At 70.9% G+C, this 230686-nt stretch carries 202 protein-coding genes, 4 tRNA genes and 3 pseudogenes (1 of these 209 cut by a window edge); 88 read left to right on the top strand and 121 right to left on the bottom strand.

The window, feature by feature from the left end:
• The 4 genes from ACTWPV_RS32670 to ACTWPV_RS32685 all read right to left on the bottom strand — a co-directional run.
• Window positions 1-11276: SDR family NAD(P)-dependent oxidoreductase (locus tag ACTWPV_RS32670; RefSeq protein WP_443154725.1), on the bottom strand; the 11276-nt coding region annotated here is incomplete at its 3' end.
• Between the two features lie 37 nt (window positions 11277-11313).
• Window positions 11314-12072: a thioesterase II family protein gene (locus tag ACTWPV_RS32675; RefSeq protein ID WP_347645182.1), complete on the bottom strand. Its 759-nt coding sequence runs from the start codon at window positions 12070-12072 to the stop codon at window positions 11314-11316.
• Window positions 12073-12100: 28 nt separating this feature from the next.
• On the bottom strand, window positions 12101-12343 hold the full coding sequence (locus tag ACTWPV_RS32680) for an acyl-CoA carboxylase subunit epsilon (protein ID WP_443154884.1): 243 nt from the start codon (window positions 12341-12343) through the stop codon (window positions 12101-12103).
• A complete protein-coding gene (locus tag ACTWPV_RS32685; protein ID WP_443154885.1) occupies window positions 12343-13860 on the bottom strand; it encodes an acyl-CoA carboxylase subunit beta in 1518 nt (505 codons plus the stop codon). Before ACTWPV_RS32685 ends, ACTWPV_RS32680 begins: the two co-directional genes overlap by 1 nt.
• Window positions 13861-14354: 494 nt before the next feature.
• Between ACTWPV_RS32685 and ACTWPV_RS32690 the strand changes: the two genes are divergently transcribed.
• Both ACTWPV_RS32690 and ACTWPV_RS32695 read left to right on the top strand, forming a co-directional pair.
• The gene (locus tag ACTWPV_RS32690) at window positions 14355-15395 is read left to right on the top strand and encodes a MupA/Atu3671 family FMN-dependent luciferase-like monooxygenase (RefSeq protein ID WP_347645186.1); all 1041 of its coding nucleotides are present in this window, start codon (window positions 14355-14357) and stop codon (window positions 15393-15395) included.
• Window positions 15392-15898, top strand: coding sequence for a flavin reductase family protein (locus tag ACTWPV_RS32695; RefSeq protein ID WP_443154726.1), 507 nt, complete (start codon window positions 15392-15394; stop codon window positions 15896-15898). The genes ACTWPV_RS32690 and ACTWPV_RS32695 overlap by 4 nt, the downstream gene beginning before the upstream one ends.
• A 153-nt stretch (window positions 15899-16051) precedes the next feature.
• Here the strand turns inward: ACTWPV_RS32695 and ACTWPV_RS32700 are convergent, their stop codons facing one another.
• On the bottom strand, window positions 16052-18904 hold the full coding sequence (locus ACTWPV_RS32700) for an FAD-binding and (Fe-S)-binding domain-containing protein (RefSeq protein WP_443154727.1): 2853 nt from the start codon (window positions 18902-18904) through the stop codon (window positions 16052-16054).
• Between the two features lie 92 nt (window positions 18905-18996).
• On the opposite strand from ACTWPV_RS32700, the gene ACTWPV_RS32705 reads away from it, so the two are divergent.
• Window positions 18997-19662 carry a GntR family transcriptional regulator gene (locus tag ACTWPV_RS32705; RefSeq protein ID WP_443154728.1) on the top strand — a complete coding sequence of 222 codons (666 nt, stop codon included), beginning with the start codon at window positions 18997-18999 and terminating at the stop codon, window positions 19660-19662.
• Here ACTWPV_RS32705 and ACTWPV_RS32710 read toward each other — a convergent pair.
• Both ACTWPV_RS32710 and hglS read right to left on the bottom strand, forming a co-directional pair.
• Window positions 19643-20827 carry a diaminopropionate ammonia-lyase gene (locus ACTWPV_RS32710; protein WP_443154729.1) on the bottom strand — a complete coding sequence of 395 codons (1185 nt, stop codon included), beginning with the start codon at window positions 20825-20827 and terminating at the stop codon, window positions 19643-19645. The genes ACTWPV_RS32705 and ACTWPV_RS32710 overlap by 20 nt on opposite strands.
• 71 nt (window positions 20828-20898) lie before the next feature.
• Window positions 20899-22305 (bottom strand): 2-oxoadipate dioxygenase/decarboxylase, encoded by a 1407-nt coding sequence (gene hglS, locus ACTWPV_RS32715; RefSeq protein WP_443154730.1) that lies wholly within the window; start codon window positions 22303-22305, stop codon window positions 20899-20901.
• 176 nt (window positions 22306-22481) lie between these two features.
• Between hglS and ACTWPV_RS32720 the strand changes: the two genes are divergently transcribed.
• The 5 genes from ACTWPV_RS32720 (at window position 22482) to ACTWPV_RS32740 (ending at window position 26446) form a co-directional block, all read left to right on the top strand.
• A complete protein-coding gene (locus ACTWPV_RS32720; protein WP_443154731.1) occupies window positions 22482-23090 on the top strand; it encodes a TetR/AcrR family transcriptional regulator in 609 nt (202 codons plus the stop codon).
• 178 nt (window positions 23091-23268) lie between these two features.
• Window positions 23269-23997 (top strand): amino acid ABC transporter ATP-binding protein, encoded by a 729-nt coding sequence (locus ACTWPV_RS32725; protein WP_443154732.1) that lies wholly within the window; start codon window positions 23269-23271, stop codon window positions 23995-23997.
• 115 nt (window positions 23998-24112) lie between these two features.
• Window positions 24113-24919, top strand: a complete 807-nt coding sequence (locus ACTWPV_RS32730) for a glutamate ABC transporter substrate-binding protein (RefSeq protein WP_443154733.1) — start codon at window positions 24113-24115, stop codon at window positions 24917-24919.
• 16 nt (window positions 24920-24935) lie between these two features.
• A complete protein-coding gene (locus ACTWPV_RS32735) occupies window positions 24936-25622 on the top strand; it encodes an amino acid ABC transporter permease (RefSeq protein ID WP_443154734.1) in 687 nt (228 codons plus the stop codon).
• 11 nt (window positions 25623-25633) lie between these two features.
• Complete coding sequence (locus ACTWPV_RS32740) at window positions 25634-26446, top strand: amino acid ABC transporter permease (RefSeq protein WP_443154735.1); 813 nt, start codon at window positions 25634-25636, stop codon at window positions 26444-26446.
• Window positions 26447-26851: 405 nt separating this feature from the next.
• On the opposite strand, the gene ACTWPV_RS32745 is transcribed toward ACTWPV_RS32740, so the two are convergent.
• On the bottom strand, window positions 26852-28195 hold the full coding sequence (locus ACTWPV_RS32745) for an SLC13 family permease (RefSeq protein WP_443154736.1): 1344 nt from the start codon (window positions 28193-28195) through the stop codon (window positions 26852-26854).
• Window positions 28185-29411, bottom strand: coding sequence for a CaiB/BaiF CoA transferase family protein (locus tag ACTWPV_RS32750; RefSeq protein WP_443154737.1), 1227 nt, complete (start codon window positions 29409-29411; stop codon window positions 28185-28187). The genes ACTWPV_RS32745 and ACTWPV_RS32750 overlap by 11 nt, the downstream gene beginning before the upstream one ends.
• A 250-nt stretch (window positions 29412-29661) precedes the next feature.
• On the opposite strand from ACTWPV_RS32750, the gene ACTWPV_RS32755 reads away from it, so the two are divergent.
• Window positions 29662-31215, top strand: coding sequence for a PucR family transcriptional regulator (locus ACTWPV_RS32755; protein ID WP_443154738.1), 1554 nt, complete (start codon window positions 29662-29664; stop codon window positions 31213-31215).
• A 207-nt stretch (window positions 31216-31422) separates the two neighbouring features.
• Here ACTWPV_RS32755 and ACTWPV_RS32760 read toward each other — a convergent pair whose 3' ends face one another.
• Window positions 31423-32112: a haloacid dehalogenase type II gene (locus ACTWPV_RS32760; protein WP_443154739.1), complete on the bottom strand. Its 690-nt coding sequence runs from the start codon at window positions 32110-32112 to the stop codon at window positions 31423-31425.
• Between the two features lie 183 nt (window positions 32113-32295).
• Here ACTWPV_RS32760 and ACTWPV_RS32765 point away from each other — a divergent pair, with 183 nt between their 5' ends.
• Complete coding sequence (locus ACTWPV_RS32765) at window positions 32296-33246, top strand: PaaI family thioesterase (RefSeq protein WP_443154740.1); 951 nt, start codon at window positions 32296-32298, stop codon at window positions 33244-33246.
• A gap of 75 nt (window positions 33247-33321) precedes the next feature.
• Here ACTWPV_RS32765 and ACTWPV_RS32770 read toward each other — a convergent pair.
• The 3 genes from ACTWPV_RS32770 to ACTWPV_RS32780 all read right to left on the bottom strand — a co-directional run bounded on the left by ACTWPV_RS32770 (window position 33322) and on the right by ACTWPV_RS32780 (window position 34996).
• Window positions 33322-33395: transfer RNA gene (locus ACTWPV_RS32770), tRNA-Lys, on the bottom strand.
• A 41-nt stretch (window positions 33396-33436) separates the two neighbouring features.
• Window positions 33437-34363, bottom strand: a complete 927-nt coding sequence (locus ACTWPV_RS32775; RefSeq protein WP_443154741.1) for a nucleoside hydrolase — start codon at window positions 34361-34363, stop codon at window positions 33437-33439.
• 240 nt (window positions 34364-34603) lie between these two features.
• A complete protein-coding gene (locus ACTWPV_RS32780; protein WP_443154742.1) occupies window positions 34604-34996 on the bottom strand; it encodes an OsmC family protein in 393 nt (130 codons plus the stop codon).
• Window positions 34997-35115: 119 nt separating this feature from the next.
• Here ACTWPV_RS32780 and ACTWPV_RS32785 point away from each other — a divergent pair, with 119 nt between their 5' ends.
• Both ACTWPV_RS32785 and ACTWPV_RS32790 read left to right on the top strand, forming a co-directional pair.
• The gene (locus ACTWPV_RS32785; protein WP_443154743.1) at window positions 35116-35817 is read left to right on the top strand and encodes a hypothetical protein; all 702 of its coding nucleotides are present in this window, start codon (window positions 35116-35118) and stop codon (window positions 35815-35817) included.
• 50 nt (window positions 35818-35867) lie between these two features.
• Complete coding sequence (locus ACTWPV_RS32790; protein ID WP_443154744.1) at window positions 35868-36644, top strand: FAD:protein FMN transferase; 777 nt, start codon at window positions 35868-35870, stop codon at window positions 36642-36644.
• A gap of 28 nt (window positions 36645-36672) precedes the next feature.
• Here the strand turns inward: ACTWPV_RS32790 and ACTWPV_RS32795 are convergent, their stop codons facing one another.
• The gene (locus tag ACTWPV_RS32795) at window positions 36673-36948 is read right to left on the bottom strand and encodes a hypothetical protein (RefSeq protein ID WP_132503624.1); all 276 of its coding nucleotides are present in this window, start codon (window positions 36946-36948) and stop codon (window positions 36673-36675) included.
• A gap of 132 nt (window positions 36949-37080) precedes the next feature.
• Between ACTWPV_RS32795 and ACTWPV_RS32800 the strand changes: the two genes are divergently transcribed.
• On the top strand, window positions 37081-37461 hold the full coding sequence (locus tag ACTWPV_RS32800; protein WP_347645206.1) for a phage holin family protein: 381 nt from the start codon (window positions 37081-37083) through the stop codon (window positions 37459-37461).
• A 7-nt stretch (window positions 37462-37468) separates the two neighbouring features.
• Window positions 37469-38797, top strand: a complete 1329-nt coding sequence (locus tag ACTWPV_RS32805) for an aromatic amino acid ammonia-lyase (RefSeq protein ID WP_443154745.1) — start codon at window positions 37469-37471, stop codon at window positions 38795-38797.
• 30 nt (window positions 38798-38827) lie between these two features.
• Here the strand turns inward: ACTWPV_RS32805 and ACTWPV_RS32810 are convergent, their stop codons facing one another.
• The gene (locus tag ACTWPV_RS32810) at window positions 38828-39835 is read right to left on the bottom strand and encodes a LacI family DNA-binding transcriptional regulator (protein ID WP_347645209.1); all 1008 of its coding nucleotides are present in this window, start codon (window positions 39833-39835) and stop codon (window positions 38828-38830) included.
• A 289-nt stretch (window positions 39836-40124) separates the two neighbouring features.
• Here ACTWPV_RS32810 and ACTWPV_RS32815 point away from each other — a divergent pair, with 289 nt between their 5' ends.
• Together ACTWPV_RS32815 and ACTWPV_RS32820 are read left to right on the top strand one after the other, a co-directional pair.
• Window positions 40125-40985, top strand: coding sequence for an amidohydrolase family protein (locus tag ACTWPV_RS32815; RefSeq protein ID WP_443154746.1), 861 nt, complete (start codon window positions 40125-40127; stop codon window positions 40983-40985).
• Complete coding sequence (locus ACTWPV_RS32820; protein ID WP_347645212.1) at window positions 40982-41533, top strand: cysteine dioxygenase; 552 nt, start codon at window positions 40982-40984, stop codon at window positions 41531-41533. Before ACTWPV_RS32815 ends, ACTWPV_RS32820 begins: the two co-directional genes overlap by 4 nt.
• Here ACTWPV_RS32820 and ACTWPV_RS32825 read toward each other — a convergent pair.
• Complete coding sequence (locus ACTWPV_RS32825; RefSeq protein WP_443154747.1) at window positions 41484-42185, bottom strand: hypothetical protein; 702 nt, start codon at window positions 42183-42185, stop codon at window positions 41484-41486. The two genes, ACTWPV_RS32820 and ACTWPV_RS32825, sit on opposite strands and share 50 nt — an antisense overlap.
• A 15-nt stretch (window positions 42186-42200) precedes the next feature.
• The gene (locus tag ACTWPV_RS32830) at window positions 42201-43361 is read right to left on the bottom strand and encodes a CynX/NimT family MFS transporter (RefSeq protein WP_443154748.1); all 1161 of its coding nucleotides are present in this window, start codon (window positions 43359-43361) and stop codon (window positions 42201-42203) included.
• Window positions 43362-43430: 69 nt separating this feature from the next.
• Here ACTWPV_RS32830 and ACTWPV_RS32835 point away from each other — a divergent pair, with 69 nt between their 5' ends.
• The 9 genes from ACTWPV_RS32835 (at window position 43431) to ACTWPV_RS32875 (ending at window position 53475) form a co-directional block, all read left to right on the top strand.
• Window positions 43431-44420 carry a LacI family DNA-binding transcriptional regulator gene (locus ACTWPV_RS32835; RefSeq protein ID WP_443154749.1) on the top strand — a complete coding sequence of 330 codons (990 nt, stop codon included), beginning with the start codon at window positions 43431-43433 and terminating at the stop codon, window positions 44418-44420.
• A gap of 105 nt (window positions 44421-44525) precedes the next feature.
• Window positions 44526-45491 carry a sugar-binding transcriptional regulator gene (locus ACTWPV_RS32840; protein ID WP_347645217.1) on the top strand — a complete coding sequence of 322 codons (966 nt, stop codon included), beginning with the start codon at window positions 44526-44528 and terminating at the stop codon, window positions 45489-45491.
• Window positions 45492-45638: 147 nt separating this feature from the next.
• The gene (locus tag ACTWPV_RS32845; RefSeq protein ID WP_443154750.1) at window positions 45639-46721 is read left to right on the top strand and encodes an ABC transporter substrate-binding protein; all 1083 of its coding nucleotides are present in this window, start codon (window positions 45639-45641) and stop codon (window positions 46719-46721) included.
• A gap of 10 nt (window positions 46722-46731) precedes the next feature.
• A complete protein-coding gene (locus tag ACTWPV_RS32850; RefSeq protein ID WP_347645219.1) occupies window positions 46732-47493 on the top strand; it encodes an ATP-binding cassette domain-containing protein in 762 nt (253 codons plus the stop codon).
• A 157-nt stretch (window positions 47494-47650) separates the two neighbouring features.
• Window positions 47651-48883, top strand: a complete 1233-nt coding sequence (locus tag ACTWPV_RS32855; RefSeq protein ID WP_443154751.1) for a sugar ABC transporter permease — start codon at window positions 47651-47653, stop codon at window positions 48881-48883.
• Complete coding sequence (locus ACTWPV_RS32860) at window positions 48883-50385, top strand: FGGY family carbohydrate kinase (protein WP_443154752.1); 1503 nt, start codon at window positions 48883-48885, stop codon at window positions 50383-50385. The genes ACTWPV_RS32855 and ACTWPV_RS32860 overlap by 1 nt, the downstream gene beginning before the upstream one ends.
• Window positions 50382-51863 (top strand): FGGY-family carbohydrate kinase, encoded by a 1482-nt coding sequence (locus ACTWPV_RS32865; protein WP_443154753.1) that lies wholly within the window; start codon window positions 50382-50384, stop codon window positions 51861-51863. Before ACTWPV_RS32860 ends, ACTWPV_RS32865 begins: the two co-directional genes overlap by 4 nt.
• Window positions 51860-52474 carry a histidine phosphatase family protein gene (locus ACTWPV_RS32870; RefSeq protein WP_443154754.1) on the top strand — a complete coding sequence of 205 codons (615 nt, stop codon included), beginning with the start codon at window positions 51860-51862 and terminating at the stop codon, window positions 52472-52474. The genes ACTWPV_RS32865 and ACTWPV_RS32870 overlap by 4 nt, the downstream gene beginning before the upstream one ends.
• Complete coding sequence (locus ACTWPV_RS32875) at window positions 52471-53475, top strand: 2-hydroxyacid dehydrogenase (protein WP_443154755.1); 1005 nt, start codon at window positions 52471-52473, stop codon at window positions 53473-53475. Before ACTWPV_RS32870 ends, ACTWPV_RS32875 begins: the two co-directional genes overlap by 4 nt.
• Window positions 53476-53534: 59 nt before the next feature.
• Here the strand turns inward: ACTWPV_RS32875 and ACTWPV_RS32880 are convergent, their stop codons facing one another.
• The 5 genes from ACTWPV_RS32880 to ACTWPV_RS32900 form a co-directional block, all read right to left on the bottom strand.
• A complete protein-coding gene (locus tag ACTWPV_RS32880) occupies window positions 53535-54398 on the bottom strand; it encodes a carbohydrate ABC transporter permease (protein WP_347645227.1) in 864 nt (287 codons plus the stop codon).
• Complete coding sequence (locus ACTWPV_RS32885) at window positions 54395-55276, bottom strand: carbohydrate ABC transporter permease (RefSeq protein WP_443154756.1); 882 nt, start codon at window positions 55274-55276, stop codon at window positions 54395-54397. Before ACTWPV_RS32885 ends, ACTWPV_RS32880 begins: the two co-directional genes overlap by 4 nt.
• A 130-nt stretch (window positions 55277-55406) precedes the next feature.
• Window positions 55407-56702: an ABC transporter substrate-binding protein gene (locus ACTWPV_RS32890; protein WP_443154757.1), complete on the bottom strand. Its 1296-nt coding sequence runs from the start codon at window positions 56700-56702 to the stop codon at window positions 55407-55409.
• Between the two features lie 126 nt (window positions 56703-56828).
• Window positions 56829-57596, bottom strand: a complete 768-nt coding sequence (locus ACTWPV_RS32895) for an AMP-binding protein (RefSeq protein ID WP_347645232.1) — start codon at window positions 57594-57596, stop codon at window positions 56829-56831.
• 283 nt (window positions 57597-57879) lie between these two features.
• Entirely contained in the window at window positions 57880-60234 is a 2355-nt protein-coding gene (locus ACTWPV_RS32900) for an ATP-binding protein (protein ID WP_443154758.1), read from the bottom strand.
• A gap of 84 nt (window positions 60235-60318) precedes the next feature.
• Between ACTWPV_RS32900 and ACTWPV_RS32905 the strand changes: the two genes are divergently transcribed.
• The gene (locus tag ACTWPV_RS32905; RefSeq protein WP_443154759.1) at window positions 60319-62181 is read left to right on the top strand and encodes an ABC transporter ATP-binding protein; all 1863 of its coding nucleotides are present in this window, start codon (window positions 60319-60321) and stop codon (window positions 62179-62181) included.
• 219 nt (window positions 62182-62400) lie between these two features.
• On the opposite strand, the gene ACTWPV_RS32910 is transcribed toward ACTWPV_RS32905, so the two are convergent.
• Together ACTWPV_RS32910 and ACTWPV_RS32915 are read right to left on the bottom strand one after the other, a co-directional pair.
• Window positions 62401-63840: a peptidoglycan D,D-transpeptidase FtsI family protein gene (locus tag ACTWPV_RS32910; RefSeq protein ID WP_443154760.1), complete on the bottom strand. Its 1440-nt coding sequence runs from the start codon at window positions 63838-63840 to the stop codon at window positions 62401-62403.
• A gap of 36 nt (window positions 63841-63876) precedes the next feature.
• Window positions 63877-64236 (bottom strand): MerR family transcriptional regulator, encoded by a 360-nt coding sequence (locus ACTWPV_RS32915; protein ID WP_347645237.1) that lies wholly within the window; start codon window positions 64234-64236, stop codon window positions 63877-63879.
• 136 nt (window positions 64237-64372) lie between these two features.
• Here ACTWPV_RS32915 and ACTWPV_RS32920 point away from each other — a divergent pair, with 136 nt between their 5' ends.
• A complete protein-coding gene (locus ACTWPV_RS32920) occupies window positions 64373-65296 on the top strand; it encodes an aldo/keto reductase (protein WP_443154761.1) in 924 nt (307 codons plus the stop codon).
• A 41-nt stretch (window positions 65297-65337) separates the two neighbouring features.
• On the opposite strand, the gene ACTWPV_RS32925 is transcribed toward ACTWPV_RS32920, so the two are convergent.
• Complete coding sequence (locus tag ACTWPV_RS32925) at window positions 65338-65973, bottom strand: TetR family transcriptional regulator (protein ID WP_347645240.1); 636 nt, start codon at window positions 65971-65973, stop codon at window positions 65338-65340.
• A 76-nt stretch (window positions 65974-66049) separates the two neighbouring features.
• Between ACTWPV_RS32925 and ACTWPV_RS32930 the strand changes: the two genes are divergently transcribed.
• Window positions 66050-67363, top strand: a complete 1314-nt coding sequence (locus ACTWPV_RS32930) for a GH1 family beta-glucosidase (RefSeq protein ID WP_443154762.1) — start codon at window positions 66050-66052, stop codon at window positions 67361-67363.
• On the opposite strand, the gene ACTWPV_RS32935 is transcribed toward ACTWPV_RS32930, so the two are convergent.
• A complete protein-coding gene (locus ACTWPV_RS32935; protein ID WP_347645242.1) occupies window positions 67345-68241 on the bottom strand; it encodes a hypothetical protein in 897 nt (298 codons plus the stop codon). The two genes, ACTWPV_RS32930 and ACTWPV_RS32935, sit on opposite strands and share 19 nt — an antisense overlap.
• 105 nt (window positions 68242-68346) lie before the next feature.
• On the opposite strand from ACTWPV_RS32935, the gene ACTWPV_RS32940 reads away from it, so the two are divergent.
• The 4 genes and pseudogenes from ACTWPV_RS32940 (at window position 68347) to ACTWPV_RS32955 (ending at window position 72725) form a co-directional block, all read left to right on the top strand.
• A complete protein-coding gene (locus tag ACTWPV_RS32940; RefSeq protein WP_443154763.1) occupies window positions 68347-70815 on the top strand; it encodes a M14 family zinc carboxypeptidase in 2469 nt (822 codons plus the stop codon).
• A pseudogene (locus ACTWPV_RS32945) lies at window positions 70812-70871 on the top strand (hypothetical protein); the annotation flags it as partial. The gene ACTWPV_RS32940 and the pseudogene ACTWPV_RS32945, both read left to right, overlap by 4 nt.
• A gap of 84 nt (window positions 70872-70955) precedes the next feature.
• Window positions 70956-71168 (top strand): hypothetical protein, encoded by a 213-nt coding sequence (locus ACTWPV_RS32950; protein ID WP_347645245.1) that lies wholly within the window; start codon window positions 70956-70958, stop codon window positions 71166-71168.
• A gap of 123 nt (window positions 71169-71291) precedes the next feature.
• Window positions 71292-72725 (top strand): aldehyde dehydrogenase, encoded by a 1434-nt coding sequence (locus ACTWPV_RS32955; RefSeq protein WP_347645246.1) that lies wholly within the window; start codon window positions 71292-71294, stop codon window positions 72723-72725.
• 313 nt (window positions 72726-73038) lie between these two features.
• On the opposite strand, the gene ACTWPV_RS32960 is transcribed toward ACTWPV_RS32955, so the two are convergent.
• The 5 genes from ACTWPV_RS32960 to ACTWPV_RS32980 form a co-directional block, all read right to left on the bottom strand.
• The gene (locus ACTWPV_RS32960) at window positions 73039-73827 is read right to left on the bottom strand and encodes an alpha/beta hydrolase (RefSeq protein WP_347645247.1); all 789 of its coding nucleotides are present in this window, start codon (window positions 73825-73827) and stop codon (window positions 73039-73041) included.
• Window positions 73794-75863: an ATP-binding protein gene (locus ACTWPV_RS32965; RefSeq protein WP_443154764.1), complete on the bottom strand. Its 2070-nt coding sequence runs from the start codon at window positions 75861-75863 to the stop codon at window positions 73794-73796. The genes ACTWPV_RS32960 and ACTWPV_RS32965 overlap by 34 nt, the downstream gene beginning before the upstream one ends.
• A gap of 39 nt (window positions 75864-75902) precedes the next feature.
• Window positions 75903-76331, bottom strand: a complete 429-nt coding sequence (locus tag ACTWPV_RS32970) for an AMP-binding protein (RefSeq protein ID WP_443154765.1) — start codon at window positions 76329-76331, stop codon at window positions 75903-75905.
• Window positions 76332-76387: 56 nt separating this feature from the next.
• On the bottom strand, window positions 76388-78805 hold the full coding sequence (locus ACTWPV_RS32975; protein WP_443154766.1) for a LuxR C-terminal-related transcriptional regulator: 2418 nt from the start codon (window positions 78803-78805) through the stop codon (window positions 76388-76390).
• Window positions 78806-78938: 133 nt separating this feature from the next.
• Window positions 78939-79682, bottom strand: coding sequence for an AMP-binding protein (locus ACTWPV_RS32980; protein WP_347645255.1), 744 nt, complete (start codon window positions 79680-79682; stop codon window positions 78939-78941).
• A gap of 173 nt (window positions 79683-79855) precedes the next feature.
• On the opposite strand from ACTWPV_RS32980, the gene typA reads away from it, so the two are divergent.
• Window positions 79856-81706: a translational GTPase TypA gene (typA, locus tag ACTWPV_RS32985; protein ID WP_443154767.1), complete on the top strand. Its 1851-nt coding sequence runs from the start codon at window positions 79856-79858 to the stop codon at window positions 81704-81706.
• Between the two features lie 89 nt (window positions 81707-81795).
• On the opposite strand, the gene ACTWPV_RS32990 is transcribed toward typA, so the two are convergent.
• From ACTWPV_RS32990 to ACTWPV_RS33005, 4 genes are all read right to left on the bottom strand, one after another.
• A complete protein-coding gene (locus tag ACTWPV_RS32990; RefSeq protein WP_443154768.1) occupies window positions 81796-82446 on the bottom strand; it encodes a DUF2461 domain-containing protein in 651 nt (216 codons plus the stop codon).
• A 36-nt stretch (window positions 82447-82482) separates the two neighbouring features.
• Window positions 82483-83268 (bottom strand): polysaccharide deacetylase family protein, encoded by a 786-nt coding sequence (locus tag ACTWPV_RS32995; RefSeq protein ID WP_347645261.1) that lies wholly within the window; start codon window positions 83266-83268, stop codon window positions 82483-82485.
• Window positions 83269-83298: 30 nt separating this feature from the next.
• Window positions 83299-83604, bottom strand: a complete 306-nt coding sequence (locus tag ACTWPV_RS33000; RefSeq protein WP_347645263.1) for a hypothetical protein — start codon at window positions 83602-83604, stop codon at window positions 83299-83301.
• Window positions 83605-83686: 82 nt separating this feature from the next.
• A complete protein-coding gene (locus tag ACTWPV_RS33005; RefSeq protein ID WP_347645264.1) occupies window positions 83687-84262 on the bottom strand; it encodes a helix-turn-helix domain-containing protein in 576 nt (191 codons plus the stop codon).
• A 90-nt stretch (window positions 84263-84352) separates the two neighbouring features.
• Between ACTWPV_RS33005 and ACTWPV_RS33010 the strand changes: the two genes are divergently transcribed.
• Entirely contained in the window at window positions 84353-85192 is an 840-nt protein-coding gene (locus tag ACTWPV_RS33010) for an EamA family transporter (protein WP_443154769.1), read from the top strand.
• An 18-nt stretch (window positions 85193-85210) separates the two neighbouring features.
• Window positions 85211-86155 (top strand): anti-sigma factor RsbA family regulatory protein, encoded by a 945-nt coding sequence (locus ACTWPV_RS33015; RefSeq protein WP_443154770.1) that lies wholly within the window; start codon window positions 85211-85213, stop codon window positions 86153-86155.
• A 26-nt stretch (window positions 86156-86181) separates the two neighbouring features.
• On the opposite strand, the gene ACTWPV_RS33020 is transcribed toward ACTWPV_RS33015, so the two are convergent.
• Both ACTWPV_RS33020 and ACTWPV_RS33025 read right to left on the bottom strand, forming a co-directional pair.
• Entirely contained in the window at window positions 86182-86766 is a 585-nt protein-coding gene (locus ACTWPV_RS33020) for a sigma-70 family RNA polymerase sigma factor (protein ID WP_347645269.1), read from the bottom strand.
• Window positions 86767-87336: 570 nt separating this feature from the next.
• Complete coding sequence (locus ACTWPV_RS33025) at window positions 87337-88305, bottom strand: ABC transporter substrate-binding protein (RefSeq protein WP_443154771.1); 969 nt, start codon at window positions 88303-88305, stop codon at window positions 87337-87339.
• A 100-nt stretch (window positions 88306-88405) separates the two neighbouring features.
• Here ACTWPV_RS33025 and ACTWPV_RS33030 point away from each other — a divergent pair, with 100 nt between their 5' ends.
• Genes ACTWPV_RS33030 through ACTWPV_RS33040 form a run of 3 tightly spaced genes read left to right on the top strand, consistent with a single transcriptional unit; the run spans window position 88406 to window position 91280 of the window.
• A complete protein-coding gene (locus ACTWPV_RS33030; RefSeq protein ID WP_443154772.1) occupies window positions 88406-89440 on the top strand; it encodes a FecCD family ABC transporter permease in 1035 nt (344 codons plus the stop codon).
• Window positions 89437-90480 (top strand): FecCD family ABC transporter permease, encoded by a 1044-nt coding sequence (locus ACTWPV_RS33035; RefSeq protein WP_443154773.1) that lies wholly within the window; start codon window positions 89437-89439, stop codon window positions 90478-90480. Before ACTWPV_RS33030 ends, ACTWPV_RS33035 begins: the two co-directional genes overlap by 4 nt.
• Window positions 90477-91280, top strand: coding sequence for an ABC transporter ATP-binding protein (locus ACTWPV_RS33040; protein ID WP_443154774.1), 804 nt, complete (start codon window positions 90477-90479; stop codon window positions 91278-91280). The genes ACTWPV_RS33035 and ACTWPV_RS33040 overlap by 4 nt, the downstream gene beginning before the upstream one ends.
• On the opposite strand, the gene ACTWPV_RS33045 is transcribed toward ACTWPV_RS33040, so the two are convergent.
• The 7 genes from ACTWPV_RS33045 to ACTWPV_RS33075 form a co-directional block, all read right to left on the bottom strand.
• The gene (locus ACTWPV_RS33045) at window positions 91201-92457 is read right to left on the bottom strand and encodes an MFS transporter (RefSeq protein ID WP_347645277.1); all 1257 of its coding nucleotides are present in this window, start codon (window positions 92455-92457) and stop codon (window positions 91201-91203) included. The two genes, ACTWPV_RS33040 and ACTWPV_RS33045, sit on opposite strands and share 80 nt — an antisense overlap.
• Window positions 92458-92461: 4 nt before the next feature.
• A complete protein-coding gene (locus ACTWPV_RS33050; RefSeq protein ID WP_347645278.1) occupies window positions 92462-94150 on the bottom strand; it encodes a tetratricopeptide repeat protein in 1689 nt (562 codons plus the stop codon).
• A gap of 274 nt (window positions 94151-94424) precedes the next feature.
• Window positions 94425-95597: a signal recognition particle-docking protein FtsY gene (gene ftsY / locus ACTWPV_RS33055; RefSeq protein ID WP_347645280.1), complete on the bottom strand. Its 1173-nt coding sequence runs from the start codon at window positions 95595-95597 to the stop codon at window positions 94425-94427.
• Window positions 95598-95650: 53 nt separating this feature from the next.
• Window positions 95651-99397: a chromosome segregation protein SMC gene (gene smc / locus ACTWPV_RS33060; protein ID WP_443154775.1), complete on the bottom strand. Its 3747-nt coding sequence runs from the start codon at window positions 99395-99397 to the stop codon at window positions 95651-95653.
• A 174-nt stretch (window positions 99398-99571) separates the two neighbouring features.
• Window positions 99572-99766, bottom strand: coding sequence for a hypothetical protein (locus ACTWPV_RS33065; protein WP_090938435.1), 195 nt, complete (start codon window positions 99764-99766; stop codon window positions 99572-99574).
• A gap of 191 nt (window positions 99767-99957) precedes the next feature.
• The gene (locus ACTWPV_RS33070) at window positions 99958-100263 is read right to left on the bottom strand and encodes an acylphosphatase (protein WP_347645282.1); all 306 of its coding nucleotides are present in this window, start codon (window positions 100261-100263) and stop codon (window positions 99958-99960) included.
• Window positions 100264-100281: 18 nt separating this feature from the next.
• Window positions 100282-101184: a LysR family transcriptional regulator gene (locus ACTWPV_RS33075; protein WP_347645284.1), complete on the bottom strand. Its 903-nt coding sequence runs from the start codon at window positions 101182-101184 to the stop codon at window positions 100282-100284.
• A 90-nt stretch (window positions 101185-101274) separates the two neighbouring features.
• Between ACTWPV_RS33075 and ACTWPV_RS33080 the strand changes: the two genes are divergently transcribed.
• Complete coding sequence (locus tag ACTWPV_RS33080; protein WP_443154776.1) at window positions 101275-102525, top strand: MFS transporter; 1251 nt, start codon at window positions 101275-101277, stop codon at window positions 102523-102525.
• On the opposite strand, the gene mutM is transcribed toward ACTWPV_RS33080, so the two are convergent.
• The 8 genes from mutM to ACTWPV_RS33120 all read right to left on the bottom strand — a co-directional run bounded on the left by mutM (window position 102434) and on the right by ACTWPV_RS33120 (window position 110363).
• Window positions 102434-103318, bottom strand: coding sequence for a bifunctional DNA-formamidopyrimidine glycosylase/DNA-(apurinic or apyrimidinic site) lyase (gene mutM / locus ACTWPV_RS33085; protein ID WP_443154886.1), 885 nt, complete (start codon window positions 103316-103318; stop codon window positions 102434-102436). The two genes, ACTWPV_RS33080 and mutM, sit on opposite strands and share 92 nt — an antisense overlap.
• 60 nt (window positions 103319-103378) lie before the next feature.
• Window positions 103379-104098 carry a ribonuclease III gene (rnc, locus tag ACTWPV_RS33090; protein WP_132628102.1) on the bottom strand — a complete coding sequence of 240 codons (720 nt, stop codon included), beginning with the start codon at window positions 104096-104098 and terminating at the stop codon, window positions 103379-103381.
• A gap of 204 nt (window positions 104099-104302) precedes the next feature.
• Entirely contained in the window at window positions 104303-104482 is a 180-nt protein-coding gene (gene rpmF / locus ACTWPV_RS33095; RefSeq protein WP_033409409.1) for a 50S ribosomal protein L32, read from the bottom strand.
• A 1-nt stretch (window position 104483) separates the two neighbouring features.
• Window positions 104484-105053: a YceD family protein gene (locus ACTWPV_RS33100; RefSeq protein WP_443154777.1), complete on the bottom strand. Its 570-nt coding sequence runs from the start codon at window positions 105051-105053 to the stop codon at window positions 104484-104486.
• A gap of 120 nt (window positions 105054-105173) precedes the next feature.
• Entirely contained in the window at window positions 105174-105650 is a 477-nt protein-coding gene (coaD, locus tag ACTWPV_RS33105; protein WP_347618539.1) for a pantetheine-phosphate adenylyltransferase, read from the bottom strand.
• Between the two features lie 26 nt (window positions 105651-105676).
• A complete protein-coding gene (gene rsmD, locus ACTWPV_RS33110; RefSeq protein ID WP_347645289.1) occupies window positions 105677-106243 on the bottom strand; it encodes a 16S rRNA (guanine(966)-N(2))-methyltransferase RsmD in 567 nt (188 codons plus the stop codon).
• A 287-nt stretch (window positions 106244-106530) separates the two neighbouring features.
• On the bottom strand, window positions 106531-108705 hold the full coding sequence (gene recG / locus ACTWPV_RS33115; RefSeq protein ID WP_443154778.1) for an ATP-dependent DNA helicase RecG: 2175 nt from the start codon (window positions 108703-108705) through the stop codon (window positions 106531-106533).
• Between the two features lie 116 nt (window positions 108706-108821).
• Window positions 108822-110363 (bottom strand): DAK2 domain-containing protein, encoded by a 1542-nt coding sequence (locus tag ACTWPV_RS33120; RefSeq protein ID WP_443154779.1) that lies wholly within the window; start codon window positions 110361-110363, stop codon window positions 108822-108824.
• Between the two features lie 198 nt (window positions 110364-110561).
• On the opposite strand from ACTWPV_RS33120, the gene rpmB reads away from it, so the two are divergent.
• A complete protein-coding gene (gene rpmB / locus ACTWPV_RS33125) occupies window positions 110562-110747 on the top strand; it encodes a 50S ribosomal protein L28 (protein ID WP_043618345.1) in 186 nt (61 codons plus the stop codon).
• Window positions 110748-111071: 324 nt separating this feature from the next.
• Here rpmB and thiD read toward each other — a convergent pair whose 3' ends face one another.
• The 3 genes from thiD to ACTWPV_RS33140 all read right to left on the bottom strand — a co-directional run bounded on the left by thiD (window position 111072) and on the right by ACTWPV_RS33140 (window position 114762).
• Window positions 111072-111899 carry a bifunctional hydroxymethylpyrimidine kinase/phosphomethylpyrimidine kinase gene (gene thiD, locus ACTWPV_RS33130; protein WP_347645294.1) on the bottom strand — a complete coding sequence of 276 codons (828 nt, stop codon included), beginning with the start codon at window positions 111897-111899 and terminating at the stop codon, window positions 111072-111074.
• Between the two features lie 17 nt (window positions 111900-111916).
• Window positions 111917-113545 (bottom strand): hypothetical protein, encoded by a 1629-nt coding sequence (locus tag ACTWPV_RS33135; RefSeq protein ID WP_443154780.1) that lies wholly within the window; start codon window positions 113543-113545, stop codon window positions 111917-111919.
• 269 nt (window positions 113546-113814) lie between these two features.
• Window positions 113815-114762 carry a thiamine-phosphate kinase gene (locus ACTWPV_RS33140; protein ID WP_443154887.1) on the bottom strand — a complete coding sequence of 316 codons (948 nt, stop codon included), beginning with the start codon at window positions 114760-114762 and terminating at the stop codon, window positions 113815-113817.
• Between the two features lie 68 nt (window positions 114763-114830).
• Between ACTWPV_RS33140 and ACTWPV_RS33145 the strand changes: the two genes are divergently transcribed.
• Entirely contained in the window at window positions 114831-115064 is a 234-nt protein-coding gene (locus ACTWPV_RS33145; RefSeq protein WP_132503568.1) for an Lrp/AsnC family transcriptional regulator, read from the top strand.
• A 13-nt stretch (window positions 115065-115077) separates the two neighbouring features.
• Window positions 115078-115500, top strand: a complete 423-nt coding sequence (locus ACTWPV_RS33150) for a DUF3515 family protein (RefSeq protein WP_443154781.1) — start codon at window positions 115078-115080, stop codon at window positions 115498-115500.
• Window positions 115501-115512: 12 nt separating this feature from the next.
• Here ACTWPV_RS33150 and ACTWPV_RS33155 read toward each other — a convergent pair whose 3' ends face one another.
• From ACTWPV_RS33155 to ACTWPV_RS33170, 4 genes and pseudogenes are all read right to left on the bottom strand, one after another.
• Window positions 115513-116607 carry a D-alanine--D-alanine ligase family protein gene (locus ACTWPV_RS33155; protein ID WP_443154782.1) on the bottom strand — a complete coding sequence of 365 codons (1095 nt, stop codon included), beginning with the start codon at window positions 116605-116607 and terminating at the stop codon, window positions 115513-115515.
• A 66-nt stretch (window positions 116608-116673) separates the two neighbouring features.
• Window positions 116674-117684, bottom strand: a complete 1011-nt coding sequence (locus ACTWPV_RS33160; protein ID WP_347645302.1) for an NAD(P)H-dependent glycerol-3-phosphate dehydrogenase — start codon at window positions 117682-117684, stop codon at window positions 116674-116676.
• A gap of 4 nt (window positions 117685-117688) precedes the next feature.
• Window positions 117689-118399 (bottom strand): lysophospholipid acyltransferase family protein, encoded by a 711-nt coding sequence (locus ACTWPV_RS33165; RefSeq protein WP_443154783.1) that lies wholly within the window; start codon window positions 118397-118399, stop codon window positions 117689-117691.
• Window positions 118400-118673: 274 nt separating this feature from the next.
• A pseudogene (locus ACTWPV_RS33170) lies at window positions 118674-118787 on the bottom strand (helix-turn-helix domain-containing protein); the annotation flags it as partial.
• Between the two features lie 142 nt (window positions 118788-118929).
• Between ACTWPV_RS33170 and cofC the strand changes: the two are divergent.
• Window positions 118930-119568 carry a 2-phospho-L-lactate guanylyltransferase gene (cofC, locus tag ACTWPV_RS33175; protein WP_443154784.1) on the top strand — a complete coding sequence of 213 codons (639 nt, stop codon included), beginning with the start codon at window positions 118930-118932 and terminating at the stop codon, window positions 119566-119568.
• 48 nt (window positions 119569-119616) lie between these two features.
• Here cofC and ACTWPV_RS33180 read toward each other — a convergent pair whose 3' ends face one another.
• Complete coding sequence (locus tag ACTWPV_RS33180; RefSeq protein ID WP_443154785.1) at window positions 119617-120822, bottom strand: MFS transporter; 1206 nt, start codon at window positions 120820-120822, stop codon at window positions 119617-119619.
• 81 nt (window positions 120823-120903) lie between these two features.
• Between ACTWPV_RS33180 and ACTWPV_RS33185 the strand changes: the two genes are divergently transcribed.
• Entirely contained in the window at window positions 120904-121110 is a 207-nt protein-coding gene (locus ACTWPV_RS33185) for a hypothetical protein (protein ID WP_347645309.1), read from the top strand.
• 44 nt (window positions 121111-121154) lie between these two features.
• On the opposite strand, the gene ACTWPV_RS33190 is transcribed toward ACTWPV_RS33185, so the two are convergent.
• The 4 genes from ACTWPV_RS33190 to leuC form a co-directional block, all read right to left on the bottom strand.
• Window positions 121155-121454 (bottom strand): HU family DNA-binding protein, encoded by a 300-nt coding sequence (locus ACTWPV_RS33190; RefSeq protein WP_132334500.1) that lies wholly within the window; start codon window positions 121452-121454, stop codon window positions 121155-121157.
• A gap of 99 nt (window positions 121455-121553) precedes the next feature.
• The gene (locus ACTWPV_RS33195) at window positions 121554-121793 is read right to left on the bottom strand and encodes a hypothetical protein (RefSeq protein ID WP_347645311.1); all 240 of its coding nucleotides are present in this window, start codon (window positions 121791-121793) and stop codon (window positions 121554-121556) included.
• Window positions 121772-122359, bottom strand: coding sequence for a 3-isopropylmalate dehydratase small subunit (gene leuD, locus ACTWPV_RS33200; RefSeq protein ID WP_347645312.1), 588 nt, complete (start codon window positions 122357-122359; stop codon window positions 121772-121774). The genes ACTWPV_RS33195 and leuD overlap by 22 nt, the downstream gene beginning before the upstream one ends.
• 79 nt (window positions 122360-122438) lie before the next feature.
• Window positions 122439-123824: a 3-isopropylmalate dehydratase large subunit gene (gene leuC / locus ACTWPV_RS33205; protein WP_347645313.1), complete on the bottom strand. Its 1386-nt coding sequence runs from the start codon at window positions 123822-123824 to the stop codon at window positions 122439-122441.
• Between the two features lie 180 nt (window positions 123825-124004).
• On the opposite strand from leuC, the gene ACTWPV_RS33210 reads away from it, so the two are divergent.
• Window positions 124005-124721: an IclR family transcriptional regulator gene (locus tag ACTWPV_RS33210; RefSeq protein ID WP_347645314.1), complete on the top strand. Its 717-nt coding sequence runs from the start codon at window positions 124005-124007 to the stop codon at window positions 124719-124721.
• A gap of 71 nt (window positions 124722-124792) precedes the next feature.
• On the top strand, window positions 124793-126499 hold the full coding sequence (locus ACTWPV_RS33215; RefSeq protein ID WP_443154786.1) for a hypothetical protein: 1707 nt from the start codon (window positions 124793-124795) through the stop codon (window positions 126497-126499).
• A gap of 491 nt (window positions 126500-126990) precedes the next feature.
• On the opposite strand, the gene ACTWPV_RS33220 is transcribed toward ACTWPV_RS33215, so the two are convergent.
• The 5 genes from ACTWPV_RS33220 to ACTWPV_RS33240 form a co-directional block, all read right to left on the bottom strand.
• Window positions 126991-127063: transfer RNA gene (locus ACTWPV_RS33220), tRNA-Glu, on the bottom strand.
• A gap of 18 nt (window positions 127064-127081) precedes the next feature.
• Window positions 127082-127157 (bottom strand) — tRNA-Glu (locus ACTWPV_RS33225).
• A 79-nt stretch (window positions 127158-127236) separates the two neighbouring features.
• Window positions 127237-127818, bottom strand: a complete 582-nt coding sequence (locus tag ACTWPV_RS33230) for a hypothetical protein (RefSeq protein ID WP_443154787.1) — start codon at window positions 127816-127818, stop codon at window positions 127237-127239.
• Window positions 127819-127917: 99 nt separating this feature from the next.
• Window positions 127918-128532, bottom strand: a complete 615-nt coding sequence (locus ACTWPV_RS33235) for a response regulator transcription factor (RefSeq protein WP_347645319.1) — start codon at window positions 128530-128532, stop codon at window positions 127918-127920.
• A gap of 31 nt (window positions 128533-128563) precedes the next feature.
• The gene (locus ACTWPV_RS33240; RefSeq protein WP_443154788.1) at window positions 128564-129754 is read right to left on the bottom strand and encodes a sensor histidine kinase; all 1191 of its coding nucleotides are present in this window, start codon (window positions 129752-129754) and stop codon (window positions 128564-128566) included.
• A gap of 108 nt (window positions 129755-129862) precedes the next feature.
• Between ACTWPV_RS33240 and ACTWPV_RS33245 the strand changes: the two genes are divergently transcribed.
• Window positions 129863-130801, top strand: coding sequence for an alpha/beta fold hydrolase (locus ACTWPV_RS33245; RefSeq protein WP_443154789.1), 939 nt, complete (start codon window positions 129863-129865; stop codon window positions 130799-130801).
• Window positions 130802-130838: 37 nt separating this feature from the next.
• Here the strand turns inward: ACTWPV_RS33245 and ACTWPV_RS33250 are convergent.
• Window positions 130839-130910, bottom strand: a tRNA-Gln gene (locus ACTWPV_RS33250).
• Window positions 130911-131074: 164 nt separating this feature from the next.
• Here ACTWPV_RS33250 and ACTWPV_RS33255 point away from each other — a divergent pair.
• On the top strand, window positions 131075-133045 hold the full coding sequence (locus tag ACTWPV_RS33255; protein WP_443154790.1) for a M3 family metallopeptidase: 1971 nt from the start codon (window positions 131075-131077) through the stop codon (window positions 133043-133045).
• A gap of 147 nt (window positions 133046-133192) precedes the next feature.
• On the opposite strand, the gene gltX is transcribed toward ACTWPV_RS33255, so the two are convergent.
• Window positions 133193-134566, bottom strand: a complete 1374-nt coding sequence (gene gltX, locus ACTWPV_RS33260) for a glutamate--tRNA ligase (protein ID WP_443154791.1) — start codon at window positions 134564-134566, stop codon at window positions 133193-133195.
• A complete protein-coding gene (locus ACTWPV_RS33265; protein ID WP_443154792.1) occupies window positions 134559-135335 on the bottom strand; it encodes a fumarylacetoacetate hydrolase family protein in 777 nt (258 codons plus the stop codon). The genes gltX and ACTWPV_RS33265 overlap by 8 nt, the downstream gene beginning before the upstream one ends.
• Window positions 135336-135500: 165 nt before the next feature.
• Between ACTWPV_RS33265 and ACTWPV_RS33270 the strand changes: the two genes are divergently transcribed.
• The 7 genes from ACTWPV_RS33270 to ACTWPV_RS33300 all read left to right on the top strand — a co-directional run bounded on the left by ACTWPV_RS33270 (window position 135501) and on the right by ACTWPV_RS33300 (window position 138724).
• Window positions 135501-135995, top strand: a complete 495-nt coding sequence (locus tag ACTWPV_RS33270) for an Asp23/Gls24 family envelope stress response protein (protein WP_443154793.1) — start codon at window positions 135501-135503, stop codon at window positions 135993-135995.
• Window positions 135996-136240: 245 nt separating this feature from the next.
• Window positions 136241-136498 (top strand): hypothetical protein, encoded by a 258-nt coding sequence (locus ACTWPV_RS33275; RefSeq protein WP_347645332.1) that lies wholly within the window; start codon window positions 136241-136243, stop codon window positions 136496-136498.
• Window positions 136495-136683: a DUF2273 domain-containing protein gene (locus tag ACTWPV_RS33280; RefSeq protein WP_347645334.1), complete on the top strand. Its 189-nt coding sequence runs from the start codon at window positions 136495-136497 to the stop codon at window positions 136681-136683. The genes ACTWPV_RS33275 and ACTWPV_RS33280 overlap by 4 nt, the downstream gene beginning before the upstream one ends.
• Window positions 136680-137135: an Asp23/Gls24 family envelope stress response protein gene (locus ACTWPV_RS33285; RefSeq protein ID WP_443154794.1), complete on the top strand. Its 456-nt coding sequence runs from the start codon at window positions 136680-136682 to the stop codon at window positions 137133-137135. Before ACTWPV_RS33280 ends, ACTWPV_RS33285 begins: the two co-directional genes overlap by 4 nt.
• The gene (locus ACTWPV_RS33290) at window positions 137132-137776 is read left to right on the top strand and encodes a DUF6286 domain-containing protein (protein WP_443154795.1); all 645 of its coding nucleotides are present in this window, start codon (window positions 137132-137134) and stop codon (window positions 137774-137776) included. Before ACTWPV_RS33285 ends, ACTWPV_RS33290 begins: the two co-directional genes overlap by 4 nt.
• On the top strand, window positions 137773-138348 hold the full coding sequence (locus tag ACTWPV_RS33295) for a hypothetical protein (RefSeq protein ID WP_443154796.1): 576 nt from the start codon (window positions 137773-137775) through the stop codon (window positions 138346-138348). The genes ACTWPV_RS33290 and ACTWPV_RS33295 overlap by 4 nt, the downstream gene beginning before the upstream one ends.
• Before the next feature lie 16 nt (window positions 138349-138364).
• Window positions 138365-138724, top strand: coding sequence for an antibiotic biosynthesis monooxygenase family protein (locus ACTWPV_RS33300; RefSeq protein ID WP_443154797.1), 360 nt, complete (start codon window positions 138365-138367; stop codon window positions 138722-138724).
• A 6-nt stretch (window positions 138725-138730) separates the two neighbouring features.
• On the opposite strand, the gene ACTWPV_RS33305 is transcribed toward ACTWPV_RS33300, so the two are convergent.
• Complete coding sequence (locus ACTWPV_RS33305) at window positions 138731-139327, bottom strand: HD domain-containing protein (protein WP_443154798.1); 597 nt, start codon at window positions 139325-139327, stop codon at window positions 138731-138733.
• 152 nt (window positions 139328-139479) lie between these two features.
• Between ACTWPV_RS33305 and ACTWPV_RS33310 the strand changes: the two genes are divergently transcribed.
• Window positions 139480-141120 carry a heparinase II/III family protein gene (locus tag ACTWPV_RS33310; protein ID WP_443154799.1) on the top strand — a complete coding sequence of 547 codons (1641 nt, stop codon included), beginning with the start codon at window positions 139480-139482 and terminating at the stop codon, window positions 141118-141120.
• Window positions 141121-141166: 46 nt separating this feature from the next.
• Here the strand turns inward: ACTWPV_RS33310 and cimA are convergent, their stop codons facing one another.
• Window positions 141167-142744 carry a citramalate synthase gene (cimA, locus tag ACTWPV_RS33315; protein WP_443154800.1) on the bottom strand — a complete coding sequence of 526 codons (1578 nt, stop codon included), beginning with the start codon at window positions 142742-142744 and terminating at the stop codon, window positions 141167-141169.
• Window positions 142745-142971: 227 nt separating this feature from the next.
• Entirely contained in the window at window positions 142972-143616 is a 645-nt protein-coding gene (locus ACTWPV_RS33320; protein WP_443154801.1) for a DsbA family protein, read from the bottom strand.
• Between the two features lie 235 nt (window positions 143617-143851).
• Between ACTWPV_RS33320 and ACTWPV_RS33325 the strand changes: the two genes are divergently transcribed.
• The gene (locus ACTWPV_RS33325) at window positions 143852-144391 is read left to right on the top strand and encodes a Uma2 family endonuclease (RefSeq protein WP_347645349.1); all 540 of its coding nucleotides are present in this window, start codon (window positions 143852-143854) and stop codon (window positions 144389-144391) included.
• Between the two features lie 37 nt (window positions 144392-144428).
• Here ACTWPV_RS33325 and ACTWPV_RS33330 read toward each other — a convergent pair whose 3' ends face one another.
• From ACTWPV_RS33330 to serA, 3 genes are all read right to left on the bottom strand, one after another.
• Window positions 144429-145526, bottom strand: coding sequence for a branched-chain amino acid aminotransferase (locus ACTWPV_RS33330; protein ID WP_347645350.1), 1098 nt, complete (start codon window positions 145524-145526; stop codon window positions 144429-144431).
• A 209-nt stretch (window positions 145527-145735) separates the two neighbouring features.
• Window positions 145736-146773, bottom strand: a complete 1038-nt coding sequence (locus ACTWPV_RS33335; RefSeq protein WP_347645351.1) for a 3-isopropylmalate dehydrogenase — start codon at window positions 146771-146773, stop codon at window positions 145736-145738.
• A 537-nt stretch (window positions 146774-147310) separates the two neighbouring features.
• Window positions 147311-148900, bottom strand: a complete 1590-nt coding sequence (gene serA / locus ACTWPV_RS33340; RefSeq protein ID WP_443154802.1) for a phosphoglycerate dehydrogenase — start codon at window positions 148898-148900, stop codon at window positions 147311-147313.
• Between the two features lie 243 nt (window positions 148901-149143).
• On the opposite strand from serA, the gene ACTWPV_RS33345 reads away from it, so the two are divergent.
• The 5 genes from ACTWPV_RS33345 (at window position 149144) to ACTWPV_RS33365 (ending at window position 154724) form a co-directional block, all read left to right on the top strand.
• Window positions 149144-149998, top strand: coding sequence for a hypothetical protein (locus ACTWPV_RS33345; RefSeq protein ID WP_443154803.1), 855 nt, complete (start codon window positions 149144-149146; stop codon window positions 149996-149998).
• 90 nt (window positions 149999-150088) lie between these two features.
• The gene (locus tag ACTWPV_RS33350) at window positions 150089-151450 is read left to right on the top strand and encodes an MFS transporter (RefSeq protein ID WP_347645357.1); all 1362 of its coding nucleotides are present in this window, start codon (window positions 150089-150091) and stop codon (window positions 151448-151450) included.
• A gap of 130 nt (window positions 151451-151580) precedes the next feature.
• Window positions 151581-152129 (top strand): DUF1707 and FHA domain-containing protein, encoded by a 549-nt coding sequence (locus ACTWPV_RS33355; protein WP_347645359.1) that lies wholly within the window; start codon window positions 151581-151583, stop codon window positions 152127-152129.
• 114 nt (window positions 152130-152243) lie between these two features.
• Window positions 152244-153788: a D-alanyl-D-alanine carboxypeptidase/D-alanyl-D-alanine endopeptidase gene (gene dacB / locus ACTWPV_RS33360; protein ID WP_443154804.1), complete on the top strand. Its 1545-nt coding sequence runs from the start codon at window positions 152244-152246 to the stop codon at window positions 153786-153788.
• A gap of 183 nt (window positions 153789-153971) precedes the next feature.
• Window positions 153972-154724 (top strand): CAP domain-containing protein, encoded by a 753-nt coding sequence (locus tag ACTWPV_RS33365; protein ID WP_347645363.1) that lies wholly within the window; start codon window positions 153972-153974, stop codon window positions 154722-154724.
• 159 nt (window positions 154725-154883) lie between these two features.
• On the opposite strand, the gene ACTWPV_RS33370 is transcribed toward ACTWPV_RS33365, so the two are convergent.
• The 4 genes from ACTWPV_RS33370 to ACTWPV_RS33385 are packed head-to-tail and all read right to left on the bottom strand — an operon-like array spanning window position 154884 to window position 158201.
• On the bottom strand, window positions 154884-155657 hold the full coding sequence (locus tag ACTWPV_RS33370) for an ABC transporter permease (RefSeq protein WP_347645364.1): 774 nt from the start codon (window positions 155655-155657) through the stop codon (window positions 154884-154886).
• Entirely contained in the window at window positions 155654-156403 is a 750-nt protein-coding gene (locus ACTWPV_RS33375; RefSeq protein WP_347645366.1) for an ABC transporter permease, read from the bottom strand. Before ACTWPV_RS33375 ends, ACTWPV_RS33370 begins: the two co-directional genes overlap by 4 nt.
• Window positions 156400-157155: an ABC transporter ATP-binding protein gene (locus ACTWPV_RS33380; RefSeq protein ID WP_443154805.1), complete on the bottom strand. Its 756-nt coding sequence runs from the start codon at window positions 157153-157155 to the stop codon at window positions 156400-156402. Before ACTWPV_RS33380 ends, ACTWPV_RS33375 begins: the two co-directional genes overlap by 4 nt.
• Window positions 157152-158201 (bottom strand): ABC transporter substrate-binding protein, encoded by a 1050-nt coding sequence (locus ACTWPV_RS33385; RefSeq protein ID WP_347645370.1) that lies wholly within the window; start codon window positions 158199-158201, stop codon window positions 157152-157154. Before ACTWPV_RS33385 ends, ACTWPV_RS33380 begins: the two co-directional genes overlap by 4 nt.
• A gap of 217 nt (window positions 158202-158418) precedes the next feature.
• Here ACTWPV_RS33385 and ACTWPV_RS33390 point away from each other — a divergent pair, with 217 nt between their 5' ends.
• Window positions 158419-159600 (top strand): metal-dependent hydrolase family protein, encoded by a 1182-nt coding sequence (locus ACTWPV_RS33390; RefSeq protein ID WP_443154806.1) that lies wholly within the window; start codon window positions 158419-158421, stop codon window positions 159598-159600.
• Here ACTWPV_RS33390 and ACTWPV_RS33395 read toward each other — a convergent pair.
• Entirely contained in the window at window positions 159565-160731 is a 1167-nt protein-coding gene (locus ACTWPV_RS33395; RefSeq protein WP_443154807.1) for a PucR family transcriptional regulator, read from the bottom strand. The two genes, ACTWPV_RS33390 and ACTWPV_RS33395, sit on opposite strands and share 36 nt — an antisense overlap.
• A 165-nt stretch (window positions 160732-160896) precedes the next feature.
• Between ACTWPV_RS33395 and ACTWPV_RS33400 the strand changes: the two genes are divergently transcribed.
• The gene (locus tag ACTWPV_RS33400; protein WP_443154808.1) at window positions 160897-161886 is read left to right on the top strand and encodes an adenosine deaminase; all 990 of its coding nucleotides are present in this window, start codon (window positions 160897-160899) and stop codon (window positions 161884-161886) included.
• A 1-nt stretch (window position 161887) separates the two neighbouring features.
• On the opposite strand, the gene ACTWPV_RS33405 is transcribed toward ACTWPV_RS33400, so the two are convergent.
• Together ACTWPV_RS33405 and ACTWPV_RS33410 are read right to left on the bottom strand one after the other, a co-directional pair.
• Window positions 161888-162145 (bottom strand): hypothetical protein, encoded by a 258-nt coding sequence (locus ACTWPV_RS33405; protein WP_443154809.1) that lies wholly within the window; start codon window positions 162143-162145, stop codon window positions 161888-161890.
• 314 nt (window positions 162146-162459) lie between these two features.
• Window positions 162460-162711, bottom strand: a complete 252-nt coding sequence (locus tag ACTWPV_RS33410; RefSeq protein WP_443154810.1) for a hypothetical protein — start codon at window positions 162709-162711, stop codon at window positions 162460-162462.
• A 259-nt stretch (window positions 162712-162970) separates the two neighbouring features.
• Between ACTWPV_RS33410 and ACTWPV_RS33415 the strand changes: the two genes are divergently transcribed.
• Entirely contained in the window at window positions 162971-164194 is a 1224-nt protein-coding gene (locus tag ACTWPV_RS33415; RefSeq protein WP_443154811.1) for an acyltransferase family protein, read from the top strand.
• Here the strand turns inward: ACTWPV_RS33415 and map are convergent.
• Both map and ACTWPV_RS33425 read right to left on the bottom strand, forming a co-directional pair.
• Complete coding sequence (map, locus tag ACTWPV_RS33420; RefSeq protein ID WP_443154812.1) at window positions 164181-164948, bottom strand: type I methionyl aminopeptidase; 768 nt, start codon at window positions 164946-164948, stop codon at window positions 164181-164183. The two genes, ACTWPV_RS33415 and map, sit on opposite strands and share 14 nt — an antisense overlap.
• 271 nt (window positions 164949-165219) lie before the next feature.
• A complete protein-coding gene (locus ACTWPV_RS33425; RefSeq protein ID WP_443154813.1) occupies window positions 165220-165885 on the bottom strand; it encodes a TetR/AcrR family transcriptional regulator in 666 nt (221 codons plus the stop codon).
• A gap of 77 nt (window positions 165886-165962) precedes the next feature.
• On the opposite strand from ACTWPV_RS33425, the gene ACTWPV_RS33430 reads away from it, so the two are divergent.
• Window positions 165963-166919 carry an NAD(P)-dependent alcohol dehydrogenase gene (locus ACTWPV_RS33430; RefSeq protein ID WP_443154888.1) on the top strand — a complete coding sequence of 319 codons (957 nt, stop codon included), beginning with the start codon at window positions 165963-165965 and terminating at the stop codon, window positions 166917-166919.
• Window positions 166920-167006: 87 nt separating this feature from the next.
• On the opposite strand, the gene ilvC is transcribed toward ACTWPV_RS33430, so the two are convergent.
• The 5 genes from ilvC to ACTWPV_RS33455 form a co-directional block, all read right to left on the bottom strand.
• Window positions 167007-167990 (bottom strand): ketol-acid reductoisomerase, encoded by a 984-nt coding sequence (gene ilvC / locus ACTWPV_RS33435; RefSeq protein ID WP_347645544.1) that lies wholly within the window; start codon window positions 167988-167990, stop codon window positions 167007-167009.
• Window positions 167991-168013: 23 nt separating this feature from the next.
• Window positions 168014-168538, bottom strand: coding sequence for an acetolactate synthase small subunit (ilvN, locus tag ACTWPV_RS33440; protein ID WP_347645385.1), 525 nt, complete (start codon window positions 168536-168538; stop codon window positions 168014-168016).
• Window positions 168531-170270 carry an acetolactate synthase large subunit gene (locus ACTWPV_RS33445; protein WP_347645386.1) on the bottom strand — a complete coding sequence of 580 codons (1740 nt, stop codon included), beginning with the start codon at window positions 170268-170270 and terminating at the stop codon, window positions 168531-168533. Before ACTWPV_RS33445 ends, ilvN begins: the two co-directional genes overlap by 8 nt.
• Window positions 170271-170475: 205 nt before the next feature.
• Window positions 170476-173103, bottom strand: a complete 2628-nt coding sequence (locus ACTWPV_RS33450; RefSeq protein WP_443154814.1) for a putative bifunctional diguanylate cyclase/phosphodiesterase — start codon at window positions 173101-173103, stop codon at window positions 170476-170478.
• Between the two features lie 237 nt (window positions 173104-173340).
• The gene (locus tag ACTWPV_RS33455; RefSeq protein ID WP_443154815.1) at window positions 173341-174249 is read right to left on the bottom strand and encodes a 2-hydroxyacid dehydrogenase; all 909 of its coding nucleotides are present in this window, start codon (window positions 174247-174249) and stop codon (window positions 173341-173343) included.
• Between the two features lie 50 nt (window positions 174250-174299).
• Between ACTWPV_RS33455 and ACTWPV_RS33460 the strand changes: the two genes are divergently transcribed.
• On the top strand, window positions 174300-175376 hold the full coding sequence (locus ACTWPV_RS33460; protein ID WP_443154816.1) for a PQQ-dependent sugar dehydrogenase: 1077 nt from the start codon (window positions 174300-174302) through the stop codon (window positions 175374-175376).
• A 16-nt stretch (window positions 175377-175392) separates the two neighbouring features.
• Here the strand turns inward: ACTWPV_RS33460 and ACTWPV_RS33465 are convergent, their stop codons facing one another.
• The 3 genes from ACTWPV_RS33465 to ACTWPV_RS33475 form a co-directional block, all read right to left on the bottom strand.
• Window positions 175393-177381 carry a VanW family protein gene (locus ACTWPV_RS33465; RefSeq protein ID WP_443154817.1) on the bottom strand — a complete coding sequence of 663 codons (1989 nt, stop codon included), beginning with the start codon at window positions 177379-177381 and terminating at the stop codon, window positions 175393-175395.
• A 92-nt stretch (window positions 177382-177473) separates the two neighbouring features.
• A complete protein-coding gene (locus tag ACTWPV_RS33470; RefSeq protein ID WP_347645395.1) occupies window positions 177474-178136 on the bottom strand; it encodes a response regulator in 663 nt (220 codons plus the stop codon).
• Entirely contained in the window at window positions 178133-179710 is a 1578-nt protein-coding gene (locus tag ACTWPV_RS33475; RefSeq protein WP_443154818.1) for an ATP-binding protein, read from the bottom strand. Before ACTWPV_RS33475 ends, ACTWPV_RS33470 begins: the two co-directional genes overlap by 4 nt.
• Window positions 179711-179876: 166 nt before the next feature.
• Here ACTWPV_RS33475 and ACTWPV_RS33480 point away from each other — a divergent pair, with 166 nt between their 5' ends.
• The 3 genes from ACTWPV_RS33480 to ACTWPV_RS33490 are packed head-to-tail and all read left to right on the top strand — an operon-like array spanning window position 179877 to window position 182851.
• Window positions 179877-180845, top strand: a complete 969-nt coding sequence (locus ACTWPV_RS33480) for a Bug family tripartite tricarboxylate transporter substrate binding protein (RefSeq protein ID WP_443154819.1) — start codon at window positions 179877-179879, stop codon at window positions 180843-180845.
• A complete protein-coding gene (locus ACTWPV_RS33485) occupies window positions 180845-181330 on the top strand; it encodes a tripartite tricarboxylate transporter TctB family protein (RefSeq protein ID WP_443154820.1) in 486 nt (161 codons plus the stop codon). The genes ACTWPV_RS33480 and ACTWPV_RS33485 overlap by 1 nt, the downstream gene beginning before the upstream one ends.
• A complete protein-coding gene (locus ACTWPV_RS33490; RefSeq protein ID WP_443154821.1) occupies window positions 181331-182851 on the top strand; it encodes a tripartite tricarboxylate transporter permease in 1521 nt (506 codons plus the stop codon).
• 268 nt (window positions 182852-183119) lie between these two features.
• Here ACTWPV_RS33490 and gatB read toward each other — a convergent pair whose 3' ends face one another.
• From gatB to ACTWPV_RS33520, 6 genes are all read right to left on the bottom strand, one after another.
• Complete coding sequence (gene gatB / locus ACTWPV_RS33495; RefSeq protein WP_443154889.1) at window positions 183120-184607, bottom strand: Asp-tRNA(Asn)/Glu-tRNA(Gln) amidotransferase subunit GatB; 1488 nt, start codon at window positions 184605-184607, stop codon at window positions 183120-183122.
• A gap of 2 nt (window positions 184608-184609) precedes the next feature.
• The gene (gene gatA / locus ACTWPV_RS33500) at window positions 184610-186100 is read right to left on the bottom strand and encodes an Asp-tRNA(Asn)/Glu-tRNA(Gln) amidotransferase subunit GatA (protein WP_347774827.1); all 1491 of its coding nucleotides are present in this window, start codon (window positions 186098-186100) and stop codon (window positions 184610-184612) included.
• Entirely contained in the window at window positions 186097-186396 is a 300-nt protein-coding gene (gatC, locus tag ACTWPV_RS33505) for an Asp-tRNA(Asn)/Glu-tRNA(Gln) amidotransferase subunit GatC (RefSeq protein ID WP_132595391.1), read from the bottom strand. Before gatC ends, gatA begins: the two co-directional genes overlap by 4 nt.
• A gap of 245 nt (window positions 186397-186641) precedes the next feature.
• Entirely contained in the window at window positions 186642-188714 is a 2073-nt protein-coding gene (locus ACTWPV_RS33510) for a putative bifunctional diguanylate cyclase/phosphodiesterase (protein WP_443154822.1), read from the bottom strand.
• Window positions 188715-189312: 598 nt separating this feature from the next.
• Window positions 189313-191502 carry an NAD-dependent DNA ligase LigA gene (gene ligA / locus ACTWPV_RS33515; RefSeq protein WP_443154823.1) on the bottom strand — a complete coding sequence of 730 codons (2190 nt, stop codon included), beginning with the start codon at window positions 191500-191502 and terminating at the stop codon, window positions 189313-189315.
• Between the two features lie 195 nt (window positions 191503-191697).
• On the bottom strand, window positions 191698-192696 hold the full coding sequence (locus ACTWPV_RS33520) for a methionine synthase (protein WP_443154824.1): 999 nt from the start codon (window positions 192694-192696) through the stop codon (window positions 191698-191700).
• A gap of 24 nt (window positions 192697-192720) precedes the next feature.
• On the opposite strand from ACTWPV_RS33520, the gene ACTWPV_RS33525 reads away from it, so the two are divergent.
• Entirely contained in the window at window positions 192721-193353 is a 633-nt protein-coding gene (locus ACTWPV_RS33525; protein WP_443154825.1) for an MBL fold metallo-hydrolase, read from the top strand.
• Here ACTWPV_RS33525 and mnmA read toward each other — a convergent pair.
• Window positions 193346-194404 (bottom strand): tRNA 2-thiouridine(34) synthase MnmA, encoded by a 1059-nt coding sequence (gene mnmA, locus ACTWPV_RS33530; RefSeq protein WP_443154826.1) that lies wholly within the window; start codon window positions 194402-194404, stop codon window positions 193346-193348. The genes ACTWPV_RS33525 and mnmA overlap by 8 nt on opposite strands.
• Window positions 194405-194483: 79 nt before the next feature.
• On the opposite strand from mnmA, the gene ACTWPV_RS33535 reads away from it, so the two are divergent.
• Window positions 194484-195536, top strand: a complete 1053-nt coding sequence (locus ACTWPV_RS33535; RefSeq protein ID WP_443154827.1) for a DUF695 domain-containing protein — start codon at window positions 194484-194486, stop codon at window positions 195534-195536.
• Between the two features lie 15 nt (window positions 195537-195551).
• On the opposite strand, the gene ACTWPV_RS33540 is transcribed toward ACTWPV_RS33535, so the two are convergent.
• Entirely contained in the window at window positions 195552-196736 is a 1185-nt protein-coding gene (locus ACTWPV_RS33540) for a cysteine desulfurase family protein (RefSeq protein ID WP_443154890.1), read from the bottom strand.
• 99 nt (window positions 196737-196835) lie between these two features.
• Between ACTWPV_RS33540 and ACTWPV_RS33545 the strand changes: the two genes are divergently transcribed.
• The 7 genes from ACTWPV_RS33545 to ACTWPV_RS33575 all read left to right on the top strand — a co-directional run bounded on the left by ACTWPV_RS33545 (window position 196836) and on the right by ACTWPV_RS33575 (window position 203431).
• Window positions 196836-197348, top strand: coding sequence for a TetR/AcrR family transcriptional regulator (locus tag ACTWPV_RS33545; protein ID WP_443154828.1), 513 nt, complete (start codon window positions 196836-196838; stop codon window positions 197346-197348).
• A 350-nt stretch (window positions 197349-197698) separates the two neighbouring features.
• The gene (locus ACTWPV_RS33550) at window positions 197699-198886 is read left to right on the top strand and encodes an MFS transporter (RefSeq protein ID WP_347645418.1); all 1188 of its coding nucleotides are present in this window, start codon (window positions 197699-197701) and stop codon (window positions 198884-198886) included.
• A 16-nt stretch (window positions 198887-198902) separates the two neighbouring features.
• Complete coding sequence (locus tag ACTWPV_RS33555) at window positions 198903-199400, top strand: HIT family protein (protein ID WP_347645419.1); 498 nt, start codon at window positions 198903-198905, stop codon at window positions 199398-199400.
• Window positions 199401-199523: 123 nt separating this feature from the next.
• A complete protein-coding gene (locus tag ACTWPV_RS33560) occupies window positions 199524-200423 on the top strand; it encodes an ATP-binding cassette domain-containing protein (RefSeq protein WP_443154829.1) in 900 nt (299 codons plus the stop codon).
• Window positions 200420-201184, top strand: a complete 765-nt coding sequence (locus tag ACTWPV_RS33565) for a hypothetical protein (RefSeq protein ID WP_443154830.1) — start codon at window positions 200420-200422, stop codon at window positions 201182-201184. The genes ACTWPV_RS33560 and ACTWPV_RS33565 overlap by 4 nt, the downstream gene beginning before the upstream one ends.
• Window positions 201185-201209: 25 nt before the next feature.
• The gene (locus ACTWPV_RS33570) at window positions 201210-201911 is read left to right on the top strand and encodes a response regulator transcription factor (protein ID WP_443154831.1); all 702 of its coding nucleotides are present in this window, start codon (window positions 201210-201212) and stop codon (window positions 201909-201911) included.
• A gap of 584 nt (window positions 201912-202495) precedes the next feature.
• On the top strand, window positions 202496-203431 hold the full coding sequence (locus ACTWPV_RS33575) for a sensor histidine kinase (protein ID WP_443154891.1): 936 nt from the start codon (window positions 202496-202498) through the stop codon (window positions 203429-203431).
• 58 nt (window positions 203432-203489) lie between these two features.
• Here the strand turns inward: ACTWPV_RS33575 and ACTWPV_RS33580 are convergent, their stop codons facing one another.
• From ACTWPV_RS33580 to ACTWPV_RS33635, 12 genes are all read right to left on the bottom strand, one after another.
• Window positions 203490-204443, bottom strand: a complete 954-nt coding sequence (locus tag ACTWPV_RS33580; RefSeq protein WP_443154832.1) for an electron transfer flavoprotein subunit alpha/FixB family protein — start codon at window positions 204441-204443, stop codon at window positions 203490-203492.
• A gap of 21 nt (window positions 204444-204464) precedes the next feature.
• Window positions 204465-205244, bottom strand: coding sequence for an electron transfer flavoprotein subunit beta/FixA family protein (locus ACTWPV_RS33585; RefSeq protein WP_347645425.1), 780 nt, complete (start codon window positions 205242-205244; stop codon window positions 204465-204467).
• A gap of 250 nt (window positions 205245-205494) precedes the next feature.
• Window positions 205495-206709: a serine/threonine-protein kinase gene (locus tag ACTWPV_RS33590; RefSeq protein ID WP_443154833.1), complete on the bottom strand. Its 1215-nt coding sequence runs from the start codon at window positions 206707-206709 to the stop codon at window positions 205495-205497.
• 35 nt (window positions 206710-206744) lie between these two features.
• A complete protein-coding gene (locus ACTWPV_RS33595; protein WP_347645427.1) occupies window positions 206745-208535 on the bottom strand; it encodes a serine/threonine-protein kinase in 1791 nt (596 codons plus the stop codon).
• A gap of 16 nt (window positions 208536-208551) precedes the next feature.
• Window positions 208552-210558: a protein kinase domain-containing protein gene (locus ACTWPV_RS33600; RefSeq protein WP_443154834.1), complete on the bottom strand. Its 2007-nt coding sequence runs from the start codon at window positions 210556-210558 to the stop codon at window positions 208552-208554.
• Between the two features lie 131 nt (window positions 210559-210689).
• Window positions 210690-211202 carry a YbaK/EbsC family protein gene (locus tag ACTWPV_RS33605; protein ID WP_443154835.1) on the bottom strand — a complete coding sequence of 171 codons (513 nt, stop codon included), beginning with the start codon at window positions 211200-211202 and terminating at the stop codon, window positions 210690-210692.
• A 60-nt stretch (window positions 211203-211262) separates the two neighbouring features.
• Window positions 211263-212813, bottom strand: a complete 1551-nt coding sequence (locus tag ACTWPV_RS33610) for a flavin monoamine oxidase family protein (RefSeq protein ID WP_443154836.1) — start codon at window positions 212811-212813, stop codon at window positions 211263-211265.
• Between the two features lie 54 nt (window positions 212814-212867).
• Window positions 212868-213710 (bottom strand): M55 family metallopeptidase, encoded by an 843-nt coding sequence (locus ACTWPV_RS33615; protein WP_443154837.1) that lies wholly within the window; start codon window positions 213708-213710, stop codon window positions 212868-212870.
• A gap of 38 nt (window positions 213711-213748) precedes the next feature.
• On the bottom strand, window positions 213749-214954 hold the full coding sequence (locus tag ACTWPV_RS33620; protein WP_443154838.1) for a DUF6395 domain-containing protein: 1206 nt from the start codon (window positions 214952-214954) through the stop codon (window positions 213749-213751).
• Window positions 214945-215367, bottom strand: a complete 423-nt coding sequence (locus tag ACTWPV_RS33625) for a hypothetical protein (RefSeq protein WP_443154839.1) — start codon at window positions 215365-215367, stop codon at window positions 214945-214947. Before ACTWPV_RS33625 ends, ACTWPV_RS33620 begins: the two co-directional genes overlap by 10 nt.
• Before the next feature lie 110 nt (window positions 215368-215477).
• Entirely contained in the window at window positions 215478-216251 is a 774-nt protein-coding gene (locus tag ACTWPV_RS33630; RefSeq protein ID WP_443154840.1) for an enoyl-CoA hydratase/isomerase family protein, read from the bottom strand.
• 83 nt (window positions 216252-216334) lie between these two features.
• Complete coding sequence (locus ACTWPV_RS33635; RefSeq protein WP_443154841.1) at window positions 216335-216991, bottom strand: endonuclease; 657 nt, start codon at window positions 216989-216991, stop codon at window positions 216335-216337.
• 126 nt (window positions 216992-217117) lie between these two features.
• On the opposite strand from ACTWPV_RS33635, the gene ACTWPV_RS33640 reads away from it, so the two are divergent.
• Together ACTWPV_RS33640 and ACTWPV_RS33645 are read left to right on the top strand one after the other, a co-directional pair.
• Window positions 217118-217402, top strand: a complete 285-nt coding sequence (locus tag ACTWPV_RS33640) for a HesB/YadR/YfhF-family protein (RefSeq protein WP_132595371.1) — start codon at window positions 217118-217120, stop codon at window positions 217400-217402.
• Between the two features lie 71 nt (window positions 217403-217473).
• On the top strand, window positions 217474-219489 hold the full coding sequence (locus ACTWPV_RS33645; protein WP_443154842.1) for a CehA/McbA family metallohydrolase: 2016 nt from the start codon (window positions 217474-217476) through the stop codon (window positions 219487-219489).
• Here ACTWPV_RS33645 and ACTWPV_RS33650 read toward each other — a convergent pair.
• The gene (locus tag ACTWPV_RS33650; protein ID WP_443154892.1) at window positions 219468-219623 is read right to left on the bottom strand and encodes an alcohol dehydrogenase catalytic domain-containing protein; all 156 of its coding nucleotides are present in this window, start codon (window positions 219621-219623) and stop codon (window positions 219468-219470) included. The genes ACTWPV_RS33645 and ACTWPV_RS33650 overlap by 22 nt on opposite strands.
• A gap of 80 nt (window positions 219624-219703) precedes the next feature.
• Here ACTWPV_RS33650 and ACTWPV_RS33655 point away from each other — a divergent pair, with 80 nt between their 5' ends.
• Entirely contained in the window at window positions 219704-220354 is a 651-nt protein-coding gene (locus tag ACTWPV_RS33655) for a TetR/AcrR family transcriptional regulator (protein WP_443154843.1), read from the top strand.
• Window positions 220355-220376: 22 nt separating this feature from the next.
• Here ACTWPV_RS33655 and ACTWPV_RS33660 read toward each other — a convergent pair whose 3' ends face one another.
• The 4 genes and pseudogenes from ACTWPV_RS33660 to ACTWPV_RS33675 form a co-directional block, all read right to left on the bottom strand.
• Complete coding sequence (locus tag ACTWPV_RS33660; RefSeq protein WP_443154893.1) at window positions 220377-221489, bottom strand: 2-hydroxy-3-oxopropionate reductase; 1113 nt, start codon at window positions 221487-221489, stop codon at window positions 220377-220379.
• Between the two features lie 123 nt (window positions 221490-221612).
• Window positions 221613-222191: pseudogene (locus tag ACTWPV_RS33665) on the bottom strand (TIM barrel protein); the annotation flags it as partial.
• A gap of 8 nt (window positions 222192-222199) precedes the next feature.
• On the bottom strand, window positions 222200-222886 hold the full coding sequence (locus ACTWPV_RS33670) for a GntR family transcriptional regulator (RefSeq protein ID WP_443154844.1): 687 nt from the start codon (window positions 222884-222886) through the stop codon (window positions 222200-222202).
• 39 nt (window positions 222887-222925) lie between these two features.
• Complete coding sequence (locus tag ACTWPV_RS33675) at window positions 222926-223324, bottom strand: NAD(P)-dependent oxidoreductase (protein ID WP_443154845.1); 399 nt, start codon at window positions 223322-223324, stop codon at window positions 222926-222928.
• A 53-nt stretch (window positions 223325-223377) separates the two neighbouring features.
• On the opposite strand from ACTWPV_RS33675, the gene ACTWPV_RS33680 reads away from it, so the two are divergent.
• The 3 genes from ACTWPV_RS33680 to ACTWPV_RS33690 all read left to right on the top strand — a co-directional run bounded on the left by ACTWPV_RS33680 (window position 223378) and on the right by ACTWPV_RS33690 (window position 227964).
• Complete coding sequence (locus ACTWPV_RS33680) at window positions 223378-224349, top strand: zinc-binding dehydrogenase (RefSeq protein WP_443154846.1); 972 nt, start codon at window positions 223378-223380, stop codon at window positions 224347-224349.
• Window positions 224350-224450: 101 nt separating this feature from the next.
• Window positions 224451-226172 (top strand): ABC transporter transmembrane domain-containing protein, encoded by a 1722-nt coding sequence (locus ACTWPV_RS33685; protein WP_443154847.1) that lies wholly within the window; start codon window positions 224451-224453, stop codon window positions 226170-226172.
• Window positions 226173-226176: 4 nt separating this feature from the next.
• Entirely contained in the window at window positions 226177-227964 is a 1788-nt protein-coding gene (locus ACTWPV_RS33690; protein WP_443154848.1) for an ABC transporter ATP-binding protein, read from the top strand.
• Between the two features lie 9 nt (window positions 227965-227973).
• Here ACTWPV_RS33690 and ACTWPV_RS33695 read toward each other — a convergent pair whose 3' ends face one another.
• Window positions 227974-228468 (bottom strand): helix-turn-helix domain-containing protein, encoded by a 495-nt coding sequence (locus ACTWPV_RS33695; RefSeq protein ID WP_443154849.1) that lies wholly within the window; start codon window positions 228466-228468, stop codon window positions 227974-227976.
• Window positions 228469-228533: 65 nt separating this feature from the next.
• Here ACTWPV_RS33695 and ACTWPV_RS33700 point away from each other — a divergent pair, with 65 nt between their 5' ends.
• The 3 genes from ACTWPV_RS33700 to ACTWPV_RS33710 all read left to right on the top strand — a co-directional run.
• The gene (locus ACTWPV_RS33700) at window positions 228534-229757 is read left to right on the top strand and encodes an MFS transporter (protein WP_443154850.1); all 1224 of its coding nucleotides are present in this window, start codon (window positions 228534-228536) and stop codon (window positions 229755-229757) included.
• A 74-nt stretch (window positions 229758-229831) separates the two neighbouring features.
• On the top strand, window positions 229832-230275 hold the full coding sequence (locus tag ACTWPV_RS33705) for a hypothetical protein (RefSeq protein ID WP_443154851.1): 444 nt from the start codon (window positions 229832-229834) through the stop codon (window positions 230273-230275).
• 110 nt (window positions 230276-230385) lie between these two features.
• Window positions 230386-230686: the 5' end (the start) of an N-acetylmuramoyl-L-alanine amidase gene (locus ACTWPV_RS33710; protein ID WP_443154852.1), read on the top strand. The gene runs 1613 nt beyond the window's last position; only the first 301 of its 1914 coding nucleotides appear in the window; the start codon lies at window positions 230386-230388; its stop codon lies beyond the right edge, outside the window.

Raw genomic sequence — 230686 nt, forward strand, 5'->3', positions numbered from 1 at the left:
GGCTCATCACGATCCTGCCCATACGTCGCGATAACCGCCTGAGCCTCGATCGGATCACCCAACGTCGTCCCCGTGCCATGCGCCTCCACCACATCCACCTCAGCCGCCGACAGACCGGAATTCGCCAGCGCCTGCCGAATCACCCGCTGCTGAGACGGACCATTAGGCGCCGTCAGACCATTACTCGCACCGTCCTGGTTCACCGCACTGCCCCGCACCACGGCGAGCACCTGGTGCCCGTTACGTTCCGCGTCGGACAGTCGCTCCACCAGCAGTACGCCGACGCCCTCGCCCCAGCCGGTGCCGTCGGCGTCGGCGGAGAACGCCCTGCACCGGCCGTCGGGGGACAGGCCGCGCTGGCGCGAGAACTCCACGAAGGTGCCGGGCGTGGCCATCACGGTCACGCCGCCGGCCAGTGCCATGTCGCACTCGCCCGACCGCAACGCCTGCGCCGCCCAGTGCAGGGCGACGAGAGAGGAGGAGCAGGCGGTGTCCACGGTCACCGCAGGGCCTTCGAGCCCGAAGGTGTACGACAGGCGACCGGACACGACGCTGCCGGAGTTCCCGGTGGCGATGAGCCCTTCCAGCTCCGTGGGCACGGTGGTGAGGTGGGCCGCGTAGTCGTGGTACATGACGCCCGCGAACACGCCGGTCCTGCTGCCGCGCAGCGCCGCGGGGTCGATGCCGGCCCGCTCGATCGCCTCCCACGACGTCTCCAGCAGCAGCCGCTGCTGCGGGTCCATGGCCAGGGCCTCACGCTGCGAGATCCCGAAGAACGCCGGGTCGAACTCGGCCGCGTCGTGCAGGAAACCGCCCTGCTTCGTGTACGTGGTGCCGGAATTGTCGGGGTCCGGGTGGTACAGCCGGTCCAGGTCCCACCCGCGGTCCCCGGGGAACTCGCCGATCGCATCCGTACCGGCGCTCACCAGCTGCCAGAGGTCCTCCGGCGAGAGCACGCCGCCCGGGTACCGGCAGGCCATGCCGACGATCGCGATGGGCTCGTCGTTCAGCGGCGTCGTGGCCGCGGTGACGACCGTCGCCTCGGCCCCGGCTCCCGTGAGCTCCGTCTCCAGGTAGTCGGCGACGGCTCGCGCGTTGGGGTAGTCGAAGACGAGCGTGGCGGGGAGCCGCAGCCCGGTGCCCGAGTTGAGCTGGTTACGGAGTTCGACGGCCGTGAGGGAGTCGAAGCCGAGCTCCTGGAAGGCGCGGTCGGGCTCCACGGCGTCCATGGAGGCGTGACCGAGAACCCTGGCCACCTCCTGGCGGACCAGCTCCAGCAGCACCTTGCCGCGCTCGGCCGCCTCCAGCCCGGCGAGCCGGCGGGCCAGCCCGGACCCGGCCGCGCGGGCCACCTGGCGTGCCGATCCGCGCACCAGGCCGCGGAGCAGCGCGGGAAGCTCCGTACCCCGGCCGCGCAGCGCCGCGGCATCGACCCGCAGCGGCACCAGCGCCGCCGCGTCCGAACCCGACCCCGCATCGAACGACGCCAGCGCCTCGTCCACCGTCAGCGCCGGCAGGCCCTGGCGCCGCATCCGCTCGAAGTCGGCCTCGCGCAGCCAGGCGCTCAGCCCGGTGTCGGTGTCCCACAGCCCGAACGCCAGCGACGTCGCCACCAACCCCGACGACCGCCGGTGCACCGCGAGGGCGTCGAGGAACACGTTCGCCGCCGCATAGTAGGCCTGTCCTGCCGCCAGGACGGAACCGCCCGCGGACGAGAACAGCACGAACGCCGACAGGTCCAGGTCACGGGTCAGCTCGTGCAGGTGCCACGCCGCGTCCACCTTCGGCCCCAGCACCCCGTCAAGGCGCTCCACCGACAGCGACCCCACCAGCCCGTTGTCGCCCACGCCTGCGGCGTGCACCACGCCGCGCAGCGCGCGCTCCTCGGGGATGGAGGCGATCAGCGCGGCGAGCGCGTCACGGTCGACCACGTCGCACGCGGCCACGTCCACCTCGGCGCCCAGCTCCGAGAGCTCGGTCACCAATTCGGCCGCGCCGGGCGCCTCGGGGCCGCGCCGGCTGACCAGCAGCAGGTGCCGTACGTCGTGCTCGGTGACCAGGTGGCGGGCCACCAACGCGCCCAGCCCACCGGTCCCGCCGGTCACCAGCACGGTGCCGTCGGGGCCGAACACCGGCTCGCGCTGCTCCAGGCCCCTGACCCGGCTCAGTCTCGGCACCAGCACCCGGCCGTCCCGGACCGCGGACTCCGGCTCACGCGAAGCGACCACCGATCCGACGGCGGCCCACGACTCGGCGCTGCCGTCCACGTCCACCAGCACGAACCGGCCCGGGTTCTCCGCCTCGGCCGCCCGTACCAGCCCCCACACCGGGGCCGCCGACACGTCAACCCGATCGCCGTCGCCAACGGCCACCCCACCCCGCGTCACCACCACCAGCCGCGACGACGCGAACCGCTCGTCGGCCAGCCATTCCTGGACGGAAGTCAGCGCGTGCGCGGTGGCACGCCGTACCGCGGCGGGGATGTCGTCGCCGGGCTCGGTGACGGGACATTCCACGAACGCCCACTCGGGCATCGCATCCGTGTCCCTGAGCGACGCCAGGCTCGGATACTCCTCGTCTCCGGCGGCGGGGAGCTCGGCAGGCTCCGTCCAGGTCACCTGGTAGAGAGTGTCCAGGGCGCCGGCGGTGAGTTCGGTGGACAGGGCGCGCAGGGTGAGGGCGTCGATCTCGGCCACCGGGGCGCCGGTCTCGTCCGCGATGCTCAACCTGATGCTGGTCTCGGAGGAGCCGCGGGTGACCTTGACCCGCAGGCCGGTCGCGCCCGCCGCGTGCAACGACACGCCGCTCCAGGCGAACGGCAGATACGGCCGCCCTTCCGCTCTCGGCACCAGATCACCCAACGCCGCGGCGTGCAGCGACGCGTCCAGCAACGCCGGGTGCAACCCGAACCGTCCCGCATCGGCGTGCCCCTGCTCGGGCAGGGCGATCTCGGCGAACACCGCGTCCCCGTCCTGCCAGGCAGCCACCAAACCCTGGAACAGCGGCCCGTACTCCAGACCGATCGCCGCCATGTCGTCATACAGGTGCTCGACATCGATCGGCCGGGCACCGGCCGGCGGCCACTGCCCCGCAACCCCGACCGGCTGCTCGCCCTCCTCGGCCAGCAACCCCTGCGCGTGCAGCGTCCACTCCGCCTGACCCTCACGCGAGTACAACCCCACCGGGCGGCCACCAGCGTCATCACACGGACCGGCCACCAGCTGGACATCCACCCCGGCTCCGGCCGCCACCACCAACGGCGCCTGCATCGTCAACTCGACCAGCCGCGCACACCCCAGCTCCAGACCCGCACGCAACGCCAGCTCCACCAGCGCCGCCCCCGGCACCACCACCCGGCCATCCACCTGATGATCAACCAGCCACGACTGCCCATCGAGCGACAACCGGCCCGTGAAGGTATGGGTGTCGGAGTCCGGTGCGGAAATGGCGGCACGAAGCATGGGATGGTCGATGGCGCCCAATCCGGCCGCGCCCACATCCTGCGACTCCAGAGCCGCCGGCACCCAGAACCGCTCATGCTGGAACGCGTACGTCGGCAGATCGACCAGCCGGCCCGGCCTCAACACCGCCGTCCAGTCCACAGGGACGCCCTCGACGTGCAGCCGCCCCAAAGCCTCGACCAGCGCCCGGACCTCATCCCGGTCCTTACGCACAGCCGGCACGAACACCGCATCCACGCTCTGCTGCGCCAACCCCGTCAGCACCCCATCCGGACCCACCTCCAAGAAATGGGCCGCCCCGCAAGCCGTCACCCCATCCGCGAACCGCACCGCACCACGTACGTGCTCGACCCAGTACGAGGGGTCGGTCAGCTGGCCGGGCTCGGCCAGGCGACCCGTCACGTTCGAAACGACCGCAATCGCCGGCTCGTGGAAGCCGATCCCGCTGATCGCCTCCGCGAACTCGGCCAGCATCGGCTCCATCAACGGCGAATGGAACGCATGCGACACCCGCAACCGGCGGGTGCGGACCTGCGCGCGGCTCTCGATCTCCGCGATCGCGGATTCGTCACCGGACACCACCACCGCAGCCGGACCGTTCACCGCCGCGATCCCCACCCGGTCCTCACGACCAGCCAGCAACGGCAGGACATCGACCTCCGGGGCAGCCACCGCCAGCATCGCCCCACCAGAAGGCAACGCCTGCATCAACCGCGCACGAGCAGCCACCAACGTGCAGGCATCCTCCAACGAGAACACCCCCGCCACATGAGCAGCAGCAATCTCCCCGATCGAATGCCCCACCAACACATCCGCCCGCACACCCAACGAAGCCAGCAACCTGTACAGCGCCACCTCAAAGGCGAACAACGCAGGCTGCGTCATCCCGGTTTCGTTGAGCACACCGTCCGGGTCGGCGAACATCACCTCACGCAGCGAATGCGGCAACAACGGCTCAAACCGGGCGCAGATCTCCTCCAGCGCCTCCGCGAACACCGGGAACGCCTCGATGAGGGAAGCCCCCATCCCGACCCGCTGGCTACCCTGACCCGCGAACAACAACGCCAGCTTCCCGCCAGAACCGCTACCCGAGATCGCAGCAGAGGGATCGTCAGCCAGCGCCCGCAACCCCGCCACCAACTCATCCCGATCGCCACCCACCACCACCGCACGCTGCTCCAGCACCGCCCGGCCCGTCGCCAACGACCACGCCACATCCGACACCGCCACCGACGACCGCGACTCCACCCACGACGCGAGCCGACCGGCCTGCGCCCGCAACGCCCGCACATCCTTCGCCGACACCAGCCACGGCACCACCGGCGCCTGTTCCACCGGCTCAGGCTCCGGCTCCGCGACCGGGCCCTGCTCGATGATCACGTGAGCGTTCGTGCCACTGATCCCGAACGACGACACCGCGGCCCGGCGAGCATGCCCGTTCTCCTGCCACGGCTGCGGCTCCGTCAACAGCTTCACCGCACCCGCCGACCAGTCCACATGCGGAGAAGGCTCGTCGGCGTGCAAGGTCTGGGGCAGCATGCCGTTGCGCAGCGCCATCACCATCTTGATCACACCGCCCACGCCTGAGGCGGCCTGCGTGTGACCGATATTGGACTTCAGCGACCCGAGCCACACGGGCCGGTCATCGGGCCGTTCCTGGCCATAGGTCGCCAGCAGTGCCTGGGCCTCGATCGGGTCGCCCAGGGTCGTGCCGGTGCCGTGCGCCTCCACCGCGTCCACGTCGGCGACCGACAGACCCGCATTCGCCAAAGCCTGCCGGATCACCCGCTGCTGCGACGGACCATTCGGAGCCGTGATCCCGTTACTCGCACCATCCTGATTGACCGCACTCCCCCGCACCACCGCCAGCACCCGATGACCGTTACGGCGAGCATCCGACAACCGCTCCACCAGCAACACACCAACGCCCTCACCCCACCCCGTGCCATCAGCACCAGCCGAAAACGCCTTACACCGCCCATCCGCAGCCAACCCCCGCTGCCGCGAAAACTCGATGAACATCCCCGGCGTCGACATCACCGTCACACCACCGGCCAACGCCAGATCACACTCACCCGACCGCAACGCCTGCGCCGCCCAATGCAACGCCACCAACGACGACGAACACGCCGTATCCACCGTCACCGCCGGGCCCTCCAACCCCAACGTGTACGACACCCGGCCCGACACCAAACTCCCACCACTGGTATTCGCCGGCGTCCCCAACCCATAGTCGTGATACATCACCCCCGCGAACACACCCGTCCGACTCCCCCGCAACCCCACCGGATCAATCCCCGCCCGCTCAACCGCCTCCCACGACGCCTCCAGCAACAACCGCTGCTGCGGATCCATGGCGAGCGCCTCACGCGGCGAGATCCCGAAAAACCCCGGATCGAACTGGGCGGCGTCGTAGAGGAACCCGCCGTGCCGCGCGTACGAGGTGCCGCGGCTGTCGGGGTCGGGGTCGTAGAGCTTGTCCAGGTCCCAGCCACGGTCGGAGGGGAACTCCCCCACCCCGTCGCGGGCCTGCGCCACCAGCTCCCACAGATCCTCCGGCGACAGCACACCACCCGGATAGCGGCACGCCATCCCCACGATCGCGATCGGCTCGTCGACCACCTTCGTGGCGGTCACGGCGGCCTGGGCGGCCTGCCCGCCAGCCATCTGGTTGGCCAGGTGGTCGGCGATGGCCTCAGCGGTCGGGTAGTCGAAGATGAGCGTGGCCGGGAGCGGCACGCCGATGGCGGCCGTGAGCTGGTTGCGGAACTCGACGGCCGTCAGGGAGTCGAAGCCGAGCTCCTGGAAGGCGCGGTCGGGCTGCACCGCGTCCGCCGAGGCGTGGCCCAGCACCTTGGCCGCTTCCTTGCGGACGAGTTCCAGCAGCAACATCCTGCCGCGTTCCGCGCCCTCCAGCCCGGCGAGCCGGCGGGCCAGCTTCGATCCGGTCGAGCGGGCCACCTGCCGTACCGACCCGCGTACCAGGCCGCGCAGCAGCGCGGGAAGGCGGGAGCCGCGGCCAGCCAGCGCGCTCGTGTCGATGCGCAGCGGAACCAGCGCCGCCGCATCCGAGCCCGCTCCGGCGTCGAACAGCGCCAGCCCTTCGTCCACGGTCAACGCCGGCAGGCCCTGGCGCCGCATCCGTCCGAAGTCGGCCTCGCTCAGCGAGCCGCTCATGCCCGCGTCGGTCTCCCACAGCCCGTACGCCAGTGACGTGGCGACCAGCCCCGACGACCGCCGGTGCGCCGCGAGGGCGTCGAGGAACACGTTCGCGGCGGCGTAGTTGGCCTGTCCTGCCGCCAGGACGGAACCGCCCGCGGACGAGAACAGCACGAACGCCGACAGGTCCAGGTCACGGGTGAGCTCGTGCAGGTGCCAGGCCGCGTCGGCCTTCGGTCCCAGCACCCGGTGCAGCCGTTCGGCCGACAGCGACCCCACCAGCCCGTTGTCACTGACGCCCGCCGCGTGGACCACGCCGCGCAGCGCGCGCTCCTCGGGGATGGACGCGATCACCGTGGCGAGCGCGTCACGGTCGGCCACGTCGCAGGCCGCCACGTCCACCTCGGCGCCCAGCTCCGACAGCTCCGCCACCAGCTCGGTGGCGCCGGGCGCCTCGGGGCCGCGCCGGCTGACCAGCAGCAGGTTCCGAACGCCGTGCTCGGCCACCAGGTGGCGGGCCACCAGCGCGCCCAGCCCACCGGTCCCGCCGGTCACCAGGACGGTCCCCTCGGGCCCGAACACCGGCTCGCCGGCCGACGTTCCGGCCCTCACCAGCCGCGGAGCCCTGATCTGGCCACCGCGGACCGCGGCCTCCGGCTCTCCGGAGGCCGCCACCCCGGCCAGCGTGTCCCACGACTCGGCGCTGCCGTCCACGTCCACCAGCACGAACCGGCCCGGGTTCTCCGCCTCGGCCGCCCGTACCAGCCCCCACACCGGGGCCGCCAACACGTCAACCCGATCGCCGTCGCCAACGGCCACCCCACCCCGCGTCACCACCACCAGCCGCGACGACGCGAACCGCTCGTCGGCCAGCCATTCCTGCACCGCGCTCAGCACGTCGGCGAGGGTCTCGTGGACGGCGTCGAGGACCTCCGCCTCCGGCGGGGTCACCACGTACGTGACCGCGTCCGGCACGGCGGCGTCCTCGGCGACCGACGCCAGCTCGGGCAGCTCGGGCAGCTCGGCGGTGTCGGGGGCGGAGACGGGCGTCCACTCCACCCGGAACAGCGACTCGGCGTGGTCGTTGCCCGCGGCGGTGAGCTGTTCCGCCGAGACCGGGCGGACGGCGAGCGACTCGACCGACAACACCGGCGCGCCGTCGGCGTCGGCGATGGTCAGGGCGATGGAGGTTTCGCGGAGGCGGGAGATCCGCACCCGTACGCTGCTCGCGCCGGCCGCGTGCAGCCGCGCTCCGGCCCAGGAGAACGGGAGCACGGTCTGCCCGTCCCCGGCGATCAGCTGGGCGTGCATCGCGGCGTCGAGGAGTGCGGGGTGCAGCCCCGACCTGGCCGCGTCGGCGTGCGCCTGCTCGGGCAGCTCGACCTCGGCGAACACGTCCTGGTCCCGCCGCCAGGCGGCCTGCAGCCCCTGGAAGACGGGCCCGTACTCGTACCCCATGCCGAGCAGCAGCTCGTAGGCGCCGGACACGTCGACCGCGTCGGCGCCGGCCGGCGGCCACTGCTCGAGGCCGTCGGCGGGCGCGGTCGCGGCGGCGGACAGCGCGCCGTCGGCGTGCCGGGTCCACGTGCCGGCGGTGTCGCCGTCGGCACGGGAGTGGATGGCGATCGACCGCGCGCCGGAGGCGTCGGTGGCGCCGACGACCACCTGCACCTGGCGCCCGCCGCCGGGGGGCAGCAGCAGCGGCGCCTGCAGGGTGAGCTCCTTGACGAGCGGGCTGCCCACTTCCTGGCCGGCCTGCAGCGCCAGCTCCAGGAACGCCGTCCCAGGGAGCAGGATCGTGCCGTTGACGGCGTGGTCGGCCAGCCACGGCTGGGTGGCCACGGACAGGCGGCCGCTGAAGATGACCGACTCGCCGCCGGCCACTTCGGTCACCGCGCTCAGCAGGGGATGGTCGAAGGCCGCGAGCCCCGCCCCGGCCATGTCGCCGGCGCCGGCGCGCGCGGAGATCCAGTACCGCTGGTGCTGGAAGGCGTAGGTGGGCAGGTCCACGAGCGACGGGCGGGCGGGGGCGAAGAACGCCTCCCAGTCGACGGCCACGCCGCGCACGTGCAGATGGCCCAGGGCCTGCACGAACGCGAGCGGCTCTGCGCGGTCCTTGCGCGTGCTCGGGACGAAGACGCCGTCCTCGGCGCTCTGCTGGGCCAGCGCGGTCAGCGTGGTGTCGGGGCCGACCTCGATCCAGACCTTGGCGCCTGCCGTACGGGCGGCGGCGACGCCGTCGGCGAACCGCACCGCACCACGTACGTGCTCGACCCAGTACGAGGGGTCGGTCAGCTGGCCGGGCTCGGCCAGACGACCCGTCACGTTCGAGACGACCGGAATCACCGGCTCGTGGAAGCCGATCCCGCTGATCGCCTCCGCGAACTCGGCCAGCATCGGCTCCATCAACGGCGAATGGAACGCATGCGACACCCGCAACCGGCGCGTCCGCACCAGCGCCTGGCCCTCGATCTCCGCGATCGCCGCCTCGTCACCGGACACCACCACCGCAGCCGGACCGTTCACCGCCGCGATCCCCACCCGGTCCTCACGACCAGCCAGCAACGGCAGGACATCGACCTCCGGGGCAGCAACCGCCAGCATCGCCCCACCAGAAGGCAACGCCTGCATCAACCGCGCACGAGCAGCCACCAACGTGCAGGCATCCTCCAACGAGAACACCCCCGCCACATGAGCAGCAGCAATCTCCCCGATCGAATGCCCCACCAACACATCCGCCCGCACACCCAGAGAAGCCAGCAACCGATACAGCGCCACCTCAAAGGCGAACAACGCAGGCTGCGTCATCCCCGTCTCGTTCAACACACCCTCGGGATCGGAGAACATCACCTCACGTACGGGATGCGGCAACAGCGGATCGAGCACCCGGCAGATCTCGTCCAGTTCGGCGCCGAACACGGGAAACGCCTCGGCGAGCTCGCGGCCCATGCCGAGCCGCTGGCTGCCCTGGCCGGCGAACAGCAGCGCCACCTTCCCGCCGGAACCGCTTCCGGAGATCGCGCCGGAGGGGTCCTCGGCCAGCGCCTCCAGCCCGGCGAGCAGTTCGGAGCGGTCGGCGCCCACGACGACCGCGCGGTGCTCCAGCACGCTGCGGCCGCCGGCCAGCGTCCAGGCGATCCCGGCCGGGTCGGTCCCGGGGCGCTCGGTGACCCACGAGGCGAGCCGCCGGGCCTGCCCGGCCAGCGCCTCGGGGCTCCTGGCCGAGATGAGCCAGGGCAGCACCGGCAGAGCCCCGTCGTCGCCCGTGGTGATCTCGCTCTCGTCGCACTGCTCGATGATCACGTGGGCGTTGGTGCCGCTGATCCCGAAGGAGGAGACGGCGGCGCGGCGCGGGCGGTCGAGCTCGTCCCACGGGCGGGCCTCGGTCAGCAACTCCACCGCACCCGCCGACCAGTCCACATGCGGCGACGGCTCGTCCACATGCAGCGTCTTCGGCAACATACCGTGCCGCAGCGCCATCACCATCTTGATCACACCGCCCACACCCGCAGCCGCCTGCGCATGACCGATGTTCGACTTCAACGACCCCAACCACAACGGCCGATCCCGATCCTGACCGTAAGCAGCGATCAGCGCCTGAGCCTCGATCGGATCACCCAGCGACGTCCCCGTCCCATGCGCCTCCACCACATCCACCTCAGCCGCCGACAACCCCGCATTCGCCAACGCCTGCCGGATCACCCGCTGCTGCGACGGACCGTTCGGCGCCGTCAACCCGTTACTCGCACCGTCCTGATTGATCGCCGAACCACGCACCACCGCCAGCACACGATGACCGAGCCGCCGCGCATCCGACAACCGCTCCACCAGCAACATCCCGACACCCTCAGCCCACCCCGTGCCATCAGCACCAGCCGAGAACGCCTTACAACGACCATCAGGCGACAGACCCCGCTGCCGCGAGAACTCCACGAACGTCCCGGGCGTCGCCATGATCGTCACGCCGCCGGCCAGCGCCAGCTCGCACTCGCCCGACCGCAGCGCCTGCACCGCGAGGTGCAGCGACACCAGCGACGACGAGCACGCGGTGTCCACGGTCACCGCTGGGCCCTCGAACCCGAACGTGTACGACACGCGCCCGGACGCGATGCTGCCCGAGTTGCCGGTGCCGACCAGCCCTTCCAGCTCCTGGGGCACGGTGGCGGGGGCGTAGTCGTGGTACATCACGCCCGCGAACACGCCGGTCCTGCTGCCCCGCAACCCCGCCGGATCGATCCCGGCCCGCTCCATCGCCTCCCACGAAGCCTCCAGCAACAACCGCTGCTGCGGATCCATCGCCAACGCCTCACGCGGCGAGATCCCGAAGAACGCCGGATCGAACTCCCCCGCCTCGTACAGGAACCCGCCATGCCGCGCATACGTGGTCCCGTGACTGTCCGGATCGGGGTCGTAGAGCTTGTCCAGGTCCCAGCCGCGGTCGGAGGGGAACTCCCCGATCGCGTCCTGGCCGGAGGCCACCAGGTTCCACAGGTCCTCGGGTGAGAGCACCCCGCCGGGGAAACGGCAGGCCATTCCCACGATCGCGATCGGCTCGCGCGCCGCCTCGGCGAGAGAACGGTTCTGCGCACGCAGCCGTTCCGTCTCCTTCAAGGAGGAACGCAGGGCCTCGATGAGCTTGGTGTCGTTCGCAGCCATTCTCGCCTCGTACTCTTCGTGCTACCGAAAGGGGGATCTACGCCTGGGCGGCGGGGATGTTCTCGGTGATCGTCCGCATGACCGCGGCGGCGTGGTCGTTCAGGTAGAAGTGACCGCCGCGGAAGACGTGCAGGTCGAACGCGCCGCTGGTGTGCTCTTTCCAGCGGGCCGCCTCGTCCGTGGTGACATGGGGGTCACGGTCGCCGGTCAGGACGACGATCGGGGCGTCGATTCTGGCGCCGGGCGTACAGCGGTAGGTCATGATGGCCGTGTAGTCGCCGCGCAGCGACGGCAGGATCATGCTCTGCAGCTCGGGGTCGGCCAGCATGCGCACGTCGGTGCCGCCGAGCCGCCGCACCTCGGCGAGGAGGGCCTGGTCGCCCTCCTTGTGCACGGTCTCGACGCGCACGCACGAGGGGGCGCGCCGGCCGGAGGCGAAGAGCACCCGCGGCGCGAGGTTCCGCTCCATCAACCTTCTGGCCACCTCGAACGCGACCACGGCGCCCATGCTGTGCCCGAAGAAGGCCATCGGCCGGTCCGCCAGCGGCACGATCTCCGCCGTGACGCGGTCCGCGAGCTCGCCGATGTCGTCGATGCACGGCTCGTGGCGGCGTTCCTGCCGGCCCGGATACTGGATCGCCAGGACGTCGAACCGCGGCGTGAGCTGCTTGGCGACCGGGTGGAAATAGGAGGCCGAGCCGCCCGCGTGCGGGAAACAGATCAGGCGCGTGGCGCTCTCGCGGCTGTCCGGCGCGGAGAAGAAGCGCCGCACCCACGTTCCGGTTTCGGTGATCACTGGGTTTTCCTTCCGTTGATGTCCGCACTCACCCTGGCGACCAGGAGTTCGGCGCCTGGAATGTGTGCGGCTCGTCCCAGGCGGGCGGGCGGGAGGAGGCGCCCCCGGTCCAGCGCGGGCCGTCCGCCCGCGTCGCCGGCCTGGGCGGCGGGGTGTTCCCCTGCTCCGCGCCCGGCGCGAGGCGGTGCAGCAGTGCCGTCACCACCGCGGCCAGCTCCTCCTGGTCCAGCTCGCCGCGTACGAACCTGAACACCGCCCCGTCGCCGCCCATCACATCGGCAGGTTTCCGTGCTTGCGGTACGGGACCTTCGCGGTCTTCGCGCGGAGCATGGCCAGCGACCGCGCCAGCACCGCCCTGGTCTCGGCCGGGTCGATCACGTCGTCGACCAGTCCGCGCTCCGCGGCGTAGTAGGGGTGCATCAGCTCCTGCCGGTACTCCCTGATCAGCCGGGCGCGGGCCGTGTCGGGGTCGTCGGCCGCGGCGATCTCCTTGCGGAACACGACGTTCGCGGCGCCCTCGGCGCCCATGACGGCGATCTCGTTCGTGGGCCAGGCGAAGGACAGGTCCGCTCCGATGGAGCGGGAGTCCATCACGATGTACGCCCCCCCGTACGCCTTGCGCAGGATGACCTGGATGCGCGGGACGGTGGCGTTGCAGTACGCGTACAGCAGCTTGGCCCCGTGCCGGATGATGCCGGCGTGCTCCTGGTCGCGGCCGGGCAGGAAGCCGGGGACGTCGACCAGGGTGACCAGGGGGATGCTGAACCCATCGCAGAACTGCACGAACCGGGCCGCCTTCTCCGAGGCGTTGATGTCCAGCACGCCCGCCAGCGAGGCCGGCTGGTTGGCCACGATGCCGACGACCTGGCCGTCGATCCTGGCCAGGGCGCAGACGACGTTGGTGGCCCACGTGCTGTGCACCTCGAAGAAGTCGCCGTCGTCGGTGACTTCGTGGATGACCTCGCGCATGTCGTACGAGCGGGTCAGCTCGGAGGGCACGATGTCGAGCAGCGCCTCGCACCGCCGGTCCGCCGGGTCGGCGGTGGCCAGGGCGGGCGGCGACTCGCGGTTGTTGGCGGGCAGGAGGGAGAGGAGGTAGCGGACCTCCTCCAGGCAGTCGGCCTCGTTGTCGTAGACGAAGCCCGCCGCGCCCGAGACGGTGCCGTGCACCTGGGCCCCGCCGAGCTCGTCATGGCTGATCTTCTCGCCGGTGACCGCTTCGACCACGTTGGGGCCGGTGATGTACATCTGCGAGATGCCGCTGACCATGAAGGTGAAGTCGGTGAGCGCCGGGGAGTAGGTGGCGCCGCCCGCGCAGGGGCCGAGGATCACGCTGATCTGCGGGATGACCCCGGAGGCCTGCACGTTGCGCTGGAAGATCCCGCCGTAGCCGGCGAGCGCGGTCACGCCCTCCTGGATGCGGGCGCCGGCGCCGTCGCTGAGGCTGACGAGCGGCGCGCCGGTCGTCGTGGCGAGATCCATGAGTTTGTGGATCTTCTGGGCGTGCGCCTCGCCCAGCGAGCCGCCGAAGATGCGGAAGTCGTGCGCGTAGACGAAGACGGTGCGGCCGTGCACCTTGCCCCAGCCGATGATCACGCCGTCGGTGTAGGGCCGCCGGTCCTCCATGCCGAAGCCGCTGGCGCGGTGCCGGCGCAGCGGCTCGATCTCGGTGAAGGTGCCCGGGTCGAAGAGCAGGTCGAGCCGCTCGTCGACGGTGAGCTTGCCCCTCGCCCGCTGCGGGTCCTTGGCCGGCCGAGCTTCCCCGCCGCGCGCCTGATCCTTGATCATGCCGAGTTCGGCCACCCGCTCCCGCAGGGAGAGAGGCGGTTCCAAGCCGCGTTCTGTGGTCAGAGTCACGTTGCGTATATCCTCTCGGCCTTTGAGCGGGATATCAGCGGACACGCCCTTCGAGCGCGTGCCCGGATGCCCCGCCCCAGTCAGGTTTCATTCCAGCCCATGGGCCCGCGGCCTAGCTACGGGATTCGCCCCCTAATATCCGCCTGCATTCCCCTACGGAATCCCCTGGACGGCGGTCGAGGAGAAAGCTCGGCTTTCCAGGGGAGCGGCCGGAGTTTTCACGCGGTGCCGTCGCCACGCTTCAGGGGGGCGATAAGGGTTGCCCGCGCGGGAGGGTTCGTGCCCCGCCGCGAGCAGCACGTCTAGTGGGGCATAGGGGTTACCCCACGCTTCGCGCGTCGCGAATACTGGTGCCGCTCGGCAACCTGAAATCTCGCCGGTGTGCCCGGCCGGGGCCCACCAGCGCGGCGTGTAAGGAGACACCGGTGGACTTTGGTTTATTCTATTTCGCGGACGGTGTCCGGACCGGATCCGATCAATACCGGCTGCTGCTCGAAGGGGCCAGGTTCGCCGACACCAACGGCTTCTCCGCGGTGTGGACACCCGAGCGGCATTTCCATGAATTCGGCGGCCGTTATCCCAATCCTGCGGTGACCGCGGCGGCCGTCGCCGCGGTGACGGAGAACGTCGCGATCCGCGCGGGAAGCGTCGTGGCCCCGCTGCACCACCCGGCGCGCATCGCCGAGGAATGGGCGGTGGTGGACAACCTTTCCGGCGGCCGGGCCGGCGTCTCGTTCGCGCCCGGCTGGCACGTGGTCGACTTCGCGCTGAGGCCCGAGAACTACGCCGACCGCCGCCAGGTGACGATGGACACCATCGACACGGTGCGGCGGCTGTGGCGGCAGGAGGAGGTGGAGCTGGTCGACGGCGCGGGCGAGTCGGTCAAGCTGCGCACCCATCCGGCGCCGGTCCAGCCGGAGCTGCCGACGTGGCTCACCAGCTCGGGCAACCCGGAGACGTTCCGCCAGGCGGGCGACCTCGGCGTCGGCATCCTCACCCACCTGCTCGGCCAGAGCCTCGACGATCTCGTCCGCAAGGTCGCCGAATACCGCGAGCACCACGCCAGGGCGCACAACGGGACCGGCCACGTGGCGCTGATGTTGCACACGTTCGTCGGCGAGGACCGCGCCAAGGTGCGGGAGGTGGTGCACGATCCGTTCACCGACTACCTGCGCAGTTCGCTCGGCCTGGTCCTGAAGGCGGCGGAGGAGCTGATGCCGGGCATCGACCCGGACCAGATGGACCCGGAGGACATCGAGTTCCTCCTGGAGGTCTCCTTCGAGCGGTACTTCGAGACGGGCGGCCTGTTCGGCACCGTCGACGACGGCATGGCGCTGTTGAGCTCGCTGGAGAGGATCGGCGTCGACGAGGTGGCCTGCCTCATCGACTTCGTCCCCGACACGGACGCCGTCCTCGACGGCCTGCGTCACCTCGCCCGGCTCAAGCAGCGGTGGGAAGCACGGTGAGCGCGCCGCCGGCCGGCGCCGTCATGATCGACAGCGCGCGGTTGAGACGCGCGCTCGGTCACTACCCGACGGGCGTCGTGGTGGTGGCCGCCCTGGCGGACGGCGAGCCGCACGGTTTCACCGTGAACTCCTTCACCTCCGTCTCCCTCGACCCGCCCATCGTGAGTTTCTGCGCCGCCCACACCTCGACCACGTGGCCGTACATCCGGGCCGCCGGCGCGTTCACCATCAGCATGCTGAGCGCCGGTCAGGAGCGGGTGTGCCAGTCGTTCTCGAAGAAGGGGGCCGACCGGTTCTCCGGGGTCGGCTGGACGGTGAACGGGAGCGGCCATCCGGCGATCACCGGCGCGGTCGCGTGGATCGACTGCGTGCTCGACTCCTGCCACCTGGTGGGGGATCACGAACTGATCCTCGCCAGGGTGATCGACCTGACCACCAACGACGCCGCCGGCGACGACCCGCTGGTCTTCCACCGCGGGCGGCTCGGCAGGGTGCTGCTCTGAGAGGCGGAAACGACGAAGGGCGCTCTCCTGCCGGAGAGCGCCCTTCGGGTGGTGCGCCGCCAGGGACTCGAACCCCGGACCCGCTGTTCATCAAGGTTCCCGCAGGCGGGAATTCGGGGCCCGCTGCTGCCCCTACGCTGGTCGTGCGTGCCGCTACCTTTCCGCCCTCCTGATCGCCGGCTCGCTGTCCAACGCGTCGCGGAGCACCTGGGCCAGATGGGTGCCATGACGGTTGGTGCCCTGGGCGATCTGGGTGCGGCAGGAGAAGCCGTCGGCCAACACCAGGTCCTCCTCACCCGCAGCACGAACCTTGGGATAGAGCGCTCGCTCGGCGCAGGCCTGGGAGATGTCCCAGTGGCCGCGCTCGAAGCCGAAGTTACCTGCCAGACCGCAACATCCCGACGAGACCACATCGGCATCGACGCCGACCCGCGTCAGCACCTCGCGGTCCGCTTCATACGAGCCCTTCGCCTCCTGGTGACAGTGCACCTGCGCCACAGCACGCACATCGAGCCGGCGGAAGGGCCACGGGTCTTCATGCTGAGCGACGAACTCAGCGAACGTCTGCGTCTGCGCCGAGAGTCGCCGAGCCCGCAGGTCCTCAGGCAGTAGTTCGCTGGCCTCGTCACGCAGCATCACCGTGCAGGACGGCTCCAGCCCGATGATTGTCCGTCCAGCGGCCAGGTGCGGCGCGAGGAGGTCGAGGGACCTGGCGAGCATCCGGCGGGCGGCGCCGAGCTGCCCCGTTGAGTGCAAGGTCAGGCCGCAGCAGACGAAGCCGTCTGGAAGCACCACCCTGTATCCCAACGCCTCCAGCACTTCCACGGCTGCTTTCCCGACGTCCGGGCTGAGGTAGTTCGTGAAGCTGTCCGGCCACAACACCACGGTTCCCATTCCCGACGACTCGTGCCGCCGCATCCACTGCGCGAACGACTGCGGCGCGAAGCGGATCAGCTCGCGCCGCGGCTCGATTCCGCCCAGCCGTTTGGCGAACGCCGCGATCGGGCGTCGTGCCAGCACCACGCCGGCGAGCCTGGCGAGCCCGGGCACCGCGGCGATCAGCCTCGCCAGCAGCGGCAGCCAGCCCATCGAGTAGTGCGCGGCCGGCCGTACCCGCCCCGCGTAGTGATGGTGCAGGAACTCCGCTTTGTAGGTGGCCATGTCCACATTGACTGGGCATTCGTCCGCGCACGCCTTGCACGAAAGGCACAGGTCGAGCGCCTCACGCACCTCCTTGGAGCGCCAGCCGCCCGGAACTGACTCCCCGCGCAGCATCTCGGCGAGCACCCGCGCCCGCCCACGCGTGGAGTGCACCTCGTCGCGGGTCGCCTTGAACGACGGGCACATGCTCCCGGAATCCAGTGACCTGCAGGCTCCCACCCCGACGCACCGGTGGACGGCCGCGGCGAACGAGCCGGCGTCCCGGTGCAACGCGTGTACCGGCGTCACCTCCAACGCACCGCGCTCGGGTCCTGGCCGCACGGCTGCATCGATCGGCGCCGGGTCGACCAGCACGCCGGGGTTCAGCGTCGCCCGCGGGTCGAGGAGGTGCTTGAACGCGGCGAAGCAGTCCAGCATCGGCTGCGAGTAGATGACGCCGAGCAACTCCGAGCGCGCCCGCCCGTCGCCGTGCTCACCGGACAGCGAGCCGCCGTGCGCGGCGACGAGCCCGGCGGCGTCGGTGATGAACGACCGGTACGCGGCCAGCCCCTGCTGGGTGTCAAGCGCGAAGTCCACCCGCAGATGCAGGCAGCCCTCCCCGAAGTGGCCGTACGGAACACCGCGGAGCTCGTGCTCGTCCAGCAACGAGGAGAGGTCACGGAGGTAGGCGGCCAGATTGCGGGGCGGCACCGCGGAGTCCTCCCATCCGGGCCATGCCTCGCCCCCGTCGGCGAGCCGGGTGACGATGCCGGCCCCTGCCTCCCTGATCCGCCACAACGCGCGGGCCCGGGCCGGTTCCGTCACCACCAGCGCCGTTGCCCCGCCGGCGAGCCGGGCCAGCGCGTACGCCCGCTCGACGGCCTCGGCGGTGGACGTTCCGCCGGTCTCGCAGTACAGCCAGGCCTGGCCATCGGGAAGATCGGCGCCGGCAACGGCCTTACCCGGCCTTGAACGCAGCGCGGCGAGCAGGTCGGCGCCCATGCCTTCGACGGTCATCGCCCCCGCGGCCGCCAGCTCCGGCGCGACCTCAGCGGCCAGGTAGACGTCGGGGAATCCGAGGACCAGCAACGCGGATGCGGCCGGGGTCTCCACGAGCCGAACGGTAGCCTCGGTGACCACCCCGCAGGTGCCCTCGCTGCCCACCAGCGCCTTGGCCACGTCGAAGCCGTTTTCCGGCAACAGGTGATGCAGCCCGTAACCCGAGACCTGCCGGCCGAACCGCCCCAGCTCGGTGCGCAGGAGCGCGAGGTTGTCCCGTACCAGCGCGCGCAGCCGCCCGTCCAGATCACCGTCGCCGCTGGTGGTGCCCGCAGCGACGAGCTCGCTGCCGTCGGCGCTGACCATCCGCAGCCCGATGACATTGTCCGCTGTCGTACCCCAGGCCACCGAGTGCGCACCGCAGGCGTTGTTGCCGATCATTCCGCCGATGGTGCACCGGGAGTGGGTGGACGGGTCGGGGCCGAACGTGAGCCCGTACCGGCCCGCCGCGGCACGCAGATCGTCGAGCACCACCCCCGGCTGCACCCGTGCGGTACGCGCCCCCGCATCGATCTCGAGGATCTTGTCCATCCGCCGGGAGAGGTCGAGCACCACACCGGTTCCGATGGCGTTGCCCGCAACCGAGGTGCCGCCGCCGCGCGCCGTAACGGGGACTCCAACCGCGCCGGCCAGCCTGACCGCGGTCGCGACGTCCCTCGCCGTGCGCGGTTCGACGACAGCGACGGGCATCTGCCGGTAGATCGAGGCATCGGATCCATACGCCGCCCGCGCCGCCAGCCCCGTGCGCACCATGCCGGGCAGTTCCTCCGCCAGTTTCCCGGCCAGCGCCGTCGCGGTGACCGCCATGAAGACCACCTCCAAGTTACATGCAACTGTTGCATGCAACACCTTACAGTGAATGACCTCTAGGATTCGAGGCGACGGCGAGAGGAGAGACGGTGGAGCGGTTGCCCAAGGAGCACACGAAGAGTGAGCGGCTGGCCGTCACCGTGCGCGATGCGATCATCAGCGGCGAACTCGCGCCGGGGCGGCTGTACTCCGCGCAGGAGCTCGGTGAGCGGTTCGGCGCCTCTCGGACCCCGGTCCGCGAGGCGCTGCTGAAGCTCGCCGATGCGGGACTGGTGCGCATCGAACGCAACCGTGGTGCGCGCATCCTCACCAGCAATGACCAGGACATCAACGAGGTCTTCACACTCCGGCTGCTCCTGGAGCCGCCGGCGGCGGGCCTGGCAGCGCAACGGCAGGACTTCCCCGTGACCGATCTCGACAGCGCACTCGCGGATATGCGCGCCCATCAGGCCGACCGTGAGGCGTTCTTCGCCGCGGACCGCGCCTTCCACGAGGTGATTTTGCGCGCTAGTGGCAACCGGCGCCTGGTCGCGTTCGTCACCGGGCTGCGCGACGCGATTTCCCTGCAGGGTCGCAGGACGGTCCCCGGTGGACGCAGTCCCCTGGAGATACTCGCCGAGCACGAGGCGATCGCCGAAGCGATCCGCGCCGGGGAGCGCGAGGTGGCCACCCGCGCCATGCGTGTCCACCTGCTCAACACCGCCGACCTCCTCCTGGCCGGCGACCACGACAACCTCAGGGAGTGGCTGGCATAGGCGAGACAGGTGCCTTCTCCTGGAGGTCGAACACCTCTCCTGGTGAACGGCCGACGATCTCCTCGTAGAGCAACGGGTCCGTGGCGCCCTCCGCGCCGAAGAGGATGACCGTGCTGTCCTCGTCGAGCCCCAGCCTCGCACCGAGCTCGGCGTCCTGCGCCGCTTTCAGCAGTACGGCCATACCACCTGCCGCCGATTCGCCGCTCACGATGGGTGAGTCGCCACTCCCTCCGTCCGCGAGGGCTCGCATCGCCTCGACGACCCACGAATCAGGTATCGCCACGAAGTCGCTCGCGAGCCAGTCGAGGATCTTCCACGCCGCCGGCGAGACCTCCCGGCAGGCGAGCCCGGCCATGATCGTCTTCAGCGACCCGGATGACGCCACCGGCCGGCCGGCGACCGCGCTGCGATACAGGCAGTCCGCCTCGACCGGCTCGACGACGACGAACCGCGGCAACCGCGAGGAGGATCGCTGAGCAACGCCCAGGAAGATCGCCGCCGCGATGCTGCCCACGCCTCCCTGCATGAAGACGTGTGTCACAGCGCTCAGGTCGGGAACCTGGGAGAGCGCCTCCTCCACCATGACCATGTACGCGTTCATCACATTTCGCGGGATGGACTCGGCGAAGTCCTCCCACGACGTGCTGCTGACGAAGTGCCAGCCGTTGACGCGGGCGTCCTCCTTGGCCCGCTCGACCGACTCTTCGTACTCGCCGTTGATGCGGATCACCGTCGCCCCGAGCGCCTCGATAGCGGTCTTCCTGCCGGAGCTCACGTGCCCATGGATGTAGATGACGCATCGGCAGCCGAACGTGCGTGCGGCGTAAGCCAGGCCACGGCCCTGGTTTCCGTCGGTCGCCACACAGACCGTGACGCGGCCAGTGATGTCCTCGAACCGGCCCGACCGGAGTTGCTTCGCGGTGGGGCGCGCTCCCGTCTCCGCCTCGACCGTGTCGCGCAGCAGGGCGTAGACCGCGTACGGCGCGCCGAGAGCCTTGAAGCTGCCCAGCTCGCGACCGAATCGCTGGCTCTCGTCCTTGTAGTAGAGGCTCGCGAGACCGAGGTGGCGAGCCCAGTTCGGCAGCGCGTGAAGCGGCTGCGGGCTGTACTCCGGCCAGCCCGTGACCTCCTCCACCGCGGCATCCCAGTCCAGCAGATTGTCCACGGCGGTCGCTGCAGCGCTTTCCCGCTCCGGCGACAGCCGGCGTGGGTTCCGGTGATGACGGTATTCAGGATTCAACGGTGTTCCCCTTGCGGTAGCGGCGAGATTCCTGGCAGTCCGAGTGCCCGCGCGACCTGCTCGATGGAGGTCCGGCGCTGGGCGTCGTAGATCGAGAAGGGCTCGTGGACAGGCCGGTCCAGCACGCCGGACAGCCAATCGATGTCCCGCTGCGCGCCGCCCTGGGAGGTGTCCACTCTCGCATCTCCGGAAAGGTTCGAGGAGAAGATGCCGGCGGCCGAACGCGGCAGGAAGTCTTCGTACACGATGGGATCGGCGCTGACCCAGTCCTGAGCGAGCAGGCCGGCCAGATCCTGCGGCGGCCGACCCGAGGGACGAACGTCGTTCACGCGGAAGGTGAAGTAGGCAAGATCCTCCTTCACCAAGCCCTGCTCCGTTGCGGGGAGGTGCTCGCGCCAGACCTGCACCATCACCTCCTCCCTGACCGAGTCGGGGTGATCTGCGCATCGTTCGTCAGCCAGCGCCATCATGGCCTCGTACCTGGCGCGCCCGGCCGGTGTCGGCGCGATGCCGCGGTACTCCACCTCACCGAAGCGAACCCGCAGCTCGCCGTCGCCCACCGATCCATCGGCCTCCAGGAAACGTCGGGGTTCCGCGAGAGCGCGGAAGGAGGTCTGGCGGAGGAGGATGTCCGGGCCCTGCCACCGCGGCGGCCCCTGGATGCGGTCGATCATCTCGATGCCACGCGCCATCATCCGCCGGTACAGCTCGTCGATGTCGAGAACGCGCGGCGTGAGGTGGTTGATGTGGGTCGTCCGCACGCCGCCGATATCGGCCGCCACGCTCGAGACCCGTTCCAACTCTGCGTACCACGGACGGTCCACCGGCTCCTTCGACATGGCGAAGGCAGCCGTGGCCAGTTCGAGGAACCGCTCGGCTCGCGCCGGCATCAGGCCGCCGTCGGCCTCGGCACGGTCGGCCAGCTGGAGCAGTTCGTCACCGAACAACCGGCGAATGTTCAGAAAGGAGTTCAGCCGGGAGGCGAGGTCCTCGCGGAAGAAGCGCCTGTCATTCGGAACCAGCATCGAGGTGAAAACACGGAAGGGATTGCGTGCCAGCTCGACAGGATCGATGGGCCGGAAGGCGGTCGACACCACCGGTATCGGGGTCGGCGCCGCATCGCGTAGATCGTAGAAGCCGGTCGGGTGCATGCCAAGCGCGGCGAAGATGCGTGCGACCTGGGCGAGTTCTCGCGCAGTGCCCACCCTGATGGCTCCATGCCGCTCGGCGGTGACCCTGGCGGTGGAGCCGAGCCGCTCCGCGTCACTGCCACGACGTTCGATCACGTCGCCGTTCACCTCATTCGAGACCTCCAGCAAGGTCGCGTACGCCGGGACCTCAGCGCCGTAGAGAGCGGAAAGGCGACGCGCGAACTGGGCCCGCAACTGCCAGGTGGTCACCACGGCCGACTCCTCCCGATGAACTCAAATCTAAGACTTCATTCTCAGTTTGAAGCATGAAGTCGAACCATATCGCCTGTCAAGTGCATACTCTGACTACAGACGGACGTTGATGGTTGAGAAGAAACTCTCGCTTCTGGATGCTACAGCCATGTATGCGAGCCCTTACGCTTGAGTCTGTGATCGCAAACGACTGGGCAGCTGGCGGCGGAGCACGTAAGGACGCCGTGCGCAACCGCCAACGCCTGCTCGACGCCGCCGGTGAGATCATCAGAACATCCCCCGAGGGCGTGACGATGGCGAAGATCGCCAAAGCCGCCGGCCTGTCCACGGCCACCGCGTACCGCTACTTCCCCACCCTCGGCGAGCTGCTCAGTCACTACCTCTACAGCGTGCTCGTCCAGCTGCGCGACTTCAGCCACGACTGTTCCGCCACCGGGCTGGAGCTCTACTCACGCGTCATCGACGAGTGGATCAGACTCGTACACGTGTACGGGCGCACGATGGTCCAGCTCCGCCCCCGAACGGGATTGCTGGCCCGGCTGCACGGCAACGACCCTGTCATCGGCGCCAGCCGCGACGCCTGGGAACGCCCCATCCGGGCAGTGCTGCGCAGCGAGAAGATCACCGACGACATCTTCGAGCCCGCCTTCTTCCTGCACAACATGATGTTCGACGCGCGAGAGATCCTCGACCTCAGCGACCTGGGACTCAGCGACGACGAAATCAAGCGGCGCCTGGTAAGCGCATACAAGGGAGCCGTCCGCGGTTGGGCGAGCTGCCGCTAACCGATCATTATCTTGCGACTCGAGTCTCACTGTCACCCACCCAGTCGCCATATATGGGCTCCTAGATGCCTTGACCCTCCTCTTTTCGCATGCCATAGTGCATCCATAAAGTAAGAGTTTGTTCTTACTTTCTCCTGTGAGACATGTGTGGAGCACGTTCATGACAGGACCTTTTCCCATGATCAAGCTGGCTGGCGTGGACAAGCATTTTGGTCACCTCCACGTGCTGAGAAACGTCAGCCTGGAGGTCCCCAGAGGGCAAGTGGTGGTCGTCCTCGGGCCATCCGGATCTGGCAAGTCCACGCTGTGCCGGGTGATCAACCGACTGGAACCGGTCAACTCCGGCAATATCGCTGTGGACGGACAGCCGCTACCCGCGGAAGGCAGGGCGCTGGCCGCGCTGCGCGCCGACGTCGGCATGGTGTTCCAGCAGTTCAACCTGTTTTCGCACAAGACCATCGTCGAGAACGTGATGCTCGCGCCGCTGAAGGTGCGCAAGCACTCACGGTTCGAGGCTCGGATGCGGGCCATGGAACTGCTCGATCGGGTGGGCATCGCCGACCAAGCAGAGAAGCACCCTGCGCAGTTGTCCGGCGGTCAGCAGCAGCGGGCCGCCATCGCACGTGCGCTGGCGATGCGACCCAAGGTGATGCTCTTCGACGAGCCGACCTCGGCACTGGACCCCGAGATGGTCCAAGAGGTGCTCGACGTGATGGTCGAACTGGCCGCGGACGGCATGACCATGCTCGTGGTGACGCACGAGATGGGATTCGCCCGCAGAGCGGCTCATCGTGTGGTGTTCATGGCCGACGGCGAGATCGTCGAGGACTCCACGCCAGGCGACTTCTTCACCGCGCCGAGCTCGGTACGCGCCCAGGAATTCCTCGGCAAGATCCTCACCCACTGAATCCGAGCCCTCAAAGCCCGAGCTCCAAAACCTGAGCCCGCGGGGGCACAGGGCTGACATCCGCTCGGAAGGAAGGACGAACACCATGCGGTTCACCTGTCTTATGCGTATCTGCGTGATCGTGATAACGGCGAGCCTGACGCTGGCGGCGTGCGGAGGCGCCGACGACGACGGCCGCAACCTGGTCGATCGCGCCAAGGACGGGCAGCTACGTATTGGCATCAAGTTCGACCAGCCTGGCCTGGCGCTGAAGAAGCCAGACGGCAGCCACGCGGGGTTCGAAGTCGACGTGGCCAAGTACATCGCCAAACAGCTGGGAGTGAACGAGTCCGGCATCACCTGGAAAGAGGCACAGTCCGCGCAGCGAGAAGAGCTGATCAAGAAGGGCGAGGTCGACTTCGTCGTCGCGACGTACTCGATCACCGACAAGCGCAAGAAGGAGGTCTCCTTCGCGGGGCCCTACTTCGTCGCGCACCAGAATCTGCTCATCCGCGCCAACGACAACGACATCACCGGCCCTGAGTCTCTGAACGCCCACCGCAAGCTCTGCTCGACCAAGGGCTCGACCTCCGCCCAGTACGTCAAAGCCACCTACGCCAACGATGTGCAGCTTCAGGAGTTCGACAAGTTCACCGACTGCGTCACCGCCCTACTCAGCGGCACCGTGCAGGCGATGACCAGCGATGACGTCATCCTTGCCGGGTACGCGACGCAGTACAAGGGCAAGCTCAGGCTGGCAGGCAAGGGCTTCACCGACGAGCGGTACGGCGTCGGCCTGCGAAAGGACGACAAGGTCGGCCTCGAGGCGATCAATAAGGCACTCCACCAGATGCAGCAGGACGGTTCATGGCGCGGTTCGCTCGAAACGCACGTCGGCCCCTCGGGCTACAGCATCCCAGAACCCCCGGCCATCGCCCCCTGACACCGGAACGTGCATCGTGTTCGATTTTCTCGACAACCCGGAATACCGTCTGATCGAAGCGTTCTGGACCACGATCGAGCTCACCTTCTACTCCTCCCTCGGCGCGCTCGTCTGGGGGACGATTCTCGCCGTATTGCGCGTGAGCCCGGTCCCCGTCATGCGCGGGTTCGGCACCGTCTACGTGAACATCGTCAGAAACACGCCGCTGACCGTCATCATCGCCTTCACCTCGCTGGGCCTTTCCTCGACGCTCGGGATCAACCTGGCCGCGACGGAATCCCCCACCTCGCTCGCCGACAACTCCTTCCGGCTGGCCGTTGCCGGCTTCACCGCCTACACCGCGACCTTCGTTTGCGAGGCGCTGCGATCGGGCGTCAACACGATTCCGGTGGGTCAGGCGGAGGCGGCGAGAGCACTCGGGCTGAGCTTCTTCCACGTGTTGACTCTGATCGTGTTGCCCCAGGCGTTCCGCTCAGTCGTCGGGCCGTTGACGAACGTGCTAATCGCGCAGCTGAAGAACACCACCATCGCGTCCATCATCGGGGTCGCGGAGGCGTCGCTGCTGATGTCCACCATGGTCGAGAACGAATCCGACGCGCTCTTCGTCGTGTTCGGCGTGTTCGCCGCCATCTTCGTTGCCTTAAACCTGCCACTCGGCCTGGCCCTCGGCTGGCTTGCGAAGAAGGTCGAGGTAAGGCGATGAGCGGACGGACTGTGCTGTTCGACGACCCCGGCCCGCGAGCTCGCGCCCTCCACAGGCTCCTCGGCGTGCTGTTCCTGCTGCTGCTCGCGCTGGGCGCCTACGCGGTATACCTGGCGTTTGATGAGAAGGGACAGTGGGCTGGCGCGTTGTGGCAACCGTTCGTCACGGAGGCCATCTGGACGCGATTCCTGCTGCCTGGACTGCTCAACTCGCTCAAGGCGGCGATACTCTCCATCGTCATCGCCCTGCCAATCGGCGTGCTTCTCGCCATCGGCCGACTCTCGGATCACTCATGGATCCGGATACCTGCGGGTGCCGTGGTGGAATTCTTCCGGGCCATCCCTGTGCTGCTGCTCATGGTCTTCGCAGCCTCGTTCTACGCCTACTACGCTCAACTCGACTCAGGCATCCGGCCCTTGTTCGCGGCGGTGACCGGTCTCGTCCTCTACAACGGCTCGGTACTGGCCGAGGTGGTCCGCGCAGGCATCCTGTCCCTCCCCAAGGGACAGGCCGAGGCCGCGTCGGCGCTGGGGTTGAGTAAAACACAGACCATGGTGAGCATCCTGCTCCCCCAGTCCATCACGCTCATGCTTCCCGCGCTCGTCGGCCAGCTGGCCGTGATCGTCAAGGACACGGCACTCGCTGGGCAGTTGACCATCGGCTACGACGAGCTGATGCGCGCGTCGGGGCCGATAACCGGCAACTTCAACAACACGATCCCAACACTGACCGCCGTCGCCACGATCTACATCCTCCTGAATCTCCTGCTGGCCTGGATCGCGCAACGCCTCAAGCACCGTCTGGGCCTCGAGATACGCCGGTGAACCCCTGCGTTCTCCCCGGGCACGTTCAAGCAGTGCGCCCGTGTGGAGCTCCCCGCCCTCACGTAGCGCGGCTTCGAACCGGACGCTGCTCGCGCATCGCGTTCAGGACTGCCGGGGTCGCGCCGAAGTCCGGTTCTCCGGAAGATCCACAATGACGGCTCCACCGATGGTCCGAGCAGGGTGTGCACCATCAGCAGGGACAGCCCCCGCAGCCCGTAGGGGGCATCCCCCACTCGGCTCGGCCCACGCCTGGCTGGAGGCGGGAGGTGTCCCGAAGGACCCTTCGTTGGCGGCGAGCGTCCGCTCGGTGTGCCAGGCGGCGGGCGTCGGCCCCACCTTGGAGGTGTCGCCGGGGATGAGCGGGACACCGGCTCATCCCCGGCGACGACCACCGTTCGAGCCCGCTCATACTGAGGAGGGCAGCACCAGCACCGCGAAGGTCACGATCGGGGCGATCACGATCAGTGACAGGCCCCAGCGCATCAAACTGGAGAAGACGTTCGCGCGCTTGCTCTCCTCAGAGTTCGCCACGGCCAGGGCCCCCATCGTCGACAACGGGCTGCAGTCGACCACCGAACTGGACACCGCAAGTGCGACGATGAAGGCCGTCGCGCCGATCTGGTCCGTCAGCAAGAACGGGGTCGCGAGCGGCACCACGACTCCGAGCAGAGCGGTAGTCGAGGCGAACGCGGAGACCACAGAGCCAATGAAAAGGATCACGATGGCGGCCAGCAGCGGGGCGTCGATGTCAGCGATGCCACTACCGAGCCAGTCGATGGTGCCCTGTCCCTGCAGGAGAGCCACGTAGGTGATGATCCCGCAGATCAGCAGAACCGTTGACCAGGCCACCTTCCCGACAGCCGCCTGAGCGGAGCCGGTGAACACCAACGAGAGCAGCACAGCGATGGTGAGGGACACGAACCCGACGTCGAGGCCGAACGTCAGGGTCAGGACGACCAGCGCGATGATGCCGACCAGAGTGCAGATCTGCTCGAGACCGAGCCGGCCGGAGCCCTCCAGCGGATCGGGCTCGACGTCGGCGGTGCCGCCGGCCGTCATGGTCGCGCCGGGAGACCGGAGCATCGACTCGGCCCCGGTGGTGCTGTGGACCGGTGCGGTGACGGCTGCGGGAACGGCGCGCTGGGTCAGGAGCTCGCGGCCGCCGAGCGTGATGTACGCAATGGCGGCCAGGATGAGGGTCGTGACGAAGGTGCCCGCGAACAGCAGCAGCGGGCTGGTCGGGAGGCCGGCTCCCGCGCTGAGGCCGTTGACGATGACCCCGTAGATGCCTATGGGCGAGAAGCCGCCGGCAGTGGTGCCCTGGATCACCATCATGCTCATCATCACCGGGTTGATCCGGTGCTTGACGGCGAACTTCAGCGCGATCGGCACGACGATGGCGCAGGCGGCCGGTGCCGCGGCGCCGACGGCGGTGAGGCAGGCCGGGACGGCGAACATGGTCCAGGGCACCAGGCCTGTGCGTCCGCCGACGGCTGCGACGGCCGCTTGCACCAGCCGCTCGACTGTTCCGTTGTAATCGGCGATGGCGAACAGGTAAGTGACGCCGACAAGGATCACGAACATCTCGCCCGGGAAGCCGTCGAGGACCGTCTTGGCCGGGACCGAATAGACGAGACCACCGACGATGAAGGCACCGACCAGTGCGACGGTGCCCATGTTGACCGAGCGGATTGTGCCCAGCAGAAAGATGACGACGAATGCGCTTAGCGCGATGATCTCAACTGGCACGATGCTCACCGTTCCTGGTGCCCCAAGGCAGGTTGTCTTCACTTTGCCGCGAGCCATTGAGGGCCGACCCGCGCGGGCTTGCGTTGTTCTCGCCGTGACCAGCGTCGTTGAGTTCGGCCAGGACGCTCGCGGTGTGCTCACCGAGCGCCGGCACGGACGGGACGGGCGAGTTGTCGGTCCGCAGGTTGAACGGGGCCCGGACGGTCGGCGCGAGACCGCCGCTGGTGCGGATCGACATCCAGCGGTCTCGCGCCCGGAGCTGAGGGTGCTCGATCAGGCCACGCAGGTCGTTGACCTCGCCTGAAGGGATTCCAGCTGCGAGCAGCCGTCGCACGGACTCCTCGTGCCCGATGGCGGTCAGGAGCTCTTCCAGGCGCGGCTCGAGGACACCGCGGTTGCGGACGCGGTCGGCGTTGGTGGCGAAATCCGGATGTTCTGTGAGCTCAGGCGCTCCCAACACGTCCTCGCACAGTGCCCGCCAATGCGATGTCGTCTGAATGGCGAAGTTGACCGACGTCGAAGACCCGGTCCGGTAGAGCCCGTAGGGGATCATCATGTTGTGCCGGGCCCCCTCCCGCCGGGGTGTGCTGTTGGCGTGGATCTGGTGATAGGCGGGCGCCATCATCCATTCGGCGATGCAGTCGAGCATCGAGATCTCGACCAGGCGACCAGCGCCAGTCGTCGACCGCTCGATGAGCGCCGCCTGGACAGCGGCCAGGGCGTACACCGCGGTGCACATGTCCACCACGGAGATGCCGACCTTGGCGAGCTCTTCCTCGGTTCCAGTGACCGACATCAAGCCGGACTCGCCCTGGATGAGCAGGTCGAACGCCTTGCGGTCGGCCATCGGACCGGAGGTGCCGTAGCCGGAGATGGCGCAGTTGACGAGCCGCGGGTTGAGCCCGGCCAGGTGCTCGTGGTCGAACCCAAGCCGGCTCATCGCCCCCGGCGCCAGGTTGTGGACCAGAACGTCGGCCTGGCTCACGAGCCGCTCAAAGCTGGCGCTGCCACCATCGGAGCGCAGGTCCAGCACCACGCTGCGCTTGCCGTAGTTCGCCCACGCGAAGTAGGCCGAGTCTCCGTCGACGACCGAGTCGTAGCCACGCGCCAGATCACCGGCGGGTGCCTCGACCTTGACGACATCGGCGCCAAGGTCGGCGAGGTGCCGGGCGCACAGAGGAGCGGCGACGGCATGCCCGACCTCAACCACTCTCACGCCGCGCAGTGGCGGGCCACAGCAGTGAGTGCTGGTTCTTGTCGACGGTGTGACCGTTGGATGTGCTGTCACGCGTGGCTCCACATGGCTCACGAAATGTGTCGCCTGTCACGCTATGGACCTGGATGGGAACCTACGACGGGCATTACTACGACGTCGGGTGGGCTCCATTGGAACTTCCGCCAACGGACTCGCTGTCACCAGCGGGGACGCACCTACACTCGGTGAGTATCGACAACGGAGGTGAGACGTGCTGCTCTCTGAGCTGCTCATGGCCATCGGCGATGGCCCGCTACGGGCGCGCAGCACGGCGAAGTTCGACCCGGATCTGAACGAAGTGCTGCTCGATGACGGCGCCACCACGATCGGTCCCGGTCAGATCGTCCTTGCCATTCGATCGGGAGCCGAGCAGGACCTCGTCGACCAAGCGGAACGCGCAGGATGCCGTGCGGTAGTCGTGTCCTCGAGCGCGCAGGTGGAGCCTCGCCCAAACGTCGTGGTGCTCGACTCCGACATCGCGTGGACGCCGCTGTTCGTGCTGCTCCGGACGATGCTGCTGGCATCACATGACGAGGCGAGCGACGCCACGGGTCCCAGTTCGGTCCACGGCCTCGCCGATGCGGTGGCCGTCATGGTCGGCGGCTCTGTCGTGCTCTACGACCGCGCCCACCGGGTTATCGCCTATTCGGTTCAGGGCCACGAGATCGACCACGTTCGCCGTGACGCGATTCTCGGCCGCCGCACGCCTGACCAGTGGATCAGACGCTTCACGATCGACCGTACGGCCTACCAGACCTACTCCGAACCCGGCCGCGTGGTGAGGGTCGCCGACTACCAGGACCTGCACACGCGGTTGCGCATCGCCGTGCACACCGGCGACGAAGTCATAGGCGAGATCTCCGTCGCGGAGGGCGCCACACCATTTCCTCCGCATGCAGAGGAGGCCCTGCGACGAGCCGCACGACTGGCAGTGCCTGTGGTGCTGCGACACCACCGCGCACAGGACGCTGAGAGAATCACACGCGAACGAACCGTGCGAACGCTGCTGCGCGAGGGCGCGCTACCCGCGCCCATGTTGTCCGGCGAGGGGTCGAAGGTCGCGCGCGAGCTGTTCGTCCTCGGTTTCGGACTCGACCAGGGGCCCGGGAGCGCAGACGTTCCCCCAGATGAGCAGGTCAGCGAACGGTTCGTCCACTTCCTCTCTCTGCACCTGGGCGCGATCGACGCCTCTTCGCTGGTTGCACCGCTCGACGGCGCATACTGGGCTGTCGTGTCGGCTGGCGTCACCACCCATGGGCGCCTGGTCAAGAGCGCTCAGCTGGCTCTCGGACAGCTGGCCCGGATGGGAGTACGCGCGAACGCGGCCATCGGGCCCCTCGCCGCGACGCCGGAGACGGTGCCGGCGACCAAGCGGATCGTCGAGGACCTGCTGGCAATCGCGCGCTCCGAAGGCAGCAGCGGCCGGATGATGACCCCCGAGACGAGCTGGGCCGGGCTCGTGCTCGTCGCCGCCTGCCGCGGCCTCAATGAGAACAACGCTGTGCCGCGAGGACCCATCGACGCCCTGGTCGCATACGACCAACGCCACGACTCCAACCTGGTCGAGACCCTTGCGACCTTCCTCGACGAGTTCGGATCGATATCAGCCGCCGCATCACGGCTGTACCTGCACCCGAACACACTCAGGCATCGCGTTCAAAGGATCGCCGAGGTGTCCGGCCTCGATCTGAACGACGCCAATGAGCGCCTCGCCGCAGCGATCCTGCTGCGTAGCGCTCACGTGAGCGAATCGCAAGCTGTCTGAGACCACGCATGCGAGCCGAACCACTGTTGATCAACGATGGAGCTTCGTCATCGAGACGCCGGTCATGGGCGTTGTTCCATCGGTTCGCTGCGGCGTCGTGCAAATGGCCGACTGGCGTGATGGCGGTCCACTGGTCAGCGGGTGACATGCCGCTCCTGGCGCGGACCTGAGACTCCGTAGCCAGGAGCGCTATGGCACGCGCGGCAGTCAGATCTCCACCGTGGTCTTCAGCAGGGCGGCGAGTTCGGCCATGTCGGAGACGGTGACGTCGGCGGAGTAGCGTCCGTTGCCGAACGGGCGCTTGCGGCGGTCGACAAACGCCGACCGGAGGCCGGCCGCCTTCGCGCCGATGCAATCGAATGCGTGGTTGGCCACGAACAGGATGTCGTGGCATCCGAGTCCGACGAGCGCGGCCGCGGTGTGGTAGGTCGTGCGGTGAGGCTTGAACGAGTCGGCCTCGGCGACGGACATGACGCGGTCCCACAGATCGGCGGTGCCCGAGTAGGGAACGCCCGCTGCGAGCATGTCCGGGTCCCCATTGGAGAGGATGTACAGCTTGAGCCCGTGCTCCTTCATCTCGGTGAGCGCCTGGACGACGTCCGGGAATGGGTCGAGTCGCGTTATCTCGTCAACGAGTTCGCGCACCTCGTCGTCGGTGTGCTCGATGCCCGCTCGCTCGAGGGTGTAGTCGACGGCCTCGAACCCGATCTGACGGTACGGCGTGTGGTCGCGATGCAGCAGAGCGTCGATCATCGAGTTTTCGAAGTGAGTCCTGCGCCACCAGGTGACCAGGCGCCCAGGCGGGTTCTTCGTGTAACCCTTGCGTTCCAGGTACGGGGCGACCGCGCGGGTCAGGCTTCCCTGCATGTCGACGACAGTGCCGTAGAAGTCGAACATGACGGCCTTCACGTCGCGGATGTCTTCAATGCTCACAGAAACTCCTCGGGTGTGCGTACGTGCTGCACACCGACGCTAGAAGGGTGGGATCGGTGGACGCATTGGACGATTCCTAATGATCGAGCAAGAGTTGTGGTGCGATGTTCCATGGGCTGGGGCGGCAGATGGTTGCAACGTTGACTCATGCCCCTACGCCTGAGTCATGTCGATGTTCTCCGCTCGGTTCGCCGCGACGTTGCCGAGAGCGCGGAGACCGGCGCGCCGCCCTTGGGGCACCTCGCGGGACTTCATCGGGTGCCGACCCAGGACGGCTCCTACGCGCTCGCCTTCGACCTGGAGCGGCCCCTGATGGCTGGCGGGCCGGGCCTCTTGGAGATCGCCATGCTGACCGACCTCGCGTTGGGTGGCGCTATCCGCAACCAGGTCGGTCGAGCGCTGCCGATGCCGACGATCTCGATGACCCTCCAGCTCGCTCCGGGACGAGCCTCGCAGGTGGCAGCGGCCGACAGTGAATGCACGGGACGACTCGATCGCACCGCAACTGCACGCTCCCAGCTCAAGACCGCGGCCGGAGAGATCGTCGGCGACGCGCAGGGCGTCTTCGCGCTTCCGGCGATGCCGTACGACGGTCCCGAGCGAGCCATGCCTTGGGACTGCCTGCCAGGAGACGACGCGGCGGACACTGGGGGCGGCGCCGCAGATGATCTGACGTCGTGGACGCCGGGGACCACCGATGCGGCGCTGGTCGACCGGATCGCCGAGCACGCGTCCCGGACTCCGAGGTGCGCGTGGGGAACGGCGCACGTCGAGCAGCAACTCACGTCCAACGGCGAGAACATCACGCTGACGCCGACCGAGCCCATGGCGAACCGACTCGGTCACGTTCAGGGTGGCGCTCTCTTCACCGCTGCCGTGCTCGCGGCCGCTCGGCGAGGTGAATTTCCGGTCGACTCGCTTGTGACGGGCACGATCGAGTTCATCGATGCGGTGGGGCTGGACGACCAGATCCTTACCCAGGTGTCGGTCCTGCGAGCAAGCGGGCGTTCCTTGTTCGCGAGCGTCTTGGTAGATCAAGGTGAGCGCCGCTGCTGCCACGTCACGACCGTGTTCCGGCGCGACTACGCCATCTCTTGATCTCCGCCTCGCGTAAGACAGGCCGAGAACCGAGAAGCCCCAGACCAAAAAGCACGGCCTGGGGCTTCCACCGGGTGCGCCGCCAGGGACTCGAACCCCGGACCCGCTGATTAAGAGTCAGCTGCTCTGACCAACTGAGCTAGCGGCGCAACAGGTGTAACTGTATCAGCCGCCGAACGGTACCCGCACATCATCCGAGCCTGGCCGCCAGCCCTTCGTACGCCCCCAGCACCAGGTCCCAGAACCGCTTCACGTCCAGCTCCGTTCCCACCTGCGCGTTCGCCTGCCGGTCGCCGATCCTGAAGTCCGTCACCGTCATCCCCCGGGTGTGGATCCCGGCCGTCTCCACGTTCACCACGGCGGGAACGCAGGTGAACAACGACGGATCCAGCACGTACGCCACCGCGCACGCGTCGTGGATGGCCGGGCCGCCGCCGGCCGTGACCTCGCCGTAGAACCGGGCCGCCGGCACCAGCAGGTCGCTGCCCAGCCGCGCGAGCGGGCGCATGCGGTCGAGCACGCCGGTGTTGACCACGGCCGACAGCGTCACGTCCAGACCCATCATCGTCACCGTCCATCCGGCGTCGAAGACGATCGCGGCCGCCTCGGGGTCGGCCAGCATGTTGAACTCGGCCGCCGGGTTGTGGTTGCCCCGCGTGAAGGAGCCGCCCATGATGACCAGGTCGCGGGCCCACTCGACGACGCGCGGCTCGCGGCGTACGGCGAGGGCGAGGTTGGTCAGCGGCCCGACGGCCACCAGGGTGATCTCGCCGGGAGCGGCCCGCAGCGTCTCAGTGATGAAGTCGGCCGCGTGCCCGGGCGACGCTCCCCGCTCGGCCGGGGGCAGCCTCACGTCGCCGAGCCCGGTGGCGCCGTGTACGTGGGAGGCGCGTACGGTGCGCCGCAGCAGGGCTCCGGCGCTGCCCGGCGTCACGGGCACGTCGCCGAGTTCCAGGAACTCCCTGAGCGCCAGGGCGTTGGCGGTGGTCAGCTCCAGATCGACGTTGCCGCCGACCGTGGTGATGCCTGCCAGGCGCACCGCCGGGGACCCCGCGATCAGTGCCAGGGCGAGCGCGTCGTCGATGCCGGGATCGCAGTCGATGAGAACCTTTTTCACGGAAGGCGAGGATACGCATAGATCGGGCCGGGCAGTTCCCCCAAAGCTGCCCGGCCCGATCGGTGGCGGTCCAGGCCGGCGTCTTCCCCCAAAAACGCCGGCGGTCCCGCACTGGCGAACCGCGGTCCCCCTCCGCGTCCGCTCCGGTGAAGGTCTATTGGCCTCTCGACCTGCTACAACGGTACCGAGACGAATGCAACGGTCGCGTCATAACGGGGTCGAATATCTGTTTAATCCCACCTACGGAAGTTCCAACCGAACCTCCGTACCTTCCTGCAGTGACCTGCTCACCGTGCAGTACTTCTCGTGCACCCGCTGCGCCACCGCCTCGAAAACGGCGCGGGCGTCCTCCGACGGCAGCTCGACGTCATAGGTGACCGTCACCGGGCCCAGCTTGCTCTGCTCGACCTTCTCCGCCTGCACGGTCATCTCCAGGCGGACGAGCCGCTTGTTCCGCTGGGCCGTGAGCGGCTCGACGGTCACGATGTTGCACCCGCCCACCGCCGCCAGCAGCAGCTCGACCGGAGTGAACACGCCGTTCTCGTCGCCACCGCCGATCCGCACCTCGGCGCCGCGGGCGTTCGTGGCCCGGAATCCGCCGTCATCAGTCCGCTCCACACGCACATTTGCCATGTTCCCGACCTTAGCCACCGAGCGCAGCGGCGGGTCCGGGGGTGTGCCCGCGGCCCCCTTCACCTGATTCCTCAGCTGCGCTCAGAAACCTTTCATCTTCGTTCAGCACCGTGATGGACATGGCTAGCGAGGCGAATGCGAACCAAGGTCCCATCCTCTTCTGGTGTGGTGTCGCGGTAGCCGAGTTCGGCGCGATCCCACCGGGTCTCGGCCATCCGTGGAGCCCTGTCTCCTACCTCACCGCGGCGCTGCTCGCCGGGATCGGCCTGCTCAGCGTCAAGGCCGCCGGCCACCTGCGCACCGAGGAGGCCAGGCAGCGGCTGCGGCTCGGCGGCTACCTGACCGGAGGGCTGCTGGTGGCGTACCAGGTCGGCGCGGCGCCCCAGGCGACGGAGCCCGGCCGCGTGGCCTGCCTGCTCCTGTACGCGCTGGCGGCCGTCATGGCGGTCCTGAGCCACCGCGTCCCGCCGGAGAGCAGGCCGGTCCTGCTGATCGCCACCGGCGTCGATCCGCGCTCCCTGCGCGCCCGCCTGGCGAGGGCCGCCGACACCGTGGCCGTCTACCGCACCGAGCGCGCCACCGACGAGCTGCGCGACCTGGAGGCCACGTACGGTCTCGTCCTCGTCGTCGGCCGGGAACACGACCCGAGGGTCAAGGAGCGTCTGAGCGCCTCCGGGCTGAGCCGCGAGATCCCCGACATCGCGGAGCGCGAGGTGGTGGTGGCCGGTCCGCGCCCGTTCAAGCGGTACGTCAGCGGCGCGTTGTCACGCCTCGCCATCCCCAGATCACAAATCCGTTTCGAAAACGGACACAGGGTTTAGGCCGACGTTACGCGTCATCTGAGACGGTAGGTGACGGACAAGGAGGCAAGGTGACGACTTTCCCCGGAACCGCCCGTGTCGAGATGGTCATGGGCATGCCCGTCAGTGTGGACATCCGCACGGCGCTCCCGGCACGCGAGACGACCCCTCTGCTGGACGACGCGTTCGCCTGGCTCAGGTGGGTGGATGACACCTTCAGTCCGGTCAAGGAAGACAGCCAGATCGGCCGGCTCAACCGCGGCCAGACCATCGAGCAGATCCCCGAACTCATCGAGGTCCTGCACCGCTGCGACGAGCTCAGCAGGCTCACGGACGGCTGGTTCGAGGCCCGCATCAACGGCGTGACCGACCCGTCCGGCTACATCAAGGGGTGGGCGCTCGAACGCCTGTCGCGCGCGCTGGTCAACGCGGGCGCCGGCGACCACCGCATCAACGCGGGCGGAGACATCAGGCTGCGCGGCTCGGCCTCCCCCGGCAAGCGCTGGCGGGTCGGCATCCGGGACCCGCACACGGACCTGGTCCGCAAGGTCGTCCTCGCCCACGACCTGGGCATCGCCACCTCGGGCGGCGCGCCCATCGTCAACCCGCGCACCGGCGAGGTGCAGCGCGGGCTCGGCTCGGTCACGGTGATCGGGCCCGACCTCGGCATGGCGGACGCCTACGCCACCGCCATCTACGCCATGGGGCCCGTCCTGGCCAGGCGCTTCGCCGCCCGGCTCGCGGAGTCGGGGCCGTACGAGACGATGATCATTCTGCGGGACGGGCAGGACGTCAGCACGCCCGGCTTCGCCCAGTACAGCGGCGGCCAGGCCCAGCTGGCGGGCTGATCCGGGGCGCGAGCCGGGCGCGCGCGGGCTAGGCGTCGGGGTGCTTGCGCAGATATTCCAGGTAGATCGGGCGCAACGCCTCCCCCAGCTCGCCCTCGCCCGACGCGATGGCGTCGCTGAGCAGCGCCGAGACCCTGCTGAGGTCGTTGGCGCTCTCGTCATGGTGACCGGTGGCGGCCTCCGCGGCGGGGATCACCTTCAACAGGTCCCACAGAAACCCCAGGTCCCCATGGCGTACGGCATAACGCACCGCCCGATCGTGCAACTCGTTGGCCGGCAACGACTCGAGCCCGTTCGCGTTCATCTCGTACCTCCCCTGCACGCACCTTCCCGAGCAGGACGGGCCATAACCGGCGACCACCGGCGGTGACCGCCGCGCATCGCCGTGCTCATGCCTCTATCGCGGCGCCGCTCCCAAGTGGGAGGATCAAGCAGCGTGAGATTCATCATCAGAACCCTTGCGGCAGCGGCGGCCCTGTGGGTCGCCATCCAGCTCGTCCCGGGAATCGGCATCGATCTCGAGACGAACACGGCGCAATACTGGGGCGTCCTGGTGATCGTGGCGCTGATCTTCGGCATCATCAACGCGATCGTCAAACCCATCGTCAAGACGCTGGGCTGCGCGCTCATCGTGCTGACGCTCGGCCTCTTCCTGCTCGTGATCAACGCCGCCATGCTGCTGTTGACGGGCTTCATCGCCGAGCAGGTCGACATCCCCTTCCACGTCGACGACTTCTATCCGGCCGCGTTCTGGGGCGCGATCATCATCAGCGTGGTGAGCTGGCTGCTCGGCCTGTTCATCCCCGACAACGACTGAGTCCCCCATGGAGCTCGACGGTGCCGGCCTGACGTGCGCGCAGGTGCACGAGGCGGCCTACGACGGGGCCCGGGTCACGATCTCCTCCCTCGATCGGGCCCGGGCCGCGTGGGCCACCGCCCAAGGGCTGCGGGGCCCCGTCTACGGACGGAGCACCGGAGTCGGCGCCAACAAGGCCGTCACCGTGGAAGCCCCCGGCCTCGACCTGCTGCGCAGCCACGCGTGCGGCGCCGGCGCGCCGATCTCGCCCGCCCGCGCGAGGGCGATGCTCGTCGTCCGGCTCAACCAGTTCGTCGCGGGCGGATCCGGCATCGATCCGGCCGTGCTCCCGGTGCTGGCGCACGCCGTCAACGCCGGTTTCACCCCGCCCGTCAGGACGTACGGCGCCATCGGCACCGGCGACCTGACGGCCCTGTCCATCACCGCCCTGTGCCTGCTGGGCGAGCTCCCCTGGCGCCACGACGGCGCCGCGCCGACCGACGAGCCGCGCTTCCCGCTGGCGTCGAGCGACGCGCTGCCGTTCATCAGTTCGGGTGCCGCCACGCTCGCCGACGCCGCCATCGCCTGCCACCGCCTGCGCCTGCTCCTCGAAGCGGCGGTCGACGTCGCCGCGATGTCGTTCACCGCCGTCGACGCCTCCGCGGAGCCGCTGGCCGCCGCCGTCCAGGAGGCCCGCCCCCATCCCGGGCAGGCCGTCGTCGCCGCCCGCCTGCGGGCCCTGCTCAGCCAGGGGCTGGCCACCCGCATCCAGGACCCGTACGGGTTCCGGGCCTTCGCCCAGGTGCACGGCGCGGCCGTGGACGCGCTCGACCGGACCACCGCCACGATCGAGATCGACCTCAACGCGGCGACCGAGAACCCGCTCATCTCCGGCACTCTGGCCTGGCACAACGGAAACTCCCACGCGGCCCCTGTGGCGCTGGCCCTCGACGCGCTGCGGGCGGCGATCGTGCAGACCGCCCAGCTCAGCACCGCCCGCCTGGCCGCGCTCATGGACCCGGCCTACACCGGCCGCCTGCCGTTCCTCGCCCGGCAACGCGGCGAATCCGGGGCCCTGATCCTGGAATATGTGGCTCAGGACGCCATGGCCGTGCTGCGCCACCTCGCGGTGCCGGTGACGACGGGCACGGCGGTGATCTCGCTCGGCACGGAGGAGCACGCGAGCTTCGCCACCCAGGCCGCCCGCCTCGCCCTGCGCTGCCTGGAGCCCCTGGCGCTCGTGCTGGCCTGCGAGCGCACCGCGGCTCTCAGGGCCCGCCAGGCCCCGCCTCAGGACCGGCCGCTCACCGACGACCTGGAGGCGTCGCGCCGCGCCCTGGCGGGACACCCGGAGTGAGCCGCTGTCAGCGGCCGGGCACGCGGGCTCCTACGGCCCCTGCCGGAGGACGGGCACGCGGGCGACCGAGCCGCGCTCCCTGAGCGCGGGCGCCTGCACGACGTGCCGCCGCCGGGTGCCGCCGTCGGCCGCCGCCGACATGAGCCGGACCGCGGCCCGCACGATGCCGTCGATGCCCCAGTCGACCGTCGTCAGGCCGGGCGTGAGCAGGCCCGACATGGGGTGGTTGTCGTAGCCCATGACCGAGACGTCGCCCGGGATCGACAGCCCGAGCTCCTGGGCGGCCGCGTAGACGCCGTAGGCGATCGAGTCGGCGAAGCAGAAGACGGCGCTCGGCTCCTTCGCCGCCAGGATGTCGTGGGCCACCGCCGTCGCGTCGGCCAGGCCGTGGGGCGAGGTGGCGACCTGGATGTCCAGGCCCAGCCGTTCGGCCTCGGCCATCACGTGCACGTCGGCGGGGCGGTCGGGCGTGCTGGCCCGGGTGGGCGTGAGCACGGCGATGCGGTGGTGGCCGAGGGCGCGCAGGTGCTCGAGAGCCAGGGTCACGCCGCGCCTGTTGTCGAAGATGACTTCGCCGGCCGTGCCCGCGATCGAGTCGCCGACCGCGATCACCGGCAGCGACTCGCACAACTCCGGCCAGAACGCCGCCGCAGGGTCGATCGGCTGCACGATCATGCCGTCGACCCGCTGGTCGCGCAGCTGCTGAGCCAGCGCCCGCTCCCTGGCGGGATCGCCGAACGCGTCGAGGATCAGCGCGTAACGATCCTTCTCGCGCAGCCCCCTGCTGATGCCGACCGCCAGGGACTGCTGCCACAGATCTTCCAGCGAGCCGCACAGCAGCCCGATCATGCCGGTGCGGCCGCTGGCCAGCGCCCTGGCGATGGGATCGGCCTCGTAACCGAGCTCGGCCGCGGCGGCCCGCACGCGCTCCTTCGTCTCCTCGGACACCTGCAGGCCGCGCAGCGCGTAAGAGACGGCCGCGGGGGACAGGCCCGTCGCCTGAGCCACCTCGCGGATCGTCGCTCTCTTTCGAGGCATTAAGCCAGCCTATTGGGTGCCGCCGACAGAAGCCGATTCCAGGACGCGGGCATGTCGGCTCCCGTCTTTCGGCGGTGCGGACATGCTCTTCAGCATCCATCCTGACGCGCCGCGTGTCGAGCGGTGGGACCGGATCCTCGTAACCGCCCGCGGCAGGCGCCTGCGGCTGTTGACAAGCGTCTGGTGAAGCGGTTCACTGAACCGTATCACTGAACCGTTTCACGTTGCGGATTTCGCTGCGTAGACGCTTTGCATGTATTGTGAGTAGGAAATAGGGGAAGGAGTGATCGTGAGCATCGACGTGCACCAGCACCTGTGGACCCGCGCGTTCGTCGACGCCCTGCGCGCCCGCACCTCCCCGCCCCGCCTCGACGGCTGGACTCTGCTCCTCGACGGCGAGCCGCCCTACGACGTCGACCCCGCCGACCACGAGCACCGCGACACCACCGGCCTCGAGCTGGCGCTGGTGTCGCTGTCGAGCCCGCTCGGCATCGAGTTCCTGGCGCCCGAGGAATCCTGGCCGCTGATCGACGCCTACCACGACGGCGCCCTGGCGCTGGGCGAGCCCTTCGGCGCGTGGGCGGCCACCTGCCACAGCGACGCCGACCCCGACCGGCTGGCCAAAGACCTCGCCAGGGGTTTCGCCGGGCTGCAGATGCCCGCGACGGCCGTGCCCGACGACCGGCTGCTGGAGGTGCTGACCGGGCTGGACCTGCCGCTGTTCGTACACCCCGGGCCGGCCGTCCCTTCCGCGGGCACGCCGCCGTGGTGGCCCGCGCTGGTGCCGTACGTGCAGCAGATGCACGCCGCCTGGCACCACTTCCACGCCGTCGTCAGGCCCCGGCACCCGAGGCTGCGCGTCTGCTTCGCCCTCCTCGCCGGGCTGGCGCCGCTGCACTCCGAGCGCCTCATCGCCAGGGGCGGCGGCGGGCGCGGCCTGATCGACCCCGGCTTCTTCGTGGAGACCTCCTCCTACGGCCCGCGCGCGATCGACGCGATCGTCCGCGAGCTCGGCATCGACGTCGTCGTCAACGGCTCCGACGCGCCCTACGCCACCGCACCCGACCCCGGACTCGGCGCCGCGGCCGCGCACGCCATCCGGGTCGTCAACCCCCGTCGCCTACTCAGCAGAAAGGAGACTCGTACGTGAGCACCGACCAGATCCAGGACGGGGGCACCTGCGCCCGGCTCCCGGAGCGCACTCTCGACCGGCGTGAGCTCCGCGACCTGGTGAACGACCTGGCCGCCCGCCCGGAGGAGTGGCACGACCAGGTCGACTTCCCCGCCGGCGGCGGCCGGCACTACGCCTCGCTCTACCGCGACGCGTACGTGGACGTCTGGCTGCTGTGCTGGCGTCCCGAGGACGACACGGGCTGGCACGACCACGACATCTCCTCGGGGGCGGTCCACGTGGTGCGGGGAGCGCTGCTGGAGTGCAACCCGCGCATCGGCGGCGAGCACCTGGAGACCGTGGTGACGGAGGGGCAGTCGTTCTCGTTCGGGCCCGACCACATCCACCGGCTCACCGGCGCGGTCGACCACAGCGTCTCCATCCACGCCTACTCGCCGCCGCTGTGGCGGCTCGGCCAGTACTCGATCGAGTCGAGCGGCGTCATGCGCCGCGTCTCGGTGAGCTACGCCGACGAGCTCAGGCCGTTGGACGAGCCGGTCGTGCCGGCGGTCGGCTCTGTGGCCTGAGCACGCAGCAGCTTCCGCAGGGCTCCACGTCGGGCAGGGTGATCCACAGACAGCAGGTCCTGCGGAAATAGCCGTCGTCGGCGGGCTCGATCAGCCCGTCGACCGGCGGCCCGATCTCTTTCAGCAACCGCATGTAGTCGCCCTCGACGATCGAGGTCAGCGGATGGGCGACGGCCTCGGCGGTGGACCCCCACAACGTGCGCTCGCCCACCTTGGCCAGGGAGCCGAGGGCCCTGACCAGCGGCGCCTGGGACTCGGCCAGCGCCTCGCCGATCGCGCTCGCGCCCGAGCCCCAGCTCACACGCGTGGCCGCGAGGGTCACCCCGGCGGGGGACACCTTGAAGTAGGTGTCAGGCAGCCGCATGAGCGGCACCTTCCCGTCCAGCGCCCACCCGAGCACCATCGGCAGGGTGTGCCAGTAGCCGTAGGTCTTCCAGAACAGCGCCGCGCCGACGTGCCGCGGGGCGTTCCAGCGCGCGGCCGTCTCGTCGGCCAGCTCGGCGAGCAGGGTGTACGGCTCCCGCACCAGCTCGGCGGCGGGCGTCCAGCTCTCGTCGGGCTCGACGACGAGGCCGGGCTCCACGCCGAGGATCCCGCCACGCGCGCCGGCGACCCGCTGAAGCACCTCGGTCAGCACCGCGAACCCCCGCACATTCGTAGGTAAGCCTTACCTCAACGTAGCAGGGCGTCCGGCGTGCCACCCCGCCACGATCTGCACCACGAGCGCGCCCATCCCGGCCATCAGCGGCACCGACCATCCGCCGGACACCTCCCTGAGCAGCCCGAACAACATCGGTCCGAGCGCCGCGACGCCGTATCCGACCGACTGGGCCACCGCCGACAGCGCGGTCACCCCGGCCGGGTTCGCCGGCCGCAACGCGATGATCAGCAGCGCCAGCACGAACGAGGCGCCCTGGCCGACTCCGAGCACGATCATCCACACCCACGGCAGGGTCGTCGGGGCCAGCAGCATCCCCAGGTACCCGAGCACGGTCAGCACGCCCGCCGCCACCGCGTACGGCGCCTGCGACTTCCGCCGCCCGGCCAGCACGGGAACGGCGAGCGAGGTGCCCACCTGGACCAGGTTCGTCAGGCTGAGCAGGTAGCCGGCCTGGTCGGGGGGCACACCGGCCTCGATGAAGATCGTCGGCAGCCAGGCCAGCATGACGTAGAAGGTCAGCGACTGCAGCCCCATCAGGGCGGTGACGTACCACGTCACGGGGCTGCGCAGCACCATGCCGATCGGCCGGGGGCCGTCCTGTCCCCCGGCGCGTCCCCGCCGCGCCTGCGGGAGCCAGAGCAGGGCCGCGAGCAGCGCGGGCACCGCCAGCAGCGCCGAGACGCCGCGCCAGCCGTACCCTGTGACGTGTTCGAGCGGGATCACCAGCGCCGAGGCGGTTGCCGCGCCCGCCACGACGGAGGAGACGTAGACGCCGGTCATGAGGTTGATCCGGGAGGGGAAGTGCTGCTTGACGACGCCGGGCATGGCGACGTTCATGACGGCGATCGCGGTGGCCGCCAGGGCCGAGCCGAGATAGAGCAGGGCCGCGCCGTCGAGCCCGCGCAGCGCGACGCCCGCCGCGATGACGAGCAGGCCGGCGAAGAGCGTGCGGTCGAGCCCGATGCGCCGGGCGAGCAGCGGCACCGCCAGCCCGAAAACGCCCAGGCAGACCACCATGACCGTGGTGATCGCGCCGCCACCCGCCGGCGAGAGACCGACGTCGTCCATGATCTCGTCGAGGAGTGGCGAGATTCCCGCGATCGCAGGACGGAGGTTGAGCGCGGCCAGCACGAATCCCGCGACGAGCGCCACAGAACGCAACGACATAGGCGACTACTCTGGCATAACCGGTTGACAACGTTGTCGCACCCCTCCTCGGTGAGACATGATCCTGGCGTGAGACCGACGATGAAGGACGTCGCCTCGGCGGCAGGCGTGGCGCTCAAGACCGTCTCGCGCGTCGTGAACGGCGAGCCCGGCGTGCACCCCGCCACGGCCGAGCGGGTGCGGGCGGCCATCGAGCGGCTGGGCTACAGCCGCAACGAGAGCGCGAGGGTGCTACGCAGAGGCAGGACCGCGACGATCGGCCTGGTCATCGAGGACGTCGCGGACCCGTTCTACTCCGGCCTGAGCAGGGCCGTGGAAGAGGTCGTCATCGACCACGGCTGCCTGCTGCTGAGCGGGTCGTCGGGCGAGCAGCCCGGCAGGGAGCGGGAGCTGGTCGAGACGTTCTGCGCGCGCCGGGTCGACGGGCTGATCGTGGTGCCCGCCGGCGAGGACCACACGTACCTGCGCAGCGAGCTGGAGGCCGGGACGCCCGTGGTGTTCGCCGACCGCCCGCCGGGCGCGGGGCTCGACGTCGACACCGTGCTCGCCGACAACGTGAGCGGGGCTGGGCAGGCGGTCCGCCACCTCCTGGGCCACGGCCATGTCCGGATCGCCTTCCTCGGCGACGACCCGGCCATCTTCACGGCGGCGCAGCGCCTGCAGGGTTACCGCGCGGCCCTCGGCGGCCTCTACGACGAGCGGCTGGTGTCGATGCGACCGCCGTCGCTGGGGACGGTACGCGCCGACCTGGCCGGCATGCTGGCCCTGGACGATCCGCCGACGGCGGTGTTCGCCGGGAACGGCCGCTACACCGTGACCGTGCTGCGCGCCCTCGCGGGGCGGCGGCCGGCGCTGGTCGGGTTCGACGACTTCGAGCTGGCCGACCTGCTGCAGCCCGGGGTGACGGTGGTGGCTCAGGACCCGTCGTGGATGGGTCGGGTGGCGGCCGAGCTGCTGTTCCGCCGCCTGCGCGGCGACGTGGGCCCGTCGGAGCACATCGAACTGCCGGTCCGGCTCATCCCCCGAGGCTCCGGCGAGCGCCCCGCCCCTCCGCGCTAGGGCCTGCCTCGCTCGCCACCACGATCGCGCGCGGGCCCAGTAGGTATAGTCATGGGCGCATCAGTTCTGCAAAAGTGTTCACAGACCTCATTCAGGAGCGCGCGCATGAATGCCGCCGACGTCGCACCCGAGGCGCAGACCCGATTCCCCCATGAGCTGATGTACGCGGCGGCGCAGCAGTACTACATGGAGGACGCCACCCAGGGCGACATCGCCAAACGGCTGGGCGTCAGCAGGGCGACCGTCAGCCGGCTGCTCACCGAGGCCCGCAAGCAGGGCATCGTGGAGATCAAGGTGCACCGGCCCGCCTCGATGGAGGACGGCCCGCTGGCCGCCGAGGTGGCGCGGGCGCTCGGCCTGGGGCAGGTCTTCATCGTGCCCAAGGTCAGCGGCCCCGCGCTGGGCCCGTGGCTGGCCCCCGGCGTGGCGCGCGCGCTGGCCGGGGTGGGGCTGGAGTCGGGCGACGTCGTGCTCGTCTCGTCGGGCACCACGGTCTACGAGTGCGCCCGCGAGGGGCTCGGGCACTATCCGGGCGTCACGATCGCGCCCGCCGTGGGCGGCCAGGAGGAGCCCCAGCCCTGGTTCCAGACCAACGAGACCACCCGCATCCTGGCCGAACGCGTCGGCGGCGTGCCCGCCTACCTCTACGCGCCCGCCCTGCCCGGCCCCGAGCTGTTCTACTCGCTCCAGCACGAGCCGTCCGTACGCCGGGTGATGGACCTGTGGGCGCACGCCAAGTGCGCCCTCGTGGGCGTCGGCTCGGCGCCGCTCATGCGGCAGATGACACCCGCCTTCATGCCGCGCGACGCCGAGGCCCTGCGCCAGGCCGTGGGCGACGTCTGCATGCGCGTCTACGACCGGGAGGGCACCCCGCTGACCTATCCGGGCAGCGAGCGCCTGGTCGCCACGCGACTGGAGGAGCTGCGCCGCGTCCCGGCCACGATCGCCGTCGCCGTCGGCGCGGAGAAGGTGCTCTCGATCATCGCCGGCGCCCGGGGCGGCTACTTCAACCAGCTCGTCACGGATGCGCCGACGGCTGAGGGGATTGTGGCCGCCGCACGCCAGCTCTGAACATCTTTGCTGGACAAAGTTTCTGAACGCACGCTAACGTGAGCCGCACCACAGGATGTGAGCCCTTGTGAGGGGCTATGTCCATGTCTCGGGGGCAGCGAGCGTTTGGATCCGTCCGCGAGGACGTAGCGAGTGAGGAACGAACCCGTGAACAGAGCTCAGATGCGGACCAGCGCGTTCGCCGTGGCGGCAGTGCTCGCAAGCTCGGTGCTGGCCGCGTGCGGCTCAGACTCCGGCTCGACCGGCGGGGATGCCGGCGGCGACACCCAGAACGCCAAGGTCGCCTTCCTCATGCCCGACCTCGCCTCCACCCGTTACGAGCTGCAGGACAAGCCGCTGTTCGAGGCCAAGATGCAGCAGCTCTGCCCGAGCTGCCAGGTCATCTACCAGAACGCCGACTCCGACGCGGCCAAGCAGCAGCAACAGGCCAACTCCGCGCTCGCCCAGGGCGTCAAGGCGATCGTGATCGACCCGGTCGACTCCGCCGCCGCGGCCACCATCGTCAAGTCGGCCCAGTCGCAGCAGGTGCCGATCATCGCCTACGACCGGCCGATCCCGGCCACGCCGGCCGACTACTACATCTCGTTCGACAACGAGAAGATCGGCTCGATGATCGCCCAGTCCCTGGTCGACCACCTCAAGGAGGAGAAGGCCGAGGGCGGCATCCTCCAGGTCAACGGCTCCCCCACGGACGCCGCGGCCGGCCTGATCAAGAAGGGCATCCACAGCGCCGTCGACCCGAGCGGCTTCAAGCTCCTGGCCGAGTACGACACCCCGGACTGGCAGCCCGAGAAGGCGCAGACCTGGGTGAGCGGCCAGATCACGCAGTTCAAGGGCCAGATCGCCGGCGTGGTCGCGGCCAACGACGGCACCGGCGGCGGCGCCATCGCCGCGTTCAAGGCGGCCGGCGTGGACGTGCCGCCGGTCACCGGCAACGACGCCGAGCCCGCTGCCGCCCAGCGCGTCATCGCGGGCGACCAGTACAACACCATCTCCAAGCCCATCAAGATCGTGGCCGAGGCCGCGGCGAACGTGGCCTGGGGCTTCATGCAGGGCGAGAAGCCCGCGGGCAAGACCACGCTCTACGACACGCCGTCCGAGCTGTTCGTCCCCACGGTGGTCACCAAGGACAACATCAAGGAAGTGCTCTTCGACAGCGGCATCATGAAGGCCGCCGACATCTGCACGGGCGCGTACGCCAAGGGCTGCGACGAGCTCGGCATCAAGTAGGAGAGCACCGATGACCGTCCTGTCGCTGCGCGGGATCAACAAGACCTTCGGCGCCGTGGCCGCGCTCACCGACATCGAGCTCGACGTCGCCGCCGGCGAGGTCGTCGCGATCGTCGGCGACAACGGCGCGGGCAAGTCGACCCTGGTCAAGATCCTGGCCGGCGTGCACGCGCCCGACTCCGGCAGGGTCACCTTCGAGGGCCGCGACGTCGAGATCCCCACGCCGGCCGCCGCGCACAAGCTCGGCATCGCCACCGTCTTCCAGGACCTGGCGCTCTGCGAGAACCTCAACGTGATCCAGAACCTGTTCCTCGGCCAGGAGGTCCGCCCGCTGCGGCTGGACGACGTGGCCATGGAGACCCGCTCGTGGGAGCTGCTGCGCCAGCTCTCCGCCAAGATCCCGAGCGTGCGGGTGCCGGTCGCGGCACTGTCCGGCGGCCAGCGGCAGACCGTGGCCATCGCCAGGTCGCTGCTCGGCGACCCCAAGGTGATCATCCTCGACGAGCCCACGGCCGCGCTCGGCGTGGCGCAGACGGCCGAGGTGCTCAACCTCGTCGAGCGGCTGCGCGAGAACGGCCTGGGCGTCATCATGATCAGCCACAACATGGCGGACGTGAAAGCCGTCGCCGACACCGTGGTGGTGTTGCGGCTCGGCCGCAACAACGGCGTCTTCGGCGTGGCCGACGTCACCACCGAGGACATCATCGCCGCCATCACCGGCGCCACCGACAACGCGGTGTCCCGGCGTACCAACAAGGGAGCGTCGTCGTGAAGGGGCGAGGGCACATGGCGAGCGAACCCGCCTCACGGAGTGAGGCCATGAACACGCGAGGGAGCGCCGTCGTCTGGAGGAGCGGCGGAAGCGCAGCGACCAGAGCGGGGGAAGACGGCGGCATCGGGCGACCGAGCCCGCCGAACGGAGTGAGGCCATGAATACAGTGACCACCGACCGCCAGGACGAGCGCCTGCGGGAGCGCGCGGGGCTGCGCGGCGCGGTCACCGACGTGATCGAGCGCGCTCGCGGCGGCGACCTTGGCGTCATCCCGGTCGTGGTCGGGCTCGTGGTCATCTGGACGGTGCTGCAGGTCCTCAACCCGATCTTCCTGTCCAGCGCGAACCTGGTGAACCTCACGCTGGAGTCCGCCGCCGTCGGCATCATCGCGCTGGGCGTCGTGTGCGTGCTGCTGGTCGGGCAGATCGACCTGTCCGTCGGGTCGGTCAGCGGGCTGTCCGGCGCCGTGCTCGCGGTGTTGTTCGTGAGCGAGGGGTTGCCGGTCTGGCTCGCGATCGCCGCCTCCGTGCTCATGGGCGCGGCCATCGGCTGGTTGTACGGGCAACTGTTCAACCGGTTCGGGGTGCCGAGCTTCGTGATCACGCTGGCCGGCCTGCTCGGTTTCCTGGGCCTGCAGCTGTACGTGCTGGGCGCCAAGGGGTCGATCAACCTGCCGTTCGACTCGGGCCTGGTGAACTTCGCCCAGCTCGACTTCGTACCGGCCTGGTTGTCGTACACGTTCGCGGGGATCGCGGCCGTGTGGTTGTTCGCCAGCGGATTCCTCCACGCCCAGCAGCGGCGCAAGGCCGGGCTGTCGGCGAGAAGCGTCACCGCGCTGGCCGCCAGGAGCGTGGCGCTGCTCGTGGTGCTGGCGTTCGTGGTCTGGTACCTCGGCCAGACGCGCGGCGTCGGCTGGATGTTCGTCTTCTTCGTGGCGCTCGTGCTGATCATGCACTACCTGCTGTCGCGGACGAAGTGGGGCAGGGCCGTGTACGCCGTCGGCGGCAACGTCGAGGCCGCGCGCCGCGCCGGCATCAACGTCCGGGCGATCTACACCTCCGTGTTCGTGCTCTGTTCGACGTTCGCCGCGGTCGGCGGCATCCTGGCCGCGGCCAGGCTCGCGGCGGCCAACCAGAGCAGCGGCGGCGGCGACGTCAACCTCAACGCCATCGCGGCGGCCGTGATCGGCGGGACGAGCCTGTTCGGCGGGCGCGGCACGGCCTTCGGCGCGCTGCTCGGCGTCATCGTGATCCAGTCCATCTCCAGCGGGCTGACGCTGCTCAACCTGGACTCCTCGATCCGGTTCGTGGTCACCGGGGTCGTGCTGCTGCTCGCGGTGGTCGTCGACTCGGTGTCGCGCCGGTCGAGGACCTCACACGGCAGGGCCTGATGGCGATCATCTGCGTGGACGCGGGGACCACGGTCATCAAGGCGGTCGGCTACGACTCCTCGGGGGCGGAGTCGCACGTCGCCCGGCGGGAGACCACGGTCGCGAGGCCGGCGCCCGGCCACGCCGAGCAGGACATGGACGCCGTCTGGGCCGCGGTCGCCGAAACGGTCCGAGAGGTCGCGGCCCGAATGCGCGAGCCGCGTGCCACTCCTGGTGCGGGGGAGATCGACTTCGTGGCGGTGACGGCGCAGGGCGACGGCTGCTGGCTGGTCGACGCCGGCGGCCGGCCGGCCGGGCCGGCGATCCTCTGGAACGACGCCAGGGCCGCCGCCACGGTCGACGCCTGGACCCGTTCGGGGCTCGCGGCGGAGGCCTTCCGCCTGAACGGCTCCTCGGCCGCGTCCGGGCTGCCGCACGCCGTCCTCACCTGGCTGCGCGCGAACGACCCCGGCCGGCTCGACCGGTCGCACGCCAACCTGACCTGCGGCGGCTGGATCTTCTCCCGGATGACCGGGGAGCTGGTGGCCGACGAGTCCGACGCGTCCGCGCCGTTCATGGACCTGCGGGCGCGGGCGTACTCGGACGAGCTGCTCGGCATGTTCGGCATGGAATGGGCCGGACGGCTGCTGCCCGAGATCCGGTCCTGTCCGGTCGCCGAGCTGACGGCGGACGCCGCCGCGACGCTCGGCCTGCCCGCCGGCACGCCGGTCGTGATGGCCCCCTACGACATCGCCTCGACGGCCCTGGGCGCGGGCGCGGTGGCGCCGGGGCAGGCGTGCGGGATCCTCGGCACCACGCTGTGCACCGAGGTCATCGTCGGCGCCCCCGACCTGGACGGCGACCCGATCGGCATCACGATCGCGCTGCCCGGCGGCTACCTGCGGGCCTTCCCCACGTTCGCCGGCACGGAGGTCGTGCAGTGGACGTGCCGCCTGCTGGGCCTGGACGGCCCGGCCGAGCTGGGCGAGCTGGCCCGGCGGAGCCCGCCGGGCGCGGGCGGTCTGACGTTCCTGCCCTACCTGTCGCCCGCCGGCGAGCGGGCGCCCTTCTCCGACCCGCTGGCCAGGGGCGCGCTGCACGGCATGTCGTTCGAGCACGGCCGCGAGCACGTCGCCAGGGCCGCGCTGGAAGGGCTCACGATGGTCATCCGTGACTGCCTGGCCGCCACCGGCGCCGCGCCGACGGAGCTGCGCGCGAGCGGGGGCGGCTCGGCCAGCGCCACCTGGCTCGCGATGATCGCCGACGTCACCGGGCTGCCCGTACGCCGCCCGGCCGACGCCGAGGTGGGCGCGCGGGGTGCGTACCTGGTGGGGCTGGCCGCCACGGGCGCCGCGCCGTCCGTCGCCGACGCGGCGGCCCAGCACGTACGCCTGCGCGACGCCGTCGAGCCCGACCCCGGCCGCCAGGCCCGCTATGCCCGGCTCTTCGACGACTTCCTGAGCCTTCGGGGCTCCAGCGCCGGCACGTGGCCGCTGCTCGCCGACATGAGGGGCCGTACATGAGCGTGTGGATCGGCGTCGACCTCGGGACGCAGAGCGTCCGGGCGATGGCCGTCACCGGCGGCGGCGACGTGCTCGGCGCCGACGCGCGCCCGCTGACCAGCCACCGTGACGGTCCCCGCCATGAGCAGGACCCCGAGGAGTGGTGGCGGGCGCTGGCCGGCGCCACCCGAGAGGCGCTGCGGGACGTGCCTCCGGAGCGGGTGGCGGGAGTGGCGGTGGACGCCACCTCTGGAACGATCCTGCTCGCCGACGGACTCGGCGGGGCGTTGACGCCCGCGCTGATGTACGACGACCGGCGGGCGGCGGGCGAGGTCGCGCGGGTCAACGAGGTGGGCGGGCACGTGTGGGAGCGGCTCGGCTACCGGCGCATGCAGCCCAACTGGGCGCTGCCGAAGCTGCTGTGGCTGCTGCGCGACGCGCCGCGCGGGGCTCGGCCGGCGCACCAGAGCGACTTCGTCAACCGGCGGCTGACCGGCCACGAGGTGGCCACCGACCTGAGCAACGCGCTCAAGACCGGCGTCGACCTGGTCGAGGAGCGCTGGCCCGCCGAGGTGTTCGACGCGCTGGGGGTGCCTGCGAAGATCCTCCCCGAGGTCGTACGGCCGGGCGCCCGGCTGGGCGTGGTGTGCCCTGAGGCCGCCGAGCAGACCGGCATCCCCGCCGGCACGCCGGTGGTCGCCGGGACCACCGACGGCTGCGCGGCCCAGCTCGGCGCGGGGGCGCAGCGGGCCGGCAGCTGGAACTCCGTGCTGGGCACCACCCTGGTGCTGAAGGGCGTGACGGAGGAGCTGATCCACGACCCGCTCGGCGTCGTCTACTCGCACCGCGCGCCGGACGGCTCGTGGCTGCCCGGCGGGGCGTCGAGCACGGGAGCGGGCGTGCTGACCCGCGACCTCCCCGGGCGCGACCTCGACGCGCTCAGCGCCCAGGCCGCTGCCCGGTTCGGCGCGCGTCCCGGACCGTCCGGCGGCGCGGGGCCGGGGGCTGTCACGTACCCGCTGGTCTCCCGGGGAGAACGGTTTCCCTTCGCCGCGCCCGACGCGGAGTCGTTCACGCTCGGCGACCCGGCCGACGACGTCGACCGCTACGCGGCGATCCTGCTCGGTGCGGCCTTCGTCGAACGGCTCTCCTTCGACTACCTCGACCTGCTCGGCGCTCCCGTTGACGGCGAGATCATCCTGACCGGCGGCGCCACCAGGAGCGCGTACTGGACCCGGCTCAGGGCCGACGTCCTCGGCCGCCCGGTGACGTTGCGGGAGAACGCCGAACCCGCGCTCGGCATGGCCGTGCTCGCGGCCGGCAGCGCCACGGGGGAGCTGGACGGAGAGAGCGCCGGGATGATCAGGACGCGGGCCGTGGTGGGGCCGTCAGGGGCCGACCTGCGCGAGCCGTACCTGCGTTTCGTCGCCGAGCTGGAACGCCGCGGCTGGCTCGGCGAGGCCGCCGCACGACACGCCCGCGAAAGGACCACCCGATGACCGACCTCGTGCTCGTACGCCACGGCGAGACCGTCTGGCACGCCGAGAACCGCTACGCCGGGCTCACCGACATCGAGCTGACCCCGCGCGGCCACGAGCAGGCCGCCCGGCTCGCCGGATGGGCCGCGACCGCGGGGCTGGAAGGCGTGTGGGCCTCGACGCTGAGCCGGGCCCGCATCACCGCCGAGGCGAGCGCCGCGGCGGCGAAGGTGGCGACGCGCGTGGACGCCAGGCTGCGCGAGCTGGACTTCGGCCAGGGCGAGGGCCTGACGTCGGCGGAGATGGCGGCCCGCTTCCCCGAGGCCCGCGCCGCGTTCGAGGCCGACCCCGCGGAGCACCCGCTGCCGGGAGGCGAGGACCCGCGGCAGGCCGCCGAGCGTTTCGTCGCCGCGCTGCACGACATCGCCGCCGCGCACCAGGGCGGGCGCGTGCTGGTGGTCGCGCACACCACCGCCCTCAGGCTCGCCCTGTGCCACCTCGTCGGGGTGCCGCTCGGCGAATACCGGCGGCTGTTCCCCCGCCTGGACAACTGCGCGCTGACCGAGCTGCGGCTGAACGCCGGACGGCCGGCGCTGCTGCAGTACAACTCCCCGATTGGAGCCGTTCGTTGACCATCCGAGTCCTTGCCGCAGGCGACCACTTCGTCCAGAACCGCCTGCTCATCGACGCGCTCAGACGGGAGGTCCCCGGCGAGGTGGACGTCCGCGAGCTGACGTTGCCGTGGCCGGTGGAGCCGTTCGGCCGGGTGGGCGAGGTCGACGAGGCCTCCGACGTGGAGGACGCGCTGATCGAGGCGCTGCGCGGCGTCGAGGTGTGCGTGACCCAGATGGCTCCGCTGACCAAGCGCGTCCTCGACGCCTCGCCCGATCTGCGGCTGTTCTGCGTGAGCAGGGGCGGTCCCGTGAACGCCAATCTGGAGGCGGCCGCGCAGGCGGGGGTGGCCGTGACGTACGCGCCGGGCCGCAACGCCGTGGCCACCGCCGAGCACACGCTCGCCATGCTGCTCGCCGCCACCCGCAGGATCCCGCAGACGCACACCGACCTGGCCGGCGGCGTGTGGCGGGGCGACTACTACACCTACGACAGCGTGGGCCCGGAACTGGAGGGCGGCACGGCCGGCCTGATCGGGTACGGCGCCATCGGCAGCCGCGTGGCCCGCATGCTGGCGGGTTTCGGCGCGGAGGTCCTGGTCCACGACCCGTACGTCGACGTGCCCGGCAAGGTGGAGCTCCCCGAGCTGCTCGAACGCTCCCGTTTCGTCTCCCTGCACGCCCGCGCCACCCCCGAGACCACCGGCATGATCGGCGCGGCCGAGATCGCCGCGATGCCGCGAGGTTCGGTCCTGGTCAACTGCGCGCGCGGCGCGCTGCTCGACTACGACGCGCTGTGCGACGCGCTGGAGTCCGGCCACCTGTTCGGCGCCGCCATGGACGTCTTCCCCGAGGAGCCGATCCCGCCGGGCTCGCGCCTGCTCGCCGCGCCGAACCTGGTGATGACCCCGCACCTGGCCGGGGCCAGCAAGGAGACGGCGATGAAGGCCGCCTCGATCGTGGCCGCGGACGTGGCCCGCTACGTGCGCGGCGAGCCACCGGCCCACCTGGCCACTCCTTGAGGGCCACTCCTTGAGGGCCACTCCTTGAGGGCTACCCCTTGAGGGCTACCCCTTGAGGGCTACCCCTTGAGCGCGCCCGCCATGAGCCCGCGCATGAAGAACCGGCCGAGCAGGATGTAGATCAGCATCGTCGGGATGGACGAGAGGATGGCCGCCGCCATCTGCTGGCTGTACGGGGTGGCCTGGGCGCCCGCGATGTTGTTCAGCATCACGGTCGCCGGCCAGCTCGTCGGCCCGGTCAGGAACACGGCGAACAGGAAGTCGTTCCAGAGCGAGGTGAACTGCCAGATGACGACCACCGCGATCGCGGGCGCCGACACCGGCAGCACCACCGACCAGTAGGTCCGCAGCATGCCCGCGCCGTCCACCCGCGACGCCTCGATGAGCTCGTCGGGGATCGTGACGTAGTAGTTGCGGAAGATCAGCGTGCAGATCGGGATGCCGTAGACGACGTGGGCGAGCACCAGCCCGGGGATGCCGCCGTAGAAGACGCCCTGCAGCCCGGTCAGGTCGTTCAGCCCGACGAGCAGCTGCACCAGCGGGATCATCACGCCCTGGTACGGGATGAACATGCCGAACAGGAACAGGGTGAACAGCACGTCCGCGCCGGGGAAGCGCCACTTGGACAGCACGTAGCCGTTCATGGAGCCCAGCGCGCACGACAGCAGCGAGCCGGGCACGGCCAGCAGCACGCTGTTCCACAACCCTGGGGCGAGCTTGTCCCAGGCCACCTGCCATGCCTCGGTCGTCCACGTCTGCGGCAGGTTCCAGGCCTGGCTGGGATCCGCCTCGGTGAGCGGCTTGAAGCTGGTGACCAGCAGGACGTAGATCGGGATGAGGAAGATCACCACGAAGGCGAGCAGCACGCCGAACCGCGTCCAGGCGAACGCCGTGCTCCTCCGCCCGGCACTCACCGCTGTCATTGGCGCCTCTCCTTACGCACGGACCAGATCAGGTACGGGATCACGAAGATCGCCACGCTGAGGACGATGTAGGAGGCGATCGTGGCCCCCTTCGCGGGGTCGTGGGAGTCGAAGACCGCCACCCACATGAACACCGCGGGCACGTCGGTGATGATCTGCTTGCCCGACACCGCGACGATCAGGTCGAAGACCTTGAGCGAGATGTGCCCCAGGATGATCAGCGCGGACAGGGTCACCGGCCTGAGCAGGGGCAGCACGACGTGCCGGTAGACGCCCCACTCGGAGCAGCCGTCGACGCGGGCCGCCTCGCGCAGTTCCTCGGGCACGCCGCGGAAACCGGCCAGGAACAACGCCATGACATATCCGGACATCTGCCAGATGGCTGGCAGCGCCATCGCCGCCATGCCCCAGTCCGGATCCCGGAACCACTGCCACTGCGGCAACCCGATCGCGTCGAACAGCCGGTTGAGCCCCACCGCCCGCTCGTCCGTCCCCGAGTTCATCAGCCACCGCCACACGATCCCGGTCGCGACGAACGAGATGGCCATCGGGAACAGGTAGATCGCCCGGAACGTCCCCTCGCCCCTGATGCCCTTCTCCATGAGGAACGCCAGCAGCCACCCGAGTACCAGCGCCCCGAGCACGAACACGACCGTGAACACGATCGCGTGCCGGACCGACAGGTGCCATCGGGCCTGGTCCCAGATGTCGAAGAAGTTCTGCAGCCCCACGAACTCGCCCTCGGACACCTCATCGTGCTTGTCCGTCATGGCCAGCCGGAAGTTCCAGCCGAGCATGCCGTACACGAAGACGCCGATCAGGACGATCGACGGCGTGACGAGGAGGAGCCCGGGCAGCCACGTGCGCGCCCGCCTCACAAGCAATCCCTCCCACGGACACGGCAGGCCGCCGGATGCGGCGGCCTGCCGGGCCCGTCGCGTGGTTCTCCTACCGGCTCATCTCCCGGCTCATCTCCGGGCTCATCTCTGCGCTCATCTCCGGGCCCGGCTACTGCGCGTTGGCCGTGGCAGCGTCGGCCAGCCCTTGCTGCAGGGCCTTGACGTCCTTGGTGCCGAGGAACAGGCCGACCTGCTCGTTGATCGCGGCCAGCCACGGCTGGTTCACCGCCACACCGTGCTGGACCGACCCGGCGAGCTTGTTGCTCGACCAGTCCTTCAGCGCATCGGCCAGGTAGTCGGTGTAGAGCGACTCGTCGGCGTCCTTGCGCGCGGGGATGGAGCCCTTCTTCGGGTTGAAGGCGTCCTGGCCCTCCTTGCTGGCCGCGACCTTCAGCCAGGCCAGCGCCCCGTCACGGTTCTTCGCGCCCTTGGGCAGGGTGAAGCTGTCGGACAACCACAGGTACGTGCCCTCGGTGCCGGGAGCGGGCGCCCAGTCGAAGTCGGTCTTCGACTTCTTGCCCAGGCCGCCCTCCGGGGGGTTGTGGAAGTAGCCGTAGGCCCAGTCGCCCATGATGTTGAAGGCGGCCTCGCCGTCGGCGACCTGCTTGGCCGCGGGCTGCCAGTCGTCCTGCGGGTCGCCCGCGTACTCCATGATCTTGGCGAAGTTCTGCAGGGCCGTGGTCACCTGCGCGCTGCTCCAGTCGGCGCCCGGCTTGAACAGGGCGTTGTAGGCGTCGGTGCCCAGCGAGCCGAGCAGCACGCTCTCCAGCAGGTGGGTGACGGTCCACTCGGAGCCGATCGACAGGGGGATCTTGCCCTTGGCCTTGACCTTCTCCAGGGCCGCGACGAACTCCTCGATCGTCTTGGGCGCCCCGGCCACCCCGGCCTCCTTGAGCACCGCCGGGTTGAACCACAGGACGTTGGACCGGTGGATGTTCACCGGCACCGAGTAGATCTTGCCCTCCACGCTGATCTGCTCGACGAGCTGGGCGGGGAAGACCTCCTTGAGCTTCAGCTCGTCGTAGAGCGCGGTCAGGTCCTCAAGGTTGCCGGCCTTGATGTAACCCTGCAGCTCGGCGCCCGCGTGGCCCTGGAAGGTGTCAGGAGGGGTGCTCGCCTGGAGCTTCGACTGCAGCAGGGCCTTGGCCTTGTCGCCGGAGCCACCCGCCACCGCCGCGTCGAAGAAGGTATATGTCGGGTTTTTCTCCTCGAAGATCTTCCGCATCGCGGCGAGGCCGTCGGCCTCACCAGGACCCGTCCACCAGGAGAAGACCTCAACCTGCTGTTTCCCGCCGCTGTCGGCGGAGGGCGACTGTGCCGTCTGCTCGCCGCCGCCACCGCCGCAGGCCGTCAGGCCCAGCACGCTCACCATCGTGATCGAGGCGGCCACCAACCACCGTCGCATCGCACACCATCCCTTCGAAGCCCCCCGAAGCAGGTGATCCTTGACAACGTTGTCAACAACGGCTATCAACCCACTTTCCCCGCCACGCCGTCAAGGGAGAGCGGGTAACAGGTCCGCATATCTGGCTCAGGCGCGCCTCAGCACGCCGTCAGGACCCGACACCACCGTGACGCCGAAACCACGGCCGCCGGCCAGGTCGTCACCGTGCGCGGCGACCACCGTCGCCCCCTTCGACACGCCAAGCGCGATCAGGGCCGGCAGGTCGCAACCGCCGCCGGGAGTCCACGTGGCCAGCACCACGTCCGACTCGGTCAGGCGTACGGGCCGGTCGAGCTCGGCCATCCTGGCCAGCAGGTCCGCGTGCGACAACCGCCGGCCCCCGGCAGGCAGGAGCGCGGCCTGGCGCCTGGCGTCGAGCACGGGCAGCGCGGTCGGCGCGAGCGCCACCAGCTCGCTGAAGTCGATCGTGTCGAGCGCCGCGCCCAGCGAGACGATCTGCCGCACCCGGGAGCGCTCGGCCGCGCGCACCGCCGTCGCCGCCAGGTCCGGCGTGGTGACCAGGGTGCGCGCGTCGCACTCCCGCAACCACACGGCCAGCTCGTACGCCCCGAGCGCGGGATCGATGGGCGCCGCCACCCCACCCGCGGCCAGCACCGTGTGCACGGCCAGCGTCTGCGCGCCCGCCGTCGAGACGTGCACGCCCACCACCTGGTCGCGCCGCGCGCCCCTGCACACCAGGCCCGAAGCCGCCCTGGTCACCTCGGTCACCAGCTCGCGGTAGCCATAGACACGACGGCCCCGCACGTCGACGAGCGCGGGCCGGTCACCACGCCCGTAGGCCAGCCGGAAAACCTCGTGGATCACGGTGCCGGTCGTCGAGACCGAGGGCTTCATGGTTGACAACGTACGACCGCCCGGACGGGCCCGGCATCCGCCGATGTATGTAGGCCGATGTGCATTATTCGGGCGGGCCCGAGCCCTGCGCGGCTCGAGCCCGCGGTCACGCGCCGGCGACCGGACCGCCACCCCTCCGAGGAGGCCCGGCCGGCACGGACACGTGACGACCGCACGCGAGGCAAGCCCCGCGTTCGAACGGTAAGCCCTCAGGGCACCCCCGCACATGCTCTGACATGGCTATTCGACGATGTAGACGGCCGGCGCGGCCATGTGTAGAAGCTCAACGGCTGCCGATCATCCATGCGGCGATCTGTGTACGCGTGGAGAAGCCCAGCTTCGACAGGATGTTCGCCACGTGACGGGCGGCGGTCGCCGGACTGATGACCAGCTCGTCGGCGATCGCCCGGTTGCTGAGCCCTCTCGCGACCAGCTCGGCGATCTCGCGTTCCCTGGCCGTGAGCCTGCTCTCCTGCACGACCGGGACGAACATCGCCGCCGGCGGATCGGGCCGCGTGCCGTCGAGCGCGCAGGACACCGCCTGGTCGGCCGTCATCTTCGCGCCCTCGGCCCAGAGCACGGCCACCGTCTCGTCGCCGAGGAGCTCCCGCGCGGGGCGCAGGACGTTCTCTGTGCGCGCGTCGGGCTGGCGCCCGCGCAGCGCCACGGAGGCCGCGATCAGCAGCACCCCGAGCCGGTGGTCGCCCTCGGCCGTGACCAGGCTCGCCCACGCCTCCAGCCTTCTGGCGATGCCGCAGCACAGCCCGGCGTCGCGGCTGAGCACCAGCGCCTCGGTGAGTATGGTCCTGGCCGTCGTCAGGTCTCCCTGGTCGAGCGCCACACCGCCGAGCCCGGCCATGCCGCTCACCTTCTGCTGCCTGGCGTCGATGTGCCCGATGAGGCTCAGCGCCGACTCGTAGTGCAGCTTGGCCACGGCGAGGTCGCCCGTCTCCCTGGCCACCTGCCCCAGGCCGATGTGGCCCGACGAGCGCCCGACGTGGTTGTCGAGCTCCTCGTTGATCGCCAGGACCTCGCCGTACGCGCGTCGCGCCTCGCGCAGCCGGCCCTGGCGCAGGGCCGAGGCCGCCCTGGCGCTGTGGGCCAGCGACTCAAGGACGCGGTCGCCTGACTGCCTGGCCGCATCCAGCGCCCGGGCCGGCATGTCCTGGTCGCCGGTCAGCCAGGCCAGCACGATCAGGCCGGCGGCCACGCCGTACGTGTCGTGGGCGGTCGCGCACGCGGCCAGCCCGGCACGGACCCACCGCAGGCCGGGCTCCCTGTCACCCGCCGTCAGGGCCAGCTCGCCGCGCAGGATCGTGGCCTGCCCGCGCAGCGCGGGAGGCACCCGCGGGGCGTCGAGAGCCAGCAGCCGGTCGAGCCGCTCGGCCACGTCGAGCTTGCGCCCGCAGCCGGTCAGCAGGAAGCGCACGTCGGTCAGCATGGTGAGTGCGGCCTCCGGCGCCCCGGTGGAGACCGACCAGTCGCAGGCCGCGGCGACCTCGGCCTTGAGCCCGTCGAACAGGTTGATGTAGCGCTCCACCACCGGCCACGACATGCGCCGCTCCGGCGCCACCGCCCGCCGGAACCCGGCCGCCATCCCTGCCAGCGCCATCAGGTGGCGGTGGCGCAGCTCGGTCTCCTCCCCCGACTCGGCGAGTTGTTCGAGCGCGTATTCGCGAACCGTCTCCAGCAGCCGGTAGCGCGCCTGCCCGGCGATCTCACCGTCGAGCGCCACCAGCGACTTGTCGACCAGGTCGCACAACCGGGGCAGCACCTCCTCCTCGGGCAGGCCGGGACCGGAACAGACGCGTTCGGCCAGGTCGAGCGTCCACCCGGCGCGGAAAACGGTCGTACGGCGCAGCAGCACCCGTTCCTGCGGGCTGAGCAGCCGGTAGCTCCAGTCGACCGCCGCCCTGAGCGTCCTGTGCCGGGCGGGAGCCGTCCGCGGGCCGCCCGCGAGCAGCCGGAACCGGTCGTCGACCCGCTCCACGAGCTGGCGTACGGACAGCACCCTGACCATGGCGGCGGCCAGCTCGATCGCCAGCGGCAGCCCGTCGAGGGCCCGGCACAACGTCACGACCTGCGGCAACGTGTCGGCGGTCAGCTCGAAGCCGGGCCTGGCGGCGGCCGCCCTGGCCGCGAACAGGCGTACGGCCTCACTGCCCTCGCCGTCGATCGACAGCGGCGGCACCCGCCAGACCGTCTCCCCAGGGACGCGCAGCGGCTCCCTGCTGGTGGCCAGGATGGTGAGCCCGGGACATGAGCCGAGGAGGTCGCGGCAGAGCTCGGCGCACTCGCCGATCACCGGCTCGCAGTTGTCGAGCAGCAGCAGCACGCGCCGGCCACCGATCAGCGTGCCAGGGTCGCCCGCGAGGCCCAGCGACGCCGCCACCTGCGCTCTGACCTCGCCCTCTCCCAGGTCGGCCAGCTCGACCAACCGCACGCCGCACGCGTGGACGGGGGCGACCCGCGCCGCGAGCCGCAGCGCCAGCCGGGTCTTGCCGATGCCGCCCGCCCCGCACAGCGTCACCGCCCGCGAAACGCGCATCAGCTGGACCAGCTCGTCCACGTCGGACTCCCGGCCCACGAACGTGTTCGACTCGGCCGGCAGGTTGGTGAGATCAGCGAATCGCAGCATCACTGTGAGTGTGACACCAACTACGTCCCGCGCCCACAGTCGAGTTCATGAGAAGTATGGCTGTCCGCGGGCACAATCTTGACTATGGCCGACGAGCCGCTGGAACTCGGGGAGATCTCCTTCTCCGACTGGCACGCCCACACCGACAAGATGGCGGAGGTCGGCTTCCTGACCATCGCCAGGCGCCTGCCCTCCCTCGTGGACGAGGCGCTGCGCATGGCCTGGCGCGCCAGCCCCCGCGACACCGTGGCGACCGTCACGCTCAACCTGCTGGGCGGCGTCTTCACCGCGTTCGGCCTGCTGGCCACGACCGGCGTGCTGACGGCGCTCTTCAGCGAGGGTCCGACCCCCGACCGCGTGATGGCCGCGCTGCCCGGCCTCGTCCTCGTCGGCGCGGCGGCCGTGCTGCGCACGACGACGCAGGCAGGCGCCGGCTGGGCCCAGTCGCGCCTGAACCCCCAGGTCAGCCGCCTCACCGAGGAACGGCTCTACGGCCTGACCAGCCGGGTCGACCTGGTGGCCTACGACGACCCCGACTTTCACGACGCCCTGCAGCGGGCCAGGCTGCGCGGCGTGGCCATGACCGACGCGGTGGTGTCCTCGGCCATCAACGTGGTGACGGCCGCCGTCGGCATCGCCGCCGTGGCGGGCGTGCTGGGCGTGCTGCACCCGGTGTTACTGCCGCTCCTGCTGCTCGCCGTGGTGCCCGACGCCTGGGCCGCGGTGCGCAGCGCCAGGATGCGGTACAGCACCCTCTACTCCCTCGTCCCCGCCGCCCGCCGCAAGTGGATCATCGCTGAGCTGCTGGCCGAGCGGGGGCCCGCGGCGGAGGTGCGCTCGTTCACGATGCGCGGTTTCCTGCTGCGCATGTACGACGCCGTGGCCACGGCCGAGCAGGACGTCATGCTCCGGCTGGCCCGGCGGCAGACCATGGCCCGGCTGGCCGGGGAGGCCCTCGGCGGCCTCGGCGCCGCGCTGGTCTACGTCGCCCTCGGCATCCTGCTGGCCGTGGCCGCGATCCCGCTGGCGGTCGCGGGCACCGCGGTGCTCGCCATCCGCTCCGGCCAGACCTCGCTGGGCAATCTCATGTACGCCACCAACCAGCTCTACGAGGAGGGCCTCTACTTCACCGACTTCCTGGACTTCTGCGCGCAGGCGGAAGGCCGCGTGTCCGGCGAGCGCCGCGCTCCGATGCCGCCGGCCTTCGAGCGCATCGTGGCCGACAAGGTCACCTTCACCTACCCAGGGGCTGAGGAACCGGCCCTGCGCGAGGTGTCCGTCGAGATCAAACAGGGCGAGATCGTCGCCTTCGTCGGCGAGAACGGCTCCGGCAAGACCACCCTCGCCAAGATCCTGTCCGGCCTGTACGAACCCGGCACGGGCACCGTCCTGTGGGACGACACCGACCTGCGCCAGGTCGACCCCGACGAGCTCCGCACCCGCACCGCCGTCATCGCCCAGGACCACACCCGCTGGCCCCTGGCCGCGCGCTACAACATCACCATGGGCACCGGCAAAGGCGAGCGGGCCCTGCACGAAGCCGCCGCCGTCGCCGGCGCCGACGAGGTCATCGCCCGCCTGCCCCACGGCTACCACACCCTGCTCGACCGCCGCTTCAAGGACGGCTGCGAACTGTCCGGCGGCCAATGGCAGCGCATCGCCGTCGCCCGCGGCTTCCACCGCGACGCCGCCCTGCTCATCTGCGACGAACCCACCGCCGCCCTCGACGCCCGTGCCGAGCACGCCCTCTTCGAACGCATCCGCACCCACGCGGACGGCCGCACCGTCCTGCTCATCACCCACCGCCTGGCCAGCGTCCGCTACGCCGACCGCATCTACGTCCTCGACCGCGGCACGGTCACCGAGCACGGCGACCACGACACCCTCATGTCACTCAACGGCCTCTACGCCGACCTCTACACCCTGCAGGCCGCCGCCTACCGCTGACCCGGGTCGGCTGCTTCCTTCGCGCGCCGACCGGAGTGTCACCTGCTGTGGCGGATCGCCGCCCGTACGGCGGTGTAGATGACGACCCAGAGAGCCGCGAAGGGGATGAGGAAGACGAAGATGAGCTCGTATATACCGATGTTAGGCATGCCCCGCAACGTAAGGAGCCGTGATAGACGAGCGCTTGCCGATCACTTGCACCGGAGCCGGGCGGTGCCGTCACGCCAGGGCCGCCTCGATCACCGCTCGCGCCACGTCGCCCACCGCGCCCGCCCGGTGGCCGGGGTTCTCCAGCACCACCCCCACCGCCACCTCGGGCGCGTCCGCCGGCGCGAACGCCGTCACCAGCGCGTGATCGCCGGCGACCATGCCCTTCTCGGAGGTGTCGGACTTGGCGGCGACCTCCACCCCGGGGATGGCCGCCGGGCCGCCCGCGTGCGTGACCGTCGTCATCATCGCCGCGAGGTAGCGCGCCAGCACGGGCGACAGGGCCGTGCGGTAGGGCGCGGGATTGGCCCGGCCGATCACCGAGCCGTCCGCCAGCCGCTGCTCCTCCACCAGGTACGGCCGCATCAGCACCCCGTTGTTGGCCACGGCCGCCGACAGCATGGCCAGCATCAGCGGCGTCACCCGGTCGTCGTGGCGGCCGATCGCGGACAGCGCGGTCCGCGCCCGGTCCATGGCGACCGGATAGCGGCTCGGCGTCGTGCCCAGCGGGATCGTCAGACCCGTCGCGTTGAACCCGAAGGCCTCGGCCTGGTCCCGCAGCAGGTCCTGCCCGAGCTGGAGCCCGATGCCGGCGAACGCGGTGTCGCACGACGCCATGAACGCGTACGCGAGCGTCGGCCGTTCCTGCGCGCAGCGCTCGCCGTTGTCCACGTACATGGGGGTGCCGGGCAGGCGCAGGCGGGCAGGCGCGTCCACCACGGTCGACGGGGTGTACTCGCCGGAGGCCAGCGCCGCCGCCGTGGTGACCAGCTTGAACGTGGACCCGGGCGGATACAGCCGGTGCAGCGCCCTGTTCGTCATCGGCCGCGACGGAGCGTCGCGGAACCGCCTGGCCATCTCGGCGAGCCGGTCAGGGTCGAAGGTGGTCAGGGCGTTCGGATCGTAGCTCGGGTAGCTGGCCAGCGCCAGGATCGCCCCCGTCGCCGGGCTGATGGCCACCGCCGCGCCCGGTACCCCGGTCGCCTTGAGACTCTGGTAGGCCGCCCACTGCGCCCGCTCGCTGATCGTCAGCCGGACGTCGGCCCCTTCCACGACACCGTCCCTGACCAGCGACTGCACCCTCACCTTGGCGTCGTCGCCGGACAGCACCGCGTCCTGCGCGCGTTCGATGCCGGTCGAGCCCGACAGCGAGACGTGCCCGGTGACGGGCGCGTAGACGGCGCCGTGCCGGTAGACCCGCCGGTAGAGGTACGGACCGTGGCCGGTCGGGCGGCTGACGGCGACGGGCGTGCGCTCGTAGGTGAGGATGTCGCCGCGCGGGCGTTCGAACCTGGCGATCAGGGGCCGCTCGTTCCTGGGGTCGGCGTTGAGCGTGTGCGAGCCGAACGCCTGGACGAGCGTCAGGTGCGCCAGCACCACGAACAGCATGGCCGCGCACGACCTGGCGACGCGGCGGAGCGGGATGTCGATCCGCCGCGCCCACGATGCCATGCCTTTCGGTTTACCAACCGGGGCGCAAAGGCCTGGCTAGATGAGGCTGCGGTAGTAGGAAATCTTGTTCCGGATGTAGCTCTGCCGCTCGCCGAGGTTCGCGATCTGCGCCCGCACCTGGTCGTCGTGCTCCTCCAGGAGCTTGATGCGGTCGGGGATCGTGTGGTCGCCCGCGCGCACGAGCTCGGCGAAGCGGAGCATCTGGGCGATGGGCATGCCCGTGTCGCGCAGGCAGCGCAGCGTGCCCAGCCAGCCGATGTCCTCCTGGCTGAACCGGCGCTGCCCGGCCGCGTTCCTGTCGACGCGCTCGAGCAGGCCGATCTTCTCGTAATAGCGCAGGGTGTCGATGCTGAACCCGGTTTCCTGCACGACCTCGGCGGGTGTGTACACGCTCATGTGCCCTCCTCCGCCGGCCGTGTTCGTTCGTGACGCTGCTCCACGCGTCCAAGCATTCCACCTGGAGCGCACTCCAGGTCAACCGGTCCGGGCAGGGCTTGACACGGAGTGCACTCCAGCTCTCAGAGTCAGCCCCATGAACATCGCCATCGGCACGATTCCGTTCGGCACGACCGTCAACCTGCGGGACACCTTCGCCCTTCTCGACCGGTTCCACGAGGCCGGCGGCACCATGCTCGACACGGCCAACAACTACCCGTTCTGGGTGGAGGGCCGCACGGGCGACGAGAGCGAGCTGGCCATCGGCAAGTGGCTGGCCGCGCGGGGCAACCGCGACGAGATCTTCATCAGTACGAAGGCCGGCGCCCGGCCCACCGTCCCCGGCGACACCACCCTCGACTCGGCCGAGGGCCTGTCCGCCCCGGTCATCGCCAGGGCCGCGGAAGGCAGCCTCAGCAGGCTCGGAACCGATCACATCGACCTCTACTGGTCGCACATCGAGGACCGCTCCGTCCCGCTGGAGGAGACCCTGGGGGCGTTCGACGAGCTGGCCCGGCAGGGCAAGATCCGCGCCGCGGGGGCGAGCAACATCGCGACCTGGCGGCTTGAGCGGGCGAGGAGCGTCTCCGCCGCGAACGGCTGGATCGCCTACACCCACGTGCAGCTCCGCCACACGTACCTGCGGCCCCGGCCGCTCACCAGGCCGGCGGAGACGGGGCACACGCTGGCCTCCGACGAGACCTTCGACTACCTGGCCGCCGAGCCGGACATGACGTTGTGGGCGTACAACACGCTGATGTTCGGCGCGTACACGCGAGCCGACCGTCCCATTTCCGAAATATACGATCATTCGGGCACTACCCGGCGACTGGCCGTGCTCCACGAGGTCGCCAAGGAGCTGGGCGCGACCCCGAACCAGGTCGTCCTCGCCTGGCTGATGGCCGGCGGCGTCGTCCCCATCGTCGGTGTCTCGACGATGGACCAGCTCGAGGAGGCCATCGGCGCCGCCGACCTCAAGCTGGACCAGGACCTCCGCGCCCGCCTGGACGCCCCCGCCTGACCTGGCGCTCCCGGTCCCCGCGGCGAGGCGGCCGGGGGAGGCTAGGGGAGGTGGTCGGCGAGGTAGCGGCGGACGAGTTGCTTGCACTCGACGATCAGCCTCGCGTCGCCGTGGGGATCGGTCCTGAAGGCCAGTTTGAGCACTGCGTCCGTGGCCTCGACCGCCACCAGCAGCGCCCGGTCCAGGCCGGGGCCGACGGGCGCGTCCAGAAGTTCGAGGGTGAGCCTGCGCAGCCGGTCGGCCACCACCGCGTTGTTCTCGTGGGCGCCGTCGAGCGCCTGCTTGCTCCCCGCCACCGGCCCGCCGGCGGTGACCAGCACCTCGCCGAAGTCCATCACCGAGAACCCGGGAGTCGTGCGCTTCATGTCGACGAACTCGTCCACGGCCAGGTCGACGAGATCGGTCCAGTGCGACAGGTCGGCCGTCGCGACGCGTTCGGTGACGCGCCCGAGGAACGCCTCCAGGTTGCGCCTGGCCAGCGCCCGCACCAGGCCCTGCTTGTCGCGGAAGAACTGGTAGAAGGTACCGATCGGCACCTCGGCCCGGCGGGCGACCTCCTTCGTGGTCAGCGCGTCGTAGCCGACCTCGTCGAGCAGGAGCGCGCACTCGTCGAGCATCCGTTCCACCCGTTCCACGCTGCGGCGCTGGGCGGGACGGCGGCGCAAGGTACTCGTCATGGTCACCATCCTGTCCTATTACCGGCAGGAAAGGTCCATTACCGTGGCTCGATAACGTGAGCGAGGAGAGCCTGGAATGTTCCTGTGGGGCACGGCCACCGCGGCCTACCAGATCGAGGGCGCCGTCCACGAGGACGGCAGGGGTGTCTCCGTCTGGGACACGTTCGCGCACGAGCCGGGGCGGACGCGCGACGGCCACACCGGCGACGTGGCGTGCGACCACTACCACCGCTGGCGCGAGGACGTCGCGCTCATGTCGGGCGTGGGGCTGAACGCCTACCGGTTCTCGATCGCCTGGCCGCGCGTGCAACCCGCGGGCTCGGGCGCGGTGAACGAGAAAGGGCTCGACTTCTACGACCGGCTCGTGGACGCCCTGCTGGCGGCGGGCATCCAGCCCGTGCCGACGCTGTTCCACTGGGATCTCCCCCAGGCGCTGCAGGACCGCGGCGGGTGGATGAGCCGCGGGACGGCCGAGCGCTTCGCCGAGTACGCAGAGATCGCCGCCCGCCGCCTGGCCGACCGGGTCCCGCTCTGGATCACCCTGAACGAGCCGTTCGTGCACATGGCCTTCGGCTACGCCATGGGCGTGCACGCCCCCGGCCTGGCCCTCATGACGGACGCGCTGCCCGCCGCCCACCACCAGCTGCTCGGCCACGGCCTGGCCGTACGGGCGCTGCGCGCGGCCGGAGCCCGGCAGGTGGCGCTCACCAACAACTGCACCCCGGTCAGGGCGGCGTCGGCGGACGAGGCCGACGTCAAGGCCGCCGAGGCGTACGACGCCCTGCACAACCGCCTGTTCAACGACCCCGTGCTTCTCGGTGAATATCCAGACCTGTCGGCCTACACCGCCTCCCTCGACTTCGTCCAGGACGGCGACCTGGAGACCATCGCCGCACCCCTGGACGCCCTCGGGATCAACTACTACCACCCGACCCGCATCGCCGCCCCCACGGCGGAAGGGCTGCCGTTCACCGACGCGGGCGTCACCGGCCATCCGACCACGGCCTTCGGCTGGCCGGTCGTCCCCGACGGCCTGCGCGAGCTGCTCACGGGCCTCGAAGCCCGGTACGGCGCCGCCCTCCCCCCGATCGTCGTCACGGAGAACGGCTGCTCGCAGGACGACGTCCTGACCGGGCGCGGCACGATCGAGGACGGCGGGCGCATCGCCTTCCTGCGGGACCACATCGAGGCGATGCGGCGGGCCATGGCCGAGGGCGTCGACGTGCGCGGCTACTTCGTCTGGTCGCTGCTGGACAACTTCGAGTGGGCCGAGGGCTACCACCAGCGCTTCGGCCTCGTCCACGTGGACTTCGCGACGCAGCGCCGCACCCCGAAGGCGTCGTACGCGTGGCTGAAGGAGTTTCTCGCGGGTCAGAACACCGACACGTGAACGTGGTCGTAGTGGTTGGCCGTCGCCCCGCCCCGGTTGGACATCGGGTCCCAGCCGCCGCCCGAGCGGATGTCGTAGTAGCGCTGCTTCCAGATGATGTACATCACGCCGAGCCTGGCGCCGTTCTTGATGAGCCACGCGGCGAGGGCGTCGCCGTTGGCCGCGTCGGCGCCGGAGGCCACGGTGCCGCCTCTGGACATCATGAAGTCGCAGGCCCGGCCCTTGCCGTGTTCGCCGGGATCGCCGGGGCGCAGGCAGCCGACGCCGTACTTCATGGGGAAGTTCTGCATGATCTCCGCGCGGACCGAGACCATGCGCTGCGTCAGGCCCTCTGACCCGCCGGGCTGCTGGAAGCCGTATTTGGCGAGCAGGCGCTGGATGTCGCGCCGCCTGGACTGCATGGCCTTGATCTCCTTGCGGAGCTTCTCGATCTTGTCGTTGGCCTTGAGCTTCGCCTCTTTGTGCTTCTTGATCAGCCTCTGGATGCTCCTGACCCGCTCGGTGCGCTCGTTGGCCATGTAGCCCATGTTGGCGGCCTGGCCGAGGATCTTGTACGGGTCCTCGTTGGGCGCGATCAGCCGGAAGTTGTCGAGCGGGCCCATGATGTAGGCGCTCTGCGCGATCCGGCCCACTTCGGCCTGGGCGGCCTTGAGCTTGGCCGCAAGATCGCTGGACGTGTTGGTGGCCCGCTTCGCCTGGATCCTGATCTCCTCCAGGATCTGGATCTGGCCGCGGTACTGCTCGCTGAGCCGGGCCGCCTGTTTGGTGAGTTTGCGCAGCTCGGCGGGTGAGGGATCGGCTGCGGCCGGTTGTCCGGGCTGGAGGCCGAGCAGCCCGGCGAGGACGGTGACAAGAACGGCGAAGCGCCAGATCCTCACACCCGTCCCCTCCCCTCATAGACGGACCGAAACTATAGAAGATGATCTTGATCTCTGTCATCCGAACGACCGAACTGCCACACCTTTGACGATGTTTCGCGGCTTTTGTCCAACTGCGAGCTGACCGCTGCCGAGGACGACCTCGGCACGCTGGAGAAGCTCGGCCACGAACCCGCACCCGTACGCAACGAGCAGGGCCAGAGCCAGCTCGAGGCCGCCAGGGCACAGGCGGCCGGCGGCTACACCGTCTACCGGTCCTACTCCGAGCCCGGCGGCATCGCCGACCAGCTCAGGGACATCGCCAGGGCCAACCGGGACATCGTGAAGCTCCAATCCATCGGCAAGACGCTCAAGGGCCAGGACATCCTGGCCGCCAAGGTGACCGCGGGCGCCCGGCTGCTGCCCGACGGCGTCAAGCCCTCGACCCTCTTCTCGGCCACGCAGCACGCCCGCGAGTGGATCGCCACCGAGGTCGACATGCGGCTGCTGAAGCACGTCATCGCCAACAAGCGCGCCCTCAGGGACCTGCTCAACAGGACCGAGCTGTGGTTCGTGCCGGTGGCCAACCCCGACGGCTACGACTTCACGTTCGCCGAGGGCAACCGCCTGTGGCGCAAGAACCTGCGCGACAACAACGGCGACGGCCGGATCACCGGCGCCGACGGCGTCGACATCAACCGGAACTTCCCCACGAACTTCCACTACGACGAGGAAGGCTCGTCGAGCATCCCCAGCAGCGAGACCTACCGCGGCACGGGCCCGGCCAGCGAGCCCGAAACCAGGGCCATGGACGGCCTGCTCCGGCGGGTCAGGTTCGAGATGCAGCTCAACTACCACTCGTACGGCCCGCTGCTGCTCTACCCGATCGGCGTGCAGATCGCCACGGAGACGGCCGACAACCCGATCTACGAGGCGCTGACGGGCGACGACGCCAAGCCCGCCATCCCCGGCTTCGACCCCGACCTCGGCGCCGAGCTGTACACCACCAACGGCGACACCAACGACCAGGCGCACTTCCGCTACGGCACGCTGTCGTGGACGCCCGAGCTCAACGAGGGCTGCGACGGCTGCGGCTTCGTCTTCCCCGACGACGAGGCGCTGGTGCAGGCGGAGTTCGAGAAGGGCCTGCCGTTCGCGCTCGACGTGGCGAGGTCCGCGGTCGACCCGGTCGAGCCGGTCAGCCATCTGGGCAACAGGACGCCCGACTTCGTGCTCGACCCGTTCGAGGTCAGCCACGGCAGGAACCAGGTCGTCCAGGTCAACGCCAAGCGCAGGCTGGGCCCGGTCTTCCTGAACTACCAGGTCAACGGCGGCCGTACCCGGATCGCCCCGACCCACGAATGGAAGGGCGGCGAGCGCTACGGCGACGGCTACGACCGCTACTACCACCGGCTGCGCGGCAAGATCGCCGGGACGAGGCCGGGCGACAAGGTGAAGGTCTGGTTCACCTCGATCGGCAGGAAGAGCGACGGCTTCACCTACACCGTCGCCGACGACATCGGCGGCAAGGTGCTCGTGCTGGCCGCCGAGGACGTCACCGGCATCAGCCCTGACCAGGAGGGCACGGAGGCGAAGTACGCCGGCGAGTACGCCGCGGCGCTGAGCGCGGCCGGCTACTCCTCCGACGTGTACGACCTGGACCGGATGGGCCGCAAGGCCCCGCACCCGCTCGGCGTGCTCAGCCACTACAAGGCGGTCGTCTGGGAGACCGGCGACGACGTGATCCCGCGCTCCGAGGGCCAGGTGCCCGGCACCACGTCCAAGGCCGGCGTGGACACCGAGCTGGCGGTCCGCGACTACCTGAACGAGGGCGGCAAGCTGCTGCACGCGGGCAGGTACGCGTCGTACGCGGCCAACGGCAACGGCCTGTACTTCTACGAGCCGGACCAGCCCGAGAACCCCGAGTGCACGGAACCCGGCGACCCGCCCTGCATCCCGGTGTTCAACGACTTCCAGCAGTACTGGCTAGGCGCCCACGTCTATTTCGACGACGGGGGCACCGACCAGGGCACCGGTCAGCCGTTCGCGCTGAGGGGCGCCTCCGGCGCGTTCGAGGGCTTCGAGGCGACCCTGGAGCCCGGCCACACCAACGCGTTCGTGGCGACCTCGGCGATCCTGCCCGCCGACCGGTTCCCGCGCTTCGCGAGCTCGGCTCCGGTCAAGTGGGCCAGGCCCGGCGGCCCGTTCGACCCGCACTCGGGCTCCTGGGACGTCTACAGCGGCATCGCCGACGTGTCGTGGAAGCGGCTGACCAGGACCGTCGACCTGACCGGCAAGAGCGGCGGGGAGTTGTCGTTCTGGACGTCGTACGACACCGAGAGCGCCTGGGACTTCCTGGCGGTGGAGGCCAGGACGGCGGGCGGCGACGACTGGACCACGCTGCCGGACACGAACGGCACACCTCCCAGGACACCGGCGACAGCTGCGACGCCGGGAACAGCGGCGGCTGGCGCACGATCCACCCGTTCACGCAGCGCTACCAGAGCGCCTCCTGCGAGCCGGCCGGGACGTCCGGCGCGTGGCACGCGGCCTCCGGCAACTCGGGCGGCTGGCAGCAGTGGACGATCGACCTGACCCCGTACGCGGGCAAGCGGGTCGAGCTCTCCATCTCGTACGTCACCGACTGGGCCACCCAGGGCGCGGGCGTCTTCCTCGACGACTTCGCGCTCACGCTGGACGGCACGGTCGCCGAGGAGACCTCGTTCGAGGCGGACATGGGCGGCTGGAGCGCCGGTGACCCGCCCGAGGGCTCGGCGCCGTCGACCAACAACTGGTTCCGTACGGACCAGCTCTTCGAGGAGGGGGGCGGAGTCGTCACCAAGGACACCGTCTACCTGGGCTTCGGCGTCGAGAGCGTGACCGGCCAGGACGCGCGTACGGACCTGGTCGGACGGTCGATGCGGCACCTGATCGGCGATCCTCGCTGACCCCGGCGGAGGGGTGCGGCGCACCGGCCGCGCCCCTCTTGCGTGCGCGTCCAGAACATGGTTCGGTCACCTTGAGGCATCCCCAGGGCAAGCAAGCATTCGGTCAAGCAGGAGGCTCACGACATGCGCCAGCACGACAAGCTGTTCATCGGGGGCGAATGGGTGGCCCCGGCGGGCGACGCGACGATAGACGTCATCTCCCCGCACACCGAGGAGGTCGTCGGCCGGGTGCCCGACGGCACGCCCGAGGACGTGGAGCGCGCGGTCGCCGCCGCCAGGCAGGCGTTCGACCACGGACCCTGGCCCCGGATGACCTTCGCCGAGCGGGCCGAGGTGATCGGCAGGCTGGCCGCGATCTACAACGAGCGGCAGGGCGAGATGGCCCGGCTCATCACGGAGGAGATGGGCTCGCCCATCACCTTCTCCAACCTCGCGCAGGCGCCCCAGCCGCTCGGCATGCTGCAGTTCTACGCCGAGCTCGGCAAGACGTTCCAGCAGGAGGAAGAGCGGCCAGGGCTGTTCGGCCCGCTCACCGTGCGCAGGGAGCCCGTGGGCGTCGTGGCGGCCGTGGTGCCGTGGAACGTGCCGCAGTTCGTCACGATGACGAAGCTCGCGCCCGCGCTGCTGGCCGGCTGCACGGTCGTGCTCAAACCGGCGCCGGAGACGCCGCTGGACGCGTACCTGCTGGCCGAGTGGGCGGTCGAGGCGGGACTGCCCGCGGGCGTGCTCAACATCGTGCCCGCGGGCCGCGAGACGGGCGAGCACCTGGTCTCGCACGCGGGCGTCGACAAGGTGGCCTTCACCGGCTCGACGGCGGCCGGCCGACGCATCGCGGCCATCTGCGGCGAGCAGCTCAAACGGGTCAGCCTGGAGCTGGGCGGCAAGTCCGCCGCCATCATCCTCGACGACGCCGACCTCGCCGCCGGCATGGGCTTCCTGTCCATGGCCAGCCTCATGAACAACGGCCAGGCGTGCGTGGCCCAGACCCGCATCCTGGCCTCGCGCAACCGTTACGACGAGGTGGTGGACGCCATCGCGAGCATGGTCGGCTCCCAGCCCGTCGGCGACCCCGCCGACCCGGCGACCGGCATCGGCCCGCTGGTGGCCAGGCGGCAGCAGGAACGCGTCGAGGGCTACATCAGGATCGGCATGGAGGAAGGCGCCAAGGTCGTGGTCGGCGGCCTGGAGCGGCCGTACGACCGGGGCTGGTACGTCGCGCCCACCGTCTTCGCCGGCGTCTCCAACGACATGCGCATCGCCCGCGAGGAGATCTTCGGCCCGGTCCTGGCCGTGATCCCGTACGACGACGAGGCCGACGCCGTCCGCATCGCCAACGACAGCGACTACGGCCTGGCCGGCACGGTGTGGACGGCCGACACCGACCACGGCATGGAGGTGGCCCGCCAGGTCCGCACCGGGACGTACGGCGTCAACTGCTACATGCTGGAGACCAACGCGCCCTTCGGCGGCTACAAGGCCAGCGGCATCGGCCGCGAACTCGGCCCGGAGGGGCTCAACGGCTATCTGGAGTACAAGACCATCGCCCGGCTCGGCTGACCGGGCGGAAGGAGGGCCCCGCGGCCGGCCGCGGGGCCCTCGTCGTACGGGATGTGCACCCAGCGCGCCCCCGCAACGCTAGGTGCAGATCCCGCCACTCACAGTGCATACCCCACTCCCCGCGGTGTTCCACCCGATGGAGGCACTGAAAGTGCGGATCGCCTTACCCATGGTGATCCGCCGGCGGCGAGCCACGGTGGGCGACCGCCTGACTACTGAAGTATGTCCCATGGTCGCCGTCATGACGGCTTCCATCCCCAGAGACTTTCTCCCGGCGGTTTTTATCCATCCGCCCTAGGTAGACGTGTATTACTCACGAAAAGTTCGAAGAGATCCATTTGCCAATTTTGCTGATGAGTTCGGGGGTGGCGGCGGTCTCCGCGTGGCCGTACCCCGGCTCGATCCAGAGCTCCTTCGGCTCGCGCGCGCCGTCGTAGAGCTGGTGCGCGTGCTCCACCGGAAAGAACGCGTCGGCCTCGCCGTGGACGATCAGCAGCGGCACCGGCGTGATGAGCCCGGCGGCCTCGTGCGGCGGCATCGGGATCGGGTCCCATGCGCCGGGAGCGATCCTGGTGCGCTTGACCAGCCGGGCAGCCAACCGGCCGGCCCGCCGCTCGATGGCCCAGTGCACCTGCCGCATCGGCCTGGTGCCCCGGTAGTACCACCGGGCCGGGCCGCTCACCGCGACCACCGCGTCCACGCCGCGCCTGAGCCCCGCATGGCGTACGGCCACCGCCGCCCCCATGGAGAAGCCCACGACCGCGATCCTTGAGTAGCCGACCACCCGGGCGTGCCTGACGGCGGCGTCCACGTCGAGGATCTCCGCGTCCCCCACGGTCGTCAGGCCGCCCGAACGGCCGTGGCCGCGGAAGTCGAACGCCACCACGCCGCCGTAGCGGCTCAGCACGTGCACGATGCGGCGGGCGGAGCGCTCACGCCACGAACCGGTGAAGCCGTGCGCCACCACGATCCCGACGTCCAGGGGTCCTGACCGCGCCGGATCGGCCCCGGCGGCGGGCAACCTGGCGGGAGTGTGCGAGGCGTCGATGCGAACCCCGTCCTCGGTCCTCAGCATGACGGGGAAGTTGGGCGCGAAAGGCATGAAGACGAGCTTAGGTTCGCTCCGCGTCCATCCGGTGCCTGGCCGCCCACCTCGATGTCGTCCCGCGCCCGGTCCAGCGCGGACAGCGCCATGAGGGCGCGGACGATCCCGCGCCGCTGGCCGGTCCGCAAACCCAGGGCCAGACCGGCGGCCACGTGCTCACCGGCGGTCGCGAAGTCGCGCAGCCCGGCCGCCACCCTCGCGATCTTGGTGTGGCAGCGGGCCACCTCGATCCGGTTGTCCATGTCCGCGAGCAGCGGCAGCGCCGAGGCGTGGTGGAACATGGCCGTCTCCAGGTCACCGGCGGCCTCGGCCACCGCGCCCAGATGGGTCAGCGCCCTGGCCAGGGTCCAGTGGTGACCGGTCTTCCTGGCGATGGCCAGCGCCTCCTCGCCGTAGCGCTGGGCCTGGCGCAGGCGGCCGTGGAAGAGCGCCACGTTCAGCTGGGCGATCCGGACGGTGGCCAGGTTGAACAGGTCGTCGTGGGCGGTGGCCGCGGCCTCCAGCTCGTCCAGGTAGGCCAGGGCCTCCTTGCTCTTCCCCCTGCGGAAGAACACGGTCAGCGCCACGCAGTAGGTGATGCCGAGCCAGTGCGTGTAGGGGTGTCTCTTCTGCTCCTCGACGGCCCGCACGACGAGCTCCTCCGCGCGGGCCAGCTCGTCACCGAGCTCCAGCCCGTACGCCAGGCCGCCGTTGGCCACCGCCACCAGCTCGGGCGGCACCTCCGACAGATCGAGCGCGAGCAACCGCTCGTGCCAGCCGACGCTCTCGCCGAGGTCGCCGCGGACGGCCTGGATCGCCAGGGCCGTGCTCGCCAGCCGCAGCCCGAGCACCGGCTGCTCGGACTCCACTGCCCAGTCGACGGCCGCGCGGCAGTCGTCGAGCAGGGACCGCCCCCTGGTGAACGCCTGCTTGATCGCCTCCCAGGACATCCCGCGGTTGAGAGAGTCGGCGCCGTAGCACTGCTCCAGTTCCTCGCAGATCACGCCCAGGTGCCTGTCGCGCAGGTGCGCGGCCTCGCCCGCCTCCTCCAGGCGCTCTGCGGCGTACTGCTTGATCGTCTCCAGCAGGCGGTAGCGGCCGGCGGCGCCGGGGTGGAGCACCAGCGACTTGTCGACCAGGGCGCTGAGCAGGTCGAGCAGCTCGGCGCCGCGCAGGATGCCGCCGTCCGCGCACACCCGCTCGGCCAGCTCCAGATCGAACAGCCCGGCGAAGACCGACAGCCTGCGCAGCAGCACCCGCTCCCGCGGCGAGAGCAGGTCGTGGCTCCACTCCACGGTGGCGAGGAGCGTGCGCTGCCGCGCGGGGGCGGTACGGTCGCCGGTGGTGAGCAGCCCGAACCTGTCGCCGACGCGGTCGGCGATCCGGCCGGGGCTCAGCAGGCTGGTACGGGCCGCCGCCAGCTCCAGCGCCAGCGGCAGGCCGTCGAGCGCGCGGCACAGGCGTACGACGTCGTCCATGCTGCCCGGGACCCCGCGCGCGCCGGCGGCCAGCGCCCGCTCCACGAAGAGCAGCACGGACTCGGCGTCCGGGTGGTGGTCGTCGGGCAGTTCGAGCGGCGGCACCCGCCACACCAGCTCGCCGGGGATGCGCAGGGGTTCGCGGCTGGTGATCAGGAACGCCGGCTCGGGGCACTCGGCGATCAGCTCGGCCACCAGCTCGGCGCACCGCTCGACCAGGTGCTCGCAGTTGTCGAGGACGATCAGCGCCCTGGCCGCGCGCAGGCGCACCCGCAGGCCGTCGAGCAGCCTCCCCGGCGTCTCGTCGCGCACGCCGAGCACCTCGGCCAGCTCGTTGACGACGAGCGCCGGCCTGCTGACGCGGGCCAGCTCGACCAGCCACACGCCCCCCGCGAACCCGGGCATCGCCCGCGCGGCGACGCGCAGCGCCAGGCGGGTCTTGCCGATGCCGCCGACGCCACTGAGCGTGATCACGCGTTCCTCGTGGATCAGCGCGCTCAGCTCGGCCACGTCTCGCGCGCGCCCGACGAAGCGGTTGGGCTCCGCGGGAAGGTTGTGCGGGACTTGCGCCGTCATGTGAGGGCCCATGGGGGTCGCGGGAACTGTCCGTCCCGCTCAGTCTCCACTGCTTCGGAGCTCGATGCGATCACTTTGCGTGCAGAAATCACGACGGATCGGATAGGGAGGTAGGGCGCCCAGGTCTGCGACGCCCATCACGATCCGTACGCGCGTCTCGTCCGCCGCCTCCAGCGCCCGCGGCACCTCGGAGATCATCACCCGGGCGCCGGTCGCGCGGATGCGGCTCCTGAGGGTGTCGACGTCGAGATCGGCCGGCAGCGGGCAGGCGACGCCGCCCGCGGCGATCACCGCGTCCGTCGCGATCATCAGGTCGGCCCCGACGGGCAGGCAGATGAGCACGGTGTCACCCGCGCGAACGCCTCTGCGCCGCAACTGGACGGTCGCCATGGCGGACCTCTCGTCCAGTTGCTCCTCGGTGAGCGCCAGGCCGGTGCCCAGGTCCACCATGACGATGCGCTCCTCCATGGGGCCAACGGTAGGGAGGGCGTCTCGTGCGGGCATGGGGCGGAATATGCAGATCCCTATGCAGAAGCCCTGGGGTGTTCCGCGGCCCACACCGCGATCTGCGCCCGCGAGGTGTAGCCGAGCTTCTCCATGATGTTCGCGATGTGGCGCGCCACCGTCGCGGGGCTGATCACCAGCTCCTCCGCGATGGCCCGGTTGGACAGGCCGCGGGTGAGCAGCCCGGCGACCTCCTGCTCGCGCGCGGTCAGCAGCGAGTGCCTGACGGGCCCGGTCACCACGGGCGTCCCGGCCGCCAGCAGTTCGCTCTCCAGCACGTGGCGCGCGGCGTCGTCGGGGTGCATCGCCCGGCCCCGCGACCACAGCGAGGTGGTGCGGCCCTCCCCCAACCGGGCCCTGGCCCGGCCGAGCAGCTCCTCGATCCGCGTCGTGGCCGGGTGCCGGCCGATCGAGGCGCGCAGCGTGGCCGCCGCGGCCGCGGCCAGCACCGCGCCGGCGAGATCGCCCTCGCACTCCGCCAGCACCGACAGCCCGGCCAGGCACCGGGCCATGTCCTGGCGCTGCCCCGCCGCCCCGGCCAGCGCTCGGCTCGCCGCCAGCCGCTCCCTGGCGACGCCGAACTCGCGCGACATCGCCGCCACCCTGCCGATCCTGGCCAGGCAGCGCGCCAGCTCCAGGTCGTCGCCCAGCTCCCGCAACCACGGAACGGCCAGCTCGTAGCGGGACCTGGCCGTCACCAGGTCGCCGCGGGCCTCGGCCACCGAGCCGAGCTGGGCGGCCGTCCGCGCCATGATCCAGCGGTGACCGTGCTCGCGCGCCCGCGCGAGCGCCTCCTCGCCGTGCCGCTCCGCCTCCCGCAGCCGGCCACGCGTCAGGGCCACCGCCGACAGCCCGGCCAGCCCGGCCGCCTGGTTCCAGGCGTCGCCGGACCGGGTGGCGAGGGCCAGGCACTCCTGGGCGTGCGGCAGCGCCTCGTCGGGCCTGCCCATGCGCAACAACACCACGGCCATGACGCTGTGCACGGCGCACCGGGTGAACACGTCGCCCGGCGGCAACCGGGCCAGGCTCCGCCCGGCCACCTCCAGCGAGCGGTCCAGCTCGTCGCGCGCCTCCAGCCCGTACGCGAGGCAGGCCTCGGCCCGCGCGATCCGCCCGCCGGGCACCTCCGACAGGTCGAGGGCGAGCAGCCGCTCCGTCCAGGCGACGATCTCCGACGGGTTGCCGCCGACGGGCAGCAGCGCCGTGCCGGCGGCACACAGCCGCAGGCCCAGCGCCGGGTTGCCGAACTCGGCGGCCCAGCCGAGCGCGACCCGCTGGTCGTCGGCGAGGATCCGGCTCGTGGTCAGCGCCTCCAGCCGGCCCTCCCAGGGCACCCCCGGCTCGACCAGCTCGGTGGCGAAATGGTGTTCCTGCAGCTCGCAGAGCGCGCCGAGGTGCCGCTCGCGCAGGATCTCCCGCTCGCCCGCCGTGTCGAGGCGCCCGGCGGCGTACCGCTTGATGGTCTCGAGCAGCCAGTAGCGTGCGCGGCCCTCGTCGCAGAGCACGAGCGACTTGTCGACCAGGCCGCCGAGCAGGTCGACGATCTCCGCCTCGGAGATCGGCGGTTCGGCGCAGACCTGCTCGGCCAGGTCGAGGTCGAACGCGCCGGCGAACACCGCCAGCCTGCGCAGCAACACCTGCTCCTTCGCGGAGAGCAGGTCGTGGCTCCACTCGACGGCGCGGAGGAGCGTGCGCTGCCTGGCGGGAGCCGTGCGGCCGCCGGTCGTCAGCAGCGCGAACCTGTCGTCGACGCGGTCGGCTATCTGCCCGGGGCTGAGCAGGCTCGTACGGGCCGCCGCCAGCTCGATGGCCAGCGGCAGCCCGTCGAGCGCCCGGCACAGGCGCGCCACGTCGGGCATGCTGCCGGGGCCCAGCCGCGTGCCCGCGGCGGCCGCGCGGTCGAGGAACAACCGCACCGACTCGGCGTCGGGACGGCCCGTGACGGGCGGCAGTTCGAGCGGCGGCACCCGCCAGACCAGCTCGCTGGCGATGCGCAGCGGCTCCCTGCTGGTCGCCATGACGTTCAGCGGCGGGCAGGCCGCGATCAGCGCCGCGACCACTTCCGCGCACCGTTCGACCAGGTGCTCGCAGTTGTCGAGCAGCAGCAGGCAGGGTTGACCGCGCAGCCTGGCCGCCACCGTGTCGAGCAGCGGGCGGCCGGCCTCATCGCGCACGCCGAGCACGCCGGCGAGCTCCCGCTCCACGAGCTCGGGACGGCCGACCCCGGCCAGCTCCGCGAGCCAGACGCCGCCCGGATAGGAGGGCAGCAGCCCGGCGGCCACCCGCACCGCGAGCCGGGTCTTGCCGATGCCGCCGACCCCGCACAGCGTCACCACCCGCGTCTCGCCCATCAGCCGGCGCAGGTCGCCGACGTCGCGTTCGCGGCCCACGAACCGGTTGGGCTCGGCGGGAAGGTTGTGCCGGGGCAGCTCAGACATGTGGTCACCCGCGCATCGCAGAAGGATCACACTCTCCGACAGTGTCGCACTTTCCCCGCCAGGAGACCCGCGCATCAGACACGCGCGCTCATGTTGCTCCAGCCGGCCAGGGACACGGCGGCGCCCGTCGGGATCACAGGCCGAGCGAGCTCACGACCGTCCGTTCGTCGACGACGCGCAGCGCGGGATTGCCGAGCAGCCTCCTCGCCAGGTCGTAGGGTGCGACGACGACGTTCGCCCCCCGCTCCTGGGCGAGCACGCGGCAGCCGACCAGGCTCGGCTCGTGGGCGACCACGACGTGGGCACCGGACATCATGGCCAGGTCGATCACCCGCAGCACCCTGAACGGATCGTTGACCGCGCTGATCAGGACGTCGTCCTTGGAGATGGCCACCCGCGCGGCGAGCCTGCGCAGGTCGCCTGCCAGCTCGTCGTGGTCGAACACGCGCCGGCCGTCGAACGTGAGCGCCGGGCCCGCCAGCGGCCCGAACTCCACCCCGCGCTCGTCGAGCAGCTCGGAGAACGGCTCGGCACCCTCGACCGGGTAGAAGGAGTAGACCTGCTCGACCTGCGTGGCGGCGGGATCGTAGTGGCGCTGGGTGATCAACATGCGGGCGGAGCCGGAGGCCGCGAGCACCGCGACGCCGCCCGCCCAGGCGACGGCGTGGATCGCGACCGGCAGCGTCGCGCCGGGCGGGACGTTGACGATGACCCTCTCGCCGTAGCCCAGACCCCGGCGGCGCAGGCCCGCCGCGCCACGGGTGACCCGTCTGACGAAGGTCGCGTACGACAGCAGCTCGCCTGTCCGGACATCGCTCACCGCCGGCCGTTCGCCCCGTGTCGGCGCCGCGGCCATCACCAGCTCTGTCCAGGTCATGCCGTTAATGTAGGGACCCTGGCCAAGATTGCCATGCGCACAATTGTGCAACCGGCTATGTACGTAGGCCCCCCGCCGTCGTCCCGCTCGCGCTCGCCATCAGAGGGGATCAATTAGACTTGGTAGGTCGCGACTTCGCGCGGCCGCCTCCACGACACAGAGCGAGACCTCTCATGCCTTTGAACAGCCGCGAAGACCTGCGGAACATCGCGATCATCGCGCACGTCGACCATGGCAAGACCACGCTGGTCGACGCCATGCTCTGGCAGTCCGGGGCCTTCCGCGCCAACCAGGACGTCGACGACCGCGTCATGGACTCCAACGACCTCGAGCGCGAGAAGGGCATCACCATTCTCGCGAAGAACACCGCGGTCAAGCACGGCGGCATGACCATCAACATCATCGACACCCCCGGCCACGCCGACTTCGGCGGCGAGGTCGAGCGCGGGCTCTCGATGGTCGACGGGGTCGTGCTGCTGGTCGACGCCTCCGAGGGCCCGCTGCCGCAGACCCGCTTCGTGCTGCGCAAGGCGCTGTCGGCGAAGATGCCGGTCATCCTGTGCATCAACAAGGTCGACCGCCCCGACGCCCGCATCAAAGAGGTCGTCGACGAGGTCTATGAGCTCTTCATGGATCTCGACGCCACCGAGGAGCAGATCGACTTCCCGATCGTCTACGCCTCGGCCAAGGCGGGCAGGGCCTCCATGGAGCGCCCCGACGACGGCGGCATGCCCGACTCGGGAGACCTCGAGCCGCTGTTCGACATCATCAAGTCGACCATCCCGGCGCCGACCTACGACCCGAGCGCGCCGCTCCAGGCCCACGTCACCAACCTCGACGCCTCCTCCTATCTCGGCCGCATCGCGCTGTGCCGCATCCACCAGGGCGTCATGCGCAAGGGCCAGCAGGTGGCCTGGTGCCGCACCGACGGCACGATCCAGCGCGTGAAGATCACCGAGCTGCTCATGACCGAGGCCCTGGAGCGCAAGGCGGCCGAGCAGGCGGGCCCCGGCGACATCATCGCCATCGCCGGCATCCCCGAGATCATGATCGGCGAGACGCTGGCCGACCCCGACGACCCGCGCCCGCTGCCGCTCATCACGGTCGACGAGCCGGCCATCTCGATGACCATCGGCACCAACACCTCGCCCCTCGTGGGCAAGGTCAAGGGCTCCAAGGTCACCGCGCGCATGGTGAAAGACCGACTCGAGAAGGAGCTGGTCGGCAACGTGTCGCTGCGGGTGCTGCCCACCGAGCGGCCCGACGCCTGGGAGGTGCAGGGCCGCGGCGAGCTGGCGCTGGCCATCCTGGTCGAGCAGATGCGCCGCGAGGGCTACGAGCTCACCGTCGGCAAGCCGCAGGTGGTCACCAAAGAGATCGACGGCAAGGTGCACGAGCCCGTCGAGCGCCTCACGGTCGACTGCCCGGAAGAATACCTCGGCGCGGTCACGCAGCTCCTGGCGGTGCGCAAGGGCCGCATGGAGCACATGACCAACCACGGCACCGGCTGGATCCGCATGGAGTTCGTGGTCCCGGCGCGCGGCCTGATCGGCTTCCGCACGGAGTTCCTCACCGAGACCCGCGGCACGGGCCTGGTCCACCACGTCTTCGACTCCTACGAGCCCTGGTTCGGCGAGCTGCGCACCCGCAACAACGGGTCGCTGGTGGCCGACAGGTCCGGCCCGGTGACCGCGTTCGCGATGCTCAACCTGCAGGAGCGCGGCACGCTGTTCGTCTCGCCGACGACCGAGGTCTACGAAGGCATGATCATCGGCGAGAACTCCCGGTCCGACGACATGGACGTCAACATCACCAAGGAGAAGAAGCTCACCAACATGCGCTCCTCCACCAGCGAGGAGACGGAGAAGCTGATCCCGCCGCGCGTGCTCTCCCTGGAGCAGGCGCTCGAGTTCATCCGCGAGGACGAATGCGTTGAGATCACTCCTGACGCCGTGCGCATCCGCAAGGTGGTGCTCGACGCCGCGATCCGCGGCCGCGCGGCGGCCCGCGCCAAGCGCGCCTGACCCACCGGCCCACCGCGCCTGACCCACCGCGTTTGGCGGCCTACGGCGGCCAGGCCGGTGGGGCGCGGCCTCCTGCTCCGGCGGCCAGGTCAGCGGGGCGGCAGCTCGCTGCCTCTCACGTGGGTGCAGAGCCACTCGACCAGGGGCCCGAAGTCGCGCCACGTGCGCGCCACCCGCTCGCGCACCTGCGGCGTGTGCACCCACGGCGCCGGCTCGAACCGTTTCCCCGCGTGGAGCGACCTGTGCCGCAGCAGCTCGATGCGGGGGTGGCCGGCGTCGAAGCCGCGCGGCCTGGTCTTGAGCCGCTCGCCGTGGAGCGTGTAGCCGGCCGCCTCCAGCGAGTCGATGATCGACTCCAGCGGCTTGCCCGACAGGTCTTCGTCGACGGCCGCGCGATAGCGGGCGACCTGGTCGGGGGCCTTCGTGTAGACGCCGCCCGCGGTGAACAGCCCGGCCGCGCTCAGCTCCACGTAGAGCCCGATGCCTGGCATCAGGTCGACGAACGCGCCCTGATGCGTCTTGTACGGCGACTTGTCCTTGGCGAAGCGCACGTCACGATAGGGCCGGAAGAGCTGCGCGGGCCCGAACTCCGTGGCCAGCTCGTCGGCGAGCGCGAGCATCGGCTCCCGCACGGCCTCCTCGTAGAGCTGTTTGTGCCGGCCGAAGTAGGTCTTCGAGTTGTCAGCCTCGAGCCCCTCGTAGAACAGGAACGCCTCGTCGGGAAAGCCGGTGAACCCCATGTGGACCAGCCTGCCACGCGGCCGGGCCGCCCCGGGTCACCGCCTCATGTACTTCCTCCCCGGCGTGGGGCTCCGGTGGCCGTACAGCTCTGAGACCGTGACGAACGTGAAGCCCCTTCTCGCGAGCGCGTCGAGCAGGGCGGGCACGGCCTTCACGGTGGTGCGGTGGATGTCGTGCATGAGGATGATCGAGCCGGGTGTGGCCCGGCCGGCCCGCCGGGCCACGATTTCGGGCGTCCGGTCCCGCCAGTCGAAGGTGTCGACGTTCCACAGGATCTGGGCCATGCCCGCGCGGCGTGCCTCGGCCGCGACGTGCCGGTCCGTCAGCCCGTACGGCGGCCGCATCACCCGCATTCTGACCCCGGTGAGCCGGCGCACGAGGCGGCCGGTGTGCCGCAGCTCCCGGTGGAGCTCCTTCCGCGTCAGCTCGGACAGCGCCCGGTGGCTCCAGGAGTGGTTGCCGAGCTCGTGGCCGTCGGCCGCGATACGCTGCACGGCTCGCCCGCCGCCGGCCGCCACCATCTCCCCGACCACGAAGAACGTCGCCCTGACGTGGCGCTCGTCCAGCACGTCGAGCAGCTGGTCCGTGTGCTCGCCCGGCCCGTCGTCGAAGGTCAGGGCCACGCACTTGGCCGAGGCGCAGTCGACGTGGCGCGGCCAGTCGGCCTGCATCGACTCCAGCCGCCTGGCCAGAACGGAGCGCTCGACCGGCGGCGGCTGGACGGGCACGATCGGGAGCGCCGGAGGATGGGGGTGCACCACCACCTGGGTGGCGAAGCTGACCAGAGCCAACAGGGCCAGCGGCAGAGCCCACCCGCGCATGCGTCCCCCCGAAACACCGCGTACGGGGGGCTACGGATAGTCCTGGGCCGGTTTCCCCCGCAGTTCCCTGACCAGGTCATCCCACCAGGGTGGGATATCGGCCCGCAGTTCTTCGGAGCGGCGCGCCACGCGCATGGCACATCCGGCCGGATCCGTACCCAGATGCCGACGTTTCACCGGCCCTTCCTGCCAACGGTAAAAGCCGTCCCTGTAGCGCACGACCAGGCCTATCCACACCGAGACGGTCGCATCGTCGCCCACGTCGTACGCGCTGGTGACGCCCAGACCGTGGAGCTCCGCCTGGAGCTTCTCCGTCGCCGCTCGGGCCTCACTCACCCGCCACCCCCTGCCGACGTTCTGCACACATCAGTGATGTACCCAGACAACGGGTGCCAGCCGCTTATAAGGGATATCTCCGTCATTGGTCGGGTGTCTCGCGGGGCTCGGCGACCACCATGACGAACCTGAGCTGCTCCTTGCCGTTGTTCGCGTAGCGGTGGGGACGGTCGGCGGTGAAGAGCACCGCGTCGTCCCTGCCGATGGTGTGGCTTTTGCCGTAGACGGTGATCGTCAGCTCGCCGTCGAGCACCGTGAGCATCTCGCGGGTGCCGGGCGGGTGGGCGTCGCCGTCGTGGTGCTCGCCAGGGGCCAGCCGCCAGTCCCACAACTCCAGGATCATCGGCACGTCCGCGCCCACGAGCAGGCGGGCCTGCACGTCGCCCTGGCGGAACGTGACGACGTCGGCCTTGTCGATGACGCGCACCATGGGCACGTCGGCGACCTCGACGAGTCGGGCCACGGTGACGCCCAGGGCGGAGGCGATCCTGGTGAGCGTGGAGACGCTCGGGTTGGTCCGGCCCTGCTCCACCTGGACGAGCATCCCCCTGCTCACCCCCGACCTGGCGGCCAGCGCGTCGAGCGTCAGCCCGCGGTGGGAGCGCTGGGCCCGGACGTTGTTGGCGATGGCCTGGGTGATCAGCTCGGGGTCCTCCATGGAGTGCAGTGTAGTGAAAACCTATTGCACTGTGCTGAACCTAATATGTTGTACTAAGCGTGCAGTTTGTTGGACTGGACGGAGTGCGACATGACGGTGATCCTGGCGGCCGCCTGCGCGGTGGTCTACGGCACGGCCGACTTCTTCGGCGGCCTGGCCACCAGACGAACCCAGGTGCTCTCGGTCGTCGTGCTGTCGCAGATCGCCGGCCTGGGGCTGATCCTGGCCCTGCTGCCGCTGCTGCCCGGCGCGTTCAGCGACACGGCGCTGTCATGGGGGCTGGCCGCGGGCATGTCGGGGGCGGCCGGGCTGGTGCTGTTCTACCGGGCGCTGGCCACGGGCGTCATGTCGGTGGTCGCGCCGACGACCGCGGTCACCTCGGCCGCGCTGCCCGTGGTGTTCGGGCTGGCGACCGGCGAGCGGCCGGCGTCCTGGGCACTGGTCGGGGTGGCGCTGGCGCTGGGCTCCGTGCTGCTGGTCAGCCAGGACAGCTCAGGCGGCGGACACGGCTCCGTCGCCTCGGTGGCGGCGGCGCTGGCCGCGGGCGCCGGGTTCGGCGGCTTCTTCGTCCTGCTCTCCATGGCCTCCCACGAGTCCGGCCTGTGGCCGCTGGTCGGCGCCAGGCTCTCGTCGGTGACCGTGGTGGCCCTGCTCGCCCTGGTCACCCGGAGGACGCTCAGACCGCGGCCGGGGTCACTGCACATCATCGTCGCCGCCGGCGTGCTGGACATGACGGCGAACGTGCTCTTCCTGCTCGCCCAGCAGGACGGCCTGCTCAGCCTCGTCGCCGTGCTCGTCTCGCTCTACCCGGCCAGCACCCTTCTGCTGGCCCGCCACGTGCTCGGCGAGCGGCTGCGGGCCGTCCAGATGACCGGCGTGGCCTGCGCGCTCGGGGCGGTGGCGCTGATAGCCGTTGCACAGCATCCCTAGCCTTGCTACGTTTCGCCCGTGCGCCCTGATCGGGCACGTTCCGGTGACGAGCCGTTGAGGCACGTCGCGGTGCCGTACGGCTCGGACGAGGCGTTCGTGAGCCTGACCGTCCCGCGCGTGCGCGCGGCGCTGGGCGAGGGCAGGCGGGTCCTGGTGATCACCGGGCCGGCCAAGCTCCGCCTGCTGGCCGACGCCCTGGGCCGCGACGCCGGGCGCGTCGACCTCCGCGACTCCGTGTCCTGGTACACCCACCCCTACCGGACCCTGGCCGGCCTGCACGACTACACGCGCGGCCGCCGCACGTTCGTCGTGGGCGAGCCCGTCTGGGAGGGCAGGAGCGCGCGAGATGTCAGGGAGCTCATCCGTTACGAGTCCGTCATCAACGCCGCGCTCCGCGCGCGGCCGGCGATCCTGTGGTGCCTCTACGACGTCCGCCACGTGCCCGCTGGCGTGCTCGACCACACCCATGTCACCCATCCCCTGCTGCTCGGCCCCGGTGGCGAGGCGGCCTGCGCCCGCTTCGTCGAGCCGCACGACCTGGTGCTGGACACCGATCGCGCGCCCCTGCCCGAGCCGGGCGGCGACGCCAAGACGTTCGACTTCACCGCGCGCGAGCTGAAGCGGCTGCGCCGCAGCGTCGGCGACTACGCCAGGGCGGCGGGCATGGACGGCGACCTCGTCCCGTCACTCGTGCTCAGCGCGTCGGAGATCGCGGCCAACAGCATCGAGCACGGCGCAGGCCACGGCACGATCACGATGTGGGTGGACGACGAGGAGCTCGTGTGCGAGATCGCCGACCCTGGCGGCGCGCTCCACGATCCCCTGCCCGGCTACATACCACCGGAGCCCGGATCCCCCAGGGGATACGGGCTCTGGATCAGCCGGCAACTGTGCGATCTCGTCGAGTTGCGCGCCGAGGACGGCCTGTTGCGCGTCCGCCTCCGTCTCGCCATGGGACCGTAGGCGCGCGCCGGAGCCGTGGCTCTGAGCTAGGCGGCGCTCTGTGCGGGGACGCGTACGGCGCCCTCTTCGCGGGCGTATCCCTCCAGCATGCCGCGCAGCTGGCGGCGGCCTCGGTGGAGGCGCGACATCACGGTGCCGATCGGGGTGCCCATGCGCTCAGCGATCTCCTTGTACGCGAAGCCCTCGACGTCGGCCAGGTAGACGGCCACGCGGAAGTCCTCGGGCAGGCTGCGCAGGGCGTTCATCACGATGTTGTCGGGGAGCCGGTCGAGCGCCTCGTTCTCGGCGGAACGCAGCCCGGTCGAGGAGTGGGACTCGGCGGCGTGCAGCTGCCAGTCCTCGATGTCCTCGGCCGCGGACAGCTTGGGAGAGCGCTGCTTCTTGCGGTAGTCGTTGATGAAGTTGTTGGTGAGGATCCGGTGCAACCACGCCTTGAGGTTGGTGCCCTCGCGGAACTGGTGGTAGGACGTGTACGCCTTCGCCACCGTCTCCTGCACGAGGTCCTCCGCGTCGGCGGTGTTGCGGGTCAGGCGCATGGCGGAGGCGAACAGCTGCGACGTCACGGGCACGACGTCCCGTTCGAACCAGTCCTGACGCTGCTCATCGGTCATAGTGATCAAATCAATCCCCCTTGCGCTATCCCCCGTTTCGGCACAAGCCGCCTGACAGCGGTTCCATCATCGCAAGCACCAGGTAAGGGGCGCGTTAGTGCGGTTCCGCCTTGGTCAGAAGGGGTCTTCGTCCATCTGCTCGCGGCGTGCGTGGTCACGTCCACGGCCGGACAAGTCTCATTATCATAACACTACCCACCCATTTTCACAGTAAGAGTGGCAAGAGTCACATGGGATAGCGTATAGGCATGAGTCTCGCCGGCCGTCATGTCCCTGGCACCCGCCGCTGGGTGGCCGACGCCATGCACCAGGTCGATGCCGACCGTTGCCGTGACACACATCTGCACGTCTTTCCGCTGCCCTCGGGCCGGGGTGTAAACCTTTCCTTGAAAGACGAGCCGATGCGGCCGGGAGTTCACTCGAACATCGAACTAGTTCGAACCGGGTCGTTGCCTGCCGTCCACGAGTTGGCCGGATCGGGCCGGCCACGGCCGTCGCCGGGCACCTGACAGCCCCGAGTCGGTGCACAACGACAGCGCCGGGCCGGCTGCTCCCCGACCTCCATGGGCGTCAGGAGGCGGGTCTGGCGGGATCGACGGCGAAGAACTTCGCCACGTCGTCCAGCATGGCGTGCGCGCCCTGGATGCCCACGGCGCTCATCCAGGTCAGGTCGCTGACCTCGTGCTTGTCACCCTTGAGCTTGCCCCAGAGCGGGTTGTTGACGAACTTCTCCTTGGGCCCCTCAGACGACGGATCCGGATATGTCGCGACGAAGATCTGGTCGGCGTCCAGCTCCGCGATCCGCTCCTGGCTGACGTCCACGGCGATGGCGTCCTTCGCGGCCGGCTGGCCCTCAGGGCGGGGGAAGCCGACGTCCTTCATGACCACGCCGGAGTAGGAGTTCTCCACGTAGAGCCGGGTCGTCGGCTCGCCGGCGAAGCGCACGACGGAGATCGTCGGCAGCTCGCCGTCCTTCTTCTTGATCGCCTCGCCGATCGCGGCGGCCCTCTCCTCGTACTCCTTGATCCTGGTGTCGGCGAGTGCCTCCTTGCCCAGGGCCTGGCCCATGAGGCGGAGGTTGTCCTTCCAGATGGCCCCGGTGGTCTCGCTGAAGACCGTGGGCGCGATCTTGGAGAGCTTGTCGTACAGCGCCTCGTGGCGGACCTTGGCCGAGACGATCAGGTCGGGCTTGAGCGCGATGATCTTCTCCAGGCTCGGCTGCTCCAGCGTTCCGACCGGAGCGGCCTGCTTGCCGTACCGCTCGGCGACGGCCCCGAGATAGCCGGGGAGCTCGGTGTCGATCGAGCGGTAGGTGGTGTAGCCCACCACCGGCGTCTCCAGGGTGAGCACCGCGTCGACGAAACTCTGGTCGAGCGCCACCACCCGCTTCGGCTGCTCCGGGATCACCGTCTCGCCCATGACGTGCTTGACGGTCCTGAAGGGGGCGCTCAGCGAGGGGGCGTCGGCGGTCTCCGCGGAACCGCAGGCGGCGAGCCCCACCACGAGGACGGCGCAGACCAACGCGCGCAACGGTCTCATCAGCACCCTTTCGGTCAAGATAAGGCAAACCTAATTTAGGTTAGCCCTGCCTAAGCTGGCATACTGCACCGGGATCCGGCAAACATCGAGGAGGGCGCGGGTGAGCGCAACGGCCGTCGCCCCCGGGCTTCATGGCGTCCGCCACCGGCGGCTCACGGTCCTGATCGTGCTGGTCGCCTCCGTGCTCGTCGCCGTGGTGCTGAGCGTCACCGTCGGCTCCAAGTCCGTGCCGGTCACCGACGCCTGGCACGCGCTCACCGCGCCGACCGGCACCGAGAACGACATCGTCATCCGCGCGCTGCGCGTCCCCAGGACGGTGCTCGGCGTGCTCGCCGGAGTCGCCCTCGGCGTGGCCGGCGCGCTCATGCAGGGCCACACCCGCAACCCGCTCGCCGACCCCGGCCTGCTCGGCGTCACGCAGGGGGCGGCGTTCGCGATGGTGTCCTCGATCGTGCTGCTCGGCGTCTCCAGCCTGCTCGGCTACATCTGGTTCGGCCTGGCGGGGGCGCTGGTCGCCAGCGTCGCGGTGTTCGCGCTCGGCATGACGGGCGGCAAGGGCAGCCCGACCCCGGTCACGCTGGCGCTCGCGGGCACCGCCGTGAGCGCCTTCCTCTACGCGCTGACCTCGGCCATCGTGCTGCTGGACGAGCAGGCGATGGACGTGTTCCGCTTCTGGCAGGCGGGCTCCATCGCGGCCCGCGGCGCCGACGTCGTCTGGCAGGTGCTGCCGTTCATCCTGGTGGGCCTCGTGCTGGCGGCGGTCAACGCCCCCGGGCTCAACGCCCTCTCGCTCGGCGAGGACGTCGCGCGGAGCCTCGGCCAGAACATCCCCGTGACCCGCGCCGTCGGCGTCGCCGCCGTCACCCTGCTGTCGGGCGCGTCGGTCGCCGCCTGCGGCTCGCTGGCGTTCGTCGGGCTCATCGTGCCCCACCTGGTCCGTCCGCTGTCGGGCACCGACCACCGGTGGCTGCTGCCGTACTCCGGGCTCGTCGGCGCGGCGCTGCTGCTGCTCGCCGACGTGATCGGACGCGTGGTCGCCCCGCCGGGAGAGCTGGAGGTCGGTGTGGTGCTCGCGCTGCTCGGGGCGCCGTTCTTCGTCGCCCTCGTACGGCGCAGGAAGCCGGTGCGCCTGTGACCGCCCTCCCCTTGCGCGTCGCCGGCCTGTCCTGGCAGGTGCGCCCGCGCGGCGTCGTGCTCACCCTGGCCGGGCTGGTCCTGCTCGCCCTGCTCATGGGCCTGAACATGCGCATCGGCGACATCGAGATGAGCCTCGCCGACGTGGTCGCCGGCACGTTCGACGCCGGCAACGCGGGCCACTTCGTCATCATGGAACTGCGCCTGCCGCGCGCGCTCACCGGCGCCCTCGTCGGCGCGGCGCTCGCGCTGTCCGGGGCGATCATCCAGTCCATCGCCCGCAACCCCCTGGCCAGCCCCGAGATTCTCGGCGTCACCACCGGCGCCTCCGTCACGGTCGTGGCCGGCGTGGTGGCCAGCGGCAGCGTCTACGGCGGCGTGAGCGGCCTGCTGTCCACCCTCGGCATCCCCGCGCTCGCCCTGCTCGGCGGCCTGCTCGGCGCCGCCGTCGTCTACGGGCTGGCCTGGCGGCGGGGCCTGGACGGCTACCGCCTGGTGCTGGTCGGCATCGGCGTGGCCGCCGTGTTCACCAACATCAAGTTCTGGCTCCTCACGGTCGGCGACGTCAACGACACCAGCCGCGCCATGATCTGGATCAGCGGCTCGCTCAACGGCCGGGGCTGGGAGCACGTGACGCCCACGGCGCTGGCCCTGGCCGTGCTGGTGCCGCTGACCCTGCTCGGCACCCGCTCGCTCGACGCCCTGCGCTTCGGCGACGACACCGTCACCGCCCTCGGCGTCCGCATGAATCCGGCCCGCGCCCTGCTGATCCTCGCCGCCGTGCTGCTGGCGGCCGTGGCCACCGCCTCCGCCGGCCCGATCGCGTTCGTGGCCCTCGCCTCGCCGCAGATCGCGCTCAGGCTGGTCCGGTCAGGACGGCCGCCCCTGTTGTGCTCGGCGGTCATCGGCGGCGTGCTCACCACGGGCGCCGACCTGATCGCGCGCACCGCGTTCTCCCCGCTCGAGCTGCCCGTCGGCATCGTCACCGCCGTGCTGGGCGCGCCCTACCTGATCCATCTGATCTGGAGGTCACGCAAGTGAGACTGCAGGCCGCCGACGTCAGGCTCGGGTACGGCGAGCGCGTCATCGTCGACGGGCTCGACCTCGGCATCGAGGCGGGCACCGCGACCGCCATCATCGGCCCGAACGGCTGTGGCAAGTCCACCCTGCTGCGCGCGCTCGGCCGCCTGCTCAAACCGCAGGGCGGTGAGGTACTGCTCGACGGCAAGCGCATCGACAAGCTCCCCACCCGGGAGGTCGCCAAGATCCTCGGCATGCTTCCCCAGGCGCCCGTCGCCCCCGAAGGCCTGACCGTGGCCGACCTGGTGGCCAGGGGGCGGCATCCGCACCAGACGTGGTATCGGCAGTGGTCCTCCGACGACGAGGGCGCGGTCACCGCGGCGCTGGACATGACGGGCCTCGCCGACCTGGCCGAACGGCCGCTGGACGAGTTGTCGGGCGGGCAACGGCAGCGGGCGTGGATCTCCATGGCCCTGGCCCAGGGCACCGACCTGCTGCTGCTCGACGAACCCACGACCTTCCTCGATCTCGCCCACCAGGTGGAGGTGCTGGAGCTCGTACGCCACCTGCACCAGCGGGCCGGACGCACGGTCGTCATGGTCCTGCACGACCTCAACCTGGCCGCCCGCTACGCCGACCGGCTCGTGGCCATGCGCGCCGGGCAGGTGATCGCCTCGGGCGCCCCGCACGACGTGCTGACCGAGGAACTGCTGCGCGAGGTGTTCGAGCTGGACGCCAAGGTCATCGAGGATCCGGTGGCCGGGACTCCCCTGGTGGTGCCGATCGGCCCGCGTGCCCGTCCCGCAGAGCGGGAAGCCTGAGCCGGCCCAGCGGCGTGTGCGCCACGACCGCGGCGATGGCCAGCCAGCTCACACCAGCGACGGCCATCAGCGCGTACGCGTTGCGCGTCTCCGACTCGAACACGCCCGTGGCCAGCGACGCGAGCGGGATGGACAGAAAGGCGATCATCCTGGCCGTGCCGAGCACCCGTCCGAGCAGATGGTCGGGGACGAGCAGCTGGCGCGCGGTCGCGATGGCTACGATCGACGTCCCCGCCGCGGCGAACTGCCCCAGCCAGGCGAGCCCGATCGGCACAGGGCCGCGCGCCACGATCATGGCCAGCATCGACAGGCCGCCCGCGGCGACGGCCAGGCAGATCACCGGTCCCGGCGGATACCTGCGCAGCAACCGGCTGCCGAGCGCTGCCCCGAGCACCGCGCCCACCCCCTGGAAGGCGTAGACGACGCCGATCTCCCCCGGGCTGAACCCGTGGTACGAGCTGAGGTAGTAGACGAGCCCGGCCAGCAGCAGCCAGACCCCGAAGTTGCACGCCGCGGTCGCGAGCGCGGTGGTGAGCACCACCTTGTCGCCACGGAACAGGAAGCTGAGGCCCTCTCCGATGTCCGCGAGCACGGACCGGCCTCGTTTCGTCAGCGGGCCCCGCGCCGCCCTGACGGGCCAGATCAGCAGGGCCGACAGCAGGAACGTGCCCGCGTCCACGTAGATCGCTGCCTGGTGGCCGAGACCCACGACGAGCGCGCCGCCGATCACGGGGCCGACCATGTTCACCGCGTGCTCGCCCATGTGGAGCCGCGCGTTCGCCTGCGGCAGCCGCTCCACCGGGACCAGCGAGGGCACCATCGAGCGGAACGCGGGCTGGTAGAGGGGATCGACGCAGGCCAGCAGGAACGCCACCGCGTAGATCGCCCAGACCTGCCGCACGCCGGCCGTCACGATCACCGCGAGCAGCACGGTGACCGCGCCGGACGTCAGGTCGCCGATCACGAGCACGCGCCGCCGGTCGACCCGGTCCGCGAGCGCCCCGCCGACCATGCCGAGCGCGACGTACGGCAGGTATTCCATGGCGTACACGAGCCCGGTGCCGAGCGCCGAGCCGGTCAGGTCGTAGACCAGGAGCGGCAGGGCCAGCCGGTAGATCCAGGTGCCGAGCGAGGAGGCGAGGAAGGCGCTGAGCAGGAGCCAGTAGCGCCGTCCCATGGGCTCAGACCTCGCTGAGAGCCTGCCCGATGTCGCCGTCGCCGGGTGCCAGGACCGCGGCCCTGAGAAGGTCGTGGCGGGCTTCGCCCGGGTGTCCCGCGGCCCGGTGCACCACCGCCCTGTTGAACAGCAGCTCGGCCGTCTCCGCACGCTTGAGCGCGCTCGTCAGGTCGGCCAGGGCCGCGCCGTGGTCGCCGAGCTCGAAGGCCAGCTCGGCCCGCCCCGCCCAGGCCGCGACCAGATCGGGGGCGAGCTCCAGGGCCCGGTCGAAGGCGGCGCGCGCCTCCGGGTGGCGCTGCTCGGCCAGCTCGACCTGGCCGAGCACGCACAGCAGGTGCGGGTCACGCGGCGCGAGCCGCAGCCCTCGCTCGACGTCCTGCCGGGCCTCGGTGTACGCGCCGGCCGCCGAGCTCAGCCCGGACCTGTTCACGTACGCGGGCGCGAACTCCGGGTCGAGCTCCAGCGTGTGATCCAGGTCGGCGCGGGCACCCGCGAGGTCGCCCGCCGCGTAACGCAGCTCGGACCGGTTGTAGTACGCCTCGGGGAAGGGCGGGCTGAGGCGCATGACGCTCTCGTAGTCGGCCAGCGCCTCGTCGTCGCGGCCCAGCTTGTGCAGCAGGTTGCCCCGGTCGAGGTAGTAGTCGGGATAGCCGGGATCGGCCTCGATGGCCCGCGTGTAGTCGGCCAGCGACTCCTCCGCCCGGCCCGTCATGGCCAGGAGCTGGGCCCGGTTGGCGCGGAGCACGAGCTTGTGGATCGGATGCTCGGCCGGCAGGTCGGCCTCGGCCAGGTCGATGGCCTGCCGCACCAGCTCCATCGCGGCGGCCGGGCGGCCCCTGCGCACCTCGACCAGGGCTTTGCCGTTGAGGTCGAAGCCGAGGTGGAAGGCCCGCTCCCTGGGGTCGGGCAGCAGCGACGTGATCGTGATCGCCTCGTTGATCCAGGCCAGTGCCTCCTCGGGGTCGCGCCGGGCGGGGTCGTGGTGGCGTACGAGGATCATGGCGGTGGCGTAGGCGATGGTGGCGCGATGTTTGGGGTCGGTGCTCTCGCGTCTGGCGCGGTCGTAGAGCTCGCGGGCTTCGTCCTCGCGCTCGATGGCCTCCAGCGAGGCGGCCACGCGCTGCAGGAGCTGACGCCACCGCCCCGGGTCGGCGTCGTACGCCATGCCGCGCAGCGCCTCCAGGCCCGACTCGGCCATCGCGTGGTGGAAACCCTCGTCGCGGTAGCGGTCGAAGTCGCCCGGCAGCGCCCTTGTCGGGGGTGCGGTCGACGGTGCCTGCGGGCCCTCGTCGATCCGCAGCAGGCCGGGGTCGAGCCGGCGCCGCAGCACGGCGACGAGCTCGGTGTCGGTGTGGTCGGCGGCGTCGAGGTTGGCCACGGTCACGGCGAGCGGGCCAGCGCGGTGGAGGTGGTCACGGACGAACTCGGCCAGCCCGTTGGCGATCCTGAGGCTGCGCCGGGCGGCGGGGATGAGGATGCGCTGCGCGGGGGGGAGGTCGTCGGCCAGCGAGCGCCTGCGCGCCGGGACGACGTCGCGGAGTTTCGGCCCGGCCGTCCGGATCTCGATGTCATGCGCGGCGACCAGCTCGGGATGCCGCGCCAGGGCGGCCGGGACGAGATGGCCGAGCAGCCCGGCGGCGAGCGTGTAAGGGCCGCCGATGCGGCGGTCCGCGTCCAGCATGATCGTGTCCACACGACCCCATTCCGTGCTCAGGCGGGGCCGGCGCCCTCGATCAGGCGCCGGCCGGGGTGGGTCAGGTGCCGTGCCTCGGCGCTGCCGCGGCGGTCGGCTTCACGGTCCCTGGCCGGTGAACAACGATCTTCTTCATGATGCCCCTTCGTCGTTGAATGGAACCGAGCATTCAGCTTGATGACCGGTCAATGTCAGCACACGGAAAAGACATCAATCAATGGTTATCTGGTAATGCATATTTCAGGACTAATTACGGCCAAGCCGGAAATTGTCCTCAGTCGCCGAGAATCGCGTCCACGAAAACCTCGGGATCGAACGGCGCCAGGTCGTCGGGCCCCTCGCCCAGCCCCACGAGCTTGACCGGCACCCCCAGCTCCCGCTGCACCGAGATCACGATGCCGCCCTTGGCCGTGCCGTCGAGCTTGGTCAGCGCGATGCCGGTGATGTTGACCACCTCGGCGAACACCTGGGCCTGGCGCATGCCGTTCTGGCCGGTGGTGGCGTCGAGGACGAGCAGCACCTCGTCGACCGTGGCCTTCTTCTCGATGACCCGCTTCACCTTGCCCAGCTCGTCCATGAGGCCGGTCTTGGTGTGCAGGCGGCCGGCGGTGTCGACGATGACGACGTCGACCTTCTCCTCCGTGCCCTTGGCGACCGCGTCGAAGGCCACGGAGGCCGGGTCGCCGCCCTCGGGGCCGCGCACCGTGTCGGCGCCGACCCGCTCGCCCCAGGTCTGCAGCTGGTCGGCGGCGGCCGCCCGGAAGGTGTCGGCCGCGCCGAGCACGACCTTCTTGCCGTCGCCGACGAGCGAGCGCGCGAGCTTGCCGGTGGTGGTGGTCTTGCCGGTGCCGTTGACGCCCACGACGAGCACCACCGCGGGCCGTTCGCCGTGTTTGCGCACGTGCAGCGTGCGGTCGAGATCGGGGCCGACCTGCGCGAGCAGCTGCTCGCGCAGCAGGCCGCGCACCTCCTCGGGCGTGCGGCTGCCCAGCACCTTGACCTTGGTGCGCAGCTCCTCGACCATGACCTGGGTCGGCGCGACGCCCACGTCGGCCGTGATCAGGCTCTCCTCGATCGCGTCCCACACGTCGTCGTCGAGCCGGTCGCGGGAGAGCAGCTCCAGCAGCCCGCGGCCCAGAGCGCTCTGCGAGCGCGCCAGCCGCGAGCGCAGCCGCACCATCCGGCCCGCGGACGGCGGCGGCACCTCGACCTCGGGCTCCACCACGACCGGCTCGGCCGGCTTGGCCGGAGGCGGCAGCGTGGTGGTCGCCCCCTCGCCCTCCTCGCCCGCCCCCGCGGGCCGCTTCTCCTCGGGAAGCACGGGAGACTCGGGCGGCTTGACCGGCGGAGGCGCTTTTCGGCCCGGCCGGAAGAGCAGGAACAGACCGCCGACCGCCAGCAGGGCGACGACGGCCACGATCACGATGACGCCGAGGTAACCATCCACAAGATGTCAGTTTTCCAGATCGACCCCCATGCTCATGCCCAAGGCCACACCTGTCAGGCCGACTCGCGCTCCCTCAGTCGCTGGCTGACCACCTGTGTGACACCGTCACCGCGCATCGACACGCCGTAGAGTGCGTCGGCGATCTCCATCGTGCGCTTGTTGTGGGTGATCACGATGAGCTGCGAGCTCTGCCGCAACTCCTCGAACAACGTCAGCAGGCGCTGCGTGTTGGTGTCGTCGAGCGCGGCCTCGACCTCGTCCATCACGTAGAACGGCGACGGCCGCGCCTTGAAGATGGAGATCAGGAACGCCACCGCCGTCAGCGAGCGCTCGCCACCCGACAGCAGCGACAGCCGCTTGACCTTCTTGCCCGGCGGCCTGGCCTCGACCTCGATGCCGGTGGTCAGCATGTCGGCCGGCTCGGTGAGGACCAGCCGGCCCTCGCCCCCGGGGAAGACCCTGGTGAAGATCTGCTCGAACTCCCTGGCCACGTCGTCGTACGCCGAGGCGAACATCTGCTCCACCCGGTCGTCGACCTCCTTGACCACCGTCAGCAGGTCGCGCCTGGTCTTCTTGAGGTCTTCGAGCTGCGAGGTGAGGAACGCGTGCCGCTCCTCCAGCGCCGCGAACTCCTCCAGCGCCAGCGGGTTGACCTTGCCGAGCTGGTTCATCTGCCGCTCGGCCGCCCTGGCGCGCTTCTCCTGCTCCTCGCGGACGTACGGCACGGGCGGGTCACCGGGCACCGGGGCGTCGGGGCCGTACTCGGAGATCAGGGATTCGACCTCGACCCCGAACTCCTCCAGCGCCCGCTGCTCCATCTGCTCCAGCCGCAGGCGCTGCTCGGTGCGGGCCACCTCACTGCCGTGCACCCGGTTGACCAGCTTGTCCAGCTCCTGGCCGAGCTCGCGTACGCGCAGGCGCACCTGCTTGAGCTCGGCGTCGACGGCGACCCTGGTGAGGTCGGCCTCGTCACGTTCCCCGGCGGCCAGCTGGATGGAGGTCGCCAGGGCATCGAGCACCCGCTTGGCGCCCTTGCTGACGGCCTCGGCCACGGCGGCCTGTTGCCTGCGCCTGGCGCGCTGGGCGGCCGCCTGGGCGCGTTCCTGGCGCTCGCGCTGGGCGGCCCGCAGCAGGCCGTCGGCACGGCCCTCGATGCCCTTGACACGCTCCTCAGCGGTGCGCACCTGCAGGCGGGTGTCCATCTCGCGCTGCCTGGCGGCCTCGCATGCGCCCGCCAGCTCGTCGCGGCCGTCGGTGGTGGGCTCGGACTCCAGCTCCTGGGCGTATTCGGCCTCGGCCAGCCGGATCTCCAGCTCGGCCAGCTCTTCCAGGCCCTCCGCGCGGGCTTCCTCCGCCTTGGTGACGCTCCTGGCCAGGCGTTCGGCCTCGGCGCGGGCAGCGCCGGCGGCGGCCTCGAGCTGGGCCAGTTGCCTGGCGGCCTCGGCGTTGCGCTGGTCGGCCTCCCGCTGGCGGCTCCTGACCTGGTCGAGCGTGCCCTGCGCGGCGCTCACGCCGGCCTGGGCGGTCGTGACGGCGGTCTGGGCCTCGCCGACGCGGGCCTGCGCGGCCTCCAGGGCCGACTGAGCGGCCTGCTCCTGGTCTATCGCCTCGTCGAGGGCGCTGACGGTCTCCTCCGCCCTGCTCTCGGCCTCCTCCAGGTCTTTGACCGCCTCGTCGAGGGCGGCCCGGACCTGGAGCACGGAGGTGCCGCCGTCGGATCCGCCATCGGCGACGTACGCGCCCACCAGGTCGCCGTGCGTGGTGACGGCCCGCAGGCCGGGATGGCGCTCGACCAGCTCGCGCGCGGCCTCCGCATCGTCGACGACCGCCACACCGGCCAGCACGTGATCGAGTGCCGGACGGAGATGGCCGGGCACCGTGACGAGGTCGGCCACCCAGCGACTGCCGTCGGGGGCCTCCCCCCGCCGCGCCGCACCCGCGCCTGTCGCGCCCGCCGCTGCGGGACCGGCTGCGGGCTCCTGGCCGGACGGGGCCGATGACGGATGGTCGGGGGCATGGGCGACAAGGAGCGTGGCCTGGCCCTTGCCCTGGGCGCGGAGCAGGTCGATGGCCTCGACGGCGGCGCCGAGGCTCTTCACGGTGATCGCCTCAGCGACGGGACCGAGCACGGCCGCCACGGCCGGCTCCGCCCCCGGCGTGACCTGCATGGCGGCCGCCAGCGGGCCGAGCACTCCGGCGAGGCCGGCGTCCAGCAGCGCCGCGCCGCCGTCGCCCTTGGCCAGCCCCAGCTCCAGCGCCTCCCTGCGCGCGGCCAGCGCGGCCACCGAACGCTGGGCCTCCTGGTCGGCGGCGCGGGCCGTGGCCACGGCCGACTTCGCGGACTGCAGGGCGGCCCGCGGCGCGTCGAGGCCGGCCTTGGCCTCCTCGGCCGCAGCCCGCGCCTCGTCGGCGACCGCCGCGGCCTCCTCGACCATGGCCTGCGCCGTGGCCAGCTCCTCGGCAAGCGCGGGGTCGGCGGCGGGCTCCTCCAGCCGCCGCGCCTCCAGGTCTTCCGTGGCCTGGCGCTCGCGCTCGGTCGCGTCGGCCACCGCCGCCCGGAGCCTGCCGATCTCCTCCTCGGCGGCCCTGGCCCTGCTGCGTACGGAATCGACCTGGCCGCGCAGCTTGGCCAGCCCTTCCCGGCGGTCGGCGGCGGCCCTGGCGGCCATCGCGAGCCGCTGCTCCTCCGCGTTCAGCTCGGATTCGGCCTCGGTGCGCCGCTCGACGGCCGCCTCCAGGAGCTCGTGCGCGTGTTCGAGCTCGGCCCTGAGGATCAGCTCCTGCTCGCGGGCCTCGGCCGCCTCGCGCTCCAGTTCCTCGGGGTCGCGGCCCCTGCGCTCGATGGCGGCGGCGTCGAGCGCGTGCCGGTGGCGTTCGGCGGCGAGTTGTTCGAGGCCGGTGATGCGCTCGCGCAGCGACGAGAGCCGGAAGTAGGTCTCCTGGGCGGCGGCCAGCCGGGGCTGTGCCTCCGCCTCGGCGGCCTCCAGCGCGGTCTCGCGCTGCTGGCCTTCCGCGAGCTCGTTCTCGACCTGGTTGCGCCTGGCCGTGATCGCGGCCTCGTCGGCGGCCTCGCGTTCCAGGGTGGCACGCAGCGTGCCCACGTCGTCGGCCAGCAGCCGGAGCCTGGCGTCACGCAGGTCGGCCTGGATGACGGCGGCCTTGCGGGCGATCTCGGCCTGGCGGCCCAGCGGCTTGAGCTGGCGGCGCAGCTCCGTGGTGAGGTCCTGCACGCGGGTCAGGTTGGCCTGCATGGCGTTGAGCTTGCGCAGCGCCTTTTCCTTGCGCTTGCGGTGTTTGAGCACGCCGGCGGCCTCTTCGATGAACGCCCGCCGATCCTCGGGCCCGGCGTGCAGCACGGCGTCGAGCTGCCCCTGCCCGACGATGACGTGCATCTCGCGGCCGATGCCCGAGTCGGACAGCAGTTCCTGGATGTCGAGCAGGCGGCAGGTGTCGCCGTTGATCGCGTATTCGCTCTGCCCCGACCTGAACATCAGCCGGCTGATCGTGACCTCGGTGTAGTCGATCGGCAGCGCGCCGTCGCTGTTGTCGATGGTCAGCGTCACCTCGGCGCGCCCGAGCGGGGGCCTGGAGGAGGTGCCGGCGAAGATGACGTCCTCCATCTTGCCGCCGCGCAGCGACTTGGCGCTGTGCTCGCCCATGACCCAGGCCAGGGCGTCGACGACGTTGGACTTGCCCGAGCCGTTGGGGCCGACGACGCAGGTGATGCCGGGCTCGAACCGCAGGGCGGTCGCGGAGGCGAAGGACTTGAAGCCGCGCAGGGTGAGGGTCTTCAAATACAAGCGCGGCCCCCTTTTCCCTCGACGACTTCGGAAAAGACTACTGGTCCCTGATGCGGCCCGCGGGCGCATGCCGTCGGAACCGGCGTGACCAGGGCAAAGGAAGCTTTCCGAGCAGGGGAAAATAACAAGGGACGCCTCTTCGAGACGTCCCTGGGTCTTGCGCTCCGATCACTCTCAGGTGAGTGCCGGCTCGCGCTCTTGCATGCGGCTTAGCGCCTCGTCGCGGGTTTGCGCCGCAAGAGCGTCATTCGTGGCCTGAAGTCGGATGAGTTCTGCCTCCAGATCCCGGATACGCTGCTGCAGGCGGCGCATTTCCGAGACCATTCGAGGGTCAGGACCGCCGACGTGGCCGAGTAGAGCCTTCGCCATGGTAAAGGGTCCTCCACGCTGAGTGACCAGACTGGTTCGCGCACTTCTTATTCCGCGGGAGGGGTGCGCGTGGTACTTAACAAGAGTCGCACCGGCAGTGTGGGCGGTCAAGTCGATCGAACCGCTGAGCCCTACTGATGGGCACTCCCGACATACAACTATACCCCATTTGGGGGGTTTAGGGGAAGTCGCTATCGCTCCACAAAACCGCCCAAACTACCTCGTGGTTCGCTCCAACGTTCCACTACTCCATCGACCCTGCCCGGCGTGTCGCAACCTCTGAGCAGCTCCAGCAGCTTGACGCACGCCGACCGCGGCCCCTCGGCGACCACCTCCACCCGGCCGTCCTCGGTGTTGCGCGCCCATCCCGCCAGTCCGAGCTCGAGCGCTCTGGCCCGGGTCCACCAGCGGAACCCCACACCCTGGACCCTCCCCCGCACCCAGGCAGTCACCCGGACGTTCTCCGATTTTTCGGTATTTTTCGTGTTCTCCGACATCTGATCTCCCCTGTGCTCTCACGCCACCAAGGCCTCCGAGCCGAGCGCGTGCCGGGCCGCCGCGTCGCGGAACGCCCGGATCGCCGCCGTCTCGGCCGCCCGCGCCCAGGCCAGGCCGAGAATCGACGGAGGCAGGCCGGCGACGGGGACGAACCTCACGTCGGGACGCCTGTGGTGGGCGGCCGTGGGGGCGCAGAAGAGCATGCCGCCCCGGCCGAGCGCCACCTGGGTCAGGCCCTCCTGGCTCGTGGTCACCGTACCGGCCCGGGGAATCGGACGTCCTGAAGGGGTCACGGAGGGTGCCACGCGTTCCCGCCAGGCGCGCGGTGCTGGACCGTCCAGGCCGATCAGGGGCAGGCCCGCCAGTTCCTCGGCGCCGATGCTCGCCCGGCCGGCCAGGGGATGGCGGGTGGAGACGCCCAGCTCGTACGACACCCGGTTCAGGCCCTCGCCCACCGCCAGGTCGGGCTCGTCCACCGGCAGCAGCGTGAACGCGATGTCCACCCGTCCGGCCCGCAGCCTGCCGAACGGGTCGGACAGCGGGATCTCCACCAGCTCGACCTCGCAGCCGGGGTGGCGGCTCTCGAAGGCGCGTACGCTGCCCGTCACGACATCCGTGGGCGTGGCCAGGAACCCCACCCTGAGCACGCCCGTCACCTCGCGGGCGGCCGCCTTCGCCCGGCTCACGGCCGTGGCCAGCCCTTCGTACGCGGGCCTCAGGTCGGCCAGGAAACGTTCGCCGAGCGGTGTCAGGCGCACCCGCCTGCTGGTCCGCTGGAAGAGCCGGCCGCCGATCCTGGTCTCCAGCGAGCGCATGAGCTGGCTCACCCGGCCCGGAGACAGGTAGAGGCGCTCGGCCGTACGCGCGAAGTGCAACTCCTCGCTGAGCACGACGAAGCACTCCAGTTCCCTGAACTCCATCTCCACCTCCACCGATCGCTTAGCCTGCCTAAACCAAGCTTTCGGCCTTCGCCATTGTTCCCGCCCGCGGACGCCAGAAGGCTGAGCGACATGACAATGACCGATGTACGCGCCTCCACCCAGGCGCGATGGCTCGCCGTGACCTCGGTCGCGGTCGGCACCTTCACCATCGTGACCAGCGAGATGCTGCCCGTCGGGCTGCTGACCGCGATCGCCTCCGACCTCCGCGTCTCCGACGGCACGGCCGGGCTGATGATGACGGCCCCAGGGCTGGTCGCGGCGGTCGCCGCACCCCTGCTGGCGGTGACCACCCGCCGGGTCGACCGGCGGGTCACCCTGCTGGGGCTGATGGCGTTGCTGGCGGTGGCCAACCTGGCGGGCGCGTTCGCCCAGAGCCACGTCGTCATGATGGCCGCCCGGGTGCTGACCGGGGTGAGCATCGGCGGTTTCTGGGCGTTCGCGGCCGGGCTGGCGCCCCGGCTCGTGCCCGGCCGGTCGGTCGGACGGGCCACGTCGATCATCTTGTCCGGGGTGTCGGTGGCGTCGGTGCTGGGGGTGCCGGCGGCCACATTCGTGTCGTCGTTCGCGGGGTGGCGGAGCGCGTTCATCGCCATGGGGGTGGTGGCGCTGGTCCTGCTCGCCGTGCTCGCCGCCACCCTGCCGCCGCTTCCCGGCGACCCGCCGCCCACGCCCGCCCGGCCTCGGAACGACCGCGAAACCGCCCAGAACGGCTCCACACCGGCGCGGGACGCCGCGGGGGGCACCGAGGCCGCCCGCCGGCCCGGCAGGCGGGCGGCGTGGCTCTCACGGCCGCTCAGGCTCGTGCTCGTGCTGACCGTCCTCCTCGTGTCCGGCCACTTCGCGGCCTACACCTACGTCCGGCCGTTCCTGGAGCAGGTCTCGCACGCCGGCCCCGCCCTCATCAGCACCGCGCTCCTCGTGTACGGCGCCGCCGGCGTGGCGGGCAACTTCGCCTCAGGTGCGCTGGCCGCCAGGAACCCCAGGCCGGTGCTGATCGCGCTGGCCGCGCTCATGGCCCTGGCCACGGCGGCGCTGCCGGTGATCGGGCTGCCCCTGGCCTTGCTCGTGGTGTGGGGCCTCGGCTACGGCGGCGTGGGCGTCGCCCTCCAGCTGTGGATCATGCGGGAGGGCGGCGGCGAGCTCGGCACGGCGCTGTTCGTCAGCGCCTTCAACGTCTCCATCGCGCTCGGCGCGCTCGCCGGCGGCCGGGTGGTCGACGGCGTCTCGATCAGCGCGGTGATGGGACTGGCGGCGGGCCTGGCCGCTCTGGGCGCGGTCGTCGCTGGCATCTGGGGCAGGAGTAGGACGACCGGTTCATGAACGCCTCGCGCCGGATCGGGGCGCCGCAGCGCGAGCACGGCAGGTCGCGCCGGCCGTAGACCTCCAGGGAACGCTCGAAGTAGCCGCTGTCGCCGTTGACGTCGACGTAGAGGCTGTCGAACGACGTGCCGCCCTGCTGGAGGGCGGCGGCCATCACCGCGCGGACCGCGGCCAGCAGCTCGGCGATCTTGGGCCTGGTGAGCGTCTGCGTGGGACGGGCCCAGTGAAGCCGGGCGATCCACAGAGCCTCGTCGGCGTAGATGTTGCCGACGCCGCTGATCAGCGACTGGTCGAGCAGGGCCCGCTTGATCTCGGTGCGTTTGGCCCTGAGCCTGCGGGTGAACTCCTCCTCGTCGAACGCCGCCTCGAACGGGTCGGGCGCGATGTGGGCGATCGGCTCGGGCACGCCGCCGACCAGGGCGGTGAGCATGATGTGGCCGAACGTACGCTGGTCGACGAAGCGCAGGTCGGGGCCGCCGTCCTCGAAGCGGAGGCGTACCCTGAGGTGTTTCTCCGGCGGCGCGTCACCGTCGACCACCAGCAACTGGCCGCTCATCCCCAGGTGGGCCATGAGCGCCTCCTCGGCGCCCGACAGCGGCAACCACAGATATTTGCCGCGGCGCTCGGCCGACAGCAGCGTGCGGCCCTTCAGCCGCGCGGTGAACTCGTCGGGGCCGGGCATGTGACGCCTGATCGCGCGGGGGTGTAGCACCTCCGCCGAGGCGATCTCACGGCCGATGACCCATTGCGCGAGGCCGCGCCTGACGACCTCGACCTCGGGCAGCTCGGGCAACACGCACCTCGCCCTCTGGACGCCGAACTCTCACCTTGTGGAAACCCCGGACGCGGACACTCAGCTCGCGGGCTGGCTCTCCCGCTGCTCCCTGCGAGCCCTGATGCGGGTCCACGCCGCCTCGGCCGCCTGCTGCTCGGCCTCCTTCTTGCTGCGCCCGGTGCCCGAGCCGTAGGACTCGCCGCCGACCCGCACCATCGCCGTGAACGACTTGGCGTGGTCGGGGCCGCTCTCCTCGACATGGTATTCGGGCACGCCGAGCGCCTCGGAGGCGGTCAGCTCCTGCAGGGAGGTCTTCCAGTCGAGCCCCGCGCCCAGCGACGCCGAGCGCACGATCAGCGGGTCGAACAGCAGGTGCACCACCCGGAACGCCTCGTCGAGACCCTTGTCGACATAGACCGCGCCGATCAGCGCCTCGAGCGTGTCGGCCAGGATGGACGACTTGTCGCGCCCGCCGGTGCCCTCCTCGCCCCTGCCGAGCCGCAGGAACCGGCCCAGCCCGAGCCCGCGGGCCACGTCGGCCAGCGCCCGCATGTTGACCACCGCGGCGCGCAGCTTCGCCAACTGGCCCTCGGGCAGATCGGGATGGTTGCGGTAGAGAGTGTCGGTGACCACCAGGCCCAGCACCGAGTCGCCCAGGAACTCCAGGCGCTCGTTGGTGGGCAGGCCACCGTTCTCGTACGCGTAGGAGCGGTGCGTCAGCGCCCGCTCGAGGATCGCGGGATCCAGGGCGACCGCCAGGACCCGCTCCAACTCGTCTCTGGCGACCTCCACGGCCACCGGCTTAGGACCTGCGCCCACGTGCTTCCTCCTCGGACATCTTCACACGGCGCGCCGGCTGCGGAAGATGCCCGAAAACGTGGTGGGCGTCGGGGTAACGCGTAGCCCCGGCGTCCACCACGGCCGCGGGCGAACCGCCGCCGCACGCATCCGAAACGGTAACGCCGACCGAGGCACAATGGCACCCGGCCGGCATCACGTCAATCAGGCGGACGGCTCGATGACCTGACGACGGTTGTAGGTGCCGCAGGTGGGGCACGCGATGTGCGGCTGCTTCGGCGAACGGCACTGCGGGCAGCTCACCAGGGCGACAGCAGTCGTCTTCCACTGGGAGCGACGGGCGCGGGTGTTGCTCCGCGACATCTTTCGCTTCGGGACGGCCACGTCACTTCTCCTGATCGTTATCGTTCTCGGAAATCAGACCTTGCAACGACGCCCAGCGGGCGTCGATCTTCTCGTGCCGGTGATCCGCGCCGGCCTCGGCCAGCTTGATCCCGCACTCCGCGCAGAGCCCTTCGCAGTCATCCCTGCACACCGGGCTCAACGGAAGTGCGAGCACCACCGCGTCGCGGAAGGTCGGCTCGAGGTCGAGCAGCTCCCCGTCGAGCAGCGAATCCTCCTCCGAGGTGTCCTCGTCGGAGTAGAAGAACAGCTCCTGCAAGTTGACCTCGACATCCGAGGTGACAGGGTCGAGGCACCGCGCGCACTCCCCGGCCAGCGGGGCCTGCGCCGTGCCTGAGACGAGCACGCCTTCCATCACTGCCTCGAGCCGGAGATCCAGCTCGACTTCGGCGTCCTTGGGGACACCGATCATGTCGACGCCGAGATCTGCCGGTGCCGGGAGCGACAGGGTCATCTGCCTCATCGTGCCCGGCCGCTTTCCCAGGTCATGAGTGGAGATCACCCAAGGGGAGCGGGGGTCGAGGTGCTGAGTCATCCTGCTCTCGCTAGGCATGGCGAAAACCGTCGCCGTCGTACAAGGCCGAAAAGAAAGAATAGCAGCCCTGCGGGGGGCATGCCCCCCGCATACCCCCCGACGGCATCGTGCTGCGCCCGTTTCCTCAACGCTCGGGCGCTAGCTTCTGAGGCGCTCGATGAGCAGCTTGTGCACCAGATCCGGCACGAGGCCCGACACGTCGCCGCCGTATCGGGCGATCTCCTTCACCCGGCTGGAGGAGAGGAACGAGTATTCGGGGTTGGTCGGCATGAACAGCGTCTCGACCCCCGACAGGCGGTAGTTGAGCTGCGCCATCTGCAGCTCGTAGTCGAAGTCGCTGACCACCCTGATGCCCTTGACGATGGCGGGGATGTCGTGCTGCCTGCAGAAGTCGACCAGCAGGCCATGGAACTTCTCGACTTTGACGTTCGGATATTCCTTGGTCACGGTCTGCAGGATGTCGATCCGTTCGTCGACCGTGAACAGGCTGCTCTTCTCGACATTGATGAGAACGGCCACGGTCACCTCGTCGTACAGCCGCGCGGACCGGCCGATGATGTCGAGGTGGCCATTGGTGATGGGGTCGAACGACCCCGGGCAGACTACGCGGCGCAAGACGCCTCCCAGGTTTACGGGCAGGTCTACGGGTTCCCGGCGGCGCGACCGTACCAAACGGACGCTTCACCATATCGACGGACCCTCTCCTCAACGTAGCCTTCCGGCCACATAAGGGCCTTTCCCCTGCTTTCCCGCTCGAACGCCACCAACGCCTCTCCAGCCAGCCAGCCGTTGTCGCGCAGCAACTCCAGAACCCGCTCCACCTCGCCGTCGGTCGTGGCGTAGGGCGGGTCGGCGAACACGATGTCGTACGGCTCGTCAGGCGCCTTCCCGAGCACCCGCGTCACCTTGTCGGCCACCACGCGGGCGCCGTCGAGGCCGAGCGAATCGACGTTGGCCCTGATCGTCCTGACGGCCCTGGCATCGGACTCGACCAGCAGGGCCGCGGCCGCACCCCTGGACAGCGCCTCCAGCCCGACCGCGCCCGAACCGGCGTACAGGTCGATCACCCGGGCGTCGCGGATCCCGTGCAGGGAGTCGAGCGTCAAGAGAATCCCTTCTCGCGCTCTGTCACTGGTCGGTCTCGTCCCGCGCCCCGGCGGCACGGCCAGGCGCCTGCCACCCGCGATGCCTGCGATGATCCGCGTCATGTGACCCATTGTTCCGTATGTTCGCGCAGGTCAAGGATGCACAAGTGTCTGCCTCGACTACGCAAGGGTGATTCACATCGGGAGGATCGGCCCGCATGATGAGTTCTGCGGCCTTCAAGGTGACCCACATGAAGGCCGACCGGCGTGATCGTGAGCCCTTCCGCACGCCGGTTCCCTCGGCACCTGACCCGAGGGTGGGCCCAGCCGGGGACGGCATTCGGGGGGAGGCCGTCCCCGCGGCTGGGCCTTTACATGGTCGTTTTGATCGGCGGCCGCCCTGCCCCGCCTCAGGTCTTCTCCAGGTATTCCGCACGCTCGTCAGCCAGCAGCCGTTCGATCTCCGCGCGCAGACCCTCGTGGGACGCGAGCTCGGGATCGCGGGCCAGCAGCGCGCCGGCCTCCTCCCTGGCCGTGGCGATGACGTCCTCGTCGCGCAGGAGTTGCAGCAGCTTCAGCGAGGAGCGCTTGCCCGACTGCGCCGCGCCCAGGACGTCGCCCTCCCGCCGCTGCTCCAGATCGACCCGTGACAGCTCGAACCCGTCGAGCGTCGCAGCCACCGCGTCGAGGCGGGCGCGGGCCGGGGTGCCCTCGGGGAAGTCGGAGACCAGCAGGCACAGGCCGGGCAGGCCGCCCCGGCCGACCCGACCGCGCAGCTGGTGGAGCTGGGAGACGCCGAAGCGGTCGGCGTCCATGATGATCATGACGGAGGAGTTGGGCACGTCGACCCCGACCTCGATGACCGTGGTGGCCACCAGGACGTCGAGCTCGCCTCGCGTGAAGGCGCGCATGAGCGCGTCCTTCTCCTCCGGAGGCAGCTTGCCGTGCAGCGTGCCGACCCGCAGGTCGTGGAAGGGCCCCTCGGACAGGAGCTGGGCCACGTCGAGCACCGCGAGCGGCGGGCGCCGCTCCTCGTCGGCGGGGGTCGCCAGATCGCCCTCGTCGCCCTCCAGGTCGCCGATGCGGGGGCACACGATGTAGGCCTGCCGCCCCAGCCCCACCTCCTCCCTGACCCGCTGCCAGGTGCGTTCGAGGTAGTGGGGCTTCTCGGCTGCCGGGACGACGTGGGTGGTGATGGGGGCACGACCCGACGGGAGCTGGGACAACGTCGAGACCTCCAGGTCGCCGAAGACCGTCATCGCGACCGTGCGCGGGATCGGCGTGGCCGTCATCACCAGGACGTGCGGGCGCGTCCCGCCGGCCTTCTCGCGCAGCGCGTCGCGCTGCTCCACCCCGAACCGGTGCTGCTCGTCGACCACGACCAGCCCGAGGTCGACGAACTGGACGTGCTCCTGCAGCAGAGCATGCGTGCCGACGACGATGCCCGCCGTGCCGGAGGCGGCGTCGAGCAGGGCCGATCGGCGGCCGGCGGCGCCCATCGAGCCGGTCAGCAGGGTGACGGCCGTGCCCCCGAACATGCCTCCCTGCGCCAGGTCGCCCAGCATGGTGGTGATCGAGCGGTGGTGCTGCTGGGCGAGCACCTCGGTCGGCGCCAGCAGCGCCGCCTGGCCGCCCGCGTCGACCACCTGGAGCATCGCGCGCAGCGCCACCACCGTCTTGCCCGCCCCGACCTCGCCCTGCAGGAGCCGGTGCATCGGATGCTCCAGCGCGAGGTCGGCGGCGATCTCCTCGCCGACCTTCGCCTGGCCCTCCGTCAGCGCGAACGGCAGCCGCGCGTCGAAGTCGTCCAGCATGCCGCCGGACCGCCTGGGCCTCGGCCTGGCGGGCCAGGCGGTGGCCGCCTGCCGCCGCTGGAGCAGCACCGCCTGCAGCACGAACGCCTCGTCGAACTTCAGCCTCTTGCGCGCCCTGCCGACCTCGGCGAAGTCTTTCGGCCGGTGGATGGCCACGAGCGCCTCGCCCAGGTCCTGCAGGCCGTGGCGGGCCCGCAGCTCGGCCGGCAGCGGATCTTCGAGCGGGCCCAGCGTGTCGAGCACGACGCCGACCGCGCGCCTGATCGCCCACGGCGTCACGTCCTTGCCCGCCGGGTAGATCGGCACCGGCGCCGCCGCGAACTCCTCCGCGCTCGCCTCTCCCTCCTCGAACAACTCGAACTCCGGATGAGCGAGCTGCCAGCGCGGCTTGGCCCGCGCGCCGAACAACCCCACCTTGCCGGCGAACATCCCGCGCCGCCCCGGCTTGAGCCGCGACTCGGCCACGTGGGAGCCCTTGCCGAAGAACGACAGGTAGAGCCGGTTGCCGTTGCCGTCGACGATCTCGACCTCCAGCCAGGTGCCGCCCCGGTTGCGCATGGGCTTGCGCATCAGCCTGGTCACCTCGCCGACCACCGTGACGTGCTCGTCGACCGCCAGCGCGTCGAGCGAGGTCAGCTCGCCGCGCTCGGCATAGCGGCGCGGATAGTGGCGCAGCAGGTCGCCGACCGTCTCCAGGCCGAGCACGCTGTGCAGCAGCTTGGCGGTCTTCGGGTCGAGGGCCTTCGTCAGAGGCTCGTCGAAACGGCTCACGGCACTTAGTTCTACCGCCTGAGGCCGACAGGAATCCCCTCCCCCGCCGCCCGCGTGCCGATCCTGGCTGCCTTCACGGGGAATCCCGCACGGAAGGCGCGGCTCGGCGCTCGCCGTCATTCCACGCCGATGAGGAGCGGGTAGCCGCCCTGCTCGCCGTCGTACACGACGAGGTCGACGTCGGGGCGCGTACGCCTGAGATGGTCCTCGACGCGGCCGGCGAGCCCGGCGGGCGCCTGCGCGCCCGTGACCAGGGTCACCAGCTCGCCGCCGCCCGCCACCATCCGGTCGACGACCGTGGTGGCCACGTGGTCGACCGTGTCGCCGATCACGGCGACGTCCCCGTCGATCAGGCCGAGCACGTCACCGGGGCGGCACACCCCCGCGCTGGTGAACGCCTCCCTGTCGGCCACCGTCACGTGCCCGCGCCGCGTGTGGCCCGCCGCGTCGGTCATCGCGACCACGTCGTCGTCGAAACGGCGCAGCGGATCGTGTACGGCCAGCGCCGCCAGCCCCTGCACGGTGGCCTCCGTGGGCAGCACGCTGACCGTGACGCCGTCCTCGCGGGCGATCTCCGCCGCCGCGGCGGCGACCGCCCTGACACCCTCGTCGTTCGGCAGGACGGCCACCTCACCACCCGCCTGCCTGATCGCGGCGAGCACGGCGGGCAGCGTGGGCCTGGCGCCGGGGGCGCGCCGCACCACGACCGCGCCGCACTCCTCGAACAGCGCCGCGATCCCGTCGCCCGCGGCCACCACGCCCCTGCCGGGGCCGCCGCGGTGGGTGCGTTCGGCCAGGTAGGTGATCCTGATCCGGTGCGGCCTGCCCGCGCGCAGCCCTGCCTCGACCGCGGGGCCCGCCTCGGCCACGTGTACGTGCACGTTCCAGAGCCCCTCGCCGCCGACCACGACCAGCGAGTCGCCCATGGCGTCGAGCTCCTCGCGCAGCGCCCGCACCGCGCGGTCGGGGGCGTCCAGCAGGTACATCACCTCGTACCCCGCCCCCACCTCCGCCATGGGCGCCACCCGCGCGGTCGGCGCGGGAACGTCGTAGTGGCCGGTGGACGAACCCGTGATCACGGAGGCGAGCGTCTCGAGCACGATCGCCGCGCCGGCGCCGCCGGCGTCCACGACGCCGCTGCGGGCCAGCACGTCGAGCTGGCCGGTCGTCCGGCGCAGCGCGACCCTGGCCTCCTCCGCCGCCTGCCGCGCCACCGCGCCCAGGTCGCCGGCCTCGGTGTCCTGGACGGCCCTGGCGGCGGACTCCAGCACGCTCAGCACCGTGCCCTCGACCGGCCTGGCCACGGCCTCTCTGGCGAGGGTGGCGGCCCTGAGCAGCCCGGCGCGCAGGTCGGGACCCTCCTTCAGCACCTCGGCGAGCCCGCGCAGCGCCTGGCTGACGATCACCCCTGAGTTGCCGCGCGCGCCGACGAGGGCGCCGTACGAGAGGGTCTGCCACACCACGGCCGCGTCCACGTCGTCGGGCAGCGACTCGACGGCCTCGGCCGCCGACAACATGGTCAGGTGCAGGTTGGTGCCGGTGTCACCGTCGGCGACGGGGAACACGTTGAGCGCGTCGATCTCCGTCCTGGCCTGGCCGAGCGCGTCGGCGGCCAGCCGGGCCCAGCGGCGCACCGCGGGCGGGTCGAGGATCTTCATGCCGGCCCTCCGACCTCCCCGATGCGCTACGGTTGTGCGAGGAGAATATCGCCGCATCGGACCTGGTCCAGTGCTCTGGTTCGCGCCCATCGGGGTGGATCGGATATTCTCGTCTGGCTGGCCGGTTGTCCCGGCATGCCCTCCGCCCGGAATTCATCCGCGGACAGGGCTACATCGACTGTTTTAAGGAGCGATACCGTGGCTTCCGTCTGCGATGTCTGCCGCAAGGGGCCGACGTTCGGCAACAACGTGTCACACTCCCACCGCCGCACCCGCCGTCGTTGGAACCCCAACATCCAGACGGTCCGCGCGGTCGTCGGCGGCACGCCGAAAAAGCTGAACGTGTGCACCTCGTGCATCAAGGCGGGCAAGGTCACCCGCTAGTCCGCGCTTTTCACGAAGCCCGTCCGTTCCCGAGGGAACCGGCGGGCTTTCGTCATCCCACCCCCCTGTGACCGGGTCTCCCGCCTCACCTCCGAAGCGCCCCGCCTGGGCCGGAGGAACCTCTGGGAGCAGGGCGCCGCGGCCCCGGGAAGACCCGGGACGACCGCGCGCCAGGAGAAGCCCAGTGCGGGACACGACAGCCCAGGAGAGCCGGTGCGGGGCGCGGGCGGTCCCTCGGTCGCCTCACGCCGGCCCGGCGGCCGGAGGGCGGCTCAGCGCCCCCGTGGGACGGTTCTCCCGCGCCGTGGTTCACGGAGGAGACGGTCAGCGCCAGCGCCAGGCGTGGTCGACGGGGCCGATGCCGCCGCCGAGGGGGAAACCCCTGGCGATCGCTCCCGTCACGTACTCCTTCGCCCTGCCCACCGCCGACGGCATGTCGTCGCCCATCGCCAGGCGGGAGGCGATGGCCGAGGCGAGCGTGCAGCCCGTGCCGTGGGTGTGGCGGTTGTCGAGGCGTTCGGCGGCGAAGCGGAACTCTTCCGTGCCGTCGGTGAGCAGGTCGACCGGGGCCCCGGGCAGGTGGCCGCCCTTGATCAGCGCCCACGCGGGCCCCAGTTCCAGGACGGCGTCGGCGGCCCTGCGCAGGCCGTCCTCGTCATCGACCTTGACCGAGGTGAGCTGCTCCACCTCCCACAGGTTCGGCGTCACCACGGTGGCCACGGGCAGCAGGCGCGTCCGCATCGTCTCGATCGCTTCGGGAGCGAGCAGCGAGTTGCCGTGCTTCGACACCCCGACGGGGTCCACGACCAGCGGCGCGTCGTACGGGCCGAGCGCGTCGGCCACCGTCTCGACCAGCACAGGCGAGGCGAGCATGCCGGTCTTCACCGCCTGCGCGCCGATGTCGCCGAGCACCGAGTCGAGTTGCGCGCGTACGGCCTCGGGCGGCAGCTCCCAGTAGCCCTGGACGCCCAGCGAGTTCTGGGCGGTCACGGCGGCGATGACGCTCATGCCGTGAGCGCCCATCGCCATCATGGTCTTCAGGTCGGCCTGGATGCCCGCGCCGCCCCCGGAGTCGGAGCCGGCGACGGTCAGCACGCGTGGCGGGGTGGAAACCGCCGTGGAAGGGGCGTTTTGCGGGGATCGCTCCGTCATGTCCCCTATCCAACCACTCAGCTGACGACGCACTCCCCGCTGACCATCCCGCAGTTGGCCGCCGGCGCGCCCCTGCCCGTCGCGGTGAACGACACCTCGGCCGTGGCCCCGACAGGCAGCTGGGCCGACAGGTCGAGGATCAGCAGGTCACCGTCCTGCGTCCAGTCGGCGCCCCGGACGTCCACGACCCTGCCCTCGACCGGGACGGAGACCGTGGGGTTCCGCAGCGTCCCCGCCGAGGTGTTGGACAGGCGCAGGTTGACCGCGTACGTGGTCATCCGCTGTCTGATGGTCTGCTGGACGTTCACCGAGCCCTTGCCGCCGGGCGGCGAACCGAAGGATCCCTCGTCATCCGTGGGATCGGGGGCGCTGGTGGTGGTCGGCGCGGCGCCGATGTCGGCGTCCACGGAGGAGGGCTCGTCGAGTGGCGTGTCCTGAGGAACGCTCTCATCGTCCGGCTCCTGCACCGGCTCCTGCGAGGGCTCCTTGGCCGGCTCCTTCGACTTCTTCACCCTGGTCTTGGTGGGCGTCGGCTTGGCCTGCTCGGTGTGGCGCGGGCGGGCTTGGTACGTGACGGTGGGCGTCGGGGTCTCGGCCGGTCCGGTGTCCTCCACCGGCTCCTCCGAGGGCTCCTCTTCCGGCTCGGTCTCCTCGACGGGAGGCTGGGAGACCTCCGGTCCCGGCCGGTTGGTGGCGCCCTGCACGGCCGCGCACGTGGTGTCCGCGCACTTGTCCGTGCCGCCGGAGGTGCTCATGAACTTGACGCCCGCCACGGTGCCGCCGAGCACGACGGCCACGGCGGCGACGGACAGCAGCGCGACCCGGCCCTTGCCGCCGCTCGACGAGGCGCCGGAGAGCAGCTCGTCGTCGCGGCGGCCCTTGCGGCGGCCGCGACGGTCGCGGGGCTCGTCGGGCCCGGCGGGGCCGGAGTCGGCCGACCAGCCGGAGCCCAGGAAGCCTGTCTCCGTGTTGGCCCAGGCCGGCGCCTGCGCGGCGGTCGGCGCTCCGGCCACCTTGACGTCGCCGGGCTCGGGCGGGCCGCTGCTCGGGGCAGGGCCGGAGGGTGCGTCGAATCTGGCGGTGCGGTCATCGGGCTCGCCGGAGAACCCGGAACGATCCGCGGCCCCGTCGAAGAACGCAGTCCGGTCGTCCTGGCCCCCGAACGGCCCGGACCTGTCGTCCGGCGCGAACGGATCAGAAGGACCCCCGGAGGCGCCGAACGGGCCGGGCGGGTTCGCAGGGCCGCCGAACGATTGGTGGGCCGGGTCGCCGAACTGCCCGCCGTCCGCGGGACGGCTGAAGGCGCTCGCGTGGCCCGACCCGGGGGCCCCCGGAGCCGGCATGCCGGGGTGGCCGCCGAACACGGCCGTCTGGTCGGCGGGATCGCTTCCAGGTCCTGCGCCAGGTCCGTTGAAGGGCCGGTCGGCGGGCGGGCCCCACTCGGACGGGCGGGCGAACGCGCCCGTCGTCTCCATCGGCCCGGCCTCCTCGATCCCCTGTCCCTGAGGTGGCTGGAACGGGCTCCTGGAGTCGGTGGCCGGTGGGAATCCGCCGGCGGCGTCGGCGGGCAGCGCGAAGGCTCCGGTGGTCTCGAACGGCTCGGACTGCGGCGTGCGCGGCGGCGGTGCGTCCGTACGCCGTGGCATGGGAGCCCACTGGCCCGTCACCTCGGGTTGGTCCGGCAGGGAAGGCCAGCCTGGCTGGTCGACCTCCTCGTCAGGACCCCAGAATGCGCTGCCGTTCCCCCGTTCGTCCCCGTCTTCGGATCCACCTGTGCCGTGGCGGCCCATGGCTGCCCTTTCTCCCGGTTACAGTGGCCGCCAATCTTCATAACACCTTCACTACGCCGCTGTCACAACAATCCCGTTAGTCACGGCCTAAATCAGGAAACTTTCACGCAAATCGGGACAAGTAGTCACTCAAAGTGATCCCAGCCTCGTCGCCCGACCTTCCGGCCATGCACCACGACGCCGGCGCCTTCGACCACGCGGCCCACGACCTGCCACGATTCCGGCAGGCGTACCTCTGGGGGGAAGACCGCCGCGAGCGCGTGATCCTCACCGCCCGTGAGCACCCACTCCAGCGGATCGGCCCCCATCTCCTTCGCCGCCACCGCGACGGGCTCCGCCACGGCGAACGCCTGCGGATCGAGCTCGATCCGCACCCCGCTGGCCTCGGCGACATGGCCGAGGTCCTGCAGCAGCCCGTCACTGACGTCGAGCATCGCGCCGGCGCCCAGCTCGGCCGCCCGCGGCCCCATCGCGTACGGAGGTGACGGCCTGCGGTGCGCGGCCACGACCTCCTCCAAGGCCGGGGAGCCGGCCGGCAGGCCCTCCTCCAGCAGCGCCCATCCGGCGGCCGCGTACCCGAGCCGGCCCGTCACCGCCACCACGTGCCCGGGCCTGGCCCCCGAGCGGAGCACGGGAGCGCGCCCCTGCAGATCGCCCAGCGCGGTCACCCCGATGACGACCTGGTCACACCGGGTGACGTCACCTCCGGCCACGCTGGCGCCGACCACGGCGCACTCGTCGCGGAACCCGTCGGTCAGCTCGTCGAGCCAGGCCAGGGGCAGGTCGGCGGGGATGCCGAGCCCCACCACGATCGAGGTGGGGACAGCGCCCATGGCCGCCACGTCGGCGAGGTTCTGGGCCGCGGCCTTGCGGCCCACGTCATAGCCGCCGGACCAGTCGCGGCGGAAGTGCCGGCCCTCCAGCAGCAGGTCGGTCGAGACCGCGACACGCCTGTCGGGCGCGGCCACCACGGCGGCGTCGTCACCCGGCCCCACCATCACCGCCGCACCCTGGGGAAGGCGTGCGGTAATACGATTTACCACACCGAATTCGCCGAGATCTCCGACTGTGATGACGCACCTCCTGACGCACACAGGGTACGGTTACCCATCGGCGTGATCCAATCGCCCGGGAGGACGTAATGGTGCAGGCCTACATCCTTATTCAGACCGAGGTAGGCAAGGCCGCCGCCGTGGCCCACGAGATTTCCGGCATTCCCGGGGTCACTCAGGCGGAAGACGTGACAGGGCCCTACGACGTGATCGTGCGCGCCGAGGCCAACAACGTCGACGAGCTGGGCAAGCTCGTCGTCGCGCAGATTCAGGCGGTGGAAGGGATCACTCGTACCCTGACGTGTCCGATCGTCCACATCTGAAGGCAGTCGTCGCATGCGTGCCGCCGCCGTCCTGCTCGTTCTGCTGACGCTCGCCGGGTGCGGCACGGTGCAGGTCGATCCGCCCACGCCGCAGGGGGAAGCGGTGGCCGCGTGCGACAAGCTGGCCGGGCTGCTGCCCGAGACCCTCGACGGTGACGAGCGCGGCACGTCCACGCCTGAGTCACCGTACGTCGCCGTGTGGGGGGAAGGAACCATCGCGCTGCGCTGCGGGGTGGGCCGCCCGGCAAGGATGGCGCCCACCGACCAGCTCCAGGAGATCGGCGGCGTGGGCTGGTTCGCCGATCCGGAAAGGCCCACGTTGTTCACCGCGGTGACCGACACCGCGTACGTCGAGGTCACCGTCGGAGGCGAGCACGTGCCGGCCGAGGTGCTCGCGGACCTGTCGAAACCGATAGCCAGGACGTCGGCCCGCTGACCGTGCGATCGTTCAGCGAAGCCCCGCCGGCCGGGCCAGCGCGAGCTGGATGAGCCGGTCGACCAGCGCCGGGTAGGGCAGGCCCGAGGCGGCCCAGAGCTGCGGCGCCACCGACAACGACGTGAACCCCGGCATGGTGTTGATCTCGTTGAAGACGAGCCCGCCCTCGGGCGTGTAGAAGAAGTCGGCCCGCGCGAGCCCTTCGCAGTCGAGCGCCTCGAACGCGCGCACGGCCATCGCCCGAAGCTCCTCGGCCGTCTCGGCCGGGATGTCGGCGGGCACGGTCAGCGACATCTGGTCGGGATAGTATTTCGCCTCGAAGTCGAAGAACTCCTGCCCGCCCTCGACCCTGACCTCCCCGGGGATCGACGCGGCGGCCGGCTCGTCACCGGGCGACTCCAGCACCGCGCACTCGATCTCGCGGCCAGCGATGGCGGCCTCGATGAGCACCTTGGGGTCGTGCTGCCTGGCGGCCTCCACCGCCGCCTCCAGCTGGGACCGGTCGGACGCCTTGGAGATGCCCTGCGAGGAACCGGCCCTCGCGGGCTTGACGAACACCGGGAAACCGAGCGCCTCGGCCTCCTTGACCACGCGCTCCCGGTCGAGCCGCCAGTCGCGGTCGCGGACGACGACGTGACGGCCGACGGGCAGCCCCGCGGCGGCCATCACGGTCTTCATGTGAGCCTTGTCCATGCCGACGGCGCTGGCCAGCACGCCCGAGCCGACGTAACGCACACCGGCCATCTCCAGCAGGCCCTGGATCGTGCCGTCCTCCGCGAACGGCCCGTGCATCACCGGGAACACCACGTCGACCGAGCCGAGCTCCACGGGGATGCTGCCCGGATCGTAGGCCACCAGCGCGTTGCCACCCGACGGCAGCGCCAGCGCCGCGCCCGCGCCGTCGACGACCGGAAGCTCGCCCGACTCGATGGCGAACCGCTGGTCGGACGTGGCCAGCACCCACCTGCCGTCCTGGGCGATCCCGATGGGGATCACCTCATATTTGCTCCTGTCGATCGCATCCAGAACGCTGCCCGCGCCCATCAGGGACACGGCGTGCTCAGAATTGCGACCTCCGAAAACGACGGCGACGCGTGGCTTGCTCATGGTGTCCGAATCTACCGGGGTGTCCCTGTCACAGCGAGCTGAGCACGCCGCAATCAGGCCTTTCTCTTATACGCCGTAACGCTCGGGTTTGGGCGAGCGCGACATCAGCAACATGCCCGCCTCCGCCGGCGACATGCCGTCGTGCACCACTCCGACGACGACCTCGGTGATCGGCATCTCCACGTCGTGCTTCCTGGCCAGCTCCAGCACGGACTCGCAGGACTTCACGCCCTCCGCCGTCTGCTTGGTGGCGGCGACGACCTCGTCGAGCGTCATGCCCCTGCCGAGGTTCTCGCCGAACGTACGGTTACGCGACAGCGGCGACGTGCACGTGGCCACGAGATCACCCATCCCGGCCAGCCCCGCGAACGTGTGCGCGTCGGCGCCGAGCGCCGCACCCAGCCGGGAGATCTCCGCCAGCCCTCTGGTGATGAGCATGGCGCTGACGTTGTCGCCCATGCCCATGCCCGCCGAGACGCCGACGGCCAGCGCGATAACGTTCTTCACCGCGCCGCCCAGCTCCACGCCGACGACGTCGGGATTGGTGTACGGGCGGAACCAAGGCGGCAGGTGGCAGGCCGACTGGAGACGGGCGGCGACGGACTCGTCGGCGCATGCGACGACGGTGGCGGCGGGCTGGCGCATGGCGATCTCCTTGGCCAGGTTGGGCCCGGAGATGACCGCGACGCGCTCTTCCGGCACCTCGGCGACCTCACGGATCACCTCGCTCATCCGCTTGGTCGTGCCCAGCTCGATGCCCTTCATCAGGCTGACCAGCACCGCACGGGGCGGGAGGTGCTCGCGCCAGCGGGCCAGATTGGGCCGCAACTGCTGCGACGGCACGGCCAGCACCACGAAGTCGGCCCCGTCGAGGGCCCGCGCGGCGTCGGTCGTGGCGCGCAGCGTGGCCGGCAACTCGATGCCCGGCAGATAGTCGGGGTTGCCATGATCACGGTCGATCGCCTCGACCAGCTCTTGCCTGCGCCCCCACAGCGTGACCTCGTTGCCGGCCTCCGCCAGAATCATGGCGAACGTCGTGCCCCACGAGCCCGTGCCGAAAACGGCCACCTTTGTCATGCCATCACCGTCCGGCGGGATCGTAGGGGGTTTCCGGCGCCTTCTCGCCACGCAGCTCCGCGAGCTGCACGGTGATCGCCGCCATGATGTCGGCCGTCGCCTCGCGCAGCACGGCCGCGTGCGGTGGCCGGCCCGCGTACTTCGACAGATCGACCGGCGGACCCACGCTCACGCGGAACGTCTTGCGCGGGAACAGCCTGAGCTTCTTCTCCCCGTAGGGGAGCAGCTCATGCGCGCCCCAGTGGGCGACCGGGATGACGGGCGCGCCGCTCTGCAACGCCAGCCGGGCGGCACCCGTCTTGCCCACCATGGGCCACAGGCCGGGGTCGCGCGTGCAGGTGCCCTCCGGGTAGAACATGATCGCGCACCCGTCGGCGAGCCGCTCGGCCGAGACCTGCAACGATCTGGCCGCCTCGTTGCTGCCGCGGTCGACCGGGATGGCCAGCAGCGCCGCCACGGCCCGGCCCAGGAACGGCACTCTGAACAGCGCGGACTTGGCGAGGATTACCGGCCAGCGCCCGTTGTTGTAGAGGAAGTGCGACAGCAGAACAGGGTCGGCCCAGGAGAGATGGTTGGTCGCGATGATCACGCCGCCGGTGCGGGGAATGCGCTCCCCGCCGCGCCAGTCCTTCCTGACCAGGAGCCGGGAGAGCGGTTTCACCACGACTACGGCCAGGGTTTCCCAGAAACGCGACGGTCGCGTGGGGCGGCTCATGGTCTCCTCCAACACCTGCGGGATGCGCCCCAAGTCTCCCTGCTGGCTGCTCGGGATGTCGAGGTGGGGGGTGCGGGGGCGCGACGCTCAAGGTTCCGGCTTCCTCCCCACGCCTAGCGGCGGGGGATTCCCACCTTCACCGCGACGTTCTTCACACCGAACTCCACCCCGGCCACGGCGCCCGCGGCCGGGCCCGGCCGGGACCGCGAACCTGCACGGCGAGCAGGACGTGCCGGCGGCCGTGGGGACCGAGGGAGACGGTCACCGTGGACGGGTGCCGCCAGGCGAGTGTCCGGTTCCACACCGCGCGGACGCACCCGAACGTGCGACCGAGCACCGCCGCCTGCTCGGGACCCGGGTAGGCCCGACACTTGTCCGCCGTCCGCACACCCGGGATCTTAGCGGGCAGAGCCGCTCCTGCTTAATCGTGCTCCGCCTAGATGGCGAACTGACGTTCCCCGCGCCACCACGCGGCGGATCCGCTTTCCTCCCCGCGGCCGAAGCCGGGGGTCTCCAGCGAAGGAGCAGCATTGACGAGCATCCGGTGGTCACTGGTGATTCCGGTGAAGACGCTGGTCGCGGCGAAAACCCGGCTCGCCGCGGCGACAGGGCCGCACCGCACCAGGCTGGCCGTGGCCGTCGCCTGCGACACCGTGGCGGCGGCGCTCTCGTGCCCGCGGGTGGCGAGGGTGATCGTGGTGACCGCCGACCCGGCCGCCGCGGGCCCCCTCGCCGGGCTCGGCGCCGAGGTCGTGCACGACCCCGATCGCGGGCTGAACACCGCGCTCCGCACCGGAGCCGCCCACGCCGTACGCGTCGCGCCCGGCGACGCGGTGGGCGCGCTCCAGGCCGACCTGCCCGCCCTGCGGCCGGCCGAACTCGGCCTGGCGCTGGAGGCGGCGGCCGAGTTCGACCAGGCGTTCGTGCCCGACGCGCTCGACGTGGGGACGACCTTCTACGGAGTGCTTCCCGGGACGCCGTTCACCCCCAGGTTCGGCGGGGAGTCGCGGGCCAAGCACCTGGCCACCGGGGCCAAGGAGCTGGCCGTGCCGGGGATCGACTCGGTGCGCCGCGACGTCGACACACCCGACGACCTGCGCGCGGCCGTCGCCCTCGGGCTCGGCAGGCACACCGCGGCGGTGGTCAAGGAGCTGTGGCCGGGCACATGAATGTGGCGTGCTGGCCGGAGCGGCGCCGGGCACATGACCGGGCGGTCGTCAGGGAGTGGCGGCCGTCCTCATGATGGCGGGCGCGGTGACCACCGCCAGGTGCGACAGGCCCAGCAGGGCGATGCCCGCGGCGAAGACCGCGTACCCGCCGAGCCACTCCCCCAGCGCGCCGCCGGCCAGCCCGCCCAGCGGCACGACGCCCCACATGAGGAAACGCATGCTGGCGTTGACCCGGCCGAGCAGGTGTCCAGGGGTGATGCGCTGGCGGTAGCTGAGCTGGGCGATGCCGAAGATCGCGCCGGCCACGCCGAACAACGACGCGGCCACCGGGAAGACCAGCAGCCGCCAGCCAGGGCCGGTGGCCAGCGCGGGCAGGTAGAGCACGGTGGCCAGCGCCGCGGAGCCGTACAGGGTGCGGCCGGTCCCGAAGCGGGCCGTGACGCGGGCCACCAGCGCGGCGCCCGCCAGGGAGCCCACGGCGGCGGCCGACAGCAGCAGGCCGTACTGCGCGGAGCCGACGCCGAGCTCCTTGACCAGGTAGAGGGGCAGGCCGACGAGGCAGATGGAGTTGGCGGTCATGGCCAGCGCGCCGCCCGCCGCGATCCTGCGCAGCACGGGCTCGCCCATGACGAATCTCAGGCCCTCCACGACCTCGTGGCGCAGGGACCGTTCGCTCCGCCGCACCGTCTCCTCCGCCCGCACGCCTGCCAGCAGGAGCGCTGAGACGAGATAGCTGACGGCGTCGGCGAGGAGAGCGATCGGGGCGGTGAGCGCCGCCACCGCCCAGCCGCCGACGCCTGGCCCGGCGAGCAGGGAGACGTTCTTGGTGATCTCGAGTACGCCGTTGCCACGTTCGAGCCGCTCCTTGGGCACGATGGCGGGCAGCAGGCTCATATGGGCGACGTCGAAGAACACCGTGCCGGCGCCGAGCACCAGCGCGACGACGTAGAGCTGGGGCAGCGTGAGCACGCCCAGCCAGGCGGCCACGGGGACCGAAAGGAGCGCCACTCCGCGTACGACATCGGCCCAGATGACGATCGGGCGGCGCCGCGACCGGTCCACCCACACGCCGGCGGGCAACCCGATCAGGAGGAACGCGAGCATCTGGGCGGCCGACAGCAGGCCGAGATCGAAGGCGCCGGCGTCGAGCGTGAACAGCGCGGTCAGCGGCAGGGCCACCACGGTGACCTGGGTGCCCATCTGGGTGATGCCGTTGGCCCAGGCGAACAGCGCGAAGTCACCTCGATGTCTCATGACGGGCGATCCTCGCGACCTGCGCGGGCGGAGACAAACGATTATTGGACCGCCTGGCGTGGCCGCCTTAGGCTGGTCCTCGTGCAGGCGACGGTGCGGAGTTACGACGAGGCCACCCGCTCTGGCACGGTGTTCCTCGACGACGGGACGGTGCTGGAGTTCGGCACGCCCGCCTTCGACGCGGGGCCGCTGCGGCTGCTGCGCTCGGGGCAGCGGGTCAATCTCGCGATGTCCGGAGGCGAGATCACTTACATCACGCTCTCCACTTTCCCGGTGCCCGGTGCTTAAATGCGGACGCCCGGGCCGGACGGCCCGGGCGTGGTCCGCTGAGTTTACTTTTTCTTGCCGATTTTCTTGCCGCCTTCGTTCACCAGCTCTTTGAAATCGGAGCCGGGACGGAACTTCGGCGCCCAGCTCTCCGCGACGTTGATTTCCGCACCGGTCGACGGATTGCGCGCCGTGCGGGCGGGCTTGTTCACCATCTCGAACGCGCCGAAGCCCGTGATCGAGACCTTGTCGCCGCTGGCCACGGCCTTCTGGATGGCGTCGACGACCGCGTTCACGGCCTCGGTGGCCGTCTTCCTGTCGCCCACCCGATCCGCGATGGCCTCGACGAGTTCACGCTTGTTCATGAAAGTCCTGCTCCCCCAGTTACGGCTCGGGGCTCCAGTTTACGTGTTTGACGGAGAAACCCCTTACGGGCTCGAAAGTAGGCGGGATCGCAGGGGAACTCAATCACCGGGCGCGTTTTCCGCACTTCGTGGCGTGTCGGGAAGCTCGTCAAGCGAGGCCAGAAACGCGTCGAGGCGCAGCGCAGCCCTTTTCCGATCGTGCTTCGCAAGGTCACAAATCGACAGATAGCGGCGCGCTATCCGTTCCTTGTCGGCGGCGGGGAGCATGCGGACGCGGCGGTGCGCCTCGCGCAACCGCCGCGCCAGCTCGTCGTCTTCTAGACGGTCGTCGGCAGCCATGGCTGCCGACCATTCTCGTATGCCGCCACGTCGCCGGCGTGACGCAGGGTCAGCCCGATGTCGTCGAGGCCCTCCATGAGCCGCCAGCGGGTGTAGTCGTCGATCTCGAAAGCGATGACCTCGTCCGCCCAGCGGACCTGGCGTTCCCGCAGGTCGACGGTGATCTCGAGCTTCGGGTCGGCCTCGACCGCCGACTGCAGGTCCGCCACCTTGTCGCCGGGCAGGACGACCGGCAGCAGGCCCATCTTGGTGGAGTTGTTGCGGAAGATGTCGCCGAACCTGGCGGCGATCACGACGCGGAACCCGTACTGCTGGAGCGCCCAGACGGCGTGTTCGCGCGAGGAGCCGGTGCCGAAGTCGGGGCCGGAGACCAGGATCGAGGCGCCCTCGTGGGCGGCGTCGTTGAGGACGAACTCGGGGTCCTCACGCCAGGCCGCGAACAGGCCCTTCTCGAAGCCGGTGCGGCTGACCTGCTTGAGCCAGACGGCCGGGATGATCTGGTCGGTGTCGACGTTGCTGCGGCGCAGCGGCACCGCCGTGCCGGTGTGGGTGGTGAAGGCTTCCATCGATTTTCCTTACGGGTCTACAGGTCTGAAGGTCTACGCGAGAAGGGCCGGAGGCCGGCTCCGGCTCACCGAGGCCGCGTCAGAGGTCGGCGGGAGCGGTGAGGCGGCCGGTCACGGCGGTGGCGGCGGCGACCTGAGGCGACACCAGGTGGGTGCGGCCCCCCTTGCCCTGGCGGCCCTCGAAGTTGCGGTTGGAGGTCGAGGCGCTGCGCTCGCCCGGCTTGAGCGTGTCGGGGTTCATGCCCAGGCACATCGAGCAGCCGGCCTCGCGCCACTCGGCGCCCGCGGCCTTGAACACCTCGTGCAGGCCCTCCTGCTCGGCCTGCAGCTTGACCTGCATCGAGCCGGGGACGATCAGCGTGCGGGTCTTCACCTGGCGGCCGCGCAGGACCTCGGCGGCCGAGCGCAGGTCCTCGATGCGGCCGTTGGTGCACGAGCCGACGAACACCGTGTCGACCTCGATCGCGCGCAGCGGGGTGCCCGCGCTGAGGCCCATGTAGTCGAGCGCCCGCTCGGCCGCCGAGCGGGCGACCGGGTCGGCGAAGGAGTCGGGGCTCGGCACGGACTCGGCGAGCGGCAGGCCCTGGCCAGGGTTGGTGCCCCACGTGACGTAGGGGGTCAGCGTCGAGGCGTCGATCTCCACGACCTTGTCGAACACGGCGTCGTCGTCGGTGCGCAGCGACTTCCAGTATTCGACGGCCTGGTCCCACGCCTCGCCCTGCGGCGCGTGCGGGCGGCCCTTGAGGTAGGCGAACGTGGTCTCGTCCGGCGCGATCATGCCGGCGCGGGCGCCTGCCTCGATCGACATGTTGCACACCGTCATGCGGCCCTCCATGGAGAGCTTGCGCACCGCCTCGCCGCGGTATTCGACGATGTAGCCCTGGCCGCCACCGGTGCCGATCCTGGAGATGATCGCCAGGATCAGGTCCTTGGCCGTGACGCCGGGAGGCAACTCGCCCGAGACCTCGATGGCCATCGTCTTCGGCCGGTAGGCGGGCAGCGTCTGGGTGGCCAGCACGTGCTCGACCTCGGAGGTGCCGATGCCGAACGCGATGCCGCCGAACGCGCCGTGCGTCGAGGTGTGGGAGTCGCCGCAGACGATCGTCATGCCCGGCTGCGTCAGGCCGAACTGCGGCCCGATGATGTGCACCACGCCCTGCCCGGCGTCGCCCATCGGGTGGAGCCTGATGCCGAACTCGGCGGCGTTCTTGCGCAGCGTCTCGACCTGCTTCTTGGACACCGGGTCGGCGATCGGGCCGAGCACGGTCGGCACGTTGTGGTCTTCGGTGGCGATCGTGAGATCGGGACGCCGCACCTTCCGGCCGGCGAGACGGAGCCCGTCGAACGCCTGCGGGCTGGTCACCTCATGGATGAGGTGCAGGTCGATGTAGAGCAGGTCGGGCTCGCCGTCGGCGCGCCTGACGACGTGCTGCTCCCAGACCTTCTCGGCCAGTGTGCGGCCCATGTGATCTCCTCCTGCATAGAGCGATGCGACGCATCGCGGCTCAGTCGCTCGGATCCGGTCTCTTCCCTTGTCGCTGGGGTCGCCCCGCTCCCTGCGCTCCTCAGTCCAGAGACCGGTGCTCCCTCGCGGGAGAACCTTTGTGACTTGCCTTCTCATATGTCGAGACGGCAGTATCGTCCTATGGACAACTCTAGCGGAGTCGGAGTACTCGACAAGGCAGTTCTTGTACTCAATGCCCTCGAAGCGGGACCCGCTTCACTGGCGCAGCTCGTCCAGGCCACCGGTCTGGCCCGTCCCACGGCCCATCGGCTGGCCGTCGCACTTGAGCACCACCGCATCGTGACCCGCGACACGCAGGGCCGTTTCGTGCTGGGCCCGCGGCTCTCCGAGTTGTCCACCGCGGCCGGCGAGGACCGGCTGCTGGCGGTGGCCTCCCCCGTGCTGATGCAGCTCAGGGACCTGACAGGGGAAAGCGCGCAACTCTATCGCCGCCAGGGCGACGAACGCGTCTGCGTCGCGGCGGCGGAGCGGGCCAGCGGCCTGCGCGACACGGTTCCCGTGGGCTCGGCGCTGCCCATGACGGCGGGCTCGGCAGCGCAGATCCTGCTCGCCTGGGAGGAGCCCGACCGGCTGCACCGCGGGCTGCGCGGCGCCAAGTTTACCGCCGCCACGCTCGCGTCCGTCCGTCGCAGGGGCTGGGCCCACAGCGTCGGCGAGCGGGAGCAGGGGGTCGCCAGCGTGTCCGCCCCCATAAGGGGCAGTGGAGGCAAGGTGATCGCGGCCGTGTCGGTCTCCGGGCCCATCGAACGGCTCACGCGAGCCCCCGGGCGGTTGCACGCGGTGCCCGTCATGGCGGCGGCCGAACGCATTACCGAGGCGATGCGCCGCACGTCATGATCGGCTGTCATGATCGGCGAAACCAGGTATTTCTGGGGCCGACAGCCTCGCGGGCGCACTAGCCTGAGTGCGTGACAGATCGCATCGAGGTAGCCGCCGCTGAGCTGCGACCCCTGCTCGAAGAGTTCATCATGTGGGCGCGTGCGAACGCGCCCGGAAGCGACCCCGAGCTCGTGGGGCCTGCCGCACTCTGGCACCGTCTCGCCTTCTCGCAGGACCTCGGCACGTGGAAGCGTGCCGACCTGCGCAACCTGCTGCTCGACCGCATGCCCAAGGTCGTGGAGGATCCCGACGCCGCCGCCGACGGGATGCTCCCGGCCGTGGACGCGTACCTCACGTTCCTCTCTCAGACCGGCAGGCTCGCCAAGGGCTCCGACTCCCTCGCCGATCTGCAGGCCGAGCTCGACGACGTCGAAGACGAGTTCGTCGACCTGATGGAGGAGCTGATCGACGACGGCGAGGGCGAGGAGGACGAGGAGACCGGCGACCTCGGCGACTTCGAGATGTTCGCCGACGAGCTGGCCGAGCTCGACACGATCAGGCTGCGGCCCGACACCGAGCTGGCCGCGGCCGCCCGCGAGGCGCCGCTCATCGCCAAGGCCCGCGACCTGGCCGTGTGGGTGGGCTCGGGCCGGCGTGTGGGCGAGGAGACCCTGCTCAGCGACGCCGAGGTGGAGGAGGCGCTGGCGGCCGTCGGGTTGCCCAGGCCGGAGACCGAAGGCCCGGTCGCCGAGGCCGTCCCCTACCTGTGGAACATCTGGAACCTGGCCGTCGATCTGGAGTTCCTCGAGCCGGGCGACGCCAACACGGTGGCGGTCCAGGACGACACGTCGGAGTGGCCGTTCGACGACGACGAGGACGTGCTCGACGCCTGGATGCTCGGGCTGCACTCGGTCGACTACGGCGACCCCGAGCTCGACGACGACGATCTCACGATGGCGCTGGCGGGCCTGACCCGCGGCCTGCTGGTCAGGCTCCTGCTGGCCGGCGGCTCACGTGACCTCGACGAGCTGAGCCAGGAGCTGGCGGAGGCCGCCGCCGACCTCGACGAGCTCGGATCGGACGCGTGGGAGGCGGCGGTCGACCCGCTCGCGCCCCCGATCGACTGGCTGATCGGCTACGGCATGGTGGAAGTCGACGGCAAGACCCTCAGGCTCACGCCGCTCGGCACCGAGGGGGTCGTCCACCTGGTCGACGACGCCGACATCGAGGTCGACGCCAGACCGGCGATCGAGTCCATGAGCGCCCACGAGCTGCTGGCGCTCAGCGCCGAGCTGCCCGAGGACGAGGCCGACACCGAGTTCGCCGCCTGGATGCGGCTGCGCGAGCCGGGAAAGGCCGCCGAGGAGCTGCTGGAGGCCGCGGGCGAGGACGAGAGCGACGCGCTGATCAGGGTGCAGGCGGCCAGCGTGGTCGGCACCCTGGGCGAGGCCGCCATCCCAGCCTGGCGGGAGGCGCTCAAGCAGCCCACGCTGCGCCCTTACGCCGCCACCCACCTCAGCCAGCTGGAGGTCGAAGGGGCGCCTGAGCCGACGCAGGACGACACGCACTGGCTGATCCTCGACATGTGGACCATCTCGGCCGGGCTGGGCCGGTCGGAGTTCGTGAGCAGCCTGCAGGACATCGGCCCCGACATGGTCGGCAACCTGCTGGAGGTGATCTGGAAGATCCCGCACGCGCACGTGGAGGAGCTGCTGGATCTGATCTCGCAGGTGCATCCGGACAAGCAGGTGGCCAAGGCCGCCCGGCGCGCCCTCTTCAAGGCCCGCTCCCTGTGATCTGACCGCCCGGGCCCTCGCCGTCCGCGGCGCGTTTCGCGCTCTGCGGCGCGGGCCTTCCCGGTCGCCGGCACACGCGGGTGGACCATCGTTTCCGGCGGCACCGCGCGTGGTGCTCCGTTGGGGGTGCCGCCGGATGATCAGGCTGCGGCGCCGTGCGTGGCCGGGCTCCTCCCACCCTTTACGCTGACGGCGGCCGCCCCCACCCGCCGCACGGGCCGGCGCCCGTCCAGGGGAACGCGCCTGCGGCTCGCGGGGCCGGGCGCCGTGACGTGCGCGCTGTGGGCCGATCGCGCGAGAGCCGGCGACCGGCGAAGAACCCCGGGCAGCGGTAACCGTGCGGGACAGAAGGTGGGCCGGCCTCGGCCTCACCCGCGACCTGCCCGAGGGCGGCGCCATGCGGTTCTGGATGGGAAGAACCCCGGTAGCGGAAACCTTGGCGGAAAAGAAAAACTCCGGAGCGGAATCGCGCCGGAGCGGTGATGCAGACGTAGTCCCGACCGGATTCGAACCGGCGCTACCGCCTTGAGAGGGCGGCGTCCTGGGCCACTAGACGACGGGACCTTCGCTGGCTTGTGACAGTGGTAGTCCCGACCGGATTCGAACCGGCGCTACCGCCTTGAGAGGGCGGCGTCCTGGGCCACTAGACGACGGGACCCTGTCCACAAGCTGATGTGCCGGGCTTCCCCGGCGACGCGCGTAACTCTACCGCACCCCGGAGACCACAACCAAACCACTTAGCGGCCCATCAGATCGGGCCTGTAGTGGCGAACCCAGTCGCCCATCCGGCCGCGCTGCCACAGCGCGTCGAACTCGCCGAGCGGGATCGTCACCTCCGGACGGCCCGTCGCCGGGTCAACGGGGACGCGGGACAGCCGGTCGCGCATCCAGCCGGGGATCCGGGGCGGGACCGCGCGCTCGCCCCAGCCGATGAGCCCCACAGAGCGCAGCGCCTGCGCGCGCACCCGCACCCCACCCGGCCGGCCGACTCTCCTGGGGTTGGCGAGCTGGGTGTCGACGACGTCGATCCGGGTGATGTCGGGCCAGCGGAGGTGCACGCGGAAACCGAGCGAGTCGGTCAGTTCGACGCCTTCCGCGGTGAAGCGGACGACGGTGCCCGAGCTCATGCGGCGGTGTTTGGCGACGAGGACGGCGAGCAGGCCGCCGGTGGCCAGGGCACCGATGGCGATGCCCAGCAGGGTGCTGCCGGTGAAGATGGCGCCGAGCAGCAGGATGACGACGAAGAAGAGCACGAGGAGTGCGGCGAACGGGGCGACGAAGCGGGGCAAACTGCCCGAGCGAATGCGAAATTCCTCCATAAATCGGGCGACTCTACCGCACCGGCTTGGCGCCTCATTGGTCTCTCGTCGCTCCCTCGACCGGCACCATGCCGCGCGGCCATCACGGCGGCTGATCCGTCAGCCGTTGAGCAGTCCGCGGCGGTAGGCCTCGGCGACGGCGGAGGCGCGGTCGCGGACGTCGAGCTTGGCGTAGACGTGCAGCAGATGGGTCTTGACGCTGGCCTCGCTGATGAACAGCTCGGCCGCCGCCTTCTTGTTCGTCGCTCCCCCGGCCACCAGGCGCAGCACCTCGAGTTCGCGCTTGCTCAGCCGGCCCCGGGTGGGCCTGCGCAGGTCGCTGGCCAGACGGCCGGCCACGGAGGGCGCCAGCACGGTCTCTCCCTCGTGGGTGGCGCGGACGGCTCGGGCCAGCTCGTCGGGCGGAGCGTCCTTCAGCAGGTAGCCGCTGGCTCCGGCTTCGAGGGCGGGCAGGACGTCGGTGTCGAACGTGGTGAGCACCAGCACCCGCGGCCCGGTGCCGGAGAGCTCGCGGATGGCGGTGACGCCGTCCATGCCGGGCATGCGCAGATCCATGAGGACGACGTCCGGCCGGAGCTCGGCGGCCAGGCGCACGGCCTGCGCCCCGTCGGCCGCCTCTCCGACGACCTCCATGTCGGGCTCGCCGCCGAGAGCCGCGCGCAGGCCGTCGCGCACGATCGGATGGTCGTCGGCTATCAGCAGCCTCAGCCGCATCGTGTTCCCTCCGTGAGGTGGTCGTCCGCCGTCAACGTGCGTCACCCTGCCCGGCCGGCGGGATGGCGGGCACGGACACCGCGACGGCCGTGCCCTGTCCTGGCTCGGACTCGATCGCCAGCGTGCCGCCCACGCCGTGTGCCCGCCGGCGCATGCCGTCGAGCCCGAACCCGTCAGCGGGCGTCTGCGGGTCGAAGCCGGCTCCGTCGTCCCGGACGTCGAGAAGCACGGATTCGTCGGTGTAGGAGAGCGTGAGGGCCGTTCTGGTGGCGCGTGCGTGCTTGGCGACGTTGGCCAGCGCCTCCTGGGCGATGCGGAACAGCGCCGCCTCCACGTCGGCGGCAAGCGCGACCGGGGTGCCGGTGAGCTCCAGGGCGAGGCCGACGCCCGACGACTCGGACCAGGATCGGGCCATGCGGTCGACGGCCTCGGGCAGCCGGGAGTCCTCCAGCGACTCTGGGCGCAGCGCGCGTACGGACCTGCGGGCCTCGGACAGGCTGCGGCGGGCCAGCTCGGCGGCCTGGTCGAGGTGGCCTCGGGCCGGGCCGTCGCAGACGCGGGCGGCGGCGTGGATCTGGCCCATCAGCGCGACGAGGTCCTGGGCGACCGTGTCGTGGATCTCGCCGGCCATGCGGTGCCGCTCGCCCAGCACGCCGGCGCTCCTGGCCTGGTCGAGCAGGCGGGCGTTCAGCTCGGCGTTCTCGTCCATGGCGGCGCGCAGCCGCTCGACCAGGCGGCGGCGTTTGTCGTGCTCGGCGGAGACGTACCAGCCCGCCAGGGCCAGCGGCAGGGCCACGGCGGCGATCACGCTGAGCAGCGAGGCACGGGCGCCCGGGCTCGCCTGTGCGGCCAGGCTGACCACGGCGGTCACCGTCACGCCCAGCATGACCAGCCGGGCGGGCAACATCCCGATGGCGAGCGGGTAGCCGACCGAGGCGAACACCGTGAAGGCGGCGTGCTCGGCGGCCAGCGCCCCCGCGAGGGCGATGAGCACCAGGAAGTGCCCCACGACGAGCGCGCGGTGCGTGTCGCGGTGCGCATGGAGCCAGGCGATCGGCGCCAGCCACACCGCGGCGGCCGGCACGAGCACGGGCCAGCCCGGCCACCGCGCCGGGGCGGGGCCGTCGCCGCCCATGACGGCGGCCGCGATCGCGGAGACCGCGAGCAGTGCGTAGGCGAGCGCCAGATAGACCCAGCGCTCGCGCCCGTCGAGCCGGCTCATGGGTCAAGCCTGGCACGACATCGACCGATCGGTGGATGCCGGGCATCGGCCGCACGTCGAGCCCGGCGGGCGATGTGCGGGCCCGGCACGCTCAGGGAGCATCGCCTCATGAGCAATCCGAGCAGACGAAAGATGATCCAGTACGCCGCGGTCGCGGGTGCGAGCGCCGCCACCGCGACGGCCGGCGCCACGGTCGCGCCCAAGCGTAAGGAGGTGACCACGTTCGTCTTCGTGACCGGCGCGAACGGCACGGCCGCGGCCGACGCCGAGCTGACGATGCGCGGCCACCGTTCCGTGGGCGTGAGCCTGCCCGGGCACGGCCCCTCCGAGCAGTTCACCCGCGCCTACCAGACGCCGCAGGACCTGAACAAGCTGGCCACGATGCCGTCGCCGGTAGCGGGCGTGACGCTGGACGACTACGTCGAGGCCACGGTGAACACCGTGCGCAGGGTCTCCCGGTACGGGCCGGTGATCCTGGTCGGCGGCAGCCTGGGCGGCGCGGCGATCACGAAGGCGGCCGACGAGGTGCCCGACCTGATCGACCGGCTCGTCTACGACACGGCCTACTGCTGCACCAACCTGAAGTCGCCGGCCGACTATCTGGAGACGCCCGAGGGCAAGCCGAGCCTGTCGGGCAACATCGTGCCGGGCGTGATCGGCGACCCCCGGGTGATCAAGGCGATCCGCGTCAACTGGCGCTCGAACGACAAGAAGTTCCTGGACGGCGTCAAGGCGGCGTTCATGGCCGAGGCCGGCGACGGCGAGTTTCTCGCGATGCTGAACTCTCTGCTGCCCGACGAGTCCCTGCAGGTGCCGAACGCCGACAGCCGGGGGCACAAGGACAAGTGGGGGCGGGTGCCCCGGGTCTACATCAGGCACTCGCGCGACCGGGTGATCCCCATCGCCCTGCAGGACCGCATGATCAGGGAGGCGGACGCCGCGACGCCGAAGAACACGTTCAAGGTCTTCACGGTGAACACCTCGCACGCGCCGACCGCCAAGGCGTATCAGCAGATCAGCGAAATTCTGCACCGGCTGGCGAAATAGAAAAATGGACGCCTCACCGGGAGGCGTCCACCAAATGCTGGGGTACCAGGACTCGAACCTAGACTAACTGAACCAGAATCAGTCGTGCTGCCAATTACACCATACCCCACCGGGGCGAACCCTCTCGGGCGCGCTTCGGCGATGTCCGAAAGAATAGCCCAGCCGGAGGGCTAAGACCAAAACGAACGGCCAACCCGTCCTCCGCTGCCTGCGGCACCGGTCCGGTCATGCCAAGCTGAAGGGGACAAAACACCACGTGGAGGAGCCCGAGCGTTGGCCGAGAATCCGTTCTTCGCCCCTAGTGATCTGCCCTACCAGCTGCCGCCGTTCGCGGACATCCGCGAGGAGCACTACGTTCCCGCTTTCGAGCGCGGCATGGCCGAGCAACTGGCCGAGGTCGATGCGATCGCCGACAACCCCGAGCCGCCGACCTTCGACAACACGATCGCCGCGCTCGAACGATCGGGGCAGATCCTTGATCGCACGGCCACGGCCTTCTCCAGCATTGCCTCCTCCAACTCCACCGACGGCATCATGGAGATCGAGAAGCAGATCTCCCCCCAGCTGACCAGGCACAGCGACGCGATCCGGCTCAACCGGGCGTTGTGGGCGCGCATCAAGCAGGTGGCCACGGACGACCCGGAGGAGTCCTGGCTGCTGGAGAAATACCGCGACGACTTCATCAGGGCGGGCGCCGACCTGTCGGAGACCGAGCAGGGCCGGCTGCGCGAGCTCAACGAGGAGTTGTCGAAGCTCTCCACGGAGTTCGCGCAGAGCCTGCTGAAGGCGTCGACCGAGTCGGCGTTGGTGGTGACGGACCGCAAGGAGCTCGACGGCCTCGACGAGGCCAAGATCGAGTCGCTGCGCAGGGACGACGGCACGTACGCCCTGCCGCTGCTCAACTACACCAACCAGCCAGGCCTCGCCCAGCTCACCAACCGTGACGTGCGCCGCAGGCTCTACGAGCTGAGCGTGGGCCGGGCGCCGGGCAACTTCGACCTCGCGGCCAGGATGGCGGCGCTGCGCGCCGAACGGGCGGCGCTGCTCGGCTTCCCCAACCACGCCGCCTACACGGTGGCCGACCAGACCGCCAAGACCGTCGAGGCGGTCGAGGAGATGCTCGGCCAGCTCGTCGGCCCGGCGGTGCGCAACGCGTACAAGGAGGCGGAGGCGCTGGCCGAGCAGGCCGGGTTCGCGATCGAACCGTGGGACTGGTCGTACTACTCGGAGAAGGTCCGCAAGGCCCGCTACGACTTCGACGGCGCCGCGATGCGGCCCTACTTCGAGCTCGACCGGGTCTACCGCGACGGCATCTTCTTCGCCGCCGGCACCCTCTACGGGGTCACCTTCACCGAGCGGCCCGACCTGAGCGGCTACCACCCTGACGTGACCGTCTTCGAGGTGTTCAACGAGGACGGGAGCCGGCTGGGGTTGTTCGTGCTCGACCCTTACGCCAGGGCGGGAAAGCGCGGCGGCGCGTGGATGAACAACCTGGTCGACCAGTCGTTCCTGTTCGGGCAGCCGCCCGTGGTGATGAACAACCTCAACATCACCAAGCCCGCCTCGGGGCCGACGCTGCTGACGTACGACGAGGTCAACACGGCCTTCCACGAGTTCGGCCACGCGCTGCACGGGCTGTTCTCCCACGTGCGCTACCCGCGCGTGTCCGGCACCAGGGTGCCCCGCGACTTCGTGGAATATCCGTCGCAGGTCAACGAGATGTGGGTGACCTGGCCCGAGGTCCTGGCCAACTACGCCAAGCATCACGAGACGGGCGAGCCCATGCCGGCGGAGCTGGTGGCGAAGCTGACGGCCGCGTCGACGTTCAACCAGGGCTTCAAGACCGTCGAATATCTGGCCGCCACGCTGCTCGACTGGGCCTGGCACAAGCTGACGCCGGGTGAGACGGTCGACGACCCCGAGGCGTTCGAGGCCGCCGCGCTGGATGCCGCGCAGGTCGCCATGCCGGTGATCAGGCCGCGTTACCGTACGAACTACTTCGCGCACATCTTCGCCGGCGGCTACAGCGCCGGCTACTACTCCTACATCTGGAGCGAGGTGCTCGACGCGGAGAGCGTCGAGTGGTTCACGGAGAACGGCGGGCTCACCAGGGCGAACGGCGACCACTTCCGCCGCGAGCTGCTCTCCAGGGGCGGGAGCATCGACCCGCTGACTGCGTTCGGCAACTTCCGCGGCCGCGAGCCGAGCATCCAGCCGCTGCTCGCCCGCCGCGGGCTCGTCTAGCCGCGGCGCGCAGTGGGCCTGACCGTCCCGGCGGCCCACTGCGCGCCCCGCGTGCCGGCTCCGCACCATGAGCCGCAGGGCGGCGCCATCGGGGTGCGGCCGCCGAGATGGCCGCCGGGGCCGCCAGAGGGCCGCCAGGGGCCGCCGTCAGCCTCGCAGGCGCGCCAGCGCGGCGCGCAGGCGCTCCTGGCTGCGCGCGCGGCCGAGCACCTCGATCGACTCGAACAGCGGCAGGCCCACCGTCCGGCCCGTGATCGCCACGCGCACGGGAGCCTGGGCCTTGCCCAGCTTGAGCCCGACGGCCGCGCCGACCTCCTCCAGCGCCTGCTTCAGCGACTCAGGGTCCCAGCTCACCGAGTCGAGGCGGTCGAGGTAGCCGGTGAGGATATCCAGCGGGGAGTTCTTCATCGCCTTGTCCCAGGACGCCTGGTCGAAGACCGGCTCTTCGAGGAAGAGGAAGTCGACGTTCTGCCGGATCTCCGACAACACCGCGATGCGGGTCTGCGCCAGCGTGGCGACCTTGCTGAACAGCTCGCGGTCCCACGACGGGTCGAGGAAGGGCGCGCAGCGCTCCTCGAAGACCTCCAGCGGCAGCGCCCGGATGTATTCGCCGTTGAACGCCCGCAGCTTCTTCTCGTCGAAGAACGCGTTGGACGGGTTGACGTCCTCCAGCCTGAACAGCTGCACCATCTCCGACCACGGCATGATCTCGCGGTCGTCACCCGGGCCCCAGCCGAGCAGCATGAGGTAGTTGACCATGGCCTCGGCGAGGTAGCCCTCCTGGCGGTAATCCTCCAGGGCCACCTTGTCGCGGCGCTTGGAGAGCTTCTTCCGCTGCTCGTTGACGATGACCGGCAGGTGCGCCCAGACCGGCGGCGTCGCGCCGAGAGCCGGCCACAGCAGCTCCTGCCGGGCCGCGTTGGGCAGGTGCTCCTCGCCGCGGGCGACGTGGGTGATGGACTGCGTGATGTCGTCGACGGCGTTGGCCAGCACGTAGAGGGGCGAACCGTCGCTGCGCGCGATCACGAAGTCTTCCTGGGCCTTGTTGGGGAACTCGACCCTGCCCCTGACCAGGTCGTCGACCACCGTGACGCCCTCGTCGGGGGTGCGGAAGCGGACCGCGCCGGCGGACAGCCCGCGCTCGCGGCAGTGGCCGTCATAGCCCTTGTCTTGCGAGCCGGTGCGCTCCTGCACCTGCTCGCGGGTGCAGTCGCAGTAGTAGGCCTTGCCGTCGGCCAGCAGCTTGGCCACCGCCTCGCGGTGCTGCGGCTGGTTGGCCGACTGGAAGTAGGGGCCCTCGAACACCGGGTTGGTGCCGTTGATGCCGATCCAGTCGAGCGCCGCGATGATGCCCTCGGTCCACTCGGGCCGGTTGCGGGAGGCGTCGGTGTCCTCGATCCGCAGGACGAACCGCCCCTGGGAGCGTTCGGCGAGCGCCCAGTTGAACAGCGCCGCGCGGGCGCTGCCCACATGGAACATGCCGGTAGGGGAAGGGGCGAACCGCACCCGTACGTCAGTCACGGGAGACCACCTTGTTCGTGAGTGTGCCGATGCCTTCGATGCCGACGCTGACCTCGTCGCCGATCTCGAGCGGGCCGACGCCGGCCGGGGTGCCGGTCAGGATGACGTCGCCGGGGATCAGCGTCATGACCGCGCTGACGTAGGCCACCAGCGCCGGGATGTCGTGGATGAGCTGGCTGGTGCGCCCGCTCTGCCGGATCTCGCCGTTGACCGTGGTCGTCAGCGCGAGGTCGGCCGCGTCAAGGTCGGTCTGGATCCACGGCCCGAGCGGGCAGAACGTGTCGAAGCCCTTGGCCCTGGTGAACTGCACGTCCTTCTTCTGCAGGTCGCGCGCGGTGACGTCGTTGGCGCAGGTGTAGCCGAAGATGACGTCCTTGACCCGCTCGACCGGCACCTCGCGGCAGAGCCGGCCGATCACCACGGCCAGCTCGCCTTCGTAGTCGACGCGGTCGGACAACGTCGTCGGGTAGGCGATGTCCTCGCCGTGGCCGATCACGGAGGTGGACGGCTTCATGAAGATGAGCGGCTCATCGGGCACCTGGTTGCCCAGCTCAGCCGCGTGCTCGGCGTAGTTTCTGCCGATGGCGACCACTTTGCTCGGCAGCATCGGGGCCAGCAGCTTCGCCTGGGACAGCGGGAACCGCTCTCCGGTGAACTGCACCTGGCCGAACGGATGGCCGGCGACCATGGAGACGAACTCCTCGCCCGGACCGCCTTCGACCACGCCGAACGACACGCCTTCGCCTGTGGAGAACCTCGCTATACGCACCTGACAAGGCTATCGCCGCCGCCGGTGGAGTCCGCCCATCCCGGCCGTCCGCCACCAGGCACAGGCCAGGATTCACCGTCAAATAAGCCAAAAGTCCGTTTTGGTACGTATCGGTCGAGTGCTGTGGGTTAGCTGCCTCTAATAGCGACACATGGAGGGCGACAGATGGACACGGTGTCAAACACAGGAACGGGTGCCGTACCACGAGCGCGTGCTCATGAGGGCGGCTCGGCCACCTCATTGGTCACGGACAAGGGCACCACGAGCATCGACGACGGGGTGGTCGCCAAGATCGCCGGACTCGCGGCGCGCGAGGTGTCCGGCGTGCACGCCATGGGCGCGGGCGCGGCGCGGGCCCTCGGCAGCATGAAGGGGATCGTCGGCGGGGACGTCAGCGTGTCCCAGGGCGTGTCGGTCGAGGTCGGCGAGCGGCAGGCCGCGGTGGACCTGGATCTGGTGGCCGAGTACGGCACCGCGATCCCGGACCTGGCCGCGGCCGTGCGGCGCAACGTGATCGCGGCGATCGAGCGGATGTGCGGGCTGGAGGTGACCGAGGTCAACATCCGTGTCGACGACGTCCACCTGCCCGGCCAGGACCGGGCCAGGGACCGGGACACCGGCGAGCAGCGGGACGCGGAGCAGGAACCCAGGGTTCAATGACCGCGCCGGAGGACGGCCCCGACGACGGCCCGAGACGCCGCCAGGGGAAGCCCGTCGCCGCCACCGGCCCCGGTCACCGAACCGCTGCCGGGCCGGCCGAACACGGGTCCACCGGTGCCGGGCCGACCGGAGCCGGGCCGACCGGAGCCGGGCCGACCGGTGCCGGATCGACCGGTGCCGGGTCAGCCCGTACCGGGGCGGCAGGGGGCGATGACGGCGATCGGGACGGGGGCGGTGAGGCGCGGGTGATCGCTCAGCGGGTGCGGGCGTGTTCCGGCGTGATCAGGCTGTCCGGGGGGCCGTTCGGGACGGTGGCCACGTACATGCCCGGCGAGCGGCTCCTGGGCGTGTCGGTCAACGACCGCGAGGTGGAGATCGCCGTCGTCGCCAGGATGGACCGCCCGCTGCCGGAGACCGCCGACGAGGTACGGCGGGCCGTGACGGATCTGGCCGGCGGCCGCCGGGTGAACGTGCGTATCGACGACATCGTGGAGGAACCATGAACAACGCCCACTGGCCGACGCTGGTCGGCCTGGCCGTCGGCATCATTCTGGGCCTGACGGCGGCGTTCGGCGGGCTGACCGCGTTCCTGCTCGTCCTCGTGCTCGGCGCGGCCGGCTTCGTCGTCGGCCGGATCGTCGAGACCGGCGAGGTGAACCTGTCGAGCCTGTCCACGAGGCGGAGATGACCGACGTCACGCCGGCGGAGAGCGCGGCCACCGTGACGGTGCCCGCGCAGCGCCGCCCTCCGCAACCGCCGCCGGAGGCGCGGGGCCGCACCGAGGTCGCCGACCAGGTGGTGCTCAAGATCGCGTGCCTGGCGGCCGCGGAGGTTCCCGAAGTGCGCGAGGCGCACTCCAGGACCGCGCCGTGGAGCCGCTCTCCGGACGCCGGTGCGGCGGCGCGACGGGGAGGTACGCCGGGCGGGAAGGCCGCGCCCTGGCGGCGTTCGTCGAGCGCCGAGGTGCGGGGCGGCCGGGCCACCATCCGCCTGCACGTGAGTGTCGCCTACCCGGCGCCGCTCCGCGGGGTGGCCGCCCGGCTGCGGGAGCACGTGAGCCGCCGCGTCGCCGTCCAGACCGGGCTGGAGGTCAGCCGCCTCGACGTGATCGTGACCGATCTGGCCGGTGAACCGCGATGACCACTCAGGAGATGTGCACCGTACCTCCCGACGACGAGGGAGGCGCGCACCGGGCCGGCCCGCCGAAGGGGGCCAGAACAGGTGACAGGACAGCTGACAGGGCGGCGGTGCGCGCGTTCCGGCCGCGGCGCAGGATCCCCGCCATCGTGGTGAGCGTCCTGCTGGCGCTCCTCGGTCTGCTCGTCGCCGCCGAGACGATCTCGGGGCTCGTCGGCCGGCCGCTGCGCCTGGTGCCCTACGACGGGATGCTCTCGTGGACGTCGGCGACGTCGTGGTCGGATCCGCTGGTCCTGCTCTCCTCGGCCGTGGTGACGCTGCTCGGGCTGGTCCTGCTGGCCGTCGCGCTGGTGCCTGGGCGGCCCAGCATGGTGCCCGCGCGCAGCGGCGACCCCGGTCTCGTCATCGGCCTGCGGACCAGGACCGTCGCCAAGGCCCTCGCCCACGCGGCCGAGGAGGTGCCCGGCGTGCACGCGGCGCGCGCCAGGATGCGCGGGCACGCGGTCGTCGTCACGGCGGCCACGTCCGGGTGGGACAAGGAACGTTTCGGCGAGGAGGTGCGCGACGCCGTGCTGACCCGGCTCGCGGCGCTGGATCCCGTGGAGCCGTACCGGGTGGTCGTGAACGTCAAGGAGCCGAGATGAGCGGGAGTATCGGCCGGGTCAACCGGTGGGGGCTGGCGCTGGTCGGGCTGGTGCTGACGGTGCTGGGCGGTCTCGCGCTGGCCCGCGGCCTGGGCGCGTTCGGCACGGCCGGCACTCCGATCGTCGACGGCGGCGCGCGCGGGTTCTTCGCGCGTACCAGCCCGTGGATCTGGTGGGTCGTCGCGCTCGTGGCGCTCGCCGTCGCGCTGCTGGCGCTGTGGTGGCTGCTCGCGCAGGCGCGCGGGGAGCCGCACGGCCCGCTGCGCGTCGAGTCGGGGCCGACGGGGGTGACCGAGGTGGCGCCCGGCGGCATGGCGCAGGCGGTGGCCGACGACGTCGTGTCGGGCCCGTCCGTGCTGAGCGCCCGCGCCGACCTCGTGGACGCGCGCGGCAGCCCGTCCGTACGGCTGCGCGTGGTCGCCGACGAGTCGGCCCCGCTGTACGAGCTCAGCCGGCACCTGTCCACGGTGGTGCTGCGGCATGTGCGCGACGCGCTGGAGCGGGATCAGGTGCCGGCGATCGCCCGCGTTAGCCTGGAGCCCTCACCTTCGCCGCACCGGGTGGTGCGCTGACGAGAGGGGTTCTGTGGTGTCCGTCGTGAAGATCAACGTGCTGACCGTGCCCGCCGACATGCGTACGGAGCTGGAACAACGGTTCTCGAAGCGGGCCGGGATGGTGGAGTCGGCCGACGGGTTCGAGTGGTTCGAGTTGCTCAGGCCGGTGGAGGGCACCGAGCGCTATCTCGTCTACACCCGGTGGCGCAGCGAGGAGGACTTCCAGAACTGGCAGCAGGGCCAGGCGTTCCAGCGCGGCCACGCACAGGCAGCGCAGGGTCAGGGGCAGGGTCAGGGGCAGGGTCAGGGCCACGGCCACGGCCAGGGCCCCGCGGCGACCGGCTCGGAGCTGTGGTCGTTCGAGGTGGCGGAGAGCGCCGGCCCGAAGGGCTGAGCGCTCTCAGGCGTCGAGCGGGTTGCGCGCGATGCGGTCGAGGATGCCGTCGCGGACGAGCCCGCCGGCGAAGCTCGACGGCTTGCGCGCGCCCTGGTCGGCGATGCACGCACCGAACTCCTTGGCGATCTCCAGCCGCGGATGGCGCGCCAGCACCTCGGCGCGCACCTCCTCGGGGATCTCGTCGGTGCGCCGGCCCGAGATGTCCATGCCGGTCGAGAGCTCCAGCAGGTGGCCCTCGGGGTCGTCCTCCACCGGCACCTCGGCCCACATGTGCCGGATGATCACCTCGGCCGCGCGTTCCCTGCGCTCCGGCGACCAGCCGGCGCCGGCGCAGAAGGCCCAGGCCACGTGCCCGCCCGCCTCTTCGTACGGCACCGTGTGGCTGTCGTACCCGGCGACCAGGCCGATGTCGTGCAGCATGGCCGCCACGTACAGCAGCTCGGCGTCGAAGGCGATGGAGTGCGCCTGCCCGTGGGCGGCGGCGAACAGGTAGGCCCGGATCGAGTGGTTGAGCAGCGAGGGCGTGTGGTAGCGCGTGGCCACTTCGAGCGCTCCGCGGCAGGCGGGCGTGTCGGGGATCATCAGGTCGTCGAATCTCACGGCTCCAGCATCTCCTTCCCCGCGCCGGCTCCGCCAGCCGGAGCACCGGCGCCACATCGAGCGGCTAACGAATCGGACACTCGGCTTGACCCGGTGATCGCGAGAGCGAAAGCATGTGCCGCCCTCACTGTTCTGTCCCGGAAGGACCTGGCGTGCGCCGGTTTGCGTTACCTCTTGCCCTCACGCTCGCCCTCGGCGGGTTGGCCGGCCCCGCTCAGGCCGGCTCCCAGGCCGACGGGGTGACCCGCACCGCGGAGTGCCAAGGCGACTGGCTGCCCGGCACGCCCACGGTCACCGACGTCATGAAAGGCGAGATCTCGCTGGTCGGGTTGCCGGCGTACAAGATCGGCAAAAAGATCGACTGGTCGGCCAGCCCGTACAAGAACCGCTCGTGGGAGTACGTGTTCCAGTCGCTGCGCTGGATGGGCACGCTGGTCGTCGAGTACGAGAACACCGGCGAGCAACGCTACCTGGATCGTGCCACCGAGATCACCAAGGACTGGGTGGCGAAGAACAGGCGAGGGGCGCGCGGCACCAAGCCGTACGTGTGGAAGGACCATCCGGTCTCGCTGCGCACGCAGCCGCTGCTCTGCCTCAGCCGGCACGTCAACGCCGGCTGGCTGAAGGACAGCCTGGCCGACCACGCCAAGCTCCTGTCGGACCCCCGGCTGTACAAGAAGGGCCACAATCACGGCATCGACCAGGACATCGCGCTCCTCGGCATCGGCTGCAGGTACGGCCGTAAGGACTGGGCGAACCTGGCCTCCCGCCGGCTGACCGGCACCGTGAAGCTCGACGTCGACAACCAGGGCGCGCTCATGGAGCAGGCCCCGCGCTACGCGGTCTACGTGTACGGCCGGCTCCAGGTCGCGATGACCGGCATGAAGGCGTGCAAGCGGAAGGTGCCCGGTGAGATCACCAGGCGGGCCGAGGCGCTGAAGGACTTCATCGCCCACGCGACCATGCCCAACGGCTACATGGTGCCCATCGGCGACGGCAGCGCCGACACCGAGCCGAAGATGGAGACGGGGACGCCGAAGCAGGAGGTCAGGACCTACCGCGCCGGGTACGTGTTCGGCCGCACGGCCTGGGGCGAGAAGGAGTCGGCGTACTACTCGATCCGGTTCGGGCCCGGCATGAAGTACCACGGCCACGAGGACCACCTCGGCGTGACGTACTACGCGAAGGGGCGCGACATCCTGGTGGACGGCGGTTTCCACTCGTACGAGAAGAGCGCCTACCGCTACTGGACGCTCTCCCCCGAGGCGCACAACGTGCCCACGGTGGCGGGCGGCAAGTTCCGGCCCCGCACGCCGAGCAAGCTCGCCAAGACGTCCTACGGCAAGGGGCGGCAGGCGTTCAGGCTGACGGACAAGGCGTACGGCGCGAGCCGCACCAGGTCGGTGCTGGTGAACCACGGCAACGACCTGATGGCGGTGCTGGACACCGCCTCCGGCGGCAAGAAGGTCAGGAACGTGTGGCGTTTCGACCCGTCGCTGAAGCTGGTCTCGAAGGGCGGCGGCAAGGTGGTGCTGGGCGACGGGGACTTCAAGGTCACGCTGCTGCAGCTGTCGTCGTGCGACCGGGTCGGCGGGCAGAAGGTGGAGCGCGGCGGCAAGCTGGGCTGGGTGTCGCCGACGTACCTGTCGAAGAAGCGCACGAACGTCGTGGTCTCGCCGTCGGCCAGATCGCTCCTGACGGTGATCGTGCCGGGCACCGACTCGCCGAAGGTGTCGTGCTCCGGCGGGAAGGTCACGGTCGAGGGCGTGTCGTTCCCCTCCCGCCTGCTCTAGCGACCGGGCGCAGAGGGCTCCGGGCCCCCTGCGCCCGGTCAGGCCGTCAGGAGACGTCCCGCCCCGCGCGGAGCAGGCCGTACGTCACCGCCTGCTCCAGAGCCTGCCACGAGGCGTCGATGATGTTCTCGGCCACCCCGACCGTGGCCCATTCGGAGGTCTCGTCGCTGGAGGTGATGAGGACCCGCGTGATGGCGTCGGTGCCGTGGGTGCCTTCGAGGATGCGGACCTTGTAGTCGACCAGTTCCAGCTTCGCCAGCTCGGGGTAGAGCTGCTCCAGGCCAAGGCGCACCGCCTTGTCGAGGGCGTTGACGGGGCCGTTGCCCTCGCCGGTGGCGACGATGCGCTCGCCCTTGGCGTGCAGCTTGACGGTGGCCTCGCTGACCAGCTCGCCACCCTTCGTGCGCTCGACGATGACGCGCCAGGACTCGACCTCGAAGTGCCGCCTGCGGGAGCCGTGCAGGGTGTCGCGCAGCAGCAGTTCGAACGACGCGTCGGCGGCCTCGAACGTGAAGCCCTTGGACTCGAGGTCCTTGACCCGCTCGACGAGGGTCTTGGTGGTGTCGGGGGTCAGCTCGTAGCCCAGCTCCCTGCCCTTGAGCTCGACCGAGGCCCGGCCCGCCATGTCGGAGACGAGCATGCGCATGTCGTTGCCGACGGCGGCGGGGTCGATGTGCTGGTAGAGGTTGGGGTCGACCTTGATGGCGCTGGCGTGCAGGCCCGCCTTGTGGGCGAAGGCGGACGTGCCGACGTAGGGGGCGTGGGAGTTGGGCGTGACGTTGGTGACCTCGGTGATCGCGTGGGCGATGCGGGTCATGTCGGCCAGCGCCTCCCGCGGCACCAGGTCGAAGCCGCGTTTGAGCTGCAGGTTGGCCACGACGGTGAAGAGGTTGGCGTTGCCGGAGCGCTCGCCGTAGCCGTTGGCGCAGCCCTGCACGTGGGTGGCGCCGGCCTTGACCGCGGCCAGGGTGTTGGCGACGGCGCAGCCCGTGTCGTCGTGGCAGTGGATGCCGACGCGGGCGCTGGTCTGGACGGCCTCGTGAACGATCTCGGCGAGCTCGTCGGGGAGCATGCCGCCGTTGGTGTCGCACAGGGCGATGACGTCGGCGCCGGCTTCGGCGGCGGTCCTGAGAACCTCCAGCGCGTAGGCTGGGTTGGAGGTGTAACCGTCGAAGAAGTGCTCGGCGTCGAGGAAGACTCGCTGTCCCTCCGCACGAAGGTGAGAGACCGTGTCGCGGATCATCGCGAGGTTCTCCTGGAGAGTCGTGCGGAGGGCCAGCTCCACGTGCCGGTCGTGGCTCTTGGCGACAAGGGTCACGACCGGCGCGCCGGATTCGCGCAAAGCGGCCACCAAGGGGTCGTCGGCTGCCTTCACACCGGGCCGGCGGGTCGCGCCGAACGCGGCTAGTTGCGCGTGTTTCAGGTCGAGCCCTGTTCGAGCCTGCCTGAAGAACTCTGTGTCCTTGGGATTGGCGCCCGGCCAGCCCCCTTCGATGAAACCCACGCCCAGGCCGTCCAGCTGCCGCGCGACGGTGATCTTGTCGGCGACGGTGAGGTTGAGCCCCTCCTGTTGCGCGCCGTCACGCAGCGTCGTGTCGTATACGTGGAAGCGGTCGTCGGCCATGGGTGATCTCTTCTCTCCGGAAGGCTCGCACTGGGTGTGGTCTTTTCTGGAAAACAAAAAGACCCCTCACGGACGTGAGAGGTCTGCGCGCTGGCGGTGTCCTTTGTCAGCCAGCGCGCCTGCCGATAATGAGCAGACCGTAGAACATGATGCTCACCAGTCTGCCATACGGATTCACCATCTGGCACGCGGGTCTCACCGAGTGGACACTCGTGTCGCGTGGGGCGTCACACGGCGACGCCGTCACCGCCGGTGATGGCGCGTTCGAGCGCGGCCGCGTCGAACACCTCGTTGCCGAGCATCCGGCCGTCGAGCAGCACGGTCGGCGTGCCCTGGATGCCCGCCTTCGCCGTCTGCTCCAGGTGCGCCTTCGCGTACGACTGCGACCGGACGCACTCGTCCACCACCGCGCCCGCCTTCCTGGCCGCCCCGGCCAGCTCCTCGACGGTGAACCCCGAGGCCACGCCGTGCGGCGCGGGCTGCATGGCGTACAGCCGGCTCCTGAAGGCCAGCCAGTTGTCCTCGGGGACGCAGCGGGCGGCCGCGGCGGCGCGGATGGAGTTGGAGCGCATGGGCTCGGCCCTGAAGATTGTCACCGGACGGAAAACGATCTTCACCTTGCCCTCCCTGGCCAGCCGCTGCAGCGTGCCGTCCACGGCGTCGTGCATCTGCTTGCACACGGGACAGTCGAAGTCTTCGTACAGGTCGAGCACGGGAGCCCCGCTCGACCGGTCCGCCAGGACCATGGACCCGTCCGCCTGCCGGGTCAGCCGCACCTCGCCGGACGACTCGCCCGGCTCCGCGAACGCCAGCACCCCGATAACGGCGATCACCGCGCACGCGACCGCCACCGCCACCAACCGCTTCACCATGCCACTCTCATCTCGTTGATCGCGCAGACCCTATCGGAAACCGAAACAACGGCGGCATAAAGACATGCCTCCTTGACGCTGACATCGCGCGATACGTATGCGAGCACGGCACGCCGCCCGTCGCGGAGGGGATGATCATGATCAGGAGGAGAGAGAGCCATACCACCGAATCGGCGCCCGGCGCGGGCGCCAGGCCCTACTCTTGGTGATCCCGTGACTACAAGAGGACGGCGGCATGGTCAGGCCACTCGAAGAGCGTTTCCGTACGGCCCGCGACTTGTTTCCCGAATATCGGGTGGAGACGGTCAAGGGCCGCATCGTGGTGAACGAGTCCGGCACCTGGCAGCACAACACGATTCTCTTCCGGCTGCTGCTGCAGTTGGTCGGCGCGGCGGCCGGGCGGGGCTGGGAGATCTGGCCCAACATCACCGTCTATCTCGGCGAGCACGCCGACCGGTACGTCCCCGACCTGACCGTGGTGCCGGCCTCCCCGCGGATGCACGAGGAGCACGCCGTGCACGGCGACGCGACGCTGCTGCTGGCCGACGTCGTCTCGGCCGGCAGCGGCTACGACGACTATTACGTCAAGCCCTGCGGCTACGCCCCCGCAGGGGTGCCGCTCTACCTGGTGATCGACCCGTTCCAGCGATCGGTCAAGCTCTTCTGCGACCCCTCCCGCGGGACCTACGCCACGGAGATCGTGGTGGCCGCGGGCGAACCGCTGGCGTTGCCCGATCCGTGGGGGCTCGCCGTCGACACGGCGCGGCTGATGTGACCCCCGGGAGCGCCGCCCCCGGGGATCGATCACCCAGCTAGACGATCTTGTGCACCCAGTGGTGGGAGTCGGGGCGGGAGCCGTACTGGATGCCGACCAGTTCGTCGCGCACCCGCATGGTGACCGGCCCGGGGGCGCCGTCGGCCACCGTCCAGGAACGGTCGGCGCCCTTGACGGTGCCGACCGGCGTCACCACGGCCGCCGTCCCGCACGCGAACACCTCCGTGAGCTCGCCCGACTCGCAGCCCGCCTGCCACTCCTCGACCGAGACGAGCCGCTCCTCGGTCTCCAGGCCGAGGTCGCCGGCCAGTTGCAGGATCGAGTCACGGGTGATGCCGGGCAGCAGGGTGCCGGTCAGCGCGGGCGTGACGAGCTTGTCGCCGAAGACGAAGAACAGGTTCATTCCGCCCATCTCCTCGACATACCTGTGCTCGTGGGCGTCCAGCCACACCACCTGGTCGCAGCCGTTCTCCACCGCCTGCCGCTGCGCCACGAACGCGGCCGCGTAGTTGCCGCCGCACTTGGCGAAGCCGGTGCCGCCGGGGGCGGCGCGGGTGTACTCGGTCGAGAGCCAGACCGAGACGGGCTTGAGCCCGCCAGTGAAGTAGGAGGCCGCGGGAGAGGCGATGACCATGTACTTGTAGGACTTGGACGGGTAGTTGACGCCGAGGCCCGCCTGCGTGGCGATCATGAAGGGCCGCAGGTAGAGGCTGTGCCCCTCGGTCGTCGGCACCCATTCCCTGTCGGTCTGCACGATCAGCTCCAGCGATTCGACGAACGTCTCCTCGGGCAGCTCGGGCATGGCCATGCGGGCCGCGGAGCGGTTGAAGCGGCCCGCGTTCGCGTAGGGGCGGAAGGTCACGATCGAGCCCGTGGTCTGCCGGTAGGCCTTGAGCCCCTCGAACAGCTCCTGGGCGTAGTGGAAGACCGACGTGGCCGGGTCGAGGGAGAGCGGCCCGTACGGCATGAGCCGGGCGTCGTGCCAGCCCTCACCCTCGGTGTAGTCGATCGAGATCATGTGGTCGGTGAAGGTCTGCCCGAAACCCGGGTTCGCCAGTACCTGCTCCCGCTCGGCCGCGGTGCGAGCGTGGTCGGATAGCTGCACGTCGAAGCTGAGCTTCTGAGCGATGGTCATGACGGCGGTCCTTCTCTCTGCGAATCTACGAACGGGGGCCGCTGAAGTGCGGTGTCGAGCAGCGCCGCCCTGAAAAGAGCAGCCCGTACTTCCTATTGTCTCGCTATATGGGATGGCAAGCGGCCGTTGGGGTGGTCAGGCCGTTGACACGCCAAAAAGCGCCTGGCGGTCCGTGTCGGATCGCCAGGCGCTCGCGGGGCTAGGCGGTCCTAGCCGGATACTCGCGCGGTGATGTCGTCACCGATCTCGTGGGTGCCGCGGCCGGGACGCCGCTCGGCGATGTCGGCGGCGACCGCCTGCTCGACCCTCGCCGCCTCCGCGTGCAGGCCGAGGTGGTCGAGGAGCATGGCGACGGACAGGATGGTCGCGGTCGGGTCGGCCTTGCCCTGTCCGGCGATGTCGGGGGCGCTGCCGTGCACCGGCTCGAACATGCTGGGCGCGGTGCGCTCGGGGTTGATGTTGCCGCTGGCCGCCAGGCCGATGCCGCCGGCGATGGCCGCGCCGAGGTCGGTGATGATGTCGCCGAACAGGTTGTCGGTGACGACCACGTCGAAGCGCTCGGGCTGGCTCACGAAGAACATCGAGGCCGCGTCGATGTGGGCGTAGTCGGTGGCGACCTCGGGATAGTCGCCGGCCACGCGGTCGACCGTGCGCTGCCACAGGTCGCCGGCGTAGGTGAGGACGTTGGTCTTGTGGACCAGGGTGAGCTTCTTGCGCGGCCGGGACCGGGCCTTCTCGAACGCGTAGCGCACCACGCGCTCGACGCCGTGGGCGGTGTTGAGCGACTCCTGCGTGGCGATCTCGTGGGGCGTGCCGCGCCGCATGACGCCGCCGGTGCCGGCGTAGAGGCCTTCGGTGCCCTCACGGACCACGATCATGTCGATGTCGTCGGCCGACGAGCCGGCCAGCGGCGTCCGCACGCCGGGGAACAGCTTGACCGGGCGGAGGTTGACGTAGTGGTCGAACGCGAAGCGGAGCCGCAGCAGCAGGTCGCGCTCGAGGACGCCGGGCGGCACGCTGGGGTCGCCGACCGCGCCGAGCAGGATCGCGTCGTAGCCGCGCAACTCCTCGAGCACCGCGTCGGGGAGAGTCTCTCCGGTGCGGTGATAGCGGGCTGCCCCCAGGTCGTAGTGGGTGGGCTCGATCTTGGTGCCCACGGCCTCCAGGACCTTGAGTCCTTCGGCCACGACCTCGGCGCCGATGCCGTCACCCGGGATGACGGCCAAGCGGATGTTACGCGACTCCATGGGTGGTTACCTTACCGGCTCGTCTCGACTGACGAACACATCATCTCAGCTTGCGGACGGTTCGGTGACCTGGGCACGCGGGAGCGCCCAGGTCACGTCCTTAGCTAGCGGCCGGAACCCTGCGGGGCGCCGCCGTTGTCCCTGCGGTCGAGCGCGGTCTGCACGGCCTCGGCGGCCTCGTCGTCGTGTTCTTCCGCACGGTTCCAGGCATACATCTCGTACATGCGACTCATCTCATTTCGCGGAAACGATCCGATGGAAAGCCGGACTCCGGTCACGAATCCGGGCGAGCCTGCTCTCGTGGTCCGGGTCACGGACCGGGAGGAAGGGGCTGACGGCCGACGCAGCGCCACTCACCGCGGCGAGTCGTCGACCTGCCCTAACAGGCCTCGCCGCGGCAGGTAATAAGTACGAGCACCTGGCGCATCTCCGCCACAGTACCTCAGCCGTCTCGTTGGACGTCCTAGTATCTTGCATGCTGAGACGCGAAAGGCCGCCGCCCCCTGCGGGACGGCGGCCTCGTACGACCGGGGAGGGTCAGTCCTCCAGGTCCACCGAGCGGCCGCTCTCGGCGCCGATCTCGGCCACGATCTGGTCGACCACGTCGGCCGGGATCGCGGTGTCGACGGTCAGCGCGATGAGCGCCTTGCCACCCTTGACCGACCTGGCCACCTGCATCGAGGCGATGTTGATGCCGTGCTCGCCGAGGAGGCGGCCGACCACGCCCACGATGCCGGGACGGTCGGTGTAGGTGAAGAACGACAGGTGGGCCGTCGGCTCGATCTCCATCTCGTAGCCGTTGACCTCGACGATCTTCGTGATCTGGCGGGGGCCGGAGAGCGTGCCCGACACCGAGACGTGGCGGCCGTCGGCCAGCACACCCCGCACGGTCACCACGTTGCGCCAGTCAGGGCTCTCCGAGCTGGTCACCAGCTCGACGTTCATGCCGCGGTCCTTGGCCAGCAGCGGCGCGTTGACGTACGTGACCTGCTCCTCGATCACGTCGGCGAACACGCCCTTCAGCGCGGCCAGCTCGATCACCCGGACGTCCTGCGCGGCGATCTCCCCGCGCACCTCGACGTCGAGCTTGGTCGCGACCTCGCCGGCCAGCGCCGTGAACACCCGGCCGAGCTTCTCGGCCAGCGGCAGGCCCGGCTTGACGTCCTCGGCCACCACGCCGCCCTGGACGTTGACGGCGTCGGGGACGAACTCGCCCGCCAGTGCCAGCTTCACGCTCCGCGCGACCTGGGTGCCGGCCTTCTCCTGGGCCTCGTGCGTGGAGGCGCCCAGGTGCGGCGTGGCGACGACCTGGTCGAGCTCGAACAGCGGGCTGTCGGTGCACGGCTCCTTGGCGTACACGTCGAGGCCCGCCCCCGCGACCCGCCCCTCCTTGATGGCCGAGTAGAGGGCCGCCTCGTCGACGATGCCGCCGCGGGCGACGTTGACGATGCGCACGTTGGGCTTGACCCTGTGCAACTCGTCGTCGCCGATGAGCCCGACCGTCTCCTTCGACTTCGGCAGGTGCACGGTGATGAAGTCGGCCTGCTTGAGCACCTCGTCGAGGGACAGCAGCTTGACGCCCATCTGCGCGGCGCGGGCCGGCGGCAGGTAGGGGTCGTAGGCGATCAGTTCGACGCCGAACGGCTGCAGGCGCTGGGCCACGAGCTGGCCGATCTTGCCGAGGCCGAGGATGCCGACGACCTTCTCGTCGAGCTCGACACCGGTGTACTTCGACCGCTTCCACTCGCCGTTCTTCAGCGCGGCGTGCGCCTGGGCCGTGTTGCGCGCGCTCGCCAGGATGAGCGCGAGGGTCTGCTCGGCGGCGCTGGTGATGTTGGAGGTCGGCGCGTTGACGACCATGACACCGGCCTTGGTGGCGGCCTCGACGTCGACGTTGTCGAGGCCGACGCCGGCGCGGGCGACCACGCGCAGCTTGGGCGCGGCGGCGATGGCCTCGGCGTCGACCTGCGTGGCGGAGCGGACGATCAGCGCGTCCACGCCGGCGAGTGCGGGCAGCAGCTGGGAACGGTCGGCGCCGTCGGTGTGGCGGACCTCGAAATCAGCGCCGAGCACGGCGAGGCCGGCCTCGGACAGCTCCTCTGCGACCAGAACGACGGGCTTGTTCACGGGTGTGGATCCTCCGGGACAGGCGGGCTTCGGGGGACTCGTCACACGTCCGGCCCCCCGACGGTCCCACAGAGTCTAACGGTCGCTTGTGAACGCGTTCACGAGGGACCCACGATGTGGGACAGGGGCGGCCGTACCCACCGGGCGGCAAACTCATCCATATCGCGGCCGTCTTTGTCTTGATCGGGAGATTTCTTCGCCATTAGCCTGATAAGCCGTGGCCGACTACCTATGGTTCGTCATATGAGCATCGGGAATCCTGCGCTTGCCGACGTGCTCGCCCAGCATGGCACCCCCCATCGCCTGCTGGGCGCTCTCGCCGACGGTGGAATCCTGGTGGCAGTGCGAACAGACCGTTCAGTCGTCCTGGGGACGACGCAAGCCGGTGACCGGGTCCTGCTCGGCTACACCGGCCCTGCCACCTATGCCAGGCACCGCGGCAGCCATTCCCTGTCGGCGTGTGACGCCGACACCATCCTGGACATCCAGCGCGTCACCGGCGTGCGGGAGATCGTGATCGACGCGGCCGGACCAGCCGCCGCGGCCGTGCCCATCGACGATCTCCAGCGCTTCCTCACCTCGACGCGCAGCGGACCGACGCCCGTGCTGTCGGGGGCGGCCCCCGCCGCCTACGCCACGGGCGCCATGGCCACCGTCTCGCGCGGTGCCGCGCTGGCCCAGGTCGCACCGCCCTCCACCCAGGCGCCCGCGTTCCCGTGGGTGCCCGCGCCCCGGCCGCACCTGTCGGGGCCCATGCAACAGGTGGACCCCGGCTACCGGCGGTGCGCGCACCCGATCCTGCCCGGGCTGCGGCAGGCGATCGCGCAACTGCTCATGGATTTCCCGCTCGTGCACCACGTGTGGATCTCCGAGGCGAGCACCGCGTCCGGCGCCCCCGGGATCATGCTGCACGTGAAGGTGCACATGTCCGCCGCCGAGGACGTCGTACGCGACCTGCACCGCCTGGTGCGGGCCCGGCTGCCGCAGTTCGCGGCGTCCGGCGCGCCGATCCTCATGGCCAGGGTGGCCGACACGCACAGCGAACGCCGGATGATCGAGATCGGCGCGCACGTGGTGTGCGCCGACGTCCGCGACTGACCTCCCGCACGCGGCGGGCCCGCGCGGGCCCGTCGCGCCACGCGGAACTGGGCCCTACCGAACAACGCTCTGTTCGGTTTCAATGAGGGCATGATCGCACCGGAGGCGAGCGCCTCCACGGTCCCCCGGAGCGTGCGCGTCGGCTACGGCGTGGGCTCGTTCTGCACCGCCACGGTGGGCGCCGTTCCCGGGCTGCTCCTGCTGTACTACATGACGAACTTCCTGGCCGTACCCGCATGGCTGGCCGGGGTGGTCGTGACCGCGCCCAAGGCCTGGGACCTCGTGATCAATCCGCTGGTCGGCCGCTGGTCCGACCGGACCAGATCGCGGCTCGGCCCGCGCAGGCCCTGGCTGCTCGCCGGCGCCTGCACGCTGCCGATCGCGTTCTTCCTGGTCTTCGCCGGGCCGCCGCTGACCGGCGTGCCCGCCGCGCTGTACGTCGGGGCGTGCTTCCTGGCCACGGCGACGGCGTACGCGCTGTTCGAGGTGCCGTACAAGGCGATGCCCGGCGAGATGACGCACGACTACCACGAACGCACCTCGCTGCTCCAGTGGCGGATGATCTTCATCGGCGCGGCCACCGCCATCAGCGGCGTGCTGGCCCCGGCCATCGTCACCAGCCAGGGCGGCGACGGCACGCTCGGCAGCTACCGGCTGATGGCCGCCACGATCGCGGCCGTCCTGCTGGTCTCGATGCTGGGCTCGTTCTTCGGCACCGCCCGCGCCCCGATGACCGGCGCGCCCGAGCCCGACCGAGGCGGGTGGCGGGAGCAGTTGGCGGCGGTCAGGGGCAACGCGCCGTTCCTCTGGATCACGGCGCTGGCCTGCACGCAGATGCTGGCCGTCAGCATGATGCTGGCGGCGGCGCCGTACTTCGCCACCTACACGATCGGCACGCCGGACGCCACGCAGACGCTGTTCGCGGCGCTGGTCGGCCCCATGCTGCTGACGATGCCGCTGTGGGTGCGGCTGTCCAAGCGGTTCGACAAGCGCGGCGCGATGGTGCTGGCCGCGCTGATGTTCGGGGGCGGCACCGCGGCGGCCATGGCGACCCCGCTCTTCGGCTCGTTGTACGCGCACGTGACGATCCTCGTCGTCGGCGTGGGCATCGCGGGCGTGCAACTGCTGCTGTTCTCCATGCTGGCGGACGTGATCGCGGTGGACGCGGCGAAGACCGGCAAGCGCAGGGCGGGCGTGCTGACCGGGTTGTGGACGGCCATCGAGAGCGGGGTCAGCTCGTTCGGCGCGCTGATCTTCGGCGTCATCCTGTCGCTCGGCGGCTTCATCGAGTCCGAACCGAGCAGGCCGGTCGAGCAGCCGGAGAGCGCGGTGACCGCGGTGCTCGTCGGGCAGACCACGGTCCCCGCGCTGATCATCCTGGCGTCGGTGGTGATGACGCTGAGATACCGCCTCACGCCACCCGGCGCGCCGGAAGCGGACGCGTCCGTGTGACTGGCCCGGCCGCACGGCGAGGCCGGCGTGCCTGGTCAACGTGGGTGCCAGGCATGCGCGCGCAGGACGGTCATCACCACCGATCCGCGTATTCTGGACAGGGAGCGCGGTTCAGGCCGATACTCGCTACATGAGCTCCACGCTTCCGCCCTTTCGTGCCTCGGATGGGGAACGCGACCGTGCGATCGACGAGCTCAGAGATCGCGCCGTAGAGGGGCGCATCTCCCACGACACGTTCGTGGGCCGGGTCGACCAGGTGCTCAGGGCGCAGAACCGCCACGAGCTCGACGAGGTGGTGGCCGACCTGCCGCGGCGGGCGACGGTCAGGCAGCGGCTGACCGACGCGGTGGCGGCGGTGTCGGAGTTCACCACCAGGGTGCAGTCGGCGTGGCGGCGGCCGCGGCTGCCCCGGCTGGCGCTGCCCGACGACGACCGGCTGCGTTACGTGGTGGGCAGGGGGTCGGCCTGCGACCTCGTGCTGTCGGACCTGACGGTCTCCCGCGTGCACGCCGAGCTGCGGCGCGAGAGCGACGGGTGGCTGCTGGTCGACCTGGGCTCGCTCAACGGCACCCGGCTCAACGGGTGGCGGCTGGTGGGGCCCGCCCGGGTCAGGTCGGGTGACGAGATCTCGTTCGGGGACTGCGGTTTTCTGCTCACGTCGGGCCTGCCGTCGATGTGACCGCTCCCGCATTCTCCAATAAATACGGATATTTGCGGATTACAGGCTGACGGTGCTGCTCCATGCTGCAGGCGATCCCCCAGTCATGCTGGAGCAGTCTTTCTTGGAGACCCCATGCGGCGCACCTCAGCATCCCTCGTCGCGGGCACGCTCGTCGCGGCCCTCGCGTGGGCGTCCAGCCCCTCCTCACCGGCCGTCGCGCTCGACCCCTCCGTGGGCGTGGCCGACCTGACCCAGGACCTCAACCAGATCCTCAGCGACTCGCGGCTCACGATCGCCAGGGCGGGCGTCGTCGTCAAGAGCGCGGAGAGCGGCGAGGAACTGTACGCCACCGACGCCGGCAAGCTGCTGATCCCGGCGTCCAACACCAAGCTGTTCACCTCGGCCGCGGCTGCCGAGACGCTCGGGCTCGACTACCGCTTCACCACCAGCGTGCTGAGCACCGGGCGCAAGGCCGGCAAGGTGCTGACCGGCGACCTGGTGCTGCGCGGCACCGGCGACCCGACCATGCTGGCCGAGGACTACGACGCGCTGGCCGCCAAGGTGGCCGGCGCCGGCGTCAAGGTCGTCACCGGCAAGCTCGTGGCCGACGACACCTGGTTCGACGCGCGGCGGCTCGGCAACGACTGGGCCTGGGACGACGAGACCGCGTACTACGCGGCCCCGATCTCGGCCCTGACCGCCTCTCCCGACAAGGACTACGACGCCGGCTCGGTGATCGTCGCGGTGTCGGCCGAGAACGGCAAGGTCAAGGTGACCACCACGCCCGACACCGGGTACCTGAAGATCGTCAACCGGGCGACGGCAGGCTCCGAGACCGACGTGCTCATCGAGCGGCAGCACGGCACCCGCACCGTCGTGATCACCGGTACGGTCGCGGACCCGTACCAGGAGTGGGTGGCCGTCGACGACCCCACGGCCTACGCCTCCTCGCTCTTCCGTGAATCGCTGGCCAGGCACGGCGTCAAGGTGCTCGGCCGCACGGTGACCGGCGCGGCGCCCGAGGGCGCCAAGGAGCTGGCCGAGCACGAGTCGATGACGCTGGGCGAGTTGCTGGTGCCGTTCATGAAGCTGAGCAACAACATCCACGCCGAGATCCTCACCAAAGCCATGGGCCGCAAGGCGGCGAACCAGGGCACGTGGGCGGCCGGGCTCAAGGTCACCACCGACTTCGCCAAGGCCAACGGGGCGCAGGTGATCAACATGCGTGACGGCTCGGGGCTGTCGCGCCGCGACGGCTTCTCGCCCGGCTCGATCGTGCAGTTCCTGTCGGCCGTACGCGGCAAGCCGTGGTTCGACACCTGGTACGAGTCGCTGCCCGTCGCGGGCAACGCCGATCGTTTCGTCGGCGGCACGCTGCGCAGCCGGATGCGCGACACCGCCGCCGCGGGCAACGTGCACGCCAAGACGGGCTCGCTGACCGGGGTAACGGCGTTGTCCGGCTACGTCACCAGCGCCGACGGCGAGCCGCTGATCTTCTCGATCATGCTGAACCAGTACCTGTCGGGGTCGCCGAAGGACATCGAGGACAAGATCGCCGTACGCCTCGCCCAGTTCTCCCGTACCTCGGCGGGCGGTGACCCCGTCCAGCTCCGCGCCACGGACCCGGGCCCGGCGGGCGACCTGGAGTGCTCCTGGCTGAAGCCCGCGCAGTGCTGACGCCGATCATCCTGTCGCGGACGCGGCGGCCTCCTGACGCGCAGGGGGTCGCCGCGGTTTACCCCCATAAGGCGTGCTGCATCACGATTCAGCCACTTGGAGCGGTCTTTTCAGGACATAGCAGACCTTGGAGCGCCAGAATGCGGTTCGACCTTGTGTGCAACCGCCGACCCGGAGGAGAGAATGCGCAGACAGCTCAAGGCATGGGCCTGCCTCGGGAGTCTGGCGGCACTGACCTTCCCCGCACCGGCCGCGCAGGCGGCCACGAGCGCGCAGGCCTGCCGGGTGGCCGCGGCCAAGCCCACGCTCTCCCACGGCTTCGTCCGCGGCACGGCCACCAGGGCGGGCTGCTCCGACAAGGCCCTGCTCCGGGTACGCATCGCGATGGCCGTGTCGGGCCCCGACCGGGTCGTCAAGAGCGGCTCCAGGACCGTCGGGACCGGCTCGCTCACCGCGCAGGTGCGCTGCACCACCACCCCCCGCACCTACTACGTGATCGCGCTCGACGCCAAGGGGCGCACCGGCAAGTCGCGCACGGCGCGGCTGGCGTGCGGCAAGTTCGCCTCGGCGACCGAGGATGCGCTCGTCAAGCTCACCAACAAGGCGCGGGCAGGGAACGACTGCAAGCCCCTGGCCCACGACCCCAGGCTGCACCTCGCCGCCGAGCGCCACTCGGCGGACATGGCGGCCAAGGGGCGTCTCAAGCACACCTCCGGCGGGCGCACGTTCGCGGAGCGCATCAAGGCGGTCGGCTTCTCCTACAGCCTGATCGCCGAGAACGTCGCCATGGGCTACCCCGCCGCCGCCACGGTGCTCAAGGACTGGCTGAAGAGCCCAGGCCACCGCAAGAACATCCTCAACTGCTCGTTCACCCACATCGGCGTCGGATACAGCGCCGAGAAGCAAGCCTGGACCCAGATCTTCGCCGCCCGCTGAAGCCCTCGCTTGAACCCCGCTGAAGCCAAGGGAGCGTCGGGCTTCACCGGCCTCCGTGCCGGTTCCCACCGCACGCCCACACGCTCCCCTCCGGGCGGGCCCGGCCGCGACTCCCCCCGCACGAAGGACCGCGGCCGGGCCCGCATCCTTCCTCCGGTGTCAGGCCCGGTCGGAGAAGCGGGCCAGCACCAGCGACTCGACCACGCCGACGACCGCGTACGCGAGGATCGACACGGCCGTGACCACCACGATGTCCGCCCACACCTCGTCGTAGCGGAATCCGCCGATCGCGCGCAGGATCTCCGCGCCGATCCCCTCGCCGGTGGCCAGCCATTCGGCGATGAGCGCGCCGATGATCGAGGCCGGCACCGAGATCCTGGCCGAGGCGAAGACCGCGGGCATCGCCGTCGGCACGGCCACCTTGCGCAGGACGGTCATGCGGGTGCCACCGTAGGCCATGACCAGGTCGGTGGCCTGCGGCGAGGCCGATCTCAGCCCGAAGACGATGTTGACCAGCGCGGGGAAGAACACCACGATGCCGCCGATGACGGCGACGCCCACCAGGTCCCTGCCGAAGATCAGCGTGATCAGCGGCGTCATCACCACGAGCGGCACCGAGCGCAGCAACATCGCGACCGGCATGAAGGTCTGCTCCACGGTCCTGAACAGCACGAACGTAACCGCGACGGCCATCGCGGCGACCATGCCCGAGGCGAACCCGACGGCGGCGTCCCTGACGGTGATGCCCAGCGCGCCGAACACGGCCTCGCGGTGGGCCGCCGACGCCGTCAGGTAGTCCCACACCTGCGGCGGGCGCTTGCCGACGAGCGGGCTGATGCCGAACGCCTCCAGCGCCAGCCACCACGCGGCCACGACGATGACCACGCACGGCGCGAGCGGCCCGACGACCCGCAGGATGGTACGGCCGATCACTGCGCCTCGCCTTTCGACCACGGGGTGACCACACGGGCGACGAGCGCGACGACGGCGTACCCGAGGCCGGCGATCAGCCCGGCCACGAGCGCCAACCCCCAGGTCCGCGGCACCTGGAACTGCTGCTGCGAGATCATCAGGGAGACGCCGATCCCCTGGTCGTTGCTGCCGAGATATTCGCCGATGATCGCGCCGAGCAGCGCCGAGGGTGCGGAGATCCTCAGGCCGGCGAACGTGCTGGGCAGGGCCGAGATGATCTGCACGTAGCGGAGCCTGGCCAGGCGGCCGCCGCCGTAGACGGTGACGAGGTCGAGACCGGCCTGGTCGGCGGAGCGCAGCCCGAGCAGGGCGCCGATGAGCGTGGTGAAGAAGACGGAGATGGCGGCCAGGAACACCACGGTGGCCTCGCCGCCGAAGACGACCAGCACGATGGGGCCGATGGCGAGCAGCGGGACACAGTAGCTGATCACGGCGAGCTGGGTGGCGACGGCTTCGAGCCGGGGCACGAGCAGCACCAGCAGCGCCACGCCGATGGCCAGCCCGTTGCCCCACAGGAAGCCCTGCGCCGCCGCGGACACGGTGGCGATGACGTTGGGGCCGTAGAAGGCCCACCCGTCGTCGCCCATCCCGGCCAGCACGGCCCACGGCGTGGGCACCGCTCCGCCGCCGGCGAACACCGTCACGGCCAGCAGCCACCACACCGCGACCAGGGCGACGACACCGGCCAGCCCCTGCGCCCGTCTCATGAGCCGTGCCCGAACAGCAGGTCGCTGAGGTGGTCATGAAGGGCGTGGAACTCCGGCGTACGCATCATGCCGGGCGTGCGCGGGCGCGGCAGGCCGACCTCCACCAGCTCGACGATCCGGCCGGGGCGCGGGCTCATGACGGCGACCACGTCCGACAGGAAGATCGCCTCGCCGATCCCGTGGGTGACCATCAGCGTGGTGGCGGGCTTCTCCGTCCAGATGCGCAGCAGTTCCAGGTTGAGCCGCTGCCTGGTCATGTCGTCGAGCGCGCCGAACGGCTCGTCGAGCAGCAGCACGCTGGGCTTGACGACGAGCGCGCGGGCGATGGAGACGCGCTGGCGCATGCCGCCCGACAGTTCGGCGGGCCTGGCCTTCTCGAACCCCTCGAGACCGACCAGCTTGATCAGGTCGTCGATGACGCCGGGCTCGGGCCTGATCCCGGCGACCTCCAGCGGCAGCCGGATGTTGGCGGCGACGCTCCTCCAGGCCAGCAGGGCCGAGTCCTGGAAGGCGATGCCGAGGTGGTGGCTCCTGCGCAGTTCGGCGGGCGTCTCTCCGTTCACCCGGATCTCGCCGCTGGTGGGCCGCTCCAGCCCGGCGAGCATGCGCAGCACCGTCGACTTGCCGCAGCCGGACGGGCCGAGCAGCGACAGGAACGAGCCCTTCGCCGTACGGAGGTCCACGCCGTCGACGGCGGTCAGGCCCTTGCCGAACGTCTTGCTCAGCCCGGTGACGCTGATGCCGCCGCTCATGAGAGCTTCAGGCTCGGGTCGGCCTTGTAGACCTCGTCCAGGACGGTCAGGTCGAACAGTTGCTCGGCCTTGATGGTCAGGCCGGCCTTGGCCAGCGAGGCGATGTTCTGCTCGATCAGCTCGGGCGTCATCGTGAACAGGCCGTTGGCCTCGACGTCGGGGGTGACGACGAGCTCGTTCTGCATCTTGGCCTCCTCGGTCTGCTCCTTGACGTCGAGGTTCTGGTCCTTGCCGTAGACGGTCGCGGCCAGCTCGGCCGACCTGGCCGGGTCGGCGACGGCGTCCTTCCAGCCCTTGATCTCGGCGGTCAGGAACGCCTTGAGCTTGTCGCGCTCGTTGTCGATGGTCTCCTGGGTGACCGTGAACGTCTCGGCGACCAGCGGCAGGCCGGCGTCGGCGAGCAGCAGGTGGGTGGCGTCGTGGCCCTCCATCTTCAGCCGTACGGGGCCGCTGGTGACGAAGCCGACGTAGCCGTCGAGCTGCCCGGAGGTCAGCATCGAGGGGTCGGACTGGAACGGCACCCGCGTCACGCTGCCCTCGTCGATGCCGTTGGCCTTGAGCAGCGCGTTCCAGACCAGCTCGTTGGAGTCCTGGACGCCGATCTTCTTGCCGGCCAGGTCTTCGGCGCTCTCGATCGGGTTCTTGCTCAGGGAGATGATGGCGAACGGGTTCTTCTGGAAGGTGGCGCCGACGATCTTCAGCGGGGCGCCCTGCAGCACGGCGGGGGCGGTGATGGTGGGTGCGGACAGGCCCGCCCAGCAGCGCCCGGTGGCCAGTCCCGACTCGACCGAGGTGCCGGAGCCGCCGCCCGACAGCAGCTCGACCTGGGAGAACCCGGCAGCCTTGTAGTAGCCCTTGCTGTCGGCGAAGTATTCGCCGGCGAACTCGACGTTCTTCTTCCAGGAGAGCTGGAGCTTGACCGAGCCCAGCCCGCCGCCGGAGGAGGAGCCGGCCGGCGAGCCGCTTTCGCCGCAGGCGGCCAGACCGAGCGCCAGACCGGCCAGGCCTGTCGTCCGCAGGAACGCGCGACGGTCGAAGGTAGCCATGATTCTCCTTGAGCGGCCGTGAAGGTGCAGGTCAGGACGTTATCTACCGATTATTACCATCAAGTGACGGTATTTTCGGACTTCTGGCCGGGCGGACGGCCGTCGCGCGAGATGGCGGAAAAACCGCTGGCGGCCCCTGTAGGTCCCTACGAGAGCGGGGGACGAGGACCGTAGATCCCTCCAGCGGCCTGGAGGCTCCGGTAGCGTCGGGCGTGAAATGAGACTCGACGGAATCCCCCTTTGGGACGGTACCGAACTTCGCGGCCCTGTCGATCTGAGCTGGGAGCCCGACAGGATCATCGACGTGAGCCCCGCCGCGCCGCGCCACGACGACCTGTGCGTCATCCCCGGCCTGGTGGACACGCACGTCCACCTGATCGGCCACGCAGGTCCCGGCGACCCGCCCGACTTCGCGACCTGGCCGCTGGTCACCACGCGCGACGAGCAGGTGCTGCACGGCGTCGCCCACGCCCAGCGGGCCATGCGGCACGGCGTCACGACGCTGCGCGACCTGGCAGGCGACGAGGCCCAGGTCGCGCTGCGCCGGGCCTTCGACGCCGGGGTGCTGCAGGGGCCGCGCGTCCAGGTGCACGGCGTGGTGGGGATGACCGCCGGGCACAACGACCTGTTCGTGCCGCCCGCCTCGCCGCAGCGCAAGCCCACGGCCGACGGGCCCGACGAGTGCCGCAAGCTCGTACGCACCTGGGCCAGGGCGGGCATGGACGGCATCAAGCTCACCACCAGCGGCGGCGTGCTGTCGATCGGCGACAGGAACGCCTGGCGCAACTACACCCGCGACGAGATCAGAGCCGTCGTGGACGAGGCGCACGCGCTCGGCATGCCGGTGGCCTCCCACGCCCATTCCGAGGAGGGCATCCGGGTGGCCGTCGAGGAGGGCGTCGACTCGATCGAGCACGGCACCCTCATGAGCACCGACCTGGCCGAGGTCCTGGCCGCCCGCCGCACCCCCGTGGCCCCGACGCTGCTCATCAACGAGGCCATCGCAGAAGGCCGCGTCCCGGTCACCCCCGAGGCCAGGGCCAAGGCCGCCGAGCTCGTCGCCACCCGTGACGTGCTGCTCGCCCAGGCGGCCGCTCTCGGCGTGCGGTTCGTGCTGGGCACCGACGCGAACGGCCACCACGTGCTGTTCGGCGACCAGCTCGCCGAGGTCCGCCACATGGCCGGGATCCTCGGCATGGACGCGGCGTCGGCGCTGCGCGCGGCCACCTCGGACGCGGCCGACTCGATCGGCATGCCCGTGGGCAGGATCGCGCCCGGGCTGGGCGCCGACCTCATCGTGCTGCGCGGCCGGCCGTGGGAGCGCATCGGCGACCTGGCCGCCGGCAACATCGTGGCCGTGGTGTCACGGGGCGCCGTCGTCGCGGGCGGGCTGCCCTGACCGGAGCGCCAGGTAGAGGTCCGTGCGGTCGCGCATCGACGCCATGCGGCGGCCGGTGAGCTCCTCGATCCGCTGCATCCGGTAACGCAGCGTGTTGACGTGGACGTACAGCTCGTCGGCCGTGCGCTGCCACGATCCGCAGGTCTCCAGGAACAGGTCGAGCGTGCGCAGCAGCTCGGAGCCGTGCCGCGCGTCGTAGTCCTCGACGGGGGCCAGCAGGCGGTCGCGGAACGACCGGCGCACGCCGGCCGGCAGCGAGGCCAGCAGCAGGTCGAAGCTGTCGATGTCGGCCACCGACATGATCGACACCGGCCCGGGCCCGCCCCTGGCCGACTCCATGCCGCGCCTGGCCGTCTCCAGCGCCTCGCCGAGCTGCGACACGCTGGCCGCCATCTCGCTGATGCCGGCCGCGATGCTCACTCCCGGGCTCGTCCCCCGGCTCACGCCCGACCGCCCGGCGACCAGCCCGCGCAGCTCGTCGGCCAGGCTCTTGCGCGATGCCCGGCCGTTGACCAGCACGATCGCCTCGCGCGGCGTGCCACCGACGATCAGGTGCCGCCCTTTCCTCGCCAGGCCCTCGTGCAGCAACTCCGGCAGGTCGAGCTCGGGGCCGCCGGTCCGGGTGACCGCCACGGCCGCGGTCGGCAGGCCGGGGTCGGCGCCCAGCAGCCGCATATGCGCTGAGACCTCGCCGGGCGGGATCTGGCCGAGGACGTCCAGCAACGTCTGCGCCCTGACCCGCTCGGCCCTGCGCTGCTCGGCGGCGAACCCCTCGACGGTCACCACCTCGGTGATCGCGCCGAACGACTGGTCGGGAGCGGCCAGCAGCAGCGGCAGCCGGCGCAGCTCGCACGCCTTGACCAGCTCCCGCGGCAGCTCGCCGAGCACGATCAGGCCCACGACCAGGCCGGCGGCGTCGCTGGCCCACAGCGCGTCGGCGAAGCGCTCGCAGTCGGGCGGCTCGGTGTACCAGACGCCGCTGGTCAGCACCAGGTCGCCGGACCGCAGGTAGCGGCGGGGGTCGGGCAGGTCGGTCGGGTAGGCGCGCCGGATCTCGCGGTCGAGTGCGGCATCACCTGTCACCAGCGTCAGCCGCAGGTCGTCGCGTGCGAGCAGATCCGCCAGCCTCATGAAATCCGATGGTATGCCAGGCCGCGCGGACGGCCGCCGGGGTGCCTACCACGGACGGGAGCGGAGCGGCTCGCTGAGAGGGAGGTTTCCGCACGGAAATCGCCCTGAGAGTTCGGAGGTTCGCACGATATCTGCCGGGCCGGGCGGTCCGGTTTACTCGGTGCCATGCGTCCCAAGGCGGAACTGCACCTGCACATCGAGGGCACCCTTGAGCCCGAGCTCGTCGTCGAGCTGGCCAGGCGTAACCGGATCGAGCTGCCGGCCTTCGACGTGGAGGCCGTCCGCGCCCGCAACGACTTCGCCGGCCTGCGCTCGTTCCTGGACGTCTACTACGACAACCTGGCGGTCCTGCGTACCGAGGAGGACTTCCACGACCTGGCCGCCGCCTACCTGCGGCGGGCCGCCGGGCAGGGCGTGCGGCACGCGGAGATCTTCTTCGACCCGCAGGCGCACACGAGCCGGGGCGTGCCGCTGGAGGCGGTGTTCGGCGGGTTGTCGGCGGCCCTGCACGGCAGCGACGTGTCGGCCGCGCTGATCCTCTGCTTCCTTCGTGACCGGGGCGCGGAGGAGGCGGAGCAGGTGCTGCGGGCGGCGCTGCCGTTCCGCGAGCACTTCATCGGGGTGGGGCTGGACTCGGCGGAGGTGGGATATCCGCCGTCGTTGTTCCGGCGGGTCTTCGACATGGCCGCCGCCGAAGGCCTGCACCGGGTGGCGCACGCGGGCGAGGAGGGCGGGCCCGACTACGTGTGGGAGGCGCTCGACGTGCTGGGGGTGGAGCGGGTGGACCACGGCATCAGGGCGATGGAGGATCCGCAGCTCGTGGCCAGGCTGAGGGACGAGCGGATCCCGCTGACCGTGTGCCCGCTGTCGAACGTGCGGCTGCGGGTGGTGCCGTCCCTGCGCGACCACATCCTGCCCGCGATGCTGGACGAAGGGCTGGTCGTGACGGTCAACTCCGACGATCCCGCCTACTTCGGCGGCTACGTCGAGGACAACTACGAAGCCTTGCGCCGGGAGCTGGGAATGACCGGCGAGCAGCTCGACCAGATCGCCGGCAACTCCTTCGCCGCGGCCTTCGCGTACGAGCCCCGGCACGGTGAAGGGGCCCACCCCGCAGGATGGGCCCCTCGTCATCACTCACCAGCTGAGATATGACCTAGCCGATGTTGCACTCCCTGTGCTCGTGGCTGAGCACGTGGTTCAGGACGTTGTCGAGGCCGATGCCTGCCAGGAGGCCGTGGGCGCTCTGGTGGTTGTCGACCTCCTTGCCGATGGTGCCGTCACCACACACGAGGATGATCCTCACGTCCTTGCCGCGGTGGTCGTGGTCGTCGTACGTCGCCGCGAGCGCGGAGCCGCCGGACATGAGCAGCCCTCCGACGAGCCCGGCCAGGATGAGCCCCGATTTGTACATGTCGTATCCCCTTTGGTACGTAATGACTACTCTCTGTAGCTACCGGGAGGTGTTTGCCCTGCCCCGCTCGCCGACAAACTCCCCGATCTTGTTCTTGACCTGCGCGAAAGCAGCACCTGGCAAAGCCGTGCCGGAGATCGTTTCACTTGACGATCATGTGTGCTCCACGGGGACGGCCTTGCCATTCGAGGCCGGGCACGGCGAAGGGGCCCATCCCGCAGGACGGGCCCCCGGTTGCGCACCCGCGGCCGGGCACGACGCAGGGGTCCACCCATCGGGCGGACCCCTGGTGTTCATCGGCCGGCAAAGCGACTTCAGCCGATGTTGCACTCCCTGTGCTCGTGGCTGAGGATGTGGTTCAGCGAGTTGCCGACGGCGATACCGAGCAGGCCGTTGGCGCTCTGGTGATTGTCGACCTTCTGCGCGACGTTTCCGTCGCCGCAGACGAGGATGATCCTCACGTCGCCGTCGCGGCCGTCGTTGTTGAACGTCGCAGCGGACGCGGCGCCGCCGGACATGAGCAGCCCCCCGACGAGCCCGGCCAGGATGAGGCCTGATTTGTACATGTTATCTCCTCTGGTACCTATTGACTACTCTCCGTAGCTACCGGGGTGAGAAATGCCCTGCCCCTCCCTTCGACAAACTCCGGCGTTTCGGTCTTGACCTGCGCGAAAGCAGCGCCTGGCATAGCCGTGCCGATGAACGTCCGGCTTGACCGTCAGGTGTGCTCCCGGGAGGAGCGGGCGAAGATCACATGACCGTTCCGCGACCATGGCGCGCGCCCCTCCTGTGGCCCCAGACTGGTGCCTGTCACGGGAGGCAATCATGACCGCAAGCACCGGATCGTCCGGAACCGCGACCGGCGGACGGCGCACCGAACTCGACGCCATGCGCGCTCTCGTGGTCGTCGGGCTGGTGTTCTTCCACGCGTCGCTGGTCTTCGACTCGCGCGACGACTTCTACGTCAAGAACGCCGAGACGACCGACATCACGTTCGTCATCGCGGCGCTCTGCGTGATCTGGGCGATGCCGCTGCTCTTCCTCATCGCCGGGCTGGGAGCGTGGCACTCCCTGCGCCGCCGGGGGCCCGGCGGGTTCGCCGTGGAACGATTAGCGCGGCTGGGCGTGCCGCTGCTGTTCGCCCTGGTCACGATGTTGCCGGTGCCTCAGTGGTTACGGCTGCGGGCCGATCCCGGCTATCGCGAGTCCTATCTGGAGTTCCTGCCGAAGTTCTTCGCCGTGCGGCCGGATCCGGACGACTTCCCGTTCGTCGTGGAGGGGGCGTACTTCGAGACCGGGCACCTGTGGTTCGTGGTGCTGCTGCTGACCTTCTCGCTCGTGCTCGCGCCGCTGGTGCGGTGGGTGCCGCGTGGCTGGGCGCTGCGCTCGCGCGAACGCCTGGTCGCGCTCTGCCGGCCGCGTGGCGCGATCCTGCTGCCCGGCCTGCCGATCGCGGCGATCTGCGCGGTCGCCGGCCTCGAGGAGGCGTTCGGCGGCTGGGACCGCTGGGCGTACCTGGTGTTCTTCCTGTACGGCTTCCTCCTCGTGACCGATCCCGCCTTCCGCGCGGCGATGCGGCGCAACCGGCGGATCGCGGCCGTCGCGGGCGCCGTGCTGATGCTGGTGGGGGTGCCGGGCTTCATCATCGCGGGCGACACCCCCGGCGCGGACGCGTTCACGGACCTCACCTCGCTCCCGATCGCGATGCGCACGTTGTACGGGCTGGCCGGATGGTGCTGGCTGGTCGCGATCCTCGGCGCCCTCGACCGCCCGCGCCCCGCCTCGACGCCGGCCAGGCCGCCGAACCGGCTCGCGGCCTCCGTGTCCGCCTACCTGGCGCCCGCCGTGCTGCCGCTCTACATCCTGCACCAGCCGGTCGTCGTGGCCGTGGCCTTCTTCGTGGCCGGCTGGCAGGCGCCGATCCTGGTCGAGTACGCGGTGATCGTGGCACTGTCGCTGGTGCTGACGGTGGCCGTCTACGACGTGCTGGTGCGCAGGACGCGGGTGACGAGGTTCCTGTTCGGGATGCGGGAGCCTACGGGACGGTGAGCACGACCGGGCCGTCGCCGGTGATGGCGACCGTGTGCTCGACGTGCACGCTCCTGCTGCCGTCGGCCGAGCACAACGACCACCCGTCGTCGGCCACGTAGTAGCCGTCGCCGCCGCCGGCCATCAGGCTCGGCTCGATCGCGATGACCAGGCCGGGCCGCAGGCGCAGGCCGCGGCCCCTGCGTGCCTCGTTGGGCACGAACGGCGACTCGTGCATGGCCCGCCCGATGCCGTGGCCGCCGAAGTCGTTCTGCATGCCGTAGCCGGCGCCGCGCCCGACCGTGGACATGGCGTGCCCGATGTCGCCCATCCTGCCGCCGGGCAGGGCCGCCTCGATGCCCGCGGCCAGCGTCTCCTCGGCGACCTTGATCAGTTTGAGGTCTTCCTCGCGGGCGTGGCCGACGGTGAAGCTGACGGTGCCGTCGGCGTGCCAGCCGTCGACGTAGGCACCGCAGTCGACGCTGATCAGGTCGCCGTCCCGCAGTTTGTACGCTGTCGGCAGGCCGTGCAGCATCACCCCGTTGACCGAGGTGCAGATCACACCCGGATAGGGCATCGCGCCGAAGGACGGGTGATAGCCGAGGAACGACGCCCCCGCGCGGGCCTCCTCGATGACGGTCCTGGCCACCTCGTCGAGCTGCTTCAGCGTCACCCCGATGCCGGCCCGCTCCCGCACCGCCGCCTGGACGGCGGCGACGACCTTTCCCGCCTCCCGCATCGCGGCTATCTCTCCGGCCGACTTGAGCTCGATCACGGCGCCTCCTCGCTCGATAACTATACCGGTATTATTATCACAGCCACGCGCGGCGTGAAGGGCGCTCAGCCGGTGATCTCCGGCGTGCACCCGTTCGAGGCGGCCGGGGGTCATTGTCAGTAACCGACCGAGCCCCAGCCGTGCACGAAGGTGCCGCGCGGGGCAAGCACGCGCCGACAGGCAGATAACGAACGATTCGCAATATTGCCGGGGATAAGGTGCTATTTCTGCGCGCTGCGGGTGAAATCTTCTTTTACGCCGACGCAGGCGATCAGCACATCGGGTACAGGCCGACAGGGGCGGGTGGCGGCAGCGGATCGGCGGGATCGGGCCGGTCGACGCGGAAGGCCTGCAACAGGTACGCGACATGCCGCCGGGACGCGGCCAGCCTTCCCTCCGGGGAGCCGGTCGCCAGACCACCGTTGGCCATGAGCAGCAGCGTCAGATCCGACCGGTCGAAGTCGGCACGCAACCGCCCGGCTGCCTTGGCGCGGCGTACCAGCTCGGCGAAGCCCTGTTCGGCGTGCGCACGCACGTCCTCGACGCCCTCCTCGGAGGAGAACCGCGCCAGCAGCGCCACGGTGAAGCCGCGTTCGACCACCTGCATGGCGGTCAGCTTCTCGATGAGCGTGCGGAATCCCCGCCACGGATCGGGATCGGCCAGCGCGTCGTCGATGACCGAGGCGCACACGCTCAGCTCGTCGGAGAACACCTCCGCGATCAGCGACTCGCGCGTCGGGAAGCGGCGGTAGAGGGTGGCGACGCCGACTCCGGCACGGCGGGCGATCGCGGCCATCGGCACGTCGAGACCGCGGGCGGCGAACGCCTCGCGCGCGGCTTCGAGGATGCGGTTGCGGTTGTGCAGCGCGTCGGCGCGGAGCCCGGCCGTGGTCGTGCCCGCCGCAGCAGGCCGCATCCGAGAGGAGGCAGCAGGCATGTCTCTCACATTAGCCCAGAGCGGACCGGCTGCTCCGTTTCCCGCCTAGCCTCACGGGCATGCGGACAGCGACAGAGATGCGTGCGGCCCTCTTCGACCGGTACGGCCCGCCGGAGGTGCTCCACGAGGGCACGGTGCCCGCCCCCGCGCCCGGCCCCGGCGAGGTCCTGGTACGGGTCCACGCCACCAGCGTCAACGGAGGCGAGCTCCACGGCCGCGCCGGCAGGCTGCGCCTCGTGACGGACCTCGTGCAGCGCGGGTTCCCCAAGCGCACCGGGATGGACTTCGCCGGCGAGGTGGCCGCCCTGGGCTCCCCCATGTCAGGGCTGAAGGTCGGCGACCGGGTCTGGGGCGGTCTGCCGAGGACGTTCGGCGCCGCCGCCGAGTTCGTCGTCGTACGCCCCCGGCACCTGGCCTTCGCCCCGGACGGGCTGGACCTCGTACGGGCGGCCGCCCTGCCGGGCGTGGGCACGACCGCGATCACCGCGCTGCGGGACAAGGCCCGGCTCACGCCGGGCGAGCGGCTGCTGGTGCGCGGCGGGAGCGGCGGTGTCGGCCACGTCGCCGTCCAGCTCGGACGCGCGTACGGCGCGCACGTCACCGCGCTCGCCGGGAGCCGGAATCTCGGCTTCGTCCGGGACCTCGGCGCCGACGAGGCCTTCGACTACGCCACCACCGCGCCGGGCGACCTCGGCAGGTTCGACGTCGTGCTGGACACGGTCGGCACCGGCATGGGCGCCTACCGGCGGCTGCTCGCTCCGGGAGGGCGCATGGTGGGGATCGCTTTCGACGTGGGCAACCCGGCGGCGTCGATCTCGTACGTGCTCGCTTCGGCGGTGTTCGGTCCGCGGCGGGTGCGCTTCTTCAGCGGCGAGCCCGTCCATGACCTGCTGGCCGAGCTGGCCCGGCTGGTCGAGGACGGGGCGATCCAGCCCGTCGTCGACACGGTCTATCCGCTCGCCCGCATCGCCGAGGCGCACCGCGCTCTGGAGGCGGGAGGCGTACGCGGAAAGCTGGTCGTGGAGATCGGGTAGCCGCGCCGGACCGCCCAGGACGGTGCTCACGACGCGCCAGGACCGGCGGGCGGGCCTGTGCACCCGCCCGCCGGTCCCGGTGAAATCTCAGGCCTTCAGCCAGCTCATCATCGGGCGGAGCTTGGCGCCGGTCTTCTCGATCGGGTTGTCGGCCAGCTCCTCGCGCTTGCGGTGGAACTCCTTCTGGCCGCCGTCGAACTCCTCGACGAGCTGCCGGGTGAAGGTGCCGTCCTGGACCTCGGCCAGAATCTGGCGCATCGCCTGGCGGGACTCCTCGCCGATGACGCGCGGGCCGCGGGTGTAGCCGCCGTACTCGGCGGTGTCGGACACCGACCAGTACATCTTCGACAGGCCGCCTTCGTACATGAGGTCGACGATCAGCTTCATCTCGTGCAGGCACTCGAAGTAGGCGACCTCGGGCTGGTAGCCGGCCTCGATGAGCGTCTCGAAGCCCGCCTTGATCAGCTCGGAGACGCCGCCGCACAACACGACCTGCTCGCCGAACAGGTCGGTCTCGGTCTCCTCCTTGAACGTCGTGCGCAGCGCGCCGGCGCGCGTGCCGCCGATGCCCTTCGCGTACGACAGCGCCAGGTCGAGCGCCTTGCCCGAGGCGTCCTTCTCCACGGCCACGAGGACCGGCACGCCGCGGCCGGCCTCGAACTGGCGGCGCACGAGGTGGCCAGGGCCCTTGGGCGCGACCATGCACACGTCGACGCCCTCTGGGGCCTCGATGAGGCCGTAGCGGATGTTCAGGCCGTGCCCGAAGAACAGCGCGTCGCCCTCGACGAGGTTGGGCGCCACGTGGTCGGCGTAGAGACTGCGCTGGATGTGGTCGGGAGCCAGGATCATGGTGAGGTTGGCCTCTTCGACCGCCTCGGACGGCGTGACGACGCGAAGGCCGTCGTTCTCCGCCTTCTCGCGGCTCTTGGAGCCCTCCGGCAGGCCGACGCGCACGTCGACGCCGGAGTCACGCAGGGAGAGCGCGTGGGCGTGGCCCTGGCTGCCGTACCCCAGCACGGCCACGTGGCGCCCCTGGATGATCGACAGGTCGGCCTGGTCGTCGTAGTAGATCTCGGTCACTTGCTCAAAACCTTTCAGGCGGTACGGTCCAGTGCCCTGAGGGACCGGTCGGTGATGGAACGGGCGCCGCGGCCGATGGCCACCATGCCCGACTGTACGAGTTCTTTGATGCCGAACGGCTCGAGGACCTTCACGAACGCCTCGAGCTTGTCGGTGGTGCCGGTGACCTCGATGGTCACGGCGTCGGCCGCCACGTCGATGCAGCGGGCCCGGAAGAGCTGGACGAGCTCCAGCACGTGGGAGCGGCTGTCGGCGTCGGCCCGCACCTTGATCAGCATCAACTCGCGCTGCACGGACTGCGACGTGTCGAGCTCGACGATCTTGAGCACGTTCACCAGCTTGTTGAGCTGCTTGGTGACCTGCTCGAGAGGCAGCTCCTCGACGCTGACCACGATCGTCATCCGCGAGATGTCGTCGTGCTCGGTCGGGCCGACCGCCAGCGAGTCGATGTTGAACCCCCGGCGGCTGAACAGCGCCGACACCCGCGCGAGCACGCCCGGCTTGTTCTCGACAAGCACGGAGAGCGTGTGTCTAGTCATCCTCGTTCTCCCACTTCGGCGCCATGTCACGGGCGATCTTGATGTCGTCGTTGCTGGTGCCCGCCGCGACCATGGGCCAGACCATGGCGTCCTGGTGGACGACGAAGTCGACCACGACGGGAACGTCGTTGATCTCCATGGCCTTCTCGATCGTCGCGTCGACGTCTTCTGGACGCTCGCAACGCAGGCCCACACAACCATAGGCCTCGGCCAGCTTGACGAAATCCGGGATGCGGCGCGTCGTCTGCAGGTTGGTGTTGGAGTAACGCTCGTCGTAGAAGAGCGTCTGCCACTGGCGGACCATGCCGAGGTTACCGTTGTTGATGACGGCGATCTTGACCGGCACGCCCTCGATGGCGCAGGTGGCGAGTTCCTGGTTGGTCATCTGGAAGCAACCGTCGCCGTCGATGGCCCAGACCGTGGCGTCGGGGCGGCCCATCTTCGCGCCCATCGCGGCCGGCACGGCGAAGCCCATGGTGCCCAGCCCGCCGGAGTTGATGAACGTGCCGGGCTTCTCGTAGCCGATGAACTGCGAGGCCCACATCTGGTGCTGCCCCACGCCTGCCACGTAGTAAGCCTCGGGGCCGGCGATGGCGCCCAGCCGCTCCATCACGTACTGGGGCGCCAGCGAGCCGTCCTCCCACGTGTCGTAGCCCAGCGGGTAGGTCGCTTTGTAGCCGTTGAGCGCCGTCCACCAGTCGGTGTAGTCGCCGCGCTCGCCCGAGGCCTGGATCGTGCTGACGAGGTCGCTGATGACCTCCTTGCAGTCGCCCACGATCGGGACGTCGGCGTGGCGGTTCTTCGAGATCTCCGCCGGGTCGATGTCGGCGTGCACGATCTTCGCGCGCGGCGCGAACGACGACAGCTGGCCGGTCACCCGGTCGTCGAAGCGCACGCCCAGGCCGACGATCAGGTCGGACTGCTGCAGCGCGCCGACGGCCGAGACGCTGCCGTGCATCCCCGGCATCCCCATGTGCTGGGGGTGGCTGTCGGGGAAGGTGCCCCTGGCCATCAGGGTGGTGACGACCGGGATGCCGGTCAGCTCGGCCAGCTCCAGCAGCTCGGCGGACGCGCCCGCCTTGTGCACGCCGCCGCCGACGTACAGGACCGGGCGCCTGGCCTCGGCGATCAGCTTGGCGGCCTCGCGGATCTGCTTGGAGTGGGGCCTGGTCACGGGGCGGTAGCCGGGCAGTTGCATGACCGGCGGCCAGGAGAAGGTGGTCTCCGCCTGCAGCGCGTCCTTCGAGATGTCGACGAGCACGGGCCCCGGACGGCCGGTCGAGGCGATGTGGAAGGCCTCCATGATCGTACGCGGGATGTCCGCGGGATCGGTGATCAGGAAGTTGTGCTTCGTGATCGGCATGGTAATGCCAGAGATGTCGGCTTCCTGGAAGGCGTCGGTGCCGATGGATCCGCTCGCCACCTGACCGGTGATCGCCACGATCGGCACGGAGTCCATGTACGCGTCGGCGATCGGGGTCACCAGGTTGGTGGCGCCGGGGCCGCTGGTCGCCATGCACACCCCGACCCGGCCCGTCGCCTGCGCGTAGCCCTCGGCGGCGTGGCCTGCGCCCTGCTCGTGGCGTACGAGGACGTGCCGGACCTTGGTCGAGTCGTAGAGAGGATCGTAGGCCGGCAGAATGGCGCCGCCTGGGATCCCGAACACTGTGTCGACGTCCATGTGCTCCAGCGCCCTCACCAGGGACTGCGCACCTGTCATGCGTTCGGTCATCGGCTCGTTCCTTGCGTGGCTACTCGCTTAAGGACATAAAAAAGGCCCCGTCCCACCATGGTGGTGGGCCTGGGGCGGCGCGCAGGTCGTCGTGCTTCGCTATCGGCCTGCGCGCCGGCGAAGTACTACGAGAATCTCACTGCGAAGCATGGCTTACACGATAGCCGCTCCGAACGCCCCAGTGTCAACTTGGTGGACACATGTCTCAAACGGTGAGACTCGTCCGCATCAGGGAGTCGACCCCGCGGGCCGCCATGGGCCTGGCCACCAGGAAGCCCTGCCCCCGCGTGCAACCCATCTGCTTGAGCAGCTCCAGCTGCTCGGGACGCTCGATGCCCTCGGCCACCACGATGAGCCCGAGGTCGTGGCCGAGCCGCACGATCGTGCGCGTGAGCAGCGACAGCGTGTCGTCCTTGCCGAGGCCCGACACGAACGACGGGTCGATCTTGATCATGTCGACCGGGAGTTGCCGCAGGAACGCCAGCGAGGCGTAGCCGGTGCCGAAGTCGTCGATGGCCAGGCGCACGCCGAGCGCGCGCAGCTCGGACAGCCGCTTGATGGTCTCCTCGGCGTCTTCGACCAGCATCTCCTCGATCACCTCGAGGGTGAGCGCGGAGGCGGGCAGCCCGCTCTCGGCCAGCGCCTCCTCCACGGTCTCGACGAACCGGGGCGCGGTGATCTGGCGGGCCGACAGGTTGAGCGACAGGCCGATGTCCCAGGACTCGGCCCGCCAGGCGGCCACCTCGCGGCACGCCTCGCGCAGGATCCACTCGCCCAGCGGCACGATCAGCCCGGTGTCCTCGGCCGGGCCGAGGAACTGCTCGGGAGGCACGAACACCGACCCGCGCCACCACCGCACCAGTGCCTCGACCGCGGTCACCCGCGACGTGGCGAGGTCGACCACCGGCTGGTACTCGATCGCGAACTGCTGGTCGATCAGGGCCCGCTGCAGGTCGGCGGCCAGCTCCAAGCGGCGCACGACGTCGGCGTGCATCTGCGCGGCGAACACCTCGACCCGCCGCCCGCCGAGCTCCTTGGCGCGTGCCATGGCGACGTCGGCGTTGCGGATGAGGTCGCCCGCGGGCATGTCGTCCTCGGTGAAGGCCACGCCCACGCTGGCGGTCAGGGCCACGTCGCGGTCGGCGACGCGGAACGGCTCCTGCGAGACCGCGCGGACGAGCCGCTCGGCCAGGTCGACCGCGAGCTGCGCCTCACCGCCCGTCTCCACCAGCACCGCGAACTCGTCTCCGCCCCACCTGGCCAGCGTGTCGTCGGCCCGGACGGCGCCGCGCAGCCGCCTGGCCGCCTGGCCGAGGAGGTAGTCGCCGCTGGCGTGGCCGACGGAGTCGTTGACCGAGGTGAACCCGTCGAGGTCGAGGAAGATGACCGCGGTGTTGGCCCCTCCGGTGCCCGGCGTGCGGCCGGAGAGCACCTCACGGGTGCGCTCCTCGAAGTAGGCGCGGTTGGGCAGCCCGGTGATGCCGTCGTGGAAGGTCAGGTGGGCGACCTGGTTGCGCAGGGCCTCCTCGTCGCTGACGTCTCTGGTGGTCACCAGCATCAGCTCGTCGCCGCGGACGTGGCGGGTGGCCACCGACTCGGTGGGGCGCCAGGTGCCGTCGGCGGCCCGCACCCGGCACGCGATCAGGCAGGCGCCCGGCGAGGCGCCCTCCTCGTCGAGGTGCATGGCCCGCATCGCGACCTGGATGCCGGGCACGTCCTCCGGGTGGATGTAGTCGAAGATCGACCCGCCCACCAGCTGGTCGGGGCGGTAGCCGTAGGTGGCCTCGACCCCGGCGCCGATCTCGCGCACCACGCCCTCGTAGTCGCACAGGAACACCACGTCGCCGGTGCTCTCCGCCAGCTCCCTGAGCTGCCGCTCGCCGAGCTTGACCAGACCGCGCAGGCGCAGGTTGGTCGCCGACACCACGAACAGGCGCACGAGCAGGAGCAGCACGACGGAGACCGCGACCACCACGACGCCGGTGACCACCGGCCCTTTCGGCCCTCCCGCCAGGTGCGCGAGCAGCGTGCAGGCCGCGATCGCGACCATCGCCAGCGGCACCACGCCGATCACGCCGGCCACGGCGGGCCCGCCCGCCTGCCTGCCGGGCGGACCCCACGGGACGGCGGCCAGGAGCAGGAACGCGACCGGCGCGAGCATGACGCTCCAGAGCGGCGCGTCGCCTCCGTCGAGCCGCGCCACCGCGACCGCCAGGCCCGCCACGGTCATGGTGGCGAGCACGCCGACGCCGGCCAGCCCGAGCAGCCATGAGGTGGCCTTGCTGGTGAGCACGGACGGGATGACGGCGAACGTGACCAGCAGCGCGATCATCGGTGGCAACATCACGAACGTGAAGGCGGCGGGGTCGGCCGCGTTGGCGTAGACGTGGCGCAGCGCCACCACCCAGCCGATCAGGAAGAGCGAGGCGGCGCACAGGTAAGCATCGGTGACCTGCCGTAAAACGGCTCGCGCCGGGAACTTGCGGTCGGCGGCGATCAGCGCGCCACCGGCCGTGACACCGGCGCCGAGCAGCACGAACATGTCGGCGAAGCTGACCACGAAGCTTTCGGCGAAGGGACGCAGCGCCACACCGGCGGCCCAGATGACGGCGCCGCCGCCCATCCAGCGCGCGCCCATCGCCATGGGGCGATGCGCGGCCGACTTCACCGAGGCGATCAGCAGGGCGGTGGCGGCGGCCAGCGCCCCGAGCCCTCCCGCGACCGCGCCGGTGAGCAAGGGCTGACCGCCCGCGAGTAGCGCGGCGGCGAACGCCACCGCGCCGACCGCCGCCGCCGCGGTCAGCGGCACCCGTGGATCACGCCAGCGGATCACAGTCGTTGCCCATCCCGTCTCGTCCTCTGTGCCCATGACCCGCCGAAGCCCGGCGGACCACTTCGCCAGTGTGTGCGGTTGTGGGTGCGCGGGTGGTGACAACGCCGATGTCGTCACCGATCTGATAACCACACGGACCGATTGCTGCCAATAGCGCCTTGACAGTGAGTCAGGAACTCCCTGCAAACGTAACGCTACGCACCGAAGGTCACGGACCAGCCACGTTCCGGGATCCTCTCAGTACGTGTCGGTTATGACATTGATCAGTTGCTCACCTGCGAGATAACGCTCCAACTGGGCCCGGATGAGGCGGAGCACGCGCCGCTCGGACGCGGGGGTGCTGCCCGCGACGTGCGGGGTGATCAGCACGCCCGGAGCGCTCCAAAGGGGATGTCCCTCCGGCAGCGGCTCCGGCGCCGTCACGTCCAGCGCGGCACGCAGCCTGCCGGTCTTCAGCTCGGCGACCAGGGCGTCGGTGTCGACGATCCCGCCCCGGGCGGCGTTGACGAGCACGGCGCCGTCCTTCATGCGGGCCAGGAACGCGGCGTCCACCATGCCGACCGTGTCGGGCGTGGCGGGCACGAGGAGCACGACGACGTCCGCCGCCGGCAGCAGCGCGGGCAGGTCGGCCATGCTGTGCACGCCGTCGCGGGCGGTCCTGGCCACGCGTACGACCTCGACCTCGAACCCGGCGAGCCGCCGCTCCAGCGCCGCACCGATGGAGCCGTAGCCGACGATCAACACGGTGGAGTCGGCGAGGACGCCGGTGTGGTGGTAGGTCCACTCTCCCCTGCGCTGCGCGTCCACGAACCCGGGAAACTCACGCACCACCGCCACCATCGCCCCGACCGCCCACTCCGCGGTCCCCGCGTCGTGCACGCCGCGCGCGTTGCACAGCGTCACGCCCTCGGGGATGTGCGGGCGGTACGGCTCCACCCCCGCGGTCACGGTCTGCACGAGCCGCAACGAGCTCATCCGCGCGATCGTCCCCCGCACGTCGGGCACGGTGACCAGCGGCGGGATCCAGACCTCCACCTCCTCGACGCCTTCCGGCATCGAGGAGGTGCTGTTGTACACGGCGCATTCGACCCCGGACAGGTCGGAAAGAGCATCAGCCGCCGAATCGGAGGGAACCCAGGTCTTCATGCGGAGAACCTTACGACTCCGGGGGAAGTATGGAACACATGAGGAAGCCCATGAGGAGACACCGCGCGCTCCTGTCGCTGACCGTGCCGCTGACCGTCCTCCTGAGCGGGCTCGCCGGCTGCTCCGGCGCCGGCGGCGATGTGCTTCCGACGGCCGCCGTGACGGCCACGAGTCCGGCCGCCGGCACCCCTGCGGACGTGGCGACCGGGCTGGCCGTGCCGTGGGCGATCGCGTTCCTGCCCGACGGCGACGCCCTGGTCACCGAGCGCGACACCGCCCGGCTGCTGCGGGTCACCGAGGACGGCAAGGTGAGCGAACTCGGCACGATCGAGGGCGTGACGCCGGACGGCGAGGGCGGCCTGATGGGGGTCGCGGTCAAGGACCAGCACGTCTTCCTCTACTACACCGCCGCGGAGGACAACCGGATCGTCCGCTACCGGCTGACCGGCGACGCGCTCAGCGACCGCCGGGTGATCGTCCAGGGCATCCCCAAGGGCGGCATCCACAACGGCGGCAGGCTGGCGTTCGGCCCCGACGGCCACCTGTACGCCTCCACCGGCGAGACCGGCGACCGCGACCTCGCCCAGCAGCGCGACTCCCTCGCGGGCAAGATCCTGCGCATGACCGTGGACGGCGCACCCGCGCCCGGCAACCCGTTCGGCACGCTCGTCTACAGCTACGGCCACCGCAACGTCCAGGGCCTGGCCTGGGACGACTCGGACCGCCTGTACGCCTCCGAGTTCGGCGCCAACGCCTACGACGAGATCAACCTGATCGAGCCGGGCGCCAACTACGGCTGGCCCGAGGTCGAGGGCCGGGGCGATGACCAGCGGTTCGTGAACCCGATCCTCACCTGGTCGACGGACGAGGCCTCGCCGTCCGGCATGGCGTACGCCGGCGGTTCGTTGTGGGTGGGGGCCCTGCGCGGGGAGCGCCTGTGGCAGGTGCCGCTCGGCGCTGACGGCGCCGCCGGCCGGCCGGTCGCCCACTTCGCCGACCGCTACGGCCGCCTCCGCGCGGTCACCACCGCCCCTGACGGCACCGTGTGGGTGGGCACCAGCAACAGGGACGGCAGGGGTTCGCCGCGGGAGGGCGACGACCGCATCCTGTCGGTCCCCACCTCGTGATCAGGCCCGTTCGGCGTCAGGACGCGGTGCAGGTGATCTGGGGCTGAGCACGGTATTTGGTGGTCAGCTTGTCGTCCTTCTTGACCACCCGGCCGTCCTTGTGGAAGACCCGCATGACGTCGATGGTGAACCCCTGGGCGCCCGTCGTCGCCAGGCAGCCGGGCTCGTTGCTGGTCTCCCGCCGGAACTGGGTGAAGTCCCGCCGTTCCGACTCGATCGCCTCGATCTTGTCGTACCGCTTCGTGCCCCAGAGCGCCACCGTCACCGACGTCTGCGTGAACGTGGTCTTGATCAGCACGCCGTTGTCCGAGTCGTTGCGCCACTTCAGGTCCGACTCCGGATAGGTCAGCACGACGTCACGCCCGGGCGGGAACTGGTCGGTGTAGTAGTCCATCGGCTTGTGCTCGACGTCCTCGAGCCCGCTGAAGTACGCAGCGTTGTACATCGTCGTGGCGAACTGCGAGACTCCGCCGCCGACGATGTTGACCAGGCGCCCGCCGACGGTCTCCGCCGCTTCGACGTATCCGTCCTCGAGGGTCCGCTCGCCCACGACGTCGTTGACCGAGAACGTCTCGCCCGGCTTGACGATGTGGCCGTCGAGCTCCTCCGCCATGCGCTGGATGTTCTTCGCGCGCGGCTGGCAGCAGGCGAAGTTCGTGGTGAAGGTGGCGAGGGTCTCCTTGATGCCGAGCTTGTTGATCTCCGAGGTCGCGACCGCGGGGGCGACGGTGCCCAGCCGCACGGGGATCGTCCGGTCTCCGCCCCCGGCGAACACCCTCTCGGCGTCCCTGGCCAGCAGCTTGTCGTTCACACCCCGGCCGGTGCGGGCGGGCACCAGCACCGGCTTGCCGTTCACGATGTCGTACGTGGCGTCGCGCGGCTGCTGGGCGGCGGAGACCAGGGTGCTCTCCACGTCGGTGAGCACCGCCTTGGCGTCGAACTGCGGCGCGAGCCCGCCGCTGCCGTCGGAGGCGAAGGACAGGTTGGCCGCGATCGCGGCGGGCGGGACCTGCGCCTGCTTGCCGTCGAGGGTCAGCGTGATGGGGGCGGCGACGGCCTGCCTCGCCTTGGCCAGGGCCGCCCTGACGGCTTCCGGGGTGGTGGTGGGCTTGGACGGTCTCAGGGTGAGCACGACGGAGCCGCCGCCCCTCAGGAAGGCGTCGCCGATCCTCTTCACGGCGTCCTCCCTGTCGAGCAGCACGCCGTCCTGGGGCTGGCGCGCCTTCGGCGTCAGCCCGGAGAAGGCCACCCGGCCCTCCTGCGCGCGCTTGTCCACGGACTCGGCCAGGCCCTCGACGGTCCTGGTGAGCTGGGAGGTGTCGATGTTGATCTTCGGTTCGAGCTCGGTGGTGCCGGCTAGGCCGCGCCACACCTCCTGCGGGCTGGGAAAGCCGCTGGGCGCCTGGCCGATCGTGCCGACCACGTCGAGCTCAAGCCCGGCCTCGTCGGCCTGGATGGTGTCCTTCTTGCCGCCGATGTCGGCCACGACCGGCTTGCTCAGCTGGGCGGCGAGCTCGGTGCGCAGCTTGTCGGCCGCCTGGGTGACGGTCAGCCCGCCGATGTCGACCCCCGACACGCGGGTGCCGCGCAGCACGCTGCCGGACATGAGCACGGCGGGCACGACGTACGACAGCACGGCGAGCAGCAGGACGACCGTGAGGAGGCCGGGCAGCAGGCGCCGTTTGCGCGGCTCGGGCTCGAAGGAGTGCGGGTGCTCGCGCGGGCTCTCCTGGCCGAACACGGGGGCGGACCCCGAGTCCTTGCCCGCCATCGGCCACGGCTGCGCCGGTGGCGGTGCTGGGGGCAGCGCTCCGCCCGAGGGACCGCCCGCGGCGCTCGGGGCTTGGGCCTGCCGGGGCTCCTGTCGTTCCGGCGGTCCGAAGATGTCCCGGGAGACCCCTGGGGGCAGGCCTTCGATCCGCGGCTTCTTGGAGACGCTCGACGTGGGCAGTGGCACCGAGGCGAACGGGTCGGTCGGTGATTCGATCGGTCCGGCGTTTCGCACGCCTCAATCTCCTCCCGGTCCGCAGCCAAGTCTCAGGCAACAGTAAGGCACGCGGATCCGCATATGTCACGGGAAATGACTACGGAAGTGTGTCAACCTAGCCACCGGTAGCGATGTTCCGGACGACCGGCCGTGCCGTAACGCGGCCGGAGTTCGGCCTGCCCTGCCGCGCAGAGGTGTTCGAGATAGCGGCGGGCGCTCACCCGCGACAGGCCCGTGAGCTGGGCGGCCTCGGTCGCCGACAGGTCGCGGCCAGCCTCCCGCAGGCTGTCGGCGACCAGCGCGCACGTGGCCGGCGACAGGCCTTTCGGCATGGGAGCCGCGGTCATGGGCGTGCCGAAGAGCCGGTCGACGTCGTCCTGGCGGGCCTCGGGGCCGATGGCGGTGATGCGCCTGCGGGTGTCGGCGTACTGCTGGAGCCGCTCGGTCAGGGCGGTGGCGGTGAAGGGCTTGATCAGATAGTTGACCGCGCCGCCGCGCATGGCCTCCTTGACCGTCGGCACGTCGCGGGCCGCGCTGATCATGATGACGTCCACGTCGTTGAGCGCCTTGAGCACCTCAAGCCCTGACATGTCGGGCAGGTAGATGTCGAGCAGCACGAGGTCGGGCCGCTGCTCCGCCGCCGCGGCCAGCGCGCCGGCCCCGTTGTGGGCGACGGAGACGACGCTGAACCCCGGCACGCGGGACACATAGCCGCTGTGGATCCGCGCGACCATGAAGTCGTCGTCGACGACGAGCACCCTGATGTCGTTCACGACACCGTCCCCGCCCGCTCCCTGGCCGGAAGGAGGGCGGTGAAGACGGCGCCGCCCGCGTCCGTCACCCGCACCCAGCCTCCTCTGCGCAGGCACGCCTGCCGGGTCAGGGCCAGGCCGAGACCGCGCGGCCCCGACTGGGCGGCCTTGGTCGTGAAGCCCTCCCTGAAGACCTCCTCCACCAGGCCGGGAGCGATGCCGGGGCCCGAGTCGCCGACGCGCACCCGCAGGCCGTCGTGATCGGCCCGAACCGACACCTCGATCGTGCCCTCGGCGCCGTCGAGCGCGTCGATGGCGTTCGCGACCAGGTTGCCCACCACCAGCACCGCGTCCTGCGGGTCGCCGAGCAGGCCGACCGGCACGGTGGAGTCGTCCGACAACACGAGCGTGGCGCCCCGCTCGGCCGCCTCCGCGGACTTGGCCAGCAGCAGCGCGGCCAGGGTCGGGTCCTGGACCCGCTCGCGCAGCCCGGCCGCGTACGAGCCGCCGGTGGTGCGGGTGATGAAGCCGATCGCGGCCTCGTGCTCGCCCAGCTCCAGCAGCCCGACGACGGTGTGCATGCGGTTGGCGAACTCGTGTGCCTGCGCCCGCAGCGCCTCGGTCGCGCTGCTGGCGTCGTCGAGCTCGCGGGCCAGGTGGATGAGCTGGGTGCGGTCGCGCAGGGTCACCACCCAGCCGCGGTGGTGGCCGCGTACGGAAACCGGGGTGCGGTTGAGCACCAGCACCCGGTCGCCGTGCAGCACGACGCGGTCCTCGCCGGGGTCGGCGCCCCCGAGCACGTCGCGCATGCGCTCGGAGACCGGCATCTCGGACAGGTCGGCGCCCACGTCGCCCAGCAGCTCGCGGGCGGCGTCGTTGACCAGGGTGACACGCCCGCCGAGGTCGAGCGCCAGCACGCCCTCCTTGACGCCGTGCAGCACCCCCTCGCGCTGCTCCAGCAGGGCGGCGATCTCGCGCGGCTCCAGGCCGAACGTCTGCCGGCGCACCCGTGCGGTGATCAGCGCGGCCAGCGCGAGGCCGGCCAGCAGCACGGCGAGCGCCGTCCAGATCAGCGGCGGGAGCGCGTCGACGACCTGGCTGATGACCGTGGTCTCCAGCACGCCGACCGAGACCAGGCCGATGACGTCGCCATATTCGTCGCGGATGGGCGTCTTGCCCCTGACCGTGGTGCCGATCGTGCCGGTCTCCTTGCCGACCCAGCTCCGGCCCGTCCTGAGCACCGTGCTGCCGTCGGTGGACAGCTGCTTGCCGATCAGCGAGGCGTTGGGGTGGGCGTAACGTTTCTGGTCGGTGTTGGCGATCACGACGTAGTCGGCGCCGGTCTCCTGCTGGACGCTCATGGCCAGCGGCTGCAACACCGTCTCCGGCTCGCTCAGCTTGAACGCCTCCCGGACCTGCGGAAGCGCGGCCACCGACTGCGCGATCGCCAGTGCCCGTTGCTGGTGGAGCGAGGCCAGCTGATCACGCGTGTGCTCGGCCCACACGCCACCGGTGCCCCCCACGGCGAGCAGCACGATCACCATCTGAAGCGCGAACAGCTGGGTCCCGAGTGAGGCCTCACGAACCCGTCTCACGGGCACATGGAAACAAATCGAGGTCACGGCCAGGTCGCGGGGGGTGCCGCAGGAACCCGCGACCAATACGACCACTATGACGGCAACCGCGCAAAGGGTCGACTCCGGAGAGCAGGGGCATCACGATCCGGGTCTTGTCACCGTGAGAACCCTTCTTGGAGTGATCATGCGCTTGCGCGTATTCGCCGCCCTCGCGGCCATCTCCCTTGGCGCACTGACCGGCTGTGGCGAGACGGCGGGCACCTCCGCGAGCTCGCCGTTGCAGATCATGGCCCCGGCCGCGCCCGGGGGCGGCTGGGACCAGACCTCCCGCATCGCCGAGCAGGCCATCAAAGCGGCCGACCCGCAGCGCAAGGTCGAGGTGTACAACGTGCCCGGCGCCGGAGGCACGATCGGCCTGGCCCAGCTCGCCGGCGAGAAGGGCAACGGCAACCTGCTGATGACCATGGGCCTGGTCATGGTCGGCGCCATCGAACAGAACAAGTCGAAGGTCACGCTGGCGGAGACCACGCCCATCGCCAAGCTGACCGAGGAGTACGAGATCGTCGTCGTGCCGGCCGCGTCGCCGTACAAGGCGCTGGACGACATGGTGGCGGCCTGGAAGGCGGACCCGTCGAAGGTGTCCATCTCCGGCGGCTCCGCGGGCGGCACCGACCACATCGTGGCCGGTCTGATGGCCAAGGCCGCGGGCATCGACCCCAAGCAGGTCAACTACATCGCCCACTCGGGCGGCGGCGAGGCGCTCAACGAGCTGCTCGGCAACAAGGTGAGCGCGGGCATCTCCGGCGTGGCCGAGTTCGCCGAGCACGTGAAGTCGGGCAAGCTGCGCGCGCTGGGCGTCACCTCCGGCGAGCGGCTGCCGGACCTCGACGCTCCCACGCTGAAGGAGGCCGGGCTCGACGTCGAGCTGGCCAACTGGCGCGGCTTCGTCGCCCCTGCCGAGCTCTCCGACGCCGACAAGAAGGCGCTGACCGACCTGGTCACCAAGATGCACGACGCGCAGCCGTGGAAGGACGCGGTGGCCAAGAACGGCTGGATCGACTCGTTCCAGACGGGACAGCAGTTCGCCGACTACCTGGCCGCCGAGCAGACCAGGGTCAAGGCGATCATCGCCGAAATGGGGCTCGTCTCCTGATGGCCCGCTGGTGGCGGCCCGAGCTCGGGCTGGCGCTCGTCGTGCTGGTGCTGGGCGTGCTCGTCGTGGTCGGGACGCTCGACGTCTCCGCCGCGGCCTCCCAGCTCGGCCTCGGGCCGCGCTTCTTCCCCATGCTGGTGGGCGGCGCCATGGTGCTCATCGGCCTGTTCTACGTGGCCGACGTCGTACGCGGCGGGCGGGGCGACCCCGAGGAGAGCGAGGACGTCGACGCCGACGCGCCCGCCGACTGGCGCAGCGTCGGGCTGGTCAGCGGGATCTTCCTGGCGTTCAGCGCGCTGCTGAACGTGCTCGGCTGGATCATCGGGGCGAGCCTGCTCTTCTTCGGCCTCGCGGTGGTGCTCGGCGCCGAGCACAGAACGCGCGCCGCCGTGATCGCGGTGGTCGTGGCGATCACCACGTACCTGCTGTTCGTCAAGGGGCTCGGCGTGTCGCTGCCCGGCGGGCCGCTGACGGGGGTGATCTAGGTGGAGTCGCTGCAGCTCCTCCTCGACGGCTTCGCCGCCGCGCTCACCCCGGTCAACCTCATGTACGCGCTCATCGGCGTCACCCTCGGCACGCTCGTCGGCGTGCTGCCCGGCATCGGGCCCGCGATGACCGTGGCGCTGCTGCTGCCGATCACGTTCACGGTGCCGCCGGCCAGCGCGTTCATCATGTTCGCCGGCATCTACTACGGCGGCATGTACGGCGGCTCCACCACCTCCATCCTGCTCAACACGCCGGGCGAGTCCGCCTCCATGATCACGGCCCTGGAGGGCAACAAGATGGCCAGGCGGGGCCGGGCCGCCCAGGCGCTGGCCACGGCGGCCATCGGCTCGTTCGTGGCCGGGACCATCGCGACCGCGCTGCTGGTCGTGGCGGCACCCGCCGTGGTGAGCTTCGCGATCTCGTTCGGCCCCGAGGACTACTTCGCGCTGGCCGTCCTCGCGTTCACCGCCGTCTCATCCGTGTTGTCCCGTTCGGTCGTACGCGGCCTGGCGTCCCTGGGGCTCGGCCTGGTGATCGGGCTGATCGGCATCGACCAGCAGACCGGCCAGGCACGGCTCACGCTGGGCATCCCGCAGCTGCTCGACGGCATCGACGTGGTGATCGTGGCGGTCGGGTTGTTCGCGCTCGGCGAGTCCCTCTACGTGGCCTCGCGGCTGCGCCACGCCATGCCCGAGGTGGTGCCCGTGGGCCGGGCGTGGATGGGCCGCTCCGACTGGGGACGCTCCTGGCTGCCCTGGCTGCGCGGCACCGCGCTGGGCTTCCCGTTCGGCGCGCTGCCCGGCGGAGGCGCGGAGATCCCCACCTTCCTGTCGTACGCGGCCGAGAAGCGCCTGGCGCGCGGCGTGGCCCGCGAGGAGTACGGCAAGGGCGCGATCGAGGGCGTCGCCGGCCCCGAGGCGGCCAACAACGCCTCCGCCGCCGGCACCCTGGTCCCGCTGCTCACGCTGGGCCTGCCGACGTCGGCCACGGCCGCGATCCTGCTGGCCGCCTTCCAGCAGTACGGGCTCCAGCCCGGCCCGCAGCTGTTCGACCACAACCCCGCGCTGGTGTGGGGCATGATCGCCTCGCTGTTCATCGGCAACGCGATGCTGCTGGTGCTCAACCTGCCCATGGCACCGTTGTGGGCGCGCGTGCTGCGGATCCCCCGCCCGTACCTGTACGCCGGGATCATCCTCTTCGCCGCGCTCGGGGTCTACGCCGTCAACGGCACCGTGGTGGACCTGTTCGTGCTCTATGTGCTCGGCCTGCTCGGCTACGCCATGCGGCGCTTCGGCCTGCCGGTCGCCCCCGCGGTGATCGGCATGATCCTGGGCCCGATGGCGGAGATCCAGCTCCGCAGAGCGCTGGCCATCGGCGCGGGGGACGCGAGCGTGCTGGTGAGCAGCCCGATCGCGGTCGTGCTGCTGGTGCTGGCGCTCCTCGCCCTGCTCACGCCGCTGCTGAGGAAGGCGCTGGCCCGGCGTAGCGTCGAGACGGCCCCGCCGTCCCGCAACGAGTGACCGTACGCCCCCGCCGTGCACCGGTGACCGGGCCGACCGGGAAGACCGGGCCGACCGGGAAGACCGGGCCGACCGGGAAGACCGGGCCGACCGGGAAGACCGGGCCGACCGGGAAGACCGGGCCGACCGGGAAGACCGGGCCGACCGGGAAGACCGGGTCGAGCAACCCCGGCACCCACCGGCCGCACCGGGCCGTCCCGGTCACCCCTGCACGCGCCGGGGCCCCGCCGTTGGAACGGCGGGGCCCCGGCGGCCGTGAGAGGCCCGGTTATTCGGAGACGCCGAGTTTCTCCAGGATCAGCTGGCGGGCGCGGGCCGCGTCGGCCTTGCCCTTGCTGGCCCGCATCACGCCGCCCACCAGCGCACCGGCCGCGGCGATCTTGCCGGAGCGCACCTTGTCGGCCGCGTCGGCGTTGTCGGCCAGCACCTGCTCGATGATCGCGGACAGCTCGCCCTCGTCGTTGACGATCTGCAGCCCGCGCTTCTCGACCACCTCGTCGGGCGTGCCCTCGCCGGCCAGCACGCCTTCGAGCACCTCGCGCGCCAGCTTGTCGTTGAGCGCGCCCGAGGCGACCAGCTCGGTCACGCGGGCGATGTCGGCCGGCGTGATGGGCAGGTCGGCCAGCGGGGTGGCGGTCTCGTTGGCGCGCCGCGCCAGCTCGCCCATCCACCACTTGCGCGCGTCGGCGGGCGGGGCCCCCGCCGCGACCGTGGCCTCGACCAGGTCGATCGCGTCGGCGTTGTGCATGGCCTGCATGTCGAAGTCGGACAGACCCCAGTCGGACTGCAGCCGCTTGCGCCTGACCGACGGCAGCTCGGGCAGCGCCGCCTTCAGCTCGGCCACCCAGGCCGGGTCGGGCGCGATCGGCACCAGGTCGGGCTCGGGGAAGTAGCGGTAGTCCTGCGCCTCCTCCTTGGACCTGCCGGACGTGGTGGTGCCGGTGTCCTCGTGGAAGTGGCGGGTCTCCTGGACGATCTTCCCGCCGTCGGTGAGGACGCCCGCCTGCCGCTCGATCTCGCTGCGGACGGCCCGCTCGACGCTGCGCAGCGAGTTGACGTTCTTCGTCTCGGTGCGGGTGCCCCACTCGGACGCGCCACGCGGCATGAGCGAGACGTTGACGTCGCAGCGCAGCGAGCCCTCCTCCATGCGCACGTCGGAGACGCCGAGCGAGCGCATGATCTCGCGCAGCTCGGTGACGTAGGCCCTGGCCACCTCCGGCGCGAGCCGGTCGGTGCCCGGGATGGGCTTGGTCACGATCTCGACGAGCGGGATGCCGGCCCGGTTGTAGTCGACGATCGAGTAGTCGGCCCCGTGAATGCGGCCGGTGGCGCCGCCCACGTGGGTGGACTTGCCGGTGTCCTCCTCCAGGTGCACGCGCTCGATCTCGATCCGCACGGTGTTGCCGTCGACCTCGACGTCGACGTAGCCGTCGAAGCAGAGCGGCTCGTCGTACTGTGAGATCTGGTAGTTCTTCGGCATGTCCGGATAAAAGTAGTTTTTCCGGGCGAAGCGGCACCACTCGGCGATCGAGCAGTTCAGTGCCAGGCCGATGCGGATCGTCGACTCGATGGCCATGGTGTTGGCCGTCGGCAGCGCGCCGGGCAGCGCCAGGCAGGTCGGGCAGACCTGCGTGTTGGGCGGAGCGCCGAACGTCGTCTTGCAGCCGCAGAACATCTTCGACCTGGTGCCCAGCTCGACGTGCGTCTCCAGGCCGAGCACCGGCTCGAACTTGTCGAGCGCTTCGTCATAGACCATGGTCATAGCGACGGAGCCTCCTTCAGCAACGGGCCGCCCCAGCGGCTCTCCAGGGCCTGCTCCACGGCGGCGCCGACGCGGTAGCAGCGGTCGTCGGCCAGCACGGGCGCCATGATCTGCAGGCCCACCGGCAGACCGTCTTCCTCGGCCAGCCCGCACGGCACCGAGATGGCCGCGTTGCCGGCCAGGTTGGACGGGATGGTGCACAGGTCGGCGAGGTACATCGCCATCGGGTCGTCGACGCGCTCGCCGATCGCGAACGCCGTGGTCGGCGTGGTCGGCGACACCAGCACGTCGACCTGCTGGTAGGCGGCCTCGAACTCGCGGGAGATGACCGTGCGCACCTTCTGTGCCTGGCCGTAGTAGGCGTCGTAGTAGCCGCTCGACAGCGCGTACGTGCCGAGCATGATGCGCCGCTTGACCTCGGGTCCGAACCCGGCGGCCCTGGTCAGCGCCATGACCTCCTCGGCGCTGCGGGTGCCGTCGTCACCGACGCGCAGGCCGTAACGCATCGCGTCGAAGCGGGCCAGGTTGGACGAGCACTCCGACGGCGCGATCAGGTAGTACGCGTAGAGGGCGGTGGTGAACGACGGGCACGAGACCTCGACGACCTTGGCCCCGAGCGACTCGAGGAGTTGCACGGCCTCGTTGTAGCGGGCCAGCACGCCCGGCTGGTAGCCGTCACCGCCGAGCTCCTTGACCACGCCGATCCGCATGCCGGCGACGTCGGCGTGCCGGGCCGCCTCGACCACCGAAGGCACGGGCGCGTCGATGGAGGTGGAGTCCATCGGGTCGTGCCCGGAGAACGCCTCCTGCAACAGCGCCGCGTCGAGCACGGTGCGGGCGAACGGCCCCGGCGTGTCGAGCGAGCTCGCGAACGCGATCAGTCCGTAACGGGACGAGCCACCATAGGTCGGCTTCATCCCCACGATGCCGGTCACCGAGGCCGGCTGCCGGATCGAACCGCCCGTGTCGGTGCCCGTCGACAGCGGCGCCTCGTAGGCCGCCACGGCCGCGCTCGAACCACCGGAGGAACCGCCCGGCACCTTCGCCAGATCCCACGGGTTGCGCGTCGTGTGGAAGGCGGAGTTTTCCGTCGAGGAGCCCATGGCGAACTCGTCGAGGTTGGTCTTGCCGAGAATCACCAGCCCCGCCTCGCGCAGCCGCTTGGTGACGGTCGCGTCGTAGGGCGGACGCCAGCCTTCGAGGATCTTGGACGCGGCCGTCGTCGGCATGTCGCGCGTGGTGAAGATGTCTTTGTGCGCGATCGGCACCCCGGCCAGCGGCCCGAGCTTCTCACCGGCCCTGAGCCTGGTGTCGACGGCCCGCGCCTGCTCGATCGTCGTCTCGCGGTCGACGTGGAGGAAAGCCTTGACCTTGGGCTCCACCTCGGCCATGCGGTCGAGGTGCGCCTCGGCCACCTCGACCGACGACACCTCCCCCGCGGCGATCATCGAGCCCAGCTCGGCAGCGGTCTTGCGGATCAGGCTCATGCCTCCTCCCCGAGGATGCGCGGCACCCGGAATCGGTCGTCCTCGACGGCGGGAGCGCCGGCCAGCGCCAGCTCGGGCGTCAGGGACTGTCGCACCTCGTCGGCACGGAAGACATTGGTCAGCGGAAGCGCGTGCGACGATGGCGGCACATCCTCGGCGGCGACCTCGGCCACCTTCGCGACCGCTTCGATGATGGCATCGAGTTGGGTGGCGTAGTGGTCGAGTTCGTCACCGGTGAGCGCCAGCCTGGACAACCGGGCCAGGTGTGCGACCTCGTCGCGGGTTATGGCGGACATGAGTCGTTGAACCCGTTTCGTGGATGGAGTCTTTGGACACTGCCATCCTAGAGGGCTTGACGAAGCACGCCCGAACGGTTAACACCCTGGCAACACCGCTCCCGGCTGCGCGAGCGCGGCTTCACCCGTACAACTCCCGCGGCCCCACCCCGCGCGCCTCGCTCTCCCCCGCCGGGGCCGCATCGAACCCGGCGCCGCCGTAGCAGGTCGGCACGGGCGCCGGACCGGGTCTGCGTTCCGCCAGGTCACGCGGTCCTGGTCACCTCGGGCGCGTAGCCGAAATCGACCTTCGGCACCGCCTCCGCGTGGTCACGCAGCCAGGTCGCGGCGTCGGCGGCCGGCATGGGCTCGCAGAACAACCACCCCTGCCCCACGTCGCACCCCATGTCCGCCAGGCGGATGGCCACCTCGTCGGACTCGACCCCCTCGGCCACCGAACGCAGGCCGAGCGAGCGCACCAGGTCGACGATCGAGCGCACGATCCTTTCGTCATCCTCCGACTCGGCGATCCTGCGGACGAACGAGGCGTCGATCTTGACCTCCGACACCGCCAGGCGCTGGAGCCTGATCAGCGAGGAGTAGCCGGTGCCGAAGTCGTCGATGGCCAGCGGGACGCCGAGCGTGGCCAGCGCCTTGATGGTCTCCTGGGTGTAGGCCTGGTCGCCGGTCAGGATGCGCTCGGTCACCTCCAGCTGGATGGCCGCGGGCGGCAGGCCATACTTCGCCAGCCCCACCTCCAGCCGCTCGGGCAGCGCGGAGTCGAGCAGGTCACGGGCGGAGATGTTGACCGAGATCTGCACCCGCAGATCCGTGTGCCACCAGTGGGCGGCCTGCTCCAGCGCCTCGTCGATGACGTACGCGGTCAGCTGGCGCATCAGGTAGGACTGCTCGGCCAGCGGGACGAAATCGGACGGCGGGATCGGCCCGTGCGCCGGGTGGCGCCAGCGCAGCAGCGCCTCGACGCCCAGGACCGCGCCGGTGCCGAGACTGACCTTGGGCTGGTAGTGCAGGCGCAGCTCGCGGTTGTCGATGGCGCGGCGCAGATCGCCGAGGAGGCTCAGGCGCTCCGGCGAGTTCCTGTCCTTGTCGGGCTGGTAGAGCTCCACTCCCGTACGGCCCTCCTTGGCGAGGTACATCGCCACGTCGGCGCGCTGGAGCAGCAGCTCGAAGTCGGGGGCGTGATCGGGGTAGAGCGCGATGCCGACGGAGCCGTCCACGTCGAAGGTCATGCCCTCCAGGCGCACCGGCTCGGTCAGCGCCGCACGCAGCCTTGCCGCGACCTCCCTGGCCGCGTGGGTGTCCCTGATCGAGGGCAGCAGCACGGCGAACTCGTCGCCGCCCAGCCTCGCGACCACGTCTCCCGGGCGTACGGAGTGGGTGAGGCGGTGCGCGACCATCTGCAACAGGCGGTCGCCCACCGGGTGGCCCATCGTGTCGTTGACCTCCTTGAACCGGTCGAGGTCGAGCAGGAACAGGCCGACCCGGTCGTCCTGCCTGGCCTCGGCGAGCGCCTCCTCCGTGCTGACGATGAGCAGCTTGCGGTTGGGCAGGCCGGTCAGCTCGTCGTGCATGGCCTGGTGGTCGCGGCGCATGGAGAGCGTGGCGGTGAAGTAGACGGCGGCCAGGGGCGCCACGAAGAGCGGCACCAGCCCCGGCGAATGGTTCATGACCACGACGACCAGAGGCGCCAGGCCGAGCAGGCCAGCGTAGACGAGGCTCTGCGGGCCGACGGTGGCCTTCAGCACCCGGGTGAGCGAGCGCCGTTCGTGCAGCGCGACCGCACTGCACACGAGAGTCGCCCTGGTCGCGAAGTAGGCGATCCCCGCCAGCCCGATCGCCAGCAGGTTACCGCCGCCCGGCACCCACGGCAGGGCCGGGCTCGGCACGATGCCGAACGTCCCCAGCACCACACCCGCGGCGGTGAGCGCGAGGGTCGACTGCGCGATGTTGAACATGACCCGATGCCACGACTTGCGCGTCACCACGCCGTTCATGGCCACCGCGACCCCCTGCATCAGCACCGCGGCGGGCAGCCCGAAGTGCAGGAGCACGGCGAACGTGAACATGGTGGAGGGGTAGGTGCCGCCCACGGCCGCCGCCGAGGAGACCATGACGGGCCGCAGCTCGCCCAGGACCACCAGCACGGCCAGCACCCAGAACAGCGGTGTGCGGGCGACCTCCACCAGCTCGGACATGTCGAGCCTGAGCATGGCCACCACGAGTGCGGTGAACCCGATCACGGTGATGCCCGCGAGAAACGCCCACAGCGGCGTGCCGACGCGTGGGCCGGTGTCGCGGGTGTCGGTTGGGTCAGTCATCGGTAACAGAACCCCCATTAGGTCACTATGGGAGGGTACGACCTTTACCCCACTTCGCGAAACCAAGCGCGTACGTTCCGTCACTTCTCCTTTCCGACATATACCCAGAAAACACCCTGGGTAGCACACCATGCACGCTGCGGTCTCCCCGCGCGACCCCCAGGACCGCATGCGAGACCTCATCACGAAACACGGTCATCCGCCGGAGCGCGGTCGCTCTACAGCAGCCGGTGCGAAACCACCCTCACCCATGCCGGAACCGCGGTCGCCACCCGCGCACGAGCCCTCGCGAACCGACCGCTCTCAGACGAGCCAACCACTCCCGCATAAACCGGACCCACCCGCATGAACCCATCCCTACGAACGAACCACCCGCACGAACGAGCCACCCGTACGAACCGGGGTCCACCCGTACGAACTGACCGCCCGTGCGAACGATCCTCGACCGGTCCAGAACCGACCGGGTTCGCATGAATTACCCGAGCCCATGCGAACCGACCCCGCCCGTATGGACCAACCGTGCCCGGAGGAACCGGCCTCGCCCGTGCCGGCCAACCGTGCCCGTGCGAGCCCTTGGACCCGCGTCAACGCGTGAGGGTCAGGGCTCGGGGGTGATCGCGGCCCCGGTGGCCGCCTCCGGGCCTTCGTTCAGGAGGATCTCGAAGCCCGCGCTGTCGAGGATCGGCACGCCCAGGCTGACCGCCTTGTCATATTTCGACCCAGCGTTGTCACCCGCGATCAGGAACGACGTCTTCTTCGACACCGACGACGCGACCTTCCCGCCCCTGCCGGTCAGCTCGGCGGCGGCCGAGTCGCGGGTGTGGCCCTCCAGCGTGCCCGTGACCACGAACGTCATCCCCTGCAGCGTCTGCGGGCCCTTCTCGGGGGCCGGCTCGTCCTCCATGCGGACCCCGGCCGCGCGCCACCGGTCGATGATCGCGCGGTGCCAGTCGACCGCGAACCACTCCCGGATCGTGGCCGCCACCCGGGGCCCGATGCCCTCGACCGCGGCCAGCTCTTCCTCCGAGGCGTTCATGATCGTGTCGATCGACCTCATGGCGTCGGCCAGGGCACGCGCCGTGGGCGGACCGATGTGCCTGATCGACAGGGCGACCAGCACCTGCGCGAGCGGCACCTGCTTGGCCCGCTCGAGCTCCTCGATGAGCTGCAGCGCGTTCTGGCTGGGCTCGCCGTTGATGTTGGAGAAGAAGGAGACGACCTTCTGCTCCCCCGTCTTCGGGTCGATCTTGGGCAGGCCGGTGTCGGGATCGCGGACCACCGACCTGATCGGGATCAGCTGGTCGAGCGTCAGGTCGAACAGGTCGGCCTCGGTGCGCACCACCGGCTGCTGCGGCGGGAGCGGCTGGGTGAGCGCGGTGGCCGCGACATAGCCGAGGCCGTCGATGTCGAGCGCGCGCCGCCCGGCCGCGAAATAGATGCGCTCGCGCATCTGGGCGGGGCAACCGCGCGCGTTGGGGCAGCGCAGGTCGGCGTCGCCCTCCTTCTCGTAAGCCAGCGCGGTACCGCACTCCGGGCAGTGGGTCGGCATGACGAACTCCCGCTCGGACCCGTCGCGCAGCGCCGCCACCGGCCCGACGATCTCGGGGATGACGTCGCCCGCCTTGCGCAACACCACGGTGTCGCCGATGAGCACGCCCTTCTTGGCCACGACGGCGGCGTTGTGGAGCGTGGCGCGCTCGACGGTCGAGCCCGACACCACGACCGGCTCCATCACGCCATAGGGGGTGACGCGGCCGGTGCGCCCGACGCCCACCTGGATGTCGAGCAGCTTGGTGTTGACCTCCTGCGGCGGATATTTGAAGGCGATCGCCCAGCGCGGAGCGCGCGAGGTGGAGCCGAGCTCACGCTGCGTGCGGAAGTCGTCGACCTTGACGACCACCCCGTCGATCTCATAGGGCGGATCGTGGCGGTGCGCGCGGTAGTGCTCGATGAACTCGTTGATCTCGGTGAGGCCCGGCAGCACCTGGTAGAGGTCGCTGACCGGCAGCCCGAACTCGCGCAGCCGGTCGTAGACCTCCGACTGCGCCCGCGGCTCCGTCGCTCCCTCCCAGACGCCGACGCCGTGCACCAGCATGCGCAGCGGGCGCTGCGCCGTGATGCGCGGGTCCTTCTGCCGCAGCGTGCCGGCCGCGGAGTTGCGCGGGTTGGCGAACGGCGGCTTGCCCTGCTCGACGAGCTGCTCGTTGAGCTTCTTGAAGTCTTCGACCGGGATGTAGACCTCGCCGCGCACCTCGACCAGGCTCGGCACGTCGTCGCCCTTGAGCCGGTGGGGGACGCCCTTGATGGTGCGCACGTTGGCCGTCACGTCGTCACCCGTGCGCCCGTCGCCCCTGGTGGCGGCGCGCTCCAGCCTGCCGTCGCGGTAGACCAGGGCGATCGCGAGCCCGTCGATCTTCAGCTCGCACAGGTAGGGGCCCGGATCTCCTTCGGCCAGCCGCTCGGCGCGCACCTGCCAGGCCGCCATGTCGGCGTCGTTGAAGGCGTTGTCGAGGCTCTCCATCCTGGCCAGGTGGCGAACCTTGGCGAAGTCGCCGCTGACCGGCGCCCCCACCTGCTGGGTGGGCGAGCCTGGCGTCTGGAGCGAGGGATGCTCCTCCTCCAGCGCCAGCAGCTCTCTGAACCACTCGTCGAACTGGGCGTCGCTGACCGTGGGCTGGTCGAGCACGTAGTAGCGCCAGCGAGCCTCGTCGACCAGCTCGCTCAGCTCGGCATGCCGCTTCAGCGCGGGCACCGGCACCCCGGCGACCTCAGTGGATGGCTCGCCCACGGCCTCTCCTTCCGTCCAGCATTCTGAGCAAACGCTACCGCTCAGCACTGACAGAAAAGGCCGCCGGCGCACGTGCTCCCGGCGGCCATGAGATCGGACGCTCTCGCAGGTGGAGAGCTTTGTGGGGCCTTCGCGTGAAACTTCCGCGGCGCACCTCGCCCTCCGTCCAGGAACGCCACGTGAGCCAGAGGCCGGTCAGCCGGCTTGCCCGTTCGCGGGATCGTCCCTGAGCACCTGGGCGGCCTTCGCGCACGCGGCCAGGGCGGCCCTGGCGTACCTCGGCGTCGCCCCCGCGAGCCCGCACGCCGGCGTCAGCACGACCTGCCCCGCCAGCCTGTCGGGCGCGAACCCCAGCCGCCGCCACAACCCCACCGCGGGTTCGGCGACCACGCCAGGGTCGGGCAGCCGGGCATCCCTGCCCGGCACCACGCCCATGAACAGCACCATCCCGGCCTCGAAAAGCTCGCCCAGCGCATCGTCGTCCCTGCGCCGCAGCAGGGCGGCGGCGACGGAGACCCCCCGCACCCCCGCCGACCGCAGCAGGCCGAGAGGCACCGAGGGCGCGCAGCAGTGCACCACGGGGGCGTCGAAGAGCCGCAGCGACTCCTCCACCCGCCATCCCTCCACCGCGGCCAGCCGCCCGAAGCCCGAGGCGGTCGGCACCGTGCCGGCCAGCACCCCCGGCAGCCCGGGCTCGTCGAGCTGCAACACGATCTCCGTCACCCCTGGCAGCCGCCGCCGCACCTCCGCGCAGTGGTCGGCGACCCCCTGCGCGAGGGACGCCGTCAGATCGCGTACGGCCCCCGCGTCGGAGAGCATCTTGTCGCCGTGCTTCAGCTCGATCGCGCCGGCCAGCGTCCACGGACCGCACACCTGCAGCTTGAGCGGACCCGAGTAGTCGTGGGCGATCTCCTCCAGCCCGTCGAGATCGCGGCGCATATGGTCGAGGGACCGCTGGTGGTCGCGCCCCGGCCGGTCGCTCAGCCGCCAGCCGGACGGCTGCACCTCGACCGGCAGGTCGACGAGCAGCCCCGCCGTGCGCCCGACCATGTCGGCGCCGACGCCTCGGGCGGGCAGCTCTGGCAGGTAGGGCAGCCCGGGCACCTCGCCGAGGACGACCCTGATCGCCTCGAGATGGTCCTCGCCGGGATGTGAGCCGATCCCGGTGGCTTGCCACGTGGGCACAGTAGACATGGGGACAAGCGTAGGCTCTGCCGTATGAAGATCAGTAAATTCGAGCACGCGTGCGTACGCGTGGAGAAGGACGGCAAGGTCCTGGTCATCGACCCGGGCACGTTCAGCGAGGGCCCCGTTCTGGAGGGCGCGGACGCCGTCCTCATCACCCACGAGCACTTCGACCACGTCGACGTCGGCAAGCTGAGGGCGGCCTCGCCCGACCTGGAGATCTGGACATGCGAGGCTGTCGCCGCCGAGCTGGCGGACGTGCCGGCCAAGGTGCAGGTCGTACGTCATGGCGACGCCTTCGAGACGGCCGGTTTCGGGGTGAAGGTGTTCGGCGAGTGGCACGCGCTGAACCATCCGGACATTCCGATCGTGCAGAACGTCGGCTTCATGCTCGACGACGCGCTCTTCTACCCCGGTGACGCCCTGACCGTGCCCGGGGTGGACGTGCCGACGCTGCTGGTGCCCACCAACGCACCCTGGCTGAAGCTCGTGGAGATGGTCGGATATCTGCGCGAGGTGCGCCCGGGCCGGGCGTTCTCCACCCATGACGGCCTGATCAACGACAGGGGTCTCGCGGTGGTGGACAACTGGCTCAAGGTGGAGGCTGACAAGCAGGGCGCCGAGATCCGTCGTATAGGGGTCGGCGAGTCGGTCACCCTCAGCTAGCGGAGAGGATCGTCGCCGAGCCGATCACCGTGGCGCCGGAATAGAGGACGGCGGCCTGCCCCGCCGCAACTCCCGTGGCCGGGCGGTCGAGGTCGACGCGGAGCCCGCCGCCGGTCTCCTCGAACCGGCAGCCGTAGACCTCTCCGTGGGCACGCAGCTGCACGGTCAGGTCGTCGAAGCGGGACGGGCCGTTCCAGACCGGGTCGCCGCAGGTGATCGAGGTGACCTCGAGCGCCGCGCGCGGCCCCACCGTGACGGTGTTGGAGACCGGCTCGATCGACAGGACGTAGCGTGGCCTGCCGTCGAGGGCCGGGCGGTCGATGCGCAGGCCCTTGCGCTGGCCGATCGTGAAACCGTGAGCGCCCTGGTGGCTGCCGACGACGGCGCCGCTCTGGTCGACGATGGGCCCCTCCTCCGCGCCGAGCCGCTTGGACAGGAAGCCGCGGGTGTCGCCGTCGGCGATGAAGCAGATGTCGTGGCTGTCGGGCTTGTCGGCGACCATCAGCCCGCGCCGCGCGGCCTCCTCGCGCACCTCGGCCTTGGTCGAGTCGCCCAGGGGGAAGATGGCGTGGCCGAGCTGCTCGCGGGTGAGCACCCCGAGCACGTAGGACTGGTCTTTGCCCTGGTCGGCGCTCCTGGACAGGACACCGTCGGCCAGCCTGGCGTGGTGGCCGGTGGCGACCGCGTCGAAGCCCAGGGCCAGCGCCCGGTCGAGCACCGCGGAGAACTTGATCTTCTCGTTGCAGCGCAGGCACGGGTTGGGCGTGCGGCCAGCGGCGTATTCGGACACGAAGTCCTCGATCACGTCGCGCTGGAACCGCTCTGCCATGTCCCAGATGTAGAAGGGGATGCCGATCACGTCGGCGGCACGCCGCGCGTCGCGAGAGTCCTCGATCGTGCAGCAGCCCCGGGCACCCGTGCGGTGGGATTGGGGGTTGGCCGACAGAGCGAGGTGCACACCAGTGACGTCGTGACCGGCCTCGGCGATCCGAGCGGCGGCCACGGCGGAGTCGACGCCGCCCGACATGGCGGCAAGCACACGCAGTCCCATGACCTTCTCAGCGTACTGTCCGTACGGGAGTGCGCGGCCATGTGCACGATCGGGGCCGGGGTCTGCGAGGATTCAGCGCATGCGACTGTTCGGGCGCAAGGACGAAGAGGAAGAGGCCGGCGGGCAGGACGAGGCCATTGCCGGGTTCTGGACGTGGTGGCAGGAGACCAGGCCGCGGCTCGACTCGCTGGTGGCCGAGGGCGAGGCCGCGGGGCTGGAGGAGTGGCTGGCGCCGGCGGTCGCCGCCGTCCATCCCGAGCTGGTCTGGGAGGTGGCGCCCGGCAAGGAGGCGGCGCACGCCCTCGTGGTGACCGCGGCGGGCGACGCCGAGCTGCGCCCGCTCGCCCACCGCTGGGCCAGGGCCGCGCCGGCCGCCGATCTGCTGTGGGAGTTTCATCCGTCGCGGCAGGCCAATCCGCAGGCGGCGGAGCTCGCCATCGAGGTGGGCGGTTACGCGTTCGCGCTCGACAAGCTGATGCTCGGGCTGCGGGTGCCGCGCAACCAGCCGAGGGTCGACGTGGCCGCCTACCACCCGATCTTCGCCGAGCTCGACGAGGACACCCGGATGGAGGCCACGCTGCTGGCCCTCGACTGGCTGCTCGGCGAGGACGACGTCGCCAGGTGGGTGGGCGAGATCACGCCGGCCACGTTCCAGCCGATCGACGCCGTGGCCGCCATGCACCTGCCGGCCGTGGTCGCCGACGTGGCCTCCGGCTACGCGGAGGAGGAGTGGGTGCTGCTGCAGGGGCAGACCGCGACCGGCGCGCCGCTCGTCGCCACGGTCCGCCACCCGCTGCGCCCCGTCGACCATCCGCTCTGCGACCAGCACCTCGCGATCACGCTGCCGTACGCGCATCGCGACGAGAACGGCCTGCCGGTCGACGGCTCGCTGGAGGCGCTGCGCGACTTCGAGGAGCGCCTGGTGGCCCGCCTGCTCAAGCTGGGCGACGACGCGGTGCTGGCCGCCCACCTGAGCACGGAGGGACACCGGATCATCCACGTCTACGCCGACCCGACCGGCGACGCCGCGATCCACGCCAAGGAGCTGATCGTGGGCTGGGAGGAGGGCGAGCCCCGCGTCGACGTGACCGCCGACCCGGGTTGGACCGCCGCGGCGCCGTTCCTCACCTGACGCCACGGCGGCCGGTCAGCCGAGGCCGGCGCGGCGGGCGCGTTCGACCGCGGCGGGCAGCACTTCGATCAGGCGGTCGACGTCGTCGCGGGTCGAGGTGTGCCCCAGGGTGAACCTGAGCGAGCCGCGCGCCGCCGCCGCGTCGGCCCCCATCGCCAGCAGCACGTGCGACGGCTGGGAGACGCCTGCCGAGCAGGCCGAGCCGGTCGAGCACTCCACGCCCTTGGCGTCGAGCAGCATGAGCAACGCGTCGCCCTCGCAGCCGGGGAAGGAGAAATGCGCGTTGCCCGGCAGCCGCCCCGGTGAAGCCGGAGGGGTCCCTCGCCGTTCGGTCAGGGGGGTTTGCGCGGAGGTCGTCTCGCGTACGTCGGGATCGCCGTTGAGCACGACGTCGGGGACGGCCGCGCGTACGCGCTCGATCAGCTCGTCGCGCAGCGACGCCAGGCGGCGCCCCAGAGCCTCCTGCTCCTTGACGGCGGTGCTGACGGCGGCGGCGAGCCCCGCGATGGCGGGAGCGTCGAGCGTGCCGGAGCGCACGTCGCGTTCCTGCCCTCCGCCGTGCTGCACGGAGACCGGCGTCAGCCCTCTGGCCAGCAGCAGCGCGCCGACGCCCATCGGGCCGCCGATCTTGTGGCCGGTCAGCGTGAGCGCGTCGACGCCCGACGCGGCGAACGACACGGACAGCTGCCCCACCGCCTGGACGGCGTCGGTGTGGAACGGGATGCCGTGCTCGCGGGCGACGGCGGCCAGGGCGTGCACCGGCTGGACGGTGCCGACCTCGTTGTTGGCCCACATGACGCTGACCATGGCCACGCTGTCGGGGTCGCGTTCGATGGCGGCGCGCAGGGTCTCGGGATGGACGCGGCCGTACGCGTCGGCCTCCAGCAGCTCGATCTCCGCGCCCTGGCTGTCGGCCAGCCACTGGGCCGGGTCGAGCACGGCGTGGTGCTCCACGGAGCTGATCAGCACGCGCCTGCGGGGGCGGCGCGCCCAGTAGAGGCCCTTGATGGCGAGGTTGTCGGCCTCGGTGCCGCCCGAGGTGAACACGACCTCGCTGGGCCGCGCCCCGAGCGCGTCGGCGATCGCCTCGCGTGACTCCTCGACCACCCTGCGCATCCGGCGCCCGGCGCCGTGCAGCGAGGAAGCGTTTCCGACCTGTTGGAGTTGAACCGTCATGGCCTCGATCGCTTCGGGCAGCATCGGGGCGGTCGCTGCATGATCAAGATAGGCCGACGGTCTGGTCACGAGTCCAGGGTATCTCGTTTGCTACTGTACCGTCCGGACGGTACAGTAAGCGGCATGCGAAAGGACGAGCTTTTGGACGCGGCGGAGGAGCTCCTCTGCGACCAGGGTTCGACCGCGCTCACCCTGGCCGCGGTGGCGGACCGGGCGGGCGTCAGCAAGGGCGGCCTGCTCTATCACTACGCCTCCAAGGAAGCCCTGATCAAGGGCATGGTGGAGCGCCTGATCGACGACTTCGACGAGCTCATGGCCGCCCAGCCCGACCAGACCTACACCGGTCGCTACCTGGGCGCGACCCTGGCCTCCGTACGGTCGGGCAGGTTGCGACGATGGGCGGTCGTCACCGGAGCGTCGGGCAACCTGTTCCTGCTCGCGCCGCTGCGCGAGGCGATGACCCGATGGCATCGCGAGGAGCTGGGCGAGGAGCCCGACCCGGTGGCGGCGCAGATCGTGCGACTGGCGTGTGAGGGGCTCTGGGACGTGGCGAGCCACGATCCGGAGCTCAACACGGAAGACGATCTCCAAACTCTGGAGGGCCGCCTCAGGGCGCTGCTCAAACCTCCCGCCTGAGCCGTCCTCGGCCGTCCGGCTCCCCGGACGGCCGGCCCTCGCCCGGATCTCCACGCGAAGTCCGAGCCCGGATCTCCCGTGCGAAGCGCCGAACCCGGCCCGCCCGGAACCCCGAGCCGGCCCTCCGCCCGGATCATCCGCCCTGATCATCCGGGCGGGCTCCCCGATCCGGCCCTCGCGCGGATCCTTCCGAGCCGCGCCGAACCCCGGCCCCTGCTCACGGTCCCTTCCAGGGCCGATCGAGCCGGGGTCTTCCCCCTGCGGTGAGCGAGCCCGCTCACCCTCCCCTGCCTGGACGCCCGCGCGTCCGGACCGCTGAAGACAACGAACTTTGTGAGAGGTGTGGCCCTATGACCCGCGAGCTGAGGGGCGCCCGTTACGGGGCGGTCCTCACCTTTGTCCTTGCCGGCCTGATGGTGGGCACGATGACCGTGCGCATCCCCGCCCTGACCGACAAGCTGGCCCTGTCCGAGGCCATGGTCGGGACGATCCTGCTGGTGTGGGGCCTGGGCGCCCTGGTGACCATGCAGTCCATGCGGCGCGTCATGGCGCGCGCGGGCAGCAGGGCGGTTCTGCGGATCAGCGGCCCGCTGACGGCACTCAGCCTGGTGGCCGTGGCCCTCGCCCCCGACCTGCCGCTGCTGCTGGCGGCCGTGGCGCTCTTCGGCATGGCCTTCGGCGTCATGGACGTCGCCATGAACGCCCAGGGCTCCGCCGTCGAACGGGCCCACGGCCGGCCGCTGATGAACGGCATGCACGCCGGCTGGTGCGTCGGCGCCATCTCCGCCGGGGCCCTGGGCAGCCTGGCCATCGCCGCCGGTCTGCCGTTCACCGCCAACGTGGCGCTGGTCGGCCTGGTCGCGCTGCCCGTGGCCGTGCTGATCGGCCGTACACACCTGCCCGAGCCCCCGTCCACCGGCACGGAGCCGGCGGGCCGGCGCCGCATGCCGCCGGTCGTCTACCTGCTCGGCGCGATCATGTTCTTCGCGTTCATGGTCGAGGGCACGGTCGCCGACTGGAACGGCCTCTACATGCGTAACGAGCTCGGCGCCCCCGAGGCCCTGGCGGCGCTCGGCTACCCCGTCTTCGAGACCGGCATGCTGGCCGCCCGGCTGACCGGCGACCGCCTGCGGGCCAGGTTCGGGGTGCGCGGCATGCTGACCGTCTCCGGGGTGGCCACGGCCGGGTTCTTCGCGGTCGTGCTGGTCGCGCCCGCGGCGCTGGTGGCGGTGGCGGCGATGTTCTTCGTCGGCCTCGGCGTGGCGACGATCTCGCCTCTGACTCTGTCGCTGGCCGGCACCGCGACGCGCACCCCGGGGCCGGCGATCGCCCAGGCCGGGGCCATGGGGTACGCGGGCCTGCTGCTCGGGCCCGTGGTGATCGGATTCCTGTCGGACGCCACCTCCCTGCGCACCGCGCTCGGCGTCGCGGTCGTCCTGGGCGTGCTGATCGCGCTGGCCTCCCGCCTGCTCCCGCGCGAGGAGCCCGCTCCGGCCACCCCGCTGCCCGTCAGGGAACCCGCCGAAGCCGCCGCCTGAGTGGCAGGCTCGTACGGTGAGCCTTGATCGCAGCGTGCCCTTCGACGTCGAGGCGTACGTGGCCCGGGTGAAGTCGAGCCCCTGCTTCATCTGCGCCATCGTCGCCGGAGACCCCGCCTACACCACCGAGCAGATCGTCTACGAGGACGACCACCACCTGGCCTTCCTGGCCCGCTACCCCACCATGCCCGGCTACCTGCTGGTGAGCCCCAAACGGCACATCGAGCACGTCGTGCGCGACCTCGGCGAGGACGCCTACCTCGAGCTCATGCGGGTGGTCAGGAAGGTGGCGCTGGCCGTGGAGTCGGTGGTGCCGTCGGAGCGGACGTACGTGCTGTCGCTGGGCAGCCAGCAGGGCAACGCCCACCTGCACTGGCACGTGGCCCCGCTCCCGCCCGGCACGCCGTACGACGAGCAGCAGTATCACGCGCTCATGTCGGAGAACGGCACGATCCCGTGGACGCGGGAGCAGGCCGAGGAGCTGGCCGCCCGCCTCAGGCGGGCGCTGGAGTGACTGGGAGTTCTCTGTGGATCCCGGCGGGGGCGCCGCACGCCCGCACGTGGTGGCGCCCCCGCTCACAGAGAACTCACAGATTCGCTCAGAACGCCTCAAACCAGGCACCGCAGGCTGGGTGGCATGATTCAGCTCAACGCACTGACCAAACGCTACGGTGACGTGGCCGCCGTGGACGACCTCACCGTCACCGTACGGCCCGGCCTCGTCACCGGTTTCCTCGGTCCGAACGGCGCCGGCAAGACCACGACCCTGCGCATGATCCTCGGCCTCGACCTGCCCACGTCGGGCTCGGCCACGGTCGACGGCCGCCCGCACCACGAGCTGCCGAGCCCGTTGCGCGTGATCGGGTCGCTGCTGGAGGCGCAGGCCGTGCATCCGCAGCGCACCCCGTACAAGCACCTGCTCTATCTGGCGCAGAGCAACTCCATCCCGGCCGGCCGAGTCACCGAGGTGCTCGACCTGGTCGGGCTCGCCGACGTGGCGGGCAGGAAGGCGGGCGGGTTCTCGCTGGGCATGAGCCAGCGGCTGGGCCTGGCCGCCGCGCTGCTCGGCGACCCGCCGGTGGTGGTGCTCGACGAGCCGGTCAACGGCCTCGATCCCGAAGGGGTCCGGTGGATCCGCGCGCTGATCCGCGCTCTGGCCGCGGAGGGGCGTACGGTGCTGGTCTCCAGCCACCTGATGAGCGAGATGGCGGTGACCGCCGACCGGCTGGTGATCATCGGGAAGGGCCGGCTCATCGCCGAGGGGGAGATCGGGGAGTTCACCGAGACCGGCTCGACCGTGCTTGTGCGTACGCCGGAGGCCGCCGCCTTCTCCCGGCGGCTGGAGTTGTCGGGGGCGCACGTGCAGCCGGGTGACGACGACGAGCTGCTGGTCACCGGCATGACCGCGCCCGACGTGGGCCGTCTCGCGGCTGCGGAGGGCGTGGCGTTGTTCGAGCTCACCCAGCGGCGGGTGTCTCTCGAGGACACGTTCCTGGAGCTCACCCGCGACAGCGTCGAGTACGGAGCGGCCCGATGATCGATGCCGGGATCCTCAGGGCGGAGTGGACGAAGTTCAGCAGCATAAGGGCCACGATGGTGCTGGCGGCGGCGAGCGTCGCCGTCGCGGCGGCGCTCGGGTGGTTGTTCGGGAACGCCACCGCCGTGGACTACGCGGCGGCCACGGCGCAGGAGCGGCTCGACTTCGAGCCGCTGGAGCAGAGCATGCGCGGGCTGTACATCGTGCAGCTGCTGATCGCGGCGCTGGGCGTGCTGGTCGCCTCGTCGGAGTACGGAGCGGGCACCATGCGGGCCAGCCTGGCCGCCGTGGGCAGGCGCGGCCACCTGCTCGCCGCCAAGGCGGGGCTGACGGTGCTGACCACGTTGCCGGTGAGCGTGGCGGCGGTGTGGCTGATGTACGTGACCAGCCAGAGCACGCTGGCTGCGGGCGGGGCGCCGTACCTGACGCCGGGGCAGCCGGCGGTGCTGCGGATGTTGCTGACCGGGCCGCTCGTGCTGACGGCGCTGGCGTTGTTCGGGCTGGCACTGGGTTTCCTGCTGCGCGGCACGGCCCCCGCCGTCAACGTCAGCACCACCTTCCTGCTGCTCCCCATGCTCGCCTCGGTCGCGCCCGACTTCGTGAGCGGCTTCCTCAGCGTCTACTGGCCCAACGCCGCCGCCTTCGGGGTGGCCCTGGGGACGGCGCCGTTGCCGGCGTGGGCGGGGTTCGGGCTGCCGGCCGGGTTCGTGGCGGCCATGCTGGCCGCGGCGTTCGTACACTTCAGGAGCCACGATGCCTGACCGGCGACGGTAGGAGGTGCGTCACGTGGGCGAACGGCTGCTCGTGGTCGACGACGAGCCGACGGTCAAGGAGTTGTTGTCGGCGACGCTGCGCTTCGCCGGTTTCACCGTGACCTCGGCGGAGACGGGCGCGCAGGCGCTGGAGGCGGCCAGGCGCGATCCGCCCGACCTGGTGCTGCTCGACGTGATGCTGCCCGACCTGGACGGCTTCGAGGTCATCCGCAGGTTACGCGGCCTGCCCAGAGCCGGCGGCCGGCCCGGCCCCGTGCCGGTGTTGTTCCTGACGGCCCGCGACACCGCGGCCGACAAGATCAACGGGCTCCGGCTGGGCGGCGACGACTACGTGACCAAGCCGTTCGACCTGGAGGAGTTGCTGGCCCGCATCAGAGCCATCCTCCGGCGTACGGGCGTGATCGCCGACGACCGCACCCTCGTCGTCGGCGATCTCGAAGTGGATCCCGACGGCCACCAGGTGACCAGGGCGGGGCGGCCCGTACGCCTGTCGCCGACGGAGTTCAGGCTGCTGCACCACCTGGTGCTCAACACGGGGCGGGTGCTGCCGAAACCGGAGATCCTGCAGCAGGTGTGGCGCTACGACTTCGCCGGCGACACCAGCATCGTCGACACCTATGTCAGCTACCTGCGCCGCAAGCTCGACACCGGCGGACCGAAGCTGATCCACACCGTGCACGGCGTCGGCTACGTGCTGCGCGAGCCGAAACCATGATCGGGCGGCTGTCGTTACGCGCCCGGCTGCTGGCCATCGTGGTCGCGCTGCTCGTCGCCGGCCTGGTGGCGATGAGCTCGATCGTGGTGGGGCAGCTGAGACGGCAACTTCTGGGCCGCGTCGACGCGCAGCTCGTCCCGATCAGTCTGGTGATCTCCGCCATCCCGCCCGGCCACGTCGACACGATCCAGCGGGAGCTCGCCGGATCGCCGCTCGGCTTCTTGCGGTCCGACCTGGCTGAGCAGGGCATCGAGCGGCTCGATCTGATGTTGAAGGGTCTCGGGCAGCTCGACCTGACCGAGACGGGTTACGCGGTCTACCTGTCGGCCGACGGCGCCGTGACCCGCAAGCTGGGCCAGGTGGAGGGGCCCGGGCCGGCCCGGCTGAACGCCGCCGTCGCGACGGCCCGCGCGGGCGAGCCGTTCACGGTGGCCGACGCGGACGGCGCGGAGTGGCGGGTGGTGGTGCGGCCGTACGCCGCCGCGGGTGGGGGCGGCTCCTCCACCGTCGTGATGGCCGCGTCGCTCGACGAGACGAACGCGACGGTCGGCAGGGTCAGGCTCGCCTGCCTGGTCGGGGGGTCGATGTTGCTGGCCGTGCTGGCACTGGCGGGCGGCTTCGCGACCAGGGCGGGGCTCGCCCCGCTGCGCCGCGTGGAGGAGACCGCGGCGGCCATCGCCGGCGGCGACCTGACCAGGCGCGTTCCCGAGCCCGCCGCCCCGAACACGGAGCTCGGGCGGCTGGCGCGCTCGCTCAACACGATGCTCGCCCAGATCGAGCAGGGGGTCGCGGCGAAGGTGGACTCCGAGGCCCGCATGCGCCGGTTCGTCGCGGACGTCAGTCACGAGCTGCGCACCCCGCTGTTCGGCATCAAGGGCTTCTCGGAGTTGTACCGCATGGGCGGCACGGAGGCCGGGCCGGCGATGGCCCGCATCGAGGCCGAGTCGGGACGGCTGGCCCGGCTGGTGGAGGACCTGCTGCTGCTCGCCGGGCTCGACGAGACCGACGGCCCCGCGCTCGACCTCACCCCGATGGACCTGCGCACCCTTGCCGCCGACGCCCGGCACGACTTCGCCGCGCTCGACCCGTCCAGGCCCATCGCCTTCACCGGGCCGGACGGAGGGGCGGCGGCGAGCGCTCCCGTGCTGGGCGACGAGGCGCGGCTGCGGCAGGTGGTCAGCAACCTCGTCGGCAACGCCGTCACCCACACGCCTCCGGGCACGCCGGTCAGGATCGGCGTCGGCACAGAGGCGGGCACAGAGGCGGGCGCACACGGGGTCGAGGCGGTGCTGGTCATCTCGGACGAGGGTCCCGGGCTGGCGGCCGGGGAGGTGGAGCGGGTGTTCGACCGCTTCTACCGGGCGGACGGCTCGCGGGCGCGGGCGACCGGCGGGGCAGGGCTCGGGCTGGCCATCGTCCGCTCCATCGTCACCGCCCACGGGGGCCGCGTGGAGGTGCGTTCCGCGCCCGGCGAGGGAGCGGCCTTCCACGTACGTCTCCCCGCCCTTCGCGGGCGGTGATCCCGCGAAAGGGGGCGGCGCCGCGTCGCGCGGCGCCGCCCTCTTGAGCCCTCGGGCCCTACTTGCGCTTGGTGACCTCTTCGGTGAGCTGCGGGACGACCTGGTGCAGGTCGCCGACGACGCCGTAGTCGGCCAGCTCGAAGATCGGCGCCTCCGGGTCCTTGTTGATCGCGACGATGGTCTTCGCGGTCTGCATGCCCGCCCGGTGCTGGATCGCGCCCGAGATGCCGGCCGCGATGTAGAGCTGCGGCGACACCGTCTTGCCCGTCTGCCCCACCTGGAACTGGTGCGGGTACCAGCCGGCGTCGGTGGCTGCGCGGGAGGCGCCGACGGCGGCGCCGAGCGCGTCGGCCAGGCCCTCGATGACCGAGAAGTTCTCGGCCGAGCCCACGCCGCGCCCGCCGGAGACGACGATCGCGGCCTCCGTCAGCTCGGGCCTGGCGCCCTTCTCCTGCTTGACCCGCTCGACGACGCGGGCCGACCTGGCGGCGTCGGTCAGCGCGACCGCCACCTCCTCCTCGGCTCCGGCGCCCTGGGCGGCCTCGGGAGCGGTGGAGTTGGGGCGTACGGCGACGATGGGCGTGCCCCTGCGCACCCGGGAGTGCACGTTGACGCCGCCGCCGAAGATGGACTGGTCGGCCACGAAGCCCTCGCCCAGGCCCACGGCGTCGGTGATGACGCCGGAGTCGGTCTTGACGGCCAGCCGGCCGGCGACCTCCTTGCCTTCGGCCGTGGCGGCCACGAGCACGGCGGCGGGCGACTTGGCGGACACGAGCTGGGCCAGCAGTTCGGCCTTGGGCGCCACCACGTGGTCGACGATGTCGCTCGAACCTGCGACGTAGATCGTCTCCGCGCCGTATTCGGCGAGCCTGGCCTTGGCCTCGGGCGTGATGCCCGGGCCCGCCCAGACGGCCGCAGGGGTGCCCAGCGAGCGGGCCAGGGTCAGCAGCTCCAGCGTGACCTTCTTGACCTCGCCTTCGACCTGCTCGACGAGAACGAGAATTTCCGACATATCAGGTGTTCTCTCCCGTGCTCAGATGAACTTCTTGGAGGCCAGGAACTCGGCAGCCTTCGCGCCGCCGTCGCCCTCGTCCTTGACGATCGTGCCGGCGGCGCGCGGCGGGGCAGCGGCGAAGTCGACGACCTCGGACCAGGCGGCGGCCAGGCCGACCTGGGAGGGATCGATGGAGGCGTCGGCGATGGCCAGCGTCTCGACCGGCTTCTTCTTGGCCGCCATGATGCCCTTGAACGACGGGTAGCGCGGCTCGTTGATCTTCTCGACCACGGACACGACGGCCGGCAGCGTGGCCTCGACCCGGTCGTAGCCGTAGTCGGTGAGGCGCTGGATCGTGATCGACGTGCCGTCGACGTCGACCTTGTTGGCCAGCGTCAGCTGCGCCACGCCGAGGCGCTCCGCCAGCATGGCGGCGAGCACGCCGGTGCGCGCGTCGGTGGACTCGGAGCCCAGGACGACGACATCGAAACCGATCTTGTTGAGCGCCTGCGCCATCGCGTACGACGTCGACAGCGCGTCGGAGCCGTGGAGCGCGTCGTCGCTGAGGTGGACGGCCTTGTCGGCTCCCATGGCCAGCGCCTTGCGGATGGTCTCGGTGGCCTTGCCGGGGCCCATGGTGAGCACGGTCACCTCGCCACCGTGGGCTTCCTTGAGCTTCAGTGCCTCCTCGACCGCGTATTCGTCGAGCTCGTTGACCACGCCGTCGGCGGCGTCGCGGTCGAGCGTGTTGTCATCGGACCGCAGCTTGCGCTCGGTCGCCGTGTCGGGGACCTGCTTCACGCAGACGACGATGTTCATGGCCGGTGGCCGACCTCCCGTGTTCGCGTGCGCCACCGCCTCGCTGCGGTGGGCGCCGAATGCAATGCTGTCCAGACTGCCAGGTGCCCGCCGGGCTCCCGACAGAGGGTGTGCCATGGTCTGGCGTTATGTTACCCATGAGTAGTCGGTGTGCAACCGCCCGGGTGGGGGCGGCCGGCGGAAGGGTCCCGCCGGCACCACCATACCGAACTTCATTCTGTTGCTGCCTCCCACCCCTTCGCGGCGGGGATCACGCCGACAGCAGGAACACGATCCCCACCACCAGGGCCGTGCCCGCGAACAAGGCCAGGGTGAACGTGCTGAACACCGCCGCCAGCCCGAAACAGAGCCCGACCGTGCCCGCCACACTGACCATATCCGTGACGACGCGGCGCCGCCGGTAGAGGGCGCGCGAGAAGAGCGCCACCCCGGCGTCGGACACCACACCCAGCGCGTACGCGGCCAGCAGGAAGAGCGCCACCTCGGGCAGCGTCTCCTGGGCGGCGGCGGCCAGCAGCCCCATGAACAGCCCGGAACCGATCACCCACCGCCTGCGCACCTTCTCCCTGTGCCGCGCCCTCGACTCCTCCACCGGGCGCTGGCGGCGCTCCTTGCCCGGCCGCCACTCCCTCGTGCTCGTGTCGTCGGCGTCCGAACGCGGGCGTGCGGGCTGGGCGAAGGCACGGGGCACGTGGGAGACGGGCGCCACGTCGAGCCTGGCACAGATCTGCGCGGCCGTCGGCCGCGCAGCGGGATCGGTGGACAGGCACTCCGCTAACAGCGGCTCCAGCCAGCCGGGCACGCCCTCCAGGTCGGGCTCGTGGTGCACGACCCGGTAGGCGACCGCCGACGCGGGGCCCTGCCCGTACGGCTGCCGCCCGGTCGCCGCGTAGGCCAGCGTCGCCCCGAAGGAGAACACGTCGGCCTCAGGGCCCGCGTTCTTGCCCTCCAGCACCTCGGGAGCGAGGTAGCCGGGCGTCCCCACCACCGCGCCCGAGGCCGTGACGGACAACGAGTCGAGGGCGCTGGCGATGCCGAAGTCGATGACGACCGGCTCGCCTTCGGCCATCATCACGTTGGCCGGTTTGAGATCGCGGTGCACCACGCCCGACTCGTGCATGGCGAGCAGCGCGTCGGCCAGCCCGCAGGCCAGCCGGCGGAGGTCGGCGACGGGCACGGGCACCGCGCTGAGCGGCCTGCCCTGGACGTAGCGGGTCACCAGGTGGGGGCGGGCGCCCTCAAGGGAGGCGTCCAGCACCTCGGCCACGTGCGGCCCGCCGACCCTGCGCATGGTCTCCACCTCGCGCGCGAGCCTGGCCAGCGCGCCGCCGTCGGCCGCGACATGCGGATGCAGCACCTTGACGGCGACCGTGCGGCCCTCCGCGTCGAGCGCGAGGTGCACCTCGCCGAACCCACCGGCCCCGAGCCGGGAGAGGAGCTCATACGGACCGAGCCTGTCGCCCATACTTCTTCTCTCCCCTCGAGAGCCCGCGGGGACACTCAGTTCCAGGGAGTCAGGAACCCCAGCCCGAGCCCGTCGAGCAAGCTGTCGATCATCCCGGTGATCAGGCCGACCGTGGTCTGCCTGGCGTCGCTCGCCAGGTCCTCGATCACGGTCTCCGGCGCCCGCCACGGTGTCCACACCGCGTCCTGGCCCAGCGCGAACATCACCGCGAACAACGCCGCCGTGCCCATCAGCACGACCGCGACCAGCGCGGCTCCCGGGCTGCGCAGCACGCCGGTGAGCGTGCGGGTGACGGCCTTGCGCGGCGCGCCGCCGCCGGGCAACACGAACAGGCCCGCCGCGAACGCGCCCGCGGCGTAGGACGCCGCCACGTTGACGCTCATCTGGCCGACCCAGTGGAGCAGCCCCCAGACGCACACGCCGAACAGCAGCGCCAGCGGCACGTGCACCGCCGACACGAGCGCGGACTTGACCAGCGCCCACGGCGTTCCCACCACCACGAGCCACGGGTCGGCCGCGCTGCTCCCCCGCACCTGGCGCCGCTTGACCAGGTCGCCGAAGAGGTATTCGCCGATGCGCAGCACCAGCACGATCGCCACGGCGATCGCGCCCACCATGACCGGCATCATCACGGTCAGCGCCACCAGGGTGACGAGCATGAGCAGCCCCACGAACTGGCTGCCGAAAAGATATTTCTTCCGCTCGGACGGCGGGGTGTACTTCCGCGGCTCGGGCGGCGGCGTGTAGGGCCTGGCCTGCGCCGGAGCGGTGGGCCGTGGCGCGGCGTAGCCCGCCACGTGCTGGTCGGCACGCGGCACGGGGGGCCTGGCCGAGACCGGCGCGGGCACGTAGGGCGGTGGCCGCTCGTCACGCCGTGGCGGCGCCTCCTCACGCCGCTGGGGCACCGGTGGCGCGCCGTAGTCGACCGGCGGCAGCAGATCGGAGAACGTGTCCATGGTCCGGGTGCGGTCGCCCATGCGCTTGGTGCCCGTGGGGCCGTCGAACGAGGCCTCGTTGAACGCGGTCACCGACGGATCGAGCGCCTTGGCCATCCGCAGCAGCTCGTGCGCGTCTGGCCGGGCTGACGGGTCGACCTGCAGCGCGCGGGTGAGCCAGCCGCGCAGCCACGCGGGCGCCTTGTCGATCTGCGCCCGCCCTTCCATGATGTTGAAGCAGACCGCCTCGAACGTGCCCGTGCCGAACGGCGGCGCCCCCGTCGCGGCGAAGAACACCGTCGAGGCCATCGCGTGCACGTCGGCCGCCTGGGTGATCTCGGAGTCGCGGATGATCTCGGGCGCGAGATAGCCGGGCGTGCCGACGAACATGCCGGTCTGGGTGAGCCTGGTGGCGTTCACCAGGTGGGCGATGCCGAAGTCGATGACCAGCGGCTCGCCGTCGACGAGCATCACGTTGGACGGCTTGAAGTCGCGGTGGATCACGTCGGCCGCGTGGATGGCCACCAGCGCCCTGCACAGCCCCTGGGCGAGCCTGATGAGGTCGCGTGCCTCCAGGGGGCCCTCGGCCAGGACGGTGTCCTCCAGCGTGCGGCCGGGCGCGAAGCGGGTGACGACATAGGGCTGGCCGCCGACGAGTTCGGCGTCGATCACCTCGGCCACGTGCGGGCTGCGCACCCGGCGCATGGTCTCGACCTCGCGGGTCAGCCGGTCGCGTGCCTTGAGGTCGGCGGCCACGTGCGGATGGAGCACCTTGATCGCGACCTCGCGGCCGTCACCGTCGAGACCGAGGTGGACGACCCCCATCCCGCCTTCGCCGATCTTCCTGACCAGCCGGTAAGGGCCGAGGCGCTCTGGTGCCTGGGTGTTCATCGCCACCTTCCCCGCGTCATCCTCCTGAATTCCCCCTCAGACTTTCGAGCTGCTTGACCACTGGATCGACGTTCAGCGGAGTCCATACGGCCCCCCTTGGCTTGTCCCCGAACGTGCCGTAAGCGAGGATCAGCGAGAGCGCGGCGCCTGCCGCGAGCACTCCGGCCATCACCATCGCCGCTGTTCTCGAGGGTACGAGCGATGAGAGCGTTCTGCGCATCTGCCTGCCTGGCCCTTCCACCCCCGGACCCGCGCAGACGGTCCACAGGGCGATCGCGGCGCCCCACGCCAGGGCGTAGGACGGTTCCATCCTGGCGACCACGGTGAGCAACAACGTCACCGGCAATCCCAGGATGACGGCATAAAGCAGCAGAGCGAGCGTGATGCCCGCCGATTTGGCGAGTTCTTTGGGGTAGGAGAGCACCCTGACGACGTCGAGCGCCGCCGCGCCCGCGGCACGGCGCGCCATCAGCGCGGGCTGCGCCAGGTCGGCCGCCCGCAGCAACACCGCGACCGGGATCGCGAGGACCGCCACCAACACGGGCGCGAGCACGGCCGCCACGATCATGAGGACGAGCAGCATGGCGCTCGCCACGCCGTAGGCCCTGGAACGCTGCAGCACGTTGCCAGGGGACACGGCCGGGATGAAGGGCTCACGCTTCGTGGGGCCGGGCTGGTAATGCTGCTGCGCCGGGATGTAGGGCGGCGGCTGCGCCGGCGTCGGCGCCGGCCTGGCGTAGTCGTGGCCGGGCCCGGACCGGCCAGGACCTGCCGCTCCACTGGGCCCTCCACCGGGCCCTCCACCGGGACCCGTACCGGGCCTGGCGTCGGCGGGCGAGCCGGCGGCGAGCCTGCGAAACTCGGGAGAGTCGGGCCGCACCCGCCTGGTGGGCACGTCGGCCTCGCCCGGCGGCGCGTTGTGGGCGCCCGGCTGCGCCTGCCAGGGCTGCGACGCCCCGCTCTCACGCTGGATCCTGCGCAGCTCCTCCGGCGACACCCTGCGGGTCGGCCAGGGGTCGGGCTGGTTGGGCAGGAGCGAGACGTACTGCTGATCCTGCGGTGGCGGGGTGACCGGGTGGTCCTGGCTCTCGAGCAGCCGCCGCGGCGTCACCGGCGGCGTGGACACGTCGTGGGGCGGCTTGTCGGCCGCGGGCCGCGGGACCGGAAGGCCGGCCGGCGACGTGCCGGGCCGCGGCACGGTGGAAAGCTCGTCGGGCGCGCCGCCCCGCGGCGGCTGGGGCATCATCCTGGCGGTCTGCTCGGCCAGGTCGGCCGCCTTGGGGCGCTTGGCCGGATTGCGCTGGAAAGCCGCCTTGAGCAGCGGCTGCAACGTCGCCGGGGCCGCGCTGATGTCGGCCTTGCCCGCCGTGATGTTGTAGAAGACCATCTCCAGCGTGCCCTTGCCGAAGGGCGGCTGGCCGGTCGCGGCGTACAGCAGCGTGCCCGCCCACGCGTGGATGTCGACCTCGGGGCCGGCCTCCTGGCCCTCGATGATCTCGGGCGCGAGATAGCCGGGGGTGCCGATGAACATGCCGGTCTGCGTCAGCCGGGTCGCGTCGACCGCCTGCGCGATGCCGAAGTCGATCAGCACGGGCTCGCCGTCGAGGATCAGCACGTTGCCCGGCTTGAGGTCGCGGTGGATCACCCCCACCGAGTGCACGACGGCCAGCGCCGAGGCCACCCCGTGCGCGACCTTGACCAGCGCGGGCAGGTCGAGCGGCCCGTCGTCCTTGACGATCTCGTCGAGGGGACGGCCGGGCACGTAGCGGGTGACGATGTAGGGGCGACGGCCGGTCACGTCGGCGTCGAGCACCTCGGCGATGTAGTTGCTCCGCACCCTGCGCATGGTCTCGACCTCGCGCGAAAGCCGCCGCCTGGCGACCTCGTCGCCGGCGACCTCCCCGCGCAGGACCTTGACCGCCACCTGGCGCCCCTGCGGGTCGGCGGCGAGGTGGACAACGCCCATCCCGCCTTCACCGAGCCGCCTGAGCAACCGGTAAGGGCCAAGTCGGTCATCGTTCATGGCATGAAGCACCATATCGGCTTAGTCACCGCCCACGAGATGAACCATGAGGCCACATTCCCACTCGTACAACGTCCGGAAAGGGCTCATCGGTTTCCCATCCAACGGTCTCGAATCGGCTTCGGTTTCTGTCAGCCGGCCAGCGAGAGAACCTCGGCCCCCTTCAGCCCGGCCAGCCCGGCCCCGGAGACGGCCAGCTTCGACCTGCGCACACCGCTTCCGATCACCACCCTCGGGTGCTCCGCGACGTGCGTGTCCACGAGGATCGGCCAGTCATCCGGCAGCCCCAGTGGCGTGATGCCGCCGTATTCCATGCCGGTCAGCTCGACCGCGTCGGCCATCGGCGCGAAACTCGCCTTCCTGGCGTCGAGATGCCTGCGCACGACGCCGTTCACGTCCGCCCGCATCGTCGCGAGCACCATGCATGCGGCGTGGCGGATCTCACCGCCTCGTCTGGCGGCCACGACCACGCAGTTGGCCGACTCGTCGAGGCGCACGGCGTAGCGCTCGCAGAACGCCGCCGTGTCGGCCAGATCGGGGTCGATCTCGGCCACCTCGGCATCCTCCACGTGCGGAACGGCCCGCGCCACCGCATCGGCCAGGAGGTCGATCCGTTCGGTCGCGGGCACCCAGTGCAAGCTCATCCCATCTCCTCGATCGCTTCTCCTTGGACCCTAACCCGGGCGTCGGAGCAGCGTGCGACGTCACGGGGACTGCAGCACCCGCTGGTGCAGCAGCGTGACGGCGCCGCGGGCGGACTCCATGGCCCCCGCCTGCCAGGCGATCAGATGGGTGAGCCAGTCGCCCGCGAAGTAAACCCTTCCGGCGGGGCGTTGCAGAAAAGTGAAGGACGAATCAAAGGACGGCCAGCGCACCCAGCCGCCCTGGATGTGCTCCTGGCGCTCCCACGCGATGGAGACGCTGGACAGGAGGTTCTGGCGGTACTTCTCGCCGTGGATCTTCTTGCCCTGGGTGAGCGCCCTGCGCCTGCGGTCGTCGGGGGTGAGGGCCCCGTACAGCTCGGCGTCGCGCTCGGCGTTGTAGTAGCCGACCAGGAGGCCGCGTTCGGCGTGGTAGTCGTGGGACGGATACCAGATGTGGGTGATGTCGAGGTCCGTCTCCGTCACGCCGCCGTAGATGTGGTCGTCCAGCTCCCACCAGCGCCTGCCGTACTCCAGGCCGATCTTTCCCGCGGCGACCGGGACGGGCGCCTTGAGCGCCGTGGTGACCTGGGCTCCGAGATTGTGCGGGATCTTGGCGAGGATGTGCGGCGGGAGGGCGGCGATGCAGTAGTCGGCCTTGACGCTGCCGCCGGTCCAGACGACCTCGACGCCGTCGTCCAGCGAGGTGATCTTGGTGACCTTGGCGCCGGTCGTGATGTTGTCCTCGCCCACCGCCTCCACCAGCCTGGTGACGATCGCGTCCATGCCGCCGACGGGCTGGAACATGGGGGTGGCCTGGTCGAAGCCGAAGTTGTTGGTGATGGCGCGGCCGGTGCCCGCGGCGAGGACCTGGTGGAGGGAGCCGGGGGCGTCCAGGAGGACACCACCATCAATTGCCGGAAATTTCGTGAAACCGCGGCGCGACGAGCCTTCATATTCCAGCCGCGGGCCCAGGTCACCGAACCTTCTGAGGAAATCGAGCAGGCGTTCCTGGTCGTCCTTGGTGATGGCCTTATCCAGCGCACCGACATTTGTGGCTTTCGCCAGCATTTCCGCGACATATCCATACATGTCGGCTCGGGCAGTCCGTGCCCGCATCGTCTGCCCGTTGGTGTGCACGTACGCGGCGGCGTTGTCGTTGATGAAGGTCTCGATCGGGATGCCCAGCTCGCGACAGTAGTCGAGGGTCACCATCCACGGCGCGATCCTGGCGGGGCCCGCGTTGAAGTACACGCCCTCGCCGAGCGCCACCTCCTGCGCCGGGCCGTTCAGCTCGCTGAGGCGGTCGCCGCCGCGCAGCGTGAGGTTCCGCCCGCCGGCCTTCTCCCTGGCCTCCAGCAGCGTGCAGTCGTAACCGGCCTTGCCCAGCTCGTACGCCGCCGTCAGCCCCGCCACCCCCGCGCCGATGATCACGACCTTGGCCGCGCCCTTGCCGCGCAGGGTGAAGTCGCCCGGCCTGGGCGCCACGTAGTCCTTGGACTGCTCCGAGGGCGCCAGCCCCAACGCGCCCATGGCCGCGTACATGGCACCCGCGCCGCCCACCGCGCCGATCCCGACGAGCAGCCCGCGCCGGGTCAGCGCCGCGCCTTCCACGTCACCCGCCCCCTACACCCGGTCCCGGGCGTTCACCGTCATCCCCACGCCCTGTCACCCGTACGGTCCGCTGCCGCAGGCGACCTGGCCGCCGATGGTGGCGAAGATGCCGAACAGCGCCATGATCTGGGTGAAGTCGTCGGTGGTGAACTCGGTGTGACGCGACCCCGCGGACTTCACACCGGGGATGAGCGCCACAGCGGCGGCGATGGCGGTGGAGTTCCACTCCACCCCGAGCGTGAACGGCGCCGCCACCTCATACGGCGTGAAGTCGCTCAACCTGCCGAGCGCCCGCGCCGTGGCCTCACGGATCCTTGCCTGGGCGACGCTCGGCGGCAGCAGCTCGGCCGAGAACTTGTCGATCCCCTTCTTCACCGCGACCGTCTCGACGTCGCCGAGCAGCTCGCGTGCCTCCTCGCCGACGGCCTCGTCCCCCGTCACCACCGCCACCGGCACCCCGTGGAACCCGGCGCACGCGGCGACGAGCCGGGTCTCCCCGCACAGCTCGCCGTTGAGGTGGACGTTGTGGATCTCCTTGCCCATCCAGGTGTGGTTCAGCACGCCGTCATGCACGCCGGCGCGGGCGTGGTAGCCCACGAAGCAGGCGGCCTGGAACGACCCGTCGAGCCCCTGCGCCATCCGCTGTGCCTTGCCCGGTCCACGGATGAGGCTGGCCCGGGGATCGAGCAGGTCGATCCGGAGGTTCTTGGTGGACCCGTGGGCGTCGTTGACCAGCACGCTCGCCGCCCCGGCGTCGAACGCGCCCTCGACGGCGGCGTTGGCGTCGGCGGTCATCAGCTCGCAGCCGCGCTCGTAGCCGCGCTTGCCCGCGTGCATCTCCTCGGGGTCCGTCAGCCCCGTCACGCCCTCCATGTCCACCGACAGATAGACCTTCACGTGCCCTGCTCCTTCATCGCTCCAAGCCCGCCCGGTGTTCAGGCGCCCCAAGTCTCCACCCGGCGCACCTCATCCTCCGTCATGAGCCCCACGTTCGCCTCGATGAACGCGGCCGCCTCGGTCCGCCACGGGGCCGGGATCTCGTCGAGGGCCAGCGGGTAGCAGTGGTCCAGCCAGCTCGTGGACTCCTCCGTGGCGTCGAAGTAGTCGAGCACCGCGGCGAAGAGGGTGTGCTCGATCCCGGGGACGCGCGCCAGCCCGTACTCGACCATCTCCTGGCCGCCGTAGGGCGGCTTCTTGAGCCACGGCTGTGCGGCGCGGTGCCTGGCGGTCATGGGGGTGTCGAGCGGCCGGCGCTCGACGGCGGCCTGGATGAGCTCCTTGTAGAGGCACTTGCCGCAGTTACGGCACGGCCCGTCGGTGCCGCGCAGGCACCAGCGCACGTACTTCTTCAGATCGGAGTCGAGGGCCAGGCGCATGGTGACCGCCTCGCTCACGCCCCCCACGGGCAGCACGATGTGCACGCCCGCCGCCGCGAATAATTTGCCCCATCTGCCGTTCGGCGCCCACATGGGATTGTCCGGCGTGTAGCGCAACACGTAGCGATCCCCGCCGAGCCAGCGTGAACCGAGTTCATAGCCGAATGCCAGGCCGCCGAGGTTCAGCTGGTCGGCCAGGAGCAGCGCGCCCACCGCCACCGCGTGGTGCTCCGGATAGCCGGGACGCGGCTCGGCGAGGGTGTACTCCAGGTCGGAGGTGACCGTGGACAGCTCGCGGCCCGTCCGCTCGGCGAGCCTGGCCAGCACGTCGGACCGGTAGTGGGGCCAGCGGTTGGGGACCCGCCGGTGCGGCACGCGCCGGAAGTGCACGAACGGCGCCTCCGGATACATGGCGGCCGCCGCGACGGAGTCCGCGCCGCCGCTGTACGAGATCGCGAGCCTGGCCCCCGGCCGGCGCGGCTCCGCCCCCAGGGGGCCCGCCTCGATCCCCCAGCCGGCGTGCAGGGCCTCGGCCAGCTCCGCCGACACGGCCCGGTCGAAGGAGACGCGCCGGCGGGTCCACGGCGCCACGACCGTCCAGGCGGCGAGGGCGAAGAGGTCGGGGTGGGCGTCGTCGGGGACGCCTCCGACGGAGCAGGAGTTGGTGGCGAGCTTGATGGGGTGCTCGTCGGACGCCTTGCCGGTGATCTCGTCGTCCGGGTCGAGGCGGAACGTCAGCTCCGCGCCGGTCCAGGTCACGCGCACGGTTGCTCCTCGGAACGCCCCCGTGCCGGCTCGTCCGCCCGGTCCGCCGCGCGGGCGTCTCCCCCGGGCAGGCGGGTACGCAGGTCGTCGATGGACTGCCAGACGAGGACCTCGTTCTGCAGCACGCCGTCCAGCGCCTTGGCCGTCTCCTGGGCGAGCCGGTGGGCGTCGTCGGCCTTGCCGCCGAGCTTGTCGATCTTGCTGTCGACCGTGCCGCCGCCGGCCGACGGCGGGCGCGCGTTCCGCAGCCGCTCGACCTCGCCCTGGAGGGTCGCCATCTCGCGCCGCAGGGTCTGGACCTCCCAGAGCGCGTCCCTGATGTCCTGGCGATGATCGGCGATGGAGATGTAACGGGAGTCGAACCACGTACGCACGGCTTTGCGCAGCCGGACAGGGACGGGAACGCGCATCATGAAACGCCACGATAGTGGCAATCCACAGCCCGGACGGACGAAGCTACCGAGGGGTTATCAGAGTCCCCCGAAAGCTCCGTCCAGTTTGCGGTGACATGTCCAGAAGAGCGCTATTGCCCGGTGAATTTGGGCTTGGACTTCTCGGCGAACGCGCGCATGCCGATCTTGGCGTCGTCGGTGGCGAAGAGCCCGGAGAACTGCAGCCGCTCGATCTCGAGGCCGGTGTCGAGGTCGACCTCCAACCCTTGGTCAACGGCCTGCTTGGCGGCGCGGAGCGCGATCGTGGGACCGCCCACGAAGGTGGCGGCCCATTCGAGGGCGGCGGTGTAGACCTGTTCGTCCGGGACCACCCGGTCGACCAGGCCCATCACGAGGGCCTCGGAGGCGGGCACGTGGCGGCCCGTGAAGATCAGATCTTTCGCCCGGGCCGGGCCGACCAGGCGGGGCAGGCGCTGGGTGCCGCCCGCGCCGGGGATGATGCCGAGCAGGATCTCGGGCTGCCCCAGCTTGGCCGACTCTCCCGCGACCCGGAAGTCGGCGCAGAGGGCGAGCTCGCAGCCGCCGCCCAGGGCGTAGCCGGTGATGGCGGCGATGACCGGCTTGCCGATGCGGGTGACCGCGGTGAAGCAGTCCTGAAGCGTACGGGAATGGGTGGACATGTCGGCATAGGACATGTCGGCCATCTCTTTGATGTCCGCGCCCGCCGCGAAGACCTTCTCGCCTCCGTAGATGATCACCGCCTGCACCTGCGGGTCGGCGTCGACGAGGCCGGCGGCCTCGTCGATCTCCTGCTGGACTTGGCCGTTGAGGGCGTTCATCTTCGGACGGTCAAGACGGATCGTGGCGATCTGGTCGGCCACCTCGACGCTCACAAACTCACCCATACGTCGAACCTAACAGAGCAGATCGTCAGCGGGCCGCCGCCGTCCCGCACGCCCCCGTCAGCACTCACCGTCAGGCCGCGCCGTCAGCGGGCCGCGGCGGACTTCACCTCCTCGGCGGTCCGTTTGCTGCGGGACACCCGTACGAGGGCGGCGGACAGGCGGGCCAGTTCGTCGCCGGAGCGGGCCAGCCGGGCCAGCGAGCGCTCCTGGCGGGGCAGGCCGACGTTGGCCGCGCCGTCCAGCACCTTCTTGTCCAGGTGCGGTGCGACCTGGGGCCAGACGGCCTGGACCTCGCGCAGGAAGATGTCCGCGCCGGTCGGCCCGATGCCGGGGAACTCCATCAGCAGCCCGGCGGGGCTGCGCGGATCGCCGCCCGCCTCGTCGCGCAGGCGGCGCAGATCGCCCTTCCACCGGTCGAGGAGCAGTTCGGCCCCCCGGCCCAGCATGGTGGCGGTGCGCTCGTCGTAGCGGCGGTAGTGGCCGCGGCCCAGCGCGTCCACCCGGTCCTGCCAGGTCGCCTCCCGCATGGCCTTCGGGGTGGCGTACCCGGCCGCGAACAGCTCCCGGGCGGCCGCCACCGCCACGTCCGCCGAGATCCGCGCGCTGAGCAGGGTGGCCAGGACGAGCAGCTGGTAGAGCGGTTTCGGCTGGTCGGCCAGCTTGATCCCGGCCTCGTTCGCGAACGTGCGACCGTACCGGTCGAGCAGCACGTCCATGACGGCTTTGTCGGTCTTGGTCATGAGTGTCCCGCTACCCGCGACCCCTACGGGCATGCCGGGCCACCGGGTTCGCGGCGGAGGCCGGCCCGGGTTTGGGGCAAGGGCCGGAGGGGAGGCGAAGGTTTCCCGAGCGAAAAGGAGTCTGTTGTGCTGACACTGACAGACAACGCCGTTGAAGCCATCCGCGACCTCATGGTCGGGGAGGACGTGCCCGCCGACGCCGGGCTGCGCATCGCCCCGAAGACCGACGAGGCGGGAACACTCGAAGTCACCCTGGTGAGCACGCCGTACGCGGGCGACCAGGTCGTGGAGAAGGGAGACGTACGCGTCTTCGTGTCGGAGGACGCGGCGCCGATCCTGGACGACAAGGCGCTGGACGCCCAGCAGAGCGTTCCGGGGCAGCCGACGTTCAGCCTCGGTCGGCGCGCCTGACCGTGCATCGCAGGGGACGTGGCGGCCGATTCATGTCACGATGACGACGCGTCCGATTCAGGGGGTGTCCGATGAGTGACGATCCGCTGCTCCCCCAACCGGTGGCTCGCGCGCTGGCCGGCTACCGCGCGCTGCGTGACGCGCACGGTGTCTGCTGGGGCGAGCCGCCTCTCACATACGTCGTCCAGGCCTGGACCACCGTCTTCCTCGACAACCGGTACGACTTCTGGGGCGCCGGGCTGCGCCAGCTCGCCGAACGCCATCCCGAGGTCCCCCAGGATCAGCTCGAAGACCTCCTCGGCGGGGTCGACGCCGACCGGGTGGTGCGCGACGCGCTCGGCGGCGACGTGGTGGACAATCTCGCCGCGCTGCGGCTCGCCCCCGAAGGCGTCACGCTCGAAGCGGTCACGCAGGTCGTGCTGGACGACCAGCCGTTCCGCACGTCGCTGCTCCTCGACTCCAGCAGGGACGAGCCCGTCACCGTCGTGGTGGACGGCACCGCGTACGAGGTGCCGCCACGCGGCGCCAGGGTGGTCGCGGCCGGCGGGTCCGTCACCGCCGACGGCCGGCCGGTGGATCTGGCCCCGCTGTGCCGCAGGGCGGCGCCGGCCGCGGTCAGGGTGCGGGCGGGGTTTCCGTGCCGGTGGAGCGTGACGGGCGCGAACGGCCAGGGCTGGTATCCCGAGGGCGCTCCCCGCAAGGTCGACGCCCTGCGCAGACCGTACTTCCATGGCGACGATCTCGTGCTCGCGGTGCCCGCCGAGCCGCTCACGGTGGCGGTGGCCAGGGGGATGGAGTACTCGTCGGCCGAGATCGTGATCGCGCCGGAGGCGGGCGCGGAGACGCTCGTCGAGCTGCCCCCCGAGCGGCTCTACGACGCCGCAGCCCGCGGCTGGTACGGCGGCGACCTGCACGTGCACCTCAACTGGATGGGCGAGGAGCCCGCCGCGCCCGAGCTGGCCGCGGCCGCGCAGCACGGCGAGGACCTGCACGTGCTCAACCTCGTGGCGGGCAACGTGGCCAGCGAGCGGGTCTACGACCTGGAGGCGCTGGCGCACTGGGCGGGCGAGGACCTGCCGTGGTCGGACGACAGGCATCTGGCCAGGATCGGCGTCGAATACCGCAGCGACCTGGTCGGGCATCTCACCGCGTTCGGTCTCCGGGAGCCGCCCCAGCGCTGTCACGCGGGCTTCCAGGGCACGGCCGACCGGCCGCCCAACGCCGTGGCGTGCGAGGAACTGCGGACGCTGGGCGGCGTGATCGGGTACGGGCATCCGTTCCACACGGCGTTCGGCGAGGACGATCCGCCCGGCGTGGTGCTCGGCCGCGGGCGCAACTGCTCGGCCAGGGAGATCGTCGCGGACGCGGCGCTGGGCCTGGTCGACGCCCTGGACGTGCTCAACCACTCCTCGATCACCGGCACCGCGGCCGTCTACCGGCGGCTCATCGGCGCGGGCAACAGGATCGCGGTCACGGCCGGAACGGACGCGGTGTTGTCGTTCTGCCGCCGCGGGACCGCGTCGAGCCCGCCCGGATGGGAGCGGGTGTACGCCAACGTCGCCGGCCCGCTGACCGCCGAGTCGTACGCGGAGGCGATCCTGCTCGGCCGCACGTTCGCCACCACCGGGCCGTGGCTGGAGCTCTCCGTCAACGGGCACGGGCCTGGCGACACGCTGGACCTGGCGCCAGGGCAGCGGGCGGAGATCGTGCTCACCTCGGTCGGTCCCGAGGTCGAGCGGCTGGAGATCCGCACCGCCGAGGGCGTGCTGGCGCAGGGCCCGCCGGGGCGGCTGACCGCGACGCTGGTCGCGGACGAGCCGACGTACGTGGTCGCCGTCGCCACCGGCCCGCCGCATCCGCGCACCCTGCACCGGAGCGGCGTCCACGCGCACACCAGCCCGGTGTACGTGAACGTCGCGGGCTCTCCCGTGGCCAGGGAGGCGGACGTGCGGTGGTGCCTGGCGTGGCTGGACCGGCTGGAGGAGCTGGTGCGCGAGTCCGGCACGTTCGAGACCGAGGAGCAGCTCGGCGAGCACCTGGAGGTGTACGAGCGGGCCAGGAAGGTCTACCGCGGGAGGCTGGCCTGAGCGTCCGGCATAGAGACGACGTACTTGCCCGCCGCGAAGGAGGTCACGCCGGGGCCGAGCCCGGTGACGGTGCCCGTGAAGTCGGTGCCGGGGACGTAGGCGAAGCGGAACCCGAACCTTATAAGTGAAGAGATTTTCTCCGCTTTCCAGACGTTATGCTGCTGTGGAGAGCCACGTCAAGCGATCTCCAGCACACGAGAGGCGGCCAGCCGATATGCGCGCGCCGGGCCAACTGAGAGCGGACGCACAACGCAACCGGGAGCTGATCATCGACACGGCCAGGGAGGTGTTCGCCGAGCAGGGCACCGGCGCCACGATGGACGAGGTCGCGCGGCTCGCCGGCGTGGGGGCGGGCACGCTCTACCGGCACTTCCCCGACCGCGACAGCCTCATCCACGCCGTGCTGGCCGACGCCCTCGAACGCATGATCGCGCTCGCGCAGAAGGCGCGCGAGGAGGAGACATGGGCGTGGGACGCGCTCAGTCGGTTCGTACGCGGCTGCGCCGAACTGCGGCTCGACCTGCTCATCTCCGTGGCGGGGGCGCAGGTGCACCGCGTGGCGGGCACGCCCGAGATCAACGAGGGCCGCGGCCGCCTGCTGGAGGTCCTCGACCAGATCGTGAGCGCCGCCCACGACGAGGGGGCGCTGCGCACCGACGTCGGTACGGGCGACGTCATGGGGGTCGTCGGGCTGCTCGTCCGCGGGCTGCCCACCCTGCCCGCCGCCCTGGGCGGCGAACTGCGGGAGCGCGCGGTGCGGCTGGCGCTCGCCGGCATGCGCGCCCACCCGGCGCCCTCCCCGCCCGAGGAGCCGCTGACGTCCGAAGAGCTGATCCGGCGCTTCACCGCCGAACGCGAAAGCTGAGCCACGCCGGCAGCCCGTGGCCCTACAGGTCGCCGGAGAGGCGTTCGACGCCCCGGAGCAGCGCGGAGTGGTCGAGCGTTCCGTCGCCCGACGCGTTGGCAGCGGCCACGAGCTGGGCGACCAGCGCGCCGAGCGGCAGCACCACCCCGGCCTCGCGGGCCGCCGACGTGACGATCCCCATGTCCTTGTGGTGCAGGGCGATGCGGAAGCCGGGCTCGAACGCGTGGTCCAGCATGTTGCCGCGCTTCTGGGCCAGCACCGCCGAGCCCGCGAGGCCGCCGCCCAGCACGTCCAGCGCCGCCTCCAGATCAACTCCGTACGCCTTCAGGAACACGACCGCCTCGGCCAGCGCCTCGATGTTCGCGGCGACGATGAGCTGGTTCGCCGCCTTGACCGTCTGTCCCGCGCCGCTCGGGCCGACGTGCACGACGGTCCTGCCGACCGCGTCGAAGATCGGCCCGGCCGCCGCGAAGGCGTCGCTCTCGCCGCCCACCATGATCGACAGGGCTGCGTTCCTGGCGCCCGCCTCGCCTCCGGAGACGGGGGCGTCGAGATAGCGCAGGCCGCGGGCGGCCGCCTCTCCGGCCAGCTCGCGGGTGACGTCGGGCCGGATCGAGGAGAAGTCGATGACCAGCGTGCCGGGCGCGGCGTGCGCGAACACGCCGTCATCCCCGGTCAGCACGGCCTGCACGTCGGGAGAGTCGGGCACCATGAGGGCGACCACGTCGGCCCCCGTCACGGCGTCGGCGATCGAGGCGGCCGCGCGCCCGCCCGCCTCGGTCAGGGCCTTGGCCTTCTCGGGCGAGCGGTTGTAGCCGGCCACGGTGTGCCCGGCCCTGACCAGGTGCACGGCCATGGGGCTGCCCATGATGCCGAGGCCGATGAAGGCGATGGTGCTCACGTCGTTCCTCTCCCGTCGGTTGCTCTCGCGCCGATCCCTGCCGCGCGGGTCTCGCGCGGGTTCCTGTCGCGCGGGTCTCGCGCGGGTTCCTGTCGCGCGGGTCTCGCGCGGGTTCCTGTCGCGCGGGTCTCTATCGCGCCGGTCCCCCGGGGGCGGCGGCTCGCTCCTGGCGGGGGAGCCAGTCAAAGGCGCCGGGCCCGTCGGAGCGGTATTCCAGGCCGATATATCCGTCATATCCGGCTGCGTACACGTCAGAGATCCACCGCCGGAGCGGCAGCGCACCCTCACCCGGCGCCCCCTGCCGGGGGCGTCGGCGATCTGCACGTGGGCGATGCGCGCGGCGTGCCGCTCGATGACGGCGGGCACGTCGTCGCCGTTGACGGCCAGGTGGTAGAAGTCGGCCAGCAACCCCACGCCGGGCACGTCACCGAGCCGGTCGAGCACGGCCACCGCGTCGGCGGCCGTCAGCAGGGGATAGCGCGGCGCGCCGCTGACCGGCTCGACCAGCACGGTGCCGTCGACGCCGCGCGCGCAGGCCGCCAGCATCTCCACGGCCAGGTCGTCCTGCTCCTTCGCGTCGATCCCTTCGACGCGGTTGCCGTAGAGGGCGTTGAAGGCCCGGCAGCCGAGCCGCTCGCCGATGGCCGCCACCACGGGGATGTTGTCGAGCAGCTCGCGGGAGCGCTCCGGCCACGACACGAGGCCGCGGTCCCCTGCCACCATGTCGCCGGCGAAGAAGTTGAGCCCGGTCAGGTGCACGCCCGCGTCCTCGACGGCGCGTACGAACGTGTCCACGTCACGGTCGGCGGGCACGGCCTGCGGCCACGGCCACCAGAACTCCACCGCCGTGAACCCGTCGGCGGCCGCCGCGGCCGGGCGGTCGAGCAGGGGCAGGCCGGTGTAGAGGATCGAGCAGTTGACGGTCCATCTGGTCACATGAGCTCCTACGCGGTGGCCTCTTCCGGCCGCTCGCGGCGCAACTGGCCGAGCAGGCGGCCCTGGGCCTGGTCGAGATGGTGGGCGAGGCGCTGCTGGGCCCGCTCGGGGTCGCCGTCGCCGATCGCCTTGAGGATGTCGTCGTGCTCGTGCACCACGTTCGTCGGGTGCGTGGTCCTGTGAGCCTGGAACTGGCCCATCGTCAGGTGCACCTCGCCGAGGATCACCTCGTGCATGCGCGACAGCCGCCGGCTGCCCACGGCCGCGACCAGCGCGGAGTGGAACGCGATGTCGGCCTCCACCTGGCTGGCGAAGGCCATGTCGCCGGCCGCCGCCTTCATCGCCGCCTGCGCGCGGGCGGCGGCCTGCGGCACGGTGGCGGTGCGGGCGAGCGCCGCGACCGCCGCGCGCTCGACGGTCTCGCGGCTGAAGTAGAGGTCGCGAATGTCGTCCTCGTCGAGCTTGGGGACGACCGCGGTCTTGTGGGTGGTGCGGCGCAGCAGCCCGAGCGCGGTGAGCCGCTCCAGGCAGGCTTTCGCGGTGGGCCGTGCGACGCTGTATTCGCCGGCGACGCGGGTCTCGGTGAGCTTCTCCCCCGGCGCGATCTCGCCGTTGACGATGCGCTTGCGCACGGACTCGTAAAGCGCTTCCGTCAGAGACGACGGTCCGAGAGAAAAGCTGGCCTGGCCGTCCAAAGGACCCTTCCCGACAATCGCCGAACGCGAGCAGAATCGTCAGACAAGTACACTAGCCCTCAATACCCGGCCGCCTTGTCGACGACGTTGCGCAGCGGCTCGCCACGGGCGAACCTGCCGACGTTGTCCAGCATGATCGATGCCGCCGCGCGAGACGCAGACGAAGCACGCCGTACGCTTCATCGCGGCGAACGCGGCCCGGTCGAACCGCCCCGGGGTGGCCGCCGTGAGCGGCGCGGTGACCACCACGAAGTCGCACGCGGCCAGGAACCGGAGGAAGTCGTCCTGGCCGAACAGCTCGTCCATGCCCGGCGCGGGCACGCCGGCCCTGCGGCGCAGGCCCAGCACCCGCATGTGGAACGCCTTCGCCTTGGCCGCCAGACCGAGCCCCGCGTTGCCCAGCCCGTAGAGCCCGACGTCACGGTTGACATCAAGCAAAGTTGAGGTCGCACCCTCGGAGGGTCGAACGCACAACCTCCAAGGAGCCCCTCATGCACGCCGTCGTCCTGCACGCCTTCGGCCCGGCCGGCAATTTCCGCTACGAGACCGTCCCCGACCCCGAGCCGGGCCCCGGCCAGGTGCGCATCGCCGTCAAGGCGGCGGGCCTGCACCTGGTGGAGACCATGATGCGCTCGGGCATGGCCAGTGATTCGCTGCCGCCGCTGCCGGAGCTCCCCTCCGTCTTCGGGGGCGAGGTGTCCGGGCGGGTCGACGCCGTGGGCCCTGAGGTGGACCCCGCCTGGATCGGGCGCGACGTCGTGACCTCCGCCGGGCAGCCCGGCGGCTACGCCGAGCTGGCCGTCGCGGACGTGGCGTCGGTGCACCGGCTGCCCCGCGAGCTGGGACACGAGACGGCCGTGATCGTCACCGGGTGCACGGCGCTGCAGTTCCTCGACGTGGCCAGGCTGACCTCCGACGACGTCGTGCTGGTGACCTCGGCGGCCGGCGGGATCGGCCGCCTGGTCGTCCAGTACGCCCACGCCCTCGGCGCCACCGTCATCGGCGCGGCGGGCGGCCCCGCCAAGGTGGCTGCCGTGCGCGAGCTCGGCGCGGACCTCTCCGTCGACTACGACGAGCCCGGTTGGGAACGGCAGGTGGCCGAGCGGCTGGGTGGCCGAACGGTCACCGCCCTGCTCGACGGGGTCGGCGGCGACAAGGCGCGGGCCGCGTTCGGGCTGCTGTCCGACGGCGGGCGGCACGTCACCATCGGCAACGCCTCCCAGCAGGACTTCCGGCCGGACCCCGAGACGCTCAAGGAGCGGGATCTCACGGTGACCAACGCCCTGCTGGTCCTGCTCGGCAGTCCGGAGCAGCGGCCGGCGTACGAGGCCCGCGCGCTGGCGGCGGCCGCCGAGGGCACTCTGACGCCGGCCGTGCAGACGTTCCCGCTGGCGCGGGCCGCCGCCGCGCACGCCGCGCTGGAGAGCCGGGCGACGACGGGCAAGGTCGTCCTCATCCCCTGAGCGGCCACGCGGCCGTCCCCCGAGCGGTCACGCGGGATTCTCCGTACGCCCGCCGCGAACCCGCCGGACAGGCCGAGGGGACCGGCACATAAGGTCCAGCCATGACCTCGGCCACCATGGACCCCGGCACTCCCGACAGCCGGAGTGCCGGACGCTATCTCTGGTGGCTGGTCACCAGCCAGCGCGGCAGGGTCGTGGCCGGGGCCCTGCTCGGCACCGGCTGGACGGTCTGCCTGACGCTCGCCCCCTACCTGCTGTCCCGCGCCATCGACGACGGGCTGACGCCGGGGCACTGGCCCGCGCTGGCCGGCTGGGCGGCGGCGTTACTGGGCTACGGGGTGCTGACCGCGTGGCTGGCCATCATGCGGCACCGGACGATGACCCGGGTGCGGATGGACGCCGCGTTCCGTTCCGTACAGGTGCTGGCCCTGCAGGCGACGCGCCTGGGTGCGGCGCTGCCGCGCCAGGTCACGGCCGGGGAGGTGGTCACGATCGGGTTCACCGACGTCGCCATGATGTCCGAGGCGCTGACCGTCACCGGCCCCGGCGTCGGCGCGGTCCTCGCCTACGTCGTCGTGGCCGGGCTGCTGCTGTCGGTCTCGCCGCTGCTCGCCGCGGTCGTCCTGCTGGGCGTGCCGCTGCTGGTCGTCGTGCTCGGCCCGCTGCTGGGGCGGCTGCGGGGCGCCGAGACCGGCTACCGTTCGCGGCAGGGGGCGCTCGCCGCCCGGTTCGGGGACATCGCCGCGGGGTTGCGGGTCCTCAACGGCGTCGGCGGCAAGGACGTGTACGCCGAGCGCTACCGTCGCGGCTCCCAGGAGCTGAGGGAGCAGGGTTACCGGGTCGGCGCGGTGACGAGCTGGATCCAGGCTCTCGGGGTGGGCCTGCCCACCCTGTTCCTCGGCGCGGTGACCTGGCTGGCGGCCCGGATGGCCGCGCGGGGCGACATCACCGCGGGCGAGCTGGTGGCGGTCTACGGGTACGCCGCGGTGCTGGTGGTGCCCGTGTCGTCGTTCATCGAGGGCGGCTACGGCCTCAGCCGCGGCCTGGTGGCCGCCCGCAGGGTCGTGCGGTTCCTGGGCTTGGAACCCGCCGCCGGGGTCATCGACGACCCGGTGGACCCGCCCGCCCCCATGTCGGTGCTGCGCGATCCGGTCTCAGGCGTGGAGATCGCGCCGGGACGACTGACCGCCCTGGTCAGCGCCCGCCCGGCGGAGGCGGCGGCGGTGCTCGACCGGTTGGGCGGGTTCGCCGGTCCCGCCGCGACCTGGGGCGGGATCCGGCTGAGCGACATCGACCCGGCGCGGCTCCGGGAGCGGATCCTGGTGGCCGACAACGAGGCCGACCTGTTCGCGGGCACGTTGCGCGACATCGTCGCGGGCAGGCTCGACCCCGACGACGACGCCATCGGCCTCGCCGTCCACGCGGCCATGGCGGACGACATCGTCCGCGGCCTGCCCGGCGGGCTGGACGCGCGCGTCGACGCGCAGGGCCGCAACCTGTCGGGAGGCCAGCGCCAGCGCGTACGCCTGGCCAGGGCCCTGCTGGCCGACCCCGAGATCCTCCTCGCGGCCGAGCCGACCTCGGCCGTGGACGCGCACACCGAGGCGACGATCGCGGCCCGGCTGCGCGCGACGCGGGCGGGCCGCACCACGGTCGTCACCACCACGTCGCCCCTCGTGCTGGCCCATGCCGACACCGTCCACTACCTGGCGGGCGGCTCCGTCGTGGCGACCGGCGGGCACGGCGACCTCCTGGGCTGGCAGCCCGGCTACCGCGCCCTGGTGGCCCGTGATGACGACGGCAGCAGGAAGGCGGCCCGATGAGCCGATGCGCGGGGAGCGAGCGCGGCAGAAGGGCGGCCCGATGACGAGCGGCGCCCTGCCGGTGGCTGACTCCGCCCGGCTGCGCAGGGCGGCGTTCCGGCTCGTCCGGCTGGACCGGCGCGCGTTCTGCGCCATGGTCGTCCTCAACGCGCTGGCCTCCGCCGCGGGACTGGCCGGCCCGTGGCTGCTCGGCCGCATCATCGACGAGGTGCGGGACGGCGCAGGGGTCGCCACCGTGGACCGGCTGGCGCTCGCGCTCCTCGGGTTCGCGCTGGCACAGTTCCTGCTGGTCCGCTACGCCGGCCACATCGGGCACCGCTTCGGCGAGCGCATGCTGGCGCGCATCCGCGAGGAGTTCACCGGCCGCGTGCTCGCGCTGCCGGTGGGGGTGGTCGAGCGCGCCGGGGCGGGCGACCTGACCACCCGCGGCACCGCCGACGTCGCGGCGGTGGGCACCATGCTGCGCGGCGCGGGCCCCGACGTGCTGATCGCGAGCGTGCAGGCGGTGTTCGTGCTGGGCGCGGTCGTCGTCCTCGACCCGCTGCTGGGCGGGTGCGGCGTGCTCGGGCTGGCGGGCATCTGGTTCGCCGCCCGGTGGTACCTGCGCCGGGCGGTGCCGGCCTACCTCGCCGAAGGGGCCGCCAACTCGGAGCTCGCCGAGCAGCTCGCGGCCACCACCGCGGGCGCCCGTACGGTCGAGGCCCTCGGGCTGGGGCGGCGCCGCCTCGAGACCTGCCAGGAGGCGATCGAGCGGTGCCGGATCACCCGCACCCGGACGTTGTTCCTGCGCAGCGTGCTCTTCCCCATCGTGGACGTCTCCCACGCCATCCCGGTGGTCGCCGTCCTGCTCGCGGGCGGCGTGCTGCTCGCGCAGGGCGCCGTGACCCTGGGCACGGTGGTCGCCGCCGCACTCTACCTGCGCCAGCTCTCCCAGCCGCTCGACGTCATCCTGCTCACCATGGAACGCCTCCAGAGCGGCGCCGCCTCCTTCGCCCGGGTGGAGGGCGCCGGCCTGGCCCTCCGGGCGGACCAGGACGCCGCCGCCCCCGAGCCGGTCGACGACCGGCTGCAGGTGTCCGGTGTGCACTATGCCTACGACGGTGGCCCCGACGTCCTGCACGGGGTGGACCTGACGGTGCAGCCAGGCGAGCGGCTGGCCGTCGTCGGGCCGTCCGGCGCGGGCAAGACCACCCTGGGCAGGCTGCTGGCGGGCATGGACGTCCCGAGCGCCGGCTCCGTGACCGTCGGGCGGGTGCCGGTCGCCGGGCTCGACCCCGCCCGGCTGCGCGAGCGGGTCATGCTCGTCACCCAGGAGCATCACGTGTTCCTCGGCACCGTACGCGACAATCTGCTGATCGCCGCGCCCGAGGCCACCGACGACGCGTTGCGCGCCGCCCTGGCCGCCGTCGGGGCGGGCTGGATCGACGAGCTTCCCGACGGACTGGACACCGAGCCGGGCCCGGAGGGCGAGCGGCTGGACGGCGCGCAGGCCCAGCAGCTGGCCCTGGCCCGCGTGGTGCTGGCCGACCCGCACACGCTGATCCTCGACGAGGCCACCGCCCTGCTGGACCCGCGCACCGCGCGGCACACCGAACGCGCGCTGGCCGCCGTGCTCGCCGGGCGCACTGTCATCGCGATCGCCCACCGCCTCCAGACCGCCCACGACGCCGACCGGGTGGCCGTGCTGCGGGACGGCAGGCTCACCGAGCTCGGCACGCACGACGAGCTCGTGGCGGCGGGCGGCGCGTACGCCGCGCTCTGGCGCTCCTGGCACGGCGGGCACCCGGAGTGAGCGCCGCGGTCATGAGGCCGGGTGGGCGAGGATCAGCACGATCGCGTCGAGCAGCCGCTGCCAGTCGCCTTGGTGCAGGTCCCGGTCGAGCGGTCCGGCGACGGCGGCGAGCGCGCCGACCAGCGTGGCCCGCACCACCCGGTCCTCCTCACCCAGCAGCGCGGCCAGGGATCCGGCCTCGCGCCGAAACCTCCTGGTCCGCGCGAACTCCACGAGCGACGGTGGCGGGGCAACCTCCTCCGAAGCCGAGCCCGCGCCCCGGCTCGTGCCCTGGCCCGTGCCCGAAACCGTGCTCGGGTCGGCGAAGGTGAGCACCAGCCGGGTGCCGAGGGCCTCGGCGAGCCGGTCGAGGGCGGAGAGGGTGGGGTTGCCCCTGCCGTTCTCCAGGTTGGCCACGTAGGGCACCGACAGCGCGGCGTCGGTGGCCACCGACGCGACGGTCCTGCCGAGTGCCGCCCGGCGGCTGCGCAACCGCCGGCCCAGATCCGCATGATCCACGCTCATATCTTGACAGAATACTCGATTGCTCGTTTCTCTTTTGTGAGAATACAAGCGATCGGGGGAAGACCATGGTGCAGGCCCTTCGGGTGCGGGACTTCCGGCTGCTGTGGGCGGCCCGGGCGGTGGCAGGACTCGGGACGAGCATGCTGGTCGTCGCGGTTCCCGCCCACGTCTTCGCCGTCACCGGGTCGGTGCTGGCGACGGGCGTCACCCTGGCCTTCGAGTACCTGCCCTCGCTACTGCTGGGGCCGTTCGCCGGGGTGCTGGCCGACCGGTGGGACCGCCGCCGCCTGATGGTGGCGACCGACCTCGTGCACGTCCTGGCGATCAGCGTGATGCTGCTCGCCAGGACACCCGAGACGATCTGGCTCGTCTACGTGGCCGTGCTCGGGCAGGGCAGCGCCGCCGTGCTCTTCCGCCCCGCGGGCCAGGCCCACATTCCCTCCGTGGTGGGCACCGGACCTGCCCTCACCAGCGCCAACGCCCTCAGCGCCGTCACCACCGGCGTGGTCGCGCTTGGCGGCCCGCCGCTCGGCGGGCTGCTGTTCGCCTTCAACGGCATCGGCGCGGTCGTCGCGGCCAGCGCCGCCGCCGGGCTGCTGTCGGCGGCGACCATCGCCATGACCTCGCCCCGGCCCCGCGACCCCGGCGCGACCTCCCGCGGCGTGCTCGCAGGCATCGGCCAGGGGCTGCGGCACGTGCGGCAGGCCGCGACGACCCGGGGCCTGCTGGCGACGAACAGCCTCTACCTGCTGGCCAACGCGGCGCTCACCGCCCTCCTCGTGCCGTTCGGCGTGACGCGGCTCGGCGGCAGCGTGGAGGTCGGCTACCTGCTGTCCGCTCTGGGGCTCGGCTTCCTGCTCGGCGCTCCCGTCAGCCGCAGGCTCGCCGACCGCCACTCCGCCAGGACGACCGTCGCCGCCGGCCAGGCGCTCGTCGCGGCCGCGTTCGCGCTGCTGTTCAACAGCACCGCGCTGCCTCTCGTGCTGGTCGCCGCCGTGCTGCTCGGGCTGCCGGCGGTGACCGTACTGGTGTCCGTGCAGTCGTGGGTTCAGCGGACGACGCCCGGAGAGCTGCTCGGCCGGGTCAGCTCGGCGTTCCTCACCATGGAGGCCGCCGCGACGATGCTCGGCGCCTTCGCGGGGCCCGCCGTGAGCGAGCTGTTCGGCATGACGGCCGCGCTCAACGCCGCCTGCGCGGTCGCGCTGCTGTCGGCCCCGCTCACGCTCTGGCTGGTCCCCCGCCGGTCCGCGGCCTCCCGTCCCCCCGCGGAGTGCGAGGCCGGGCACTGACGCACAGCCGGGTTCTCCGCCCGCCAGACTGGGGCGGAATGACGCGCGGGCCGCGTTCGTGAGGGGAGACGGCGGTGGAGGTTCACTGGGTCGTGGAGGAGGTCGAGCGTACTTCCGAGCGGCTGGACGCGCTGCGCAGCTCGCCCTTCGTGTTCTGGATGGACGTGCACGGCCCCGTGCCCTCTCCCGGGCCGGACCTGGCGGCGGCGGCCGTCGCGGCCTACGGGGACGTGACGCGGGTGACGGGGGTCGAGCCAGCCGCGGACTGGCGGAGCGAGGTCCGGCAGGCGGCCCATCAGATGGGGCTCTTCGCCGAGCTGTTCCGTGGTGAGGCTCGCGAGGAGCCGGAGTTCCTGGTCGAGTGGGTGCTGGAGATCATCGAGGACACGCTCGGGACCGTACGGGCCGCGGGCCGTGTCACGCACCGGCCGACGGGGTGGTACGCGGCGTTGTGGGAGGACTGGGTCCTCGTCACGGACGAGTGGGCGGTCGTGCTGAGCCTGACCAACGACAGCTGAGCGGGCTCCCCCGCAAGGGATGAAGAATCTCTTCGCAAAGATCTCGCCTGCGAAGGAAAATATTGAGACGCTGAACCCCACCACGCGCCCCCAGCCCCAAGGAGTGGTTCATGCGCAGACTACTGGCGATCTCCCTCGTCGCCGCCCTGCCGTTAAGCACCGTGACAGCGGCGCACGCCCAGGAACCCGCCGGCCGCCAGGCGGCCTTCGCCTCAGCCGCCGAGGAGTTCCAGGTGCCGGAGAGCGTGCTGCTCGGCGTCTCCTACCTCGAGTCGCGCTGGGACGCCCACGCCGGCCGGCCCTCCAGCGACGCCGGGTTCGGGCCCATGCACCTGACCGACGCCGCCTCCTTCACGGGATCCAACCACCACCACGAAGGCGAGGAGGACGCGCGCGGCGACGAAAGCAGGC

It is taken from the genome of Nonomuraea sp. KM88, assembly GCF_052245635.1.
In the GTDB taxonomy this organism is placed as follows: domain Bacteria; phylum Actinomycetota; class Actinomycetes; order Streptosporangiales; family Streptosporangiaceae; genus Nonomuraea.

Coding starts and splice junctions, on each gene's coding strand:
- ACTWPV_RS32680 (WP_443154884.1), bottom strand. CDS start 12,343: ATGGGCGGCGACGGGGCGGTGTTCAGGTTCGTACGCGGCGAGCTGGAC.
- ACTWPV_RS32685 (WP_443154885.1), bottom strand. CDS start 13,860: ATGATCAAGGATCAGGCGCGCGGCGGGGAAGCTCGGCCGGCCAAGGAC.
- ACTWPV_RS32700 (WP_443154727.1), bottom strand. CDS start 18,904: ATGGCGGTCACCGCGACGGCGCTGGCCGGGAAACTGGCGGAGGAACTG.
- ACTWPV_RS32725 (WP_443154732.1), top strand. CDS start 23,269: ATGATCAAGCTGGCTGGCGTGGACAAGCATTTTGGTCACCTCCACGTG.
- ACTWPV_RS32760 (WP_443154739.1), bottom strand. CDS start 32,112: ATGTTCGACTTCTACGGCACTGTCGTCGACATGCAGGGAAGCCTGACC.
- ACTWPV_RS32765 (WP_443154740.1), top strand. CDS start 32,296: ATGCCCCTACGCCTGAGTCATGTCGATGTTCTCCGCTCGGTTCGCCGC.
- ACTWPV_RS32780 (WP_443154742.1), bottom strand. CDS start 34,996: ATGGCAAATGTGCGTGTGGAGCGGACTGATGACGGCGGATTCCGGGCC.
- ACTWPV_RS32785 (WP_443154743.1), top strand. CDS start 35,116: ATGGCTAGCGAGGCGAATGCGAACCAAGGTCCCATCCTCTTCTGGTGT.
- ACTWPV_RS32795 (WP_132503624.1), bottom strand. CDS start 36,948: ATGAACGCGAACGGGCTCGAGTCGTTGCCGGCCAACGAGTTGCACGAT.
- ACTWPV_RS32805 (WP_443154745.1), top strand. CDS start 37,469: ATGGAGCTCGACGGTGCCGGCCTGACGTGCGCGCAGGTGCACGAGGCG.
- ACTWPV_RS32810 (WP_347645209.1), bottom strand. CDS start 39,835: ATGCCTCGAAAGAGAGCGACGATCCGCGAGGTGGCTCAGGCGACGGGC.
- ACTWPV_RS32830 (WP_443154748.1), bottom strand. CDS start 43,361: ATGTCGTTGCGTTCTGTGGCGCTCGTCGCGGGATTCGTGCTGGCCGCG.
- ACTWPV_RS32840 (WP_347645217.1), top strand. CDS start 44,526: ATGAATGCCGCCGACGTCGCACCCGAGGCGCAGACCCGATTCCCCCAT.
- ACTWPV_RS32850 (WP_347645219.1), top strand. CDS start 46,732: ATGACCGTCCTGTCGCTGCGCGGGATCAACAAGACCTTCGGCGCCGTG.
- ACTWPV_RS32855 (WP_443154751.1), top strand. CDS start 47,651: ATGAATACAGTGACCACCGACCGCCAGGACGAGCGCCTGCGGGAGCGC.
- ACTWPV_RS32860 (WP_443154752.1), top strand. CDS start 48,883: ATGGCGATCATCTGCGTGGACGCGGGGACCACGGTCATCAAGGCGGTC.
- ACTWPV_RS32865 (WP_443154753.1), top strand. CDS start 50,382: ATGAGCGTGTGGATCGGCGTCGACCTCGGGACGCAGAGCGTCCGGGCG.
- ACTWPV_RS32870 (WP_443154754.1), top strand. CDS start 51,860: ATGACCGACCTCGTGCTCGTACGCCACGGCGAGACCGTCTGGCACGCC.
- ACTWPV_RS32880 (WP_347645227.1), bottom strand. CDS start 54,398: ATGACAGCGGTGAGTGCCGGGCGGAGGAGCACGGCGTTCGCCTGGACG.
- ACTWPV_RS32890 (WP_443154757.1), bottom strand. CDS start 56,702: ATGCGACGGTGGTTGGTGGCCGCCTCGATCACGATGGTGAGCGTGCTG.
- ACTWPV_RS32895 (WP_347645232.1), bottom strand. CDS start 57,596: ATGAAGCCCTCGGTCTCGACGACCGGCACCGTGATCCACGAGGTTTTC.
- ACTWPV_RS32900 (WP_443154758.1), bottom strand. CDS start 60,234: ATGCTGCGATTCGCTGATCTCACCAACCTGCCGGCCGAGTCGAACACG.
- ACTWPV_RS32905 (WP_443154759.1), top strand. CDS start 60,319: ATGGCCGACGAGCCGCTGGAACTCGGGGAGATCTCCTTCTCCGACTGG.
- ACTWPV_RS32910 (WP_443154760.1), bottom strand. CDS start 63,840: ATGGCATCGTGGGCGCGGCGGATCGACATCCCGCTCCGCCGCGTCGCC.
- ACTWPV_RS32915 (WP_347645237.1), bottom strand. CDS start 64,236: ATGAGCGTGTACACACCCGCCGAGGTCGTGCAGGAAACCGGGTTCAGC.
- ACTWPV_RS32920 (WP_443154761.1), top strand. CDS start 64,373: ATGAACATCGCCATCGGCACGATTCCGTTCGGCACGACCGTCAACCTG.
- ACTWPV_RS32925 (WP_347645240.1), bottom strand. CDS start 65,973: ATGACGAGTACCTTGCGCCGCCGTCCCGCCCAGCGCCGCAGCGTGGAA.
- ACTWPV_RS32930 (WP_443154762.1), top strand. CDS start 66,050: ATGTTCCTGTGGGGCACGGCCACCGCGGCCTACCAGATCGAGGGCGCC.
- ACTWPV_RS32950 (WP_347645245.1), top strand. CDS start 70,956: ATGGGCGGCTGGAGCGCCGGTGACCCGCCCGAGGGCTCGGCGCCGTCG.
- ACTWPV_RS32955 (WP_347645246.1), top strand. CDS start 71,292: ATGCGCCAGCACGACAAGCTGTTCATCGGGGGCGAATGGGTGGCCCCG.
- ACTWPV_RS32960 (WP_347645247.1), bottom strand. CDS start 73,827: ATGCCTTTCGCGCCCAACTTCCCCGTCATGCTGAGGACCGAGGACGGG.
- ACTWPV_RS32965 (WP_443154764.1), bottom strand. CDS start 75,863: ATGACGGCGCAAGTCCCGCACAACCTTCCCGCGGAGCCCAACCGCTTC.
- ACTWPV_RS32970 (WP_443154765.1), bottom strand. CDS start 76,331: ATGGAGGAGCGCATCGTCATGGTGGACCTGGGCACCGGCCTGGCGCTC.
- ACTWPV_RS32975 (WP_443154766.1), bottom strand. CDS start 78,805: ATGTCTGAGCTGCCCCGGCACAACCTTCCCGCCGAGCCCAACCGGTTC.
- ACTWPV_RS32980 (WP_347645255.1), bottom strand. CDS start 79,682: ATGACCTGGACAGAGCTGGTGATGGCCGCGGCGCCGACACGGGGCGAA.
- typA (WP_443154767.1), top strand. CDS start 79,856: ATGCCTTTGAACAGCCGCGAAGACCTGCGGAACATCGCGATCATCGCG.
- ACTWPV_RS32990 (WP_443154768.1), bottom strand. CDS start 82,446: ATGGGGTTCACCGGCTTTCCCGACGAGGCGTTCCTGTTCTACGAGGGG.
- ACTWPV_RS32995 (WP_347645261.1), bottom strand. CDS start 83,268: ATGCGCGGGTGGGCTCTGCCGCTGGCCCTGTTGGCTCTGGTCAGCTTC.
- ACTWPV_RS33005 (WP_347645264.1), bottom strand. CDS start 84,262: ATGGAGGACCCCGAGCTGATCACCCAGGCCATCGCCAACAACGTCCGG.
- ACTWPV_RS33010 (WP_443154769.1), top strand. CDS start 84,353: ATGACGGTGATCCTGGCGGCCGCCTGCGCGGTGGTCTACGGCACGGCC.
- ACTWPV_RS33020 (WP_347645269.1), bottom strand. CDS start 86,766: ATGACCGATGAGCAGCGTCAGGACTGGTTCGAACGGGACGTCGTGCCC.
- ACTWPV_RS33025 (WP_443154771.1), bottom strand. CDS start 88,305: ATGAGACCGTTGCGCGCGTTGGTCTGCGCCGTCCTCGTGGTGGGGCTC.
- ACTWPV_RS33045 (WP_347645277.1), bottom strand. CDS start 92,457: ATGGGACGGCGCTACTGGCTCCTGCTCAGCGCCTTCCTCGCCTCCTCG.
- ACTWPV_RS33065 (WP_090938435.1), bottom strand. CDS start 99,766: ATGGCGAAGGCTCTACTCGGCCACGTCGGCGGTCCTGACCCTCGAATG.
- ACTWPV_RS33070 (WP_347645282.1), bottom strand. CDS start 100,263: ATGTCGGAGAACACGAAAAATACCGAAAAATCGGAGAACGTCCGGGTG.
- ACTWPV_RS33075 (WP_347645284.1), bottom strand. CDS start 101,184: ATGGAGTTCAGGGAACTGGAGTGCTTCGTCGTGCTCAGCGAGGAGTTG.
- ACTWPV_RS33080 (WP_443154776.1), top strand. CDS start 101,275: ATGACAATGACCGATGTACGCGCCTCCACCCAGGCGCGATGGCTCGCC.
- ACTWPV_RS33100 (WP_443154777.1), bottom strand. CDS start 105,053: ATGCCTAGCGAGAGCAGGATGACTCAGCACCTCGACCCCCGCTCCCCT.
- rsmD (WP_347645289.1), bottom strand. CDS start 106,243: ATGACGCGGATCATCGCAGGCATCGCGGGTGGCAGGCGCCTGGCCGTG.
- ACTWPV_RS33120 (WP_443154779.1), bottom strand. CDS start 110,363: ATGAAGATCCTCGACCCGCCCGCGGTGCGCCGCTGGGCCCGGCTGGCC.
- thiD (WP_347645294.1), bottom strand. CDS start 111,899: ATGACGGAGCGATCCCCGCAAAACGCCCCTTCCACGGCGGTTTCCACC.
- ACTWPV_RS33135 (WP_443154780.1), bottom strand. CDS start 113,545: ATGCCACGGCGTACGGACGCACCGCCGCCGCGCACGCCGCAGTCCGAG.
- ACTWPV_RS33145 (WP_132503568.1), top strand. CDS start 114,831: ATGGTGCAGGCCTACATCCTTATTCAGACCGAGGTAGGCAAGGCCGCC.
- ACTWPV_RS33150 (WP_443154781.1), top strand. CDS start 115,078: ATGCGTGCCGCCGCCGTCCTGCTCGTTCTGCTGACGCTCGCCGGGTGC.
- ACTWPV_RS33155 (WP_443154782.1), bottom strand. CDS start 116,607: ATGAGCAAGCCACGCGTCGCCGTCGTTTTCGGAGGTCGCAATTCTGAG.
- ACTWPV_RS33160 (WP_347645302.1), bottom strand. CDS start 117,684: ATGACAAAGGTGGCCGTTTTCGGCACGGGCTCGTGGGGCACGACGTTC.
- ACTWPV_RS33165 (WP_443154783.1), bottom strand. CDS start 118,399: ATGAGCCGCCCCACGCGACCGTCGCGTTTCTGGGAAACCCTGGCCGTA.
- ACTWPV_RS33180 (WP_443154785.1), bottom strand. CDS start 120,822: ATGAGACATCGAGGTGACTTCGCGCTGTTCGCCTGGGCCAACGGCATC.
- ACTWPV_RS33190 (WP_132334500.1), bottom strand. CDS start 121,454: ATGAACAAGCGTGAACTCGTCGAGGCCATCGCGGATCGGGTGGGCGAC.
- ACTWPV_RS33195 (WP_347645311.1), bottom strand. CDS start 121,793: ATGGCTGCCGACGACCGTCTAGAAGACGACGAGCTGGCGCGGCGGTTG.
- leuD (WP_347645312.1), bottom strand. CDS start 122,359: ATGGAAGCCTTCACCACCCACACCGGCACGGCGGTGCCGCTGCGCCGC.
- leuC (WP_347645313.1), bottom strand. CDS start 123,824: ATGGGCCGCACACTGGCCGAGAAGGTCTGGGAGCAGCACGTCGTCAGG.
- ACTWPV_RS33210 (WP_347645314.1), top strand. CDS start 124,005: ATGGACAACTCTAGCGGAGTCGGAGTACTCGACAAGGCAGTTCTTGTA.
- ACTWPV_RS33230 (WP_443154787.1), bottom strand. CDS start 127,818: ATGGAGGAATTTCGCATTCGCTCGGGCAGTTTGCCCCGCTTCGTCGCC.
- ACTWPV_RS33235 (WP_347645319.1), bottom strand. CDS start 128,532: ATGCGGCTGAGGCTGCTGATAGCCGACGACCATCCGATCGTGCGCGAC.
- ACTWPV_RS33240 (WP_443154788.1), bottom strand. CDS start 129,754: ATGAGCCGGCTCGACGGGCGCGAGCGCTGGGTCTATCTGGCGCTCGCC.
- ACTWPV_RS33245 (WP_443154789.1), top strand. CDS start 129,863: ATGAGCAATCCGAGCAGACGAAAGATGATCCAGTACGCCGCGGTCGCG.
- ACTWPV_RS33270 (WP_443154793.1), top strand. CDS start 135,501: ATGGACACGGTGTCAAACACAGGAACGGGTGCCGTACCACGAGCGCGT.
- ACTWPV_RS33280 (WP_347645334.1), top strand. CDS start 136,495: ATGAACAACGCCCACTGGCCGACGCTGGTCGGCCTGGCCGTCGGCATC.
- ACTWPV_RS33285 (WP_443154794.1), top strand. CDS start 136,680: ATGACCGACGTCACGCCGGCGGAGAGCGCGGCCACCGTGACGGTGCCC.
- ACTWPV_RS33290 (WP_443154795.1), top strand. CDS start 137,132: ATGACCACTCAGGAGATGTGCACCGTACCTCCCGACGACGAGGGAGGC.
- ACTWPV_RS33295 (WP_443154796.1), top strand. CDS start 137,773: ATGAGCGGGAGTATCGGCCGGGTCAACCGGTGGGGGCTGGCGCTGGTC.
- cimA (WP_443154800.1), bottom strand. CDS start 142,744: ATGGCCGACGACCGCTTCCACGTATACGACACGACGCTGCGTGACGGC.
- ACTWPV_RS33320 (WP_443154801.1), bottom strand. CDS start 143,616: ATGGTGAAGCGGTTGGTGGCGGTGGCGGTCGCGTGCGCGGTGATCGCC.
- ACTWPV_RS33325 (WP_347645349.1), top strand. CDS start 143,852: ATGGTCAGGCCACTCGAAGAGCGTTTCCGTACGGCCCGCGACTTGTTT.
- ACTWPV_RS33330 (WP_347645350.1), bottom strand. CDS start 145,526: ATGACCATCGCTCAGAAGCTCAGCTTCGACGTGCAGCTATCCGACCAC.
- ACTWPV_RS33335 (WP_347645351.1), bottom strand. CDS start 146,773: ATGGAGTCGCGTAACATCCGCTTGGCCGTCATCCCGGGTGACGGCATC.
- ACTWPV_RS33345 (WP_443154803.1), top strand. CDS start 149,144: ATGAGCATCGGGAATCCTGCGCTTGCCGACGTGCTCGCCCAGCATGGC.
- ACTWPV_RS33350 (WP_347645357.1), top strand. CDS start 150,089: ATGATCGCACCGGAGGCGAGCGCCTCCACGGTCCCCCGGAGCGTGCGC.
- ACTWPV_RS33355 (WP_347645359.1), top strand. CDS start 151,581: ATGAGCTCCACGCTTCCGCCCTTTCGTGCCTCGGATGGGGAACGCGAC.
- dacB (WP_443154804.1), top strand. CDS start 152,244: ATGCGGCGCACCTCAGCATCCCTCGTCGCGGGCACGCTCGTCGCGGCC.
- ACTWPV_RS33365 (WP_347645363.1), top strand. CDS start 153,972: ATGCGCAGACAGCTCAAGGCATGGGCCTGCCTCGGGAGTCTGGCGGCA.
- ACTWPV_RS33375 (WP_347645366.1), bottom strand. CDS start 156,403: ATGAGACGGGCGCAGGGGCTGGCCGGTGTCGTCGCCCTGGTCGCGGTG.
- ACTWPV_RS33380 (WP_443154805.1), bottom strand. CDS start 157,155: ATGAGCGGCGGCATCAGCGTCACCGGGCTGAGCAAGACGTTCGGCAAG.
- ACTWPV_RS33385 (WP_347645370.1), bottom strand. CDS start 158,201: ATGGCTACCTTCGACCGTCGCGCGTTCCTGCGGACGACAGGCCTGGCC.
- ACTWPV_RS33390 (WP_443154806.1), top strand. CDS start 158,419: ATGAGACTCGACGGAATCCCCCTTTGGGACGGTACCGAACTTCGCGGC.
- ACTWPV_RS33395 (WP_443154807.1), bottom strand. CDS start 160,731: ATGAGGCTGGCGGATCTGCTCGCACGCGACGACCTGCGGCTGACGCTG.
- ACTWPV_RS33400 (WP_443154808.1), top strand. CDS start 160,897: ATGCGTCCCAAGGCGGAACTGCACCTGCACATCGAGGGCACCCTTGAG.
- ACTWPV_RS33405 (WP_443154809.1), bottom strand. CDS start 162,145: ATGTACAAATCGGGGCTCATCCTGGCCGGGCTCGTCGGAGGGCTGCTC.
- ACTWPV_RS33410 (WP_443154810.1), bottom strand. CDS start 162,711: ATGTACAAATCAGGCCTCATCCTGGCCGGGCTCGTCGGGGGGCTGCTC.
- ACTWPV_RS33415 (WP_443154811.1), top strand. CDS start 162,971: ATGACCGCAAGCACCGGATCGTCCGGAACCGCGACCGGCGGACGGCGC.
- ACTWPV_RS33425 (WP_443154813.1), bottom strand. CDS start 165,885: ATGCCTGCTGCCTCCTCTCGGATGCGGCCTGCTGCGGCGGGCACGACC.
- ACTWPV_RS33430 (WP_443154888.1), top strand. CDS start 165,963: ATGCGTGCGGCCCTCTTCGACCGGTACGGCCCGCCGGAGGTGCTCCAC.
- ilvN (WP_347645385.1), bottom strand. CDS start 168,538: ATGACTAGACACACGCTCTCCGTGCTTGTCGAGAACAAGCCGGGCGTG.
- ACTWPV_RS33445 (WP_347645386.1), bottom strand. CDS start 170,270: ATGACCGAACGCATGACAGGTGCGCAGTCCCTGGTGAGGGCGCTGGAG.
- ACTWPV_RS33455 (WP_443154815.1), bottom strand. CDS start 174,249: ATGAAGACCTGGGTTCCCTCCGATTCGGCGGCTGATGCTCTTTCCGAC.
- ACTWPV_RS33460 (WP_443154816.1), top strand. CDS start 174,300: ATGAGGAGACACCGCGCGCTCCTGTCGCTGACCGTGCCGCTGACCGTC.
- ACTWPV_RS33480 (WP_443154819.1), top strand. CDS start 179,877: ATGCGCTTGCGCGTATTCGCCGCCCTCGCGGCCATCTCCCTTGGCGCA.
- ACTWPV_RS33485 (WP_443154820.1), top strand. CDS start 180,845: ATGGCCCGCTGGTGGCGGCCCGAGCTCGGGCTGGCGCTCGTCGTGCTG.
- gatB (WP_443154889.1), bottom strand. CDS start 184,607: ATGGTCTATGACGAAGCGCTCGACAAGTTCGAGCCGGTGCTCGGCCTG.
- gatA (WP_347774827.1), bottom strand. CDS start 186,100: ATGAGCCTGATCCGCAAGACCGCTGCCGAGCTGGGCTCGATGATCGCC.
- gatC (WP_132595391.1), bottom strand. CDS start 186,396: ATGTCCGCCATAACCCGCGACGAGGTCGCACACCTGGCCCGGTTGTCC.
- ACTWPV_RS33510 (WP_443154822.1), bottom strand. CDS start 188,714: ATGACTGACCCAACCGACACCCGCGACACCGGCCCACGCGTCGGCACG.
- ACTWPV_RS33520 (WP_443154824.1), bottom strand. CDS start 192,696: ATGTCTACTGTGCCCACGTGGCAAGCCACCGGGATCGGCTCACATCCC.
- ACTWPV_RS33525 (WP_443154825.1), top strand. CDS start 192,721: ATGAAGATCAGTAAATTCGAGCACGCGTGCGTACGCGTGGAGAAGGAC.
- mnmA (WP_443154826.1), bottom strand. CDS start 194,404: ATGGGACTGCGTGTGCTTGCCGCCATGTCGGGCGGCGTCGACTCCGCC.
- ACTWPV_RS33535 (WP_443154827.1), top strand. CDS start 194,484: ATGCGACTGTTCGGGCGCAAGGACGAAGAGGAAGAGGCCGGCGGGCAG.
- ACTWPV_RS33540 (WP_443154890.1), bottom strand. CDS start 196,736: ATGCTGCCCGAAGCGATCGAGGCCATGACGGTTCAACTCCAACAGGTC.
- ACTWPV_RS33545 (WP_443154828.1), top strand. CDS start 196,836: ATGCGAAAGGACGAGCTTTTGGACGCGGCGGAGGAGCTCCTCTGCGAC.
- ACTWPV_RS33550 (WP_347645418.1), top strand. CDS start 197,699: ATGACCCGCGAGCTGAGGGGCGCCCGTTACGGGGCGGTCCTCACCTTT.
- ACTWPV_RS33560 (WP_443154829.1), top strand. CDS start 199,524: ATGATTCAGCTCAACGCACTGACCAAACGCTACGGTGACGTGGCCGCC.
- ACTWPV_RS33565 (WP_443154830.1), top strand. CDS start 200,420: ATGATCGATGCCGGGATCCTCAGGGCGGAGTGGACGAAGTTCAGCAGC.
- ACTWPV_RS33575 (WP_443154891.1), top strand. CDS start 202,496: ATGTTGCTGGCCGTGCTGGCACTGGCGGGCGGCTTCGCGACCAGGGCG.
- ACTWPV_RS33580 (WP_443154832.1), bottom strand. CDS start 204,443: ATGTCGGAAATTCTCGTTCTCGTCGAGCAGGTCGAAGGCGAGGTCAAG.
- ACTWPV_RS33585 (WP_347645425.1), bottom strand. CDS start 205,244: ATGAACATCGTCGTCTGCGTGAAGCAGGTCCCCGACACGGCGACCGAG.
- ACTWPV_RS33590 (WP_443154833.1), bottom strand. CDS start 206,709: ATGGGCGACAGGCTCGGTCCGTATGAGCTCCTCTCCCGGCTCGGGGCC.
- ACTWPV_RS33595 (WP_347645427.1), bottom strand. CDS start 208,535: ATGAACACCCAGGCACCAGAGCGCCTCGGCCCTTACCGGCTGGTCAGG.
- ACTWPV_RS33600 (WP_443154834.1), bottom strand. CDS start 210,558: ATGAACGATGACCGACTTGGCCCTTACCGGTTGCTCAGGCGGCTCGGT.
- ACTWPV_RS33605 (WP_443154835.1), bottom strand. CDS start 211,202: ATGAGCTTGCACTGGGTGCCCGCGACCGAACGGATCGACCTCCTGGCC.
- ACTWPV_RS33625 (WP_443154839.1), bottom strand. CDS start 215,367: ATGATGCGCGTTCCCGTCCCTGTCCGGCTGCGCAAAGCCGTGCGTACG.
- ACTWPV_RS33630 (WP_443154840.1), bottom strand. CDS start 216,251: ATGGGTGAGTTTGTGAGCGTCGAGGTGGCCGACCAGATCGCCACGATC.
- ACTWPV_RS33635 (WP_443154841.1), bottom strand. CDS start 216,991: ATGACCAAGACCGACAAAGCCGTCATGGACGTGCTGCTCGACCGGTAC.
- ACTWPV_RS33645 (WP_443154842.1), top strand. CDS start 217,474: ATGAGTGACGATCCGCTGCTCCCCCAACCGGTGGCTCGCGCGCTGGCC.
- ACTWPV_RS33655 (WP_443154843.1), top strand. CDS start 219,704: ATGCGCGCGCCGGGCCAACTGAGAGCGGACGCACAACGCAACCGGGAG.
- ACTWPV_RS33660 (WP_443154893.1), bottom strand. CDS start 221,489: ATGACGGATATATCGGCCTGGAATACCGCTCCGACGGGCCCGGCGCCT.
- ACTWPV_RS33680 (WP_443154846.1), top strand. CDS start 223,378: ATGCACGCCGTCGTCCTGCACGCCTTCGGCCCGGCCGGCAATTTCCGC.
- ACTWPV_RS33685 (WP_443154847.1), top strand. CDS start 224,451: ATGACCTCGGCCACCATGGACCCCGGCACTCCCGACAGCCGGAGTGCC.
- ACTWPV_RS33690 (WP_443154848.1), top strand. CDS start 226,177: ATGCGCGGGGAGCGAGCGCGGCAGAAGGGCGGCCCGATGACGAGCGGC.
- ACTWPV_RS33695 (WP_443154849.1), bottom strand. CDS start 228,468: ATGAGCGTGGATCATGCGGATCTGGGCCGGCGGTTGCGCAGCCGCCGG.
- ACTWPV_RS33700 (WP_443154850.1), top strand. CDS start 228,534: ATGGTGCAGGCCCTTCGGGTGCGGGACTTCCGGCTGCTGTGGGCGGCC.